The sequence below is a fragment of the Kosakonia sp. HypNH10 genome, from assembly GCF_029850615.1.
Lineage (GTDB): Bacteria > Pseudomonadota > Gammaproteobacteria > Enterobacterales > Enterobacteriaceae > Kosakonia > Kosakonia cowanii.
The window spans coordinates 1-230,686 of sequence record NZ_JAOTIU010000002.1 but is presented as its reverse complement, the minus strand read 5'-3'; the positions used below and the strand labels follow the sequence as shown (position 1 = coordinate 230,686).

Below are 230,686 nucleotides of genomic sequence, written 5' to 3'. Positions count from 1 at the left end.
GCCCAGATAACCTATCCCCAGCGAGCGATCGGCGAAGTCCGCAAGCGTAGTGCCAACGGTGGTGGTGGCAACCACCGTAAACCAGTAGATCCACTTATTAAAACTGTGGCGTTCAATTTGCACCACCACGGCGATTAAAAAGATGATGGCGAAAATCAGCGTCCCGGTGAGGTAGCCCAGATTCATCGACATGGTCACCGCATCACCACCGGTTTCACCCAGCGTTGTCGCAGCAATCTTGGTTAACCAGAACGCCATCGTCACTGCGGGGACTTTGCTGGCGGTAGAGACTTCTGCGAACTTATTTTGCATAGGAGAGGCTCCGGAACAGCCCGGGATGGGCTAGCGTAGTACTTACATTATCGGAGTATTCTTAAGCGAGGATTAAGTAACGCAAATAAAGTGAAGAAATTTTGCGCTACGGTCGGCGCAAAATACGTGGCGTGAATATAAAAATGGGCAGCATCAGGTTTTCTGCAATTTCATATGCAAAAGTGGATAGGGCCTGCCCTGTCCATCGTTCTCAGAGCGGCTCACGACTACAAAACCCTGCTGTTGATAAAAGCCCACCGCTTGCGGATTCTGTTCATTGACGTCCAGCTCATCCGCGCCCTGCGCGATGGCGTGTCGCAGGAGCACTTTCCCGATGCCTTTTCCGCGCTGGGCGGCATCGACAAACAGCATCTCAATCCTGTTGTCGCTGACGCCAACAAAGGCGACGATAGAGCCGTCTTCAATCAGCCGGGCAATCGACAGCGTGACGGCAGGAAAATAGAGATTTTCTAACAGCGGGCGTAGCGCCTCAATATCCTCCTCCGGTAAGAAATCGTGGGTGGCACGCACCGATGACTCCCATATTTTCAGTAACGTCGGGTAGTGAACGGGCATGCCCGCTTCAATCGTTATCATGATTTCCCTCTCTGTGATGGCTTAACAGCGCGGAATGCATATTAGCACCCCGCAATGCCAGCTACACTTTCAGCGGCTTAAATGAACCGAAACCCGTTATGAAAGAGGTCACACGATGAGCACTTCAACCTTCACGCTATACGTCACCTATTACGGCGATCCGCAGAGCCGTTTTGACCGGGACTATTACGTCAACAGTCATATTCCGCTGGTGATCAAAGCGTTCCAGCCCTATGGGCTGCTCAGCGCAGCCGCCCTCTTCCCGGCCGTTGAGCAGACGGGCACCGTCGCTATCGCCGAGTGCGTTTTCCGCGATGAGGAGGCGATGAAAGCGGCGTTTAACTCGCCAGAAGCGCCGGAAGTGACGGGCGATGTGCCGCACTTTACCGATCTGACGCCGAGCATGTTGCGCGCCGTTGCGCTTTAAGTGCGAAATAATAAGGCCGGTGCTGATGCACCGGCCTTCTCATTTTTACTGTGCGGCAAGTGCCGTTACGAAGTCGCGGTAGGTGTGCAGCGGGCGGCCAAGCAGCGCCACCAGCCGCTCCCGGTCGCCCTCATGTGGGATCATGCCGTGGCTGACGTAGCGCTCGGCCATCAGACGCATTTCATAGGCCATCCATTTCGGCATAAATTCCGCCATGCCCGCTTCAAAGGCATCCGGACTGTCTCCGCCATATATCACCTCGCGACCGAGCACGTCGCGCCAGATTGCCGCCGCATCATTACCGGTCAACGTATCGGGGCCAACGAGGTTAATGGTCTCGACGGGCAGCTTCTCCCTCGCCTGGTCGCGCCGAATCAGCTCAATAGCCGCCACCTCGGCGATATCGCGCGTATCCACCATCGCCAGCCCGCGGCTGCCAATCGGCATCGGGTAAACGCCGTGGTTAACGATTACCTCCTTAATCATCACCTCATTGTCGATAAAGTAGGTGGGGCGCAGAATGGTGGCGCTGAAGTTCATCGCGGTCAGCATGCGCTCGGCACCATATTTAACCGCGAAATGCGGCACATTGACGGCGTCGTCTGCGCCGAAGACCGAGAGATAAACTACGCGCTCAATGCCAGCTTCCCGGGCGATGTTGAGCGTAATCAGGGTCTGGGTATATTCATCGGCGGCAACCGCATTGAGTAAAAACAGGGTCCTGATGCCGCTCAAAGCTGCGCGCAGGGCATCGATATCCAGCAGATCGCCCTTAACAACCTCCACATTGTCAGCAAAACCGGCTTTTGCGGGATCGCGGGTCAATACGCGGATGTCAGCGCCGCGGCGAAGCAGTTGGTCAACAACGTGGCGGCCAACGCGGCCGGTCGCTCCGGTAACAAGAATAGTCATGATGTTTACTCCGTAATGTCTGGTGGGTGTAACCAGAGACTATCCCGATCCATTTTTGCCCGGAAGAGGCTATTATTTGCACACTCTGTTCCAAAAATGAGACAGCTAATGGATATCAACGCCTTAAAAGAGTTTCACCTCATCGCGTCAGCAGGCGGGATTGGTGCCGCCAGCCGCGCCAGCGGGAAGCCAAAGGCCACCCTTTCGCGCAGGCTGACCGATCTTGAAGAGTCTCTTGGCGTGCGGCTGGTGGAGCGCGGCGGCCAGAAGCTGAAGATCACCGAGGCGGGCGAACGCCTGCTGGCACGCACGCTGGGCGCCATCCGTGAAATTGATGAAGCGGCTGAATCGGCGCGGGAAGATAACGCCGCGCCCGCAGGTTGGCTGCGCGTTGCCGCCCCGCTGCTCTTTTCGCAGCTGGCGCTGGGGCGGCTGATGGCAGAATTTCGCCAGCGCTACCCGCAGATCCATATTGAGGTTGTCTCGGAAAACCGCATGAGCGATTTGGTGGAAGAGCACTTTGATGTGGCGATCCGCATAAACCCGCAGGCAAACAGTTCGCTGGTTGGCCGATGCTTCGCCAGGGACAAGCTGGTGCTGGTCGCTGCGCCTGCTATCAGCCTGCCCGTTACGGCTGGGCAAAGCGTGCCGACGATCCCGGCGGTAGTGATGTCAACGCATATTGAAGGAAGTGACTGGATCGTTGAGAACGGACAGCGCCGTTTTACTCCGCAGTCGGTGATGCGCCTCTCCTCGCTGCTGACCGTCCGCGATGCGGTTCTGGCGGGTGCCGGTGCGGCGATGGTGCCGAAGTCGATCGTCAGCGCTTATCTTGAGAAGGGTGAACTGATGAGTTGGGGAGAGTCCGATACGCTTACCGAGCTGTGGGTGCTGCACACATCGCGTCGGCTACAGAGCCCGAAAGTGAAGGCGTTTGTGGAATTTATCTGCGAATACTATCCCGCTGGCTGGTTCTCTACCTGAGGCGAGCGGGATATATGGTGAAAAAGAGTGGGGGCCAGTCACTGCTCGCTGACGGCAAGGCCCTCGCTGGCAACGAGGCGAATAGCGGATTCATACACGTCGTTCATCCCATCCACCGCCTGCGCTTTTCCCTTTTGCAACTGCTCGAGAATACCCTCTTTTTCAACGCGTTTTCCCGCTGAAATTAATGATGATACCGCATGCCCGATAACCATATAGACTTCACTTACACGTTCTGAACTTATGATATCCATTCACTTCCCTCCCGCGTAGATGCCACACCCGTAATTACTCGCTGCACGAGGAGTTACGTGAGCAAGGTCTGCGATGTTGTCCCATATATTTATAAAGTAATTTACCTGCAAAATCATCACTATTTAATGAGGATTGTCTGAAGGTGAGTTAAATATTTTTTCGATTTTAAAGAAGATGTTAGATATTGATACTGCTGAAGGTTTTATGACAATGAAAAATAAAAAAGGGAGTTACGAAACAAACTTTCTGGCTAATAAAAAGTTAAAAAAGTGGCAGGGGACATCATCTCCTGCCGACTATAATCCGACAACGGCACCGAAACCATGTGCGCTTTATACCCCCAGTGTGACGAAGAAAGCTTAGAAAAACCTTAACGCCCCGACCTTTTCGACACGTTAACCAGCGCCGCTCGCTGAAATATACCAATGCCACCCCCCTGGTTTTTGCTTAAGGATCTACTCAGCTAAACAGTCCACGCGCGGTATGATACCGCTTCAGTCACATGTGGAGCAGAAGATGGACAAGGACACACTGGTTAGCCTGGTGAAATTTAAGCGCTGGATGGATGGCGAAACCCTCAAGGCCATTAAGGCGATCGACGAAACGGCGCATCCGCAAAAGCGCCACCTGATGATCCGGCTGATGAACCATATTTATGTCGTCGACATGATTTTCAGGGCCAATCTTACCGGCCAGCAGCACGGTTACACCGCGCTAAATACCCCGGAAACGCCCACCCTGGAAGAGCTTGAAGTGAAGATGGCCGAATGCGCGGCATGGTATATCGAGCATATTGGCGCCCTCTCCTCGTGCGATCTTGAAAAAGCCATCACCTTCCGTTTTGTCGACGGCGGCGACGGCGAGATGCGCGCCATTGATATGCTTAACCATGTGCTGTTCCATGGCACCTATCATCGCGGCGCGGTGGGCTGGATGATTTCAGAGTGCGGCGGCGTCGCGCCGAAAGATGTGCTGACGGTTTTTCTGCGCGATCATAATCACTGACGGCTTCACCTTTTCTGAAAGCAAATCAGGAGCCAAACCATGCTGATGTACACCACCATAGGCAGCAACGATTTACCGGCGATGACCCGTTTCTACGATGCGATTTTCGCGGTGCTGGGCGTGCCGCGCATTCCCGCGTGGAGTGAAACCTGGGCGATGTGGGGCGAACCGCCAGACAAGGGGTTTAGTTTTTGCATCTGCCCGCCGTTCGATAACAAAAGAGCGACGCCGGGTAACGGGACGATGTTCTCCTTCCGGGCAAGTAGCGCAGAGCAGGTAAGGCAATTTCATGCCGCAGGGCTTAAAAATGGCGGCAGCGATGAGGGTGCGCCCGGTCTCCGTGAAGCCTACGGGCCGGATTTCTTTGTTGCCTATCTGCGGGATCCGGAGGGACATAAGCTGGCCTGCGTATGCCATCCCTGGCACGCGGAAATAGATAACCCAGCCTGATAGTTCTTGTGTTATTACTGGTCAGGCTTAAAAACCTGTCCAGAACGGCCTTTCTCGTATGGGCTTATGCATAAGGATTCGATGTCATGGAAATCAGTATTCAGACCCCACTGCTGCACTCACTGCCGCTGAGCCAGCGCAGCGGATGCAATGTGTGGCTGAAAATGGAGTCTGCCCAGCCCACCGGCTCGTTCAAACTTCGCAGCGCTGCCCATGCCTGTAGCTATTACGCAGAGCATGGCGCAAAAGGCTTTATCAGCTCATCGGGCGGCAATGCGGGTATTGCGGTAGCTCACAGCTGTCGCAAACTCGGTCTGCCGGTCACCGTCGTGGTGCCTGAAACCACCTCCCTGCGGGCGAGAGAGCTGATTGAGCAGGAAGGGGCCAGCCTCGTGGTGCATGGCAACGTGTGGAGCGAGGCGAACGACTATGCCCTCTCTTTAGCCACCGATGAGATCATTTATATTCACCCCTTTGATAACCCGCTTCTGTGGGCGGGCATCAGCACGCTGGTGGATGAGGTTATCTCGGCAGGCGTGATCCCGGATGCCGTTATTCTGTCAGTCGGCGGAGGCAGCCTGCTCTCCGGCATCGCTCAGGGGCTGGAAAAACATCACCTGAGCCATATTCCGATCTATGCCGTTGAAACCGAGGGCACCGCGTCGCTTAACGCCTCGGTAAATGCCGGGAAGTTAGTGCGTCTGGAGAAGGTGAGCGGCATTGCAACGACCCTTGCCGCAAGCCAGGTGTGTGAAAATGCATTTAACGTTGCCAGCCGCCTTGAAGTGAGAAGCCAGGTTGTCTCCGACGCGGAAGCGGTGCGCGCCTGCCGCCTGTTGCTGGACGATCATCGAGTGCTGACCGAGCCCGCCTGCGGCGTATCGCTCTCGCTGCTCTATGACAATAAACTCCGCTTTAATCCCAGCGATAACGTGCTGGTGATTGTCTGCGGCGGAGCATCGGTGACGCTGGAAAGCCTGCTCGGCTGAAGGAGCGCGCCACCGCGCGTTAAAACGTGGCGGTAAGGGCGCATGCCCCTACCGCTGTGGCCTGTTACCACTCGACGCAGATTTTACCGAGGTGGGAACCGCTTTGCAGGTAGCCAAAGGCTTCGCTCAGCGCCTCATAGCTGAAGGTGCGATCGATAATTGGCTTTTGCTTCATCACTTCCAGCGCTTTCACAAAATCGATCTGATCCTGGCGGCTTGCCACAATCACCCCTTTGATCTGCACCTGCTTCGCCAGCAGGGAGAGCACCGATACGCTGGCCTCATCGCCGGAAAGGATACCAATCTGCGCGATATGCCCGCCGACTTTAACGGCTTTCAGGGACTCTTTCAGGGTGGCCGGGCCGCCCACTTCCACGACGTGATCGACGCCGAATCCCTGGGTCAGTTCCAGCACTTTGTCTCCCCACTCGGGTGTGGTTTTGTAGTTGATGGTCTCATCCGCGCCCAGTTCACGCACAACGTCGAGCTTCTTATCGGAAGAGGAGGTGGCGATGACTTTCGCGCCCATCGCTTTCGCAATTTGCAGCGCCGCGATGGAGACGCCGCCAGTGCCCTGGACCAGCACCGTTTCGCCCGCTTTCAGGTTGCCATCCACCACCAGCGCCCGCCAGGCGGTCAGCGCTGAAGTGGTGATAGTCGCGGCCTCTTTGTGGCTCCATCCCTGCGGCGCATGGGTAAAGGCGTTTTGCGAGCGGACAACGTACTCGCTTGCCATGCCGTCAACGCCGTCGCCGGGAGTATGGGCAAAGCCGCTCACCTCGGGACCCGGCTTGCCTGCCAGCCAGATGGGGAAAAAGGTGGAAACCACATGATCGCCGACGGCAAACTCCTCAACGCCCTCGCCCACCTCTTCAACCACGCCTGCGCCATCGGACAGCAGAATGCGGCCATCCTCAGTCGGGAACTGGCCGCTGGCAACAATCAAATCATGAAAGTTCAGCGAGCTGGCTTTAATCGCAACCCGAATTTCGCCCTTGCCGGGTCTGCCCGGATCGGCGATATCGGAGACGGTAATGTTTTCCAGGCCGCCCGGCGCGTTAAGTGTGACTGCTTTCATCATGCTTCTCCTGTTACAGCGTAAATTTGCGTTAACCAGCCTAAATCATAGGATCACTTTGTTAAAGTGGAGCGTTTTTGTGACCGGGCACACACCGCCGCCCCGGCGTGGACTTATATCCCCGTGTTATGTCATGATGCGAATTGGTTAAATTTTTGTATATATGCCCGCCAGCCAGGGCTTATACAGATGGCATACTCGTTCAGGCGATAAGTAATGGCGTATTTGAATTCTTTATTGACGTTTATCGAAGGCAGGCCGGCGCTGGCCATTGTTTTAAATATTATTCTGCTGATCGTCTCTGGCATGTTTGCGCACCTGATGTGCAAATTCCTGCTGATTAAGGTGGTGCGTAAAGTCTTCTTTGCCAGCCATAAAAAAGATGTGCCGCTGGAAAAAGATCGCCGTATCGCCGAAAAGTTATCCAACTTTGTGCCGGTTCTGACAGTTTATTACCTGCTGCAATTTATGGAAAATATGCCAGCCTCGCTGGTGACGGCAATAAATACCATCTGTGGTATTTTGTTCTTTATTTTTCTGTCGGTATTCTTCAACGAGATGCTGGATATCGTTAATAGCTCCTATTTGCGCAAGACGAAGCGTAAAAATCACTCGATTAAGGGCTATATCCAGATAGGTAAAATCTTAATTCACGTTATTGCCGCGATCATGATCCTCGCGGTGATGTCGAACAAATCACCTGCCATTATTATCTCCAGCCTCGGTGCGGTGGCGGCGGTGCTGATGTTAGTGTTTCAACACACCCTGCTTTCGCTGGTCGCCAACGTGCAGGTCTCCTCAAATGATGTCCTGCAACTCGGGGACTGGATTGAGATGCCGGATAAAAACCTGAGCGGTGAAGTGACCGATATCGCGCTGCACACCATTACTATCCGGAACTGGGATAACACCATTTCCCGAATTCCGACGAAAAACTTCCTCACCGAAACCTATACCAACTGGCAGGCGATGTTCTCCTCCGGCGCGCGCCGCATTATGCGCAGCACCAATATCGATCAGCACTCGGTGACCTTTCTCTCGCAGGAGATGCTGGCGCCGATGCTGGCGATACGCGGCGTAAGTGAACCGTTGTCAAAATTGCTCGATGGCCGCGATCCGCTGGGCGTGGCAGATAGCTGGTTTATCGATAATGGCCTGACGAATTTAACCCTTTTTCGCCACTACTTAATGGCTTATCTCGCTGAGCGGCAGGATATTGTCAAAGAGATGTATATTGTCGTCAGGACGCTAAAACCGTCACCGGCCGGTATCCCGCTGGAAATTTACTGCTTCACCACGTCAACCCTGTGGGCCGATTATGAGAATACGCAATCGGCGATATTTGAATATATCACTGCGGTAGCAGGACAATTCTCCCTGCGCTTATACCAGTATCCCGCTGGCCACGATTTCTGGCGCTTATCACAGCAGCACGCGATGCAGAAAAGCGCGCCATCCAGCGAAGGCTAACAAGCTTAGCGGGTCACAGCAGCGCGGGGCCACTCCCGCGCCCTACCTCAGATAAACATCACCACGTTGCGTCGGGAAAATATATTCTCCCGACGAAATGTGCATGCGCATAATTCATAAACTAAAAAAGAGAAGGACAAAAAAAGATATATTTCACACTTAGGATCTTTATCAAAAAATAAAAAAAGAAAAAGCCCTTTCCATTGCGGAAGTTTATACCCGTAGCAAAAATCATTATTACCGTTGTGATATGAGCAAAGAAAAATGAAAAAAACTCGTATTGTAGTGATGATGATAGGCGCTATTTCAGGTATCGCGTACGCAGACTCAGAGCAGTTAATCCCCGATTTTTCCCCCGAAAGCTTTTCCGCCTCCGCCTCTGCCGGGATGCTGAGCGGTAAATCGAATGAGCTAGTCTATGACGAAATAACAGGGAGAAAAATCAGCCAGCTTAACTGGAAGATAAAGAATGTCGCCATTGTGAAAGGCGATCTCTCCTGGAACCCCTACTCCTTTTTAACCCTTAACGCCCGCGGCTGGACGTCACTCGCCTCCGGGGCAGGCCATATGGATGATTACGACTGGCAGAATGCCAGTCAGTCAGGCTGGACCGATCACTCCACCCATCCTGATTCGGATGTCAATTACGCCAATGAGTTCGATCTCAACCTGAAAGGCTGGATTTTCCAGGACGAGAATTATAAAGCGGGCGTGGTGGCAGGCTATCAGGAGACGCGCTTCAGCTGGACGGCGCTCGGCGGCGCTTACGATTATGACAACGGCGCCTTAGTGGGCAACTTCCCGGCAGGCGAACGCGGGATTGGTTACAGCCAGCGCTTCACCATGCCCTATGTTGGGCTGGCGGGCCAGTACCGTATTGATAATTTCGAATTCAATGCGCTGCTGAAATTCAGTGACTGGGTGCGCGCGCATGATAACGATGAGCACTATATGCGCGACCTCACCTTCCGTGAGAAGACCAGCAACTCACGCTATTACGGCGCGTCACTTGATGCTGGCTACTACGTCACGCCGCACGCGAAAGTATTTGCTGAGTTCACTTACAGCAAATATGAAGAGGGCAAAGGCGGGACGCAGGTTATTGACACCACCAACGGCGGATCGGAATTCATCGGTGGCGATGCTGCGGGTATTGCCAACAAAAACTACACCATCACCGCCGGTCTGCAATATCGCTTCTAAATCCGCGATATGACCACCGCATATTAAGCCCCTGACGGGGCTTTTTTATCTCCGCTATTTAGCTGCAATAAACCCGGCAATTGCCGCCGTCACCGCATCGGCGGCTTCCGTTGGCGGATGGTGGCCGGTTTTTGCCAGCGTAAGCAACTGAGCATCGGGCAGAAGCGCGGCGATCTCCTTGCTTAACTCAACCGGTGTTGCCCTGTCCTCTTCCCCGACGATCACCAGCGTCGACGCGGTGATCGTCGGCAACAGGTGCGTGATATCGCCCCGGTCAAACACGGCGGCATCCAGCGCCAGCGCCAATCCTTCGCGGTTGTGAGCATGCATCATGGCGCGCTCTTCGGCGGCCTCATGGGGGTGGTTTTGTAGCCATTCTTCACTGTTTACATAGGCCTGAAGGGTAGTAAAAAACGCCTCCCGCGCCTCATCGGAACCCTTCAGCAGGGTTTCGCGCTGCCTACGCCACATTTCCAGCCGTTCAGGAAACTCCGCACGCGCGCTGGTGCCAATCAGCACGAGGCCTGCCAGAAGCTTCGGATAACGCGCCGCCAGCCTCAGCGCTACCATCGCGCCCTGGCTCTGCCCAACGATCGTGACCTTGCCGAGTGCCAGTTCATCAATCATTAGCGCCAGATCGCAGCTCAGATCGTCAAGCGTCCAGCCGGTAGGATCGTAACCGCTCAGGCCGTGTCCCGGCATATCGAGAACAATGCAGCGATAAGCGTGGCTCAGGGCCTGAACCTGTGCGGTAAAAATTTGATGGCTGGCGAAAAGCCCGTGGGCAAAAAGCAGCGTTGGCCCTTCGCCGATATCGCGGTAACGGTAGAGCGTGCCATTGATGCGCAACTGCTGCAGCGACCACTCATCATCCGCGTTGAAGGCTCTTGCCAGCAGCGCCGAATCTTCAAAGATTTGATAACGGCGAATTTTGCCGTTCGTGACCGTGAAGTGAATGATCATATCGCTGCCGACGGTGTGCCGCGTGCTGACCACCGTGTGGCGAAAACGCCCCAGCACCAGCACGCTGTCGTGCTGCGCGATAATCTCATTAATCACAAATTCCCGCGGCCTGAAGTTCTGCGGGAAAGCCATTAACCAACGCCGGACCTGCTCAGGCCCCTGCAACAGCCCGACGGTAGAAACACCCGGCTCGCCGTCAATATGCCACACTACATCGTCGGCCAGCAGGCTGACAATCTCATCCACCCTGCCCGCGGCGAACGCCGCAAGGTAGGTTTCCACGACCTGCTTCGCTGTGACTTCCATCTGCTCACTCCTGTTTTTCGAATAGTAATGCCGTAACAGAAGTCTATTTTTTCCATATTTTGAAAACTACGGATAAAATCGGCGAATCATTTTGCATAAACAGAAAACAGAGAGCATGGACTGGAACGATTTACGCTTCTTTTTGGCCGTTGCGCGCACCAACAGCCTGACTAAAACTGCCGCCACGCTAAAGGTGAGCCAGTCGACGGTGTCGCGCAGAATTAGCGCGCTGGAAAGCAGCCTGCGGACCAGCCTGTTTCTGCATCATCAGACCGGTTACTTTCTTACCGATGCCGGGCAAGCGCTGCTGAGTTATGCCGAAGAGGTGGAGAGCCGGGTCGGCGCGCTGGAGCACGCCTTTGCCGGAGGCGATGGTGAAGCGGCGGGAACCGTGCGCCTGGCAACGGCAGAGACACTGGCCAACCACCTGATTATCCCGGCCCTGCCGCAGTTTCAGGCCGATTACCCGGCGATCCGCCTCGAGCTGATTACCGGGGTCAACACCGTCTCGGTGGCACGAAACGATGCCGATATCGCGCTGCGCCTGGTGCGGCCTGAGCAAAACACGTTGAAGATCCGCAAAGCCGGGGTGATGGCCTCGGCGGTCTACGCAGCTGAGAGCTATCTGCGCGCTCACCCCGCGCCGGAAGATGCCCCCTTACGCGGGCGGCGCTTTATTACATGGGACAGTTCGTTCAGCCATCTTCCCGCTGCCCGTTGGTTTGATGAACAGGTTGAAGATAAAACCTCTGCGCTTGCCACCACCAGCCTGGTAACCCAGCTTTCTGCCGTCAACGCCGGGCTTGGGCTGGCGGTGCTGCCCTGCTTTATCGCCGCGCAGCAGCCGGGATTAGTCGAAGTGATCCCGCAAGATCTGGTGCTGAGCGAAGATCTCTGGCTGGTGACCCATGCCGATCTTATCGCCTCGGCACGTATCAAAGCGGTGGCGGAATTTTTAATGACTCTCCTCGCGCGGGCAAACATGACCTGAGGAAATTACCGGCCGCCATGCGGGTTTATGCGCCGCCGCGGCAGCGTATCAAGCAAGCGGTTTAGCTCAGCTCGCTGGCGATACTGCGCTGGCGTGTCGATATCGCAATGGATCCCCGGCTCATCGACGGCAACCGTGCAGGTGCCGATCTGGCGAACGATCGTTTTTAAGCTGCTGTCGGCGGGCGCGTTGCTGATAAGCGCGAGCGCCTGCGCCGGAAGCAGCACCGGGTGGCCCTGGCCCTGATCATAACCAGGCACCAGGCAGTGGTCATGATCCGCATGCTGCCATAACGCGCTGTAGACCGTGGGCGACACCTCCGGCATATCGCCCAGCGCCAGAAAAAAGCGCCTTGAGGTCACCGCCGCCGCGCCACACTTTACTGAAGAGAACATCCCCGAGGCGTAATCGGCGTTATGGACAAGCGTAATCGCGGGCTGCCCGCGATAGTAGCGCGCCAGCTCATCGCCACGGTGCCCGGTGACCAGGATCACCCGGTCGCAGAGCGTGAAGGCGCTGCGAAGCGCACTGTCGAGCAGCGTGCCCGCCCCCCAGGGCAGCATCATTTTCCAGTCGCCCATCCGGCTGGATAACCCGGCCGCCAGCATTACGCACTCAATCAGCGCCTTTTCACTCATCACTCGCTCCTTTTCACGCCTCGCCCTTCAGCACAGCTTTGATGGAGGTGATGATCGGCTGATAGCCGGTACAGCGGCACAGATTTCCCTCCAGCGCCTCTTTCAGCGCGTCGTCGTCCGGCGCGGGGTTCAGCTCCAGCAGCGCTTTGGTGCTCATTAACACGCCCGGCGTGCAGAAGCCGCACTGGACGCCGCCGTGGCGCACAAACGCATTTTGCAGCCGTTTGCCCACCGGGTCATGGTGCAGGGCTTCAATGGTGGTCACCTCTGCGCCATGACACTGGGCGGCGAGCAGCAGGCATGAACAGACTGCCTTGCCATTAAGGATCACGGTGCAGGCACCGCACTCGCCCACGGAACACCCCTCTTTGGTGCCGGTCAGGCGTAAATCGTCGCGCAGCAGATCGATAAGCCGCAGGTTATCGTCCACGTCGCGGAGAATACGGATGCCATTCACTTTCAGTTCAATTGGATGCATCTTCGCGCTCCTTAGTTGCTCTGCTCAGTTATTACGTCCTGCATCATCAGGCGGAACATATCGACAAATACCGGGATTTTGTAAGGCGCGGACCAGCGCCCACCGATGGCTTCGTCCACCAGCCCTTTCAGCGCCTGTGCCGCTTTATCGATCGAGGCGGCGTTCAAAGGCTGGCCGATTAATGCCTCCTCCACCGGGCTTAGCCGCTGCGGTTTACTCATCAGCGCGCCGTCGACCAGCCGACAGATGCGGATGGTGCCCTGGCTATCGACATGAAATTGTCCGGTCAGGCTTTGCCGCGTGATGTTGAGCGCATTACGCCGCCCCAGTTGCAGGTAGCACTCCACCAGCGGCTGGGTCATCGGCACCGGCAGAATAAAGCGCGTCACCAGCTCATCGGCAGCGATACCGGTGCGATAGCCATCGGTAACAAATTCGCTCACCGGCAAGCGGCGCGTACCGCGCAGGCTGCGCAGCTCCACCTGTGCGTCATAGATAATCAGCGGCGGCAGGGAGTCGGCGCAGGGCGCGGCATTGGCCACGTTGCCGCCGAGCGTGGCGCGGTTGCGAAGCTGTAACGAGCCGATGGTCTTACAGGCGGTAATCAGCAGCGGGTAACGCTGCTGCACCAGCGGATGTTTAATCAAATCGCTAAAGCAGACCCCGGCACCAATCGACAGCCCGCCGTCGAGATCGAAGATCTCTTTCAGTTCAGCCAGCCCGGCAATATTGACCAGCGGCACCGTGTCGCAGCGCAGACGCGCCTGCACCAGCACATCCGTGCCGCCGGCAATCGGCTGCGCCGCGTTTTCCGCCATCAGGGTTAACGCTTCTTTCAGCATGTGCGCCACTTTCAGCGACACCGTATTGAGCCGGTGCACCTCTTTTTTAGGGCCGCAATCGAAGAGCCGCTCGCTCTGGCGCGCCGGTTTTTTCAGGTTATAACCGAGCCTGACCTGCTCAAGCGTCAGCGGTAGCGTGCGGTTAAAGCGGCCGATGGCGAAGCTCACCGCGTTATTGAGCGCCGCAGCACCAAGTTCAAGCACCGGTTCGCCGATCACTTTCCCTCCCATCGGCCCCGCTTTGTCGGCATTTTCGATGGCGTTGATGATAATTGGCGGCATATCTTTGATGGTCGGCAGCAGGTAGGTGTCGAAATTCTCTGACTTCACTACCCCCTGCTCGGTGTTGAAATCCTCCAGCATGCCGTAGCCAATCATCCCTTGCAGCACGCCGCCATAAACCTGGCCATTGAAGCCGACCGGGTTGATCACCTTGCCGACATCGTGGGTCGCAACGACGCTGTTGACCGTCACTTTGCCGGTGCGCAGATCGACTGCCACATCGGCAATCTGGCAGCCGTAGACCCAGGTGAAATAGGGGCTGCCGCTCCCCTTCTCTTCATCCCAGTGAATGGGCGGTGCCACATGCCAGCCGTAGGCGGACAAGTTCGCGCCGGTGGCGCGGGTCATATCGACTACCTGCTGAAACGCGAGACGGCGTTGCGGCTGATGGCGGTTGAATACGTACCCATCGCGCCATACCAGATCCGCTATCTCACCGGCGTGCAGGGTTGCCAGGATGGCGGCGGCCATCCGATTTTTAATGGTGTTAGCGGCGCTGAGGATCGCCTGCCCGCCCATCAACGTGCCGCGCGAGGCGACGGTAGAGCCGCCATCGGCAATCATCGCCGTCGCCGGTTCGCTAAAGGTGACGTGCGCAAGCGGTATGCCAAAGGCTTCCGCCGCCAGCAGCGACATGGTGGTCTGCAACCCCTGCCCGTTCTCCGAGACCGAAGTGGAGATATTGATACTGCCGTCAGCATTGACCTGCATCAGCGCGGACGAAGCGTCCAGCCCCTCCGCACCAAGAGAGCAGCCGCGATGGCTCAGTGCAAGGCCGATGCCGTAACGCACCGGCCCGCCCTCGGCATTCAGCTGCTGATAGTGCGCCCGTCGCGCCTCGAATTCGGCTTTCAGCACCGAGGTTTCCAGCACCTCCTGCGCCGAGACGGTGTGATCGCACATACGCTGGCCGGCCATGCTGGTATCGCCCTGGCGCAAAATATTGCGCAGCCGCAGCTCCACCGGCGAGAGCCCCACTATCTCTGCCACCTCATCCATCAGGGACTCATTGGCGAAGATGATTTGCGGCGCGCCGTAACCGCGATAAGCCGAGGTGTAGTTATTGTTGGTGTAGACGCCGGTGATATCGACGCGCACGTTGGGAATGTTATAGGGGCCCGCCGCCTGCACCGAGCTGCGCCAGGTGACGAACACCGTCTGCCCGGCGTAGCTGCCGCCGTCGGCGATGATATTGATCTGCATAGCCTGAATGCGGGCATCATCATCAAGGCCAATGCGGTAATGCAATTTATAGGGATGGCGCTTGTAGCTCTCGCGCATCGACTGTTCGCGGTTATAGGTCATCTTCACCGGACGTCCCGTCAGCTGCACCAGCAGCGCCGCGCGGCAGGCGAGGTTATCAATAATGTCATCTTTGCCGCCAAAGGAGCCGCCGAGCACCGAGCGTTTTACATTCACCTTGCTCTGCGGCAGATCGAGATATTTGGCGACGATGCCGCGAATACGGTGCGCGTTCTGAATCGAACCGGCGATGGTCATAATCTGCTGGTCAGCATCCAGCCACGCGGTGATCGACTCCGGCTCGATATAGGCATGCTCCTGGAACCCCACCTCATAGTCGCGCTCAATGATCTTCGTCGAGGCGGCAAACCCGGCCTCAATATCCCCTTTTACCGTGTGGTGGCGGTTAATGACGTTGCTCTCAAGCGCACTGTGGATCAGCCGCGCGCCCGGTTTCAGTGCCTCCTCCGGGGAGGTGATCGGCTCGCAGGGCGAGTAGGTGAGCTTAATTTTGTCTACCGCCAGGCAGGCGGCCTGATAGCTCTCCGCGGCCACAACGGCAATCACGTCGCCGCGATAGGCCACCTCATTTTCAATAATCGGCGGGTAATCGGGGATAATCACCCCCAGCTTGCGCTGGCCGGGGATATCCTTCCAGGTCGCGATACGCACCACGCCGGGCACCTTTTCCGCTTCACTGAGATCGACGGAATCAACGCGTCCTGCGGCGATATCGACATAGCGACAGACGCCGTAAAGCATATTTTTCAGCCGGATATCGTCGCCATAAATCGCTGTTCCCCTGACTTTGGCCAGCCCGTCTACGCGGGCTACTTCACTGCCAACCAGCACCGTCTCCATTGTTATGCGCTCTCCACTAGCAAAAGGATGATTGCTATAAGCAATGGCTATGCCACTTTCAATTTGGATAAAAAAGAGACTAAACAGGGCGAAAAGCGGCAATAACGGATAAAAAGCAGGCAGACGCGCGCCCGGCGATTATCAAGCCGGGAAAAGGGGTATCACTTTGATAATTTCACCGCCGACGGCGGCTATTTTTCGACGAGGCGGTAAACGGGCATCAGCCGCGTGGTGCCGGTGAGATCGTCGAACACCTCGGTTTCGGCGGTGGCAATCGCCATTCCGCTTTTGCGCAGCCGCTGCACATCCGCCGCTATGCGTTGCAGACCAAACCAGAACAGCCCATCCAGCGCGGTCACTTGCAAACCGGACTCCAGCGCCTGTTTCAGCCGCTCGCGCGGGGCTTTTATCTCTTTGGCAATCTGCTGGTAGGGCGTGGCCGTGGCCCCCGTCGGATCGATGCGCCGGATACGCGTCGCAAGGCGGTACTGGAAGGTATCGGGAATGTCGCTTAAATCGGTTTTCAGGCTATAGACGCAGCCAAAACGCTTGCCGTTAAACACAACATTTTTCTGCGCCAGAGTGAATTCGTCGCGCAGCGCGGCAATCAGCTGCGGCGCGCGGGTCAGCAGTAAACGGAAGGGAAGCTCAAAACTGGTGACATAATCAACATTCAGCAGCGCGATGCGCAGCCGCTCTTCGGCTCCGGCGTTAAGCTGGCGGCACTCATCCAGCACATCGCGCCACTGCTGCGCCAGACGCGGCGTACCGGCGACGTCGGCAAAGCTGTATTTCTCAATCTGATAATCAATTTTTCCGCTCACCCGGCCTTCCCTTCTGCATGAAGTCACTCTCCGTGGCTCAATTTACCAACTCCGTGACCTAACCGAAAGCCGCTATCGCCGCGTCGTGATAGACGTCATGGCGCTAAGGTGAAGGAGGCATGGATAAGCTGTTTATAGGGCTGGCTGTCATTGCTCAGGCCATAAAAGAGGGTATAGGTTTTATTCTTAGCGAAAGGATAACTCCAGGTCGGCAGACATTCGCCGCTGTGCGGCACTACAGGCTTGTCATTAAACACTTCATACCATGTCTCCCCGGTTTCACTGCCAATTTGCAGGGAGGTGATGCGATCGCCCGGCTTCACCGCATAGGTAATACAGACATGATTCCCCTTTGTCGTTACCTCAGCCGGTATTTTCTCAATCATACGATCGCCAGGCCCCGGGCAACCGGCGAGAAGAAACAGAGGGATTAACAGCAGCGTTTTATTCATGGTTTTTCTTGTCCATAAGAAATCGTAGTTGTCAGTTAAACGCTTTTCTCATAGAGCAGCAATAAACAAAAAGCCCGGCTTCTGTGCCGGGCAGGATGTTCAGTTTGAGGAGGAGAGTATCTCCGGCAGCAGCTGCCGCAGATGGCCGGCGCTGAGCAGCGTCATAGCGGCCTCGATATCGGGAGCGAAGAAGCGGTCCTGCGCATAGTGCGTGACCTGCGCACGCAGCAGGCTGCGGGCCTGCTCCAGCAGCGGGCTGGTGGTTAAGCCTTCGCGCATATCCAGCCCCTGGCAGGCGGCCAGCCACTCGACGGCAATCACGCCGCGGGTATTCGCCGCCATCTCCCACAGGCGACGACCGGCGGCGGGTGCCATCGAGACGTGATCCTCCTGATTGGCGGAGGTCGGCAGGCTGTCGACGCTGTGCGGATGCGCCAGGGCTTTGTTTTCACTCGCCAGCGCCGCCGCCGTCACCTGGGCAATCATAAACCCGGAGTTGACGCCGCCGTTTTTCACCAGGAAGGGGGGCAGCTGTGACATATGGCTGTCCATCAGCAGCGCGATACGCCGCTCCGCCAGCGCGCCAATTTCGGCAATCGCCAGCGCGAGGTTATCGGCCGCCATCGCTACCGGCTCGGCATGGAAGTTGCCGCCGGAGATAACTTCATTCTGTGCAGCAAAGACCAGCGGATTATCGGAAACCGCATTCGCCTCGGTTAACAAAACTCCTGCGGCAAAGCGCAGTTGCGTTAAACAGGCACCCATCACCTGCGGCTGACAGCGTAATGAGTAGGGATCCTGCACCTTGTTGCAGTTGTGGTGCGACTGCGCAATTGCGCTGTCATCGGTCAGCAGATGTCGGTAGAGCGCGGCGGCATCGATCTGCCCGCGCTGACCGCGTACTTCGTGAATACGCGCATCGAAAGGCCGACGGGAGCCGAGTGCCGCTTCGGTGGTCAGCGCCCCGCATACCACCGCCGAGGCAAAGAGATCTTCGGCTTCAAACAGCCCGCGCAGCGCAAACGCGGTGGAGGTTTGCGTGCCGTTCAGCAGAGCCAGCCCCTCTTTTGCCGCCAGCTTCAGCGGCACCAGACCGGCGCGGTTAAGCGCCACGCTGGAGGGCAGCCACTCGCCGTGAAAGCGCGCTTTACCTTCGCCGAGCAGCGTCAGGGAGAGATGCGCCAGCGGCGCGAGATCGCCGCTGGCACCAACGGATCCTTTCGCCGGGATCCAGGGGTAGACCCCGGCGTTGAGCATATCCACCAGCAGTTGGATCACCCGTAAACGGATACCGGAAAAGCCGCGCGCGAGGCTGTTGATTTTCAGCAGCATCATCAGGCGCACCATCCCCTCATCCAGCGGTTCGCCAACGCCTGCGGCATGGGAGAGCACCAGCGAGCGTTGCAGGTTTTCCAGGTCTTCGGTGGCGATGCGCGTCTGCGCCAGCAGGCCAAAGCCGGTGTTAATGCCATACGCCGTGCGCCCCTCGGCCATAATGGCATTCACGCAGGAGACGCTTTGCGCAATGTCGGCATACGCGCTGTCATCCAGGGTGACGTAGAGCGGCTGACGCCAGGCGTCGCGCAACTGCGCCAGCGTCAACTGGCCGGGAATTAGGTGTAGCGTGCTGTTCATCAACGTTTCCCCTGTGTGGCGGCTACCATCGGTAAGTTAAGCTCCTGTTCAACCGCGCACTCGATGGCGCTGTCATATCCCGCATCGGCGTGGCGCATCACGCCGGTGGCCGGATCGTTATGCAGTACGCGGGCAATCCGCGCCGCCGCTTCATCGCTACCGTCGCAGACAATCACCATGCCCGCATGCTGTGAAAAGCCCATGCCGACGCCGCCACCATGGTGCAGTGAGACCCAGGTGGCACCGCTGGCAGTGTTAAGCAGCGCATTGAGCAGCGGCCAGTCGGAGACGGCATCGGAGCCGTCGCGCATCGCTTCGGTTTCGCGGTTCGGGCTGGCAACAGAGCCGGAGTCGAGGTGGTCGCGGCCAATCACAATCGGCGCTGAGACCTCGCCGCTGCGTACCATTTCGTTAAACGCCAGTCCCAGTTTTTGCCGCCACTCCAGCCCGACCCAGCAGATGCGCGCCGGTAATCCCTGGAAGCTGATGCGCTCGCGCGCCATATCGAGCCAGCGGTGCAGGTGCGGATCGTTAATCATCGCTTTCACTTTGGCATCGGTTTTGTAGATATCCTCGGCATCACCGGAAAGCGCCACCCAGCGGAACGGGCCAATGCCGCGACAAAAGAGCGGGCGAATGTACGCCGGAACAAATCCGGGGAAATCGAAGGCGTTGGTCACGCCCATCTCTTTCGCCATCTGGCGAATGTTGTTGCCGTAATCAAAAGTCGGCACGCCCATCTGCTGAAAAGCCAGCATCGCGTTGACGTGTTCGGCCATGCTCGCTTTCGCTGCCTGCACGGTCTGCTGCGGATCGGATTCCGCTTTGCGTTGATACTCTTCCCATGACCAGCCCTTTGGCAGGTAGCCATGGAGCGGATCGTGGGCGCTGGTTTGATCGGTGACCATATCCGGGCGCACGCCGCGCTGCACCAGCTGCGGCAACACGTCGGCGGCGTTGGCGCAGAGCGCCACGGAAACCGCCCTGCCCTCGGCGGTGTAGCGTTTGATTCTCGCCAGCGCGTCGTCGAGGGAGCTGGCCTGCTCGTCGACATAGCGGGTGCGCAGGCGGAAATCGATGCGGCTCTGCTGGCACTCAATCACCAGCGAAGAGGCTCCGGCCAGCGTCGCCGCCAGCGGCTGTGCGCCGCCCATGCCGCCAAGCCCGGCGGTTAACACCCAGCGCCCGGTTAAGTTGCCGCCATAATGCTGACGCCCGGCTTCAACAAAGGTTTCATAGGTGCCCTGGATGATCCCCTGGCTGCCGATGTAGATCCAGCTCCCGGCGGTCATCTGGCCATACATCGCCAGCCCTTTCGCATCCAGCTCGTTAAAGTGCTCCCAGGTTGCCCAGTGCGGCACGAGGTTAGAGTTGGCAATCAATACGCGTGGCGCATTTTCGTGAGTTTTAAACACACCGACCGGCTTGCCAGACTGCACCAGCAGCGTTTCATCGCTCTCCAGATTCGTCAGCGCCTTTACGATGGCGTCATAGCACTCCCAGTTGCGCGCCGCACGCCCGATACCGCCATACACCACCAGCGCCTGCGGGTTTTCCGCCACCTCCGGGTCGAGGTTGTTCATTAACATGCGCAGCGGCGCTTCGGTCAGCCAGCTTTTGGCCGTCAGCGCCGTGCCTCGCGGGGCACGGATCGCCTGCGGGCGAGAGGGGATATGCGACATCGTTGTTCTCCTGAAATCACGCGATGAGTGTGTAAACACATATACTTGTCTATACAATTACGCGCAAGGCAGGATTTAACACGAAAGATACATTTTTCTGATAGTGCGTTAACAATCACGCTTTTGCTGCTGGCAGCACTCAGGAGCCGAAATGACCCTGTAAACGATAGCGGGAGCCGGGATAAAGCAGGCTGGCGTGGCAGACGATCTGCGATGTTGACCAGGTGCGGCGGCGGATCAGCAGGCAGGGATCGTGCTGCTGGATCTGCAACAGACGGCAGTCGTCAGCCGTCGCGTGAACGGCTTCCACAATGTGTTCCCCTTCGGTGAGCGGCGCAATCAGCGACAAATAAGCATGAGCGGTGGTCTGCGTGTAATCCTGTTGCAGATACTCCGGCACCACGTCGGCATTGACCCAGCGCTCCTCAATCTGCACCGGGATCCCATTCTCAAAATTGACCATGCGCGAGTGAAAAATGCGTGTCCCTTCCGCCACATTTAACGCCGCAGCCTGGGTTGCGTCGGCGGCGCGCGCCTCCAGCAGCAGCACTTCACAGCGGTGTTGATGGTGGCGGTCAGCAATCTCATCGGCAATGCTACGCACCTCAAACAGCGCCGATTGTCCTTTCGGCTCGGCGACAAAGGTGCCGACGCCCTGCAGCCGTACCAGCAACCCCTCATCGGTCAGCGCGCGCACCGCGCGGTTAATGGTCATACGGCTAAAACCAAACTGCGCCACCAGCTCCGCTTCAGAGGGAATGCGATCGTGCGGACGCCAGATACCAGCCGCGATCTTCTCGCTGATGGCCTGCTTTACCTTCTCGTAAAAGGGCACGGGCGCGGTGGCCGAAGCTACCCGGGGGCGGGGTGAATACATAGCGCGGCAATTCCTTATTGTTATTTGTCTGGCGAGTATATCACTGCCACCAGTGCAGGATTTGCCAGGCCAGCCGGGCGGCACCTTTCGCGCCCTGCCCTGCGTGATCAAACGTCGGATTGAACTCAACCAGATCCACCGCCTGCACTTTGCCGCTGCGACACAGCGGTTCAATAATGCGCAGCAGCAGATGCATCGGCACGCCCAGCGCCGCCGGTGCGGAGACGGCGGGCATCTCCCAGGCGGGCAGCACATCAAGATCGATGGTCAGATAGATTCTGTCGTACTGCTCAATGATGCGTTTAATTTCAGGCAGCGCTTCGCTTTCGAAGGCGTTTAACAGCGCCAGATCCTCAATCACCGTTACGTTGCGGTGCGTCGCTTCATCCCACAACGCCTGGGTATTGGCCGCCAGGCTGGCACCGAAACAGGTGTAGTGAAAGCCGCGCTGCTGAGCGTCGCACTGCTGCGCCAGCTGGCGAAACGGCGTGCCGGAGCTGGCGCGCGCCGCGTGGCGTAAATCGAGGTGCGCATCGAGATTGATAATCGCGACCTGCTCATGGGGGAAAGCATCCAGGATTGCCGAGCCGTGGCCAAACGCCGTTTCGTGCCCGCCGCCCAACACCAGCGTGCGCATCTGCGCCTGCTGGCAGGCGAGCACCGCATCATGCAGCACCTGCTGCGCCTGCTCCAGCGCATCCGGCAGGGCGACAATATTACCCAAATCAACAACATGCTGATGCCCGGCATGGCTGGCCATATTTGCCAGTGCTTTACGCAGGGCAAACGGCCCCTTTGCCGCACCCGCGCGTCCCTGGTTACGCTTAACGCCCTCATCACAGGCAAAACCGAGCAGCGCCGTCTTGCCGAGATGCTGCCCGGGCGCAAAAGTCTCCGCCTGGGTGACGGTCTGAAACAGGCGCAGGGCATTTGCCGCTTCGCCGCTGTCATCCCTGCCCTGCCAGCACGCAGGCGCTACCGGCTTCCATAGATTCATGCAGTGACCTCGCCACGGAAAATACGTTGATAAAGCGGATTACGGCCCGGCTCGTAGATCATCTCCACCGGGTGACTGGCCTCCCAGACGACAAAATCGGCGACAAACCCGGCGGCCAGCTGACCATGCGTTTGCTTACGACCAAGCGCCTGCGCCGCATGGCGCGTCACGCCCGCCCAGGCCTCTTCCGGCGTCAGGCCAAACTTCACGCAGGCCATATTCATCGCCAGATGCAGGCTGGCAAACGGGCTGGTGCCGGGGTTGAAATCCGTCGCTACCGCCATCGGTACGCCCTGCTGGCGCAGCAAAGCGACCGGCGGTTTTTGCGTTTCATTAAGAAAATAGAAGGCACCGGGCAGCAGGACGGCAACGGTACCGCTGGCGCGCATCGCCATCACGCCGGATTCGCTCAGGTACTCAATATGATCGGCGGATAAGCCCTTAAAGCGGCTGACCAGCTCCGCGCCGCCCAACGAGGAGAGCTGCTCAACGTGGCCTTTCACCGGAATGCCGAGCGCCTGCGCGGCGCGAAACACCTGTTCGGTTTGCGACGGGGTAAAGCCGACGTTTTCACAAAACGCATCCACCGCCTCAAACAGCCCTTTCTCCGCCAGGGCGGGCAAAATGGTGTTGCAGACCAGTTCAATGTAGGCCTGCGGATCCGCTTTATACTCCGGCGGCGCGGCGTGTGCGGCGAGCAGGGTACGGCTCACCTCAACCCTATTGTTTTGCGCCAGCGTGCCGGCCACGCGTAGCATCTTCTCTTCGCTGGCTAAATCCAGCCCGTAGCCCGATTTGATCTCAATAGTGGTGACGCCTTCGCGCATCAGCCGCTCAAGCCGCGACTGCGCCAGTTCCAGCAGTTGGTCTTCGGGACACTCCCGCGTCGCCCGCACGGTGGCGTTAATGCCGCCGCCTTCGGCGCTAATCTGTTGATACGAAACACCGTTTAACCGCTGCTCCCACTCCTGGGCACGGTTATCGGCAAAAACAAGATGGGTATGACAGTCGATTAAACCGGGCGTCACCAGACGGCCATGTAGATCGGTGCTCTGCGGCGCGTGCACGGGCAGTTCACTCTCCGGCACGATCGCCCGGATCTGCCCGTTACGCACCACGATGGCATGGCGCTCAAGCAGGCCATAGGGTTCTGCTCGTGTGGGATCCATGGTCGCCAGCTTCGCGTTACGCCACAAACGGTCGTCAGAGGTCAGCTCAATCATATGGTTCTCTTGTCATGTGTTGTATAGACATTTATTTGCATAATGATTCGCTTGTCAACTCTGCGGCGCGTTTGCTGCGGGCGTTGCCGCCAATATCATGGCTGCAAGCAGCAAACTGTGACGCACCACATAAAATTCGCCTTATATTTCAACCGCCAATGAACCGTTTCAGCCGCGCAAAAAAATCGTCGCCCAAGGGCAATTTATTTAGCAGTGAAAGTATTGTGTCGCCAAAGCCCGACACTCTGTAAGTTGCTAAAATTAAATAGAAAAAAGGCTCTTGTAAGGGCAAAAAATTAAGCGTACATTAGCCCTCGTTTGGTGATGAAATCACCCGAAATTCTGAGATGGCGCTGTGGCCGAAAGGGAGAAAATTCTCATTTTCGTTTTGGCGTAGTTTCACCTCTCTATACTCAGTCCTGACAGATCATTAATGCATACTTTGTGTGCGGAGCGATGAACGTGAAATATTTCTTTATGGGCATATCGGTGATGGTTATCGTGTGGGCCGGCACATTCGCCCTGATGATCTAGCCTGAGCCATAGCGCAGAAAAAAATAAGGAGCCATGCGGCTCCTTTTTTTATGGCTGGGTCTCTTCCGCTGCCCCTTTTGGCGTCACGGGAAGCAGGCCATCGGCGCGGAACATCGCTTTGATGCCGCGCACCGCCTGGCGGATACGATCGCGGTTCTCAATGAGCGCAAAGCGCACATGGGTGTCGCCATAATCACCAAAGCCAATGCCGGGCGAAACGCACACTTTCGCCTCCTTCAGCAGCTTTTTCGCAAACTCCAGCGAGCCCATTGCCGCATACTGCTCCGGGATTTTCGCCCAGACGTACATCGAGGCTTTCGGCATTTCGACCATCCAGCCCGCTTCATGCAGCCCTTTGACCAGCACATCGCGGCGGCGCTTATACTGCGCGGCGATATCGCGCACGCACTGCTGATCCCCTTCCAGCGCAGCGATAGCCGCAACCTGCAGCGGCGTAAAGGTGCCGTAATCGTGGTAGCTTTTGATACGCGCCAGCGCATTAACCAGCGTCGGGTTGCCGACCATAAAGCCAATGCGCCAGCCCGCCATATTGTAACTTTTCGACAGGGTGAAGAATTCGACGGCGACATCGCGCGCACCGGGCACCTGCATAATGGAGGGCGCTTTCCAGCCATCAAAGACGATATCGGCGTAGGCCAGATCGTGCACCACCAGCACATCGTAACGCTTCGCCAGCGCCACCACTTTCTCGAAGAACTCCAGCTCCACGCACTGCGCGGTCGGGTTCGACGGGAAACCTAAAATCATCATTTTCGGCTTCGGGTAACTTTCGCGGATCGCACGCTCCAGCTCATTAAAGAAGTCGACCCCTTCTACCAGCGGCACCGATCGCACCTGCGCACCGGCGATCACCGCGCCGTAGATATGAATCGGATAGCTCGGATTCGGCACCAGCACGGTATCGCCGTGATCCAGCGTTGCCAGCATCAGGTGCGCCAGTCCCTCTTTCGAACCAATGGTGACAATCGCCTCCGTTTCCGGATCGATATCCACCTGGTAGCGATCCTGATACCAGCGCGAAATAGCCCGGCGCAGACGCGGAATACCGCGTGAGGTGGAGTAGCCATGCGTATCGGGGCGCTGCGCCACGGTGCACAGTTTTTCCACGATATGCGGCGGGGTGGCGCCATCCGGGTTGCCCATACTGAAATCAATAATGTCCTCGCCGCGGCGTCGCGCAGCCATTTTCAGTTCGGCAGTAATATTAAATACATAGGGGGGAAGACGATCGATACGCGTGAAGCGGCGTTCAGGACTGGAGTCAGCCATAGATTCCTCGAAGTTACGTTAGCGCCCGGACCGTCCGAGCGACGTCGCTGCATATGCAGCCTGTTCAGAACATAGCCTGATTAAATTCCCGCTGTCGAGAGGGAAGAGAAAAAATAGTCCGCAAGCGAAAAAGGGGAAGCGTAATTTGAGCAACCGAAAAACTGAGTGCCGCTTAAGCGGATGAACACAGCTTTTTATTAACAATATGATAAAAAGAAAATTACCTTACAGAGATGCGGGTTAAGTTGTGTCCTCTCCTGCGTCAGATGCTCTTTAATCCCCTTTTTAAAAAATGGTTTTTCCTCATTCATCTAATCAATGGTTAACTGGTGATCTGCCGCCGGGTTTTTTATCATAGCCCTTTGAACTCTGTCACATGAGTCCCCCGTGCACGAAATATTCGACATGTTACTGGCGGTTTTCGACCGCGCGGCGTTGATGCTGATCTGCCTCTTCTTTCTGATCCGCATCCGCCTGTTTCGCGAGCTGCTGCATAAAACCGCTCACTCACCGAAGGAGCTGCTCGGCGTAACGGCGATCTTCTCTCTGTTTGCGCTGTTCAGCACCTGGTCCGGCGTGCCGGTTGAGGGATCGCTGGTCAACGTGCGCATTATTGCCGTGATGTCCGGCGGGATCCTGTTTGGCCCGTGGGTCGGCATTATTACCGGGATTATCGCCGGGACGCACCGTTACCTGATTGATATCGGCGGCGTGACCGCCGTGCCCTGTTTTATCACCAGTATTATCGCCGGCGTGATGTCGGGGCTGATTAACCGAAAATTTCCCAAAGCCCAGCACTGGCGCGCCGGGATTATCGGCGGGATGATTTGCGAAAGCCTGACCATGCTGCTGGTGGTGATCTGGGCGCCTTCTACCGCGCTGGGGCTGGATATTGTGGCGAAAATCGGCGCGCCGATGATCTTTGGCACGGTGTGCATCGGCTTTATTGTGCTACTGGTGCAGAGCGTTGAGGGAGAGAAAGAGGCGATTGCCGGGCGGCAGGCGCGGCTGGCGCTGGATATTGCCAATAAAACCCTACCGCTATTTCGCAACGTGAACAGCGAGTCATTGCGCCAGGTGTGCGACATCATTCGCCGCGATATTGACGCCGACGCGGTGGCGATCACCAACGTTGATCACGTGCTGGCTTATGTCGGAGTGGGCGAAAATAACTACCTCGATAGTGATGATATTATTAGCCCGACCACCCAGCAGGCGATTACCACCGGCGAAATTATTATTAAAAACAATGATGAAGCGCATCGCACGCCGGAGATCCACTCAATGCTGGTGATCCCGCTGCGCGAACAGGGCATCGTCACCGGGACGCTAAAAATCTACTACTGCCACGCGCACCAGATCACCTCCGCGTTGCAGGATATGGCGGTCGGTTTATCGCAGATTATCTCAACGCAGCTGGAAGTCTCCCGCGCCGAGCAACTGCGCGAAATGGCTAATAAAGCGGAGCTGCGCGCGCTGCAAAGTAAAATTAACCCCCACTTTCTCTTTAACGCCCTGAATGCCATCTCCTCATCCATTCGCCTCAATCCCGATACCGCGCGCCAGCTGATTTATAATCTGTCGCGCTACCTGCGCTATAACATTGAATTAAAAGATGATGAGCAGATCGACATCAAAAAAGAGCTCTACCAGATTAAGGACTATATCGCCATTGAGCAGGCACGCTTCGGCGATAAGCTGACGGTTATCTATGATATCGATGAAGAGGTGAGCTGCGTGATCCCGAGCCTGCTGATCCAGCCGCTGGTGGAGAATGCCATCGTTCACGGTATTCAGCCCTGCAAAGGCAAAGGCGTGGTCACCATTAGCGTGGAAGAGTGCGGCAACCGGGTACGCATTGCGGTGCGCGATACCGGCAACGGCATCGCGCCGGAAATGATCGCCCGCGTCGAAGCAGATGAAATGCCGGGGAATAAAATTGGCCTGCTGAATGTTCATCAGCGGGTGAAACTACTGTATGGCGAAGGGCTGCATATTCGCCGCCTGACGCCGGGCACCGAAATCGCCTTTTATGTGCCCCGCCAGACGTCGCGCGCGACGCTGTTGCCCTCACCGGAGAGAAGATGAAAGTCATCATTGTAGAAGATGAATTCCTGGCGCAGCAGGAGCTAAGCTGGCTTATTCGCGAACACAGCCAGATGGAGATTGTCGGCACGTTTGATGATGGCCTCGACGTGCTGAAGTATTTACAGCACAACCGCGTGGACGCCATTTTTCTCGATATCAACATCCCGTCGCTGGATGGCGTGTTGCTGGCGCAGAATATCAGCCAGTTCGCCCATAAGCCCTTTATTGTCTTTATCACCGCGTGGAAAGAGCATGCGGTGGAGGCGTTTGAACTGGAAGCGTTTGACTACATCCTGAAACCTTACCAGGAGTCGCGCATCGTCAATATGTTGCAGAAGCTGGAGAGCGCCTGGCAGCAGCAGGCAGGAACCGCGAGCAGCCCGCAGTCACGGGAAAACGCCACCATTAACCTGGTGAAAGATGAGCGCATTATTGTCACCAGTATTCACGATATCTATTACGCGGAAGCGCACGAGAAGATGACGTTTGTCTACACCAGGCGGGAGTCGTACGTGATGCCGATGAATATTACCGAGTTTTGCAGCAAGCTGCCGACGGCGCACTTCTTCCGCTGCCACCGCTCATACTGCGTCAATCTGGACAAGATCCGCGAGATCGAACCCTGGTTTAACAACACCTATATTCTGCGACTGCGGGACCTCGATTTTCAGGTGCCCGTCAGCCGCAGTAAGGTAAAAGAATTCAGGCAACTGATGAATCTTTAAAGGACATAACCCAGCGTCTGGCGCAGATGTGCGCCGGAGCCCAGCAGGCCTGGGTTATCGTGAACAATCAGGTAGACCGGAATGTCCTGCACATAGGCTTTGAAGCGCCCTTTATCTTCGAAGCCGCCGCGAAAACCGGAGGCGGTGAAGAAATCAAGAAAGCGCGGCACGATGCCGCCCGCGATGTAAACACCGCCAAAGGTGCCGAGATTGAGCGCCAGGTTGCCGCCAAAACGGCCCATAATTACGCAAAACAGCGACAGTGCGCGGCGACAATCGGTGCAGCTGTCCGACAGTGCACGCTCGGTAATATCTTTTGGTTGCAGGTTTTCCGGCAGGCGACCGTCTGATTTCACAATCGCGCGGTAGAGGTTGATAAGCCCGGGACCGGAGAGCACGCGCTCGGCGGAGACGTGGCCAATTTCAGCCCGCAACTCTTCAAGGATAATCCCCTCCTCTTCGCTGTTCGGGGCGAAATCGACGTGGCCGCCTTCGCCCGGCAGGCTCACCCAGCGCTTATCCACATGCACCAGATGCGCGACGCCAAGACCGGTACCGGCGCCGTAAACGGCAATCGGTTTGCCTTCAACCGGCGCGTTGCCGCCAAACTGAATCAGGTGTTCCGCTTTCAGCATCGGGATAGCCATCGAAACGGCGGTGAAATCGTTGATGATCTCCAGATGCGCGAAGCCGAGGTTTTGCCTCATTTCGTCAATGGAGAAGGCCCAGGTGTGGTTGGTCATCGCCACCCAGTCGCCGGTGATGGGGCAAGCGATGGCGATACAGCCATCTTCCACACTCACCTCGTGCTCTTCGAGGTAAACGCGAACGACTGCTTCCAGGCTGGGGTAATCAAGACCTGAATAGGTCTTCGCCCGGGAAATGTCGCCGGTCTCGACATCACACAACGCTAAGCGCGCGTTGGTGCCGCCCACGTCTCCCACTAAAGCATATTTTTTCATTCTTCTACGGCTCCGCTAAAGTCAGAATAAATCTTTGGCACACTGTAAATTCAAGGCGCTGTAACGACAACGACCATATCACGAGTGCCCCTTTATTATCGATCTACATCACAGATTAGCCCTAAGCTTTCAGACTGATTACTGCCTTATTGCCGCAGTGGGTTACAAGGAAATATCTGGAGCGCGTTTGTACGCTGAAATAGTGCGCAACATGGCGCGCTTTTATCCCTGGAATTTATCGCTTCCCCTTTTATCAGGAGTATTTGCATGGTTTACCTGGCAGACCCCGCACGTTATGAAAAAATGGCCTATAAGCGCTGCGGCGAGAGCGGGCTCAAATTGCCTTTGGTGTCGCTCGGGCTGTGGCATAACTTTGGCGATGCGACACTGCTTGAGACCAGCCGACAGCTGCTGCGCCATGCCTTTGATCTCGGCATCACCCATTTCGATCTGGCGAACAACTACGGGCCACCGCCCGGCTCGGCCGAGAGCAACTTTGGCCGCATTATGCAGGAGGATTTCCTCCCCTATCGCGATGAGCTGATTATCTCCAGCAAAGCTGGTTACACCATGTGGGACGGCCCTTATGGCGACTGGGGATCGCGCAAATACTTGGTTGCCAGCCTCGATCAGAGCCTGCGGCGCATGGGCATTGAGTATGTCGATATTTTCTATCATCACCGCCCGGATCCCGAGACGCCGCTGAAAGAGACGATGCGCGCGCTCGATCACCTGGTGCGCCAGGGCAAGGCGCTCTATGTCGGGCTGTCGAACTACCCGGCGGCACAGGCGCGGGAAGCGATCGAGATCCTTAACGATCTCGGTACGCCGTGCCTGATCCATCAGCCGAAATACTCCCTGTTTGAACGCTGGGTTGAGAGCGAATTGCTGGATTTGTTGCAGGAAAAAGGGGTTGGTAGCATCGCGTTTTCGCCGCTGGCAGGCGGGCAGTTGACCGACCGCTATCTGCAAGGGATCCCGGCGGATTCGCGTGCGGCGAGCGGCAGCCGCTTCCTCAACCCGGATCAACTCACCGAAGATAAACTGGCGACGGTGCGGGCGCTGAATGCGGTGGCCGAGCGGCGCGGGCAGAAGCTGTCGCAGATGGCGCTGGCATGGGTGCTGCGCGGGGAGAGAGTCACCTCGGTGTTGATTGGTGCCAGCAAAACCAGCCAGCTTGACGATGCGGTGGGGATGCTGGCGAACCGGGCGTTTAGCGCGCAGGAGTGTGCGGAGATTGACGCTATTCTCACTGGCACGCAGTAAACCAGCGTTTTAGCAAAAAGTGCTATTAACGGTGATTTAGGAGTTCCGCCACTAATACGGGGTTTGCGCGCGCCGTAATATTGCCGCCACAGGCCTCCCCGGCCCGATCGTGAAGGAGAAGAGTATGTTCAGGTCACTGATTCTGGCAGCAGTATTACTGGCTTTTGCGCCACTGGCCGCCAATGCTGGCGAAATCACCCTGTTGCCGTCGGTTAAATTGCAGATCGGCGATCGCGATAATTATGGTAACTACTGGGACGGCGGCCGCTGGCGCGACCGCAATTACTGGAACAATAATTATGAGTGGCGCGATCACCGTTGGCATAAGCATGACCGCGGCTGGCATCGTGGCTGGGATAAACGTGGTTGGGACAAGCGTGACGCCTATGAGCGCGGCTATCGCGAAGGCTGGAACGATCGTGACGACCGCCGCGGACCGGGTCGTGGTCACGGGCATGGACACCACCATTAATTGTGTTTCGCAGGTGGTTTGATTACCCGGTGAAACGTAAAGTGCCGGATGGCGGCTAACGCCTTATCCGGCCTACGCGATCCAGCCCCCAAAAGTTTTGTGCGCCGATAAAGTTTGCAGGCCCGATAAGCGCAGCGCCATCGGGCATTCAGTACAGTGCCGGATGGCGGCTAACGCCTTATCCGGCCTACGCGATCCAGCTCCCGAAAAGTTTTTGTGCGCCGGTAAATTTTTGTAGGCCCGATAAGCGTAGCGCCATCGGGCGTTCAAGCCGCAGAAACGATACGCCTATCGCCGTCGGGTGTTATTTACCCATCAACTCGGCAAGCGTTCCGACCAGCAACCAGCCATTCAGGCACACCACCAGCGCGACAATCACCCAGCCAGTGCGTCTTACCAGCGCGGTATTCACCAGTTCGCCCATCAGTTTTGCATTGCTGGTAAACACCAGCAGCGGCACCAGCGCCAGCGCGATACCAAAGCTCAGCAGCACCTGGCTCATCACCAGGATACGCGTCGGATCCAGCCCCAGCCAGATAACAATAAACGACGGCAACATGGTGATGGTACGGCGCACCCACAGCGGAATATGGAAACGGACAAACCCCTGCATCACCACCTGTCCGGCCAGCGTACCGACGACGGTTGAAGAGAGACCCGCAGCCACCAGGCTCAGGCCGAAAATAGTCGCCGCAGCATGGCTTAATAACGGCTCCAGCGTTAAATAGGCCTGATCGAGATCCGCCACGCCGGTGTGTCCATTAAAGTGAAATGCCGCCGCGGCGGTCGCCATCATCGCCAGGTTAACAAACCCGGCAATGGTCATCGCCAGCCCGACATCCCATTTGGTCGCGGAGTAGCGCTCGCGGCGCGTACCGTCGTGCAGGTTTTGCGTCAGCGAGGAGTGCAAATAGATGACGTGCGGCATAATGGTCGCGCCCAGTACCCCGGCGGCAAGAAACACCGCATCGGTTCCGGAAAGCGTAGGAATAACAATGCCTTTTGCCAGCGCCGCCAGCTTCGGCTGCGAGAAAATCAGTTCGACAATATAGGCCGCCGCGACAAACAGCAGCAGGCCGCCTATCACTTTTTCCAGCGGTTTCTGCCCGCGCTTTTGCAGCATCAGGATCAGGAAGGTGGCGATCCCGGTCAGCACCGCGCCCTGCATCAGCGACACGCCGAGGATCAGCTTGAAGCCAATCGCCGCGCCGATAAACTCCGCCAGGTCCGTCGCCATGGCGATGATTTCCGCCTGCACCCAGTAAAACCACACCAGCGGGCGCGGATAGTGGTCGCGGATCTGCTCCGCGAGGTTTTTGCCGGTCGCAATGCCGAGCTTGGCGGAAAGCAGCTGAATGAGCATCGCCATCAGGTTCGCCCACACTACAACCCACAAAAGCTGGTAGCCGAAGGTCGCGCCCGCCTGAATATTGGTGGCAAAGTTACCCGGATCGATGTAACCAATAGCCGCAATAAATGCAGGTCCCATTAACGCAAATCTGAGTTTGCGCGCTGCTCTTCCGTTAGTACTCTCCACGCGACTACTGCTCATTTATTGCCCCTAAATATAGCCTTTGCTATGTTTGATGCTACCAAAATGAGAATGATTATCAAGATCGTTAGGATGGGTTTACTTGATTTCTCTGATAGCCTGAAACAATAGAAGGGTTGAATGCCAAGGATGGTGACGGCGGCGACAACATTTACCGCAGCATTATGTTATGAGTCTAGCAGCGTGACGCAACTTTTCACGGCCTTTATTAACATACCTGAATTGTATGTTTGATCACTAATTTTGAGTCTGGTCACAGGACATTAATATAGTGTGCCTTTGATCTCGTTTTCTTTTGTCTTGTTACATAGAATGTGCACGAAATTCCTACCCGTCTCATATTTGGAGCAAATATGTCCCGCGTTCTGCACTTTGTCCTGGCGCTTGCTGTTGTGGCGCTGCTTGCCTTGCTCGTGAGCAGCGATCGCAAAAAGATCCGCATTCGCTTTGTTATTCAACTGCTGGTAATTGAAGTTGTGCTGGCCTGGTTCTTCCTCAACTCTGATGTCGGCCTCGGCTTCGTAAAAGGCTTCTCCGAGATGTTTGAAAAACTGCTCGGCTTTGCCAACGAAGGCACCAACTTCGTCTTCGGCAAAATGAATGACGAAGGCCTGGCCTTCTTCTTCCTGAAAGTGCTCTGCCCGATTGTCTTTATCTCTGCGCTGATTGGTATTCTGCAACACATTCGCGTACTGCCGATTGTGATCCGTGCCATTGGTACGGTGCTGTCGAAAGTGAACGGCATGGGTAAACTGGAATCGTTTAACGCGGTCAGCTCCCTGATTCTGGGTCAATCCGAGAACTTTATTGCTTATAAAGATATCCTCGGCAAAATGTCACGCAACCGCATGTACACCATGGCTGCGACCGCAATGTCGACGGTTTCGATGTCGATTGTGGGCGCCTACATGACCATGCTGCAGCCGAAATATGTCGTCGCGGCGCTGGTGCTGAACATGTTCAGTACCTTTATCGTGCTCTCGCTGCTCAACCCGTACCGCGTGGATGAGAGCGAAGAGAACCTGCAGATGGCGAAACTGCACGAAGGCCAGAGCTTCTTTGAGATGCTGGGTGAATACATTCTGGCAGGTTTCAAAGTGGCGATTATCGTTGCGGCTATGCTGATTGGCTTTATCGCGCTGATTTCCGGCCTGAACGCCCTCTTCGCTGCCGTGCTGGGCATCTCCTTCCAGGGCATTCTGGGGTACATCTTCTACCCGGTTGCCTGGGTGCTGGGCGTACCGGCTCATGAAGCGTTGCAGGTGGCGAGTATCATGGCGACCAAACTGGTCTCCAACGAATTTGTGGCGATGATGGATCTGCAGAAAATTGCCTCCACCCTCTCTCCGCGTTCGGAAGGTATCCTCTCTGTCTTCCTGGTCTCCTTCGCCAACTTCTCCTCAATCGGCATTATCGCAGGCGCGATCAAAGGCCTGAACGAAGAGCAGGGCAACGTGGTTTCCCGCTTTGGTCTGAAGCTGGTTTACGGTTCGACGCTGGTGAGCGTGCTCTCTGCGGCCATCGCGGCGCTGGTTATCTGATTCGAACATGCTTTAACAAAAACCGGGGCCTGCCCCGGTTTTTTTATGCCAGCGGCTGCGGCTTGCCGAGCAGATAGCCCTGCAAATAGTCAACGCCCGCCTTCAGCAGCAGCTCGCGCTGCGCCTCATTCTCTACGTACTCGGCCACCACCGTCAGACCTTTAGCTTTCGCCAGAGAGCATATCGCTTGCACGATCATCGCATCCTGCGGGTCGGTGAGAATATCGCGCACAAAACAGCCGTCGATCTTAATGATATCCGCCTGGATGCGCTTCAAACGCTCGAAGTTGGCATAGCCGGTGCCGAAATCATCAATGGCAATCTTAAACCCCGCCTCGCGTAAGCGCGTAATATTCCGGACGCTCACTTCCGAATGGGAAAAAGCCTGCTCTTCGGTAATTTCGATAATCACCGCCTGCGCGGCGATGCCGTAACGCGCAAACAGTGCGAGAAACTGCGTAGCGAAGAATTGCTGCATCAGGGTCAGCGGCATCAGGTTGAGGGAGAAACGCGGCTTTGTAGCAGGCTGCGGATGCGCCTGCATCCATTTCAGCAGCGTTTCGACGACCTGCATATCGAAGCGCGTACCGAGATCAAACTGGGCAATCACCGGAATAAACTGGTCGGGGGTAATGATCTGATCATCGCTGACCAGCCGTGAAAGGATCTCGTGATAGCCCTCGCCTGTGGCATCGACGATCGGCTGGGCATAGAGCGCGATACCGCCCTCTTCCAGCGCCCGTTTTACCCTCTCCAGTTGCAGCACGCGCTCAGTGGTCTGATTATTCACTTCCGCCTGGCTGTTGGTGAGCGCCAGCACACGATTTTCGCTGTCCGTCTGCTCTGACAGCCAGCTCAACTGGCCGAGCGTCTGCTGCAGCGCGTCCCGGTTGCCCTGCAATTCGCCCCACGAAGCACCGAACTCAATCTCCAGCGGTTTTTTACTCCAGCAGATTCGCTGGCTGTTAAGACGATCGAGCATGGAGTGCAGGCGCGCCAGGGTTTCCGGCCCGTTGAGCATTAGCAGTAATTCACTGCCGGGGAGTTGAAAAAAACGCTCCCCTTCATGCAGCCAGGGTTGCAGCGCCCGGGTGACGCTGCGCTTCACATGCACGCGCATCATCATGCCGAAGTGGCGGCTAAGGAAATCGAGGTTTTTCATATGCAGACAACAGACGATGCTGCCCGGCTGGCGCTCCACTTCCCTCTCCAGCGCGCGCAGATTAGGCAAACCGGTGAGCGGATCGCTCATCGCTTGCGCCTGCCAGCGCCGCTTCAGCCACAGGCTGCGGTTGAAAACGCGGATGTTGTAAAGCAGGCAGACGGTGAAACAGATCAGTACCGACATGACAAACGCCAGCGAGTAATCTGCGCGCACGTCATGAAAAAAGTTGTTGTTATAAGCCAGCAACAGGAAAGCCGACACCGCCCAGCTCAGCGTCAGAAAGGTGCCCGGCAGACGGCTACAGCCAAAGTTAAAAATAATAAAGATCAGCGGTACCAGATAACCGGCAACCAGATCTGATTTATAGGGGGCGCATAGCAGCGCCACAATGGTGATTAATGTCGTCAGCCAGCCCAGCGTGAATAAACGCTTTCTTTTGCTAAAACAGGGAACAACGCTACGGCGCCACCACGCTTTTGCGAAGCGCGGATTGAGGATCATGCGCATCGGATAATAAACAATCATGGTGAAAATCAACGCCGAACATATCAAACTCTGAATATCGATTATTGAGAATATTAACGAACCGCTGCCGAAGTAATTGGAGAGCGTCACCGGATAATTAAACCAGGCTCCAGCCAGATACATCGTTATTTTTATGCCGATGGGCGCAATAAATCCCAGCCATAAAATGCGTACCCCCATATTTTTATTAGGAATACCGTAACGCCAGCGCGTGCCAAGCTGCCAGCGAACAATGGCGCACACCAATAAAACGGCAAATAGCTGGCAGAAGAGCAGCACCGCCGCTTCGCCAAAGGGCAGATGAAAGAAGATCTCATTAATGATAGCGGAGCCGAGAATAAGCGGCGCAATGGCGTGTCGACCAAATAACAGGAGAATCGCAAGCGTAACGCTTAAAGGTAACCAGGCGAGATAAACACTGCCGCCATCAACGACTGTTTTCGGCGAAATATAACGGGCTACGGGAATAGCCACCAGGCACATCATTAACGCCAGCAGAAACGGCTTCACGTAACCGGATTTCATAAATTAATGTCGGCTCTGGTGGTTAAAAAATAATTACCATGAATAATAGGTTTATTGAAACAGTGAAGCAAGCCAGGGAAACGGACGAGAAAATAGCAGACGTGCGCTTTTTTCAGCCAACGGCCTGAAGAATAAACGCACAAACAGAAAACCCCCGCGTAAACGCGAGGGTTCAAATTTTGGTGGAGCTAAGCGGGATCGAACCGCTGACCTCTTGCATGCCATGCAAGCGCTCTCCCAGCTGAGCTATAGCCCCACAATGTTACTTTACGCACCAGTTCCGTTGGGTTCGGAATTTGGTGGAGCTAAGCGGGATCGAACCGCTGACCTCTTGCATGCCATGCAAGCGCTCTCCCAGCTGAGCTATAGCCCCATCGCGTAAAGCGTGTCGTGTTGACGGGCGGCATGATATGAATTCCCTTGCCAGGTGTCAACGGCAAAATCATCACCTCTTTACCAACCGCTGAAAAAGCATGCAATTGAATCCCCTTGCGATGTGCCTCGCAGCCAGCAGTTAAACCTGTCACATTTTCTTCTAAAATGGTGCTATAACATAAATCACTAATTACCCTTACTACTCACCGGGAAATTATATGCTCAAGGAACGAATGACGCCGGAAGAGCTGGCTACGCTAACCGGGTACAGTCGGCAAACCATCAACAAATGGGTGCGTAAAGAGGGGTGGATCACCTCACCAAAACCTGGCGTTCAGGGAGGAAAAGCCCGCCTGGTTCACGTTAATGAACAGGTCCGCGCCTTTATCCGCAGCGCGCAGCGCAATGAACTCTCCCCCTCCACCGACAACTCCAGCAGCGACGCCTCGCTGGAAGCACTGCTGCTCAGACTGGCAAAAGAGATGACCGACGACGAGCGCACTCTGCTCTCTTCAATGCTTTTGCGCGACGGCATTACCGGCCTGTTGCAACGTTTAGGGATCCGCGACCAGAAATAAGATGAACACATTACCAAGCAAAATGACCACTGCTGAGTTAGCAAACCGCCTCGGCGTCACACGACAGACCATCAACCGCTGGATCAAACGTCACAAGTGGAAAACAGAGAGTCTTCCCGGCGTAAAAGGGGGCCGCGCCCGCTACGTATTGATTACCGATAAAGTGCTGAGCCTGGTGATGGAGCTTCCCGCCATGCGCCACAGCGGTTTTAACAGTTCGCTCGCCGAACCGCCCACGCCCTATCTCACCGCGCCAGGCACAATGCAAAATATTATCAACTCGTTGCAGATGCTTACCGCTGACGAACTGCACCAGCTTGAAGTGCTGCTGGCGCGCGAAGGGTTAAGCACTTTTTGCAGCCGCTTAGGCATTAAGCAGACGGTACAAGAGTAAAAAAAACCGGCGCTGTGCCGGTTTGTACTGTTAATGGGTGTGCTGATGGTTTTCGCGCCGGTAGGCTCCCGGCGGCTGGTTAAAGGTGCGGGTAAAAATCCGCGTAAAGGTTTGCTGCGAATCGAAGCCATATTTCAGGCAGATATCGTAAACCTTCTGATCGGTGTTGCGTAAATCCTGTGCGGCGCGCGCGAGTTTGCGCTCGCGGATATAGCGCCCGAGGCTCTCCCCTTTGTACTGCAAAAAGAGCCGTTGCAGATGCCACTTGGAGTAGCCTGCGTGCGCGGCAATCTCATCAATACGCAAGGGCTGATGAAGATTGTCGTCGATCCACTCGACGATAGTGTCGATAACCTGAGCGGAAATAGTCATGCTGCGATCCCCCCTGCACTTCGATTAATTAAATGGGTTCTTCCCACCAGGCGCTGAATGTTTGCGCCGTATCGGCCGCAAAAACCACTTCGCCCAGTTTCGGTGTCAGTAAGCGAAACTCTTTATCGCGGCTGGCAGCCGCTAAACGTTTATACGGATCGTCCCAACTGTGTTTTGCCAACACAAAACGCCCGGCATGGCCCGGCAGCACCGCGCGTGCCTGCAGATCCTGCGCCGCCTGCGCGCTCTGCTCCGGCATCATATGAATATATTTCCACGCCTCGTCGTACTGCCCATTCTCCATAATGGCAATATCAATGGGGCCAAACCTGTCGCCAATGGCCTTAAAGTGCGGGCCATAACCGCTGTCACCGCTGTAGTAGACTTTGCGTTCAGGCGTGACAAACAGAAAGCTGGCCCACAGCGTCTGGTTGCGCTTCAGGCCTCGGCCGGAGAAGTGACGCGCGGGCAGAATATTTACGCTAAGCGTATCGCTGACCTGCACGCTCTGCTGCCAGTCCGCCTCCTCAATCTTCGCCGCATCCATTCCCCAGTAACGCAGATGGGAGCCGACGCCGAGCGGCGTAACAACGCGTTTGATCTTCGGCATCAGCGCCTTGATGGTGGCGTGATCGAGGTGGTCATAATGGTCGTGAGAGATAATCAGCAGATCGATCTCCGGCATCCTCTCTGCCGTCCAGACGCCGTTACCGGCAAACGCTTTATTGAGAAATGAGAACGGCGCGGCGTAGTCACTGAGCACCGGGTCGATCAAAATGCGTTTGCCCGCCAGCTGCATATACCACGAGGAGTGCCCCATCCAGACCAGCGTATCCTCCTGCAACGGCAGCGCTGCAAGATCGGTTGTCACCGTCGGCAGCGGCTGCTGCGGGCGCGCATTTTCACGTTTTCCAAAGAGAAAATCCCACCACAACGCCAGCTTATTTTGCTCACCGGTAAAGCCCGGCGTCGGCAGCGTATTGTGGAATGCGCCGTCGCGGTAATGAGGCGATTTCTCCACGGCGCTGAGTGCCTCACCCTGCGGTGGCTGGCCAAAACCGGCATTGAGAACAAAAGGTAAGCTTGCAGCAGACGCAACGAGCATAACGACAACCACGCTGATAGTGAGACGTTTCATATCCTGACCCGGCTAAATCGATCCCATCCGTTGAGACGATACTCATAGAACTTGATTATGAGTGAGTAAGCACTCATTATAGAAACGAACACTAAATCGTCAAGACGATTTTTCTTTGTTTGATATTCGACGTTGCAGCCTCTCAAAGGGCATGTTTCAATCGTGGTTTTTGTAAAAAGCGGAGAACAGCGGCGTGGCTCGTCCGAAGAGTGAAGATAAGAAACTGGCATTACTGAAAGCAGCAACCAAGGCGATTGCCCAGTCGGGAATTGCCGCCTCCACCGCGCTTATCGCCCGTAACGCAGGCGTCGCGGAAGGGACACTGTTTCGCTACTTCGCCACCAAAGACGATCTGTTGAACGCGCTCTATCTGCATCTGAAAACCGATCTTTGCGGCACTATGCTCGCCAATCTCGACCGCTCCAGCAGCGATTCGAAATTGCATACCCACTCCATCTGGGACAGCTATATCGACTGGGGCATTCGCCACCCCAACGGCCACCATGCGGTGCGCCAGATCGCCATCAGCGAAAAGCTGACCGCCGAAACCAAGCAGCAGGTGGCCGATATCTTCCCGGAGCTGCATGAGCTGTGCCACCGCTCGGTGCGCCCGGTTTTCCTCTCGGATGAGTACGCCGCGTTTGGCGATGCCATTTTCCTGGCGATGGCGGAAACCACCATCAATTTTGCCGGACGCGATCCCTCGCGAACCAAAGAGCTTAAGCGTCTCGGCTTTGAGGCGATGTGGCGCGCGCTGGCAAATGAGGAAAACGATGGAGAGTAAAACATTGCAGGAGAGCGCTCATCGCTATGCGCTGTCGCTCCCCTTTACCGAGCACTGCTGGCCGTTTGGCCCGGAACATGACGTCTTCAAAGTGTGCGGCAAGATCTTCATGATGACCACCACTGCCCACGGAAGGCCGATGGTGACGATGAAATCGGAGCCGCAGGTTGCCCTGCTCAACCAGCAGATCTACCCCAGCATTGAGCCGGGTTATCACATGAATAAGAAGCACTGGATTTCCGTCTACGCAGGCGACGAGATTAACCTCTCGCTGCTCGAATCACTGATCCAGCACTCCTGGGATCGCGTGGTCGACACTCTGCCGCGTAAGGATCAGAAGCGCCTGCGCCCTTAAGCGTTCTGCGCCAGCCATTGCAGCGCCTGCTCGCTCTGCTCATCCACCGGCATATAGACCAGTAACCGCGATCCGTTGCGCGGCGCGGAGTACCAGTACATCTGGTGCAGGGTAATCGTGCCGAGCTGCGGGTGAGCAAAGAGTTTGACCTTATTCTCCACGCCGCTCACTTCATAGTGTTTACGCCACAGCGTTTCAAATTCCGCCGACGCGGCGCAAAAGCGCGCCAGCTTCGCTTCCCATATCGCATCCCCGCGGTGCGCGGCCATAGCCGCCCGAAAATAGGCGACAAAGGTCGAGAGCACCTGTTCATCCAGCCCTAAGCGGCTGCGCCACTGCGGATGGGTTAAATAGAGATAGATACAGTTGCGGTCCTCTTCCGGGATCTCATCAAACTTAACGCCCATCAGGCGCTCAAAACCGGCATTCCACGCGACAATATCAAAATGGGGTTTCTGGATGCTCGCCGGGTTCGGCAGCAGGCTGTCCAGCAGGCGGCGCGTGCTGTCGCTGATCCCTTCGCACTGCGGGGAGTTGAGCGCTTCGGTCGGCGCTAACCCGGCCAGCAGAAAGAGGTGCCGCGTCTCGGTTGGCGTGCACTGCAATGCGGAGGCAATCGCCTGCAAAACATTGGCGGAGGGGTTCACCTCGCGGCCCTGCTCCAGCCAGGTGTACCAGGTAACGCCAACATCGGCCAGCAGCGCCACCTCTTCGCGCCGCAGACCCGGCGTCCGGCGTCGGCTGCTGCGCGGCAAGCCGAGCCGCTGTGGGTCGAGGCTTTCGCGCCGCGCGCGCAGAAACGCGCCCAGCTGTTTGCGGCTCTCTTCAAGCAGCGCCAGCTGCGGCTGTTTGTCCACCATCAACGTCATAAACCCTCCAGCATGGTAGTACCAGTACCCGTATAGGCAAGAACTGGTACCCGTTTTATCATTCGGCGATGCTACGTCCATCCGATGAATGACGCAATGGAGTCACCATGAATACGTCTGCTGTTTCTCCGGGCCGGGCGGGCCTGTTTTTGCTGTTAACCGGGCAGATGCTGCCGCTGATCGACACCTCAATCACCAATGTCGCGCTCGATTCCATCACTCTGTCGTTACACACTTCAGCTACCCAACTGGCGCTGATTGTCGCGCTCTACGGCGTGGCGTTTGCCGTCTGCCTGGCGATGGGCAGCAAACTGGGGGACAACCTGGGACGCCGCCGCATCTTTTTATGGGGCGTTGCGCTGTTCGGCATCGCCTCGCTGCTGTGCGGGCTGGCGAACTCGGTCTCTGCCCTGCTGGCGGCGCGCACGCTACAGGGGATGGGCGCGGCGCTGATTGTGCCGCAGATCCTCGCCACTCTGCATGTCACGCTAAAAGGCACTGCGCATGCCCGCGCAATCAGCCTCTACGGCGGAGTGGGCGGCGTGGCGTTTATCATCGGGCAGATGGGCGGCGGCTGGCTGGTGTCGGCGGATATCGCCGGGCTCGGCTGGCGCAACGCCTTCTTTATCAATGTGCCCATTTGCCTGCTGGTGTTACTGCTGAGCCGCCGTTACGTACCGGAAACCCGCAGCGAGCGGCGCACGCGCATTGACTGGCAGGGTACGGCCGCGCTGGCGCTGATCCTCTGCTGCCTGCTTTTCCCGCTGGCATTAGGCCCGGAGATGCACTGGCCGTGGCAGAGCAAAGCGGCGCTGCTGGCACTCTTCCCGCTGGCGCTGTGGATGCGCAGCAGCGCGGTGCAGCAGGAGAAGCGCGGCATCACGCCGCTGGTTCCGCCGCGCCTGCTTAAGCTGCCGAGCATCCGCTTTGGTTTACTGATTGCACTGCTCTTTTTCAGCGCCTGGGCCGGGTTTATGTTCTGTATGGCGCTCACTTTGCAGGCCGGAATGGGCATGACGCCCTACCAGTCCGGGAACAGTTTTATTGCCCTCGGCGTCGCCTATTTTATCTCCGCGTGGTATGCGCCGAAGCTGATTAGCCGCTACAGCATGCGCACCATTTTGTTGACCGGGCTTACGATTCAGATTGCCGGTTTGCTGGCGCTGATGGTTACGCTGCACTTCTCAGGCCGCGTGGTTGGCGTGCTGGCACTCGCCCCGGCAACCCTGCTGATTGGCTACGGCCAGGCGCTGATCGTCAACAGCTTCTACCGCATCGGTATGCGTGATATCACCGCGCAGGACGCGGGCGCAGGCAGCGCGCTGCTCAGCACCCTGCAGCAGGCGGCGCTCGGTCTGGGGCCTGCGCTGCTCGGCGGCATTTTTCTCCACCTTGTCGGCCAGTCGCACGGCGACTATAGCGCGGCGCTGAGCGGTTTTCTGGCAACAGAAGTGGTGATGATGCTGGCGCTTGTCGCAGCGGCACTCGTTGCCCGTCGGCAGTTAGCGCCCCGCTGCCCGACCAGCGCCTGAGGCACATAAAAAACGCCAGCACGGAGGCTGGCGTTTTCTCTTGTGACACTGAGGCTTATGCGCGTTTCGGTGTCCGCCGCAGCAGTTTAAAGGCGGCAAACAGGAACACAATCCACACCGGCAGCAAAATGGCCGACAGGCGCATATCGTCGATGGAGTACATCAGGCCGAGAATAAATAGCATAAAGCCGATGCAGAGGTAGTTGCCCGCCGGGAAGAGCAGCGCTTTGAACTGCGGATCGCGCCCTTTGCGGCGCATCGCGGCGCGGAACTTCAGGTGTGCCAGCGAGATCATGATCCAGTTCAGCAGCAGGGTCGCGACCACTAGTGCCATCAGCATAGCAAAGGCCTTCTGCGGCAGCAGATAGTTCACCAGCACCACCAGCGAGGTAATCGCGCCGGAGAGGATCAGCGAGTTGACCGGTACGCCGCGACGGCTGACACGTGTTAAAAACGCAGGCGCATTGCCCTGCACCGACAGGCCAAACAGCATACGGCTGTTGGAGTAAACGCCGCTGTTATAGACCGACAGTGAAGCCACCAGAATGACGAAGTTGAGTGCCGAAGCGACCAGATTGCTGTCAAGTTCATGGAAGATCATCACAAACGGGCTGCTGTTGGCCTGCACATCAATCCACGGATAGAGCGCCAGCAACACCACCAGCGAACCGATGTAGAAGAGCAGAATTCGGTAAACCACCTGATTAACCGCTTTTGGAATGGTGGTGTGCGGCTCACTCGCTTCCGCGGCGGTGATACCAATCAGCTCAAGGCCGCCGAACGAGAACATAATCACTGCCAGCGACAGCACCAGCCCATGCCAGCCGGTGGCGAAAAAGCCGTTGTACTGCCAGAGGTTATTGATGCTGGCACGCTCGCCACCGTGGCCGGTGAACAGCATCCAGATGCCAAAGCCAATCATGCCGATAATCGCCAGTACTTTGATCAGCGCAAACCAGAACTCGGTTTCGCCATACAGGCGCACATTGACGAGGTTAACGGCATTGATAATTACGAAGAAGGTGGCGGCCCAGACCCAGGTCGGGATGTCGGGGAACCAGTACTGCATATAGATCCCGGCAGCCGTCAGTTCCGCCATGCCGACCAGCACAAACATCGCCCAGTAGTTCCAGCCGGAGAGGAAGCCCGCAAATGGCCCCCAATACTTAAAGGCGAAGTGGGAAAACGAACCTGAGACCGGCTCTTCAACCACCATTTCACCGAGCTGGCGCATAATCAAAAAGGCGATAATGCCGGCGATGGCGTAGCCGAGTAACACCGCAGGCCCGGCCATCTGAATTGCCGGACCGATGCCGAGAAACAGCCCGGTACCAATCGCGCCGCCAAGGGCAATAAGCTGAATATGGCGGTTCTTTAATCCCCGTTGTAGCGTCGGCGCTGCCTCCGACGCGGTCCCGGTCATGTTCCCCACGACCTGTGACGCGTTTTTCACGTCCTTCCCCTTTGTGGTTTCATTTAAAGGGGCACCTTTTAACATCTCCGCCAGGGGCTGGCAAGAAATGGTACCGGCAGCGGGGAGCCTGCGCGAACAGACTCCCCGCTCCACTCAGGCCTGCAAACGGAACTGCTGCACGCTCTGCGCCAGCTGCTCCGCCTGATCTTCCAGCGACGTTGCAGCGGCAGCCATCTCCTGCACCAGCGAGGCGTTCTGCTGCGTTACACCATCCATTTCGTTGACCGCGATTGTCACCTGGCCGATGCCTTTGGCTTGCTCATCGGAGGCGCTGACGATCTCATTGATGATGGACTGCACCGAGTTCACTGCCTGGGTCATCTCCTGCATGGTTTTACCGGCGTCGTTCACCAGCTGCACCCCGGTTTCCACCCGCTTGCCGGACTCTTCAATCAGCGCGCCAATCTCTTTCACCGCATCGGCGCTGCGGCTTGCCAGATTACGCACTTCCGAGGCAACCACGGCAAAGCCACGCCCCTGCTCGCCGGCACGTGCCGCTTCCACCGCGGCGTTCAGCGCCAGGATATTGGTCTGGAAGGCGATACTGTTGATGATGGCAGTGATATCGCCAATCTTCTTCGCGCTATCGTCAATCTGCGACATGGTTTGTACCACCTGGCCCACCAGCGCTTCGCCGCGGCTGGCAATCTGCGTGGCATTGGCGGTCAACGCGGTAGCATGGTGCGCATTATCGGCGTTGTGTTTAACCGTGGCGCTGAACTGCTCCATACTGGCGGCGGTCTGCTCAAGCGCAGCGGCCTGCTGCTCGGTACGTGACGAGAGGTTGATGTTGCCGCTGACAATCTCGCCAGCGCCCTGGCGCACAGAACTGCTCGCCTCCTGGATCTGCCCAACCATCTGGCGCAGTTGGTCCTGCATGGTGTGCAGTGCATAGAAGAGGCTGCTGCGATCGCCCTCTTTCACCACAATAACGTTATCGAGTTTGCCTTCGGCGACCGCCAGCGCAATGCTTGCCCCTTCCAGCGGCTCGCCGCCAATCGGTTTCAGCACTTTACGGCTAAAGAGCACTCCTAACAGCGCGCTGACCAGCAGGATGCTGATAACGCCAAGGATCACGGCATTAAGCAGCTGGCGGTTAGCGGCGGCCATCACCTGGCTGACCGGGGCGACGATGCCCAGATACCAGTTATCGGTGCTGTTACCGATCGTAATGGGCTGCCAGGTCACCAGCGCTTTTTCGCCAAGGATCGGATCGTCCTGCTCCACCACACTGGTGGTAAAGCCTTCGGTATTGCCAGGAAAGGGTTTACTGGTCAGTTTCTTATCCGGATAGGAGATCACTTTCCCCGAGGTGGAGAGCAGCATCGCATAGCCGCCGCCTTCCCACGGTTTGATCTGGTTCACTTTCTGTTGCAGTGAGGCCAGCGAAATGTCGGAAGTGACCACCGCGTTGAGTTTACCGTCGTTGATAATCGGCGCGGCGACAGAGGTTAACAGCGTCGGGACGCCGTTATAGGCATAGCTGTAGGGTTCGATCAGCGTATCTTTTTGCGTGCGTTGCGGCACGAGGTAGTAGTCGCCCTGCCCCGGCGTCAAGATCGACAGCAGCGGATGCATGGCATATTTACCGGCAGGATCGCGATCGGCAAACACCGCGTAGCGCCCTTTGGGAGCCTGATCCGGTTTACCGGCAAACTCCGCGTCGCGGCCATCAAAAGCATTCTCTTCAAAAATCACCGACACGGAGAGGTAGTCCGGGTTATCGCGCACTGCATACTCAATTAACTTATTCGCCACGTTACGGTCGGTGATCCCGGCCTGCGGCAGCGCGGCCAGGCTGTGGCCGAGGTTATGCGCCACATCGCGCGCATAGTTAAGTTGTTGCTGAATATTGAGTGCCTCACTGCGGGCGATTTTTTGCAGATATTGTTCGGCGAGCGCTTTTTGCTGATTGCTGGACTGCCAGCTCAGTACCCCGATGGTGACCACAAAACCGAGGGTGATGGTGATGGCGCCCGTCAGCAGCATCTGCGCGCGGGTGCTCATTTTTTTATTTACGAATTGTCTGGCCATTACGGCTCTCCTGGAGTCAGCCTTCTGTCATCAATGTTCCTTGCAGCATGCTCTCCCTGTACCAATGCTATCGGCGATTATTTTTTGATCTTTAATTGTTAAAAATGGGCAGACGGGAGAGGGAAACACGCCCTTTCCGCCAGCACGGCAGCAGGCTAGCACGGGGCTTAATGTAGCGGCAGTTAACTTAACGGTCAGTGATGCTTAAAACAGAGTTTTCGACTGCATGAGGGGGAATAACTTTATTTACATAATGTGATAACGGAAACTGCCCCGGCGGAGAAACCGGGGCGAGAGGGTCAGCCGCGATCGTCTTTCGGGCCGAGGAAGTAGAAGCCAAACGGCAGCGAGCCAATGATGGTGAACATCAGGCTGTAAATCGCCACCCATGCGCCCTGCATGATAAACATTGAGGTGGTCCAGGAGGACATCGGCAGATTGTACTGATCCTCAACGCCTTCGAAGGTCACTTTTGACACCACGCTTACGGCAACCAGGAAGACAACCAGCACTGCGCAGAGAAATTTTTTCCCGTCGCGGGTTCGTAGTTTTTCCAGCATCTCACTCTCCTTTTATGTGGATTTTCTGTGCCGCGAGTGTAACCGATCTGCTGTTTGAATGTTGTGATTGAGCAAATAAAAGGCAACATGCCGGATAAGCTGCGCGCTCTCCGGCCTGCTGCCATTCGTGTTTAAAAATCGTAGCTCATTGACACTTTCAGCTCACGACCGACGCCCCGGTAGATATAGGTGCCGTTATCTTCCACGCTTGCCCAGTAGTTCTTGTTGGTGACGTTATCCAGCCCGACGCGCCACACCATCTCGTTGCGATCGGCATTCAACCGCATGCGGTAACGCGCACCGAGATCGAGAGTGGTGTAACTGCCCAGCTTCTTACTGTTCGCTGCATTAGCGTATTGCGATCCGGTGTGGTTGACTCGCGCCGTTGCCGTCAGCCCCTCAATCGCGGCGATGTCATACTCCGCGCCAAGCACCGAATAGAAGCCCGCTACGCCAACCGGCTTGTTACCCTGATTGATGCCATCCTGGGTTTTGGTCATCTCTGCGTCGATCCAGGTTGCGCTGCCGTTCAGGCGCAGGCCGAGCGTCGGCTCGCCAAATACGCTCAGCTCAACGCCGCGGTTGCGCTGCTCGCCGCTCAGTTCATAGATATTGGTGCTGCTGTTCTGAATAGCCGACGGTTTCTTAATTTCAAACAGTGACAGCGAACCGCCGATGCGGCCAAAGTCCGTTTTCACTCCCACTTCATTCTGTTTCGAGTGGGCGATACCGGTGGTTTGATACTGGTTCGCCGCCCCTTCCGGCGCGGTGCTGCCCGGTTGCAGCGCTTCGGTGTGGTTGGCGTAGAGCGAAACGACTTCCCACGGTTTGTAAACCACGCCGTAGGTCGGCATCCAGCGATCTTCAATAAAGCGCGCGTTGCGGTTCTCCGCACCAGTGGCATTGTTGTAACTGTGCACCCACACTTTCTGATAACGCGCGCCGGCGGTGAACAGCAGCGTATCGTCGAGCACGCCCAGCGTATCGCTCAGCAGCCAGCCCTGGGTACGGTTGCGCCCGGTGGTTAATGGATCGCTGTAGTTGCCGCCGGTCAGGCTGTAATCGGGCATCGGCACCGCGCTGTTGTTGTAGATATTGACCCGCGGATTCTTCGATGACATGCGCCAGGCGACCTTGTCCTGCTTGATGCTGGCGGAGTAACCGACGTTGACTTTGTGCGAAACCGGGCCGGTATCGAAGTTGCCGCGCAGACCCGCCATGCCGCTCCAGCTATCGCTGATGCGATTCGTATCGAGGCGGCCAATCGTCGCATCGCCCGCGGCGTTGATCACTTTCGGCCCGCCATAGACGCCCTGCTCGTGAGAGTGTTGGCCGCCAAACGCGGCGTAGGCCGTCCAGATATCGGTGACATCATATTCGGCGCGCGCGAGGCCAAACTCATTTTCGATATCGCTCCACGCCCACTTCTGGCTGGTGTTCTTGCTGTTACCCGGTACGGCGGGCACGAAATCGATGTTGCTGATATTGACCCCCATCGAACCGCCGTGGAAGGTCTTCTTCTGGTAGCCAACATCAAGGGAGCTGCGCAGGCGCTCGCCGCGATAATCCAGCCCAACGGAGGCAGCGGTGGTGCGGCGCTTATCATCTTCAACCGGAGTTTCGCCCTCGCGGTGCAGCAGGTTAACGCGAACGCCGAACTGGTTGTTATCGCCATAACGCCGCCCGACATCCAGCGAGCCGCCGAGCTGCGAGCGCGAGGAGTAATCGACGCCGAGGCGCGTCAGCGGCGTATCTTCAGCGTGTTTCGGCTCAAGGTTGATCATCCCGCCGACGCCGGAGGTGGCCGCGCCGTTCATTAAGGCATTCGCCCCTTTAAAAATCTCGATGCGGTCGAGCATCTGCGTATCGACCACCTGGCGCGGCACAATGCCCGCCAGGCCGCCCATCAGCATATCGTCGCCATCAAGTTTAAAACCGCGAATGCGGTAGGTTTCCGCCATATTGCCGTAGCCCTGGCTGACCTGCACCCCGGCATCATTACGCACCACATCGGCGATGGTTTTCGCCTGCTGATCCTGCACCAGCTTCGAGGTATAGCCGATCACGTTAAACGGCACATCCATCGCCTTCTGTTCGCCCAGCATGCCAAGCCGCCCACCGTAGGCCACCTGGCCATCAAGATAGGCTGGCACCAGCGCGTCGCCGCCGGGTTTAAAATTGCTGCCGCTACTGGACTGGACAATCAGCGTCTCCTCTTTCGTTTCGCTGGCAGGAGTTGCCGCCTGTACGGCGTGCGTCGCCGCGCCAATCGCGAGCGCAAGCAAGCTCTTGCGCAAAGGTGACCAGGTATGTTTGCTGTTATTCATCATCGACTCATATCGAAGTGGAGAAAAAGGCCCGCTGTCAGGCCGGATGGTTAAGGGCTTCAGCCAGAAAGCGGGTCGCCATTGCCTCTCCCCGCCTGCCTTTTCGCGTTGATTGAGTGTGTGCCGGGCGGGTGATATTCAGGTGGCGATGGCGTACTGCGCCGCGGCAACGCCAACAAACACCAAAGAGAATGAGAACTATACTCATTAACCTTAATGAGGCAAGCATAATTGACTCTCTTTAGCTGCACTCTCCTTCTGCTAACGGCAGAGTGCAATCTCATACAAAATAGAGGGTTGACCATCAAGATGATAAAGATTATCTTTCGCATTACCGAATAGTTGAGTGAGTCACTCAGGTATTCGGTACGACATTGCTCACATTGCTTCCAGTATTTTTTGCCCGCCGTTTGTGCGGGCTTTTTTTTGCTTTTTTTCGCCCTCCTTTCCCTCCCGCTGCGCCGGGCATAATTAGCGATTCCCTTCCATACTCAAACAAACATTTGCGTAAGGAATGGTTATGCCTTTGCCCGATTTTCATGTCTCTGAGCCCTTTACCCTTGGCGTTGAGCTGGAGTTGCAGGTGGTTAACCCACCGGGTTATGACTTAAGCCAGGACTCATCCCGGCTGATCGACACCCTTCAGAACCGCATCAGCGCCGGTGAGGTTAAGCACGACATCACCGAGAGCATGCTGGAGATCGCCACCGGCGTCTGTCGCGATATCCGCCAGGTCGCGCATCAATTTTCAGCGATGCACCACGCCATTTTGCAGGCCGCAGGCGAACACCACGTGCAGATTTGCGGCGGTGGCACCCATCCGTTTCAGAAATGGCAGCGGCAGCAGATCTGCGCGGATGAGCGTTACGCCCGCACGCTGGAGATGTTCGGCTATCTGATGCAGCAGGCGACGGTGTTTGGTCAGCATGTCCATGTCGGCTGTACCAATGGCGACGATGCGATCTATCTGCTGCACGGGCTGTCGCGCTTTGTACCGCACTTTATCGCCCTGAGCGCCAGCTCGCCCTATATTCAGGGCACTGATACGCAGTTTGCCTCATCGCGCCTCAATATCTTCTCCTCATTCCCGGATAACGGCCCCATGCCGTGGGTAGCGAACTGGCAGGAGTTTGAAGGGCTGTTTCGCCGCTTAAGCTACACCTCGATGATTGAGAGCATTAAGGATCTGCACTGGGATATTCGCCCGAGCCCCAGTTTCGGTACCGTTGAAGTGCGGGTGATGGATACGCCGCTGACCATTTCCCACGCCGTCAGCCTGGCGGGCTTTATTCAGGCGCTGTCGCACTGGCTGCTGGCTGAGCGTCCGTTTAAATTCCAGGAGCGGGACTACCTGCTGTATAAATTCAACCGTTTCCAGGCCTGCCGCTTTGGCCTGAAGGGGGTGATAACCGATGTGCATACCGGCGAACAACGCACCATTGCTGATGATGTTTCGCGTCTGCTGGAGAAGATCGCACCGTGGGCCGATAAGCTTAATGCCAGCAGCGCGCTGGATGAGCTGGCAATCTGCGTTAAACGCGGCAAGAGCGAAGCACAGTTGATGCGGGAATTTATTGCCGATGGCGGATCGTTAATTGGTCTGATGAAAAAGCACGCCGAAATATGGGCTGCTGGATAATCCCTCAATTAATTAGGGTTATTTTTTGCCGTAGGGATATTTCTCCTGCGGCAAACTCTGTTCTCGTTGATTAACAGAGAGATTTTTTAAATAAGTAATACTTATGGAGTAGCGGTATTTCCTGAGAATTGATAAATATCAACAACCTCTGCATTAAAATAAAGGCCACGCGTAATCACTCCGATAACCAATATATACACGCGAACAAGAGGCCTATTTATGAAATGGATTTACCGTATCTCAATGAAGTCAAAACTGTTATTAGCGCTGCTGCCTCTGTTGTTTGCGCTTATCTGGCTTGCCGCCAGCGGCATCATGTCGCGCGTTGAGACCGGCCAGCAAATGCACACCATCATTTCCTTGACCACGCTGGCGAAAGAGGCCGGGAGCGTCATTCATGAATTGCAAAAAGAGCGCGGTTTAAGCGCAGGTTATATCGGCAGTAAAGGCCAGCAATTCAATAATGAGTTATCCACGCAATATCCCGTCTCGACCAAAGCGCTGACGCAATTAACCGAATTACTCGACCAATTCCCGGAGCAAGAAGCGAATAGCGATATTCGCCAGGCGCTGGCGCAATTCCGCCAGCATCAGCAGGGTATTAATGGCTTTCGCGACCAGGTACGCGCATTAAGCGTCAACGGCTCCGATTCGCTGGTGTGGTACAGCACCATAATTAATGACCTGCTGAATGTGGTCGGCGGTATTAGCCAGTTAACGGATAACGGCGAGATTGTTAACCAGCTGGCGGCCTACTACAGCGTGCTGAATGCCAAAGAGCAGAGCGGTATTGAGCGTGCACTGCTGTCGAACGTCTTCTCCGCTGACCGCTTTACCGAGGCGCAATTCCGCCAGCTTAATGAAGTGGTGGGTAAACAGGCCTCATGGCTGGCGGCAACCCACGCGTTTAGCTCCGCAGAGGTGAACGCGAAAATGAACGCGCAGCTTAACTCTCCAGAGGCGCTTAAAGCCCTCTCTTTACGCCAGACCGCGATCGATCATGCCGCTACCGGCGGTTTTGGCGTTGCGCCCGCCGACTGGTTTAACGCTCAGACTGCGCGCATTAACACGCTAAAAGCCGTTGAAAATGCCGCGTCTAATCACTTGCTTATGACCGCGCAGAAACTGGCCGATGAAGCCTGGCGCGAAGTGACGCTGTTCGCGGTGATAAGCGTGATTGCACTGGTCATCGCCCTCTTCTTTGCCGTGCTGGTCGCCAGCAGCATTCACCGCCAGTTGCAGCACTCACTGGCGACCATTGAAGGGATGGATGGCGATCTCACTCAGCGTCTGGATGTGCCGGGCAGCGACGAGCTCTCTCTGCTTAACCGCGCCTACAACCAGGCGATCGAGAATATTCAGCATATCGTCAGCGAGATCAAACATGGCGCAGGCGTGCTGCGCGGTGCCAGTTCCGAGATCGCCAGCGGCAACCAGGATCTGGCTTCCCGCACCGATCAACAGGCGGCCTCGCTGGTCGAGACTGCCGCCAGCATGGAGCAGATCGCCACTGCGGTAAACATGACGGCGGACAATGCCAATGAAGCAAAACGCCTGACGCAGGAGATGGAAAAACAGGTGCAGGAGGCGAGCCGCGTGGCGGGTGAAACCAGCAACAGCATGTCGGCGATCCGTTACTCCAGCGAACAGATCTCCAACATTGTCAGCTCGATTGATGAGATCTCGTTTCAGACCAACCTGCTGGCGCTGAATGCCGCGGTGGAAGCGGCGCGCGCCGGTGAGCTGGGCAAAGGCTTTGCGGTGGTGGCATCCGAGGTGCGTAACCTGTCGCAGCGCTGCGCCAATGAAGCACAGCAGATCCGCGAACTGGTGAGTAAAAATATGGATCAGATCCAGCAAGGCGTGGCGCTAGCGCAGGCATCGGATCGCGCGTTGCATGCGGCTCGCGAGAATACCGGCCAGATGCTGGCGTTTGTCAGCGATATCGCCCACGCGGCCAATGAGCAGTCGCTCGGCGTTTCGCAGGTGCATGAAGCGCTAAACCAGCTGGAGCAGGTCACGCAGCAGAACGCCGGTCTGGTGGCGAGTGCGGCCAGCGCCAGCCAGCTGCTGGATCAGCAATCTGAAACCATGTCAGAGCTGGTCGGCCGTTTCGTCGTCGCCTGAGTGAAGGTCGGGGAACGTTGCGCTCAGGCCAGCTTTCCCCGACAATGCGTTTTTTCATCAATGATTAACGCTTATGAAACATCCCCTCGAAACGATGGTCACGCTTGCGGGCATCCTGCTGCTCTCTTTTGTCTCTGTGCTGCTGCTACCTGCGCCGCAACTGGGCATGCAGCTGGCGCAAACGCTGATGCAAACCTTCCATCTGCTGGATTTAAACCAGTTTTACACCCTGCTCTACTGCCTCTGGTTTTTGCTGCTCGGCACCATTGAATTCTACGTTTTACGCTTTATCTGGCGGCGCTGGCTGGCGGTTTAACGCTGCGCGAGCGGCTGGCTCATTCTAATTTTTTGAATGTTAACGGCAAATTGTTGGACTTTTATTTATTGCATCCCAGGCCTATGCTTTTTCGAGGCAGCATATTGATGCAATGAATGATCAACCGGTTATAAATTTGCTTCGGGCGCTTTTTCCGCCGTTTGCTGATGACAGCACCGCGGAAGTGCAGATAACTTCAGGAGGAATCATGTCAGACAATTTTCTCGCTTTAGCTAAACAACGTAGAACGATCTATGCCCTCGGCAAAAACCTGCCGTTGGCGGAAGATGAGGTTGTTGACCTTATTAAAGAAGCGATTCGCCAGGCACCGTCGGCGTTTAACTCGCAAAGTTCACGTGCGCTGATCCTGCTGGGTAAAGAGCATGAGCAGTTCTGGGAACTGACGCGCGCACAGCTGAAGAAAATTGTGCCAGAAGAGAATTTCCACGGCACTTCACAAAAAATTGATGGTTTCGCTGCGGCGGCAGGTTCGGTGCTGTTCTTTGAAGATCAGGAAGTAGTGACCCGCTTACAGGAGCAGTTCGCCGCGTATGCCGATAACTTCCCGGTGTGGTCTGAACACAGTACCGGTATTGCCCAGTATGCTGTCTGGGTGGCGCTGGCAGAGAAAGGCATTGGCGCTAACCTGCAGCACTACAACCCGCTGGTGGATGAAGACGTGCAGCGCACCTGGAATATTCCGGCGAGCTGGAAACTGCGCGGTCATATGAACTTTGGTTCAATTATGGCTCCGGCAGGCGATAAAACGTTTATGGACGACGATAAACGCTTTGTGGTTGCGCGTTAAGCTACGCGCTGACGTGTGTTCGAACAATTAAAAAAGCCGCCTTTTCAGGCGGCTTTTTTTTGGCTTACTGCTGGCTTTCACGCTCAGCGATAAAGCCCAGCGCTTTATTGATGCGCTCAATGCTGCGGGTCTTACCAATCGCGTGAACGGTAACATCCAGACCCGGCGACTGACCGGCACCGGTCACCGCGACGCGCAGCGGCATACCAACTTTACCCATGCCCACTTCCAGCTCATCAGCGGTGGCCTGAATGGCGTGATGCACGTTTTCAGCGCTCCAGTCGGTAATGGCGGCGAGTTTGTCGCGCACCACTTCCAGCGGCTGACGCGCAACCGGACGCAGGTGTTTTTTCGCCGCATCAGCGTCGAATTCAGCAAACTCTTCATAGAAGTAACGGCAGCTTGCCGCCATCTCTTTCAGCGTTTTGCAGCGCTCGCCGAGCAGCGTCACCAGCTCCGCCAGCTGCGGGCCGGTGCGGGTATCAATATTTTCCTGCTCAATGTGCCACTGCAGATGGGTAGCAACATACTCCGGCGCCAGGGTGTTGATGTAGTGATGGTTCAGCCACAGCAGTTTATCGGTGTTAAACGCACTGGCGGATTTGCTTACTGCGCCCAGCGAGAAGAGTTTGATCATCTCTTCGCGGCTGAAGATCTCCTGATCGCCGCTGGACCAGCCCAGACGCACCAGGTAATTAAGCAGCGCTTCCGGCAGGTAACCATCATCGCGATACTGCATCACGCTCACCGCGCCGTGACGCTTGGAGAGTTTTTTACCGTCATCGCCGTTGATCATTGAAACGTGCGCGTAAACCGGCACCGGCGCGTTCAGCGCTTTCAGGATGTTGATCTGGCGCGGGGTGTTGTTGATGTGATCTTCACCGCGGATCACGTGGGTGATCTCCATATCCCAGTCATCCACGACTACGCAGAAGTTGTAGGTCGGGGAACCATCGGTACGGCGAATGATCAGATCGTCCAGCTCCATGTTGCTGAATTCGATCGGACCACGGATCTGATCGTCAAAAATTACCGACCCATCCTGTGGGTTGGCAAAACGCACCACGCACGGCTCATCAGCAGCATGGTGAGTATGGTCATGGCGGCAGCGGCCGTCGTAACGCGGTTTTTCGTTATTTGCCATCTGCGTTTCGCGCAGCTGCTCAAGACGCTCTTTGGAGCAGTAGCATTTATAGGCGGTGCCCGCTTCCAGCATTTCATCAATCACCGCGTTATAGCGGTCAAAGCGTTTAGTCTGGAAGTACGGGCCCTCATCCCATTCGAGGCTCAGCCAGTTCATGCCATCCATAATGGCTTCGATTGCTTCCGGAGTGGAACGCTCGAGATCGGTGTCTTCGATGCGCAGCACAAACTCACCGCCTTGATTGCGGGCAAACAGCCAGGAGTAGAGAGCAGTGCGCGCGCCGCCAACGTGCAAATAGCCGGTGGGGCTTGGCGCGAAGCGAGTTTTGATTTTCATGAATTGGCCTTACGTTGATAGCGATGCCGACCGTCGGCAATACCTAATAGAAAAGTGGGCGATATTCTATCACTGTGGGCTGATTCCTCAATGTTGTTACCGAAATGGCGCAGTAAACGGGCTATTTTGTTTATAAATCATGCGCTCGCGATCGATTTGTCAGCGTGTTGTCTAATTTTACGACGAACGAACAATTTCTTTTGAAAATGCGTTGACTCATTTTCAACTCTCCCTATAATGCGACTCCACACAGCGGGGGTGATTAGCTCAGCTGGGAGAGCACCTCCCTTACAAGGAGGGGGTCGGCGGTTCGATCCCGTCATCACCCACCACAAATTTTGTGGTTCCCGCAGTGTAGATAAGAATGAGAAGTGGGTGATTAGCTCAGCTGGGAGAGCACCTCCCTTACAAGGAGGGGGTCGGCGGTTCGATCCCGTCATCACCCACCACTTTCTCGCCAGCGAATTCTTATCAGTAGAAGTACCGAAGTGGGTGATTAGCTCAGCTGGGAGAGCACCTCCCTTACAAGGAGGGGGTCGGCGGTTCGATCCCGTCATCACCCACCACTTCGGGTCGTTAGCTCAGTTGGTAGAGCAGTTGACTTTTAATCAATTGGTCGCAGGTTCGAATCCTGCACGACCCACCAATGCAAAAAAGCGCCCTAAAGGCGCTTTTTTGCTATCTGCGATTTGAAAGATTCGAACCTGCGGCAGGTTCGGGTCGAACGCAGTGAGACAACGGAGCCGCTTGCGGCGACGGCCCGAAGGGCGAGCGAAGCGAGTCATCCTGCACGACCCACCAATGTAAAAATGGCGCTTGCGGCGCTTTTTTGCTATCTGCGATTTGAAAAATCTGTGCGCTCTTCTTGCCGGATGGCGGCTATGCCTTATCCGGCCTACAATATCTCTCCGCACCTGGTTTTCGTAGGCCTGCTAAGCGCAGCGCCAGCAGGCAATGCGTCGGGCAAAAGCTTTCAACTGACACATCCTCACACGCTTCTTATTCAAGTCCGGCACGACCAGGCCGATAACTCTCTTTTATGGCAAAAAAGGAGTTTTCAATGACGACTATTTCGGCAGCAACCCCCTCTGTTCAGGGTGGCAGCACCAGCGGTTCATCTTCCGCCGGTAGCGACACCGCATCACAAATCAGCCGTGTGACGCAGCAGATCGCCAAGCTTACCCAGCAGTTGAAAGATATCCCTAACGGCGAAGGGACAACTGAACAGAAAAAGAAACAGCAAGAGCAGATTCAGCAACAGATCCAGCTGCTGCAGGCACAGCTTCAACAGTTAATGCGTAAGCAGGCTGAAGAGGCGGAGCAAAAGCAGACGCAAAACCACCCGAACACCCCGACGCAGGGCAAAATTGAAGGCGTAAATAACCCTTCAGTCGATCATCAGGTTGATATCTACATCTGAGTAAAGAGCGGATCGTTCTCCCGGGCCCGGTTTAAACACCGGGCTTGTTCCCGCACCACATCCCATAACGCCTGCGCCGCGCCGGAAAGCGATCGGTTTTTACGTCGCACCAGCATAATTTTGCGCTGCATATCCGGCACCAGCCGTTTCACCATCAGCTGGCTACCCTGCGGAAGTGGCAATGCCAGCGCGGGCAGAATGCTGATACCAATCCCCGCCTCCACCATTGGAAAAAGCGTCGCCGGATGACCAATCTCCTGCACGATTTTCGCCCGCACCGCAAAGTGGTGTAACGCCGCATCAATCAGCGGACGGCTGCCGGAGGCGTAATCCTGCACCACCAGCCGGGCACCATCCAGCGCCGACCACGGCACGGCGTCAAGCGGCGCCCAGGAGTGATCGTTGCGACACAGCAGGAAGAAGGGCTCGGCGAGGATCTCCTCGATCTCCAGATCGCTGGCCGGGCCGGGATCGATCACAATGCCAAAATCGACTTCGCCCTGCCGAATACTCTCCAGCACCCACTGCTGCGGGCGGTCATGCAGCACAAAATCGATCTCCGGGTAGCGCTGGTTGCTGCTGGCGATACAGTGCGGAATGAGATGCGCGGAGATAGTCTGGCTGGCGGCGACGCGCACCGTTCCGGTTAACTGCTGCCCTACCCTCCCCGCTTCACGCAGCGTGCTGCTAAGCTCATCTAATAGCCGTTCCAGCCGCCCGGCCAGCTGTTGACCCGCTTCGGTCAGCACCACTTCGCGGGTTGTGCGATCCAGCAGCTTGACGCCGGTCTGCCGCTCCAGCTCTTTTACGCTGTGGCTGACCGCCGACTGGCTGAGGCCGATCATCTCCCCGGCACGGCTGAAACTTTTCGCCTGGGCGACGGTGACAAAGACACGTAATTGACGGAGTGAATAATTCATCTGATAAATTCATGAATGGATGCAATAAATCAATTTTATTTCTCAAAGCAGACAAAGCACAATAGCGCCATCGACTTTCAGGAGTGCACATGAAACTTTTTCGTATCCTTGATCCCTTTACCCTGACGCTGGTCTGCGTCGTTCTGCTGGCCTCTTTCTTCCCGGCGCGCGGGAGTTTTGTTCCCTTTTTCGAAGGGCTGACCACTGCCGCGATTGCGCTGCTCTTTTTTATGCATGGCGCAAAGCTCTCCCGTGAAGCGATTATCGCCGGCGGCAGCCACTGGCGTTTACACCTGTGGGTGATGTGCAGCACCTTCGTGCTCTTCCCGGCACTCGGCGTGCTGTTTGTCTGGTGGTCGCCGGTCAATATCAGCCAGGAGCTCTACACCGGCTTCCTCTATCTCTGCATTCTGCCCGCCACGGTGCAGTCGGCCATCGCTTTTACCTCACTGGCGGGCGGTAACGTCGCGGCGGCGGTCTGCTCGGCGTCGGCCTCCAGCCTGCTGGGGATCTTCCTCTCGCCGCTGTTAGTTGGCCTGCTGATGAACCTGCATGGCGCGCAGGGCAGCCTTGAGCAGGTCGGCAAAATCATGCTGCAACTGCTGCTGCCATTTGTGCTCGGTCACCTGTCACGCCCGTGGACCGCTGGATTCGTCACCAAACATAAAAAGTGGATCTCCAAAACCGACCAGACCTCGATTCTGCTGGTGGTTTACTCCGCCTTTAGCGAAGCAGTGGTGAACGGCATCTGGCACAAAGTAGGCCTCGGCTCGCTGATGTTTATCGTGGCGGCGAGCATTGTTCTGCTGGCGATTGTGATTGCGATAAATATTCTGGTGGCGCGCAAATGCGGCTTCAATAAAGCGGATGAGATTACGATTGTCTTCTGCGGTTCGAAAAAGAGCCTCGCCAACGGCATACCGATGGCCAATATTCTCTTCCCGACGTCGGTGATCGGCATGATGGTGCTGCCGCTGATGATTTTCCACCAGATCCAGCTGATGGTGTGCGCCGTGCTGGCCCGCCGTTACAAACGTAAGGCGGAGCAGCACGCCGCGCAGGAAGCGGCGAAAGCTTAAGGCCGCTTGAGGGGCTGAACCAGATGGCTCAGCCCCTCGGTTTTAATCACTAAGGTGATTTGCATTAACTCACCAAGCCGCCCGGCGGGAAACTGATCCTTACGGGCGAACCAGAGCAGGTACTCCTCCGGCAGATCAATCAGCCGACGCCCCTGGTACTTGCCAAAAGGCATCACCATGTTGGCGATCTCAATCAGTTGCTCCTTCTCCATTCAGGCTCCCAGCAGACGAATCATTTCATCTTCATCAATGACCGCAATGCCCAGCTCCTGCGCTTTCGCCAGCTTCGAGCCTGCGGCTTCACCAGCAATCACCAGATCGGTCTTCTTCGATACGCTGCCAGCCACTTTCGCCCCCAGCGCCGTTAAGCGCTCTTTGGCCTCGTCGCGCGAAAGCTGACTCAGGCTACCGGTGAGTACCACGGTTTTACCGGCAAACGGGCTGTCGATCTCCTCGGCGTTAACCACCAGCGGCGCGGGCCAGTGAATGCCCACTTCTTCTGTCAGCTGGCGAATCACGTCGCGGTTGCTCTCTTCACTGAAGAAGTTATGCACGTGTTTTGCCACCACCACGCCGACATCGGGCACTTTTTGCAACTCGTCAACCGAGGCTGCTATCAATGCCTCCAGCGTGCCGAAGTAGGCCGCCAGCCCTGCCGCCGTCGCTTCACCCACTTCGCGAATACCGAGCGCATAGAGGAAACGGGCAAAAGTGGTCTCTTTCGCTTTTTCCAGCGCGTTGACTACGTTTTGTGCCGACTTCGGCCCCATCCGATCGAGACCGGTCAGCTTACCGGCAGTTAAGCGGAAGAGATCCGCAGGCGTGTGGACGTACTCCTTCTCAACCAGCTGGTCGATAATCTTATCGCCCATGCCATCCACATCCATCGCGCGGCGCGAGACGAAATGCTTAAGCGACTCTTTGCGCTGCGCGCCGCAGATCAGGCCACCGGTACAGCGGGCAACGGCTTCGCCTTCCACACGCTCGACATCAGAGCCGCACACCGGGCAGTGCGCCGGGAAGGTCACTTCCCGCGTCTCTTCCGGGCGTTCGGAGAGCACCACATTCACCACCTGCGGGATCACATCCCCGGCGCGGCGAATCACCACTTTGTCACCGATACGCAGCCCAAGTCGGTCAATCTCATCGGCATTATGCAGCGTGGCGTTGCTGACCAGCACCCCGGCAACGTGTACCGGCTCAAGGCGTGCGACAGGGGTAATCGCCCCGGTACGGCCCACCTGAAACTCGACATCGCGCACAAACGTCAGTTGCTCCTGGGCCGGGAATTTAAACGCTACCGCCCAGCGCGGCGCACGCGCCACAAAGCCGAGCTGCGCTTGCAGATCGAGGGAGTCGACTTTGATTACCACGCCGTCGATATCAAACCCGAGCGTCGGGCGGTCTTGCTCAACTTTATGATAGAAGGCCAGCACCTCTTCCGGCGTGCCGCACAGGCGGATGCGATCGCTCACCGGCAAGCCCCACGCTTTAAACTGCTGCAAACGCGCCAGATGGCTGTTGGGCAGCTCGCCGCCTTCGAGGATGCCAATGCCGTAGCAGAAGAAGGTGAGCGGACGCTTTGCGGTGATACGCGGGTCAAGCTGGCGTAGCGAACCGGCGGCGGCGTTACGCGGGTTAGCAAACACTTTCCCGCCGGTGCGGCGCGCCTCTTCATTGATCTTTTCAAAGCCGGATTGCGGCAGGAAAACTTCACCGCGCACTTCCAGCCGCGCCGGAATGTTCTCCCCGCGCAGCTTCAGCGGAATGGCGCGGATGGTGCGCACGTTAGAGGTGATATCCTCCCCGGTAGTGCCATCGCCGCGCGTGGCGGCGCGCATCAGCACGCCGTTTTCATACAGCAGGCTGACCGCGAGTCCGTCGAGCTTCAGCTCGCAGCAGTAGATCAGCGCATCGCTGCTCTTTAAGCGATCCTGTACGCGTTTATTGAATGCCAGAAAGCTCTCTTCATCGAAGACGTTATCGAGCGACAGCATCGGCACTTCATGACGTATCTGCGTAAAGGCGGTGAGCGGTGCGGCACCGACGCGCTGGGTTGGTGAATCCGGCGTAATCAGCTCTGGATGCTGCGCTTCCAGCTCGCGCAGCTCGCGCATCAGGCGATCGTACTCGGCATCCGGGATCTCCGGCGCGTCCATAACGTGATAGAGATGTTCATGATGGCGAAGGGTAGTTCGCAGTTCTGTCAGTTGTTGTTCAATTGATTCCATATCGCACCATCAATGTAAAAAACCCCCGACGGGCGGGGGTTCTGGAAGGGAATGTGTCGTGACGCGCCGTTACGCGTTAGCGTCTTTCACTTCGCGAATACGCGCCTGGTATTCACGCAGCTTCTGCGGCGTCATCATCCGACGCTGGTCATCGAGCACCACACCACCCACTTCATCGGCAATGTGTTGAGCAGATTGCAGCATCAGCTTGAAGTTCTGCAACTCGTCGCCGTAGGACGGCACCTGCATAAAGATCGTGACGCCAGGGGTTGCCATCTCGCCCATGGTTTCCACATCAAATGTGCCAGGGTTGACCATGTTAGCCAGGCTGAAGAGCGCCGGGCCGCTGCCGTCCGGGCTGAGATGACGATGGAAAATATTCATATCGCCAAATTTGAAACCGGCCTGCAGGATGCTGTTAAGCAGCACTTCGCCATTGAGCGCCGCGCCATGATGGGCCGCAACGTTCATAATTATTACCGTCTCTTTGCGCTGCGGTTTTTCTACCGGCGCGTCCACAACCGGCTCCGGCTCTGGCTGCGGTGCTGGCTCGTGAACCTGAGGCTGCATCTGCAGCTGTTGGGAACCTTGATGTACCGAAGGCTGATGATGCGACGGCTGTTGCGGAAAGTGCTGCGGGGCCATCTGCGGCTGGGCAGGCGCGGTCGGCTGGGCGACTGGCTGCGGTTCCACTACGCGCGGCTCGACAACGGGGCGCTCCGGCTGTTGCGGCTGCGAATAGGGTTGCGGCGCGTGGTGCGCAGGCTCGCTCTGCTGAACCGGCGGAGCCGACGGACGTGGCTGGGCCGACGCGTAAGGCGGCTGGTATTGGTGCTGCGCGGCATGACGCGGATTTTCCTGCTCTACGCTGGCCTTCGGTACGCTGGGGGTTTTATGCACCCGAACTTCACCAACGCCTTCGTCCTCTTCGACGTCCTCGTCGTCAAACTCGTCGTCGTCACGTCGCGATTTCATACGTTTTAGTGGGCGATCGCGGAACATAGAAGAGCGTTCTTTGCGACTGGTCCAGAAACCGTGAACCAGTAAAGCAATTATGGCGATCGCGCCAACAATGATTAATATCAGACGCAAATCCTGCATCATTATATTCTCTGTTGTTCTAACACCTTGCCACCACGGCAAACATTTACTCACTAAGAGTATTTGCGCATTAGGCCAAGTGCAAGTGGATGGGAAGCATTCACCGCATAAAGATGAATTAAATCGTACTTTTTGCTGTTTTTTCGAACATTTCCGAACAGGTTTCCCCCGTCCGGTGAATATTATAAGCTTCGGTTTTTTCGCATGAGTTTAAAAGGAGTCCAGCCAAATCATGGTTTCATCCTCGCCCGGCGCTGCGCGCAGCGGTCTTTACTACTTTTCTCAAGGCTGGAAACTGGTCACGTTACCGGGCATTCGCCGCTTCGTGATCCTGCCCCTGCTGGTCAATATTCTGCTGATGGGCGGCGCGTTCTGGTGGCTCTTTACCCGCCTCGACAGCTGGATCCCAATGCTGATGAGCCACGTGCCGGACTGGCTACAGTGGCTTAGCTATCTATTATGGCCGATTATCGTTATCTCCATCCTGCTGGTGTTTGGCTACTTCTTTTCAACCCTCGCTAACTGGATTGCCGCGCCCTTTAATGGCTTGCTGGCCGAGCAGCTGGAAGCGCGATTAACGGGTGCGACGCCGCCGGACGTTGGCGTGTTCGGGCTGATGAAAGATTTTCCGCGCATTATGAAGCGCGAGTGGCAGAAGCTTGCCTGGTATCTGCCGCGCGCCGCCATTCTGCTTATCCTCTATTTTATCCCCGGTATCGGACAGACCGTCGCACCGGTGCTCTGGTTCCTGTTTAGCGCCTGGATGCTGGCGATCCAGTATTGCGACTACCCGTTCGACAACCACAAAGTGCCGTTTAAAACCATGCGCTCGGCGTTACGCGAACGGAAAGTGACCAATATGCAGTTCGGCGCGTTAACCAGCCTTTTCACACTGATACCGGTGCTCAATCTGGTGGTGATGCCGGTTGCAGTCTGCGGCGCAACGGCCATGTGGGTCGACTGTTATCGCAATAAGCTTGCCAGCTGGCGCTAAGGAACTATTCCTTTTCTTATTCCATACTGATAAGCATTATTTCGTCGCAGCATATAGATATGCGAAATCCTTACTTCCGCATCATCAGTAAGTGCGTATGCTGGGTCGGTTCCCAAATTTCATACAGTTAAGGACGGGCTATGAGTAAGATTTATGAAGACAACTCGCTGACCATTGGTCATACGCCGCTGGTTCGACTGAACCGCATCGGTAACGGACGCATTCTGGCGAAGGTCGAGTCGCGCAACCCGAGCTTCAGCATAAAATGCCGTATCGGTGCCAATATGATTTGGGATGCCGAAAAACGTGGTGTGCTGAAACCGGGCGTCGAACTGGTCGAACCGACCAGTGGTAACACCGGTATCGCGCTGGCCTATGTTGCCGCAGCGCGCGGTTACAAGCTGACGCTGACCATGCCGGAAACCATGAGCATTGAGCGTCGCAAGCTGCTGAAAGCGCTTGGCGCAAACCTGGTGCTGACCGAAGGCGCGAAAGGCATGAAAGGCGCGATTCAGAAAGCGGAAGAGATTGTTGCCAGCGATCCGGCGAAGTTCCTGCTGCTTCAGCAGTTCAGCAACCCGGCAAACCCGGAGATCCACGAAAAAACCACCGGCCCTGAAATTTGGGAAGATACCGACGGCCAGGTGGATGTCTTTATCTCTGGCGTGGGCACCGGCGGCACGCTGACAGGCGTGACCCGCTTTATCAAAAACACCAAGGGCAAAAGTGACCTGATTACCGTGGCCGTTGAGCCAACCGACTCACCGGTGATCTCGCAGGCGCTGGCGGGCGAAGAGCTGAAGCCAGGTCCGCACAAAATTCAGGGTATTGGTGCCGGTTTTATTCCGGGTAACCTCGATCTGAAGCTGATTGATAAGGTAGTGAAGATTACTAATGAAGAGGCGATCAGTACCGCGCGTCGCCTAATGGAAGAGGAAGGCATTCTGGCCGGTATCTCTTCCGGAGCTGCCGTTGCGGCCGCGCTCAAACTTCAGGAAGATGAGGCCTTTACCAATAAAAATATTGTGGTTATCCTCCCCTCTTCCGGTGAGCGTTACCTCAGCACTGCACTGTTTGCCGATCTCTTTACTGAGAAAGAATTGCAACAGTGATGCCAGATTGTTAAATCAGCGCAAAAAAGCACCCATCGGGGTGCTTTTTTGTGGCATACATCAAACTTTTGTCCCACCTGGCATTGCCGAAAACGGCCTGGTCTGGTATTTAACCATCACATTTATTTTGAAGCGCGAAATTAATCGAAGTCAGATTTCACACTGCTGAATCGTTTTTATGATTTGGTTCAATTCTGGCTTTCACGGCATAATGTTTAATGACGTGCGAAACGTCAGCGACCATCAGCGTCTGCACGAGACCGCGCCTTTCTGGCATCTGTACCTTGGCTCGTTACGCCAGCGCTAACTATACAGGCTAAAGTCCTGCCGCCAGGCTAGACTTTAGTTCCACAACACTAAACCTATAAGTTGGGGAAATACAATGTTCCAGCAAGAAGTTACCATTACAGCTCCGAACGGTCTGCACACTCGCCCTGCTGCTCAGTTTGTTAAAGAAGCAAAAGGCTTCTCTTCTGAAATCACTGTGACCTCCAACGGCAAAAGCGCCAGCGCAAAAAGCCTGTTCAAACTGCAAACTCTGGGCCTGACTCAGGGTACCGTTGTGACTCTGACCGCTGAAGGCGAAGATGAGCAGAAAGCGGTTGAACATCTGGTTAAACTGATGGCGGAACTCGAGTAAGTTTTTCGCGGGTTTCTTTAAAGATCAGTCACAAGTAAAGGTAGGGTTATGATTTCAGGCATTTTAGCATCCCCGGGTATCGCTTTCGGCAAAGCACTTCTGCTGAAAGAAGATGAGATCGTCATCGACCGGAAGAAAGTTTCTGCCGACAAGGTTGATCAGGAAGTTGAACGTTTCCTGAGCGGTCGTGCCAAGGCATCGGCGCAACTGGAAGCGATCAAAACGAAAGCAGGTGAAACTTTCGGCGAAGAAAAAGAAGCCATCTTCGAAGGCCACATCATGTTGCTGGAAGATGAGGAGCTGGAGCAGGAAATCATAGCCCTGATTAAAGATAAGAGCATGACTGCCGACGCGGCAGCCCATGAAGTTATCGAAGGTCAGGCAACCGCCCTGGAAGAGCTGGACGACGAATACCTGAAAGAGCGCGCCGCTGACGTGCGCGACATTGGTAAACGCCTGCTGCGCAACATTCTGGGTATGCCGATTATCGATCTGAGCGCCATTCAGGATGAAGTCATCCTGGTTGCAGCCGATCTGACACCGTCCGAAACCGCACAGCTGAACCTGAAAAAAGTGCTCGGCTTTATCACCGACATTGGCGGCCGTACCTCCCACACGTCGATCATGGCGCGCTCCCTTGAGCTGCCGGCGATTGTGGGCACCGGTAGCGTCACCACTCAGGTGAAAAACGGCGACTATCTGATCCTCGATGCGGTAAACAACAAAGTTTACGTTAACCCGAGCGACGACGAGATCGACGCACTGCGCGCAGCGCAGGCGCAGGTCGCGGAAGAGAAAGCTGAACTGGCGAAGCTGAAAGATCTGCCGGCCATCACCCTTGATGGTCACCAGGTTGAAGTGTGCGCCAACATCGGTACTGTTCGCGATGTCGCGGGCGCAGAGCGCAACGGCGCTGAAGGCGTTGGCCTCTACCGTACCGAATTCCTGTTTATGGATCGCGACGCGCTGCCGACCGAAGAAGAGCAGTTCGACGCCTACAAAGCGGTTGCGGAAGCGTGTGGCTCCCAGGCCGTGATTGTACGTACCATGGACATTGGCGGCGACAAAGAGCTGCCTTACATGAACTTCCCGAAAGAAGAGAACCCGTTCCTCGGCTGGCGCGCCATTCGTATCGCCATGGATCGCAAAGAGATCCTGCGCGATCAGGTTCGCGCTATCCTGCGTGCCTCTGCTTTCGGCAAACTGCGCATTATGTTCCCGATGATCATCTCTGTTGAAGAAGTGCGTGCACTGAAGAAAGAGATTGAGATCTACAAACAGGAACTGCGCGACGAAGGCAAAGCCTTTGACGAATCCATCGAAATCGGCGTGATGGTAGAAACCCCTGCCGCCGCGACGATTGCGCGCCATCTGGCGAAAGAAGTGGACTTCTTTAGTATCGGCACCAATGATTTAACGCAGTACACCCTGGCAGTTGACCGCGGTAATGATATGATTTCACATCTTTACCAGCCGATGTCGCCGTCCGTACTCAACCTGATCAAGCATGTTATTGATGCTTCTCATGCTGAAGGTAAATGGACCGGCATGTGTGGTGAGCTTGCTGGCGACGAACGTGCTACACTTCTGTTGCTGGGGATGGGTCTGGATGAATTCAGTATGAGTGCCATTTCTATCCCGCGCATTAAGAAGATTATTCGTAACACGAACTTCGAAGATGCGAAGGTGTTAGCAGAGCAGGCTCTTGCTCAACCGACAACGGACGAGTTAATGACGCTGGTTAACAAGTTCATTGAAGAAAAAACAATCTGCTAATCCACGAGATGCGGCCCAAATTACTGCTTAGGAGAAGATCATGGGTTTGTTCGATAAACTGAAATCTTTGGTTTCTGATGATAAGAAAGAGACCGGCGCCATTGAGATCATTGCCCCGCTGTCTGGCGAAATCGTTAACATTGAAGATGTACCGGATGTGGTGTTCGCTGAAAAAATCGTCGGCGATGGCATTGCTATCAAACCGACCGGCAACAAAATGGTCGCTCCGGTTGACGGGACTATCGGCAAAATCTTTGAAACCAACCATGCCTTCTCTATCGAATCCGATAGCGGCATCGAACTCTTCGTTCACTTCGGTATTGATACCGTTGAACTGAAAGGTGAAGGTTTCAAACGCATCGCGGAAGAAGGCCAGCGCGTTAAAGTTGGCGATCCGGTTATCGAGTTCGACCTGCCGCTGCTGGAAGAGAAAGCAAAATCCACGCTGACGCCGGTTGTTATCTCTAACATGGATGAGATCAAAGAGCTGATCAAACTCTCTGGTAGCGTAACCGTGGGTGAAACCCCGGTGATCCGCATCAAGAAGTAAGCGCTCTACAGTCTAAAAAAATGGCACCGTAAGGTGCCATTTTTGTTTTAGCGCGGCGGTAAAATTAGCTCGTCATACCCCTTCTCAAGGGTATAACCCATCACCTCCACCACCCGCTCGCCCGCAGCCTGCACCGCCATATCCAGCGCTTTGCCCTGAATAATGCCGCTCACCAGTTCGGAGCAAAAGAGATCGCCCGTCCCTTTCAGGTCCGTCGCCACGCGCGGATAGCTGCTGATATTGACGCCCTCGGCTGAGACCACTACCACATGGATCTGCCCATCGTTGCGGTCCACCGGCGCGCTGGTGATCGCCACCCAGCGCAAAGATGAGGAGAGCAACCCCTGCGCCGCGGCAATCGCGCTTTGCAGATCGCGGCACGGTTTACCGCTCAGCACTTCAAGCTCAAACACATTCGGCGTAATGCCCTGGGCCAGCGGCAGCATAACTTCGCGGTAGGCCTCGGGAATTTCCGGTTTCACATAGATGCCGCTGTCGATATCGCCAATCACCGGATCGACCAGAATCAGCAGCTCCGGGTGTTTCTCCCGCAGCGCCGTCAGCCACTTCGCCAGCAGCTTGATCTGGCTGGCGCTGCCCATATAGCCGGTTGTCACCGCCTTCACACTGCGCAGCACATCGCGCTCTTCCAGCGCCTGCAAATAGCCGCTGAACCACTCATCGGGAATGACGCCGCCATAAAAGGTGTCGTAATGCGGGGTATTGCTGAACAGCACGGTAGGAATGGCCAGCACGTTAAGCTGGTGCTGACGAATATTGGGTACTGCAATGCTGTTGCCGACGCTGCCGTAAACTACCTGCGACTGAACCGCGACGATATCGGCCTGCTGCGCCCGGGTTTTATCCCTGAACAGGATCATCTCCATTTTGTCTCCTTGACGGGTTAAATCCCCGCGCCCTGCGAATAACTCTCTTCACCAAACACGCCGGTCGACAGATAGCGATCGCCGCGATCGCAAATGATGGCGACAATTACCGCGCCCGGGTTCGCTTTCGCTACCCGAATCGCGCCGGCGACCGCGCCGCCAGAGCTGACGCCGCAGAAGATGCCCTCTTTGACCGCCAGCGCGCGCATGGTATTTTCCGCCTCGCGCTGCTGGATATCCAGCACCTCATCCACCAAATCGGCGTTAAAAATGCCCGGCATATAGTCGGCAGGCCAGCGGCGGATACCGGGAATGCTGCTCCCCTCTTCCGGCTGAAGGCCAACAATCGTCACCTTTTTCGCCTGTTCGCGCAGGAAACGTGAAACGCCGGTGATGGTGCCGGTAGTCCCCATGCTGGAGACAAAGTGGCTGATGCGCCCCTGCGTCTGCTGCCAGATTTCCGGGCCGGTGGTGGTGTAATGAGCGTAGGGATTATCGGGATTATTGAACTGATCGAGCAGCTTGCCGTCACCGCGCGCCGCCATCTCAAGGGCCAGATCGCGCGCCCCCTCCATGCCCTGCTCTTTGCTGACCAGAATCAGCTCGGCACCATAAGCGCGCATCGCCGCGCGGCGCTCCTGGCTCATGTTGTCCGGCATCAGCAGCTTCATGCGATAGCCCTTTAGCGCCGCAATCATCGCCAGCGCAATGCCGGTATTGCCGCTGGTCGCCTCAATCAGCACATCGCCAGGTTTGATTTCGCCGCGCCGTTCCGCCTGCACAATCATCGACAGCGCAGCGCGGTCTTTTACCGAACCGGCCGGATTATTACCTTCGAGCTTGACCCAGATTTCACTGCCGTTGTCCGGGGCCAGGCGCTGTAATCTGACCAGCGGCGTATTGCCGATAGTCTCTTCTAATGTGTTCACGATCGCTGTCCAATAAAAAACCCGGTCCGCATCACGCATACCGGGCTTGTCGGCCGGATGAGCAACGCGCTACCCGGCAAAAACCACGTTTCCTTAAGCTATCAGGCTGACTGAGCCAGAGCAAGCTCCGCGCCGGGCTCAATACGCTCATCGCCGTTGTAGAGCCGCGCGTTCTGCAAACCAACGAACAGCCGCTCGCCGCGCTGGGGCGGATGCTCATCGCGCATCACCACCGTTAACGGATCGGGGTTCCAGCCAAGCGGCTGCACCACCAGCTGCGTGTAGTGCCCTTTCGGGCTGGCTTCCAGCACCTGCACCGGCAGCGGCGAATCAAGGCTGGTACGGCGGCTGACGTCCACTTCCCACGGGCGCAGGAAGAGATCGACATCGCCCTGGTAAACCGGGGTATGGCCAAGCGGCCAGTGATGAGCGCCGACGTGGAACTGCCCGCCGCGAATCACCCCTTTCAGGCGATTCACCTCGCCCATAAACTCCAGTACAAAGCGGGTTGCCGGTTCGCGCCACACCTGATCCGGCGCGTCCGCCTGCTCAATATTTCCCTGGCTCATCACCACCACGCGATCGGCCACTTCTGTCGCCTCTTCCTGGTCGTGGGTCACAAAGACGCTGGTGAATTTCAGCTCTTCATGCAGCTGACGCAGCCAGCGGCGGAGCTCTTTACGCACCTGCGCATCCAGCGCGCCAAAGGGTTCATCGAGCAGCAGGATTTGCGGTTCAACCGCCAGCGCGCGCGCCAGCGCCACACGCTGCTTCTGCCCGCCGGAGAGTTGCGCCGGGTAGCGATCCGCCAGATGCGCCAGTTGCACCATCTCCAGCAGTTTGGTCACTTTCGCTTTGATGGCGGCAGCATTCGGCCGCTCGCGGCGCGGCAGCACCGTTAAACCAAAGGCGATATTGTCGAATACCGACATATGGCGGAACAGCGCATAGTGCTGAAACACGAAGCCGACGCGGCGCTCGCGCGCATGCAGGCGGCTGACATCGGTGCCGTGAAAACGGATACGCCCGCTGCTCTGGTGCTCCAGCCCGGCGATAATGCGCAGTAATGTCGTTTTACCGGAGCCAGAAGGGCCCAGCAGCGCCACCATCTGCCCGGACGGGATATCCAGAGAGATATCATTCAGCACCTGGGTGCGACCAAACGACTTCTTAATATTCGCAATCTCAATGCTCATGATTTCCCTCCTCGTGCAGGCGTTTTTGCTGATTGTTCAAACGCCACTGCACCGCACTCTTTAAAAACAGTGTCAAAATCGCCATTAGGGTCAGCAGGGCCGCGGCGGTAAAAGCACCGACGGTATTGTAATCCTGCTCCAGTAACTCAATCTGTAGCGGCAGCGACAGGGTTTCGCCACGAATAGAACCCGAGACCACCGACACTGCGCCGAACTCGCCAATCGCCCGCGCATTGGTTAACACCACGCCGTAGAGCAGCGCCCAGCGAATATTAGGCAGCGTCACGCGGCGGAACATCTGCCAGCCGGAGGCCCCGAGCAGGATCGCGGCTTCATCCTCCTGGCTCCCCTGGCTGAGCATCACCGGCACCAGCTCGCGCACGACAAACGGACAGGTGACAAAGACGGTAACCAGCACCATGCCGGGCCAGGAGAACATGATTTGCAGATTATGTTCATCCAGCCAGCCGCCAAGTGGGCCGTTGGTGCCGTAAAAGAGCAGATAGATAAGACCGGCAACCACCGGCGACACCGCAAATGGAATATCGAGCAGGGTCAGCAGTAGCTGGCGGCCGGGAAAGTTAAAGCGCGTCACCAGCCAGGCGAGCAGCGTGCCGAACACCAGGTTGACCGGCACCGAGATCAGCGCAATCAGCACCGTCAGCCAGATGGCGTGCAGCATGTCGGCATCGGCAAGGTTTTGCAGCACCGGGGCCAGCCCTTTGCTGAAGGCCTGCACAAAGATGTAGATCATCGGCACCAGCAGAATAAAGGCTGAAAGCACAATACCGGTGCCGATTAAAAACCATTTTCCCCAGTTCACCCGGGGCTTGTCATAGCGTTTCAATGCACTTATTTCCGCCATTAGTGACCTACCACACGCTGACCAAAGCGACTTTGCAAAGTGTTGATGGAGAAGAGCAGCAGCAGCGAAGCGGCGAGGATCACTGAGGCAATCGCGCTCGCGGCCGGGTAGTCAAACTCCTGTAGACGTACGAAGATCATCAGCGAGGTCACTTCCGTCTTCCAGGCGATATTCCCGGCGATAAAAATCACCGCGCCAAACTCACCGAGGCTGCGGGTAAAGGAGAGCGCAACGCCCGCCATCAGCGCTGGTGACAGCTCCGGCAGCACCACTTTACGGAAACTCTGCCAGCGCGTGGCACCGAGGGTTTCCGCCGCCTCTTCATACTCCGGGCCGAGCTCTTCCAGCACCGGCTGCACCGTGCGTACCACAAACGGAATGCTGGTAAAAGCCATCGCCACTGCAATGCCGAGCCAGGTGTAGGTCACTTTGATATCCAGTGCCGCCAGCCACTCGCCGTAAAAGCCGTTAACGGAGAAGAGCGACGCCAGTGTCAGGCCCGCCACCGCGGTCGGCAGCGCAAAAGGCAGATCCATTAGCGCGTCGAGCAGCGTACGTCCCGGAAAGCGGTAGCGGGTAAGGATCCACGCCATCAGCATGCCGAAGACGCCGTTAAAGATTGAGGCGACAAACGCCGCCAGCAGCGTCACTTTATAGGCCGCCACCACCTGCGGGTTGGTGACCACTTCCCAGTACTGTTCCCAGCTCATCTGCGACAGCTGCATCACCAGCGCGCTTAAGGGTAATAACAGAATCAGACAGACAAAAAAGAGGCTGCTGCCGAGGCTTAAACCAAAGCCCGGCAGCACGCGTTTCGATCCAGACAACATCACTTATGCCCCGCCGCCAGCAACTTATCCAGCTCGCCGCCGCTGGCAAAATGGGTTTTCATCACTTCCGGCCAGGAGCCGAACTTATCTTCCACGCGGAACAGCGCGGTCTGCGGGAACTTATCACTCAGCTTTTTCATCACTTCCGGGTTGTTCACGCGGTAGTAGTAGTCGGTGATGATGGTCTGCGCCTGCGGCGTATAGAGCCAGTTGAGGTAGGCTTTCGCCGCCTTCTCCGTGCCGTTGGCTTTCACGTTTTTATCGACCCACGCCACCGGGAACTCGGCGAGGATATTGACCTTCGGCACCACCACTTCAAAGCCCTGCGCTTCATACTGTTTGCGGATGTTGTTCACTTCCGACTCAAAAGTGATCAGCACATCGCCAAGGCCGCGCTCAACGAAAGTGGTGGTCGCGCCGCGGCCGCCAGTGTCGAACACCTCAACGTTTTTCAGAAACTGGGTCATAAACTGGGTGGTTTTGGCTTTATCACCGCCATCAGCCTGATCGGCTGCGCCCCAGGCCGCCAGATAGGTATAGCGGGCGTTGCCAGAGGTTTTTGGATTCGGGAAGATCAGCTTCACGTCAGAACGCACCAGGTCGTTCCAGTCGTGGATATTCTTCGGGTTGCCCTTGCGCACAAGGAACGCCATCGTCGAGTAGAACGGCGAGCTGTTATTCGGTAAGCGGCTCTGCCAGTCGGCCGGGATCAGCTTGCCCTTATCGTGCAGGATCTGCACATCCGTCACCTGGTTATAGGTGACCACGTCGGCTTTCAGCCCCTGCAAAATCGCCAGCGCCTGTTTTGACGAACCGGCATGGGATTGCTTGATGGTCAGCTTATCGCCGCCATTCTCCTGCGCCCACTGCTGCTCAAAAGGCGGGTTCAACGCCGCAAACAGCTCGCGCGAGACATCATACGAGCTGTTGAGCAGTTCCGTTGCCTGTGCCTGCGCGCTTAACAGCGTCAGCGCTGCCAGCGTCAGATATCCTTTTTTCAGTATGTTAACGGCCATTGCTCACCCTTATAAGCTGATCACTCGACGATGTTCAGTTTATTTATAACGGGAGTGAAAGCAGTAACGGTTTTATATACCAATTGGTGATTTGGAATCAGAAAAGAGTATAAGCAGAAAGGGGTATAAGCCGGGTTGCCCCGGCCTGATGTGACGCGGGTTTGTTACAGGGCAAAGAGCCTGTCGAGTGCGGGTGCGAAGTAGTAACCACCGGTAACCGGGCGGGTAAAACGCAGCATGGCGTCGCGCTTGCCGTCACTGTCGCCGAACATGCTCAGCAGTTGCTGCTCAATGTTATAGAGCCGCGCGCTGTAGGTGCAGAAATAGAGGCCGTGAGTGCCGCTGGCGGTGCCATAGGGCAGGCTCTGGCGCACAATCTTCAGCCCCTTGCCTGCCTCTTTCAGATCGACGCGCGAAAGATGGGACGTTACCGGGCGCACATCGGCGTCGATCTCTTCGTTATCCGCTTTGGTGCGCCCGATCATCATCTCCTGATCGCTGACGCTCATGCGGTTAAGCTGCTTCAGGTTGTGCTCCCAGCGCTGCACCATCACGTAGCTGCCGCCCGCGTCAATACCGTCCTGAATAATCGCCACTTCGCGGCGTTTCTCTTCGCCAGCCGGGTTCTCGGTGCCGTCGACAAAGCCGCTGAGATCGCGATCTTCCACCCAGCGGAAACCGTGCGTCTCCTCTTTTACCTCCAGCGCATCACCAAAGGCAGCCAGCGCCGCCTGGGCAACAGAGAAGTTCACATCGTGACGCAGGGAGAGAATATGGATCAGCACATCGTGCTGAGTAGCGGGCGCAAGGCCTTTGCCATAGGCGGGAAAATCTTTCAGCTCTTCAGCGCCCTGCCCGTTGCTTAATTCACGCCAGACGTGGGAACCAAACGCTACCACTGCGCCGAGCGCCGCATCGGGGAACTGCAACTGGAAGTTTGCGAGCTTATCGGCAAACGCACGGCTACCGGCGCGCAGGGCATCGGCCTCCCCTTTTACGCTGGCCTCAATCCAAATTGCCGCACGGCAATGTTCCGGCAAAATGCCGCTCTGAACCTGGGACATCACATCTCCTGAAAACTGACCACAAAAACGATGCGGTATTGTACCTGTTTTTGGGTCAGTATCAGACTATTCTGATGCGATTAGCGACGCCAGATGATCTTGCTCACTTTCCAGCTTTTCAGGGTGTCATCCGACGGCATTAAGCCATCCGGGCCGCTCCAGCTGCCGCTGAAGAGGTAGCTGATGTGCTGGCTGTCGGGCGCTTTACACTCGATACCGGAGATATCGGCGTCAGAGGCTTTCACGCAGTTGCCGAATGCTTTGTCATAGAGGGTGTTGAACGGCGCGCCGATTTTTACCCCTTTGTCGGTGGCAATATCGGGATCGGTAACATCAATCCGGCTGACAACGCCGTTTTCACCGTTGACCACCAGCGCCAGTTGCTTCTCTTTCAGCGCTTCGAAATAGCGAACAATGGTGCCTTTATCGGTTTTCATGCCGCTGCGCAGGTGGTAATCGCCGCCTAACGCGTCGCCAATCGCCTGTTCATTGAGCGGCGTGCTGGCTGTCAGGCCGCCAACGCCCTGCTCGTTGACTTCGGGGGAGGAACCAAACCAGTTCCAGGGATACGCGGCAGACCAGTTGACGGAGGCGAACGTCGAGCAGCCGGTTAACGCCAGCGGCAGCGCGATAAAAAACATACGCAGGGGTTTCATGCACAATTCCTTATATTGACCAAACGCCTGTTGGAGTGCCGAAAGTGAAAAAAGTGCCCTCGTCACCGCGAAAGGCCGGATTCAGTACTCTTCATCTTCAATCAGGCGCTTGCCAAGATTAACGCTGTCGGTGTGTTCATACCCCAGGCGCTCATACATGCCGATCACCATCTCGTTATCGTCGCGCACCATCAGGTTGATCTTCGGGCAACCACGAGCAATCAACTTCTTCTCCAGCCGGCTCAGCAGCGCATTGGCGATGCCGCGACCGCGAAACTCCGGGTGAACGCCCAGGTAGTATGCCGAACCGCGATGGCCATCATAACCGCCCATTACCGTACCAACGACTTCGCCACCCACCTCTGCCACCAGGAAAAGGCTTACGTCATGATTGACCTTACGCTCAATGTCCATCTCCGGATCGTTCCACGGGCGCAGCAGTTCACAGCGCTCCCAAAGCGTGATCACTTCTTCAAAATCTTCCTGCCGGAAAACACGTATCTCCATGATGTCCCCCATATTTTTCAGCTGTGTAAACGGTGATTATGGCCTGTGGCGCGCGGTTAGCCAATATCCAGCATCATCGCCGCTGAAAAATGGCATAATGTCACTCTGTCACGTATTGAAATGAAAAGTAAAACAATAGTTCTTACGGACTGTCGTCACAGCAAACACGATACGCTATAACACCTGCCACCACGGATAACCCATTTCAGGCTATGAGCACCTTTAAACCATTAAAAACACTCACCTCGCGTCGCCAGATCCTGAAAGCAGGCCTGGCCGCATTAACCTTGTCAGGTATGTCTCGTGCTATCGCTAAGGATGAGACACCTCTTAAAACCAGCAACAGCCACAGCAAACCGAAAGCGAAAAAAGCGGGTGCAAAGCGCATCGTAATGCTTGATCCCGGTCACGGCGGGATTGATACCGGCGCGATTGGCCACAACGGCTCGAAAGAGAAGCATGTGGTGCTGGCGATTGCCAAAAACGTCCGCGCCCAGCTGCGCGCGCGCGGCATTGATGCGCGTTTAACGCGCACCAGCGATAAATTTATTCCCCTTTACGACCGCGTCGAGATTGCCCATCAGCACGGTGCGGATCTCTTTATGTCGATTCACGCCGATGGCTTTACCAACCCGAACGCCGCGGGCGCGTCGGTGTTTGCCCTCTCCAATCGCGGGGCGAGTAGCGCGATGGCGAAATACCTCTCCGATAAAGAGAACGCCGTGGATGAACTGGCGGGCAAAAAAGCGCGTGATAAAGATCATCTGCTCCAGCAGGTGCTGTTTGATTTGGTGCAGACGGACACCATCAAAAACAGCCTGACGCTCGGCTCGCATATCATCAAACAGATCAAGCCTGTGCACCGGTTGCACAGCCGCAACACCGAGCAGGCGGCGTTTGTGGTGCTAAAATCGCCTTCCATTCCCTCGGTGCTGGTTGAGACCTCGTTTATTACCAACCCGGCGGAAGAGAAGCTACTCGGCACCGCCGCGTTTCGCCAGAAGATCGCCACCGCCATCACCGACGGTGTCATGAGCTACTTTAGCTGGTTCGATAACCACAAAGCCCATACGAAGAGGCGCTGATGAGCACTCCTGATGTAGACCCGGTAAAAAACGCCCTGCTTGCCCTGCAGGATTCTATCTGCGCAAAACTGGCGGCAATCGACGGCGGTGGTTTTATTGAAGATGCCTGGCAGCGTGAAGCGGGCGGCGGCGGACGTAGCCGCGTGCTGCGCGACGGCAGCGTGTTTGAGCAGGCGGGGGTGAACTTCTCCCACGTTCATGGCGATGCGATGCCCGCCTCCGCTACCGCGCACCGCCCAGAGCTGGCGGGTCGCAGTTTCGAAGCGATGGGTGTCTCATTAGTGGTGCACCCGCGCAACCCCTATGTGCCGACCAGCCATGCCAACGTGCGCTTTTTTATCGCCCAGAAGCCGGATGCTGACCCGGTCTGGTGGTTCGGCGGCGGTTTCGATATGACGCCCTATTACGGCTTCGAAGAGGATGCCGTGCACTGGCACCGCACCGCGCGCGATCTCTGCCAGCCCTTCGGCGAAGAGGTCTACCCGCGCTATAAAAAGTGGTGCGATGACTACTTCTATCTGAAGCATCGCGACGAGCAGCGCGGCGTCGGCGGGCTCTTTTTCGACGATCTCAACACGCCGGATTTTGACCACTGTTTCGACTTTATGCGCGCGGTGGGCGAAGGGTATACCGACGCCTATCTGCCGATTGTCGAGCGGCGTAAAAACACGCCGTGGGGCGAGCGCGAGCGCGATTTTCAGCTCTACCGCCGTGGGCGCTACGTGGAGTTTAACCTGGTGTGGGATCGCGGGACGCTGTTCGGCCTGCAAACCGGTGGGCGCACCGAGTCGATTTTGATGTCGATGCCGCCGCTGGTGCGCTGGGAATACAATTACCAGCCCGCCGAAGGCAGCCCCGAAGCGGCGTTAAGCGAATTTATCAAAGTGAAAGAGTGGATCTAACCTCGTAGGCCGGATAAGGCGCAGCCGCCATCCGGCAATCAATGCCGCGAGACAATGCCGGATGGCGCGTAAACGCTTATCCGGCCTACACGGTTTCAGCGGCTTCGTTACCGTAGGCCGGATAAGGCGCAGCCGCCATCCGGCAATCGGTGCCGCGAGACAATGCCGGATGGCGCGTAAACGCTTATCCGGCCTACGCGGTTCCAGCAGCAACTGTTTTTCATTTGATGCCCAGCTTACAGCGAGGGGTTGTGTCCCCGCTGAAATCGGCGAGCCGAAGCGGGAATGACAAGGTCTGGACGCCATGGATGGCGGACAGAGGCGAACCGAGACAGGATGTCGAGTCGAGCCGGCCGCAGTCAGGCACGCGGGAGGTGAGTGCAGTGCGCAGCACCGATTTCCTCGCGGGGCCGCGGGGATTGACAAGGGGAGCGCGGCCGCTTCCCTTGTCCCGTTCACCGCACCGGTGAGAAAAATATTCCGCCGCACGCATGGTGAACGGAACCCTTCCACCAATGCCACATGCCAGGCCCATTGCCGGATGGCGCTAACGCTTATCCGGCCTACCAAACCCATCATGCTGAAGCTTATAACGGCGCGGTCTGCGCCTCGACCACCGCTAACGCCACCATATTGACGATCCGCCGCACGGAGGCGATTGGCGTCAATACATGCACCGGCTTCGCCACCCCCATCAACACCGGCCCGACGGTTACCCCTTCGGCGCTGGAAACACGCAGCAAGTTGTAACTGATTCGCGCGGCTTCGACGTTCGGCATAATCAGAATATTCGCCGTCCCCTTCAGCGGGCTGTCGGGCATTCGGTCCTGACGAATCGACTCATCCAGCGCCGCATCGCCGTGCATCTCGCCGTCAATCATCAACTCCGGTGCCCGCTCGCGCACCAGCGCTAAGGTCTCACGCATCTTCACCGCCGCTGGCGCGTTAGATGAGCCGTACTGGGAGTGCGAAAGCAGCGCCACGCGCGGTTCAATACCGAAACGGCGCACCGTCTCCGCCGCCAGCAGGGTGATCTCTGCTAACTGATCGGCGCTCGGATCTTCATTCACGTAGGTATCGGCGATAAAGGTGTTGCCGCTTGGCAGCAGCAGCGCATTCATCGCGCCTGCGGCATGCACGCTGTCGCGATAACCAAAGATGTCACGCACCACGCTGAAGTGCTCATGGTATTCACCAATGGTGCCGCAGATCATCGCATCCGCTTCACCGCGATGCACCATGATGGCACCAATCACGGTGGTATTAGCAATCACCGCGCGCTGCGCCTGCTCCTGCGTTACGCCACGGCGCTTCATAATGTTGAAGTACTCCGTCCAGTACTCTTTAAAGCGCGGGTCGGACTCGTTATTCACAATCTCAAAATCCGCACCGGCGCGGATTTGCAGCCCCAGCTTTTGAATGCGCATCTCAATTACGCTCGGGCGACCAATCAGGATCGGCTTCGCCAGCCCCAGCGTCACCAGCTCCTGAGTAGCATGCAGCACGCGCGGCTCCTCTCCTTCCGTCAGCACCACGCGCTTCGGCGCGCTGCGGGCCTGGGAGAAGATCGGCTTCATAAACAGGTTCGTTTTGTAGACAAACTCGGCGAGCTTATCGACATAGGCGTCGAAATCGCTAATCGGGCGCGTCGCCACGCCGGACTCCATCGCCGCTTTTGCCACCGCCGGGGCGATTTTGACAATCAAACGCGGATCGAAGGGTTTCGGGATCAGGTAATCAGGCCCAAAGCTGAGATCCTGATCGCCATAGGCCGAGGCCACCACTTCGCTCTGCTCGGCGTGCGCCAGCTCGGCGATCGCATGAACCGCCGCCAGCTTCATCTCTTCGTTGATCGCCGTTGCGCCAACATCCAGCGCGCCACGGAAGATAAAGGGGAAGCAGAGCACGTTGTTAACCTGGTTGGGGTAATCGGAGCGGCCGGTGCAGATGATCGCATCCGGGCGCACCGATTTTGCCAGATCCGGCAGGATCTCCGGCTCCGGGTTAGCCAGCGCGAGGATCAGCGGCTGGCGCGCCATCTCTTTCACCATCTCCGGGGTCAGCACTTTTGGCCCCGAGCAGCCGAGGAAGATATCCGCGCCCGCCACCACTTCTGCCAGCGTGCGTTTGCCGTTGTCCTCCACCGCATAGGCAGCTTTGGTCTCTGCCATGTTTGGCTCGCGGTCTTTGTAGATCACCCCTTTCGAGTCGCAGACCACAATATTGTGTTTCTGCATCCCCAGCGCCACCAGCAGGTTCATACAGGCGATGGCCGCTGCGCCGGCGCCGGAAACAACCATGCGCACGTCAGAGAGGTTCTTTTCCACTACCCGCAGGCCGTTGAGAATGGCGGCGGTGCTGATGATCGCCGTGCCGTGCTGGTCGTCATGGAACACTGGGATGTTCATGCGCTCGCGCAGTTTCGCCTCAATGTAGAAGCACTCCGGCGCTTTAATATCTTCCAGGTTAATCCCGCCGAAGGTCGGCTCCAGCGCGGCAACCACGTCGATCAGTTTGTCGGGATCCTGCTCGTCAACTTCGATATCGAACACATCAATACCGGCGAATTTCTTAAACAGAACGCCTTTGCCCTCCATCACCGGCTTACCGGCGAGCGCGCCGATATTGCCAAGGCCGAGCACGGCGGTGCCGTTGGAGATAACGGCCACCAGATTGCCGCGCGCGGTGTATTTATAGGCTGCCAGCGGGTCTTTCTCAATTTCCAGACAGGGAGCGGCAACACCGGGCGAGTACGCCAGCGCCAGGTCGCGCTGCGTCGCCAGCGGTTTGGTAGGGGAAACCTGAATCTTACCCGGGCGGGGGAACTCGTGAAAATCGAGGGCACTCTGTTTTAATTGGTCGTCCATTAGATGTTCCTTTCACGTTGCTTTCAGCGTCAAGAGTGTTAACGCGTGATGACACTCCAATGCACCGACCAGTATGGCCTTTGTCGGCGGCGTAAACTTTGAAGGTCGCCATACTCTGACCATCGCGTCAACAAAACCGTTACGTATATCTCCCATCTTTGTTACCTACCGCAAAACCCCGTAAAGGGCTGCGTCTGCTATGCTTTTTTGTTATGCAGCTCTCATCCTGACAACAGCGCGATGCGACGCGCGTAAATAACACATTGCTTTTTAAGGAGTTATCTTCATGAATTATTTAGACGGCCTGAAACAGTTCACCACCGTAGTGGCGGACAGCGGCGACATCGAATCCATTCGCCATTACCAGCCGGAAGATGCCACCACCAACCCCTCCCTGCTGCTGAAGGCCGCTGGGCTTGGGCACTTTTCCCATCTGGTCGACGACGCGCTGGAGTATGGCAAAGCGCGCGGCAAAACCCAGGAGCAGCAGGTCGCGGAAGCGAGCGACAAACTGGCGGTCAATATCGGTGCGGAAATTCTGAAAAGCATTCCGGGCCGCGTCTCCACCGAAGTCGATGCGCGTCTCTCCTACGACAAAGAGAAGAGCATTGCCAAAGCGCGCCGTATCGTTGAGCTTTACCAGGAGCAGGGGATCGATAAGTCACGCATTCTGATCAAACTCGCCTCCACGTGGGAAGGTATCCGCGCGGCGGAAGAGCTGCAAAAAGAGGGTATCGATTGTAACCTGACGCTGCTCTTCTCCTTTGCCCAGGCGCGTGCCTGTGCCGAAGCGGGCGTCTATCTGATTTCGCCGTTCGTCGGGCGCATCTACGACTGGTACAACGACCGTAAACCGATGGACCCGTACGTGGTGGATGAAGATCCGGGCGTCAAATCGGTGCGCAATATCTATGACTACTACAAACAGCACCGCTACGAGACCATCGTGATGGGCGCCAGCTTCCGCCGCGTCGAGCAGATCCTTGCCCTCGCCGGCTGTGACCGCCTCACCATTTCGCCTGCCCTGCTGCAAGAGTTGCAGGAGCATGAAGGCACCGTCGAGCGCAAACTGGTGCCGTCGTCCCAGACCTTCTCGCGCCAGGCGAAAATGACCGAAGCGGAGTTCCGCTGGGAACATAACCTTGACCCGATGGCGGTTGAGAAACTCTCTGACGGTATTCGCCAGTTCGCCGTCGACCAGCGCAAACTCGAAGATCTGCTTGCTGCCAAACTTTAACCTTTTGCCACGGAGTGAACTATGTCCCGTAAAGAGCTTGCTAACGCCATTCGCGCCCTGAGTATGGACGCGGTGCAAAAAGCCAATTCCGGCCACCCCGGTGCGCCAATGGGGATGGCGGATATCGCGGAAGTGCTGTGGAACGACTTTCTGCAACACAACCCGGCCGACCCGACCTGGTATAACCGCGACCGCTTTATTCTCTCCAACGGTCACGCTTCGATGCTGCTCTACAGCCTGCTGCACCTCAGCGGCTATGACCTGCCGATCGAAGAGCTGAAAAACTTCCGTCAGCTGCACTCTAAAACGCCGGGCCACCCGGAAATTGGCTACACGCCGGGCGTAGAAACCACCACCGGCCCGCTGGGCCAGGGGCTGGCGAACGCCGTCGGCCTGGCGATTGCCGAGCGCACGCTGGCGGCGCAGTTTAACCGTCCGGGCCATGACATTGTCGATCACTACACTTATGTCTTTATGGGCGATGGCTGTCTGATGGAGGGGATCTCCCACGAAGTCTGCTCGCTGGCGGGCACGCTGGGCTTAGGCAAACTGATTGGCTTCTACGATCACAACGGCATCTCCATTGATGGCGAAACCGAAGGCTGGTTTACCGATGACACCGCCAAACGCTTTGAAGCCTATAACTGGCATGTGATCAGCGAAGTGGATGGTCACTCTGCGGAAGCGGTGAAAAAGGCCATTGAAGAGGCGCAGCAGGTCAAAGATAAGCCGACGCTGATTATCTGCCGCACGGTGATTGGTTTTGGTTCACCGAACAAAGCGGGCAAAGAGGAATCCCACGGCGCGGCGCTCGGCGATGAAGAGGTGGCGCTGACCCGCAAACAGCTGGGCTGGAACTATGGCCCGTTCGAGATCCCGAAAGAGATCTATCAGGCGTGGGATGCCCACGATCGCGGCGCGAAAGCCCAGCAGTCATGGAATGAGAAACTGGCAGCGTGGGAGAAAGAGTTCCCGGATCTGGCGGCCGAATTCAAGCGCCGTATGAGCGGCGGACTGCCGGAGAACTGGGAGCAAATGACCTCCGAGTACATCAACAACCTGCAGGCCAACCCGGCGAAAATCGCCAGCCGTAAGGCGTCGCAAAACACCCTTAACAGCTATGGCCCGGTGCTGCCGGAACTGCTTGGCGGCTCGGCGGATCTGGCCCCGAGTAACCTTACCATCTGGTCAGGCTCCACCTCGATTAAAGAGGATGCCGCCGGGAACTATATTCACTACGGTGTGCGTGAGTTCGGCATGACGGCAATTGCTAACGGCATCGCCCACCACGGCGGTTTCGTGCCCTACACTGCAACCTTCCTGATGTTCGTTGAGTATGCCCGTAACGCGGCGCGTATGGCGGCGCTGATGAAAGCGCGGCAGATCATGGTCTACACCCATGACTCTATCGGCCTTGGCGAAGATGGCCCGACACACCAGGCGGTTGAGCAGATCGCCAGCCTGCGCCTGACGCCAAACTTCAGCACCTGGCGCCCCTGTGACCAGGTGGAAGCAGCGGTTGGCTGGAAACTGGCGATTGAGCGCCATAACGGCCCGACAGCGCTGATCCTCTCCCGTCAGAACCTGGCGCAGATGGAGCGAACTCCGGAGCAGGTGAAGGCGATCAGCAAAGGCGGTTATATCCTGAAAGATAGCGACGGCAAGCCGGAGCTGATCCTGATTGCTACCGGCTCTGAAATGGAGATCACCATGAAGGCCGCCGAGCAGCTAAGCAGCGAAGGCGTGAAGGTGCGTGTGGTATCGCTGCCTTCCACGGATATCTTTGATGCCCAGGATGAAGCATGGCGCGAATCGGTGCTGCCGTCAGACGTCAGCGCGCGCGTCGCGGTGGAAGCCGGGATTGCCGATTACTGGTACAAGTATGTTGGTCTGAAGGGCGCGATTGTCGGCATGACCGGCTATGGCGAGTCCGCTCCGGCGGAGAAACTCTTCCCTTACTTCGGCTTTACCGTCGAGAACATCGTGGCGAAAGCCAAAGCAGTACTTAAGAAGTAATCTTCAGGCGCGCCCGCTTCGGCAGGCGCGCTTTCTCTTATTTCACTACCTGCAACGCTTCGCTCTCTTGCGGCGTAACAATCTCTTCCTGCTTCTCATCCCACAGCGCTTTTTTCACCAGCACAAAGCCCGGATGCTGCGGATCGCGCTTCACCAGCGCAGCAGCGTTGTCATCTTCCTGCACGTTGCTGTTATAGGGGAAGGAGGGCACGGATTTAACCCATTGTCCCTGCTGGATATCGTAGACGTAGACCACGCTCCACGCGCTGGTCCACCACTGAGGGAAGATCACCACGCGGTCGCGACCGCTGTCGTCAAGGCCGGAGAGCGTCTCCACGGTGGCACCAATACACTGCGGCAGCGTGGCGGGTTTGATCGCCGGGTTGCTGCTCCACAGCGAGCAGTCGCAGTCGCCCTCTTCCGTACAGCTACCGCCGGAGTGCGGATCGCGGGCGCTGACCCACACGGTATCTTTAGTCGCGCCATCAAATTTGCCCCTGGTCAGCGCGCCCTGCACCGCCGATTCTTTCTGATTCAGCCGCGTGAGCAGATCCGTTTCACCGCTGATGCGCCAGCCTGCTGGCTGATGGAGGAAGGTTAACTGCGCGGGGTAATTTTTAACTTTGTCTGCTTCCAGCCCGGCCTGTTTGACAAAATCGACCTCGACATCGCCCGCGCTGGTTTCGTTAATATCAAGCGTGGAGATAATGCTCTGGCTATAACGCGGCGCGCGGGCAGCAAATTCCTGCTGCTTGTGCAAAACCGCGTCGCGGGAGAGGTTTTCACCAAACCAGTGTACCTGGTCGGCATAGAGATCGCTTGCATCGGCCTTGCCGTTGAGATGGCTGTTCCAGCGTTCGACCTGCGCGGCGATGGCCTTATTGTCGGCGGCGGTAAGTTCAGCTCTGGCAGGCAGAGCGGCGATAAGAGCCAGGCTTAAGGCAAGCCACGGCGTAAACAGAGGTTTCATTATTCCCTTCCCGGTTGCATTGTGCGGGCGGATTATAATGAGCGCGGGGCCGTTTCGTCACTCGCTTATCGCGTTACCCACAAAGTTGGCCATGAATCAGGGCCATGCCAGCTATCGCAGGTTGGCTCCTGGGCGTAACGCACAAGGCGGAAATTCTGCCCGTCGAAACGCCAGCGGCTGGCAACGCCGCAGTCTGCGAGGCCTCGCCCTTTCGCCAGCGTCGTCAGCTCGCGGCTCTTCTCATCAAACGAGGCATTCATCAGCTCCATCTCGCTATTGCCGTTATCCGGGGAGAACGGCAGGCGCAGGCGCACCAGGCGGGAGATAAACGGTTTTTGTCGCGAGACAAGCCAGGCGAGATCGACCACGTTGTAAGCGCCCGCTTCGCAATCAATCATCAGCAGCGCTTTGTCGTTGGTCAGGGCGTAGACCCGCACCTGGCGGCGCGCCGGGTCGAGGGAGCACTGGGTGTTGCTCATTCGCCAGTTGCCGTAATCAAGCAGATCGTTGAGTTGCTGGTGGGTTAAGGGCGCGGGGGCCGCAGTGGGGTGAACAACCTCTTTTAAGGCGGGCGCAGGCGGCACGCTCAGCGGCGGGCTGACCCCTTTTTTGATCCACGCCGTTTTACTGCCGACACGCTTTTGCTGCGCGTCAATAAACAGCAGCGCGGCTTTCAGCCCGGCGAGTGAAATACGCCCCTGCCCGCTCTGCAAGGTAATGGTCTGCCCCTCCTGGATAGTCTCCAGCAGCGCGGCAACGGTTTGCGGGTTGCTGGTCATCAGATGCCACGGCGCGATCTTCCACTCCGTATTGGCCATCTTCAGCGGTTGACCATCAAGCAGCAGTCGCCCGGCAATCGGCGGCGCTTTGCCCGCCGGAATACCGATGCCGCCGAGATCGATGCGCAGCGCAGCATCGGCACGCGCCCCGGCGCTGCGCTCAAGGCTCATCACCAGCCCGGCGTGTTCGCCAATATTGCGCGCTACGCAAAAATTCTGGTTATTACAGGTAACTTGCCAGTCGGAGAAGGTTTTCTGTGCGGGCGCGGCCCATAGAGCGGGTGCGGTGCAAAGACCGAAAAGGAGAGTGAGTACGCTGCGATAACGCATGAATGGTGCAACCCCGGAAGAATAGACGCAAAACTGGCGTATCTTTACTCCCGCGGTTGACCGGCTCAATCGGATTTATCGGATAGCTTCATGCGAAAGTTGGTAGGGGGTATAAAAAGCGCGTCACGCCATCAGTCCGGAAGTTTGCAGATACTGCAGTAAAATGACCGCCTTGCCGTCGCGGATCTCGCCGCTTGCTACCATTGCCAGCGCCTGTTCAAAGGGCAGTTCCAGCACTTCGATATCTTCATCTTCTACACCACCGCCGTCGTTGGCGCGCTGGGCATCGCTATATTCGGCGACAAAAAAGTGTACGATTTCGGTTACGCCGCCTGGCGACATATAGAGTTCGAACACTTTACGCACCTCACCCACCTGATAGCCGGTCTCTTCAACCGCCTCCTTGCGGATGCACACTTCCGGCTCGTCGTCGTCCAGCAGACCGGCGCAAGCTTCAATCAGCATGCCGCTCTCGTTGCCATTCACCCAACTGGCGATGCGGAACTGGCGGATAAGCACCACGCTCTGTTTTTCGCGGTTATAAAGCAGAATCGTCGCGCCGTTGCCGCGGTCATACACTTCACGTTTATGGCGGATGACCTCGCCGTTCTGACGCGTCAAATCGTAGGTGATATTGCGCAGGACAAAGTAGTTTTCGGAGAGGATTTTATCTTTAATCACAGCGATTTTTAGCGACATAGCAGGCTCCAGAAGAGAAACAGAATGGCGCTATAGTACGCGTCCGGGCCTGCTTTGTCGCCGTGGGTTACTGTTTCTCCGGCGGGTTAATCCCGAGCCACGCCATCATCCCCTGCGCCGCATGACGCCCCTCCGCCATTGCCGTAACCACCAGATCGGCACCGCGCACCGCATCACCGCCGGCAAAAATCTGCGGATGCGAGGTCTGATAACGGTATGGGGTGTTGACGCTTGCCGCAATGCGCCCCCACTCATCCACCTGCACCCCAAGGCGCGACAACCACGGCATCGAATGGGGGTTGAAGCCAAAGGCCATGATCACCGCATCGGCGGGCATAATAAACTCGCTGCCCGCTATCGCTACCGGACGACGGCGGCCTTTCGCGTCCGGCTCGCCGAGCTGCGTGCGCTGTAAGCGTATGCCGCTCACCTTGCCCTCTTCATCCACTTCAATGTTGACTGGCTGGACGTTGAACTCAAAGTTCGCCCCCTCGTCGCGGGCGTTTTTCACCTCTTTTTTGGAGCCGGGCATATTGGCTTCATCCCGGCGGTAAGCACAGGTGACCTTTGCCGCGCCGTGACGCAGCGCGGTGCGCACACAGTCCATCGCCGTATCGCCACCGCCCAGCACCACTACGTTAAGCCCGGAGGTGTCGACAAACGGTTCATCCGCCGTGGTCTCAAGCCCCATCAGCTGTTTGGTGTTGGCAATCAGAAACGGTAACGCGTCATAGACGCCTGGCGCCTCTTCATGGGGCAGGTTGGCTTTCATCGAGCGGTAAGTGCCGACGCCGACGAACACCGCGTCGAACTCTTCCAGCAACTGCTCCATGGGGCGATCTTTGCCGATTTCACAATTAAGCTCGAAACGGATGCCCATCGCGCTGAAGATTTCGCGCCGCCGCACCAGCAGGGATTTGTCGAGCTTAAAGGCCGGAATGCCGAAAGTGAGCAGGCCGCCGATTTCCGGATGACGATCGAAGACGGTGGCGCTGACGCCGTGGCGTGCCAGCACGTCGGCGCACGCCAGCCCCGCAGGCCCTGCGCCAATAATCGCCACGCGTTTATCAACGGGCTTCACTTGCCGCAGGTCGGGCCGCCAGCCCTGCGCCAGCGCCTGATCGGAGATGTAGCGCTCGATATTACCGATGGTGACCGCGCCGGAGGCATCGCGCAGGGTACACGACCCTTCGCAGAGGCGATCCTGCGGGCAGACGCGGCCGGTGATCTCCGGCAGGCAGTTGGTCTGGTGCGACAGCTCCACCGCCGCGGCGATATCACCCGCTTTTACGCGATCAATCCACTGGGGAATATGGTTGTGCAGCGGGCAGCGCCATTCGCAGATGCTGTGCTCGCCGCAGGTTAAGCAGCGCCGCGCCTCCTGCTGCGCCTGCGCGGGTCGAAACGGCAGGTAGATCTCATCAAAGCCGCTTTTCCGCGCCGCGATCGCCAGCTTATCCGGCTCGCCGCGCGCGGCAGTACTGCGCAGCTGGCGCATTTTGCTGTCGTTCTGCGCCGGAAGATCGTGCCACGGCAGCGCCTGCTGGCTGGCGGTGCGCAATCGCCGTGCTTTCGCCATATTTGCCAGCGCTTCAGCGTTAACTAAGGTGAGCGCATCCGCCGGGCAGTTCTCCACGCAGGCCGGGCCTGCTGCGCGCTGCGCGCAGAGATCGCATTTATGAGCGGTGGCTTTCACCTGCCCTTTTACGGCCGTGACCAGCACCTGCATCGTGCCGAACGGGCAGGCGACAACGCAGGATTTGCAGCCGATGCATTTCTGCTGATTAACCTGCACCGCATCATCGACGCGGGTGATGGCACCGTTTGGGCAACTGCGCGCGCAGGGAGCCGCTTCGCAGTGGTGACAGGTCACCGCGCTGTTCTGCTGGGGGTATTTGACGACGGTAATACGTGGGTAGAACGCATCAGGGGTAAGGGGATGTTGCTCGTCGTTGTGCGCCATTACGCAGGCCACTTCGCAGGCATGACATCCAATACAGTGTTGGCTATTCGCCATAATAAAACGGTTCATGGCACCCTTCTTGATTGGCTGGATAAACCTTATCTTTTATATGACTACTCTATTTACCGGGGTGCCTGCGGCCAGGCAATGTCCATTTGCCCAGAAAGGTTATCTATTTGTCACGAACATGTAGCAGATCAATTTATCTCAGCTTTTTAGAAAAATAGTAGCCCTGCGCATTTGCGCCGGATGGTCTACAGTCCCTGTAACCGTTTCTCCGCAGACGGGGTTGGCGGCGAAAGCTGAGTGAAGGTAAAGAATTGACGCTGAGAGCGGGTCCGCGCAGAAGAAAATTTGGCTTAAATGCCGATCTGCCTCGTGATGCCTCAATCGGGCATGATAATTTACACTTTCTCCTTTATTTCTCCACGATTGGTGTCGCTATTACCGCTACATTGAGGCGGTTATTCTCACCCTAATCATGCGCAGCAATATGAGGTCCAGTTTCTGATGGCGAACTTTTTTATCGATCGCCCCATTTTCGCGTGGGTGCTGGCGATCCTGATCTGTCTGACCGGGGCGCTCGCCATTAGCTCATTGCCCGTTGAGCAATACCCCGATTTAGCCCCGCCAAATGTGCGCATCACCGCCAACTACCCCGGTGCGTCGGCGCAGACGCTGGAAAACACCGTTACGCAGGTGATTGAGCAGAATATGACCGGGCTCGATAATCTGATGTATATGTCCTCGCAAAGCAGCGCCACCGGCCAGGCGTCGATCACCCTGAACTTCCGCGCCGGTACCGACCCCGATGAAGCGGTGCAGCAGGTGCAAAACCAGTTGCAGTCCGCGATGCGCAAGCTGCCGCAAACCGTGCAGAACCAGGGGGTGACGGTGCGCAAGACCGGCGATACCAACATCCTCACCATCGCGTTTGTCTCCACCGATGGGTCGATGGATAAGCAGGATATTGCCGACTATGTGGCGAGTAACATTCAGGATCCGTTAAGCCGCGTCAACGGCGTCGGTGATATCGACGCCTACGGCTCGCAGTACGCCATGCGCATCTGGCTCGACCCGTCGAAGCTCACCAGTTATCAACTCACCACCGGCGATGTCACCCGCGCTATCGCCTCGCAGAATGCGCAGATTGCCGTCGGGCAACTGGGCGGCACACCCTCCGTTGACCGCCAGGCGCTGAATGCCACCATCAATGCGCAGTCGCTGTTACAGACGCCGGAGCAGTTCCGCGCTATTACCTTGCGCGTCAATCCTGACGGTTCAGAAGTGCGTCTCGGCGACGTGGCAACCGTTGAACTGGGCGCGGAGAAGTATGACTATCTCAGCCGTTATAACGGCAAAGCCGCCTCCGGGCTGGGGGTAAAACTGGCCTCCGGGGCGAATGAGATGGAGACGGCAGAGCTGGCACTACAGAGGCTCGATGAGCTGTCGCACTACTTCCCTCACGGCCTTGAATACAAAGTCGCCTATGAAACCGCCTCGTTTGTTAAAGCCTCAATCATCGATGTGGTGAAGACGCTGCTCGAAGCGATTGTGCTGGTGTTTGTGGTGATGTACCTCTTTTTGCAGAACTTCCGCGCAACGCTGATCCCGACTATTGCCGTGCCGGTGGTGCTGCTCGGCACCTTCGGCGTGCTCTACTCTTTTGGCTACAGCATCAACACCCTGACGATGTTTGCGATGGTGCTCGCTATCGGCCTGCTGGTGGATGATGCGATTGTGGTGGTGGAGAACGTCGAGCGCATTATGAGCGAAGAGGGTCTTTCGCCGCGCGAGGCGACGCGCAAGTCGATGGGGCAGATTCAGGGCGCGCTGGTCGGCATTGCGATGGTGCTCTCCGCCGTGTTTGTGCCGATGGCCTTCTTCGGCGGCACCACCGGGGCCATCTATCGCCAGTTCTCAATTACCATTGTTTCGGCGATGGTGCTCTCGGTGCTGGTGGCGATGATCCTGACACCTGCGCTCTGCGCCACGCTGCTTAAACCGCTGCACAAAGGCGAGCAGCACGGGCAGAAAGGTTTCTTCGGTGCCTTTAACCGGGTGTTTAACCGCAATGCCGACCGCTATCAAAATGCGGTGGGTAAAATCCTGCACCACGCTCTGCGCTGGATTTTGCTCTATCTGCTGCTGATTGGCGTGATGGTGCTGCTGTTTATGCGCCTGCCGACCTCGTTTCTGCCGCTGGAGGATCGCGGCATGTTTACCACTTCTATTCAGTTGCCAAGCGGCTCAACGCAGCAGCAGACACTGAAGGTGGTGCAAAAGGTCGAGCACTACTTCTTCACCCATGAGAAAGAGAATGTGCAGTCGGTGTTCGCCACCGTCGGCTCCGGCCCGGGCGGCAACGGGCAAAACGTCGCCCGGCTGTTTATTCGCCTGAAGGATTGGGAGTCGCGTGATCCCACGGATGGCAGCGCCTTTGCCATTATCGAGCGCGCCACCAAAGCCTTTAGCCGCATTAAAGAGGCGCGCGTATTCGCCGGTAGCCCGCCGGCGATCAGCGGCATGGGCAGTTCCGCCGGGTTTGATATGGAGTTGCAGGATCACGCCGGTGCCGGTCACGACGCATTGATGGCGGCGCGCGACCAGCTGATCCAGCTCGCTTCGCAGGATCCGGCCCTCACCCGCGTGCGCCACAATGGTCTGGATGACAGCGCGCAGTTGCAGATTGATATCGATCAGCGCAAAGCGCAGGCGCTGGGCGTCTCGATTGATGATATCAACGACACGCTGAAGACCGCCTGGGGCTCCAGCTACGTTAACGACTTTATGGATCGCGGCCGCGTGAAGAAGGTCTATGTGCAGTCGGCGGCGAAATTCCGCATGCTGCCGGATGACATTAACCGCTGGTATGTCCGCAATAGCAGCGGCGGGATGGTGCCCTTCTCCGCCTTTGCCACCTCGCACTGGCAAACCGGCTCGCCGCGTCTCGAGCGTTACAACGGTTATGCGGCGGTAGAGATTGTCGGCGAAGCCGCGCCGGGCGTCAGTACCGGTACGGCGATGGATGTGATGGAGAAATTAGTGCGCCAGCTGCCGACCGGCTTTGGTCTTGAGTGGACGGCGATGTCCTATCAGGAGCGGCTCTCCGGCGCGCAGGCGCCTGCGCTTTACGCCGTCTCGCTGCTGGTGGTCTTCCTCTGCCTGGCCGCGCTGTATGAGAGCTGGTCGGTGCCCTTCTCGGTGATGCTGGTTGTGCCGCTGGGGGTGATTGGCGCGCTGGTGGCGACCTGGATGCGCGGGCTGGAGAATGACGTCTACTTCCAGGTGGGGCTGCTGACGGTGATTGGTCTGTCAGCGAAGAATGCGATTTTGATTGTTGAGTTTGCCAACGAGATGAATGCCCGCGGCGAAGATCTGCTCGCCTCGACGCTGCACGCCTGCCGCCAGCGTCTGCGGCCCATCCTGATGACCTCGCTGGCGTTTGTTTTTGGCGTGCTGCCGATGGCGACCAGCACCGGTGCAGGCTCAAGCAGCCAGCACGCGGTCGGCACCGGGGTAATGGGCGGGATGATTTCCGCCACGGTGCTGGCGATCTTCTTTGTCCCGCTCTTCTTTGTGCTGGTGCGCCGCCGCTTCCCGCTTAAGGCGAAACCGCGCTAATCGCGGGCAACAAAAAAGGCGACTGGATTCAGGTCGCCTTTTTTACGTGGATATTATTATTAAGCCGTCACTGCTCAATCATTCGTCTGAAAATTATTTACGAAGCATGCCTTCGATAAAATCTTTCCAGTTCCCCATTTCGTGTTCAATCATAACTACCTCTCTTATTATTACGGCCATTCTACTCAATGCCCGGATGCGCTGTGAAGCTATTTAAACCAATCGAATTAATCGCTCTTTACCGGGCATTTCTCTTTGGCTTGGGCTTACTATGCGCCGCTCTGCGGCCTCATACTGTGATTAACGGCAATATTTCCCAAAAACTTGAGGGCTAAATGAAATGGCGATCACATTGTCAGATAAATCTTTAGTTTTGTTATTACGCGATGAACTAGCGGTGACCAAAAGTTATTTAACTAAAATCATCCAACTCACCATTAAGTGAATTATTATTACCACGCGAATGATATTCGAATTAGATTCCGTTATTCTAATTTTCTGTTCGAATAAGGTAAAAAAGAGACAAAAGGATTCAACATGATCACCATGTACGGCATCAAAAATTGCGACACCATCAAGAAAGCCCGCCGCTGGCTGGAGGCTGAGCAGGTCGAGTACCGCTTTCATGATTACCGCGTCGACGGGATTGATGCAGATCTGCTGCGCCCCGCAGTCGCAGAGCTTGGCTGGGAAGCGCTGCTCAATACGCGCGGAACCACCTGGCGCAAGCTGGATGAAGCGCAGCGCGCGGCTGTCGTTGACGCCGAGAGCGCCATTGCCTTAATGGTTGAAATGCCTGCAATGATCAAACGACCATTGCTCTGCGCGCCCGGTAAGCCTATGCTGCTGGGTTTCAATGAATCCAGTTATGGGAAGTTTATTCACGAGGTGTAGTTTATGTCATGCCCGGTTATTGAGCTGACGCAGCAGCTTATTCGTCGCCCTTCTCTGAGTCCCGATGATGCGGGATGCCAGGCGCTGATGATTGAACGCCTGCGCGCTATCGGTTTCACCGTTGAGCCGATGGATTTTGGCGACACGCAGAACTTCTGGGCATGGCGCGGCCAGGGAGAGACGCTGGCGTTTGCCGGTCATACGGACGTTGTTCCGGCGGGCGATGTCGATCGCTGGATCAATCCGCCTTTCGAACCCACCATTCGCGACGGCCTGCTGTTTGGCCGCGGTGCGGCGGATATGAAAGGCTCGCTGGCAGCGATGGTGGTTGCCGCCGAGCGTTTCGTGGCGCAGCACCCGCAGCATAAAGGCCGCCTCGCCTTTCTTATTACCTCTGATGAAGAGGCCAGCGCCACCAACGGCACGGTAAAAGTGGTTGAAGCGCTGATGGCGCGCAACGAACGTCTCGATTACTGCCTGGTAGGCGAACCGTCGAGCACCGAAGTGGTGGGCGACGTGGTGAAAAATGGCCGTCGCGGCTCCATGACCTGCAACCTGACCATTCATGGCGTGCAGGGACACGTAGCCTATCCGCATCTGGCGGATAACCCGGTTCACCGCGCGGTACCAATGTTAACCGAGCTGGTGGGCATCGAATGGGATCGCGGCAATGACTACTTCCCGCCGACCAGTATGCAGATCGCTAATGTCCAGGCCGGTACTGGCAGCAATAACGTCATTCCCGGCGAGCTGTTTGTGCAGTTCAACTTCCGTTTCAGTACCGAACTGACGGACGAGATGATCAAAGCGAAGGTGCAGGCGCTGCTGGAGAAATATCAGCTGCGCTACTCCGTGGAGTGGTGGGTTTCAGGCCAGCCGTTCCTGACGGGACGCGGCAAGCTGGTGGATGCGGTGGTTAACGCCATTGAGCACTATAATGAGATTAAACCGCAGTTGTTGACCACCGGCGGCACTTCCGATGGCCGTTTTATCGCGCGGATGGGCGCACAGGTTGTCGAGCTTGGGCCGGTGAACGCAACGATTCACAAAATTAACGAATGCGTAAACGCCGCAGATCTGCAACTGCTGGCGCGGATGTACCAGCGCATTATGGAACAACTCATCGCCTGACGGGCTGGAGGTTCGCATGGATTGGCTGTCAAAATATTGGTGGATTCTGGTGCTGGTTTTTTTAGTCGGCGTGTTGATCAACGTGATCAAAGATCTTAGCCGCGTCGATCATAAAAAGTTTCTCGCCAACAAGCCGGATCTGCCGCCGCATCGTGATTTCAACGACAAGTGGGATGACGAGGATGACTGGCCGAATAAGGACCAGCCGAAGAAGTAACTTTTCACCCCCGTCTGGGGGTGAATCTTTTATAGCAGCTCAATGATGTCATCATCGTTCGGCTTGCCGCCGCTTAACGCCTCATCAAAGTAGTGCTTCGGCACGGTGTACTGCAAATGATGCAGCGCCAGTGCCATGCTGCGATCGTCAATCGCGTGTCCCAGATCCTCAACGATATCGAGGGTGATATCGCCGCCTAACGCCGCAACCGCCTCTTCCGCCTTCACCGCCCAGGCCAGATCGATTACCGGATCGTCGCCGCCGTGGATCAGGTGAATGGTATTAGTGGTGGCAACCCGCTGCGGCAGGCTGGCGTAACGACCGTTAAAGGCAATCACGCGCGAGGCGAGATCCGGCTGCGCCTTAATGCCCTCCAGCGCCATAATCGCCCCCTGCGAAAAGCCAATCAGCGCCGTGGCAAGCGGGCTGATACCGCTCTTCTGCTGCCAGTAGCGCACCACCTCAATAAACTGCGGCATCACCGCATCGACGCGCTGCTGGCGGTTCTCTTCACTGATATTACCGACGGAGAACCACTGGCGACCCGGTGCGGCACCGCTCGCCTCAACGCCGCCGATGCTGACAATCAGCGCGTCGGGAAAGGCTGGCGCGAACCAGCGGCCAATCTCGCCCATTGAAACCGGGTTATCGCCGACGCCGTGGAACAGCAACAGCAGCTGCTTCGCGGGGCTTGTCGGGCGTTGCACAACAAAATGGGCATCTTTCATCAGGATCTCCTTAAGGTGTCAGGTGCAGTCTACGCCGGACAAAAAGAGTGACAATGCCATTTAACTGATGGAGATCGTTAAAAAAACTGTCTGGCCTGCACCTGCTTTTTCAGGGTGTCTGTACGCACTTCATCACTTGCCCGCAGCGCCAGACCGGCTTCGGTGCGCTGCTGCGCCAGTAGCGCTTTGCGCCCCGGTAAGCCTAAACGCGCGCAGAGCTGCGCCTCGCGCTCAGAGTGGGCAAGCTGGCCACGCAGCGCCGGGAGCGGTAACTCGCTCTGCGCAAGCAGGCGCGAAAGTGCGCCAGTGGCGGCCGAGAGCGGACGATGGGCAAAAGCAAACCCGGCCAGCTCCAGCCAGTCCTCATCATTAAGGGTAGACCCCAGGGCCGGAGGCAGGGCTAACTTTTCCCCCTGCCAGTGAGAGAGCCACGGGAGATCGCGCGCCAGACGCTGCTGTTCATGGTTCGCCAGCGCATGCCCGGCCTCGCTTAAAGGCAACAGCGCCATGGCGGTAAAACAGCCGCTGCTCGCCTCTCGCTGGCTGCCAAGGCGCACCAGCATAAAGCCGCAGCACTGCCAGAAGTGCCACAACGCCTGGGTAAAGCCAAAGCTGACCGACAGATAGTCGCAGTTGCTGTCACGCGCCTGCGCCACCAGCGCGCGGCCAATGCCTTCCCGCTGGCAGTGAGGATGCACGGCAATGCGGCTGATGCGCCGCCCGCGCAGCGTCGCGGCCAGCGGGCTGCCGCCGTGCGCAGCGAGTGATTGCGCCACCAGGTTGCCGCGCGGGCGGCGAAAACCGGCCCATATCGCCTGGCTTAATTCAGGCGATAAACCGCCCTCCTCCACCAGCCAGAGCGCGCCGACGATGTTCTGCGCTTTTTTCGCCAGCCAGAAGTGCTGGCCTGGCGCATCCATCATGCGCCGCAGATCGAGCGGCGAGGTGCGATAGTGGGCGCTCGCCAGCAGGCGATAAAGTGCGGCAGGCTGCTCAGGATGACTCTGCCAGGCGCTGGCGGGCAGCGGCGCAATAGTGAGCGCGCCGGTGGGTTTATCCGTCGTAACATTGTCATCAAGCAGCAGCAGGTCGGCCACCGCGCGCTCGAGCGGGCAACCCGCCGCCCAGCGCAGAGGCGTGGTCAGCGCCCGGTGGCGCAAATGGGGAAAACCGGCACAAAACTTGAGTAAAAAGCCCTGCCCGGTGCCTTCGTAACCCTGCACGGTAGTGGTTAACAGCACATGGTTAAAGGCGGCGGTCAGGGTATGTAGTAATGGGCCCGGGATCGCCGCAGCTTCATCGACAATCAACCAGCCAGGCTGGCTTCCCTGCTGGTTTATCCGCCCGGCCAATGCATCGGGAGCGATAAAATCAAACTTTTCGCCCGCGTAGTGCGCAAGCACATCGGTGGCGGCGCGCGTTGGCGCAGTCACCACCGCGGGCGCGGAAAGCGTGGCGATATGCATTCCGGCGAGAGCGGATTTACCGCGTCCGCGCGGCGCGGTTACTACCATCACGCCGGGCGGCATCTCAGCCAGTTCGGCCAGGATCGCCGCCTGCTCGCGCTGCGGCGCACCGCTGGCGGGATGCCAGCCAGCGCGGGGTGGGAAATCAGGAATGGGTTGCTCGCCCCCTTCATGCCAGAGCAGCGTCTGCCCGTCGTGAAAAAGGGTGCGGCGAAAGTGGTCAACAAAAACCGGGGTGGGAATAGGCTCGGCGGTGTCGCTCCAGCGGCGGCTGTCGGCGTCCGGCTGCCGCGCCCAGCGATCGAGCGGCGGAACCAGCAGCAGCAGCCAGCTTCCCGCTTTTAACGTGCCGCTGAGCGCGGCAAAAGCGGCAACATCGAAGCCGTCGCGCGCATCAAAAACCGCATGGCTAAACTCGCGCCCGAGCAGTGTAGTGAGCGCGCGCGGCGAGCAGTGCTGCGGCTCGTCGCTGACCCACAGCCAGTCGCCGGGGAGCGCATCGCGAATCCTTCCTGTCTGATTGGCGCACCACGCCGCGCTGCCGGAGAGCACCAGCAGGCGACGGATCCCTTCCCGCGCCATCTGCGCGCTCAGTGTAACCAGCGATTGCATAGTGAGGGCTTACAGACGCCCGCTAAAGGTGTCGCACTGCGCCGGATCGCCGCTATCCATGCCGCGTTTAAACCAGCTGTAGCGCTGCGCCGAGGTGCCGTGCGTAAAGCTGTCCGGGATCACGCGACCCTGGCTGCGCTGCTGCAAACGGTCATCGCCAATTGCCTGCGCCGCGTTCAGCGCCTCTGCGAGATCGCCCTCTTCCAGCACGCCCTGTTGTTGCATGCTGTGGCCCCAGACACCGGCATAACAGTCGGCCTGCAACTCCATGCGAACTGAGAGTGCATTGACCTCTTTCTCGCTGGCGTTCTGCTGCAACTGGCGCACTTTCGCCTCGGTGCCGAGCAGTTTTTGCACGTGGTGGCCCACTTCATGGGCGATCACATAGCCCTGAGCGAAATCGCCGCCCGCGCCGAGTTTGTTTTTCATCTCATCGTAGAAGGAGAGATCGATATAGACCTTGCTGTCTGCCGGGCAGTAGAACGGCCCCATGATTGACTGGCCCATGCCGCAGCCGGTATTGAACTGATTACGGTAGAGCACCAGCTTTGGCTGCTGGTATTGTCGCCCCATTTTCTGGAACAGCTGCGCCCAGGTATCTTCGGTAGAGGCGAAAATTACGCTGGAGAAATGCGCGGCCTCATCCTCTTTCGGGTTAACCGCCGCCTGCTGTGACGACGGCGCGCTGACGGGTTGCCCGGTCAACATGCCGGTTAAATCCACGCCGTAGTAACTTGCCACCACCACAATCACCAGCAGAACTAACCCGCCTTTGCCCCGCGGCAGGCGGAAACCCCCGCCGCCCATTGAGGGGCCGCCCGACTGGCTCCGTCGGTCTTCTACGTTGTCACTCTCTCGTCGCCCTTGCCAGCGCATACTGCCTCCCTATGCCAATAATGGACTCTGTGTATATATGATCGTAGGCGGTTAGGGAAGGATTACCACTGGGAAAAAGACGTAAAAAAACCAGAGGATGCGGGCACCCTCTGGCTGAGACGTTAATTTAGGGGATCAGTCCAGTTTCACGCCCAGGCGGTGCGCGACGGCTTCATAGGCTTCGATCAGCCCGCCGAGGCTCTGGCGGAAGCGGTCTTTGTCCATTTTATCCAGCGTCTCTTTGTCCCACAGGCGGCTGCCGTCCGGGGAGAACTCATCGCCCAGCACCACTTCGCCCTTGAACAGGCCAAACTCCAGTTTGAAGTCGACGAGGATCAGGCCCGCGTCATCAAACAGCTTTTTCAGCACGTCGTTGGCTTTGTAGGAGAGTTCCTTCATGCGCGCCAGGTTCTCTTTATTCACCCAGTTGAAGGTTTCGCAGTAGGATTCGTTGACCATCGGATCGTGCATGGCGTCGTTTTTCAAAAACAGGTCAAACAGCGGCGGATTAAGCTCAATGCCTTCTTCAATGCCCAGACGTTTCACCAGCGAGCCCGCGGCGCGGTTGCGGATCACGCACTCGACCGGCACCATATCCAGCTTTTTCACCAGACATTCGGTATCCGAGAGCAGCGCTTCCATCTGGGTCGGGATGCCAGCTTCGGCAAGTTTGGTCATAATGAAATGGTTAAACTTGTTGTTCACCATCCCTTTACGATCAAACTGTTCAATGCGCGCGCCATCCCCTGCTGACGTATCGTTACGGAATTCGAGCACCAACAGGTCCGGGTTTTCGGTACTGTAGACGGTTTTCGCTTTGCCGCGATACAACTCAGCTTGCTTTTGCATTTTATTACTCCAGGTGTGATTACAAGGCTAATTGCACTATCTTACGCCGACGCACACGTTTGCGTCACGCTGATAAAAAAAGGCCGGAGGTATTCCGGCCCTGGATCTTACTGGTTAAACGCGGCCTGGAAGGCAGCGACTAACGCGTCGTTCTGGGATTGCGTCAGGGTGTGGCCCTTCGGATCGATAAACTGGAGGCTGCTGCGGTTATCAAGATCGCCGACCTGCAGTTTATAGTCGCCGGAGCTGAGACCCGGATCGCGCGCGCCCAGTGCCTGCCAGTCGCTGTCTGAGAGCGGCTTGTAGGTCACGGCCATGCTGCCAGTAGAACGGGTGCTGTCGGTCACTTTCATGCCCACTTTTTCCAGCACGTTCGGCAGACGCTGCCAGACGATATTGAACGGACCGCGCACCACCAGCATCGGCAGACCGGTATCATCCGCGCCGCTCTGCACGTCGAGCGTGGTCACGCTGCGCTTCTCAGCGGCGTTCTGCGCATCGGTGGCGGTTTTATCGAGGCCAGCGGAGATAACGTTCAGCATTTCGGTGCTGTAGCGCTGCAACGATGCGGTATCACCCACCGGTTTACCCGCCTGCTCCAGATTCACCAGCTTGACGACCACCGCCTGCTGATAACCCTGTGGTTTCACCGCGATTTGATAGCGACCGCGATACTGCTGATCTTCATCCTGGCGGTTCCACTCAACCCAGTCGGTAGTCAGGGTCTGCGCGGCATCGTCACGTTTGGCGATGGTGAAGTTTTTCGCCTGAATCAGGCTGACAACCTGCGGCCACAGCGTGTTTCCGCGACCATTTTCTACCATCAGCGTAGCGGTATCACCGTTGAACTGGGTACGCGCACCGGTCACCAGCGCCAGCGGCTGTGCCGGCGGGCGAATGTCCAGCGCTTTGCCGACGGCACCGCTGCCGTTGGCGGAAGGGACATTGTAGTCCCCAGTCTGCACCGGCAGGATCAGCCCGGCGGGCGCATGAAGCTCAGCAAGCGGCGTAGCATCCAGATAGGATTCATCTCCGCTGACCTGACGCTTGTAACGTGAATCGGAATTGCAGGCGGCGAGCAACATCACAAGTGAAACACTCGCTACCTTCGCCAGGCGCGACTTCTGTACTGAGTAAGCCATCAAATCTCCCTAAACTTTACAGCAGACCGGCATGCTTAAGCGCCGCACGAACCACCTCACGACCGTGGTCGGTAATCGGTGTCATCGGCAAACGCAGCGTATCGGTTGCCACAAGTCCCAACTCCTTACATGCCCATTTGACCGGGATCGGATTGGGTTCGACAAATAGTTTGTTGTGTAACGGCATCAGACGCTGGTTAATCGCGCGGGCGTCGGCAAACTGCCCTTCAGCGGCCAGTTTGCACATCTCGGCCATTTCGCGCGCCGCCACGTTAGTGGTGACGGAAATTACACCGTGACCGCCGAGCTGCATGAAGTCCATCGCAGTGGCGTCATCGCCGCTCAGCAGGATAAAGTCGTCTGAAACCAGCTCTTTGATCTGGTGAACGCGACTTAAGTTCCCGGTCGCTTCTTTAATACCGATAATATTTTTGACTTCCGCCAGACGGCCCACGGTTTCCGGCAGCATATCGCAACCGGTGCGCGACGGCACATTATACAGAATCTGCGGCAGGTCAGTATGTTCGGCGATGGCTTTGAAGTGCTGGAACAGACCTTCCTGCGTCGGGCGGTTGTAATAAGGGGTAACGGTGAGGCAGCCAACGATGCCGCTGTTATTGAAACGCTGCGTCAGGCTGATGGCTTCGGCGGTGGCGTTTGCGCCCGTGCCGGCAATAACAGGAATGCGCCCGTCAGCCAGCTCAACCGTCAGTTCAACCACATCGGCATGCTCGTCGTGGCTAAGGGTTGCGGATTCGCCGGTAGTCCCTACCGAAACAATCGCCGAGGTTCCACTGGCGACATGATAATCAATCAGTTTCTTCAGGCTTGACCGGCAGACTTTACCTTGCGAATCCATCGGCGTAATAAGCGCAACAATACTTCCCGTGAACATGGGCCATCCTCTGTGCAAACAAGAGCCTCAATGGTACGTGCGGTGCTGTAAGAAAAGCAAGAGACCTGACGGTCTGTGGCGGTTGTATGCCGGTTTTTTTTATGCTTTCCTTATGATTACCTCATGTTTGACAGGAAGCTCAGGTTTGACAACCTCATCACAACACTTTTTGGTTATCACTGCGCTGGGGGCCGACCGGCCTGGCATTGTGAATACGATCACACGCCACGTCAGTAGCTGCGGCTGTAATATCGAAGACAGCCGGCTGGCGATGCTGGGAGAAGAGTTCACTTTTATCATGCTGCTTTCAGGGTCGTGGAACGCCATCACCCTTATCGAATCGACCCTGCCGCTGAAAGGCGCCGAACTGGATCTGTTGATTGTGATGAAGCGCACCGAGGCTCGCCCGCGTCCTGATATGCCCGCCACCGTGTGGGTGCAGGTTGACGTACCGGATTCTCCCCATTTAATTGAACGCTTTACGGCGTTATTCGACGCTCACGAGATGAATATTGCCGAGCTGGTCTCCCGCACCCAGCCCGCCAGCGTCGATGGTGTTCCGCAACTCTTTATTCAGATTACCGCCCACAGCCCCGCCTCGCGGGATGCATCAAATATTGAGCAGGCGTTTCGGGCGCTCTGTACAGAATTGAAAGCGCAAGGCAGTATAAACGTCGTCAACTATTCTCAGCATGATGAACAGGATGGAGTGAAGCAATGAATCCACTGAAAGCCGGTGATACCGCACCGAAATTTAGCTTGCCCGATCAGGACGGTGAACAAGTAAATTTAGCCGACTTCCAGGGACAGCGTGTTCTGGTCTATTTCTACCCGAAAGCCATGACACCGGGTTGTACCGTCCAGGCCTGCGGCCTGCGCGATAACATGGATGAGCTAAAAAAAGCAGGCGTGGAAGTTCTCGGTATCAGCACTGATAAACCGGAAAAACTCTCCCGCTTCGCCGAGAAAGAGCTGCTCAACTTTACCCTGCTGTCCGATGAAAGCCATGAAGTGTGCCAGCAGTTTGGCGTCTGGGGTGAGAAGACCTTTATGGGGAAAACCTACGACGGCATTCACCGCATCAGTTTTCTGATTGATGCCGCCGGCACCATCGAACATGTGTTTGATGATTTCAAAACCAGCAATCACCACGATATCGTCGTGAACTGGTTAAAAGAGAACGCCTGAACGTCCCCTCTTCTGCTGCGGGCAACCCGTCAGGGTCGCCCTCCTCTCCTGCTCTTTTTGTCGCGTTATCCACTTATCACTTCATCTTCGCTGGCCAGCGAATCTGGCCAGGCGTGGATCACCGCTTTAATCAACGTTGCCAGCGGTATGGCGAAGAATACGCCCCAGAAACCCCACAGGCCGCCGAAAATCACCACCGACAGGATAATCACCAGCGGGTGCAGGTTGACCGCTTCCGAGAAGAGTACCGGCACCAGCAGGTTGCCATCCAGCCCCTGGATAATCAGATAGACCGCAAAGCAGCTCCAGAACTCGGTGCCCAGCCCGAACTGAAATAGCGCCACGCCAACCACCGGAATAGTCACCACAAACGCGCCGATATAGGGAATCAACACCGAGAAACCCACCAGCACTGCCAGCAGCAATGAGTAGTTGAGGCCAAAGAGAATAAAGCCAATCCAGGTGGCGACGCCGACCACCACCATCTCCAGCACTTTGCCGCGAATGTAGTTGGTGATCTGCTGATTCATCTCTTTCCACACCTGGCCTGCCAGCCCGCGATTGCGCGGCAGCACGCGGCGCACGGCGCTCAGCATCTGCTCTTTATCTTTCACCAGGAAGAAGACCATCAGCGGCACCAGCACCAGATAGACCGCAAGGGTAAGCAGCCCGACCAGCGAGGCGAGGGAGTATTTCACCACCGAGTCACCCATCGACAGCATGCGCGAACGCATATTCTCGGCCATCGCATCAATGATGCCCGCATCCATCAGCGCGGGATAACGGCGCGGCAGGGTAGCAGCAAAGCCAGAGAGCTTGTTTAACATGCCGGGCATATCGCGGATCAGGTTAATCCCCTGCTGCCAGGCGATCGGCATTACCACAAAGGCCATCACCAGCAGAATGCCGACGAACAGCACCAGCACAATGCTTGCCGCCCAACTGCGCGAGCAGCCGATGCGTTGCAGGCGGGCCGTGGGCCACTCCAGCAGATAGGCAATCACCAGCGCCACAAGCAGTGGCGCGAGCAGGCCGCTAAAGAAGAAAAGAATGGTAAAACCGGCAAGCAGGATAACCAGCAGGGCAATCGCTTCGGGATCGCTGAAGCGACGGCGATACCACTGCGTCAACATTTCGAGCATAACGTTCCTTATTTCGCCTCAGTGGCGGACGTTCAGAACGGGAAGTTTATCGAAATGTCATAAAAAAGACTTCGCTTTTCGTTCCCTTTGCGGGAAACATATCATTGCCGTGAATAAGATTTTCAACGGCCATTAACGCGGCTACACTCGCAGGGCGGGTTAGCCGAATGGAACCCGGTTATCGTTGTGTCACCTCCAACACAGGAAAGAGGTTATGTTCAGGCAGTTGAAACGAACGCTGGTCGCAACCCTTATCGCCGCCCTTACCGCAGGCCAGGCTGCGCCGGTTTTTGCGGATTCGGCAGACAGCCTGCCGGATATGGGCACCTCGGCTGGCAGTACGCTCTCCATCGGCCAGGAGATGCAGATGGGCGACTTCTATGTACGCCAGCTGCGCGGCAGCGCGCCGTTGATTAACGATCCGCTGCTCGTGCAGTACATCAATTCCCTCGGTATGCGGCTGGTTGCGCATGCCTACTCAGTGAAAACCCCTTTCCACTTCTACCTGGTCAATAACGACGAAATTAACGCCTTCGCCTTCTTTGGCGGCAACGTGGTGCTGCACTCTGCCCTCTTCCGTTATACGGATAATGAGAGCCAGCTTGCCTCGGTGATGGCGCACGAAATTTCCCACGTTACCCAGCGCCACCTTGCACGTGCGATGGAAGATCAGAAAAGCAGCGCGCCGCTTACCTGGGCAGGCGCGCTGGGGTCGATTCTGCTGGCGATGGCCAGCCCGCAGGCGGGGATGGCGGCGCTGACCGGTACACTGGCCGGCACGCGGCAAGGGATGATCAGCTTTACGCAGCAGAATGAACAGGAGGCAGATCGCATCGGCATTCAGGTGCTGCAACGCGCCGGATTTGACCCGCAGGCGATGCCGACCTTCCTCGAAAAACTGCTCGATCAGTCCCGCTACTCCAGCCGACCGCCGGAAATTTTGCTGACGCACCCCCTGCCAGAGAGCCGCCTGTCGGATGCCCGTAACCGCGCCAACCAGATGCGCCCGGTGGTGGTGCAATCTTCTGAGTCGTTCTATATGGCAAAGGCCCGCACCCTGGGCATGTATAACTCAGGCCGTAACCAGCTTACCGACGATCTGCTCGACAGCTGGGCAAAAGGCAACGTGCGCGAGCAGCGCGCCGCGCAGTATGGCCGGGCGCTGAAAGCGATGGAGGCGAAAGATTTTGCCGGGGCGCAGAAACTGTTGCAGCCGCTGCTGAGCGCGGATGCGAACAATGCCTGGTATCTCGATCTGGCGACGGATATCGATCTTGGCCTGAATAAAAGCGGCGAGGCGATTAAACGCCTGAATAGTGCCAGCGGGCTTAAGAACAGCCCGGTGCTACAGCTCAACCTGGCGAACGCTTACTTACAGGGCGGCCAGCCTGCGCAGGCCGCGCAGATCCTCAATCGCTACACCTTCACCAATAAAGACGATATCAACGGCTGGGATCTGCTGGCGCAAACGGAAGCGGCGCTCGGCAACCGCGATCAGGAGCTGGCGGCACGCGCCGAAGGCCAGGCGCTGATCGGCAGGCTCGACCAGGCGATCACGCTGCTGAGCAGTGCCAGCGCGCAGGTGAAGCTTGGCAGCCTGCAACAGGCACGCTATGACGCGCGAATCGATCAGCTGCGCCAGATGCAGCAGCGCTTCCGACCGTACGAAAAGATGTAATCAGGAGAGAAGATGTCAGACGCAGTAAAAATCTACCATAACCCCCGCTGCTCGAAGAGCCGCGAAACCCTGAACCTGCTGCAAGCCAACGGTGTTGAGCCGGAGGTGGTGCTCTATCTGGAGACGCCGCCGGATGCGGCAACGATCAAACAGCTGTTGCAGTGGCTTGGTATGTCGAGCGCGCGGGAGTTGATGCGCACGAAAGAGGATCTCTATAAATCGCTCAATCTCGGCGACAGCGCGTTATCCGAAGCGGCGCTGGTGCAGGCGATGGTGGAGAACCCGAAATTGATCGAGCGGCCAATCGTGGTCGCCAACGGTCAGGCGCGCCTTGGCCGCCCGCCGGAAAGCGTAATGGAGATCATAGGGTAAGGGTGATTGCCGGGCCGTAGACCATGAGCCCTTGTAGGCCGGATAAGGCGGTACGCCGCCATCCGGCAGAGAGAAGCACCTACAGCTGCAGAATATCTTTTACAAACGGAATGGTGAGCTTGCGCTGGGCGGTGATCGAAGCGCGATCCAGCTGATCGAGGGTGTCAAACAGCGTGCGCATCTCGCGATCTAATCTTTTCAGCAGAAAACGCCCGACATCTTCCGGCAATTCGAAACCCCGAATGCGCGCGCGCAGCTGCAACGCCTGCAGTTTGTCCTCATCGGAGAGCGGCTGCAGCTTGTAGATCTGCCCCCAGTCGAGACGCGAAGCCAGATCCGGCAAGCCGAGATTGAGCTGGCGCGGCGGCCTGTCACCGGTGATCAGCAGACGGGTTTTGCCCTGCTCCAGAATGCGGTTGTAGAGGTTAAAGATCGCCATCTCCCACGGCTCATCGCCAGCGATGCATTCGATATTATCGATGCAGACCAGCGACAGATGCTCCATCCCTTCCAGCACTTCCGGTACAAACCAGGTGCGTTTATCGAGCGGCACATAGCCCACGGCATCGCCGCGCTGGGAGAGTTCGGCGCAGGCAGCATGCAGCAGATGGCTGCGCCCGGCACCTTCGCGTGACCAGAAATAGATATAACCGCTGTGCGCCTCGCGCAAAACGTTTTGTAACGCCGCCAGTAAGGAGGGGTTATCACCCGGCCAGAAACTCGCAAAGGTTTCATCATCGGGTAAAAATAATGGCAGGGAGAGCTGTGCCGGCGTGTTCAGAGGTACCTCAACAGGGCTTACAAAAAACGCAGTGAGTCTATCATAAAAATCGACGCCGTTTGAACCGGACGCGAGGCCCGGTTCAATTCTGTGCGCTACTTACGGTTTCGCCTGCTCATTTTCTGACGCATCCAGCACCACCTCTTCCGGGCGCAGCACGCTAATCAGCTTGAAGATCAGGCTCAGGCCAACGCCGACAATGGTCGCCAGCGCCATCCCTTTCAGCTCTGCCGCGCCAATATGCACCTTCGCACCGCTAACGCCGATAATCAGGATCACCGAGGTAAGGATCAGGTTTTGCGCTTTGCTGTAGTCCACTTTCGACTCAATCAGCACGCGGATCCCCGAAGCACCGATCACCCCATAGAGCAGCAGCGACACGCCGCCCATCACCGGTACCGGAATGATCTGGATCGCCGCCGCCAGCTTGCCGACGCAGGAGAGCAGAATGGCGATAATCGCCGCGCCGCCAATCACCCAGGTGCTGTAGACACGGGTGATTGCCATCACGCCGATATTCTCACCGTAAGTGGTGTTCGGCGTCGAACCGAAGAAGCCGGAGATCATCGTCGACAGGCCGTTGGCGAACATCGAGCGGTGCAGGCCCGGATCGCGAATCAGATCGCGTTTGACGATATTGGCCGTCACCACCAGATGCCCGACGTGCTCGGCAATCACTACTAGCGCCGCTGGCAGAATGGTGAAGATAGCGAACCACTCAAAGCGCGGAGTGTAGAAGGTTGGCAGCGCGAACCAGTGCGCCTGGGCGATAGGTGTGGTATCGACAACGCCCATGGCGAAAGAGAGCGCATAGCCCGCCAGCACGCCGATCAGAATCGGGATAATCGCCAGAAAACCGCGGAACAGCACTGAACCAAAGACCGTCACCGCCAGCGTCACCAGCGAAATCGTGATGGTTTTACTGTCAGCGCTCTGCCCGTCTGCGGGCAGCAAGCCGGCCATATTCGCCGCCACGCCCGCTAACTCGAGGCCGATCACCGCCACAATGGCACCCATTGCCGCAGGCGGGAACATTACGTCCAGCCAGCCGGTGCCCGCTTTTTTCACAATCAGCGCCACCAGGCAGAAGAGCACGCCGCACATAATGAAGCCGCCCAGCGCCACTTCATAACCCAGCGGCAACAGCAGCAGCACCGGCGAGATAAAAGCAAAGCTGGAGCCAAGATAAGCGGGGATTTTCCCTTTACAGATAAAGATATAGAGCAGCGTGCCGACACCGTTAAACAGCAGCACGGTGGCCGGGTTGATATGAAACAGGATTGGCACCAGCACGGTTGCGCCAAACATGGCGAACAAGTGCTGCAAACTAAGCGGGATCGTCTGCAAAAGCGGCGGTCTTTCACTCACCCCGATAGCACGGCGCGTCATAGTGTTTTCCTCTGAGTGTTGTTGTTAATCTCCCCGTCCGGTGCGGCGGGCAGTGTTTGTTTCCCAAAAAAAAGCCGACTATCAAAGTCGGCTTTCATTGTGTTATCAGTTACTTCGTCCCAAAAATCTTATCGCCGGCATCGCCGAGCCCCGGGATGATGTACCCCTGCTCGTTAAGCCCCTGGTCGATAGATGCGGTATAGAGTTCGACATCCGGGTGCGCTTTTTCCAGCGCCGCGACGCCTTCCGGCGCGGCCACCAGCACCAGCACCTTAATAGTGGTGCAGCCGGCATTTTTCAGCAGATCGATGGTGGCAATCATTGAACCGCCGGTCGCCAGCATCGGGTCAACCACCAGCGCCATACGCTCGTCGATGTTCGATACCAGTTTCTGGAAGTAAGGCACCGGCTCCAGCGTCTCTTCGTTGCGGTAGATACCGACAACGCTGATGCGCGCGCTTGGCACGTGCTCCAGCACGCCTTCCATCATCCCCAGACCGGCGCGCAGGATCGGCACTACGGTAATTTTCTTACCCTTGATCTGGTCGATCTCTACCGGGCCGTTCCAGCCTTCGATAGTCACTTTCTCGGTTTCCAGATCCGCAGTAGCTTCATAAGTCAGCAGGCTGCCTACTTCTGAGGCGAGTTCACGAAAGCGTTTGGTACTGATGTCGTTCTCTCGCATCAGGCCCAGCTTGTGTTTGACGAGTGGGTGTTTTACTTCCACGACCTTCATACTCTTCTCCTTCCGCTGACAGGTGGCAACCACAAAAAAAATCGCCGGATTATACCGCTTTTTTCCCGTTTCGCTACAGGCAGCCGCTTGATCGCGATCAATTAGGCTGGAGAAGAGTATAAAACAATAATCGAGCGCGCCCTGCAACAATGGACTCGCAAACGTTTGCCTTGGCTGTTAGAATTGCGCCGAATTTTTATTGCTACCGCTAGAAAACGCGTGGGGACAGAAGCAGTGACCGATAAAACCTCTCTCAGCTATAAAGATGCCGGTGTTGATATTGACGCGGGCAATGCTCTGGTAGACCGAATCAAAGGCGTGGTGAAGAAGACCCGTCGCCCGGAAGTGATGGGCGGGCTGGGCGGCTTCGGCGCGCTGTGCGCGTTGCCGCAAAAATATCGTGAGCCAGTTCTGGTTTCCGGCACTGATGGCGTAGGCACCAAGCTGCGTCTGGCGATGGATCTGAAACGTCACGACACCATCGGCATCGACCTTGTCGCGATGTGCGTTAACGATCTGGTGGTACAGGGCGCAGAGCCCCTCTTCTTCCTTGACTACTACGCCACCGGCAAACTGGATGTCGATACTGCTGCCAGCGTGATTAACGGTATCGCCGAAGGGTGTTTGCAGTCCGGCTGCGCGCTGGTCGGCGGCGAAACGGCAGAGATGCCGGGTATGTATCACGGCGACGACTATGATGTGGCCGGTTTCTGCGTTGGTGTAGTGGAAAAGTCAGAGATTATCGACGGTAGCAAAGTCGCCGACGGCGATGTGCTGGTCGCCCTTGGCTCCAGCGGCCCGCACTCCAACGGCTACTCGCTGGTGCGCAAAGTCCTCGAAGTGAGCGGCACCGATCCGCTGACCACGCAGCTGGAAGGCAAATCACTGGCCGATCATCTGCTGGAACCGACCCGCATTTACGTCAAATCCGTGCTGGAGCTGATCGAAAAGGTTGAGGTTCATGCGGTTGCGCACCTGACCGGCGGCGGTTTCTGGGAGAACATTCCACGCGTACTGCCGGATAACACCCAGGCCGTTATCGACGAATCCTCCTGGCAGTGGCCGGCGGTGTTTGGCTGGTTGCAGAGCGCCGGTAACGTCAGCCGTCACGAAATGTACCGCACCTTTAACTGCGGCGTTGGCATGGTGATCGCCCTGCCCGCGCAGGAAGTGGATAAAGCGATTGAGCTGATGAATGCCAAAGGTGAAAAGGCATGGAAAATCGGTATGATCAAAGCTTCTGATTCCAGCGAGCGTGTGGTTATTGAATGAAAAACATTGTGGTGCTGATTTCCGGCAACGGCAGTAATTTGCAGGCGATTATCGACGCCTGCAAACAGAAAAGAATCAACGGCACCCTGCGGGCAGTTTTCAGTAATAAGGCCGACGCGTTCGGCCTTCAGCGTGCGCGGGAAGCGAATATTCCCGCTCATGCGCTGAGCGCAGATCAGTTTGCCAACCGCGACGCGTTCGATCGTGAGCTGATGCAGGAGATTGACGCCTACGCGCCGGATGTTGTGGTGCTGGCGGGTTATATGCGCATCCTCAGCCCGGCGTTTGTTGCCCACTACGCCGGTCGCCTGCTCAACATCCACCCCTCCCTGTTACCGAAATACCCCGGTTTGCATACCCATCGCCAGGTGCTGGAAAACGGCGATGAGGAGCACGGTACCAGCGTGCATTTTGTCACTGACGAACTGGATGGCGGCCCGGTGATTTTGCAGGCGAAAGTGCCGGTGTTCGCGGGTGATAGCGAAGAGGATATTACTGCCCGCGTGCAGGCGCAGGAGCATGCCATCTATCCGCTGGTGGTGAGCTGGTTTGTGGAAGGCCGTCTGACCATGCAAGACGGCGGTGCCTGGCTTGATGGCCTGCGTTTGCCGCCCGAAGGGTATGCAGCGGACGAATAATTGCGCATTTCACCGGCTGCGGCTTCCGCAGCCTGGCTCTATTCTGTGCCGGAGAGGCAAAATCTTCTCCGGCAACGTCCCCTTCCCTCACCACTCCGCACTATTTTTCATCACCTTAAGCAATAAAACTGATTACTGTCATACTTTTTTGCCACAGTTGGACATCTGCTAACAAAGCTCGCCATAATAAGTTGTCTTATACGAAGGAACGCCAGCAACGTTCACCTGCAAGTCGAAGCACCGCATGTGCGAGAGGGAGTGGCCGTGCTTCGAGAAAGAACCGGAGTGTAAACAGGAATGGGTCAGGAAAAGTTATATCTCGAAAAAGAACTAAGCTGGTTGTGCTTTAACGAACGCGTGCTTCAGGAAGCCGCGGACAAAAGTAACCCCCTTATCGAACGCATGCGTTTTCTGGGGATCTATTCCAATAACCTTGATGAGTTCTATAAAGTCCGTTTCGCCGAGCTTAAGCGGCGGCTGATCATCAGCGAAGAACAGGGCGTGGCGACCAATTCACGTCATCTGCTGGGCAAAATTCAGTCTCGCGTATTAAAAGCCGACCAGGAGTTCGACGGGCTCTATAACGACCTGCTGCTGGAGATGGCGCGTAATCAGATCTTCCTGATTAACGAACGCCAGCTCTCGCAAAACCAGCAAAGCTGGCTGCGCAGCTACTTTAAACAGTACCTGCGCCAGCACATTACGCCGACGCTTATCACCCGCGAAACCAATCTGGTGCGCTTCCTGAAGGATGATTACACCTATCTGGCGGTGGAGATCATTCGCGGGGAAGATATCCGCTACGCGCTGCTGGAAATTCCCTCAGACAAAGTGCCGCGCTTCGTCAACCTGCCACCGGAGACGCCGCGCCGCCGCAAGCCAATGATTCTGCTGGATAACATTCTGCGCTACTGCCTGGATGATATCTTTAAAGGCTTCTTCGATTACGACTCGCTCAACGCCTATTCGATGAAAATGACCCGTGACGCCGAATATGACCTGGTGCACGAGATGGAGTCGAGCCTGATGGAGCTGATGTCCTCAAGCCTGAAACAGCGCCTGACCGCCGAGCCGGTGCGTTTTGTTTACCAGCGCGATATGCCCGATGCGATGGTTGAGATGCTGCGCGAGAAGCTGACCATCTCCCGCTACGACTCAATTATTCCCGGCGGGCGTTACCACAACTTTAAAGACTTTATTGGCTTCCCGAATGTCGGCAAAGCCAATCTGGTCAACAAGCCGCTGCCGCGCCTGCGCCACGTCTGGTTTGATAAATTCCGCAACGGTTTCGACGCCATCCGCGAGCGCGATGTGCTGCTCTACTATCCCTACCACACCTTTGAGCACGTGCTGGAGATGCTGCGCCAGGCGTCGTTCGATCCGAACGTGCTGGCGATCAAAATCAACATTTACCGCGTGGCAAAAGATTCGCGCATCATCGACTCGATGATCCACGCCGCGCACAATGGCAAAAAAGTGACCGTGGTGGTGGAGTTGCAGGCGCGTTTTGATGAAGAGGCCAATATCCACTGGGCCAAACGGCTAACGGAAGCGGGCGTACAGGTGATCTTCTCCGCGCCGGGCTTAAAAATTCACGCCAAGCTGTTCCTCATCTCGCGTATGGAAGGCGAAGAGATCGTGCGCTATGCCCATATCGGCACCGGTAACTTTAACGAGAAAACCGCGCGCATCTACACCGACTATTCGCTGCTGACCGCCGACGCACGCATTACTAACGAAGTGCGCCGGGTCTTTAACTTTATTGAAAACCCTTATCGACCGGTGCAGTTCGACTATCTGCTGGTATCGCCGCAAAACTCGCGCCGTCTGCTTTATGACATGATCGACGCCGAAATCGCCAATGCACAGAACGGCAACCCGTCCGGCATTACGCTGAAGCTGAATAACCTCGTCGATAAAGGGCTGGTGGACAGGCTCTATGCGGCGTCCAGCTCCGGCGTGCCGGTGAACTTGCTGGTGCGCGGCATGTGCTCGCTGATCCCAAATCTTGAAGGCATTAGCGACAATATCCGGGTAATCAGTATCGTTGACCGCTATCTTGAGCACGATCGTATCTATATTTTCGAACATGGTGGCGAAAAGCGCGTCTGGCTCTCCTCCGCTGACTGGATGACGCGTAATATTGATTACCGTATCGAAGTGGCCGCGCCGCTTCTCGATCCGCGCCTGAAACAGCGGGTGCTGGATATTATGGAGCTACAGTTTAGTGATACGGTGAAAGCTCGTTATATCGACAAAGAACTGAGTAATCGCTATGTGCCGCGCGGGAATCGTCGTAAAGTACGCGCCCAACTAGCGATTTACGACTACATCAAATCCATCGAACAGTCCGAATAATCTATGCCGATACAAGAGAAGATGCCACGACCGGAGGAGTTCGCCGCGGTCGATTTGGGTTCCAACAGTTTCCACATGGTGATAGCCCGTGTGGTCGATGGCGCGATGCAGATCATCGGTCGCCTTAAGCAGCGCGTGCATCTGGCTGACGGGCTGGACAGCAATAATATGCTGAGCGAAGAGGCGATGGAGCGCGGGCTTGCCTGCCTGTCGCTGTTTGCCGAACGTTTGCAGGGCTTTGATCCGGCCAGCGTCTGCATCGTCGGCACGCATACGCTGCGCCAGGCACTGAACGCCACAGAGTTTCTCAAACGCGCTGAAAAAGTGATCCCCTACCCGATTGAGATCATCCCCGGCAACGAAGAGGCGCGCCTGATTTTTATGGGCGTCGAGCACACGCAGCCGGAAAAAGGCCGCAAGCTGGTAGTCGATATCGGCGGTGGCTCGACGGAGCTGGTGATCGGTGAAGATTTCCAGCCGCAGCTGGTTGAGAGCCGCCGGATGGGCTGTGTCAGCTTTGCCCAGCTCTACTTTGCGGGCAGCACAATTAACGGTGAAAACTTCCGCCGCGCGCGCATGGCAGCGACGCAGAAGCTAGAGTCGCTGGCCTGGCAGTACCGCATTCAGGGCTGGAACGTGGCGCTTGGTGCCTCGGGTACGATTAAAGCGGTGCATGAAGTGCTGATCGCACTTGGCGAGAAGGATGGCATTATCACCCCGGAGCGGCTGGAGAGAGTGGTCGCGGAAGTGCTGAAATTTAAGAGCTTCAGCGATCTTACCCTGCCGGGCCTCTCCGATGAGCGCAAAGTGGTGTTCGTGCCGGGTCTGGCGATCCTTTGCGGCGTCTTTGACGCGCTGGCGATCCGCGAACTGCGGCTCTCCGACGGCGCGCTGCGTGAAGGGGTGCTGTATGAGATGGAGGGGCGTTTCCGCCATCAGGATATTCGCAGCCGCACCGCGCAGAGCCTGGCGAGCCAGTACAACATCGACCGCGATCAGGCGCGTCGCGTGCTGGATACCACCACGCTGATTTACGATCAGTGGCAGGCGCAGAACCCGAAGCTCGGCAGCCCGCAGCTGGCGGCGCTGCTGAAATGGGCAGCGATGCTGCACGAAGTGGGGCTCAATATTAACCACAGCGGCATGCACCGCCACTCGGCCTATATTCTGCAAAACAGCGATCTGCCCGGCTTTAACCAGGAGCAGCAGCTGATGATGGCGACGATGGTGCGCTACCACCGCAAGGCGATCAAGCTTGATGAGATCCCACGCTTTACGCTGTTTAAAAAGAAGCAGTTTTTACCGCTGGTGCAGATCTTGCGTCTCGGCGTGCTGTTGAATAACCAGCGCCAGGCGACGACCACGCCGCCGACGCTGCGCCTGAAAACCGATGATAACCACTGGACGCTGAGCTTCCCCCATGACTGGTTTAGCCAGAATGCGCTGGTGCTGCTGGATCTGGAAAAAGAGCAGGAGTACTGGGAAGCGGTAACCGGCTGGCGGCTGAAGATCGAAGAGGAGCAGTCCCCGACCGTGGCGGCGTAAACCGCCACATCCGCTACTCTTCGACCAGCGTCTCCAACGGCGCAGGTTTGCCGATCAGATACCCCTGAAGATAATCGATACCCAGCGCGACCGCCGCGCTGCGTATCTCTTCGCTCTCCACATACTCCGCCACCACCTGCATCTTCTTCATTCGCGCCAGATGGCAGATCGACTCCACAATCTGGTAATCGAGACTGCTGGCAACGATATTGCGGATAAAACTGCCATCAATTTTCAGAATATCCGCCGACACGGTTTTCAGCCGTGCATAGCTGGCATAGCCGGTGCCAAAATCATCGATTGCCACCCGACAGCCCATCTGTTGCAGCTGCGATAAGGTATTGATCGCCTGCGCCAGGCTCGGTAAAGCATTACTTTCGGTGATCTCAAAAATAAGCTGCCACGGCTCAACGCCGTACTTCTCAAGCAGATGCAGCACCTCGTGGGCGAAGTGCGTGCGGCAGAGCGACGACGGTGAGAGGTTAATGGCGAAACGCTGGCCGGGAAGCGCCTCGTGGTGCTGGGCCATAAAGCGCAGAACATGCTCTGTCACCCACAGGTCGATGCGCGATGAGAGGCCAAACTCATGGGCCACCGGCAAAAAGAGATCGGGCTTGATGATCTCACCGCTCTCCTCGCGCATCCGCAGCAGGATTTCGTGATAGTCATCGCCGCGTACGCCCTGGATACGCTGCGCCATCAGCACAAAATGGTCCTGCTCCAGCGCCAGTTGCAGGCGGTTCATCATCTCCACTTTGCTTTTCACCCCGCGCTGCACGTTCGCCGCCCCGCGATTTTGCAGGCTTTCCGGGTGGTGGGTCGCCAGCGAAAGATCGGCAATCGTGCTCAGTTCGCCCAGCAACATATAGAGATGCTTGACCGGCGAGCGCACATAACAGTAGCTAAAGCCGACCTGCGGCTGAAGCGGCATCTCATCCCAGACGAAACGAAACTGTTTGACCCGCGCATCCAGCGCCTCGATGCGCGTCTGGTGTGATTGGGTATTCAGGCGAATCACCAGATCATGGCCGGAGAGCTGGTGGACACTCTCTTCTGCCGAGAGCAGCGGCTTAAGCCAGTCCGCCATGTGCTGTTTGTACTGAATACGCAGCCAGACGCCATAGTTGCGCCCGAGCAGCTCCAGCTCCGGCACGCGTAAAAAACAGAGCACTGACCAGGGGGTATCCGCAAGGGCTCTGCTCAGGGCGCGCAGATTCGGCATATGCGTAACGGGGTCGATATAGGCCAGCCGCCGGGCGCGATCGTGCACCTGCCGCTGACGGGTCGCCATAATCGCCATCGCAAGGATCATAAAAGAGAAGACCAGATAGCTGGAGGAGGCAATCGCCAGCTGCACATCCCAGGTGGGCGAATTAGGCAGATAGTGATAGTAAAAGTGAACCGAAAGCACCAGCAGCGGCGTCCAGATAAAGAGCATAAAGCGAAAGCCGTAGCGCATTGAGCCCCACAGCATCACCGGCAGCAGCAGCGACAGCGTGTAGTTTGTGCTGAATATCGAGCTGTTATTATTCAACGGCCGCAGCAGCAGCAGCAAAATCGCGGTGATGATGCCTAACCAGATCAGCAGTTCAATACGCGTCACTTTACGGTCAAACTCGGCGCGCAGCTGTGAAAACCAGGCAATGGCATAGCGCGGATGGCGCAAAATACGAATCAATAAATAGCTAAAGGGTACGCCGGTGATGGCGCCCACCAGCAGCGCCTGGTAGTTAATCAACGTAGGCACATTGAGCGCCAGCGCCCCGCCCTCATTAACCGCAACATGAAGATTTAGCCAGACTCCCAGCTCAAGCAGGATCAGATAGAGCGTGGCGGGGCTAAGCACTTGCCAGAAGACCCGCTGCGTCATCTGCCGCGTCGAGCCATAAGCAATTTGATGACGGCGGGCGACAAAAAGCCGGTAGCCGAACCAGCTTAGCAGCAGCGGAATCAGCATATGCACGCATCGCTCCACCACCACGAGCAGGCCGTCAGAGGCATAATGCCAGGTTAAGGCGATGATCACACCCGGCAGCGCGGCCCAGCCAAAGAATGTCATCATGGTGGTGAACAGGGCCATCGGCAGGTAATAAAGCATCACCTCCTGACCTGAAATAATGGTGAACGTATTTGCCAGATTAACGAGCGGATAGAAAACGGGGGTAATGATGAGCGGCAGCGCCCACCATCTGTCTTTGTATCTGTTGTAACTTCTTATCAATGACATAATCACTCAGCAAACCCGCATAACGCGAGAGAGGTGGTTAAGACAGGTTTCCAGCCTGACTACACGAAGCCCAAACAGCGTGGCAGTGCGCAAATGATAAGAAATTTAAGAGGTCAATGCGGAGCGACAATTGTTTTAGATCAAGTAATGCGCCGCGACGCGGTTATATTCGGCTGATTATTACCGATCTCGCGTTTTTTTATTTAAGATGTAAATAATTAATTTATCTTATATAAAGTGTGGTGATATTTTATTCACACTGTTTTTGCGGCAAGCGTGATTGATCTTAATAAGAGAGTGTGACTTAATGTCGTCGTCGCCCGTTGTTCGGGCATTCCTAAGGAACCATTGTGAGTCAGGCAACCAGTATGCGAAAACGACATCGATTTGACAGTCGCATGACCCGTATCGTACTTCTTATCAGCTTCCTCTTCTTCTTCGGCCGTTTTGTCTATTCCTCTGTTGGCGCCTGGTATCACCATCAGGAAAAAAGCCAGTTACAACCTGTTAGCCAGACTATCGACCCCACCGCCCAACGTTAACGATTTCCGTTTTTTTTCTGCACGCTTTCGCGTGGAGTTACGCACGCTTATTTTCCCTCGTCAGGAGTAGTGCGTAAACCACTCGCCAGCGCGATAAAGGCGTCAATCATCTTTGGTAACGCCTGCTCTGGCTCGTCGCTGGCAGCGACCCACAGGGCGGCATTTAACGCCGCACCGTTTAGCAGGCGCGCGGCGGCGTCGGCATCAACCGGTTTAAGTTCACCCCTTTCAATCATGGTGATTACCGTCTGGCGCGTGGCTTCGAGGCAGCTATTCTGGCTTGGCCACTGAGCCGGATCGCCGAGAAACGCCGGGCCATCAAGCAGAACAATGCGCCGCACCTCTTCATCCAGCGCCATTTTAATGTAGGTAATGCCTTCGGCTAACAGTTGCTGCCATGCGTCGCCGGCTTTCGCGGCCTCGGCCTTCGCCCGCTGCGCCATCTCGCCATCGATCTCGGCAACCACAGCAGCCAGCAGCCCTTTTTTATCGCCAAAATTGTGGTACAGCGCGCCGCGCGTCAGGCCGACGCTGGCGGTTAGCTCATCCATCGAAGCGGCGGCAAAGCCTTTTTCGGCAAAGGCTCGTCGCGCTGCCGCCAGCAATTTCGCGCGGTTCTCTTCCATCGTTTCACTGCGGCGTTTACCGGCCATCATCCTCTCCTTTTCACATACGGCGTGTATCTCATTTGACATACGTCGCGTATGTGATATTAATTTCATATACGTGGCGTATATTAAACCTTTTCCCTGCGCCGCGCACTCGTCCCAACTACATTGCCAAAAGGAAATAGTATGATCCGTCGCGAAGCCGTTTTCCCTGCTAACCGCCATGCCCTTTATGAGGCGCACGGCTACTCCGCCGCTATTCGCTCCGGCGATCTGCTCTTTGTCTCCGGCCAGGTCGGCAGCCGGGAGGATGGCACGCCGGAGCCCGATTTTGCCCGCCAGGTTGAGCTTGCCTTTGCAAACCTCAGCGCAACTCTTGCCGCCGCTGGCTGCACCTTTGACGATCTTATTGATGTCACCACCTTCCATACCGACCCGGAAGCGCAATTTCCGACCATCATGCAGGTGAAAGAAGCGATTTTCCCGCAACCGCCCTACCCCAACTGGACCGCCGTGGGCGTCAACTGGCTGGCGGGTTTCGACTTTGAAATCAAAGTGATTGCCCGCATTCCTGACGCACAGCCATAACGCGCGACGCACGAACCACCACACCGCTGCTGCGTGATGTGCCAGGCTGATCCTGTCCTTACTGCACAACGGAGAAGTGATGATGATGACCTTATGCCGCGCCTGCGGCACCTCGTATGAGACCGCAGGCGAACACCCGCAGCAGTGCAAAATCTGTGTTGATGAGCGGCAGTTTGTGCCGCCCGGCGGGCAACAGTGGGTCGATCCTAAAGAGTTGCTGGCTTCCCATACTAATAAGTGGAGGCAGCACGAGGCGGATCTCTTCAGCCTGCAAACGGTGCCGGATTTTGCCATCGGCCAGCGCGCCTTTCTGGTGAGAACGCCGGAGGGGAATATTTTATGGGACTGCATCGCCACGCTCGACGCGGCGACAAAAACGCTGATTGCCGCGCTGGGCGGGCTGAAAGCGATTGCCATCTCCCACCCACACTACTACACCACCATGCAGGAGTGGGCCGCGGAGTTTGATGCGCCAATCTATCTTCACGCCAACGATCGCGAGTGGATCATGCGCGACACGCCTTATCTGAATTTATGGGAGGGCGATACGCTGCAGTTGACCCGCGACGTTAGCGTGATGCGTCTCGGCGGCCACTTTCCCGGCGGCGCGGTGCTCTACTGGGCGCGGGATGAGGGCATTGTGCTGTCGGGAGATATTGTGCAGGTCGCGCCGGGCAATGACGCGGTTTCGTTTATGTGGAGCTACCCGAATATGCTGCCGCTGTCGGCCGACACGGTGAGCGACATGCTGCGCCGTCTGAGCGCGATAAATTTTACCAGGCTCTACGGCGCGTTTGAAGGCCGGGAGATCATGCAAAACGCCGCAGAGATCGTGCGGCGTTCCGGCGAGAAGTACATAGCCTGTCTGCGCTAACGGACTCAGCCCGGCCCTTCGCTGGCCGCCGCCAGTAGCGGCACCAGCACATCGCTGATGGGCACCGCAATGCCGTGCGCGTGGCCGAGCCGCTGGATCACGCCGTTACGGATATCCCACTCCAGCGGGCGGTTCGCCTGGCGGTCGGCCAGAATAGAGGTGCCCAGATCGGCAGGCGCGCGCTGGAAGTTGCCAACAATCTCCTGCGGCACATCATCTTTCAGCACCGCCCCTTCGGCGCGCGCAACGGCCAGGCATTCGCGCAAATAGCCCAGCGCTAAATCGGTAATATCGTCGCGGGAAAACATGCCGGCGCGGCGGTTAGCCAGCACCATCAGCCCGGCCGCCGCGTTCTGCAACAGCTTGCGCCAGGCGATAGAGAGAAAGTCCGCAGAGAGGTCAACCGCGCAGCGCGTGCCGCTTAACGCGTCGACCACCCGCTGCGCCTGCGGCACATCCGGCAAAGTCAGACGCGGTTTCGCCCGCAGCCAGACGGAGGCATCCGGCTCGCGCTGCGCCGGAAACCAGACCACGGAAGGGAGCACCGCCGCGCCATTGACCAGCGGCGCGAGCTGCGCTTTCTGCTCCACGCCGTTTTGCAGCGCGCAAACCACTGTGTTTTCATCGCACAGCGCGGCGAGCCAGGCCGCGCTCTCGGTAACCTGAGTGGTTTTCACCGCCACAAACAGTAAATCGACCGGCTGCCGGATCGTCGCCGGGTCGGTGAGAACCGGGCCAGGGACGACAATCTCGCCCTCATCGTGGCGCAGCATTAACTGCGAATGGGCGGTGCGCCCGCAGAGCAGCGGCGCGCGGTCAACTTCATGCAGCGCGGCAGCAATGGTGGTGCCAATCGCGCCCGGGCCAATCAGCGCAATCGTAAGATTTTCAGACATCAAACGTTCTCCTGCTGTGATCATCGGTTATCAGTGCCCATCAGGCGTGATTGACGCATAAGCGTTTTTCGCCCGCTTAACACCATAAGCCCGTTGCGGAACGAAAGACAGCCGATTTCTTCTTACGCCTCTTTTGCCCGCCGCGTAGCCCACTCGCAAATCCGCATGATGACAACGAAAAAGACCGGCACAAAAAATAGCGACAACACGGTGGCGCTGATCATGCCGCCAAACACCCCGGTGCCAATCGCATGCTGCGTACTGGCGCTGGCACCGCTGGCAATCATTAACGGCACCACGCCGAGCGTAAAGGCAAGCGAGGTCATCAAAATGGGGCGCAGCCGCTGCTTTGATGCCAGCAGCGTCGCCTCGAGGGTGCTTTTGCCCTGCAAACGCAGCTGGCGGGCAAACTCAATAATCAGAATGGCGTTTTTCGCCGACAGGCCAATCAGTGTGATAAGCCCGACTTTGAAAAAGACATCGTTGCTCATACCGGCGACGAGCACCGCAATAAGCGCACCGATCAGCCCCAGCGGCACCACCAGCATCACCGCAAAGGGGATCGACCAGCTCTCATACAGCGCGGCAAGCACCAGAAACACCACCAGTACCGACAGCGCAATCAATCCCGGCAACTGGGCGGCAGAAGCTTTCTCCTGTAGCGAACTGCCCGCCCACTCACCGCCAAACCCCTCTGGCAGTACGCGCGCCAGCTGCTCCATCGTCGCCATCCCGGTGCCGCTCGAGTGCCCCGGCGCGGCGCTGCCGGTAATGCGTATTGCCGGGTAGCCCTGATAGCGGTTGAGCTGCTGCGGCGACTGGGTCCACGTCGCACTGACCACGCTTGAGAGTAAAACCATCTCACCGCTTCTGTTTTTCAGCGGGATGTTAAGCAGCGTTTCCGGCTGCATCCTGTATGCGGCATCGGCCTGCACAATCACCTGCTGTAAGCGACCGTTCTGCGTGTAGTCATTAACGTAATTTGAGCCGGAGGCGACGGAGATCGCCTGGTTGATCTCTTCAAACGAGACGCCCATCGCCTCGGCTTTCTCACGGTCAATGGTCAGAGAGATCGAGGTGCCCTGCGGCAAACCGTCGATATAGACATCAGAGAGCGCACCGCTTTCATTTGCCTTCTCCACCAGCGTATCCGCCGCCTGTTTCAGCGCGTTATATCCCTTTCCTGCCCGATCCTGAATATAAAAGGTAAACCCGGATGAGGTGCCCATATCGGAGATGGCAGGCGGCAGCAGGCTCATGGTCGTCGCGCCCGGCACGGACTCCATCTTTTGCTGGATAAGATCGGCCTCACTCTGCGCCGTCGCACCGTGGCGCTCCTGCCACCCTTTTAGGGTGGTAAAGGCCATCGCCGAGTTCTGCCCGGAGCCTGAAAAGCCAAATCCGAGGATCATCAGATTGCTGTCGATAGCCGGGCGATCGGTCAGCGCCTGCTCAAACTGCTCCACTACCTCCGTGGTGCGCTGCATGGTGGCGTCAGAGGGAAGCTGAATGGAGGACATAAAGTAGCCCTGATCCTCCTCGGGTAAAAAGGAGGATGGCAGCGCCACCAGACCGGCAAACAGCGCGATGCAGAGCGCGGCGTAGATCAGCAGCATGCGGCCGCTGCGCATCAACACCCATAAAAGCCCCGATTCATAGCGCGCTGACAGCCCGTTAAAGGCGCGGTTAAAGCGGGCGGAGAATCCCCGCGCAGCGCCCGTGTGCGGCTTTAGCACCGTTGCGCAGAGGGCGGGCGTTAAAGTGAGCGCCAGGAAGGCGGAAAAGAGAATCGATACCGCCATCGCAATGGCGAATTGCCGGTAGATCAGGCCAACGGAGCCGCTGGCGAAGCCCATCGGGATAAACACCGCTGTCAGCACCAGCGTAATACCGATAATCGCCGGGGTGATTTCGTGCATCGCCTGCCGGGTGGCGTCGGCGGGCGTCATCCCCTGCTCCTCCATCAGCCGCTCGACGTTTTCAACCACCACAATCGCGTCGTCGACGATGATGCCAATTGCCAGCACCATGCCAAACATGGTGAGGATATTGATGGAGTAACCGCTCAGCAGCATCACAGTAAAAGTGCCCAGTAGCGCGATAGGCGCGACAATCGCCGGGATCAGCGTACAGCGCACTTTATGCAGGAAGAGCAGCATCACCAGAAACACCAGCACCATCGCTTCGATAAAGGTCTGCACCACTTTGTAGATGGAGAGTTTAACGAAAGGCGCGGTATCAAACGGCACCGTGAAGACCATCCCTTCCGGCAGCACGCTTTTCAGCTCCGCCAGCCGCTGATGCACTGCCGCCGCGGTGTTAATCGCATTCGCCCCGGTGGAGAGCTGGATCGCCGCAGCCGTTGCCGGCACGCCATTCTCGCGAATACCAAAAGCGTAGCTCTGCAAGCCGCTCTCGACGCGTGCGATATCCGCCAGCCGCAAACGCGCGCCGGTGGTATTCGACTTCAGCGTGATATTGCGAAACTCCTCAATGGAGGAGAGCTGGCCTTTAACCGTCAGCGGATAGGTGACGCGCTGCCCCGCCAGCGCAGGCTCATCCCCGACGCGTCCCGGTGAGACCAGCACGTTTTGCTGCGCAATCGCCGTGGTGACATCGCTAACGGAGAGTTGATAGCTGTGCATCTTGAGCGGATCGAGCCAGATACGCATCGCCTTCTCGCCGCCAAAAAGCTGCACCTTGCCGACGCCGGGAAGACGGCGCAGCTCATCGGTCACATTGCGGGCAAAGTAGTCGCTGAGATCCGCCTCCTGATACTTGCCGTTCGTCGATTTCAGCCCGACCATCATCAAAAAGCCGGTCTCTGCCGCATCGACGCTGATACCGTTTTGCCGCACTACCTGCGGCAGACGTGGCTCAACAATTTTGATCTGGTTTTGCAGATCGATCTGCGCAAGCTTGACATCGGTGCCCGGTTTGAAGGTGACGGTAATCGACGTCGTGCCGCTGGTATCGCTGGTGGCCTCAAAATAGAGAATGTTATCTACGCCGGAGATCTCGCGTTCAATCAGCGAAATAACCGAGGTGTTCATCATCTCCGGCGTCGCACCGGGAAAGGTGACGGAAATAATCACCCCTGGCGGTGCCACCGCCGGATATTGTGATACGGGCAGCTTTGGAATGGCGAGCAGCCCGCCGAGGATAATAAATAGCGCAATGACCCAGGCAAAAACGGGACGTGAAATAAAAAAGTGCGGCATGGTTTTATTTTGTCATGTTGTCCAGAGGATCAGGCGCGGGCATGATTATGACTCGCCATTTTCTGCGCCTGGTTAATCAATAATCGTAAGGTTTATCTGTTTAGCCTTAATGCATGGTTGATGGAGCCTGTGTGGAGAGCGGAATAAGATCAGAATCGCCGGACGAACAGAAAGAGCGGCGTCACGCCAAAAAAGGCGGTCAGAAAGCACTCATAATAGAAAGTGAGATCGTAAATCGTCGGTACGCGATAACGTAAGGCGCTAAAGATAACGATCAGGCTAATAAAGAGTGAGGCAATAATCAGAAAGATAAGGGTTAATTCCTGTAATACGCCGCTTTTCTGCTGCACCGCTAACAAAAACGTGCAGGCGCAGAGGTTGATATAGAGCAACGGCGAGGCGAGCAGCGTTAGCGCCACTCTCTCTCCAAGATGGTGTATTAACAGCAGCCATATATAGAGCAGGCCCCAGCAGACCAGCAGAAAAACAACCAGCGAGGGAAAATTCTCAGCCCTGGGTTTTATATTCAGTTTCATCATTGCTTCATTCCTGATGAATAAACGCTACCCGGCAGCCGGGATATTTAACATGCACGTGAGGCAACACACACCGACTGTTTGCACCGATGGCAGAACAGTGAGCGACGATTGTTATCCCGCTGCGTGTACATTTTTTAACGTGAATGTGGAGTCTGTGTGGAAGCCTTAATGAGGGATTAAGAAAGAGCGCATTACTGCATGCAACTTTTGCCGTCGGGTCTGGTCTGAATCTGGCAAATTACTGGCAGGACACCACCGTGCTTCATTCAGAAATAACTAAATTAATACGCACTGACATCGTCAACGGTAGCGGGAGAGAAGATGGACAATAAGCACCTTATTCTGGTTGCTGAAGATGATGATGAGATCGCCGATATTCTGCAAAGCTATATCCATCGCGCCGGGATGCGCACGCTGCGCGCGGCCGACGGCGAGCAGGCGATTAGCCTTTGTTATCTGCATAAACCCGATCTGGTTTTGCTGGATATTCAGTTGCCCATTCATGATGGCTGGAGCGTTCTGAGCGCGGTGCGTAAAGAGAGCACGGTGCCGGTCATCATGGTTACCGCGCTGGATCAGGACATTGATAAATTGATGGGGCTGCGGCTCGGCGCGGATGATTACGTGGTGAAGCCTTTCAACCCGTCGGAAGTGGTGGCACGAATCGAAGCGGTGCTGCGCCGCACCAAAGCGGGCGGCGTGCCGCCTTGCGATAAACCGATTCGCACCCGGCATGTCACGGTCTATCCCGAGGAGTTTTATGTCGAGGTGCATGTTGATGGTGAAACGGTCACCCCGCTGCTGACCACCACCGAGTTTAAGCTGCTGGCGCACCTGGCGAAAAACCCGCGCAAAGTCTGCTCCCGCGAAGAGCTGCTCAATGCTTGCCTGCCGGAGGGCGATACGCTGGATCGCACCGTCGACAGCCATATGAGTAAGCTGCGCAAAAAGCTGGAGCAGTGCGGCCTGAAGGGGATGCCGGAGAGCATTCGCGGCATGGGCTACCGTCTGGGGCAGATGAAATGAGCCGCCAGCAGACCTTAGATCGGCAGATCCTGTGGTTTATGATCTCGCTGACGCTGATTGTGATTGCCATCGCCATCATTGGCTCTTATCTCTTTTATGCCTTTCTGATCGATTACATCCCTGGCGGTGCGGAGATTGGCAATGAAGATCAGATGACGGTTGTCGACTGGGCGTGGATCCTGATGGTCACCCTGCTGTCGCTCGCCATCTCGCTCTTTTTCGCCGTCAGGCTGTCGTCAAAAATCCTGCGCCCTTTAACCTCTGTCGCCACCAGCCTGCGCCGCATTGCCGAGGGCGATCTCGGCGCGCGCGCCGCCTGCTCCAGTTCGCACCTTGGCGAGGTCAATAACCTCGTTAATGACTTCAATACTATGGCGGAAAAACTGCAAACCCTTGAGGCGCAGCGGAAATCGTGGAATGCGGCGATTGCCCACGAGCTGCGCACGCCGGTGACAATCCTGCGCGGCAGGCTGCAAGGGCTGGTGGATGGCGTATTTGACGCAGATCCGGCGCTTTTTGCCAACCTGCTCAAACAGACGGAAGGGTTAACCAACCTGATTGAGGATATGCGGGTGGTAAGTTCTTCCGGCGCGGCGCAATTTTCATTAACCCTTGAGGAGGTCGATTTACAGTCGACGTTGCAGAGCGCGATTGATGCCTTCTCGCTGGAGTTCGCACGCCATCACGTCAACGTGATCGCTGAGTTGCGCCCGCAGGCATGCGTTTGCGATCCGCTTCGCATTATTCAGTGCCTGACGGTGCTGTTCGATAACGCCATCAAATATGCCACCTCAAAAACCGTGGTGATAAAAAATGGCGTTACCGATAAAGAGGTGTACGTGCTGGTGCAGGATCATGGCCCCGGGATCCCTGAAGGGCTGCATAAATTCCTGTTTCAGCCTTTTCAGCGCGGAGCCGACGCGCGCGAGGCGCATCCGGAGGGTTGCGGGCTGGGCTTATCCGTGGTGAAAGCGATCATGCTTGCCCACGGCGGCGATGTAACCTACACCCTGACGGCCAACCGCCATTCGCTGTTCAGGCTGAGCTGGCCGTTATGCCCAACGCGCTAAGTTAAGTTGAGGTGCCACATCTCACCCAGCCGGGTATCCCACTCGGCCGGGACGATCTTCAGTTTTCCCCGGCGCGGGCTGAGGGTGATTTCACTAAAATAGATCACCTCCTCCGCCGGCATCAGATCGATGCGGCAGTAATCGATCCCTTTGGCTAACCGTTCCGAAGCGCCGATCGCGCGCTGCAATAAGTCGGGTTCGGGGATCGCGCCAGGCGTGTTGGGGTATTCCATCTGGTAGGGCTGTAACTGCCATGCGCGGTTATAGACGTTGATATAACCATTCCCCTCTTCATCGGTAAAATCCGCCTCAATCACCTCGGCAACACCGTGGAAGCAGTGCAACCGCAGCATTTCTGGCGTCTGGTTTTTATTGCCGCGCGTAAAGACGTCGATATATTTCTCGCACAGAATAACGGGCGCAATATCTTTGTACTGCCACTCGCGGGTGGAGTAATACATATTCTTTTTCAGGGCCAGCGACAGCTTATTAATGGCTGCACCAACGTTAAGCTTATCCTTATCAAGACAGACCACCGCACTGCCGCTGTCGTGATTACACTTCAGCACAAAGCGCTCTGGCAGGCTGTTGAAGTCAATATCCTCGACCCGTCGGTAAACGCCCAATAGCGGCACGACGCGTAATTGATCGGTACGGGCATGAACGTAGTCACGCACCGCCAGCTTATCCGCCAGCAGAGTGTAGAGCGGATTTCGGTCATACAGCATGCGGTGGCAGATCTTTTCGCTCAGCGTCACCGGGTGGCGCAAATCATGTTCGCGTCCGGAAATTCTTTTTAGCCTGCTGGCGTGAAAATGGCTGTCCGCCACGGCGCAGGCAGTCATTTTTTTCGCTAAATAAGAGATGTATTTACGGAAATAGTCGAGTTTGTTCATTGCCCCCTCCTGAGAACAATGAAGATTTTGAACAGGTTTTATTGCGCGATATTGCGCGAATTATGGAGAGAAAATGGAGGTCAATAAACGACCTTTCGCGCCGTTTTAAATAATTCAGCCCTTCTCTTTTTTCCGGTAATAAACTCTGTATCGCTAAACGCACAAACCGGGCTACCAGAATTGGCGGCGCGGGGTGTTTGAAGGACAAGGGAAAGTTATTTACTCTCGAAGGGCAAGCACATATCCATCGCATTGATGATAAAAATCATCTCCAGATAACTAAAAATGATAAGGAAAAATCATGGCCATTGAGATCGCCACCCAGGTGACGGAGCAGGACAAAGAGGAGCTGCTGAGCGGCTTACGGCGCTATAACCAGCAGTTTATTGATGGCTCTGGCTGGGGCCAGGTTGGCATCTACAGCCGTAACGAGGCGGGCGCGATGATCGGTGGGTTAATCGGTACGCAAAAAGGGTTATGGCTGTGCATCGATTTTTTATGGGTCAGTGAAGAAGCGCGAGGCGCCAGGCTTGGCAGCAAACTTATCCGCACGGCAGAAGAGCAAGCACAGCGTATGGGCTGCCGACACGCGCAGGTGGATACCGCCAGTTTTCAGGCGCTGCCCTTTTACCTTAAACAGGGTTACGAACTGAAATTAAGCCTGCCGGACTTTCCCGCAGAGGGGATGCAGCGCCATTATCTGATTAAGTTAAACCTCAATGAACCGCGCTGAGGCAAAAATGAATATTGCGTTGCAGCAGCTGGATGAGTCGCATATCACATCCTGCGCGCAACTCTACTGCCGCACCTATCAGCAAGCGCCGTGGAATGAAAGCTGGCCGTCGCCGCAGCCGATTGTCGAGTTTATTCAGGCGCATTTGGGCAATAACTATTTCCGCGGCTATATCGCCAAATATGGCGATGAGGTAATCGCGGTAAGCATCGGCTTTAAAAAACCGTGGCCCGGCGGCGTGGAGTATTACATTGATGAGTTCTTTATCGACCCGGAGTATCAAAGAAAGGGAATCGGTACGCAGCTGATGGCATTTATTGAGGCGCGCTGCCGTGATGAAGGGCTGAATGCGATAATCCTCAATACGCAAAAAGGGTATGCCTCAGATGATTTCTACACGCGTAATGGCTTTAAAGAGCATCAGGGCTTAATTGTTCTCTCTAAATCGTTAGCCAATCATTAGGAGGCCGCCTTGACCCTTTATACCTCACGCTTACTCCTGCGCCCCGTTGCGCAGGACGATCTCGGCGATCTGTTCGCGATTTATGGCGATCCGGCGACCAACACCTTTAACCCGGCGGGGCCCTATCCCGACATTGAATACACGAAAACGGTGCTGGATCGCTGGCTGGCGCACTGGGCGCAGCACGGCTTTGGCAGTTGGGCGATCGCGCTGCGCGACGCGCCCGAGAAGATCATCGGTTTTGGTGGCCTGAGCCTGCGCAGCTTTGCCGATATCCCGATGAATAATTTGGGTTACCGCTTTGCCACCGACGCGTGGGGCAAGGGGCTGGCGAGTGAATTATCGCTCTACGCGGTGAGATATGGTTTTGAGACGCTGAAAATGGGGGAGATTTGCGGCGTAGTGCGCGCTAACCATCTGGCGTCGCGAAAGGTGCTGGAGAAAGCGGGGCTGAAGTTTGCCCGCGAAATTGCGGATATTGAGAATGCGCCGCCGAGCCTGCTGTACACCCTGAGCAGGGATGAGTGGCGGCAAACCGCCTCCCCTCCCTCAGCCTGAAACGCGAGGTGGATCTGCCACCTCGCTCCTCATCAGAACCCCGGCGTGCGGGTCTGTTTGCTGTCCATAAATTTGATACGCGCCTCTCTCCAGACAGGATCGTCCAGTTCAAGAGAGGTGTTGGAGAGTTTCAGCACGGCTTGTTGCGTAGTGGAAGAGCACGCCATCCCGGCCTGTTTGCCAGGCTCTTTGCACCATACCATCGGCGTATGAGGGGCATTTGATCCCGGGCCATACTTCTCCACCGCCGCTTTTTCCATCGCCTCTTTGTTGGCAGTCGACCACGGTAGCTCGTAAGTGATCATCGATACCGCCAGCGGATGTTGCGCATCCACCGGAACGCGGCCTTCGAAATAGACCTGCAGTTTCACACCCTCTTTTTCATACCCGACAAACTTCGGCTGCTTGTTACCGGTGACCGGGTTATCTTGCGGGTATTTATCCACCTGTAAAGCAGAGGCGGGCACGTTGAAGTGGGTGGTAATGGCCTTGACCGCTTCATCGTAATCCATACCGGTTTTCACCCCGGCAACGTCAACTTTTGTCACATCCAGCGAACGCAGCTCTTCCGCCTGAACCGCAGAGGCACCCAGCAACGACACGAAAACAACCGCGCTTAAACGCTTAAACATCCTGAACTCCTGTTCCTGAAAAGTAAGCCATTGAGCGCCTTACATTACGTCCAATGTCGATGGGCATTAAGATAGCAGCGCGTGAGGAGATGGCAACCGCATCGCCCTACCAGGGTTGATAGGTTTTTCCATGATTGTGCGTTTATGCGCCTCGTCACAAAACAGAAGCGCCGTTTTTTCACCCGCTGCGCGCAAGGTTGCAGCAGAGATTCATGTTAACGGCATGTTGCAATAGGTTTAAGGCATTTGTTAACGGCGATTAATGCGCGTCACGCATCAGCCGATGAGTTTAATGCGCTTATTCAGCTACTTTTCCTGATCCACTCTTCAGAGAGGCGCATTACAAGCGTCCCTGTATAACTGGAGATGACATGCAAACATTGACCCCTATGGCACGAACCAGCGCGATACTGCGCGTTACCTCAGGCAACTTTCTCGAGCAGTTTGACTTCTTTCTCTTCGGCTTTTATGCCACCTATATTGCGCATAACTTTTTCCCGGCCAGCAGCGAGTTCGCCTCGCTGATGATGACCTTCGCGGTCTTTGGCGCGGGCTTTTTAATGCGCCCTATCGGTGCCATTGTGCTTGGGGCCTACATCGATAAAGTGGGCCGCCGTAAAGGGCTTATCGTCACGCTGTCGATCATGGCGGCGGGCACCTTTTTGATTGTGCTGATCCCCTCTTACCAGACCATCGGCATCTGGGCACCGCTGCTGGTGCTGAGCGGGCGATTATTGCAGGGCTTCTCCGCCGGGGCCGAGCTGGGCGGGGTCTCCGTTTACCTGGCCGAGATCGCCACGCCGGGCCGCAAAGGGTTTTACACCAGCTGGCAGTCCGGGAGCCAGCAGGTCGCCATTATGGTCGCCGCCGCGATGGGCTTCGCCCTTAACGCCGTGCTGGAAGAGTCGGCGATCCGCGACTGGGGCTGGCGGCTGCCGTTCCTGTTTGGCTGCCTGATTGTGCCGTTCATCTTTATCCTGCGCCGCAAGCTGGAAGAGACCCAGGAGTTTAACGCTCGCCACAAAAAGCTGGCGATGCGCGAAGTGTTTACCACCCTGCTGGCGAACTGGCCGGTAGTGATCGCCGGGATGTTAATGGTGGCGATGACCACCACCGCTTTTTATCTCATCACCGTTTACGCGCCGACCTTCGGCAAAAAAGTGTTGATGCTGAGCGCTTCAGACAGCCTGCTGGTGACGCTGCTGGTCGCGATCTCCAACTTTATCTGGCTGCCGATTGGCGGGGCGTTATCCGATCGCTTTGGCCGCAAAGCGGTGCTGGTGACCATGACACTGCTGGCGCTCTTCACCTCCTACCCGGCTCTCAGCCTGCTGGCGCAAAACCCGACCTTTACCATGATGCTGACGGTGCTGCTGTGGCTCTCCTTTATCTATGGCCTCTATAACGGCGCGATGATCCCGGCATTGACAGAGATTATGCCCACCGAAGTGCGTGTTGCCGGTTTCTCGCTGGCCTACAGCCTGGCAACAGCGGTATTCGGCGGCTTTACGCCGGTAATCTCAACCGCGCTGATTGAGTACTCCGGCGATAAAGCCTCCCCCGGCTACTGGATGAGTTTTGCGGCGATCTGCGCCCTGCTCGCCACGCTCTATATGTACCGCCGCAGCAGCTTAACTCTGCAAACCGCACGTTAAGGAGAGACGATAATGAAGACAATGTTGCGTTCCCTGCTTGCCACGCTGCTGCTCTGCATGCTTAGCCTGAGCGCTACGGCGAAAGAGATCACGGTGATGATTTCCGGCGGCTTTAAACCGGCATTGCAGAAACTGATCCCACAATTTGAAGCGAAAACCGGCGATACCATTGTGGTGGTTGCCGGGCCGTCGATGGGCAAAACGCCGCAGGCGATCCCCGCGCGGCTGGCGCGTGGCGAAGCGGCGGATGTGGTGATTATGGTCGGTGACGCGCTGACAAAACTCGCAAAAGAGGGATGGATTGCGCCCGGCTCCCGCGTCGAGCTGGCGGACTCACCGATTGGGATGGTGGTGAAAGAGGGTGACGCGGTTCCCGCGATCAAAACGAACGAGGAGCTGCACGCGACGTTGCTGAAAGCTAAATCAATTGCCTATTCGGATAGCGCCAGCGGCGTTTACATCAGCAGCCAGTTATTCAAGAAACTCGGTATCGAAGAGGCGGTGGCGCAGAAAGCGCATAAAGTGGAGCGTATTCCGGTCGCTGGTGAGGTGGCAAAAGGCCATTACGCCGTCGGCTTCCAGCAGGTGAGCGAATTGCTGCCAGAGCATGGCGTGACATTTGTGGGTGAACTGCCAGCCGATCTTCAGTACATCACCCGTTTTGCCGGGGCGGTGACGGCGAAAGCGCAACATGCGCAGGAGGGCAAAGCGCTGCTGGCGTTCCTCTCCTCACCTGCGGCGCAGTCAACGATCCACCTTACCGGGATGCACTCCGTTGCGGCGGCACCGCGTGATACTGCTCAGTGATGAGTTTTTCCAGCTCGGCGGCGATATAGGACTGCACCCGTCCGCTGCGGCGGATAAGCCCCAGCGTGCGTTTGACTACCGGGTCGGTCAGCGGCAGATGCGTCAGCACCGAGTGGGCTGACGCGGGCATCGACATCGCCGGTATCGCCGCAATGCCGACCCCCGCTTCCACCATGCCAATCATGGTGGTGACATGGCGGGTTTCACAGATGCTCGGGCGCTCAGGCGTGATGTGCCCCAGCATCTGGTCAATCAAATTGCGATTGCCAGAGGTTTTATCCAGCCCGATATAGTCATACTGGTAAAACTCGCGCCAGGTGAGGCTCTTCTTGCTGGCAATCGGGTGATCGTGGCGGCAGGCCGCGACATAGGTATCGACCACCAGCGGGCGAAACTCGATATCCGCCAGCAGGCTACCCGCAAAACAGATGCCGAAGTCGGCCTGGCCGCTGGCCACGGTGTCGATCACGTTGCCCGCGCTGCTATCAATCAACTTCACGCGCACCCGGGGAAAGCGGGCTTTAAAGGTGCGGATAACATCAGGCATGAAGTAGCACGCCGCAGAGGGCACGGCTGCGACCGTCACCACGCCGACGCGATCCTGGCTCACTTTATCGATATCAGCTAACACCGCTTCCACATTCATCAACAGCTGTTCAGAACGCTCGGCGAAAGTCTGCCCGTAGAGGGTCAGCGCAACCCGGCGCGTGGTTCTGTCGAACAGCTTAATGCCCAGCGCGTTCTCAAGCTTCTCTATGCGGCGGCTCAATGCTGACTGCGACAGGCAGATTGACTCGGCGGCAAGGCGAAAATTGCCATATTCCACCAGGGCGCGGAAAGCATAGAGGTCGTTGAGATCGAAATTGACGGGCATGATGGCAGGCGATCCTTCTCGGGCGGTCAACTGAGGGATAAGAGCATAACCGCCCGGCAGACAAGATCAACTTTTTAACAATGTTACAACAGCGGGCTTTGCGTCATCCACAGTACGATTAGCGCAATCAGCGCCGGAAGCGCCTGCACATAGAGAATTTTTTTACTGGCCGTTATCGCACCGAAGATACCGGCTATCAGCACGCAGACGAGGAAGAAAACTTTAACCTGAAAGCCGCTATCGCCAAGCCATAGCCCCCACAGCAAACCGGCGGCCAAAAAGCCGTTGTAAAGCCCCTGGTTGGCGGCCATCACCCGGCTATCACGGGCAAAGTCGGGGCTGAGGTTAAACGCCTTGCGGCCTGTTGCCGTATTCCAGAGAAACATTTCGAGCACAAGAATATAGAGGTGAATAACGGCGACAAGCGCAATCAGGATATTTGCTGGCATAGCAAGCCTCAGAAATTAATGTGCGGGTTAAGAAACAGCTTAACCCATTTTTCGTGGCACAAGAGAGGTAAGTATTAATAAAGCGAAGCGCGGACGTACAGCCAGATTATCGCCGCTGCACGTTGCGCCCGGTAAGACTATAACTCGTTTTCGGAAGCCGCAGGCGCGGTCAGCGTTGCCCTTACCTGCGGCAGGCCGTGCGGATAGTTTTGCTGAATAAACTCAATCATTTTTTCCCGCACGTAGCAGCGTAAATCAAAGGCCGTTGGGGAATTCTGTGCCGTCATCAACATCCTGATGGTCATGGTTTTTTCCGTGGTATCAGTAACCTGAAGCACCTGAGTTTCCTGATCCCACAGTTTGGTTTCACTGAGCACTTTTTCAAAATGTTGGCGAAGCGGCTCTAAAGGCATTGAGTAATCCACATAAAGAAAAACCGAGCCTAAAATTTGTGCATTATTACGCGTCCAGTTCTGGAACGGATTTTCGGTAAAGTAGGTGATCGGCAGCACCAGCCGACGCAGATCCCACAGACGCACCACCACATAGGTCAGGTTTATCTCCTCAATCCAGCCCCACTCTTTTTCCACCACCACCGCATCATCAATTTTAATGGGTTGCGTAAAGGCAATTTGAATACCGGCAAAAAGATTGACCAGTGACTTCTGCAAAGCAAAACCGATGATAATACCGGCAACCCCGGCACCGGCCAGAATCGTCGTGCCGAATTTTCGCACCCCCGGGAAGCTGAGCAAAATCAGGGAGAGGCAGAGCGTCACGAGGATAACGATAGCGACTTTCTTCACGTACATTATCTGCGTGCGGATTTTGCGCGCACGAAGATTGTTCGAAATATTAATGTCATAGCGGATAAAAAGCATATCCTGAGCCACGTTAATTAAGCGAATCAGGACCGAGCAGAATGACAAAATAATAAAAATATTTATTGTCGTTGTAATAAACCCCAGCGATTCGGGCTGGATGTGGACATAATTTACCCCGACGCGGATTAACAGCAGTGGGATGAAAAGAAACATCGATCCGCGCAGATGTTTCTCAAGTGATTTGAAGAGTTTTCTGTCCCGGCCCTGCCAGTAACGGATAAATTGCAGCAGTGTAAATCTCGCGAGAAAACCGATCGCGAGCGAGAGCGTGACGAGCAATACCGCAGGCACCCATGCCGGAGCGCCAGATAACTCACCAAATAAAAAAGGCATGCTTTCCCCTTATATTCTGCCAACACCCCTGCGTTGTCAGTACGGTTAAACGGATCGGTAACCCTTCCCTTGCAGATAATCCGCAGAGTGCCTGATTCCCGCGCCTTATTATATGAAAATTATGAAAACAGCCTTATCCGTTGATAACAATATCAGGCAATTCTGATAACGATTTTCAGCGGTGATTTGCTCTGAAGTGAGAGCGATATATTAAGAACTCTAACGTAAACGGCTGGCAAAAATTACGCATCCACTATACTGACCACTGCAGTTGTCATTTACCTACGAGGCTGCTGACGATTTCAGAACGTATAAAACCTGTACCCATAACCATCAGGAGAACAACATGCAAAAGAGTAAAACTTTAAAAGGACTGCTGGCCGTATCAGCCGCCGTCGCGATGTTCACCACGGTTGGCGCGCAAGCCCAGACTCCGGCGAGCGCCGCGCAGAGTAGCGCTACCGCATCAAGCACCAAACTCAGCTCCGGCGACGAAAAAGCGTTAAAAGATATGGCGCAGGCCAATATCAATGAGGTCGCCGCCGCGAAAATCGCGCTGGAAAAAGCTAAAAGCAGCGAAGTGAAAGCCTATGCCCAGAAGATGGTCGATGACCATGGCGCAGCGTTGACCAAAGTTCAGGACGTCGCCAAGCAAAAAGGCGTTGAACTGCCGACCGAGCCGGACGCCAAACACAAGACTATGGCTGCCAAGCTTGAAAAAGAGAGCGGCGACAAGTTTGACAAGCTCTATATGGAAAATGCCGGCACCAAAGATCACAAAATGGTGCTCGATAAACTGCAGAGCGATGCTAAAAACATTAAAGATCCGGACGTGAAAACGCTGGCCGATGCGCATACGCCTGTGGTTGAGCAGCATCTGAAGTCTGCCGAGCAGATGTCTGCAAGTAAGTAACAAAGCGTAAAAAAGTACACGAGCCTGCGAGTAAAATGACACAGGTTCGATGTGTTGCAGATAAGGGCCGCGCCGCTGACATAGGCCGTGGCGCGGCCCTTCAGGTCATCCATCCCGCTTCGCTCACGGTTAACCAGTGGTTAAATAATACCCTGCAGCTATCGCACCAATACATAATGCTGCTGACGAGATTGCCGATAACCAGATCAATTCCTACTCGATCCGGTAAATCTGATGCGTATGCCTTTCCTTAAACACCTTTTTTCCCTGAGCCGCCTGCGTTCATCCGCGTCTTACAACGCGCTTTGCCAGAATAAACCTGTCATTGAATTCAGTCCGGAAGGGATCATCCATAACGCCAGCCCGCAGTTTCTCTCTGCGATGGGCTATCGCGCGGATGAAATCATCGGCCAGCACCATCGTATCTTCTGCCCGCCGTCGCTGGTCAACTCAGCGGAGTACGCGCAGTTCTGGCAGCGCCTTACTCGTGGCGAGAGCTTTAGTGGCAAATATCTGCGCCTCGCTAAGGGCAATCGCCCTGTGTGGCTTGAGGCCAGTTATATTCCCGTCACCAACCGTCACGGCGTGGTGACCCGAGTAATAAAAATTGCTGCCGACATTTCCGAACGCATCCATGTTGCGCTTGAGAAGGAGGCGATCGTTAATGCCATTGGTCGCTCAATGGCGATTATCGCCTTCAGCCCGGAAGGGATTGTGCTAGAAGCGAATGACAACTTCCTGAACACCACTGGCTATAAACGAGAAGAGGTTATCGGTAAACATCACCGTCTCTTCTGCTCGGAAACGCTGTATAAAAGTGACGAATACCGCCAGTTCTGGGAGAGGCTGAACCAGGGCGAATTTTTCTCCGGTCAGTTTCCACGCCTGAACCGCCGGGGCGAGCCTTTATGGCTGAGTGCAACCTATAATCCTGTGTTTAACAGTGACGGGCAGCTTTATAAGATTGTGAAATTCGCCACCGATGTCACGGCAGATGTGCTGCGCAACCAGCGTGAGCAGGAGGCGGCGGTCCACGCCTGGGATATGGCGGTGCAAACCCGTGGCAGCGCGCAGAACGGTGCTACCGTTATCGAAAACAGCATCCGCATGATCGATACCATTGCGCAGGGAATGGGGGCAGTTTCCAGCGATGTCTCGCGGCTCAACGATCAGTCTGACAGTATTGACGGTATGGTTGAAACCATTCGCAGCTTTGCCATGCAGACAAGACTGATTGCACTGAATGCCGCGATTGAAGCTGCAAGGGCGGGCGCGTCCGGACGCAGTTTTGCCGTGGTTGCCTCAGAAGTGCGTACGCTTGCGGCGAGCGTCAGCAGCGCGACGGAAGAGATCGAGCGGGTTGTAGCCAGCAATAATCAGCTCGCCAAAGAGGTGCTGAACGGCATTGAAAACAACCTGATGAGCACCCGCCAGGGGGTGACACTGATGCGTGAAGCGGGCGAGGTGATCGCCAGCATCCAGAAGAATGCGGCTGGTGTTGAGGCCGCGGTTAAAGATGTCGCCCTTTCAGTCAAAGCTGACTGACTTCAACAAACAGAAATGCGCCACGCCATAACCTAAATTTCCCGTCCAGACCAGGAGAGGGTCGAGCACGCAGAGCGCTGCGCTTAGCTCCCCTCTCCCCTCTTTTCTCCTTTTTAACCGCTGTGCACGCCTATTGATACGCAAGGAACAATCAATTGAAGCCTGCGATCGAAATAATTTAATCCTGTTAAACAATAACTTAATTATAAATCTGGCCGCCTCGTTTCAGGCCAACAGTTTCATTATGAAATTATTTACTTCTCTCCCCCTATCTTTCCGTAAAAATCCTGCCACAATTCACTCAATAAAATCGCGCGTAATTAGTTAATGCGCTATTTATATAACGTAACGACAACACACTTTGCCACCGCTACCAAACAGGGCGCGACTATGAAAACATTAAAAAACTACACTATCCGCCGCGTCGTGTTATGGATCCTCCTGACGGCGCTGGCGCTGATTACCGCCACCGGCGGTTATGCGGCCTTTGCCGTGCGCGACATGAACAAGCAGGCGGATCAGAGCACAGCCCTGACCCAGCAGGCGATCTTCATCTCCCATGCGACACTGGTATTGCAACAGGGAAACGAGGCTGAAAAAGCGGCCCTGATAAATGAAATCCCGCCGGGCGCAGAGTGGGCCACTGAGGCCTTATCCGGCCCGGCCAGTGCCTGGAAAACGCAGGCCAGCGAACATCTGGCGGCGTTAACCCGTAAGTCTCATGACAATAGCTCGCAGATTGCCGCCGATCGCACCCAGCTCGATATCGTGCTGATTGTTGCCCTGCTGGCCGCCGCCGGGCTGGTGCTGTTTTGCGACTGCTACCTGGTTATCCATCTGGTGAAGCCGGTTGGCGATATCCGCGCCCATTTCCGCCTGATTGCGCAGGGTGATTTAACCTATCAGCCGCAGGATATTGGCCGTAACTGCGTAGGCCAAATGATCCCGCTGGTGCGTGAGATGCAGAACAGCTTGCTGACGACCGTAAGCGCGATCAGCGAGAACAGCGACGCGCTGCACCGTGAAGCACGTGAGATTGCCGCCGGTAACAGCGATCTGGCAAACCGTACAACGCAGCAGGCGGCAGCCCTTGAACAGGCGGCATCCAGCATGGAGGAGCTGACCTCAACGGTCAGCCACAACGCCGACAATGCGCGTCAGGTTCGCGATCTGTCGGTGATGACCGCACACACCACCGAAAAAGCAAGCAACCTGGTGGAGACCCTGGCCAGCACCATGAACCGCATTGCCGATGGTTCTGAGCAGATCCGCCAGTTCACCTCCACCATCAACAGCATCGCTTTCCAGACCAATATCCTCGCGCTGAATGCCGCCGTTGAAGCAGCGCGTGCCGGCGAGCAGGGTCGCGGTTTCGCCGTGGTAGCAACAGAAGTGCGCTCCCTCGCCCAGCGCAGTGCGGCGGCGGCGCGTGAAATTGAGTCGCTGATCAAATCCGCCATCACCTCGGTTCATGAGGGTAAAGATGTGGCGGAAGATGCCGGTGAGGCGATGAGCGAAGTGAAAGGCAATGTCGCCAGCGTCAATGCGCTGATCGGCGAAATCGCACTCGCTTCCGATGAGCAGAGTAAAGGCATCTCGCAGGTGACTCACGCAGTTGCCGAGCTGGATCGCGTCACTCAGCAGAACGCGGCGCTGGTGCACCAGATTACGGCGTCAGCCAGCAACCTTAATGGCAGAACGGAAACCCTGCGCGGCGTGGTCCAGCACTTTACGCTGCCGCTCACGGTGAGCTGAGCTTCCTGAAGCAACGTGTTATACGGGACGAGGCTACGCACCGGAGAAGTTGCCGGGCGTAGTAATAAAAAAGCAGACGTCTTTTATCCTCTTCGTCTTATTTATAACGGGCAGTGCCGGTGTCGCGGCTGCCCGTTTTTTTTCTCTCTTTTTAGGCAACTGAAATATTCTTCTTATTTATTAATGGTGTTGTTATGAAATCTAACCATCCCCTTCCACTTTATGCTCTCCCTCCCCGGCTGGCGGGCGCTGATGGCGTAAATTAAATTGTGAAATAAATGTGAGACCGCACCTTTTACAGGCATCAGTTGCGCTCCGTTACTGCTAATATCAATACAAATCATATTTGCATTGGGCTGACGTTGCCTGCCGGTATGCTTCCATCCCGCTGTAACAACTAAAAAGCGTTTTCAGCACCCTTTATCTTTTCTTACCCACCGTCCACAGCCGGTTGGGAGGCAACAATGTTACTCAATATCGGCGGCGACAAAGAGCGCCATTTTCTGGCGTTACAGGCCCTGCTGAACCCGGATGACAGCCGCGATGATGTGCTGCGTAAAATTACCCAGCTCGCCGCCAGAATGTTAAAAATACCCGGCAGCTTTATTTCCGTGCTTGATGATGAGAATCAGTATGTGCGGGCAGCCATCAACTTCCAGCTGGAGACCTCCTCACGGGTGAACTCCTTTTGCCGCTATGCCGTCGACAGCGGGAATCCGTTTATTGTGCCGGACACTCTACAAGACGCCCGCTTTGTCACGCATCCGCTGACCGTTGCCAGCCCCTTTATCCGCTTCTATGCGGGGGTGCCGCTGACCACCCGCGATGGCATTACGCTCGGCACGCTCTGCGTGGTGGATACCAATCCTCATACCGTAACCAAAGAGCAGATTGATACGCTGCGGCTGCTGGGCGAACTGGCAATGTCGTTTCTGGAAGCCTGGCACTACGCCGGCCTGACGGATGCCATTACCGGGCTGCCGAACAAGCTGCACCTGCTGCGCGATATCCAGTTGCTGAACGCGACGAATGATACCGCCGAGCGCAACCTGATCCTGATCGACTGTATCGACATGCCGCGTGCTTTCGAACTGGCACGCACCCGCGGGATGGCACCGGTTGAAAATCTGCTGCGCGATATGGCGATTATGCTGCCTCTGCGCCTGCGTCCGCTGAAGTGCGGCAAACTCTATATGGTAGCGACGGGCCGCTTTGCCCTGCTGACGCGGGCGTCGGACAATATTTCGGCCTGCGCCATCGCCAGCCGCTTGCAGGGCGTCAGCGCCGAACTGGAGCCTGGCATTACCGTCGAGTTCCGCGTCCACACCGCGGGCAAAAACTTTATCCCCGGCGATCTCTCCGCCAGAGAGGTGCTCAATAAAGCAGTGCATGCCCTGCATGAGCGCATCCGCCAGAACACCTTCCAGCTGCCGGAAACCATTATTGATGAGGATGCAGCGGCCATGCCGGTGCTGATGGAGGAGCTGGCGCAAGCCATCGACGGCAAACTGCCGGGGCTCTATCTCGTTTACCAGCCGAAAATGTGTCTGCAAACTGACGCGCCGGTTGGCATTGAAGCGCTGATCCGCTGGCGGCATCCGCAAAAAGGCGAACTGTCGCCGGGGATGTTTATTCCCTTTGCGGAGCAGGCCGGTCTGCTACAGGATCTGACAGGCTGGGTTATCGCCAATGTGATTACCCAACTGGCAGCCTGGCATGCGCTCGGGCTTGCGCTGCCGGTCTCCGTTAACGTGAGTATTCAGGATATCTCCGCGCCCGGCTTTGCCGACAGCCTCGAAGCGCGCATGATCCGCGCCCGCCTCCCCACCAGCCTGCTCGGCATTGAGTGTCTGGAAACCGAACGCATCATTGAGAGCGCGGCGGCGTTGAAAGGCCTTGAGATGCTGAAACTGCGCGGCTTCCCCATTTCGCTCGATGATTTCGGCACCGGCTACAGCAACATCAGCTACCTGCGCCGTATGCCGATCGACATCATCAAACTGGATCAGAGCCTGATCTTTAAACTGTCGGAAGATACCGCCTCGCGCATTATCGCCCGCAGTATTATCGGCATGCTGAAAGAGCTCGATTATGTCGTGCTGGCGGAAGGGGTGGAGAATGCGCAGACCGGTGCAACCCTGCAAAAGTATGGCTGCGACCAGGCGCAGGGTTATCTCTATGCCCGCCCGCTTCCGGCCCAGGAGATGAGCAGCTGGCTGGAGTGGAAGATCCGTACCTGATATAGCAACAATTTGCCGTTTGCTCACCCATATCTTCGCCAGGCGACGGAACGCCAAAGAAAATATAATTATCAAACAGTTAGTATTATGTCGCCGCCGCTTCGTAATACATATATACATTTAATGTATACAAGATCGCGTATTCACAAATAGTGTGATTGAATTCATTGCATCCCGGAGTAATATTCGTCTGAAATAATGTCTTCAAATGGGTAGTCCATGAAAAACGTCATACTGAGTATGCTAATAAAAATGTCCAGGATGGACGCGCAGATGAAAGAGCTGACCGCCCAGATCGAGGCGCAGTCGCTGGTCGTTGCCGCCCTGACGCTGACCGTCGGCAAAGGCGGCGGTCTGGATGAAATGGTGGCAAGCATTAATAAGTCGATTAACTCCGTGCTGGAGACGCCCGACGCCGCGCTGCAATCCGACGCCGAGCTGCTGCTGGTGAAATTTCATGAGCAGGTGGAATTAACGCGCGCCGTCAGCAAAGAGTCGGATGAGATCCCCACCGTCGTTACAGGTGGTGACCTGACAACCGATCGACCCGGGCAGAGCTAACCTGCCGCCTTTTACTCAGCGTTAACCCACGCCTGGTTCTGTATTACCACCCGGTAGCCGTCGGCATCGGCAAAGGTGCGCCCGTTACGATCCCAGTAGGGGTTAAACGAGGCCACCCCAACAAAACCGGCATCCAGCATCGTTGCACAGACCTTTTCCCACTCCGCTTTGTCGGGGTAGTAGAGCACCAGCAAATCTTCGTCCGTCTGCGAAGGCTGCACCGGATGATGGTGGCAGAGGGTTAATTCCATATGCCAGCCTAATCCTTCCCGCCCCAGCATCACGCCGCTGAAACCTTCATGATCGCTGAAGTCCGCAATACGCTTCAGCTCTAATCCTTTGCTGTACTGCTGATAAGCCTGCTCAAGGTTGGTCACCGGCCTGGCAATTCTCATATGAGTAAACATTCCGCGCTCCTGTCATTGGGTTAATTGCCTTTAGCCTACACAGAATTCACGGGTCGATTTGTCGGTAAGAGCCTGCCAACGAAGGCAAATAAAAAAGCCCGCCGGAAGGCGAGCTTTTTCGTGCATCACGTATGGATTACTCTTCCGCCAGCATCTTCTCTAACCGCGCACGCACATTATCATCCAGCTCCGCGTGGAAGGCGGTTTCCAGCATGCCGTGCAGCTCGGCCGGGAGCTGCTCTTCCGGCCAGCCCTCCAGCGCGTTGAGCGCCATAAGTCGGTTACGCACCACCGGGCTGCGCAGGCCGGTTTTGATCAGCGACCAGCCCATACCGGGAAAACGGTTGAGATCCTGGAGGATAAAATCGAGCGCGCCGTGCTGGCGATACTCCGCGCCGAGACCCATCAGCGTATCTGGCCCACTGGCAATCGCCGCAAGATCAAGCTGCTGCTCAGCGAGTTGCAGAATGCGCTCCATACGCTGCGGGCTTTCGGTCTGCATCAGTTCGTACCAGTTCGCTTCATTGGGCACCGTCTGCTGGCGGGCAAAAACCTGCTCCCAGGTATCGATGCCTAACAGCTTCGCTGCGCGCAGGGCGAGGTAAAAATCGCCGTTATCGCAGGCGGTTAAATCCTGCTGCACGCGCGTCAGCCACTTCTCCTGCGCGACAATCGCCTCGACATCATCCGCAATCTGCTGGCGGATCTCATCGCTCCAGCCTTCCGCTTGCAGCGTCTCCCAGTTGTTATCTTCATCACCGGCAAACGCGCCGATGGCGCTGGTGTTGAGCAAGTTGCGCAGATCATCGTTTTTACTGTGGCGCAGCAGCGTGAGGTAGCGGTGACAGGCCTGTGCGCCCTCCGGGTAGTCATGGATATCGCGCGCCGGGCCGCCGGCAATCAGCGCCGCGAGAATATCGCCTGCGCCGGTCAGCACGCCATCATCCACCGCGTCAACCGAAAGCGCCGCCAGCAAGCGCCCTTTGGTGGCGCAGTCCCAGGCGGTGTACTCCTCCATCACCGAATTGGCGTAGCCCTCGCGCAGCAGCCATTCACGGGTGGCGGGCGAGACCTCATCCGGCAGGCGCTCAATAAGCTGAATGCGGCCCCAGCCGGTGACCCGTTTCGCCAGCGCCGTCAGCGTTGCATCAAATGCCTCTTCCGGCAGCATATTGCGCAGGGCGACGGCGGTAAAAAGCGTAAACTCCTCATGCAGCCCAAGCGTGGTCACCAGCGCCCGGTTCTCGTCCGAGGGGAAGAAGGCCAGCAGCGCGATGGCGCATTTGACCGGGTTGCGATCCGGGCTGTTGGTCGCCAGCCAGACCATCAGGTCGTGAACCTGCTGCGGCGAAAGCGAAGGTGCTTCCGGCAGTTTGTCGGTCAGGATATCGATGTAATCGAGCGGCGGGCGCGCTTTCAGCAGCGCATAGAAGGTGTTCATATTGGCCGGGGAGGGTTTGCGCAGCACGGCGCTTAATGCGCTGATAATCTCATCTGCCGCCTCTTCTGCGTCTGCCCCGCTGCCGTGATGGCCAAACGCGCCGTCCATGCCGCCCGCCACCCAGCGCAGCTCGCCTTCAAGGGTATCTTCATCCGGCAGGGTCTGCGCCTGCTCCGGCAACGGCGCGTTGCCGTCTGCATAAGGGGAGATAAAGTGGTAGATGCTCTGCCTGTCGCCCGGCCAGGGAAGCGGGAAAGGTGCGCCCTGCTCTGCTGCCTCTTGTTTACCGAGGAGTTTTGCTAACCATCGCTGCATACTCATATTCCTTGTATTGAATTCCTGATGTTCGCCGGATGCGCAAAACGCCGACCTTACGCCTGTTTATAGCTGATTATGCCTCTGCCGCACAGAGTTGCCCCCCTGATCAAGTAGGTGATCGTACCTTTCAGAGCAGTAACAATCCCTCTACAACGAGATAAATCTAAGGGTAACGCGTGCGCTATGAATGCAATGAAGTGCTGAACGATCTGGTGAACTACTTTCTGCTTGCCGATATCCGCCTGCTGAAAAAGTTCAAGGATGACAACGATCTCGCTGACGACCTGGCAACGGAGTTTACCCGCAATGAGAGCGGCGATAAGGCGGTGCTCGAAGGCATGCTGATCCCGATGACGGGCGTTGAAAATTATCCCTACACCATTATTTTCACCCTGCCGCCCGAAACGCCGGAACTGCTGAAAGCGGAAAACAATCTCCAGCACCGCCGCCCAGGTTACACGCTGCGCGTCGAGCATGGTCAGGTGCAGCTCTTTACCTGGCGCATTCTCGACAACTTCAACGATGAAAGTATCAACGCGTTATTGCAGCGCTATGAAGCGCCGAACCGCCCGCATATCGCTCTTGAAAACGGCACTTACTCGGTGGAGATCCTCGCGGGTGAAGTGTTCCGCGAGGATGACTATCAGCCAGCATTTGAGTTTGTGCTGGAGAAAAACGACGATGCGAAGCCCGCAGCCGACCTTGATATCAACTATCTTTTTAGCGTCGACAGCCAGAGCTATTAATTGAGAGCGCCCAACAATGAGTAATGAGAGCGATAACCGCCCGCTTCCGCCGCTGGTCTGGCCGGAGTTTACCGATGAGCACGCCCGCCTTGCCTGGTGGCGCGACTGTGTGCACGCCTGGCGCGACCAGTGGGATAACCCTGCGCCCGCAACGCCCGCCAGCGATGCAGAGATTGCTGACCTTGAGCAGCGCATCGGCTGCCCGCTGCCGCCGGTGCTGCGCACCTATCATCAGCAGATTGGCGAACTGAACCTCGCCGAAACACTGTGCAGCGTGACGCCTGCGAAATACGCCGCCATTGAACCACTGCTGGCGGCCTACCCCGGAATTAGCGATATCCTTGAGGATGTGCCGCAGGATGACCCGCAGTGGAAGCTGGTTAATAACCTGATCGCTTTTGGTGACTATCTCGGCAACGGTAATTTGTGGTGCTTTCACCGCGAAACCGGCGAAGTGTGGTATTTCGACCACGACACGTCACCGATGCTGACGCAGATATTCCGCGATGCCGGGCAGTATCTCGACGCGCTGATGTTCAAATGTCTGCTCGAAGCCCACGGCGAGGAAGAAAATGAGGAACTGCTGCGCGAACGGCTCGGGGATGAGGTGGTGGAGAAGTGGATGTATTAATGGAAGCGGCCTCGGATTAGCTGGAAATAATTCTGTACAGATTACAGGCAGCTCCTTAGAATTCCCGCACAGATAATGCAGCCTTTTTTGGGTATAGGAGGAAGTATGGAAATCAAGGTGATTACGCTGATGAAAGCGATCATCGGTGGTGCAGGTTTAGGATTTGCCCTTCCCGGTGGCTTGTCATTTCTGATTCCAGCTTTCACCGTTACGGCAGGTATCGCATACAGCTTTGCTTTAGCAGGTGCTGTCGTTATGCCAGCGCTCTATGCTGCAAGGAAGTCTGCTCACTAAAATGCACTTTCTTGACTGGCTTGCACCACAGAATACACAGGAGTTAACCCGCTTTTATTTCATCCTGTGTATAGGTTATCTTGCAGTGCATCTCACCTGGGATGCCTTATGCAAAGAGACTCCGCCCTTCTCGCTTGATAAACTCCAGTTCAAAATGAATGAGGTCTACTCCTCCTCAACCTTTGCAACCAGCGCCTTTTTTATTGTTATCCTGTTTGATATTAAAAACCCGCTCAGAACATCCGACGCCTTTATTTTCCCGTTAATCATTGCCGCATTAACAGGATTTATGATTTCGCTATCCGCAATCGCTCCTAAAAAAGTCAAAATAGAGTAAGCCTGCTATTACAAGTTTCTCTAAATTCGCAAATTTTGAATATGAAGTGCTCCACTAATCTAAATCTTATAGCGTCACATATAAAAAAACCCACTGGAGCAACAGTGGGTTAAATTTAATTTAGATCTCTGAAAAACTCAGAAAAAGCTATCCGATCATTCCCACTCAATCGTCGCCGGCGGCTTCCCGCTGATGTCATATACGACACGGGAAATACCGTTCACTTCGTTGATAATGCGGTTGGAGACGCGGCCCAGGAAGTCATACGGCAGGTGCGCCCAGTGGGCGGTCATAAAGTCGATGGTTTCGACCGCGCGCAGGGAGACAACCCAGTCATACTTACGGCCATCGCCCATCACGCCGACGGAACGCACGGGCAGGAAGACGGTGAACGCCTGGCTCACTTTGTTGTAGAGATCGGCTTTGCGCAGCTCTTCGATAAAGATATGGTCCGCGCGGCGCAGCAGGTCGCAGTACTCTTTCTTCACTTCGCCGAGTACGCGAACGCCGAGGCCCGGGCCCGGGAACGGATGGCGGTACAGCATGTCGTACGGCAGGCCAAGTTCGAGGCCGATTTTACGCACTTCATCTTTGAACAGCTCTTTCAGCGGCTCAACCAGACCCATCTTCATCTCTTTCGGCAGGCCGCCAACGTTATGGTGAGACTTAATAACGTGCGCTTTACCGGTCGCAGAGGCTGCGGATTCAATAACGTCCGGGTAGATGGTGCCCTGTGCCAGCCACTTCACATCTTCCAGCTTCAGCGCTTCTTCATCGAACACTTCCACAAACACGCGGCCGATGATTTTACGTTTCGCTTCCGGATCGTTCTCGCCCGCCAGCGCGCCGAGGAAGCGCTCTTCTGCCGGAACGTGAACAATGTTCAGACCAAAGTGGTCACCGAACATATCCAGCACCTGCTCTGCTTCGTTCAGGCGCAGCAGGCCGTTATCGACGAAGACGCAGGTCAGGTTTTTGCCAATCGCGCGGTGCAGCAGCATCGCGGTGACGGAGGAGTCCACGCCGCCGGAGAGGCCGAGTATCACTTTATCGTTGCCAACCTGTTGGCGGATGCGCTCAACGGCGTCATCAATGATTTTTGCCGGTGTCCACAGTGCTTCGCACTCGCAGATATCGCGCACAAAGCGCTCCAGCATACGCAGCCCCTGGCGGGTGTGCGTCACTTCCGGGTGGAACTGCACGCCGTAGAAACGCTTCTCTTCGTTAGCCATAATGGCGAACGGGCAGGTTTCAGTGCTGGCAACGGTAACAAAGCCGGACGGGATCGCCGTTACTTTATCGCCGTGGCTCATCCACACATCCAGCAGCGCTTTGCCGTCTGCGGTCAGGGCATCTTCAATCCCACGGATCAGCGCGCTTTCGGTCTGCACTTCAACCTGCGCATAACCAAATTCACGCTCGTTAGAGCCTTCAACGTGGCCGCCAAGCTGCATCGCCATGGTCTGCATGCCATAGCAGACGCCGAGCACCGGCACACCGGCGTCGAAAACGTACTGCGGCGCGCGCGGGCTGTTCTCTTCGGTAGTGCTTTCCGGGCCGCCGGAGAGGATGATGCCGCTTGGGTTGAAGTCGCGGATCTGCGCTTCAGTGACATCCCACGCCCACAGTTCGCAGTAGACGCCGAGTTCACGCACGCGGCGTGCGACTAACTGAGTGTATTGCGAGCCAAAGTCGAGGATAAGAATGCGATGTTTATGAATATTGTCCGTCATTGACGTTAGTTCCGAGGCAAAGAGCGAGATAGAAAAGTCAACGCCCGGCAAAAACCGGGCGCGAATTGCATTAAGAACCCATGCGGTAGTTCGGGGATTCCTTGGTGATGGTCACGTCGTGAACGTGGCTCTCCTGGATGCCCGCGCCGCTGATGCGCACGAACTCCGCTTTGGTACGCAGGGCATCGATGGTACCACAGCCGGTCAGACCCATACAGGAACGCAGGCCGCCCATCTGCTGGTGAATGATCTCTTTCAGACGGCCTTTGTACGCCACGCGGCCTTCGATACCTTCCGGCACCAGTTTGTCTGCGGCGTTATCGGTCTGGAAGTAGCGATCAGAGGAGCCTTTGGACATTGCGCCCAGCGAGCCCATCCCGCGGTAGGATTTGTAAGAGCGGCCCTGGTAGAGTTCGATTTCGCCCGGGGACTCTTCGGTGCCCGCCAGCATGGAGCCGACCATTACCGCGCTTGCGCCAGCGGCGATCGCTTTAGCGATATCGCCAGAGAAGCGGATGCCGCCATCGGCGATTACCGGGATATCCATCCCTTCCAGCGCTTCAACCGCGTCGGAAACGGCAGTGATCTGCGGAACACCAACACCGGTCACAATACGGGTCGTACAAATAGAGCCAGGACCGATACCCACTTTCACCGCGCTGACGCCAGCTTCAGCCAGCGCGCGAGCGCCTGCGCCGGTCGCAACGTTGCCGCCGATGATTTGCAGATCCGGGTATTTGGCGCGCGTTTCGCGGATACGCTGCAACACGCCTTCAGAGTGGCCATGGGAGGAGTCAATCAGCAGTACGTCAACACCGGCGGCAACCAGCGCATCAACGCGCTCTTCGTTGCCCGCGCCCGCGCCGACCGCTGCGCCAACGCGCAGACGACCCTGCTCATCTTTACAGGCGTTCGGTTTACGTTCTGCTTTCTGGAAATCTTTCACGGTGATCATGCCGAGCAGGTGGAAGCTGTCGTCCACTACCAGCGCTTTTTCGACGCGCTTTTCATGCATTTTGGCAAACACGACTTCGCGCGCTTCACCTTCACGTACCGTTACCAGGCGTTCTTTCGGCGTCATATAGACGCTGACCGGCTGGTTGAGGTCGGTAACAAAACGCACGTCACGACCGGTGATGATGCCAACCAGTTCGTTCTCTTCGTTCACTACCGGGTAGCCAGCGAAGCCGTTGCGCTCGGTCAGCTCTTTCACTTCGCGAAGAGTCGTAGTCGGCAGCACGGTCTGCGGCTCTTTTACCACGCCAGACTCATGTTTCTTCACGCGGCGTACTTCATCCGCCTGGCGCTCGATAGACATGTTTTTGTGAATAAAGCCAATGCCGCCTTCCTGTGCGAGGGCGATCGCCAGACGCGCTTCCGTTACGGTGTCCATTGCCGCAGAGAGCATAGGAATGTTCAGGCGAATGGTCTTCGTCAGCTGAGTGCTTAAATCGGCGGTATTCGGCAGAACAGTGGAGTGGGCGGGAACGAGGAGGACGTCGTCAAACGTCAAAGCTTCTTTAGCGATACGTAGCATGGGCAATATCTCTGACCTGGGTGGTTAAATATTGCCGTGGCATTATACAGAGCGTAACCGATTGCATCTACACTTTTTTGGAAAAATACTTGTAATCGGGTGGCATCAGGCTACTATCGACCGAATAACTTGCTGATTTAGAATTTGATCTGGCTCACATGTCCTCATTGCAAACTCCCTCCATTTATACTGTCAGCCGCCTTAACCAGACGGTGCGATCGCTACTGGAACGCGAGCTGGGCCAGGTGTGGATCAGCGGCGAAATCTCCAACTTTACCCAGCCCGCTTCCGGTCACTGGTACTTCACCTTAAAAGATGACACCGCCCAGGTGCGCTGTGCGATGTTCCGCAACAGCAACCGCCGCGTCACCTTCCGCCCGCAGCATGGGCAGCAGGTGCTGGTGCGCGCCAACATCACGATGTATGAGCCGCGCGGTGAATACCAAATCATCGTCGAGAGCATGCAACCGGCGGGTGAAGGGCTGTTACAGCAGAAGTATGAGCAGCTGAAAGCGAAACTGGCAGCGGAAGGGCTGTTCGAGCAGCAGTTTAAACATCCCCTGCCCTCACCGGCGCACTGCGTCGGGGTGATCACCTCAAAAACCGGCGCCGCGCTGCACGATATTTTGCATGTGCTGAAACGCCGCGATCCGTCGCTCCCCGTGGTGATCTACCCGACCGCCGTACAGGGCGAAGATGCACCGGCGCAAATCGTGCGCGCGATTGCCCTTGCCAACAGCCGCAACGAGTGTGACGTGCTGATTGTCGGGCGCGGCGGCGGCTCGCTGGAAGATCTCTGGAGCTTTAACGACGAACGCGTCGCGCGCGCCATTTTTGCCAGCCGGATTCCGATCGTCAGCGCCGTCGGCCATGAAACGGATGTCACCATCGCCGATTTCGTCGCCGACCTGCGCGCGCCAACCCCTTCGGCGGCGGCAGAAATTGTCAGCCGTAACCAGCTTGAACTGCTGCGCCAGGTGCAGGCGATGCAGCAGCGTCTGGAGATGGGGATGGATTACTATCTGGCAGGCCGCAACCGCCGCTTTGCCCAGCTTCATCACCGCCTGCAACAGCAGCACCCGCAGTTGCGCCTCGCGCGTCAGCAGACGGTGCTCGACCGTTTGCAGCAGCGCATGCACAACGCGCTGGATACGCAGCTTAAACGCGCGAACACGCGTCAGCAGCGCGTGCTGCAACGGCTCAATCATCACAACCCGCAGCCGCGCATTCACCGTGCGCAAACGCGAGTGCAGCAGCTTGAGTATCGTCTGAGCCAGTCGATTCGCGATCGCCTTGGCAGCACGCGCGAACGCTTCGGCACCGCCCTCACCCATCTGGAAGCCGTCAGCCCGCTGGCGACGCTTGCGCGCGGTTACAGCGTTACGACCGCCACCGACGGGAAAGTGCTGAAACAGACCAAACAGGTAAAAGCGGGCGATACGCTCACCACCCGCCTGAATGATGGCTGGGTCGAGAGCGAAGTGCGCATTGTCACACCGGTGAAACAACCGAGAAAACGAAAAACCCCGTAGTTAAAACTCTTAATGCGGTGAGGCGACCTATACTTTTGTTGTTCTTTTGATTTTATCAAGGAGATCAACATGACCACTCGCTTCCCGCACACCGTTATTCCCCCCTACATTCTCCGTCGCATCATTGACCAGGGCTCTGAAGTACAGAAGCGCTGCGCGAAACAAACCCTGATGCATGTCCAGACGCTGATGGCCCACAGCCACGGTAAACCGAGCGCTCCGCAGACAAACTCGCCGGGCGAACTGGTGCGCGATATTTACGATGCGCATAACAAAGAGAGCCTGCCGGGCAAGCAGGTGCGTTATGAGGGCCAGCCTTCGAATGGCGATGTCGCCGTTGATGAGGCCTACGACTATCTTGGCGTCACCCACGACTTTTTCTGGAAAGAGTGGAAACGCAACTCGCTGGATAACAAGGGCCTGGTGCTGAGCGGCACGGTGCATTACGGCCAGGAGTATCAGAACGCCTTCTGGAACGGTCAGCAGATGGTGTTTGGCGATGGCGACGGTGAAATCTTTAACCGTTTCACTATCGCCATTGATGTGGTGGCTCACGAGTTAAGCCACGGCGTGACAGAGTCGGAAGCGGCGCTGATCTACTTTGAACAATCGGGCGCGCTGAACGAATCCCTGTCGGATGTCTTCGGCTCGCTGGTTAAGCAATACCACCTCAAGCAAACCGCAGAGCAGGCAGACTGGATTATCGGCGAAGGGCTGTTAGCCGAAGGCATCAACGGCAAAGGGCTGCGCTCAATGTCCGAGCCGGGCACCGCCTATAACGATCCGCTGCTCGGCAAAGATCCGCAGCCCGCGCACATGAAGGACTTTATTAAAACCCGCGAAGATAACGGCGGCGTGCACCTTAACTCCGGTATCCCGAACAGCGCATTTTATCTCGCGGCCACGGAGATTGGCGGTTATGCGTGGGAAAAAGCGGGCTACGCCTGGTACGATACGGTGTGCGATCGCCAGCTGGCGCAAAACGCCGATTTCGCTGCCTTCGCTAAACTGACGATTCATCATGGCGAAAAACGTTCCGGTAAAGCGGTGGCGGCGGCCATCGAACAGGCGTGGAAAGATGTCGGAGTCTTATAATGAACGAACCCGAACTGACCGACGATGCGGTTGTCGAGCTGGCCCGTGAGGGTGGCGTGGCCTATATCCCGATGCTCGCCGGGCGAAGGCGGATTGTTATCGCCCAGTTGACGGACGAGCAGCGTCAGCGGCTGATTGAGATCCTGCACCAGGCATTACCGCTGGCGCAGCCTCCCGGTCAGGCTGACTCACCGGGGCGCGGCGACCAGCGCTTTTACCGTTTGCAGATCACCTGGACCACGCGGCAGAGCGATATGCTGCTGCTGATCCCGGAGAGCAAAGCGCCGCCGTCGTTCGTTGAGCTGTGGCGCGAAGGCGAAGGCTGCATCTGCAAGCCTTAGCGCAGGGTGAATTCGACACGTTTTTTGGAAATCAGCCCGTGGCCGTGCTGGCAGAAGTAGTCCACCGCGCCACAGGCTTTTAACACCTCAAGCGGCTGGTGACACTCCGGGCAGGCAGCGTTCACCTCCATATCTTTGTTGCACATGGCGCAGTGCGCCATGGTTCCGGCGAGTTCCAGCTCGCCGTGGCAAGTCGGGCAGTTCAGTTGCATCACGCACTCCTCACAATCGCTTAAGATTGACCTAATGATACACCCTCAAAAACAAAACACCCGCCAGCGGCGGGTGAAGTGAACGGTTACTTACCTTTCTTAAGATGCTTGATCAGGCGCTTACGCTTACGTAACTGGTTCGGCGTCAGGGTGTTGCGCTTATCGGCAAACGGGTTCTCGCCCTCTTTGAACTGGATACGAATCGGAGTACCCATCACTTCCAGCGATTTGCGGAAGTAGTTCATCAGGTAGCGCTTGTAGGAGTCCGGCAGGTCTTTCACCTGGTTGCCGTGGATCACCACAATCGGCGGGTTATAACCACCGGCGTGGGCGTATTTCAGCTTCACGCGACGGCCACGCACCAGCGGCGGCTGGTGATCTTCTGCCGCCATGTTCATGATGCGGGTCAGCAGCGCGGTGCTGACGCGACGGGTGGAGCTGTCATAGGCTTCACGTACGGATTCGAACAGGTTACCGACGCCGCTGCCGTGCAGGGCAGAGATAAAGTGCACGCGCGCAAAGTCGATAAAGCCGAGGCGGTAATCGAGCGTCTCTTTCACCTGCTCTCTCACTTCCTGGCTCAGGCCGTCCCACTTGTTGACGACAATCACCAGCGAGCGGCCGCTGTTGAGGATAAAGCCCAGCAGGGAGAGATCCTGGTCAGAGATACCTTCGCGGGCATCAATCACCAGCATCACTACGTTGGCGTCTTCAATCGCCTGCAGGGTTTTGATAACCGAGAACTTCTCGACCACGTCGGTGATCTTGCCGCGCTTACGCACGCCAGCGGTGTCGATCAGGACATATTCGCGCTCATCGCGCTGCATCGGAATGTAGATGCTGTCGCGGGTGGTGCCCGGCATGTCATACACCACGACGCGGTCTTCACCGAGAATGCGGTTAGTGAGCGTTGACTTACCCACGTTCGGACGCCCGACAATCGCCAGCTTAATCGGCAGATCCTGCGGGTTGAAATCGTCTTCCGGCTCTTCGGCTTCACCGTTCGCAGCAGCTTCAAACTTCGCCCAGTACTCAGCCTCTTCATCCACCTCTTCCGGCGGGTTCAGTTCGTCCATCCACGGCATCAGCACATGCTCAAGCAGGCTGGTGACGCCGCGTCCGTGTGAAGCGGCAATGGCGTGTATTTCGCCAAGACCGAGGGAGTAGAAGTCAGAAACCGCCTGATCCGGGTCGAGGCCATCAGTTTTGTTGGCGACGAGGAAGGTGGCCTTCTCGCGCGAGCGCAGATGCTTGGCGATAGCGATATCGGCCGGCATCAGCCCGGCGCGGGCATCGACCATAAACAGCACGACGTCAGCTTCTTCAATCGCCAGCAGCGACTGCTCCGCCATACGCGTTTCAACGCCATCTTCGGTGCCATCGATACCGCCGGTATCGATACAGATAAATTCGCGGCCTTCTACTTCAGCACGACCGTACTTACGGTCACGAGTCAGACCCGGAAAATCCGCTACAAGCGCATCACGGGTGCGAGTAAGACGGTTAAATAGCGTGGATTTCCCAACGTTAGGGCGCCCGACAAGCGCGACCACAGGTACCATGTTTAAAGCCTCATTGCAGAAAATTCATTAGCAAAACGTCACGATTTACGCGGCGTTTTAAAAACAGGAAAACGGCTCCTGCAACAGGAGCCGTCTTTCAGATACGACACTCTCAGCGCGCTTAGCGCGTGAGGGCGTACAGCGTGCCGTCTTTCGCCTGGATAAGCAGTTTGCCGCCAGCCACAACCGGCTCGGTCAGGAAGCCGGAACTATCGACTTTCTGCTGGGCAACAAAACGACCATCTTCGACGTTAATCCAGTGGAGATAGCCTTCGCTATCGCCGGTCACAATATAACCATTATAGAGCGCCGGAGAGGTCAGGTTGCGGTGCAGCAGATCGCTCTGCGTCCACAGCGTCACGCCGCCGTCGGTGCTCAGGGCAAGCACGCGATCGTTCTGATCGATGATGTAGATACGGTTGCCATCAATCACAAAATCGCTTACCGAGCCGAGATCGCGTTTCCACATGATCTGGCCGCTGCGCAGATCCAGCGCCGTCATATTACCGTTATACGCCAGCGCGTAAACCACACCATTGACCACCACCGGCGTAGTATCGACGTCGCTCAGACGGTCGATTTCGGTCGGGCCATTTGCCTGGGAGATGCGCTGCTGCCAGATCAACTGGCCCTGCTGCATCAGCACGGCGCTGACGCGTCCGTTATCACCGCCAACAATCGCAGCACCAAACGCGGTAGTCGGCGCAGACTCACCGCGCAGAGAGAGCGACGGCATATCGAGGTTAACGGTCCATTTCACCGCGCCATCCGCTTCGTTCAGCGCCTGCAACTGACCGTTGCTGGTGTGAATCAGCACCAGACCATCGCTGACTACCGGGCGAGAGAGGGCTTCACCCACCACGCTGGTTTTCCAGGCAACGGAACCATCGCTGGCATTCAGCGCATACACCTGCGCCTGCTCGGTACCGATGTAGACTTTACCGCCGGAAACGGTCACGCCGCCGGAGAGCAGCGCGGCGCGGGTGGAGAACCAACCATCTTTCTCAGCGAGGTTTACCGACCAGATTTCGCGGCCATCATCAATGCTGAGCGCTTTCACCACGCCATGACGATCGGCGGCGTAGACCACGCCATCGGCAAAGGCCGGGTGCAGAGTGGAGTAGTACTTGCCGATACCGTTACCAACGGAGGTGCTCCACGACGTAGACGGCGTGAACTGGTTTTCAACCACCGGCAGCGGCGACATTTTGACAACATCTTCTTCGCCGTTGAAGAGGGAACAGCCGCTCAATAACGTGACGGAAAGCAGCCCTGGCAGTAGTAATTTACGCAATTGCATCGGGTCCCTCTTAGATGGACAAATTATTAATTTTCATCTGCATCATTTCACTCAGCGCAGGAGAAGCATTGTTTTTAATGCCGTTTTCCCATGCGGTGCGCGCACCTTTTTTATCGCCTTTGCTCAGCAACGCTTCGCCGCGCAGATCCGCAACGATGGCCGACCAGCTTTCACCTTTCACGGCATCAAGCGTTTTCAGCGCCGCGTCCTGCTGCTTCAGTTGTACCTGAATGCGCGCCAGACGGACATTGATCATCGACTTCAGATTCTCATCGTCGGTCGCAGCCAGACCCTGTTGCAGCTGTGCAGCAGCTTTTTGCAGATCGTTCTTCTCAACGTAACGCTGAGCCAGCTCAAGCGAAGCCAGCGCACCGTAGCTGTTTTTGTTATCAGCAGCGAATTTTTCCGCCGCGGCATAGGAGTCCTGTTTGCCGGCCTGCAGCGCGCTTACCGCGCTCTCATACGCCTGCGAGGTCTCGCGCGCATTGTCCGCCTGATGGCTGTTCCAGAAACGCCAGCCCACCAGCGCGCCGATACCCAGTACAACCCCAACGGCCAGCGCTTTGCCATTCTCGGCAAAGAAGCGCTTAATCGCGTCTACCTGGTCGTTTTCGTTTTCGTAAATTTCCACGCAGTCCTTCTCCTTAACGATAAATCACCGGGGAGATTAGCCCAGTAGTGTGCGCAAATGCGCCGCAACGCTATCCTGCGTTACCGTACTCTGCTCACCAGAGCGTAAATCCTTCACCACAACATTTCCGTCGGCAATTTCAGACTCGCCGAGCACCAGCGCGACGCGAGCGCCCCACTTATCTGCCCGGGCAAACTGCTTCTTAAAGTTGCCGCCGCCGTGGTTCATCATCAGCCGCACGCCAGGCAGCGCATCGCGCACCTGCTCACCCAGCAGCATTGCTGCGGATTGCGTGTTAGCGCCAGACGCCACCAGGTAAATATCGACAACGGATTCGGCTTTAAATTCCGGATTAACTGCCTGAACCAGCAAAACAAGTCGCTCAAGACCCATCGCGAAGCCAACCGCTGGCGTCGCGCGACCGCCCAGTTGCTCAACCAGGCCATCGTAACGGCCACCGGCGCAGACGGTGCCCTGCGCGCCGAGGCTGCTGGTCACCCACTCAAACACGGTGCGGTTGTAGTAATCGAGACCGCGCACCAGGCGCTGGTTAACGGTGTAGGCGATGCCCGCCGCGTCAAGAAAAGCGCAGAGGCCGGCAAAGTGCTCGCGTGACTCATCGTCAAGATAATCGCCCAGCTTCGGCGCATCGTTCAGCAGCGCCTGAATATCCGGGTTTTTGGTGTCCAGCACGCGCAGCGGGTTGCTGTACATGCGGCGCAGGCAATCTTCGTCGAGCTTATCTTTATGCTGCTCCAGGAACGCCACCAGCGCGTCGCGATAGGTCGCGCGGGCTTCCAGCGAGCCGATGGAGTTAAGCTCAAGCGCAACGTGAGAAGCGATACCCAGCTCGCGCCACCAGCGCGCGGTGAGCATAATCAGCTCGGCGTCGATATCCGGCCCCTGCAGGCCAAACACTTCCACACCCAGCTGATGGAACTGACGGTAGCGCCCTTTCTGCGGACGCTCGTAGCGGAACATCGGCCCGACGTACCACAAGCGCTGTTCCTGATTGTACAGAAGACCATGTTCGATGCCGGCGCGTACGCAGCCCGCGGTACCTTCCGGACGCAGCGTCAGGCTGTCGCCGTTGCGGTCGTCGAAGGTATACATCTCTTTTTCAACCACGTCGGTCACTTCGCCGATCGCGCGTTTGAATAACGGGGTCTGCTCTACAATCGGCAAACGGATTTCACTGTAACCGTAGCTGCCGAGCACGTTCTTCAGGCTGCTTTCAATGCGCTGCCAGATGGCGGTCTCGCCAGGCAGATAATCGTTCATGCCGCGAATGGCTTGAATATTTTTTGCCACGTTTATTCTCTTTATTAATACAAAAAATGAACCCTCAGGGCGGCGACAAAAGCGGTCGCGCCGGGCGGGCTCATGATACACGGGATGCCAGCCTTGGCGGCACCCTTATTTTTCTACCTGCATGACGTCGATACGGCGCGTTTCATCCAGCATCGCGGCTTTCGCACGAATACGCGCCTCAAGCTGGCTGATCATATCGCCGTTATCGAGGCGATCTTTACGCACGCCATCTTCATACAGGCCGCTTTTCTTATTCCCGCCGGTAACGCCCAGGGTCGAGACCAGCGCTTCGCCCGGCCCGTTCACCACGCAGCCGATAATCGAAACATCCATCGGCGTGATGATATCTTCCAGCCGCTGCTCCAGCGCGTTGACCGTACCAATCACGTCAAACTCCTGACGGGAGCAGGTCGGGCAGGCGATAAAGTTAATGCCACGCGCGCGGATGCGCAGGGATTTGAGGATATCGAAACCGACTTTGATCTCTTCAACCGGATCCGCCGCCAGCGAGATGCGCAGCGTATCGCCGATCCCTTCCGAGAGCAGCAGGCCTAAGCCAATCGCCGATTTCACCGAGCCCGCGCGCGCGCCGCCCGCTTCGGTGATCCCCAGATGCAGCGGCTGATCGATCTGCTTCGCCAGCAGACGATAGGACTCAACGGCAAGGAAGACGTCAGAGGCTTTCACGCTCACTTTGAACTGGTCGAAGTTGAGACGATCGAGATGATCCACATGGCGCATGGCCGATTCGAGCAGCGCCTGCGGCGTCGGCTCGCCATACTTTTCCTGCAGATCTTTTTCCAGCGAACCGGCGTTAACACCGATGCGGATCGGGATGTTTTTATCGCGCGCGCAGTCGACAACGCTGCGGATGCGCTCTTCGTTACCGATATTGCCAGGGTTGATGCGCAGGCAATCGACGCCGTACTCGGCGACTTTCAGCGCGATGCGATAGTCAAAGTGGATGTCCGCCACCAGCGGGACACTCACCTGCTGTTTGATAAGCCTGAACGCTTCTGCCGCGTCCATCGTCGGCACCGAGACACGCACGATGTCTGCGCCGACGCGCTCTAATGCTTTGATTTGGTTGACCGTTGCTTCAACATCCGTGGTGCGGGTGTTTGTCATAGACTGCACGGCGATGGGAGCCCCATCGCCGATCGGCACATTACCAACATAAATCCGTTTTGATTTCCGCCGTTGGATCGGCGACTGGTTATGCATGAATGATCTCCCGCGTTGCCCGTCTGTTACTGTGCTGCTGATTGTTCGGCATTGAGGGTCAGACGCGCAACCTGGTTAGTTCTGATAAAACGACTCAGATCGACAGGTTTCCCCTGGAACTGGATCTGGACAGCCGACGGCGCGCCAATTTTCAGTTTATAGGGTGCCTGGCCGGTGAGATTCAGCGTGGCATCTTTACGCTGCATACCGCTAAAGAGTTTCTTACCGGTCGCATCGCTCACTTCCAGCCAGCAGTCGGCATTAAAGTTCATCACCAGCGCGTTCGCGTCGGCAGATGCGCCCGCTACGCCAGCCTGATCGGTTGGCAGCTGAGAGGCGTTATTGGCGGTAGCAGCAGGCTGCTGGGCAGAGGGTTCGACGTTCGCCTGCGAAGGCGGAACCACGCTGTTCTGATTGGCTGTGGCGGCAGGTGAAGTGGTTGCAGGTGCCTGCGTACTGTTGGTCGGGGCCGGGGTTTCAACCGGGGTGGAACCGTTATCCACCGGGGTAGAGGCAGCCTGGTTATCCAGCGGCACGCTCTGGCCGTTGCTGGCATTAAGCTCGGCGGAGGATTGATCGGCCATGGTGCTGATCTCTTCCTGCTGCGCTTTGTGGTTTTGCCACCACCAGGCACCCGTCAGGCCTACTACCACAAACAGCACCAGCCAGGTGACGCTCATCAGCCAGCCGTCGCGTTTTTTGCGCGGTTTACCCAGCGCAAAGCCCTGCATCGGTGCGACTTTTGCCGCGCGGATCGGCGCTTGTTTCTCAAGAATCGGCAGCAGCTCTTCTTCTGGAATGTGTACCAGGCGAGCATAGGAGCGGATATAACCGCGCACAAAGGTGGATGCCAGATCGGCAGGCGACCTGTCCTCTTCGATATCGCGTACCGTGGAGACCTTCAGGCACAAGCGTTCGGCAACCGCTTGCTGGCTGAGTCCAAGTTGCTCACGAGCATTGCGCAGACGAACGCCCGTGGATTGTGCTTCGTTTTGGTCTTGAGTGGCTTCAGTATTCATTCGCTACAACTACTGGTACGTGAAAAGTAAACACACAGGCGCGCGTAACCGCATAACCTACACGCGCCGCGAAAAATCCGGGTCAGTTAAACGTAGACCCACAGTATAAGACTGTCAGGTTCGTGATAACAGGACGGCTTTCAGCACTATTTGCTAAGCCGTTGTTCCAGCATTACATACTGCCTCAAAGTCAGAGGAAACGCACCGTAATTATTAACGGCCTCTATATAAGCAGGCCAAATATTCAACATATTCCAAACCTGCGGCGCCAACTTCGCGCCGCAGTCACGCTTACACGGCCTTAACTGCGATCGGCTCGCCCTGCAGGCGTTTACGCATCGTGCGCTTGGTGCGGTCAATGACCTCGCCCGCCAGCTGACCGCAGGCGGCATCGATATCGTCGCCGCGGGTTTTACGCACAATGGTGGTGAAACCGTAGCTCATCAGCACTTTGCAGAAACGGTCAATACGGCTGTTGGAGCTGCGGCCATACGGCGCGCCCGGGAAGGGGTTCCACGGGATCAGGTTGATCTTGCACGGCGTATCTTTCAGCAATTCGGCCAGTTCATGGGCGTGTTCGGTGCCGTCATTGACGTGATCCAGCATCACATACTCAATGGTCACGCGGCCCTGGTTGGCGTTGGATTTCTCCAGGTAGCGGCGCACCGACCCGAGGAAGGTTTCGATATTGTACTTTTTGTTGATCGGCACAATTTCGTCGCGAATGGCGTCATTCGGCGCATGCAGCGAGATCGCCAGCGCAACATCAATCATATCGCCGAGCTTGTCGAGCGCCGGAACAACGCCGGAGGTCGAGAGCGTCACGCGGCGTTTGGAGAGACCAAAGCCGAAATCATCCAGCATGATCTCCATCGCTGGCACCACGTTGGTGAGGTTCAGCAGCGGTTCGCCCATGCCCATCATTACCACGTTGGTGATCGGGCGGTTGCCGGTCACACGGGCAGCGCCGATGATTTTCGCCGCGCGCCACACCTGGCCGATGATTTCCGATACGCGCAGGTTGCGGTTAAAGCCCTGCTGCGCCGTGGAGCAGAACTTGCACTCCAGCGCACAACCCACCTGGGAGGAGACGCAGAGCGTCGCGCGATCTTCTTCCGGGATATAGACGGTTTCAACGCGCTGATCGCCGACGGCGATAGCCCATTTGATGGTGCCATCAGAAGAGCGTTGCTCCTCGACGACTTCAGGGGCGCGGATCTCCGCGACCTCTTTTAACTTGCCGCGCAGCACTTTGTTGATGTCAGTCATCTCATCAAAGTCGTCGCAGCAGTAGTGATACATCCACTTCATCACCTGGTCGGCGCGGAAGGGTTTTTCGCCTAAGTTTTTGAAAAACTCACGCATCTGCTGACGGTTGAGATCCAGCAGGTTAATTTTTGCATCTTTGTTTGGAACCGTGAGAGCGTCGCTCTCAGACATGGCAATTTGTTCAGACATATTTTATTCCGGCCTCGTTATTACACGTTGTGGCCCGTGGAGGGTTAAAAAGAAGCGCCCCAGGCAAGCTTCAGCTCATCCTGGGGCGCAACATTGTACAAATTCTGTCGCACAGTTACCACGCCTGGGCGCGGCATTTACCAATTAAAGTGTAAATCTCTTTACACAGTTAACCGGAAATTAACGGGTGCGCGGGCAAACTTCGCCTTCAGCGAAGAAGTAAGCGATTTCACGAGCGGCAGATTCAACGGAGTCGGAACCGTGGGTGCCGTTCTCGGTGAAGCTGTCTGCGTAATCTGCGCGCAGGGTACCGGCCAGTGCGTTGTCCGGGTTGGTTGCGCCCAGCAGGTCGCGGTGACGCTGAACGGCGTTTTCGCCTTCCAGTACGGAAACCACGATCGGGCCGGAGGTCATGAACTCAACCAGGCCATCAAAGAACGGGCGACCTTCGTGCTCAGCGTAGAAGCCGCGCGCCTGCTCAACGGTCAGGTGCAGCATTTTGGTGCCAACGATTTTAAAACCTGCCGCTTCAAAGCGAGAGAAGATGTTACCAATAACGTTTTTTGCCACCGCGTTCGGCTTGATGATGGAAAAAGTACGTTCAATAGCCATGATTACCTCAGTAAGTTGTTCTGTTGCCCTGAATAGGTGTGGCGCGGATTATAAAGAGCAACACCGGTCTTGCCTATGGATTAAGGTAACATTTTTTTAAAATAAGACGAGTTTGAGCAACACCAACACCTGAATGCGCCCTTTCTCGCCCTATTGCACCGTAAACTGCACGGCGGCGACCTGCCCCGCCTCATCCATTACCACCAGTTGATAGTCGCCGGCTTTATCGAGCTTCAGGCTCAATAGCGTGCCGCGCGCCGTCAACGGTTCACCGTTCAAAAACCACCAGCGTCCCCCTTCCCCGCCGCTGCTTTGCAGAGGAAGAATCGCAAAATCCTGGCCGGGTACGCGCTTAATCACCGCCCCTTCGCGCACGCCATTTAACAACAGCGGCGGCGGGGCGTTCTCATCCCGCGGCGGGCAAATGCGGTCCGCAGGCGGTAAGCGCGCGGCGCGACGCTCGCCGGGCGGCAGCCACGGCTCAAGCGGCAGCGGCCAGACGATCCAGTTTTTCTGCTGCGCATCCGGGCAATCCGCCGCCACGCGCCGCCCCTGATGGTTCAGCCACAGCGGAAAACTGATGCCGTGCAGCCCTTCCTGCTCCGGCATTAACAGCGTCGGCGGCTGGCTGCCATCAAGTAACCAGGTGGCAAGGCGGCGGCGGCAGTTGCTGTCTCCGGCAGGCAGGCTCTGCCCGCCCGGCCAGCAGATCACCCCGCTGCTCACCGACGCCGGACGCGGGTCGCGCGGTAAACGCGCCTGATCCAGCGCGGAGCGCGGTTGCAGCAGATTGTTCACCTGGTTGAGCAGCGGCACGGCGCTGGCAAAACCAAACTGCCCGGCAACCGGCGTGCCGTCCGGACGGCCGGTCCAGATACCGATCACATACCGGGAGTTGAGGCCGATGGCCCAGGCATCCCGGTAGCCATAGCTGGTGCCGGTTTTCCACGCCAGCGGCACCACCTGCGGCAGTGCGCTGTCCGGCACCGGCTGCGCTTCATTCGCCAGGATCCGGCGGATAATCCACGCCGCGCCCGGCGACATCAGGCGGCGTTCAGCCAGCGGTTCATCTGGAGTTAGTCTTAATTTGCCCGCTTTACCCTCGCGGGCAAAAGCGCTGTAGGCGGCAGCGATATCCTCCAGCCGCGCACCCGCGCCGCCGAGGATCAGCGACAGGTTTGGCTCTGCGCCAGCGGGCAGCATCAGCGGCAGCCCGATATTGCGCAGATTAGCGGCAAATTTCTTCGGCCCGTAGGCCTCCAGCACTTGTACCGCAGGCAGGTTCAGCGAGCGTACCAGCGCCTCGTTCATGCTCACCGGGCCATGAAAACCGCTGTCAAAGTTACCGGGGCGATAATCCCCGACGCGCCGCGGCACATCCTGCAGAAGCGATGCGGGGTGGATCAGCCCTTCGTCCAGCGCCAGGCCGTAGATAAAGGGTTTCAGCACCGATCCCGGTGAGCGCACAGCGCTGACCATATCGACATGGCTGAAACGGCTGTCGTCGTTAATATCCACCGACCCCACCCAGCCGCGCACTTTCATATCCGTATGATCGACCACGATGATCGCCAGCGAACTGCGCATCGGCAGCCGGGATTTAACGCTCAGCGCCAGTTCCTCCAGTTGCCTTTGCAGGCTGGCGTCCAGCGTGGTGGTCACCTTCAGCTTTTTGTTCGCGCCCAGCATGCGGCGGGCAAAGAGCGGGGCCAGCTGCGGCATCTGCCGCGGCGCTAACCACACCGGCTCTTCGCGCGACTCTTTCACCTGCGCCACCGGCCACACCTGCTGCGTCACCATGCGATCCAGCACTTTATCGCGCGCCGCCTGCGCCCGCTGCGGCCAGCGGTCCGGCCGTAAACGGCTCGGCGCCTGCGGCAGCACGGCAAGCAGCGCCGCTTCCGCATAGCTCAGTTTTGAGGGCGGTTTGCCGAGATAGGCCCAGCTCGCCGCACCGACTCCCTGCAACGTACCGCCAAACGGCGCGCGGTTGAGGTAGATGGTCAAAATGTCGCGCTTGGAGAGATGCCACTCCAGCTGCATTGCCCGCCACAACTGGCGAACTTTGCCGCCAAAGGTGCGCGGATGCGGATCAAGCAGACGTGCCACCTGCATGGTGAGCGTACTGCCGCCGGAAACCACGCGCCCATAGCGCAGATCCTGCCAGGCCGCGCGCGCAATAGAAAAGGGATTAACGCCGGGGTGATCCCAGAACCAGCGATCTTCATACTGGATAAGCGCCTGCAAGTAGCGCGGCGAAACCTCTTCGATAGTGACAGGATAGCGCCAGATACCGTCGGCATCAGCAAAACGCCACAGCGGCGTGCCATCTTCAGCCACCACCACCCGCGCGGGCGAAACCTCGTTCAGGGGCAGTGGCCATATTTTATCGGCGGCGATAACCAGCAGCACGAAGAGAAGAGGCACACCCGCCAGCCAGCGCCAGCGGGTGCGTATCAGAGAGACGATCTTCACGTTATGGCGTGATGATCAACGGGCCGCTGGCCGCGCCGGTTGCCCGCCACTGCGGAACATACATTGATTCCACCTGCGGAGCCGGAACCTGGTAGGTGCCAGGCGTCACCGCACGCGCCAGATAGACCAGCGTGACCGGCTGCCCTTCGCTCACCGGTACGGCGGCGACAAAGCGATCGTCACGGAACTCCATATGCTGAATATCGGCCTGCTGCATGCGGTTGAGCAGCTCCTGCACTTCGCTACCGCTCTCCTGCAGGCTGGCACTGCTGCTGGCCAGGTTCTGGTTCTCCAGCTCCAGACCCGCAGGCAGCAGATCGACCACCAGCGCGTCCGGAACGTTCTGGCTGGCCGTCACTTCCAGCCACACCAGCACCAGCTCACCGCTCTTCAGGGAAGAGAGCGGCTTGCTGCGCCCGTCGGTGCCGAGCACGTTGCGCTCGATATGCAGAACTTTGCCCGAAGGCGCCGGAGCCTGCTCTGGGTAGCCTGTAGTATCCAGGCGCAGCCACAGCGGTGTGGTGCCGCTGTTGGTCACCTGCAACGCACTCAACTGGTCCGCCTCAAGGTTACGGCTCTGCGCGGTGTTACCGGCCAGCATCGCGGTATCAAGCGAGGTTTGCGCCTGCCAGTTACCGGTGCTGTTTTGCAGGTTGCGGCCAGCCATAAACAGCGCGTTGCTCTCCTGGGTTGAGAGCCAGCGCTGGCTGTAGGCCTGCTCGGAGAGCGTAGCCAGCAGGTGCGCCTGCGCATCCGGCAGCAGCTTGTTGTCTTCCAGCAGCGCCAGCATCAGCGCGTTATCACGCAGGCTGCTGCCGTAATCCGCCAGCCAGCGGTTTTCCGCAATGCGATCGGTTTTCAGCGCCAGCGCGATAGCCTGATCGCCGCGCTGGGCATCGCCCATCAGCTTCAGCGCAACGCCAAGCTGCATTAACGGCAGCCCCGCTTTCGCCTGCTCGTGGCGCTGCCAGATTTCACGCAGCGCGCCCAGCGGCGCTTTTTGCTGACGAGCCAGCACCAGACCGGCGTAGCTCTGCACGGCAAATTTCGTCGCTGGCAAGTCGTCGCTGTAACGCACCGACATCGCCGCTGGATCCTGCAAATAGCGCAGCAGGCGGTTGTTAGCGTTGTTCAGCGCTTCAGCCGGAACGCTGTAGCCCTGCGCCGAGGCGCTGACGAGGAAATCGGTCACGTAGGCGGTCAGCCAGTACTCTTCCGAGCCGCTCTTATCCCACAGGGAGAAGCCGCCGTCGTCACGCTGCATCTGCAACAGGCGGGAGATGCCGATATCCACCGCCGCGCGGCGCTGCTCATCGCTCTCGCCTTTGATGCCCAGCGCTTTAAGCTGTGCGGCGTTGGTGTAGAGCGACGGGAAGAGCCCGCTGGCGGTCTGCTCCAGGCAGCCGTACGGGTAAGCGCGCAGCTCCTGAATGTAACGGGCGATATTGAGCGGCGGTTTGCCGCTCAGCAGCAAGCGACCCTGCAGCGTGGCAGGTGAGATGCCCGCCAGATGCTGGCCCGGTACCTGCCAGCTTTCGCCCGGATTGAGCATCGCACCGGTGTTGATGGTCTGCGCGGCGAAAGGCGGGCGTACGCCAATCTTCCACTGCTTCTGCTGCGGCGCGAAGGTTTCACCCGGCAGCGCAAGGCCGCTGATTTGCGCGGCAATCTCGCCGTCACCGAAGCCATCCAGCGCGCGCACCGGAATAAAGAGCGTGGTGCGTTTACCGGCCCCAAGCGTCACGCTCTGGGTGGCTGCCCCCTCAAGTGAGAGCAGACCGCTTGCCGTCAGATCGACATTCAGGGTTTGCGGCTTGTCCGTCAGGTTGCTGAGATCCAGCGTCAGGCGAGAGGTGTCACCGCTGCCAAGGAAGCGCGGCGTGTTCAGCTCGGCAATCACCGGGGCGGCGACTACCACTTTGCTTTCGCTGCTGCCAAAATCGTCTGCCGTCCAGGCCTGCGCCATGACTCGCAGTTCCCCGTTGAAGTCGCCAATCGGCATCGTTACGGTGCCTTCGCCGTTTTCATCCAGCGTCACCGGCTGCGCCTGCTGGGCAATAATGGTGACGTGGTTAACCGGCGGTTTGCCGCCGCGGTTCAGCTCATCGCCGTCGCCGCCGAAGCGCAGCGCCGCAAGACGCCCCTGGCCTTCAATTACCTGGCCGTAGATATCATAGATATCTGCGCCATAGCGCTTCTGGCCGAAGAAGGCCTGCCACGGATCCGGCGTCACATAATCAGTGATGTTCAGCACCCCGCTGTCGACAGCAGAGAGCAGCACGTTAACCTGTTTCGGCGTCGCGCCATCTTTCATCGAGGCTTTGACTTTGACCTTCAGCGGCTGGTTAGGACGCATTTTTTGCGGAGCGTCGAGGGCAATCTCCAGGCGGCGGTTCTCATCGCCCATCGGCAGATGCAGCAGGCCGACCGCGCGTTTTGGCGTGGCGGATTTCGACTTATCGCCAGGGCGCACCACCAGCGTGCTGATATAGAGATCGTGGCGCTGCCACTTCTGATCGACCGGGATCGAGAGATCCAGCCCGTCCGCCGGAACGTCAATCTCCTGCCACCAGAGCGGACCTTCGCTGGATTCGATCATCGCATAGCCTTTACCGGCGGCCGGTGCGGTGATGTGCAGCTTAACGGTGTCGCCCGCTTTGTAAGAGGGTTTATCGAGCTTCATGGTGACGCGATCCGGGCGTGCCGCACCTGCGCCGTCGCTGTTATCCTGCCAGCTGTAGCCAGCCCAGAAACGCACGCTGCTGACGGTCTCATCCGGGCCTTTGACCTCCAGACGATAGGAGCCCCAGTCCACCGGGAAGGTCACTTTGCCGGTCTCATCGGCTTTCAGCGTCAGGCTCTGCTCGCCTTCCACCAGATCTTTCTGGTTGAACTGCGACTGCCAGCCGTCGTTTTCCGACCAGTTCCAGAAGTAGTCGCGGCGCTCGCGGATCAGGCGCACCTGCAGGTCGCTGACTGCTTTTTTGTTGCCCTGCGCGTCGGCATAGACAATATCGAACGCGGCGTTACCGCCCTCATCAACAATCGGCTGATTGACGGTGGTGTCGGTGCGGTAGTCATAGACCGCTTTTGAGGCGAACTGCGGGCGAATACCCGGCAGAGCGGGCGCAGGCCAGATTGCCTGCTCCGCGCGGCGGGTCACCGGACGGCCGCCCGACTCCAGCAGGCTGGCCTGCAGAATCACTTCCAGCGGCGAATGGGAGTCCTGCCACTGGCTCGGCGTGGTCACTTCGCCTTTGCCTTCATCATTAAGAGTCAGATGGGTTTCATCCAGGCTGCGGCTCAGGTTCTCTTCCGCAATATCGCCAAACTGGAAGCCCGGCAGTGCGGCAACTGCTTCACGCAGCGGGCGCAGGAACAGCTGACCCTGCAGGGCGTTGCCGCTGGCTGGCGCGCCGTAGAGATAGTGGCCTTCAATGCTAAACACCACGTCTGCGGCGGGTGCCAGCGGCGTCGGCTGCGGCGTAACGTTCAGCGCCATGCGCTCCGGCATAAAGTCTTCGACGTGGAAGCTCCACTCGCGCGACAGGTTGTCGCCGGTATTGGCGCGAACATGCCACATGCCGGTCTGTGCGCTGGCATCCAGCGCATAAGTGAAGTGATAGAGGCCGTTCTGCGGCTGGCTCACCACCGAGCGAACCACCTGCCCGTCCGGTTTTACCACTTCCAGCTTCACCGGCTGTGCGGCAATCGGCTTGCCGTCGCTGTCGCGCAGCAGGCCGTTGAGGATCACTGTTTCGCCTGGGCGATAGAGATCGCGCGGGCCAAACATAAAGAACTGTTTGCTGTAGCCTGGCTCGCCGGTAATGGCGAACTCGGCGAGATCCAGCGCCGGGAGGTTAAGGTCGAGCAGTGTGGTCTCGCCCTCTTTACGCGCCAGCAGCACCGCGCCCTCTTTATCGGTGCTTAAGGTGGCGTGACCATCGCTGTCGGTCTTTGCCTGCGCCAGGCTCTGGCCTTTTTCATTGAGCAGCATCACGTCGATACCGCCGAGTGCCGCGCCACTTTCCAGCCCCTGGGTGAAGATATCCAGGCGGTTATGGTAACGGTGCGCAGAGAGGCCAATGTTGCTGAGCGTAAAGAGCGTTGCGGCATTGCTGTAGTTGTAGTGCCCCGCCTGGTTCATCACGGCGATATAGACGCCCGCCTGTTGCAGCGGTTTGATGCTGCTCAGCGGCAGCATCAGTTTTTCGCGGGTGTTGCGCGCCGGGTTAAGATCAAAACGCCCGGTATAGACCAGATCCGCCATCTTCAGCAGCGTATCGGACTCCCAGTTGGAGAGCGAACTGCGGTACTCCCACTGGCTAATGAATGAGGCCAGCGATTCCGGCTTCACGCGGTAAAAGTTGATGTCGACATTTTCGACGTTGAGCGCCATCACCGGCAGCCCTTCAACCACTTTACCCGGCAGCAGCGAGCCGCGGCTGGCAAAGCCAACGCTGGGCTGAATATCCTGGGTGGTGATCGACTTCTCGAAGCTCTTGCCGAAGGTGGCTTTATTAAGCGCAACCAGCCCGCTATCCACCGACACCAGCAGTTCGCGGTTCGGCTCAAGGTGGCGCAGGCGCAGCTCTTTCAGGTTCGGAGCCAGCTCCCAGGCACCGTCGACTTTGCCGCTCTTCTTATCGACCAGATGCACCACCTGGGCGAAGTTCTGATCCGGATCGAGCGGCACCGAGAAGGTCAGCACCAGCGTGGCGCTGCCGTCGAGCTGCACTTCCGACGCATCCAGCAAGTTTAACGGTTTGCCTTCGCTACGCGCGGCAAGTTCATCGCGTTTGGCTTTATCCGGCATGGCTGCTGCCGCGGGCGTTTGCGCGGCGGATGAGGCGGACGCGGGTTCAGGCGCGCTGGCGCTCTTAGGTTTATCGTTATTGTCACAGCCTGCAAGCGTGAAGGCGGTGAGGAGCGCGAAAGTCAGCGCCGCGTAACGTAGCGGTTTCATTCTTTATCCCTGAGTGATTGACCCGTTGTGAGAGGCGTCGTCATTATCATTCGCAACGGTAAGAAATACAAAATATCTGATGGATTCTGGAAAGCATCTCGCAAAGCGCATTTTTTGCGCGACGCCCGTGATGTTAGGCCGATCACACCCCGTGACGTAACATGTTACGTTGCGCGTCATTTGTTTTTAAAACAATAAGATAGATAGCGACAACACCCGACCGGCTGCTAACGTTATGCGGTCTGTGTCCCTTACTACGCGGTGCTAATAAGCGAGAACACTATGTCCAGAGCCGTGAATGCCCTACAAAATTTTGGTAAGTCCCTTTTTGGCCCGGTGCTCATTTTGCCGATCGTTGGCCTGTTTATTGCCTTCGGTAATATCTTCGGCAATGGCAACCTCGCCGAATACCTTCCCTTTCTTGGTCACCCTCTTATTCAGCACATTGGTCAATTGATTGCCAAATCTGCCGTTTCGGTGCTCGCCAACCTCGCGCTGGTGTTTGCCGTCGGCATCCCGGTTGGGCTGGCTTCGCGTGATAAAGGCTATGCCGCGCTGATTGGTCTGGTGACCTTTATCGTTTTCATTAATGCCATGAACGTCACGCTGCAATTGCAGGGCGCGCTGGCACCGGCCGATCAGATGAAAGCCGCAGGCCAGGGGATGGTGCTGGGCGTGCAGGTGCTGGAGATGGGCGTTTTCGCCGGGATCCTCACCGGTGCGCTGTCGGGCTATCTCTACGACCGCTACTCCCGCGTGCAGTTTTCCGGCGCGATGGCGATCTACTCCGGGCACTGCTTTGTCGCCATCATTATGTTGCCGGTCTCAATGGTGCTCGGCGTGGTGATGAGCGAACTGTGGCCCTTCGCCCAGCACGGCATCAGCGCGCTGGCGCTGGCGATTAAAGGCGCAGGCCCATTTGGCGTGGCGGTGTACGGTTTCCTGGAGCGCATTCTGGTGCCGACCGGGCTGCATCATCTGGTCTATACGCCGTTTTTGTATACCGAACTCGGCGGCACGGCTGAAGTGTGCGGCAGCTCCTATCAGGGCGCGCGCAATATCTACTTTGCCGAAATGGCCTGCCCAGGTGTGACCAAACTGAGCAGCACCGTGGTGTGGGATGCGCGCGGCATCAGCAAGATGTTTGGCCTGCCCGCAGCGGCGCTGGCGATGTATGTGACGGCGAAACCGGAGCGCAAAGCCGCGGCAAAAGCGATTTTGATCCCCGCCGCGCTCACCTCGCTGCTGGTTGGCGTCACCGAGCCGATTGAGTTCTCTTTCCTCTTTATCGCCCCGCTGCTGTTCGTGGTGCATGCGGTGCTGACCGGCATCGGCATGATGCTCTTCTCGCTCTTCGGCGTTCATGCCATCGGCGCGAACGGCATTATCGACTTCATTCTCTACAACCTGCCGCTCGGCACCGAAAAGTCCAACTGGCCGATGTATCTGCTGGTCGGGCTGATTATGTTCGCCCTCTACTTCGTCACCTTCCGCTTCCTTATTTTGCGCTTCAACATGAAAACGCCGGGACGCGAGGAGGAGAGCGAAGAGACACGCCTCTACAGCAAGCAGGAATACCAGGCGAAGGGGAATAACGACGCGGTGGGCGAAGCGATTATTAGTGGCCTCGGCGGGCGCGAAAACATCGAGGTGGTGGACAACTGCTACACCCGCCTGCGCGTGACGGTGAAAGATGTGGCGGCTATCAATGAGCCACAGCTGAAAGCTACCGGCGCGAAAGGCGTGATTAAACAAGGTAATAACGTTCAGGTGGTCTACGGGCTGCATGTCAAAAAAATGCGAGAAGCTGTTGAGATGTTTCTCTGAAGGAGTCCAGAAATGGTTAAACCCCCGTTTATCTTATCCATTGCCGGTGGTGGCAGCACGTATACGCCGGGCATCGTTAAAAGCCTGATGGTGCGGCTGGAGGATTTCCCGCTGGCGGAAATTCGCCTCTATGACATTGATGCCGAGCGGCAGAACACCATTGCGCCGGTGGTTGAGAAGGTGATTCGCGATCACAGCGATAGCATCAAATTTACCGTCACCAATGATGCCGAAACTGCCTTTCACGGTGCGCACTTTGTCTTCGCGCAGATGCGCGTCGGCCAGTACAAGATGCGCGAGCAGGATGAAAAAATCCCGCTGCGCCACGGCGTGGTTGGCCAGGAGACCTGCGGGCCAGGCGGGCTGGCCTACGGCCTGCGCACCATTTTGCCGATGGTCGAGCTGATCGATCTGGTTGAGCGCTACGCGGATAAAAAAGCCTGGATCGTTAACTACTCCAACCCGGCAGCAATTGTCGCGGAAGGGGTGCGCCGTCTGCGCCCGAACGCGCGGGTGCTCAATATTTGCGATATGCCGGTGGCGGCGATGCGCAATATGGGCGCGATCCTCGGCGTCGATCGTCACCAGCTTGAGGTCGACTACTTTGGCCTCAACCACTTCGGCTGGTTTACCCAGGTGCGCGTCGATGGCGAAGATCGCCTCCCTGCCCTGCGCGAGCACGTCGCGCGCTTTGGCCTGCTGACGGAAGACGCCGCACAGACCGATCCGCAGCATGCCGATCCCTCGTGGGTGAAAACCTGGCGCAATATCAAGCCGATTATGGATCACTTCCCGGAGTATCTGCCGAACCCCTATTTGCAGTACTACCTGATGCCGAACGAGATAGTTGATCATCAGGATCCCAACTACACCCGTGCCAATGAGGTGATGGACGGGCGCGAGAAAAAACTGTTCGCCGCGGCGGCTGAGTATAAGCAGACCGGCATTCTGCCTGATGCGTTCCACGTCGGCGTTCACGGCGCGTTTATTGTCGATGTCGCCTGCTCGCTGGCCTTCAACCTGCGCCAGCGTCACCTGGTGATTGTTGAAAACAAGGGCGCGATTGCTAATCTGCCCTACGACGCAATGGTGGAAGTGCCGGCTTACATCACCAGTAACGGGCCGGAGCCGGTACGCATGGGCGCAGTGCCGCTGTTCCATCAGACGCTGTTGATGCAGCAGTTGGCCTCAGAGCAGTTGCTGGTGGAAGCGACGATGGAGGGGAGTTACGAGAAGGCATTGCAGGCCTTTACCCTTAACCGCACCGTGCCAACCATGCAGCATGCGAAGGCGATCCTCGATGAGATGATTACCGCCAACCAGGATTACTGGCCAGCGCTGCAAAAAGCCTGGGAAAACGGCAAAGCGGTGTAATTTTCCGAGGTGGCTCGCGACGCGAGAGATGGTAGCTTGTCGGGTAGTGAAAAAACGTTAACAATTCAGATAACTGTTGATGACCCGGAGGCACCATGTCCACCTCTTTTTTTGTCGCGGCCGACTGGCTGATAGAGCACAGCGATGACCCTGAAATCCAGCTAATTGACGCCAGAATGGCGCCGGTTGGCCAGGAGCATCGCGATATGAAAGCGGAGTACCGCGCCGGACACCTGCCCGGTGCGGTCTTTTTTGATATTGAAGCCCTCTCCGATCACACCTCTCCCCTGCCCCATATGCTCTCTCGTCCGGAGACGTTTGCCGTCGCCATGCGCGAGTTAGGCGTCTGCCAGGATAAACACCTGGTGGTGTATGACGAAGGTAACCTCTTCTCCGCGCCGCGTGCCTGGTGGATGCTGCGCAAGGTCGGCGTTGAGAAGGTCTCCATTCTCGCCGGTGGGCTGGCGGGCTGGCAGCGTGATGCCCTGCCGTTACAGCAGGGCGATGTTGCGCTGCCGGAGTCTGATTTCACCGCCAATTTCGATCCTTCCGTGGTGAAAAAAGTAACCGATGTGCTGCTGGCGAGCCACGAAGGCACAGCGCAGCTGGTCGATGCCCGTCCGGCACCGCGTTTTAGCGGCGAGGTGGACGAGCCGCGCCCAGGCCTCAAGCGCGGCCATATTTCCGGCGCGCTCAATGTGCCGTGGGTCGATCTGGTGGCGGACGGTGAACTGAAAACTACCGATGAACTGCTGCGTATTTTCCAGCACCAGGGTGTTGATCTGCATAAGCCGATTATCGCCAGCTGTGGCTCCGGCGTGACCGCCGCAGTGGTGCTGCTGGCGCTGGAGACCCTCGGCGTCAATACGGCAACGCTCTATGACGGCTCGTGGAGTGAATGGGGCGCGCGCGACGATCTGCCTGTCGAAAGCGCGTAGATGGATAACCGACTTGCGCCTCTGCTGACGCGCGGGGAGTCGCTCTCCCGCGCTGAATATCGCGTGCTGGCTCACCTTACGGAGCATCCGCTGCTGGTGGGCAACATTACTGTTCGCGCGCTGGCGCAGGCGACCTATGTTTCGACAGCGACGATTATTCGTCTCTGTCAGAAGCTGGGGTTTAGCGGTTTTAGCGAGTTTATCTGGCACTGCAAGCAACTGCTGGCGGATACGCCGCACCTGGCGGAGCAGCACCATGACGGCGTCGCCGAGCTGCCCGCTCTGTTCCAGCAGTTTATGGTCAATTATCAGCACACCTTTCAGTGGGTGACCGAGGAGAAGCGGCGGCAGTTTGCCAGCCTGCTGCGCGAGCGGGAGAGCTTTTTTCTCTACGGCGCGGGGTTTTCTTATCTGTTTGCCGAGTACCTGACCAAAAAGTTACAGGTTTTGGGCAAGACGGCGTTTATCTCCGGCCCCGGCGACAGCCGCAATATCTTTCTCAGCAACGCCGCGCGTTATCAGGTGTTTATTGCCGTTTCGCGCAGCGGCGAGACCGAGCAGGTGCTGGATAAGGCGCGGATTGCGCGCACGGTGGGGATGACGGTGGTGGCCTTTACCCGCGCCTCGGCCAATTCGCTGGCGGCGCTGGCAGATGTGCATTTCGCCCTTTACGACGAGGCGGTGCATTTCGCCGCCGAAGCGGCGGGGATCACCTCGTTTGAGTCCAACCTGGTGCTGCTGATGGACCTGCTATTGCTGGAAGCGACGCAGGCCGGGTAGCTGTGCGGAAAAATGCCTGATGGCGCTACGCTTATCAGGCCTACAAAAGCGGTACTTTGCAAACTCGCAAAACCGTAGGCCGGATAAGGCATTTATGCCGCCATCCGGCATTCACACGGCACCGAAACCGTAGGCCGGATAAGGCATTTATGCCGCCATCCGGCATTAACGCAGCACCGAAACCGTGAATCGCCATCGGCAATCTCACGCCGAATGTTTCGACAACTCCCGGCGTGCCCATGCGCTTTCCGCGTATTCATTAAGCGCGACGTAAAACTCCTCGATGGACAACTTCTCGCGCTTCTCGCCTTTCAACAGGCCGCCGGGCAGGCTCAGCACCACTTTGCGGTTTTTCGGCTCGAAGATGAAGTTGCGCACCAGTCGGCTGACAACCAGCTTCGGCGGCTGATAACCTTCGCGCCAGAAAAGATCGATAAACACCCAATCGTTAATGCTGCGAATGCCAATATTCTCGATCGCGTCGAGCATAAACGGCGCGCTGAGCTGGTAGCTCTCAATCCCCTGCGCCGTCAACGTAAAGAGCGGCTGGCGCACGCGGGTGTACATTGTCCAGCTTGCCAGCGCAAAGAGCAGCGCACCGGCCACGAGACCGAAGGTGATCATATCCATCGGGCTATTGGCGGATGAATTCCACGTAATGCTTAGACTAAACACCATCACCGCGGCCGCGGCGCAGAGCACCGTCAGCCCAACGAAGATCCACAAATTTTTCTTGCGCAGTGAGACCACCAGCGTATCGGTGGCGCGGGAAGCGAGATCCTTAAGCTCAGACTGATAAGCCTCGTAATGGGCGTCAACTTCGCTGGCCATGCCGCTGGTTAGCGCCTTCGAGAGCGCAGATGCATCGCGAAACAGGCTGCGCATCCAGAGATAATCCGCTTCCTCGACCGGGCGTGAAGCTTGCGCCATCAACGCCTCATCCAGCGGAACTTTCAACTGTTCAATGCGCGCACGGGTCGGCGGATGGCTGTCGGTCGGGTGCGCCAGCGCCTCTTCAAGTGAGGCAGAGAGATCGAACCGATCGCCGCTGCGCAGTTCGCTAAAGAGGCTATGCACCAGATCGTCGGTTGCCAGCTTGCGCTGGAAGAACTGCTCCATCGGCCCCTGAAAACGCTCATTGAGGGCGGAGAAACGCAGCAGCGACGCGGCAAGCGCCATCGATGAACTGGTGCGCGCGCCGGCGGCATCGGCCGCCAGTTCACGCACGCGGCTCCAGCCACTCACCGTTTCGTGGAACTGGCGGAAAAACCACGTACCAAGATGGATGGTCGGGTTGAGCGCCAGGCGCTCCAGCCAGCCGCTGCCGCCAACATCACGATAGAAGTAGTTGAGGCTGTTCTCCATCCCGGCATAAAGCCCGGCAAAGTGCAGCGTATAGAGGGTGTCATTACCGGAGAAGTGCCCCAGCTCGTGACCGATGACCGCTGCCACCTCCTCTTTATTCATAAACGCCGCATAGCTGAGCGGGAAATAGAGGGTGTTGCCGGTAAGCCGTTCGCCCTTCTCGATTTGCACCGGGCTTGCGGTGACGTAGAAGCCTTCGAACAGGCCCACCACAATATTATCCGGGACTATTGCCTGCCCGCGCTGTGCAAGCTCCCTGACCCAGCGCCAGAGTTCGGGCGCATCGTTTTCGCGCACGGCGGTGCCGTGCACCTCCATATCCTGCGGCTCAAACAGGGTGAAACATTTTTTCAGCAGGAAGAGGCTCTTCAACACCATAATCAGCAGGGAGCCAATCACCAGCAGGATGAACAGCACCAGTTTGATGTTTAACGCGCTCGCAGGCCCCAGGGTGTAGAGCCAGCAGATTTCATACAAGAAGACCGCGATCAGCGCAAAACCGATGCAGGACATCACGGTAACCATGATAAAAGGCAGCAGTTTGCGACAGAGGTTGAAGGCGACAATCAGATGATCGGCGGAGATGCGCGCCCTGCGCACGCTGTAGAAACAGAGCGCTACCGCGCTGGTGCTGGCAAGCAGCGCCAACAGAGAGAGAAAGATACCGGCTTTCGACAGAAAGTGGCGCAGCAGATCGGCCGCTGCGCTGTGCCCGACGGTGCCATATCGCGTGACCTGGTAGACATAGCCATCATCGATGCGAATGTTTTGCCAGCAGGCATAAACAAGCAATAAGAGGGGCACGCCGAAGCAGTAGAGCAGAGTTTTTCTGTCCATAACCTTAACCGTAAAGAAACGTAAAAGCGCACCCTACCACAGGGTTGGACTGAAAACATTCCCCACGAATTTAGGGGGGTAAGCGGTACGGGGCGTACCGCCTGAGACTTTAGATAATGCGGTTGGTTTTGAAATCGCGCAGGAAGCTGCCCCAGCGGCGCTCGTAGAAGGGCGTAATGTGCGCCAGCATAAAGTGGCTGATGCCCTTCTCGCCTTCGGTGACCTGGCAGATATCAACTGGCTCATCGCCCGGCAGCGTATCGGTCGCCACGCTGCCCGCGGCATGAATGATCTCTTCAATATCGCCTTCGGCTTCAATGCCGATTAACAGGTTCGCCTGCGCGTCGGCCTGCTCTTTGATGGAGCAGATAAAGGCGCGTTTAACGGTTTTGATGCTTTTGAACAGCGTGGTCAGGGAGTCGACCATCTGCGCGGGCGGCTCGGCAACTTCCGAGAGCAGCAGCGCGGTACCGCCTTCAAGTACCTCTTGCTGGCTGAGCGGGCTGCCCTCTTCGCCAACCAGATGGCTGATTTCACGTGGGGTGAACTCTTTTCCGGTCGGGAGTTTAGCGTTAAGGAACAGGGTTTCGCCGAGCGTCATTTCAAACAGCGTGCGCGCGGGCATCACCACAAAGGCCTGCTCGTCGTCGACCGCCTGTTGCAGCGCTGCAAGGGAGGTGAAAAAGGGGATCACCGAGGTGCCGTCATCTTTTTCCCAGTGCTGGATATCGAGCGCGCTCTCTTCCACCACCGCTTCGCCTTCTGCGGCATTGCCTGGCACCCAGACGGTAGAGTCGAGCAGTGTGCGGAAAAAGGCCGGACGGTAAGCGGGTTCGGTCGCCGCCTGCTCAAGCAGGGTTTCTAATTCGTTTTTCGTTTCAGACATAGGATCTCTGGTTCGTTTTGGTGCGTCATCGCGCCCGGGTTTTGCGCATTGCCGGATGGCGGCGTTGCCTTATCCGGCCTACGTTTACGAGCGCAACCCGTGGCTCGGGTGCCGCTTTATTGCCGGATGGCGGCGAAACGCCTTATCCGGCCTACGTTTCGAGCGCAAACTGTGGCTACGGGGCCGCTTTATTGCCGGATGGCGGCGTTGCCTTATCCGGCCTACGTTTCGGGCGCAACCCGTGGCTCGGGTGCCGCCTTATTGCCGGATGGCGGCGTAAACGCCTTATCCGGCCTACGGTTGCTTTTGTAGGCCTGATAAGCGTAGCGCCATCAGGCACACCGCTTACTCTGCGGTCAACAGATTGGCAACGGTGCGTACACCCAGCCCTGTCGCACCGGCAGCCCACTGCTCAACGGCGGATTTACGATAGGTCGCCGAGCAGTCGATATGCAGCCAGCCCTGCTGATAGTTTTCCACAAAGTGCGAAAGGAAACCGGCGGCGGTGCTCGCCCCTGCCGGGAAGGCCGCACTGGCGGTGTTATTCAGCTCGGCAAAGTTGGACGGCAACTGGTGACGGTGGAACTCCGCCAGCGGCAGACGCCAGAACGGCTCGTTTTCCGCCGCTGCGCTGCTAAGCAGGCGGCCCGCCAGCGCGTCATCGAAACTGAACAGCGCATGGTAATCATTGCCCAGCGCGGTTTTCGCCGCACCGGTCAGCGTCGCGGCATCGATAATCAGCTGCGGTTTTTGCGCAGAAGCGTCAATCAGCCCATCTGCCAGCACCAGACGCCCTTCCGCGTCGGTGTTCATCACCTCAACTTTTTTACCGTTGCGGTAGTGAATAATATCGCCCAGCTTAAACGCATTGCCGCTGACCATATTGTCAGCGCAGCAGAGCCATAGCTTAACGCGCTTGTTCAGGCCACGGTTGATGGCAAACGCCAGCGCACCGGTAACCAGCGCCGCACCGCCCATATCGGATTTCATCGAATCCATAAATGCGCTCTGCTTCAGGCTGTAGCCACCGGTATCAAAGGTGATGCCTTTACCCACCAGCGCGGCATAGACCGGCGCATCCGGGTTACCGGTCGGGTTGTAATCAAGCGCCAGCAGCACCGGTGGGCGCTCGGAGCCGCGCCCTACGGTATGCAGCCCCATGTAATTTTGCTCGCGCAGATCTTCGCCTTTGGTAATGCGGTAAGAAACCTTGTCGCCGCCAACGCTGAAGAGCAGATCGACCGCGCGCTGCGCCAGCTGCTCCGGCCCTAGCTCTTCCGCCGAGGCATTGATGGTGTCGCGCACCCAGTCGATCACTTTCAGGCGGCTATCCAGCTCTTTCTGCTCTGCTTCATCAAGCTGCGCCCATTCGACTTTACGCGTCCCTTTCGGGCCTTTATAGCCGGACCAGAACGCCCAGCTGCGATCCGCGTCCCACCCTTCGCCGCTCAGGGCGACGTGTTTGATGCCGAGGCCGTCGATTTTGCGCGCCGCGCGCTGAATAAGGCCAAGATCGTCTTTGCCGGTTAAGTGCAGTGCGATGCCGTCGTTGTTGATGCTGTAGGCTGCTTTTTCACCCCAGCGCGCGTCGGCGGGCTGCGTGGTGAGGGTGACTTTCATAGCTTCTGTCATTCTTTTTATCCTTTTCACAATCGCCGGATGGCAAATGCCTGCTCCGGCCAACGGTTGTGTCCATAAAAACGGGCCACCCGAAGGCAGCCCGTTTGATGATTATGCTGCTTCGTCTAACCAGACTAGCAGAATCGCTTCAAGAATTTTTTCATTCGATGCAGCCGGATCGTCATCAAACTCTTCCAGCTCGCAGATCCACTGATGCATATCGGTGAAACGTACGGTGGTCGGGTCAACGTCCGGGCGGCTGTCATACAGCGCTTCGCCGATTTCACGGCTGTCGGTCCACTTCAGCCCCATCTTAGTGCTCCCGCGCGTGGTTGATGGTGTAACGCGGGATCTCGACCACCAGATCTTCATCGGTGATGCGTGCCTGGCAGCCTAAACGGCTCTCCGGCTCCAGACCCCAGGCTTTATCCAGCATGTCATCTTCGTCTTCGCTGCTTTCCGGCAGCGAGTCAAACCCTTCACGCACCACACAGTGGCAGGTGGTGCAGGCGCAGGATTTCTCACAGGCGTGTTCAATCTCAATGCCGCCGCGCAGGGCGACATCCAGAATCGTTTCACCGCTCTTAGCTTCCAGAACTGCGCCATCCGGACAGAGGTCCTGATGAGGCAGAAAAACAATTTTAGGCATATTAAACCTCGTCGACGGAATGGCCTTTTAATGCGCTGCGTACGGACTGGTCCATACGACGCGCGGCGAATTCCTGGGTTTGTTTATCTACATTTTTAATGGCGTGTTCGATGGCGTCGGTATCATCGGTTTCGGCAACCGCGCGCAGCTGCGCGACCGCCTCGTCGATTTCCGCCCGCTCTGCGGCGCTTAGCAGCGCGGCATCCGCGGCGATCGCGCTGGTGACACTCTCCAGCACGCGCGCGGCTTCCACTTTCTGCTCCGCCAGCATGCGCGCTTTCACGTCCTGCTCGGCGAAACTCATGGAGTCTTTGATCATGTCGGCGATTTCACCGTCGGTCAGCCCGTAAGAGGGTTTCACCTGGATGGAGGCTTCCACGCCGGTCGATTTTTCCATCGCCGTGACGCTCAGCAGGCCATCGGCATCCACCTGGAAGGTAACGCGAATATGCGCCCCGCCCGCTGGCATTGCCGGGATGCCGCGCAGTGAGAAACGCGCCAGCGAGCGGCAGTCGCTCACCAGTTCACGCTCGCCCTGCATCACGTGGATCGACATCGCGGTTTGCCCATCTTTGAAGGTGGTGAACTCCTGCGCACGCGCCACCGGAATGGTGGTGTTACGCGGGATCACCTTCTCAACCAGGCCACCCATGGTCTCCAGCCCTAACGACAGCGGGATGACATCCAGCAGCAGCATTTCGCTGTCCGGCTTGTTGCCGACCAGAATATCAGCCTGGATAGCCGCGCCAATGGCGACCACTTTATCCGGGTCGATGGAGGTCAGCGGCGTGCGGCCAAAAAACTCGCCCACGCGTTCGCGCACCAGCGGCACGCGGGTCGAACCGCCGACCATCACCACTTCCAGCACCTCATCAGCTTCAACGCCCGCATCTTTCAGGGCGCGGCGGCAGGAGAGCAGCGTGCGTTTTACCAGCGGCGCGATTAACGCGTCGAACTGCTCGCGGGTGATTTCACCCTGCCAGCCCGCGACGTTGACCGCCACGCGGTCGGCATCGCTCAGGGCGATTTTGGCAGCAATCGCCGCATCCAGCAGTTCGCGTTGCTGACGAGCGTCGCTGCGTTCGGAGATGCCCGCCTGCTGGCAGATAAAGTCCGCCAGCAGGTGATCGAAATCGTCGCCGCCGAGAGCGGAATCGCCGCCGGTAGCCAGCACTTCAAACACGCCGCGGCTCAGGCGCAGGATCGAGATATCAAAGGTGCCGCCGCCGAGATCGTAGACGGCAATAACGCCCTCTTTACCGGAGTCGAGACCGTAGGCAATCGCCGCCGCCGTCGGTTCGTTCAGCAGGCGCAGCACGTGCAGGCCCGCCAGACGTGCGGCGTCTTTGGTGCCCTGACGCTGAGCGTCATCGAAATAGGCAGGCACGGTGATCACTACGCCATCCAGCTCGCCAGCCAGCGATTCTTGCGCGCGGGCAGCCAGGGCTTTGAGGATATCGGCAGAGACGCGGATCGGGTTAACCAGACCGGCGCGGGTGACAATCATCGGCAGGCCGTTTTCGCTCGCCTGGAACTGCCACGGCAGGTGCGGATAACGCGCCTGGATATCGGCAAGGCTGCGGCCCATCAGGCGTTTTACCGAGCTGATGGTGTTGACCGAATCGAGCGCAGCGTTGTTGCGCGCATCAAAGCCAACCACGTGGCTTTCGGCCTGATAGTGGACGACAGAGGGGAGCAGATGGCGCCCGGCGCTGTCGGCCAGCGTTTCCGCCTGGCCGCTACGTACCGTCGCCACCAGCGAGTTGGTGGTCCCGAGGTCGATGCCTGCCGCCAGCCGACGCTGGTGCGGTGCGGCGCTCAGACCCGGTTCACTGATTTGTAATAAGGCCATGATGTGCTTCCAGAAATTTAAAAACCGAGCAGTTTTTCTTCGAGTTGTTCTGTTGAGCTGCGCAGTTTATCGAGAAAACGTAGTTTACGCACGGTATCCGCCGCCGTCTCCCACGCTTGTGCATCAAGTTGCTCAACCATCTGCTGGTGACGGGCGTCATACATGCCTTTGATGCGCGCCTGAAACGCTTCCAGACGGGAGGCATCTTCAGCCTGGCCAATCTCATCCAGCTCTTCGCGCAGTTCCAGCTGTTCCATCAGGAAAGCGGTGTCGCGCACGGTGTGCTGTTCAGAGGCCAGATCGAAGCCGTGCAGCGAGAGCAGATACTCTGCGCGCAGCAGCGGATGGCGCAGGGTTTGCCATGCCTGGTTGATGGTCGCGGAGTGCTGTACGGCGGCCAGTTGCTCTGACTGCGGCTGGCTGGCGAAGCGATCGGGGTGGAACTGCCGTTGCAGATCCTGGAAACGCGTGGCCAGCGCCTGGGTGTCGAGTGGGTACTGGGCCGGCAACCCAAAGAGGGTGAAGTAATCCATAACAATTCCGGGTATGCAATCGTAACAAACCCCACGCGCAGGCGACTGCGGTGGGGTCATCGTCAGAGGCGATTAGACGTGGAAGCTTTCGCCGCAACCGCACTCATCTTTCACGTTCGGGTTGGTGAACTTAAACCCTTCGTTGAGGCCTTCTTTTACGAAGTCCAGCTGAGTGCCGTCGAGGAACTGCAGGCTTTTGCCGTCAACCACTACCTTCACGCCTTTGTCTTCGAACACCGTATCTTCATCGTTCGGTGCGTCGACAAATTCCAGCACGTAAGCCATACCAGAACAACCGGAGGTTCTCACCCCCAGGCGCAGGCCAAACCCTTTACCACGGTTGGCCAGGAAGGCATTTACTCGCGCGGCGGCACTGTCGCTGAGGCTAATGGACATGACAACAACCTCCTGCCTTATTTCGCGTCTTGTTTACTTTTGTAATCCGCAATCGCGGCTTTAATCGCATCTTCTGCCAGGATAGAGCAGTGGATTTTAACCGGCGGCAGTTCCAGCTCTTCGGCGATATCGGTGTTCTTGATCGCCTGCGCTTCGTCCAGAGACTTGCCCTTCACCCATTCGGTGACCAGCGAGCTGGAGGCGATGGCAGAGCCACAGCCGTAAGTTTTGAAACGCGCGTCTTCGATAATGCCTTTATCGTTAACTTTGATCTGCAGTTTCATCACGTCGCCACACGCCGGTGCGCCAACCATGCCGCTACCGATGCTGTTATCGCCGTTGTCGAACGAGCCAACGTTGCGCGGGTTTTCGTAGTGATCGATTACTTTTTCGCTATAAGCCATTTTTTATTCTCCTGTTTGCGCAACCTAAAATTAATGATGAGCCCATTCGATGGATTCGAGATCCACGCCCTGCTTGAACATCTCCCACAGCGGAGAGAGATCGCGCAGACGGCCGATGGATTTGCGGACCAGCTCGATGGTGTAGTCAATCTCTTCTTCAGTGGTGAAACGCCCTAAAGAGAAACGGATGGAGCTGTGCGCCAGTTCATCATTCATGCCCAACGCGCGCAGCACGTAGGACGGTTCCAGGCTTGCAGAGGTACAGGCTGAACCAGAAGAGACAGCCAGATCTTTCAGCGCCATGATCAGCGACTCGCCTTCAACGTAGTTAAAGCTGACGTTGAGGATGTTCGGCGCGCCGTGTTCGAGATCGCCGTTCAGATAGACTTCTTCGATATCGTTGATGCCGTTCCACAGACGGTTGCGCAGCACGCGCAGACGCGCCATTTCGCTCTCCATCTCTTCTTTCGCGATACGGTAAGCTTCGCCCATGCCAACGATCTGGTGAACAGGCAGGGTACCGGAACGCATGCCGCGCTCGTGACCGCCGCCGTGCATCTGCGCTTCGATACGGATACGCGGTTTACGCTGTACGTAGAGTGCGCCGATACCTTTCGGGCCGTAGATTTTATGGCCGGAGAAGGACATCAGATCGACTTTCAGCTGGCTCAGATCGATCGGCAGTTTGCCGACGCTCTGGGTGGCGTCAACGTGGTAGATAATACCGCGCGCACGGCACATTTCGCCGATAGCCGCGATATCCTGCACCACGCCGATTTCGTTATTCACGTGCATGATAGAAACGATGATGGTGTCGTCACGCATCGCCGCTTCGAGTTCTTTCAGATCGATAATGCCGTTGCGCTGCGGGGCGAGGTAAGTCACTTCAAACCCTTCGCGCTCGAGCTGGCGACAGGTGTCCAGCACGGCTTTGTGTTCGGTTTTGCTGGTGATGATGTGCTTGCCTTTTTTCTGGTAGAAATTGGCAGCGCCTTTAATCGCCAGGTTGTCGGATTCGGTTGCACCGGAGGTGAAGACGATTTCGCGCGGGTCAGCGCCGACCAGTTCAGCAATCTGGTTGCGGGCGATATCTACCGCCTCTTCAGCCTGCCAGCCGAAACGGTGCGAACGGGAAGCAGGGTTACCAAAGGTCCCGTCCAGGGTGAGAAACTGCATCATTTTCTCGGCAACACGCGGATCCACCGGCGTGGTTGCGGAGTAATCGAGATAGATCGGTAATTTCATTGCTCTTTAAACTCCGTACATCGCTCTAATGCAAGGAATCAGGCAACCGGCTGGATGTACGACCGTGTTAACAGGGCATCAGTCGATGCCCTGGCCCGATTCTGAATTCAGTTTAATTATTATGCGCGCAGCTTAACGTCGATCGCGTCCTGGCCACGGGTGTTACGATGGGATTCGTTGCTGTGCTGACGGTCAGAGACGTCGAGGATTTCCTGATTATTCACCAGCTCACCGAGGGTGATGTTGTTCAGGAAACCGGTCAGGCGATCGCTCAGATCGCGCCACAGCGCGTGGGTCAGGCACTTATCGCCGCCCTGGCAGCCACCTTTACCCTGGCAACGGGTCGCATCGACAGATTCGTCAACGGCGCTAATCACTTCGCCGACGGCGATGCTGTTCGCATCTTTGCCCAGCAGATAACCACCGCCGGGACCACGTACGCTGGAAACCAGGCCGTTTTTACGCAGGCGGGAAAAAAGCTGCTCCAGGTAGGAGAGGGAAATTCCCTGACGCTCGGAAATATCAGCCAACGGCACCGGGCCCGATTCGGAGTTGAGCGCAACGTCCAGCATTGCGGTCACGGCATAACGCCCTTTAGATGTCAGTCTCATGTCTTACAAGCCTCAAACTCGCCCCTGCCCGGGGTTTATTATTAAAATGTTAACGTTGCATAGCAGACGCAAGTCTGACATTCCTGACTAAAATGGTCAACTATTTAGTTGACTGTTTTAGTCAAGTATTCGCCGCTTCGCTTAATCGCCCGCCAGGACAGGGTTTGTTGCCTGAATTACCCTTTTTGCTTCTGCTCAATTGACGCCAGAATGCCGCGCAGGATGTTCAATTCCTGGCTCTCCGGACGGGCGCGAGTGAAGAGGCGGCGCAGTTTATTCATCACCTGGCCGGGGTGGCTTTCACGGATAAAACCGGTGGAGAGCAGCGTCTGCTCCAGGTGACCGTAGAAGCGCTCGAGATCGTCGACCAGCGGGTAAGGCGTCTCTTCCTGCTCTGCGGTCGGCGCATCGCTCTCCTGCTTTGCCAGCCACGCCATGCGCACTTCATAAGCGATTACCTGTACCGCCATCGCCAGGTTCAGCGAGCTGTACTCCGGGTTGGCAGCAATCGCCACGTGATAGTGGCACTTCTGCAACTCTTCATTGGTAAGCCCAACGCGCTCGCGGCCAAACACTAACGCTACCGGTGCGTGTTCCGCTTCACCGATGCTCTTCAGACCGCATTCGCGCGGGTCGAGCATCGGCCACGGCAGCGTGCGTGAACGTGCGCTGGTGCCCACCACCAGGCTACAACCGGCTAAGGCTTCATCTAAGGTATCGACGATCTGCGCATTGCCGATCACATCGCTGGCACCTGCGGCCAGCGCAATAGCTTGTGAATCGGGTTTGACCAGCGGGTTAACCAGCCAGAGATTGGTTAAGCCCATGGTTTTCATGGCTCGGGCAACGGAGCCCATGTTGCCGGTATGGGAGGTTTCAACTAAGACAATACGAATATTTTGCAGCATAGGTTTTCTACGGCTAAAGAATATTGCCGGATACTATCATAAAGCTGAGACATAATTCGAATTCGCTGGTATGATACGCGCCGTTTTCCGTTCTTTAACATCCAGTGAGAGATATCGATGCATCCGATGCTGAATATCGCCGTGCGTGCTGCGCGCAAGGCGGGTAATTTAATTGCCAAAAACTACGAAACACCTGACACCGTAGAGACCAGCCAGAAAGGCAGCAATGATTTCGTGACCAACGTTGATAAAGCTGCTGAAGCGGTAATTATCGACACCATCCGCAAATCTTACCCGCAACACACCATCATCACCGAAGAGAGTGGCGAGCACGAAGGCACCGACCCGGATGTACAATGGGTTATCGATCCTCTGGATGGCACTACTAACTTCATCAAACGCCTGCCGCACTTCGCGGTATCTATCGCCGTTCGTATTAAAGGTCGCACAGAAGTTGCGGTCGTTTACGATCCGATGCGTAACGAACTCTTCACTGCGACTCGTGGCCAGGGCGCACAGCTCAACGGTTACCGCCTGCGCGGCAGCACCGCTCGCGATCTGGACGGCACCATTCTGGCGACCGGCTTCCCGTTCAAGGCGAAGCAGCACGCAACTACCTATATCAACATCATTGGCAAACTGTTTACCGAATGCGCGGACTTCCGCCGCACCGGTTCTGCCGCGCTGGATCTGGCCTATGTTGCCGCCGGTCGCGTTGATGGTTTCTTTGAGATTGGCCTGAAGCCGTGGGATTTCGCCGCAGGTGAACTGCTGGTTCGCGAAGCGGGCGGTCTGGTGTGCGATTTCACCGGCGGTCATAACTATATGATGACCGGCAACCTCGTCGCCGGTAACCCGCGCGTGGTGAAAGCGATGCTGGCAAATATGCGTGAAGAGCTGAGCGACGCGCTGAAGCGTTAATCCTCTCGCAGGCAGGGTTTTGTGAATTGCCTGATGGCGCTACGCTTATCAGGCCTACAAAAGCAGGCCCAGTAGGCCGGATAAGGCGTTGCGCCGCCATCCGGCAACAAAAGCAGCACCCCGCAACATGTAGGCCGGATAAGGCCTTGCGCCGCCATCCGGCAATAAAAAGCAACACCCCGCAACACGCAGGCCGGATAAGGCCTTGCGCCGCCATCCGGCAATAAAAAGCAACACCCCGCAACACGTAGGCCGGATAAGGCGTTTACGCCGCCATCCGGCAACAAAAGCCGCACCCCGCAACATGTAGGCCGGATAAGGCCTTGCGCCGCCATCCGGCAACAAAAGCCGCACCCCGCAACACGTAGGCCGGATAAGGCCTTGCGCCGCCATCCGGCAACAAAAAGCAGCACCTTAGCCTGGATTAAAAGGGGCGTAATCCGCCGCCCGGCGGTAATGCGCTCATCCACATCACCACTGCCGCACTCACCAGCACCACGCCACCCGCTAATGCCAGCGTCGTCCAGCCGATTTGCCGCCACAGCACCGGCGCGCGCTTACCGCTTATTTTCACCGCCAGCTGGCGAAAGCCGTGTACCAGCAACGCCAGCCCGCTGATGGTCAGCGAGGTTCCGGCGGCCATCGCCAGCGCAGAGGCCACTCCCCAGGCGAAAACGCCAATCACTTTACTGAACAGCAGCACCATAATGGCGCCGGAACAGGGCCGCATCCCCATCGACAGAACAATCATCAGCCGCGCGCGCCAGTCACCGCCGTTTTGCAGCTGCGTCTGCGTCGGCAAATGTTGATGACCGCATCCGCAGTTGTCGTGGTGAACATGGTGCGGCGTAAAGGCGCGAAACTTTGGCACGATCAGCAACTGACGCAGGCGCTTAAGCGCGCGCCAGCAGAGCAGCAGCCCCAGCACGCCGACCAGCAGATAACTCCCCTTCTCCAGCCAGTAGCCGCTCAGGTGCAACTGCCGGGCGGGCAGCGCCAGCAGGCTCAGCACCACAACCACCAGTAAAATCGCCACCAGCCCCTGTAGCAGAGAGGATGCCAGCGTCAGGCCGATAGCGGGTTTTAATTTTGAGGGATGGGTCGCAAGCCAGGTGGTGATCACCACTTTGCCATGACCTGGCCCCAGCGCATGCAGCACGCCATAGACGAAGCTGAACAGCAGCAGCGTGCCGCCCGCTTTGGTCGGGTTTTCGGCCACCGCTTTCAGCAGCGTGCTCATCTGTATATTCACTTCGCGCTGCCAGAGCGCGCTTCTCATCACCACCTGCGGCCACGCCTGCCAGAGCCAGAGCGCGCCGAGCACGGCCATCACCATAAACAGCAGCAGCGGCCACCACTGCAATACGCGCCGTTTGCGCGCCATCTGTTGGCTGATTACTGACATAGCAGCGTCACCGTTTGAGCAAACTGTTTACCCAGTTCCATATCCTCCTCCGGGGCGTCGGTCTTATCCAGCGACTGCGCGTAACTCAGCACCTCTTCGCCGGGTTTCGGTGTATGTAGCGTGGTTTTACAGCTCGATTGCAGCGCCGCGGGCAGCGTGACATCGCTCTCTTTGTCGTAGCGCATATCCACGTAATAGGTGGGATCGAAGGTCGAGAAGGTGTATTTCTGCCCCTTCAGCGGCTGCGGCTCCGCCAGCGGCAGCACAAAGGTCAGCACCGCCTGGTGCGCCTCACGCGCGAGGCCATACTCGCTCGGACGATTAAGGAACTTCACCTTCTGCCCGTTATGCCACACTTCGGTGAAGTAGTGCTGGCCGAGCACGTTTGCCATCACTTCCGCCGCCAGCTTTTTCCAGATCTCCTCGCCGGGCTTTGCGTTACCGGCGTCATACAGCAGGTCAGCGGAGGTGATCTCATCCATCGTCCAGCGCATTTTCAGGCCGGTAAACTGGCCGTTTTCGCCAACCAGTTGCGTCTTCATCACGATAAAGCTGTGCGGGTGCGCCATAAGAGAAAACGATAAAAGCGCGAGAAAAAGCCCCAATACCCACTGTTTAACTGATTGCATCTCTTCCTCACGTGAAAAATTCTGTGATGCTCCCCGGCATTCCTGGTCGAAAATGCGGCGGCTGCGCTGTCGCTCAAGATACCTTTAACTACGCTTATCAAATAGCCCTTTTTCCCAACCCTAACTGGACCCTGACAGATGACCATGACGCTGACCCCACCATCTGTGCTCTCCAGCCCGCAGCGTCGCTGCCAGGTGCTACTGCTGCTTGCCCTGCCGGGACAAGGTATCACCATGAAAAACATCAGCGCCATTAATGGCGTAGATGATACCGTAGCCCTGCAGGATATCGCGGAGACGCAAAGCGAGATCCAACTTTACCACCGGCTTTCCATCGTTCCCTACGGTGATGGCGGTTACCGCATCGAAGGCACGCCGCTCGATCAGCGCCTGTGCCTGCTGCACTGGCTGCGCCGCGCCCTGCGCCTCTGCCCGGAATTTATTACTGAACACTTTACGCCCGCTTTAAAAACGGCGCTTAAACAACAGGGCATTGCGCGCACACTCTATGACGATATTAATCTGCATGCGTTGATCAACCTCTGTTCGCGCCGCCTTAAACGCTCGTTTGAGTGTCGCGATCGCCAGTTTTTGGGTCTCTATTTGCAGTACTGCCTGTTGCAGCATCATAGCGGCCATTCCCCGGAGTTTAACCCTGTTCAGCAAGCATGGGCGCAGATGCGCGCCGAGTATCTGGTAGCGCAAGATATTGTCCGCCACTGGCAGCGCCGCGTTGCCGCCACCGCCCATGAGAATGAGCACCTCTTTTTAGCCCTGCTGTTTATGCTGGTGCGCACGCCCGATCCGGGCAACGACGATCATCAACAGGATCACCGCCTGCGCCTGGCCATCAGGCAGATGATTGCCCACTTCCACCAGCTCTCCGGCATGCATTTTAGCGACGAGCAGGGGCTGACCAATCAGCTCTATATCCACCTCGCCCAGGCGCTGGATCGCAGTTTGTTTGGCATCGGCATCGATAACGCATTGCCGGCAGAGATTAATCAGCTCTACCCGCGCCTGATGCGCACCACACGCACGGCGTTAGAGGGGCTGGAAACGGAGTATGGGCTGCGCTTTAGCGATGAGGAAGCGGGACTGGTAGCGGTGATTTTCGGGGCCTGGCTGATGCAGGAGAGCGATCTGCATGAGAAGCAGCTGGTGCTGATTACTGGCGACGATAGCGCCAGAGAGCAGGAGATTGAGCAGCAGCTGCGCGAGTTAACGCTGCTGCCGCTCACCATTCGTTACTTGCCGCTGGAGAGCTTCCGCGAAGAGGGTGCGCCAAAAGATGTGACGCTTATCATTACCCCTTACACCACGCCGCTGCCGCTCTTCTCTGCGCCGCTGATCCACACCGACGGGCTGCTGAGCGACCAGCAGCAGGAGCATATTCGCATTATGCTTGAGGGCTCCCCTTCTGCGCGGCGACCGTTGGACGCAGGACCAGCGCTGGCAGTGCCAGCAGTGCCATAATGAAAAACAGCCCCTGATGCAGGTGTTCGAAGAGGAAACCGGCGATCATCGTCATCAGGGCAATACTTCCGCCCATCGCCACGGCGGAGTAGACCGCCTGTAACCGGATCACCTCACTGCCCTGCCGGGCGGAGATATAACGCATGGCCGCCAGGTGACACACCGTGAAGGTACCGCAGTGCAGGATCTGCGCGACAACCAGCCACGGCAGCGCAATGGTCCAGCCCATCAGACTCCAGCGAACCAGACCGCACACCGCCGAGAGCAGCAGCAGATCGCGCGCGCTGAAGCGGCGGAAAAGACGATTGCTGAGCGTAAAAATCACCACTTCTGCCACCACGCCCAGTGACCACAAATAGCCCACCGTTGAGGCGGAGTAGCCCACCGACTGCCAGTAGATGGCGCTGAAACCGTAATAGGCCGCGTGCGCGCCCTGTAACAACGAAACGCAGGCGAGAAAGCGCCAGTTCTGCATAATCAACGCGCGCCAGGCGGGCCAGCCTGCCCCATCCTGCTGGCGGTTTTCACCCTGTGGCATAATCGTCGGGCGTAACAGCATACCAAGCAGCATTGAGGCAGTACCGAGCGACAGCATCACCAGAATCGCCCGGTAGTCATAAAGGCTGACCAGTTTGCCGGTCAGCGCCGAGCCAATCACGAAGGCGATCGATCCCCACACCCTGACGCGGCCATAATCCATTGGAAACTGTTTTTGCCACGTGCCCGCCAGCGCATCCGTCAGCGGCACCAGCGGCGAGAAGAAGAGGTTAAAGCCAACGATAATCACCGCCAGCCAGGCGACATGGCTTCCGGCGTAGAAGGCCATCGCAAAGATAAGCGTAGCCAGCGCCAGCACGCGCAGGGCGGTAATTAATCGGGAGGGGTCGCTTACGCGCGGGGCAATCAACAGGCTACCGAGAAAACGGGCAACGAGACCGGCGCCAAGCAGCATACCGATGATTTCCGGGGTTAACCCGACGCCTTTGAGCCAGACGCCCCAGAAGGGTAAGAAGATGCCGTAACTGAAAAAGTAGGTGAAATAAGCGAGCGCCAGCCAGCGCGTTGACTGCAGAACCATGATTTCCTCCTGAATCGAAGCGTTAGTCTGGCGGCAAACGCCTGGCCTGGCAAGCAACAATCAGGTAACAAATTTGCCTAAGCGCAGGTTTTGCAACATTAAAACGCGCCGGGCAGAATGCATCGCTGGCGAGCAGGCAAAAAAAAGCCCGCTTCACAGGAAGCGGGCTTGTTTGATGTCGGAAACTTATGCGTAAACCGGGAAACGGGCGCAGATATCCAGCACTTTTTGTTTTGTGCGCTCAATCACAGCTTCGTCGTTGATGCTGTCCAGCACGTCACACATCCAGCCTGCCAGCTCTTTAACTTCCGCTTCTTTGAAGCCGCGACGGGTCACAGCCGGCGTACCGACGCGGATACCGGAGGTGACAAACGGGCTCTTCGGATCGTTCGGCACGCTGTTTTTGTTAACCGTGATGTTGGCACGGCCCAGCGCAGCGTCCGCTTCTTTACCGGTCAGATTTTTATCAACCAGATCCAGCAGGAAGAGGTGGTTATCGGTACCGCCTGAAACCACGTTGTAGCCGCGCGCAAGGAACACTTCCACCATCGCTTTGGCGTTTTTCGCAACCTGCTGCTGGTAGGTTTTGAACTCCGGCTCCATCGCCTCTTTCAGCGCCACCGCTTTACCAGCGATAACGTGCATCAGCGGGCCGCCCTGGCCGCCAGGGAAGACGGCAGAGTTCAGTTTTTTGTACAGCTCTTCGCTACCGCCCTTCGCCAGGATCAGGCCGCCGCGCGGACCCGCCAGGGTTTTGTGGGTAGTGGTGGTAACAACGTGCGCATGCGGAACCGGGTTCGGGTAGACGCCTGCGGCAATCAGACCGGCAACGTGTGCCATATCGACAAACAGATAGGCGCCGATGCTGTCAGCGATTTCACGCATTTTGGCCCAGTCAACCACGCCGGAGTAAGCAGAGAAGCCGCCGATGATCATTTTCGGCTTATGTTTTTGCGCCTGCTCATTGAGTTCGTTGTAATCAATGTGGCCCGTTTCATCGATGCCGTAAGGGACGATGTTGTAGAGTTTGCCGGAGAAGTTAACCGGAGAGCCGTGAGTCAGGTGGCCGCCGTGCGCCAGGTTCATACCGAGCACGGTATCGCCCGGCTCCAGCAGCGTGGTGTAGACGGCGAAGTTAGCCTGTGAGCCAGAGTGCGGCTGAACGTTGGCGTAATCTGCGCCAAACAGCTCTTTCGCGCGGTCGATCGCCAGCTGTTCAACGATATCGACATATTCACAGCCGCCGTAGTAACGCTTGCCCGGGTAACCTTCGGCATATTTGTTCGTCAGCTGAGATCCCTGCGCCTGCATAACGCGCGGGCTGGTGTAGTTTTCGGAGGCGATCAGTTCAATGTGCTCTTCCTGACGTACTTTCTCCTGCTCCATAGCCTGCCACAATTCGGCATCATAATCGGCAATGTTCATTTCACGCTTTAACATCCGCATCTCCTGACTCAGCTAACAAAAACAACTCTCAATGAGGGCCCGATTTCGGGGACGGCTGACAGTATAACTGATTAATATTCTGAGAACAGGTCTTGACAAAGGTTTTTGCGCAAACGATTGGCTACCCGTCGCACAAGGCTTTGAGCAATAACGGGCTTCGGTCGGGAAAGGGATTTCTTTTCAGCTTTGTGATGCAACTTCTTCACGTTCGATAACCCCTCATTCATTACGCCCTTTACAAGCTAATGCTCGTGGCTTTAAGATGCATTTAAAATACAACTTTAAATATGTATGTTCAGAAGGATGCCATTATGCTCGACGCTCAGACCATCGCCACCGTTAAATCCACCCTCCCGCTACTCGCCGCAACCGGGCCGAAACTGACCGCTCACTTCTACGATCGGATGTTTCAACACAACCCCGAGTTGAAAGAGATTTTCAATATGAGCAATCAGCGCAACGGCGATCAGCGTGAAGCGCTGTTTAACGCCATTGCCGCTTACGCTGCGAATATTGATAATCTCGCCGCCCTGCTCCCCGCCGTTGAAAAAATTGCCCAGAAGCACACCAGCTTCCAGATCCAGCCGCAGCAATATGACATCGTCGGCGAACATCTGCTGGCGACCATTGATGAGATGTTCCAGCCAGGGCAAGAGGTGCTGGATGCGTGGGGCAAAGCTTATGGCGTGCTGGCGGGCGTGTTTATCAATCGTGAAGCGGAGATTTACCGCGAGCACGCCGATAAAAAAGGCGGCTGGGAAGGGACGCGCGCGTTCCGCCTGGTGGAGCGAGTGCAGCGCAGCGCGCTGATCACCAGTTTTGAGTTCGAGCCGGTCGACGGCCAGCCGGTCGCCGATTACCGTCCGGGTCAGTACCTTGCCGTATGGCTGAAGCCGGAAGGCTTTCCGCATCAGGAGATCCGCCAGTACTCTCTCACCCGCGAGCCAAACGGCAAAAGCTACCGTATTGCGGTGAAACGCGAAGATGGCGGTCAGGTCTCAAACTGGCTGCATGATGAAGCGAAGCCTGGCGATGTTGTTTATCTTGCTGCGCCGGCCGGTGATTTCTTCCTGGATGTGAAGCCGCGGACACCGGTCTCGCTCATCTCCGCAGGCGTGGGTCAGACGCCGATGCTGGCGATGCTGCACCATCTCGCGTACAGACATCACCGCGCGCAGGTTAACTGGTTCCATGCAGCGGAAAACGGCGATGTGCATGCCTTTACCGATGAGGTAAGCGAGCTGGGTGCCAACCTGCCGCACTTTTATCAGCATGTCTGGTATCGCCAGCCAAACGCGGCGGATGAGCAGGCCGAGCTGTTTAACAGCACCGGGCTGATGGCGCTTACGGAGATGAAAGATCGGCTGAGTGACGGGGAGATGCAGTTTTATCTCTGCGGGCCGGTGGCGTTTATGCAGTTTGCGGCTGAGCAGTTGGTGACGCTTGGTGTGGGCAGCGATCGCATTCACTATGAGTGCTTCGGCCCGCACAAGGTGCTGTAAGCAAGATGCCCTCACCGTGCGCGGTGAGGGCGAAAAATCAGATGGCGGCGTCGTCTTCTTCGCCGGTACGAATACGCACCACGCGCGCGACGTCAAAGACGAAGATTTTGCCGTCGCCGATTTTACCGGTCTGCGCGGTACGGATAATGGTATCGACGCAGGTGTCGACAATGTCGTCGCCCACCACGATCTCAATCTTCACCTTCGGCAGAAAATCCACCATATACTCTGCGCCACGGTAGAGTTCGGTGTGGCCTTTCTGACGACCAAAACCCTTCACTTCCGTTACCGTCATCCCGGTGATGCCGACTTCAGCCAGCGCTTCACGCACATCATCCAGTTTGAAAGGTTTAATAATCGCATCAATCTTTTTCATGGTCGTTCCTTACACGCTCTTGCCAGTCTGCTGCATCGTAATCGGTTGCTCACAGTACCATAATCATTTCGCCTTTACTCTTTAAAGTCATTGGCATCCAGTTCATGGCGGGAGAGGAGTTTGTAAAATTCGGTGCGGTTGCGCCCCGCCATCCGTGCCGCGTGCGTCACGTTGCCTTTGGTGATTTGCAGCAGCTTGCGCAGGTAGTTGAGTTCGAACTGGTTACGCGCTTCGACAAAGGTCGGCAGCGCGGTGTTCTCCCCTTCCAGCGCCTGCTCGACCAGCGCATCGCTGATCACCGGCGACGAGGTGAGCGCCACGCACTGCTCAATCACGTTCACCAGTTGGCGCACGTTACCGGGCCAACTGGCGGTCATCAGCCGCTTCATCGCGTCGGTGGAAAAGGCGCGCACAAACGGCTTATGGCGGTCCGCCGACTGGCGCAGCAGGTGGTTAGCAAGCAGCGGAATATCCTCCGCGCGCTCCGCCAGCGCCGGTATCTTCAGGCTGACTACGTTGAGGCGATAGTAGAGATCTTCACGAAACTCGCCGCGCGCCATCGCTTTTGGCAGATCGCGGTGCGTCGCTGAAATAATGCGCACATTGATATCGATATCGCGGTTGCTGCCGAGCGGGCGCACCTTGCGCTCCTGTAATACACGCAGCAGTTTGACCTGTAACGGGATCGGCATATCGCCAATCTCATCAAGAAACAGCGTCCCGCCCTCTGCCGCCTGGAACAGCCCTTCCCGGCTGCTCACCGCGCCGGTAAAAGCTCCGCGCGCGTGACCAAAGAGTTCAGACTCCAGCAGCTGCTCCGGCAGCGCGCCGCAGTTGATGGCGATAAAGGCGTTTTTACTGCGCGGGCTGGCATTGTGGATCGCCTGCGCCAGCACCTCTTTACCGGTGCCGCTCTGGCCGTTAATCAGCACGCTGACATCGGACTGCGCCACCATCCGCGCCTGTTCAAGCAGGCGCAACATCAGTGGGCTGCGGGTGACAATGGTTTCACGCCACTGATCGTCGCTGGCGGAGCCGCTGTGCTCCAGCGCATCGTCGATGGCCTTATAGAGCGCGTCTTTATCCACCGGCTTGGTAAGAAAGCTGAAAACCCCCTGCTGCGTGGCGGCAACGGCATCGGGGATTGAGCCGTGCGCGGTGAGAATAATCACCGGCATGCCCGGCTGCATGCGCTGGATCTCGGCAAAAAGCTGCATACCGTCCATCTCATCCATGCGCAGGTCGCTTATTACCAGATCGACCTTCTCACGCGCGAGAATGCGTAACCCCTCCTGCCCGCTTTCGGCGGTGACAATGCTGTAGCCTTCGCTGGTCAGGCGCAGCCCGAGGAGCTTCAGCAGGCCGGGATCGTCATCCACCAGCAGCAGATGCGCCGGTTTGCGATTGGTCATGGTTTCGCCTCCTGCTGATCGGCGTCGCCTTTCGCCGGATGCGCGCTGTCCGGCATATCGGCAGGCGCCGGTTTGCGAATCGAGAGACGCCGTTCAATGTCGGTGAGGTTTTCCAGCTTGCGGGTGGTGGTATCAAGCTGCTCGTGCAGGAATTGCTGCTGGGCGCGCAGTTTGTCGAGCTCGCTGTCGGCGGATTGCTGCAATTTCGTGTAGCGGCTACGCTCTTCGGCTAACTGTAGCTGTGCTTTTTCACCATCGCGCCAGAGTTCAAACAGCGGGCGCACCTGCGCCGGGATCGACGGGCTTAAGGCATCGAGACGATCGGTATAGTCACGGCGCTCAAGGGGCGAGATTTTGGCATTCGAGAGCAAAATGCCGCGGCGGAATGTCGCCTGCCAGGTCGCGTCTGACCATGCACGCGCTTCCGCGCGCGCAGCCGCGGGCGATAAACGCTGGGCGCAATCCATGCCGCGCAGCCAGAACAGCGGGTTGCTGTCGACACTCTGCCCCGACAAGGTCCAGATATCATTGCAATCCGTTAATAAAAAGTCGGCCAGTTGGCGATCGGGAAGCTGCGGTTTTTTATTGTCATGAATAGCGCTTTGCGGCGTTTGCGTCACGCAGCCTGCCAGTAGCAGGCAAGGAAGCGCGCGCAGCCAGCCCGATTGCTGTGTCATCGCGTTGACCACGCGGGAAAAGAGATGCGACATACTCACCAGATTTATATTCATTGCGTTGATTTTTCCGGCGCGACAAGCGGTAGCTCAATACGGAAACAGACATCGTCCTTGCTGTCCGTTACCAGATGCAGTTCACCCTGCATTCTGCGGATACAGTCTCTGGCGATGCTCAACCCCAGCCCGCTGCCTTTAACCGCGCCTTTGCGTTGGTGGCTTCCCTGAAAGAAGGGCTCAAAAATCATCTCGCGCTCCGCCTCGGGGATCGGGGTGCCGGTATTCGCTACGTCAATGCGCAACCGTGCGCCGGTACTATAACTGTGGAGACGAATGGTACCGGATTCAGCCCCATAGTGCACCGCGTTGGAGTAAAGATTATCCAGCACGCTCATCAGCAGCATCGGCTCGGCCTGGCAGGTTGTCGCATCGAGCGCGATTTCGGTATGCATCATTTTAGCTCGCGCTGGCAGGCTGTGCGCGGAGAGCACCATCTCCACCAGCGGTGCCAGCTCCACTGCCTCCAGCTCGACCGATCCACCAGCCAGCTTGCGGTTGTAATCCAGCAGCTGCTCAATCAATTTTTGCAGGTTGCGGCTGCTGGCATCGAGGATCTCAACCACCTCTTTCTGCTCCGGCGAAAGCGGCCCGACCACCTGGTCGGCAAGCAGCTCGGTGCCTTCGCGCATACTGGCGAGCGGCGTTTTCAGCTCATGGGAGATATGGCGTAAAAACTGGTGGCGCTGCGACTCAAGCCACGCCAGCCGTTCGCTCAGCCAGATAATACGTTCGCCAACATAGCGCAGCTCGCGCGGGCCGCTAAACACCACGCTTTGCGCCAGTGGACGCCCCTCCCCCAGCCGGTTAATCATCCGCTCAATGCCCTTCACCGGGCCGATAATCATGCGGGTAAAGAGCAGCATCAGCGCCAGGCTGACTAAAAAGAGCACCAGCGCCTGCCAGCCGAAGAACTGACCGCGCTCGGCGATCTCCAGCTGGAGCTGCTGCCCGCGCGAGAAGACCACGGCGCGGGTCGACTGCACCATCTCCGTATTCGCCGCCGCAAACGCCTCCAGCTGCGCAGAGGCGGCAGGTGATGGGCCGCTGTTGGCGCACTGCAACTGGGCGAGATCGTTCAGATCCTGGCGCAGCGCCTGGTAGAGTCTGTCATCGGGTAAAACACCGGCATGGGCCTCCAGCATCTCGCTATAGCGCTTGCGCTGATTCTGGTAGACCCGCTCAAGGGTGGCGTCATCCAGCACGCAGTACTGGCGGTAGCTGCGCTCCATCTCCAGCGCGGCGTTGGTCATCGCTTCACTGCGGCGGGCGTCAATCAGCGTCGTGCGGTTAGTTAACAGGGCCTGGGCGCTGAGCGCATTGAGGCTCTGCCAGGCTTGCCAGGCTAACACCAGCAGCGGCAGTAAAATAAGCAGGAACGCCATCATAACCAGTTGGCGTAAGGAGCGGGGAAAAGCGGGCCAGCGTTTCAAGGCGGTACTCTCGCAGGATAAGGTACAGAGATGCTAGCTGAGTGACGGGGTAAAGAACAACAAAGCCGGGCAAAAGCCCGGCTTTGTTATGTAATTAGGCGGTGCCTAACTCGACGTTTCGCCCGATGTCTGATAAAGCTACGCAATGATCAGCAGGTGGACGGCAGGCACCTTTAAGTGCGTCATTCGAAAGTTTATGTAGCGCGTCCCGAAGGGGCTGACATAAGAGGGTGAATGAGCCACTGGCTATAATTATGCACGTATTATGCCAGGTTGCCACACAATATTTTAACCTGTTGATTATCATGATATTTATTATTATTTTCGGTTTTTGTGAAGTGTGCAACATTTCATCGCCCTGTCGCTATTTAGCAACACTCCCTCGGCTCATAAATTATCGCTATTAAAATCAATGATATAAATGTCTCCTTTTAGAGACAGTGATAATCCTCTGATGTCGGGAAAAGCCGACACTTTTAACGCCTGATCAAAAAAGCCCTCTTCCCGGTTAAGGAAGAGGGCCTGTTTTACTGCCGTACTGGATTAGCCGAGCTGCTTACGCGCATTGCGGAAGATACGCATCCACGGGCTGTCTTCGCCCCAGTTTTCCGGGTGCCAGGAGTTGGCAACGGTACGGAAAACACGCTCCGGGTGCGGCATCATGATAGTGACGCGCCCGCTTTCGCTGGTCACGGCGGTAATACCGTTCGGCGAGCCGTTCGGGTTCGCCGGGTAGCGCTCGGTCACGCTGCCGTTGTTATCGACATAGCGCAGCGCCACCAGCCCTTTGCTTTCGAGCTGTGCCAGATGGGCGGCATCACGCACTTCGACACGCCCTTCCCCGTGCGAGACGGCGATAGGCATATGCGACCCGACCATGCCATTGAGCAGCAGTGACGGGCTTTGCGTTACTTCCACCAGGCTGAAACGCGCCTCGAAGCGATCGGAGTGGTTACGCACAAAGCGCGGCCACAGTTCGCTGCCCGGAATCAACTCACGCAGGTTCGACATCATCTGGCAGCCGTTACAGACACCCAGCGCCAGGGTTTGCGGACGGTGGAAGAAGGTTTCGAACTCGTCGCGCACACGCTCATTAAAGAGGATCGATTTTGCCCAGCCTTCGCCCGCGCCCAGCACGTCGCCATAAGAGAAGCCGCCGCAGGCGACCAGCGCGTGGAAGTTCTCCAGCCCGCTGCGCCCGGCCAGCAGATCGCTCATGTGGACATCAACCGCGTCAAAACCGGCGCGATGGAATGCCGCTGCCATCTCAACGTGGGAGTTGACGCCCTGCTCACGCAGCACAGCGACTTTCGGTCGCGCGCCGGTGGCAATAAACGGTGCCGCGATATCCTCATTGATATCAAACGTCAGTTTGACGTTGAGGCCCGGATCGCTGTCGTTGGCTTTCGCCTCGTGCTCCTGATCCGCGCACTCCGGGTTATCGCGCAGGCGCTGCATCTGCCAGGTGGTTTCCGCCCACCACATACGCAGCGTGGTGCGGCTTTCACTGAACACCGGCTGCCCGTCCGCTTCAATCACAAAGCGATCGCCTTCGACCGCACGGCCAAGATAGTGCACAACATCGCTTAAACCGTAGGCCGCCAGCACGCTCTCAACCGCCTCGCGGTCGGCTGCGCGCACCTGAATCACCGCGCCCAGCTCTTCATTAAACAGCGCCGCCAGACGATCGTTGCCCAGCGCGGCGATATCGACATTCACGCCGCAGTGGCCGGTAAAGGCCATCTCTGCCAGCGTCACCAGCAGGCCGCCGTCGGAGCGGTCGTGGTAGGCCAGCAGTTTTCTCTCTGCCACCAGCGCCTGAATCGCGTCATAGAAGCCTTTCAGCTGCTCAACGTTACGCACGTCCGCCGGTTTGTCACCCAGCTGGCGGTAAACCTGCGCCAGCGCCGTTGCGCCGAGCGCGTTACTGCCCTTGCCGAGGTCGATTAACAGCAGGGCGTTGTCGTCGGTGGAGAGCTGCGGCGTCACGGTATGGCGCACATCTTCAACGCGGGCAAAGGCGGTGATCACCAGCGACAGCGGCGAGGTCATTTCGCGCTGCTCGCTCCCCTCCTGCCAGCGGGTCTTCATCGACATCGAGTCTTTACCCACCGGAATGGTCAGACCGAGCGCCGGACACAGCTCTTCGCCCACCGCTTTCACCGCCGCGTAGAGACCGGCGTCTTCACCCGGGTGACCAGCAGCGGCCATCCAGTTGGCGGAGAGTTTGATGCGTTTGATATCGCCGATGTGCGTCGCCGCGATGTTGGTCAACGCTTCGCCGACTGCCAGCCGCGCCGAGGCGGCAAAGTCCAGCAGCGCCACCGGAGCGCGTTCGCCAAGCGCCATCGCTTCACCGTAGTAGCTGTCCAGGCTGGCGGTGGTCACCGCGCAGTTGGCAACCGGGATCTGCCACGGGCCGACCATCTGATCGCGCGCCACCATGCCGGTGACCGTACGGTCGCCGATGGTGACAAGAAAAGTTTTCTCCGCTACGGTCGGCAGGTGCAGCACGCGGTTTACCGCGTCAGCCACGGTAATACCGTGAGTGTTGAAGCTGTCGCCGGTCGCCTGGCGCGTCGCGACATCGCGCGTCATCTTCGGCGTTTTGCCAAGCAGCACATCCAGCGGCATATCGATTGGCTGGTTGTCGAAGTGGCTGTCGTTCAGCGTTAAGTGCTGCTCTTCGGTCGCGTCGCCAATCACCGCATAAGGCGCTCGCTCGCGGCGGCAGAGTTCGTCGAACAGCGGCAGTTGATCCGCCGCTACCGCCAGCACGTAGCGCTCCTGGGATTCGTTACACCAAATCTCCAGCGGGCTCATGCCCGGTTCGTCGCTGAGAATATCGCGCAGCTCGAAACGGCCGCCGCGACCGCCGTCGCTCACCAGCTCCGGCATGGCGTTAGAGAGACCGCCCGCGCCGACATCGTGAATAAAGAGGATCGGGTTGGCTTCACCCAGCTGCCAGCAGCGGTCAATCACCTCCTGGCAACGACGCTCCATCTCCGGGTTGTCGCGTTGAACCGAGGCGAAGTCGAGATCGGCATCGGACTGACCGGACGCCATTGACGAGGCCGCGCCGCCGCCGAGACCGATATTCATCGCCGGGCCGCCGAGAACGATCAGCTTAGCGCCAACCACGATCTCGCCCTTCTGCACATGATCTTCACGGATGTTGCCGATCCCGCCTGCCAGCATGATCGGCTTGTGGTAACCGCGCAGCTCTTCGCCGTTGTGGCTGTTGACCTTCTCTTCATAGGTACGGAAGTAGCCATTCAGCGCCGGACGGCCAAATTCGTTGTTGAATGCCGCGCCGCCCAGCGGGCCGTCGGTCATGATATCGAGCGCGGTAACGATGCGCTCCGGCTTGCCGAAATCCTCTTCCCACGGCTGCTCGAAGCCGGGAATACGCAGGTTAGAAACGGAGAAACCAACCAGGCCCGCTTTCGGCTTCGCGCCGCGCCCGGTCGCGCCCTCATCGCGGATCTCGCCGCCGGAGCCGGTTGCCGCGCCCGGCCACGGTGAAATGGCGGTCGGGTGGTTGTGCGTCTCCACCTTCATCAAAATATGGGTCGGCTCCTGGTGGAAATCGTAGCGACCTTCAGCGCGATCGGCGTAGAAACGACCAACCGCGGAACCTTCCATCACCGCCGCGTTATCTTTGTAGGCTGAGAGCACAAAGTCCGGCGTCTTTTCGAAGGTGTTTTTAATCATTTTGAACAGCGACTTCGGCTGCGGCTGCCCATCAATCACCCAGTCGGCGTTGAAGATTTTGTGACGGCAGTGCTCCGAGTTCGCCTGGGCGAACATATAGAGTTCGATATCGTTCGGGTTGCGCCCCAGGCGCGTAAAGGCGTCGTGCAGGTAATCGATCTCATCTTCCGCCAGCGCGAGGCCGAGACGCAGGTTGGCGTCAATCAACGCCTGGCGGCCTTCATCCAGCAGATCCACGCTCTGTACCGGCGCGGGCTGGTGGTGTTCAAACAGGCGCGCGGCGTCCGCTTCAGCGTTAAATACGCTCTCCATCATGCGGTCATGCAGCTGCGCAGCCACCTCTTGCCACTGGGCGTCGGTCAGGCTGGCGGCTTCAACGTAGTACGCCACGCCGCGCTCAAGGCGGTTGATCTTTTCCAGACCGCAGTTGTGGGCGATGTCGGTAGCTTTGGATGCCCAGGGAGAGATGGTGCCGGGACGAGGAGTGACGAGCAGTAATTTTCCGGTTGGGGTGTGGCTGCTAAGGCTTGGGCCATATTTCAGCAGGCGCTGGAGCCGGGCGTACTCTTCTTCGGTGAGCGCCGCGTTAAGGTCGGCAAAGTGAGTATATTCGGCATAAATATTGCTCACCGGCAGGTTGGTGGCCTGAAACCGCGCCAGCAGTTTGTTAATACGGAATGCGGACAGGGCAGGCGAACCACGCAGAATTTCCATCATAAGTCTCTCGTCTTCGATTACGAAGCGTCGGGGACGCTTAAAGTGTGCACCAGGGAAAACGGGCGTCATTATAGAGAATCCTGACGCCCGACGAAACCGTTTGCGTGGAAATAAAAAACGGCGGCGATTTTTAGCAATAGCTGTGGCCGAATGCTGTAATTTGTTGCCAACTGCCGTTTAGTTACGCAGAATGCCGCTAAATCAGCAGCAATCCCCTTGCTGTGATTGCGAAAACCTTTTGAGGCAAAGTACGGCGCAGAGAATTAACTCCTTGAAAAGATTTCAGATTAATTATCTGCTCATCGGCATTGTCACCCTGCTGCTGGCAGCGGCGCTGTGGCCATCAGTCCCCTGGTTTGGCAAAGCCGATAACCGCATCGCGGCTATCCAGGCGCGCGGGGAGCTGCGCGTCAGTACCATTTCGACGCCGCTTACTTACACCTCTATCAACGGCAAAAATTACGGCCTCGATTACGAGCTGGCGCAACAGTTTGCCGACTACCTCGGCGTGAAGCTTAAAATCACCGTGCGCCAGAACATCAGCCAGCTGTTTGACGACCTCGATCACGACAACGCCGATATGCTCGCCGCCGGGCTGGTCTATAACAATGAGCGCGTCAAAAGCTACCAGACCGGGCCGGTCTACTACTCCGTTTCTCAACAACTTGTCTATCGCGTCGGCAGCTATCGCCCACGTACGCTGGCGGAAGTGAATGAGAGCCAGTTGACCATTGCGCCCGGGCATGTCGCGCTGGACGATCTGCGCGAGATAAAAGAGAAGAAGTACCCCAATCTCAGTTGGAAGGTGGATGAAAAACTCGGCACTACCTCCCTGCTCCAGCAAGTGGTCGACGGCAAACTGAGCTATACCGTCGCCGATTCGGTGGCGATCAGCCTCTTCCAGCGCGTTCACCCGGAGCTGGCGGTGGCGCTCGATATCTCTGATGAACAGCCCGTCACCTGGTTTAGCAAGCGCGACGACGACAATACGCTCTCGGCGGCGATGCTCGACTTCTTCAACACCATTAATGGCGAGGGGATCCTCGCGAGGCTCGAAGAGAAGTATCTCGGGCATGGCGATGGCTTTGATTATGTTGATACCCGCGCCTTTTTACGCGCCGTTGATAGCGTGCTGCCAGAGTTGCAGCCGCTGTTTGAGAAGTATGCGCAGCAGATCGACTGGAAGCTGTTAGCGGCAATTTCCTATCAGGAGTCCCACTGGGACACGCAGGCCACCTCCCCGACGGGCGTACGCGGGCTAATGATGTTGACCCGCAATACGGCGCAGAGCCTCGGGCTGAGCGACAGAACCGATGCCGAGCAGAGCATCAGCGGCGGCGCGCGCTACTTGCAGGATATGATGAGCAAAGTGCCGGACAGCGTGCCGCAGGATGAGAAGATCTGGTATGCGCTGGCGGCCTACAACATGGGTTATGCGCATATGCTTGATGCCCGTGCGCTGACGGTGAAGACCAAAGGCAATCCGGATAGCTGGGCCGATGTGAAACAGCGCCTGCCGCTGTTAAGCCAGAAGGCCTACTACAGCAAATTACGCTACGGCTATGCCCGCGGGTATCAGGCGTATGCCTACGTGGAGAATATCCGCAAATATGAGATTAGCCTGGTGGGTTACCTGCTGGAGAAAGAGAAGGCGCTCGCCGCAACGCTCAAGCTGGCGCAGAGCTACCCGGCGGTGTCGAGTGCCGAGCTTGACCAGCCAACCTATGGCGTCTTGCCCTTCAGCGCGCTGACCGTCGACGAGGCGTTTGGTCACCACTCGGTTTTACCGCAGGATACGCTGCAACTGAAAGTGAACCGCTGATTAAGTTGCCGGATGGCGCTGCGCTTATCCGGCCTACAAAGCCCGACCAACTGTAACCGCTCCCGTAGGCCTGATAAGGCGGAGCCGCCATCAGGCATTGTTTGCCGGATGGCGCTGCGCTTATCCGGCCTACAAAGGCAATCAACCCCACCCCATGCCTGATAAGGCGGAGCCGCCATCAGGCGTTGCCGGTTTTCAGCGCTTTTTTCTCCAGCCGACGCTGGCGGAAGAAATCGCTTAACATCGCGGCGCACTCATCGCGCAGCACGCCTTCGGTAAACTCGACCCGATGATTCATTCCCGGGTGATGGAGCACATCCATCAACGATCCTGCCGCGCCGGTTTTCGCATCCCGCGCGCCAAACACCAGTTGCCCGATGCGGCTGTGCACCATGGCACCCGCGCACATCACGCAGGGCTCCAGCGTGACATAGAGCGTGGTGTCGATCAGCCGGTAGTTTTGCAGCACCAGCCCGCCCTGGCGCAGCGCCATAATCTCCGCGTGCGCGGTGGGATCGTGACGGCCAATCGGGCGGTTCCACCCTTCGCCAATCACCTGGTTGTTATGCACCAGCACCGCGCCCACGGGCACTTCGCCCTCTTCCCAGGCGCGCTTCGCCAGCGTCAGCGCATAACGCATCCAGTGTTCGTGAGTCAGTTCGGGATTGGACAAAGGTATAAACTCCAGTAATTCAGGCGGGGCGCATTATACACACCCCTAATACGTTCGACACTACTCAAGCTGTTGCAGTTCGCCACGACGCGTAACGCGCCAGCGGTGCTGGCAGAAGTAGAGCAGCGGGTTGTCCTGTTTACTGTCGCTGTAGCCGCTGTAGAGACGCAGCGGCGTACCGATTTTGCGCTCCAATTGCGCGACTTTCTCATGCCCCAGGCAGCGCAGGGTCAGCACCCAACCGCCGTAGCCTCGGGTCATCTGGCTGGCGATAACATTGACGCGCGGCAGCCAGGGCGTGTCGAAATAGACCTGTTCAACCAACGACTGCGGCGACCCGGTGATCAGCCAGATATCCGCATCCGAGGCGGCCAGATAGTTGGTTAACCGCGTCTGCACCACCGGGAAGGCCGTGACGTGCCCGCGGAACCAGTCGGCGAATTTCTGCTGCAGGGCGTTGAGATGGCGTTCGCTGTGACCAAAGGTGCAGCCCCATAACAGCAGGCTCATCGGCCAGCGTGCGGCACGGCCCTTTATCAGCAGCCCGGCACCAATCACCGGTAACAGCGGCAGCACAAGCAGCGCATTGAGCGGATGATGTCGCAGCAAATAACGCAAAAAAGTGCCGAACATATCCTGCTGATGTAATGTTCCATCAAGGTCAAAAAATACAACGCGGCGTTCACTGGTAGCCAAAAGATATTCCTCTGTGGGTTAACGCTCCATCGCCGGGACGCTCCGTTTGGCGATTACACTACAACTAGCCTAACAGATAGATCCTCACTTTTCCGGTAACAGCCTGTTATCAATACCTGCAATAATACGCGCCACGCGTTTTCTCCCCTACTTAATACAGGTGACAATGACTCCAGCCCCCCGCACAACGCCGCGACGCGCCTTGCAGATCTCTGCCTTTCGCTACCTCTTTTCTGCCCGACTTCTTACCGTGCTGGGCAACGGCATCGCGCCGATCGCGCTGGCTTTCGCGGTGCTCGATATTGGTGGTTCGGCGGCCGATCTTGGCCTGGTGGTGGCGGCACGCTCGCTGTTTAACGTTGCTTTTTTGTTGATTGGCGGCGTGCTGGCGGATCGCTACTCCCGCAGCCGCGTGATGGTGCTCTCTTCTCTTGTCGCCGCTCTTTCACAGGGTGCGGTCGCCTGGCTGGTGCTCGACGGCTCGGCCAGCGTCATGTTGCTTGCCCTGCTTGGCACGCTTAATGGCGCGGCGGCGGGCATTGCCCTTCCCGCCTCCTCGGCGCTGGTGCCGCAAACGGTGCCTGTTTACCTGCGCCGCGAAGCGAATGCGCTACTGCAACTTGGAATTTACAGCGGGACGGTCATCGGTGCCTCGCTCGGCGGTATCCTGACCAGCGCAGTTGGCCCCGGCTGGGGGCTGGCCATTGATGCGCTCGGCTTTGCCGCTTCGGCACCGCTCTATTACGCCATTCGCGTCGGTACTATCAAAGCCGCAGAGGCGACCAGCAATATCCTGCAGGATCTGCGCGACGGCTGGAAAGAGTTCGCCAGCCGTCCCTGGGTCTGGTCGGTGGTGGTGCAGTTCACCCTGATTAATGCCGCCTTCAGTGGGATCGTAATGGTGCTCGGCCCGGTAATTGCCGACAGCGCTTTTGGGCGAACCCAGTGGGGGCTGATTATCGCCGCGCAGAGCGTGGGTCTGATTGTCGGCTCGTTCCTTGCGCTGCGCTGGCGGCCTAAGCGCGATCTCTTTATTGGCGTGGTGCTGATGGCGTTTTGCGCCGTGCCCACCTGGCTGCTCGGCCAGGCGGCACCGGCACACTGGCTGATGGCGGCATTCTTTTGCGCCGGCATCGTCTTCGGCCTTTTCGGCGTGGCGTGGGCGCAGTCGCTGCAAACGCACATTCCGGCGGAGAAGCTGGCGCGGGTCTACGCCTGGGATGCGATGGGATCGTTTATTGCCATTCCGGTAGGCGAACTGGCAGCCGGGCCGCTGGCGATGCATTTTGGCAGCGAAACGGTGTTAACCACCTCGGCGCTGGTGGTGATCCTCGCCTGTATCGGCGCGGGTCTGGTACCCGCAATCCGCCGTCTCGAGAGCGCGCCACAGGTGAAAGCGAGTGGCTCTGGCCTCTCCAGTTGATCGCTATCAAACGCCACGCGGAGAAACTTTGTGCTGCCAGAATTTTTAATTCATAATCACCGCCCATGGATGGAATAGTTAATTCATCCGCGTAATGCACCAGGCAGTGAATTACGTGAACACCCCGGAGATCGTATGAACTGTTTGATCCGCATTCGCCAGCGCTATCCCGGCCTTGCGCAGAGTGATAAAAAGCTGGCGGAATTTCTGCTCGAAAACCCTGACCGCGCTCGCCATTTAAGCTCGCAGCAGCTGGCGGCGGAAGCGGGTGTCAGCCAGTCGAGCGTGGTGAAATTCGCGCAGAAGATGGAGTTCAAAGGCTTCCCGGCAATGAAGCTGGCGATCAGCGAAGCGCTGGCCAGCAACCCCAACCCCTACTCCGTACCGGTGCATAATAAAATTCGCGGCGATGACGCCCTGCGCGTGGTCGGCGAGAAGCTGATTAAAGAGTATCAGAGCGCGATGCACGCCTCGCTGGATGTAAACAGCGAAGAGAAGCTGCTGGAGAGCGTGCGCCTGCTGCGCGAATCGCGGCGCATCGTGCTGACCGGTATTGGCGCATCAGGCCTGGTGGCGCGCAATTTTGGCTGGAAGCTGATGAAGATTGGCCTTAACGCCATTGTTGAGCAGGATATGCACGCGCTGCTGGCGGCGGTGCAGGCGCTGGAGCCGGGCGATCTGCTGCTGCCGGTCTCCTACTCTGGCGAACGGCGTGAGATCAATCTGGCGGCTGACGAAGCGTTACGCGTCGGCGCAAAGATCCTCGCGATCACCGGTTTTACTCCCAATGCGCTGCAACAGCGCGCTACCCACTCGCTTTACACCATTGCGGAAGAGCAGGCAACGCGCAGCGCGGCGATCTCCTCCACCAGCGCCCAGATGATGCTGACGGATCTGCTCTTTATGGCGCTGGTTCAGCAGGATCTGGAGCATGCCCCGGAGCGTATTCGCCACAGCGAGGAGCTGGTAAAAAAACTGGTTTGAGCAGGCAATCATCGTATAATGCCCGCCCTGTTTGTGTTGTTTCTGAGATTTTCCTGATGGCGCTGTTAATTACCAAAAAATGCATCAACTGCGATATGTGCGAGCCGGAGTGCCCGAATGAGGCGATTTCGCTCGGCGAGAGCATTTATGAGATTAACAGCGACCGCTGCACCGAGTGCGTGGGCCATTACGAAACGCCGACCTGCCAGAAAGTGTGCCCGATCCCCAATACCATCCTGAAAGATCCGGCACATCAAGAGAGTGAAGAGCAGCTGTGGGATAAATTTGTGCTGCTGCATCACTCTGACAAAATTTAACTCTCGATAATCACCGTTGCACAAGCGTAGTGGCGCTCATCTGCCAGCGTGACGTGCATTGACCGCACGCCCATCCGCTCTGCCAGCCGCTCAGCTTCACCCCACAGGCGCAGGCTCGGTTTCCCAAGCTCATCGTTAAACACTTCGAACTGATTGAACGCCAGCCCGTTGCGAATGCCGGTGCCGAGCGCTTTTGCCGCCGCCTCTTTCACTGCAAAGCGTTTGGCGAGAAAGCGCACCGGCTGCTGGTGCGCCTCGTAGAGCGCCCATTCATTAGGGCTGAGCACGCGCTTCGCCAGCCGATCGCCGCTGCGGGCGACCACCGCTTCAATGCGTGCGATCTCAACGATATCGGTGCCCAGTCCTAAGATAGCCATTATGCGCGCGCTTCCAGCATCAAACGTTTCATCTCTGCCACCGCCTCTTTCAGGCCGCTCATTACCGCACGGCCAATAATTGCGTGTCCAATATTCAGCTCATGCATCTCTGGCAGCGCGGCGATCGCTTTAACGTTGTGGTAAGTCAGACCGTGACCGGCGTTCACTTTCAGCCCGAGGCTGGCGGCATAGGTCGCGGCGTTGGCGATGCGCTCCAGCTCTTTCGCCTGCGCGGCCTCGTTTTCAGCATCGGCGTAACAGCCGGTGTGGATTTCGATATAAGGCGCGCCCACTTCCGCCGCGGCCTGGATCTGCGCGTTATCGGCATCGATAAACAGCGACACCAGAATACCCGCTTGTGCCAGGCGCTGGCAGGCATCGCGCATTTTGTCGCGCTGACCGGCCACGTCCAGCCCGCCTTCGGTGGTCACTTCCTGGCGCTTTTCCGGCACCAGGCAGCAGAAGTGCGGCTTCGTTTCGCAGGCAATCGCCAGCATCTCGTCGGTAACAGCCATTTCAAGGTTCATGCGCGTGTGCAGCGTCTGGCGCAGGATACGCACGTCTCTGTCGGTAATATGGCGACGATCTTCACGCAGATGGACGGTAATCCCATCGGCACCCGCCTGCTCGGCAATAAACGCCGCCTGCACCGGATCCGGGTAAGCGGTGCCGCGCGCGTTGCGCAGAGTGGCAATGTGATCGATGTTTACGCCCAACAGTAATTCAGCCATGACAATCCTCAGTTTCGCAAAATTTCCGGCGCGGTCTTCGCCCCGCCTGGTCTGTGATCCTGCCGCTAGCGCTTAGGCACAAACTGCCGGAATAACTCCCGGCTTTTGAGCGGCTTGCCTCCAAGATACGGCTTCAGGGCGATGCGGGTAAAGCGCTTTGCGGCGCGCAGCGTGTCGCTGTCCGGAAACTCCCGCTCGGAGAGCGCGCGTAAGTGTCGCCCGGTGAAGGTGGTGTTGTCGACCACGACGCTGGCGATAAAGCCCTTCTCTTCGCGGTAGCGATAGGTCATGCCATCTTCCACCGCCTCGCCGCTGCCCGCACAGTGCAGAAAATCGACGCCGTAACCGAGATGGCCGAGCAGCGCCAGCTCAAAACGGCGCAGCACCGGCTCTGGTGAGCCACTAACGCCGGCCAGCGCCTGGATACAGTGCAGATAATCAAAAAAGAGTTCGGAGAAACGCGTCTCATGCTCCAGCACACGGGAGATGAGTTCATTGACGTAGAGACCGCTGTAAAGGGTAATGCCGCTTAGCGGTAGCGCCAGCGAGACCGCTTCAGCACTGCGCAGGGTTTTGACTTCGCCGCGCCCGCCAAAGCGCACCAGCAGAGGGGTAAAGGGCTGCAAAGCGCCTTTGAGGTTGGAACGTTTGGAGCGTGCGCCTTTGGCAACCAGGCGCACACGACCGGACTCTTCCGTGAAGACGTCCAGCATTAAGCTGGTTTCGCTCCAGGGACGGCTATGAAGAACGAAGGCACGCTGCCATCCCTCCATCCGGTGTTACTCAGAGATCGTCGACATAACCGAGACTGCGCAGCGCGCGCTCGTCATCGGCCCAGCCCGATTTCACTTTGACCCACAGTTCAAGGTGAACTTTGGCTTCGAACATCTCTTCCATATCTTTACGGGCTTCGGTGCCGATGGTTTTGATTTTGGCGCCTTTGTTGCCAATCACCATCTTCTTCTGCCCTTCGCGCTCAACGAGGATGAGGCCGTTGATGTCATACCCGCCGCGCTCGTTGGTAACAAAGCGCTCAATCTCTACGGTGACGGAGTATGGCAGCTCTGCGCCAAGGAAACGCATCAGCTTTTCACGGATGATTTCAGAAGCCATAAAACGCTGTGAGCGGTCGGTGACGTAATCTTCCGGGAAGTGGTGAATCGCTTCCGGCAGATGTTTGCGCACGACGCTGGCGATGGTATCAACGTTCATGCCGGTTTCCGCAGAGAGCGGCACGATGTCGAGGAAGTTCATCTGGCTTGCGAGGAACTGCAGGTGCGGCAGCAGATCGGCTTTCTCCTGCACGTTGTCCACTTTGTTCACCGCAAGGATCACCGGTGCACGAGCGTCACGCAGCTTGTTCAGCACCATTTCGTCATCCGCCGTCCAGCGGGTGCCTTCAACGACGAAGATCACCAGCTCAACGTCGCCGATAGAGCTGCTGGCCGCTTTGTTCATCAGGCGGTTGATCGCGCGCTTCTCTTCCATATGCAGACCCGGGGTATCGACGTAGACCGCCTGATAAGCCCCTTCGGTATGGATGCCGACGATACGGTGGCGCGTAGTTTGTGCTTTACGGGAGGTGATCGAGATCTTCTGCCCGAGCAGCTTGTTCAGCAGTGTGGATTTGCCGACGTTGGGACGTCCAACGATGGCGATAAATCCGCAATAGGTGTTTTCAGTTTCAGTGCTCATTCCAACTCCAGTTTTTTCAGCGCCTGTTCGGCGGCAGCCTGCTCCGCCTTACGACGGCTGGAACCCGTGCCAACCACCGGTTCGCTCAGGCCGCTGACCTGGCAGTGGATAGTAAATTCCTGATCGTGCGCTTCGCCCCGCACCTGCACCACCAGATAGGAGGGCAGCGGCAGATGGCGACCCTGCAAGAACTCCTGCAGGCGCGTTTTCGGATCTTTTTGTTTATCGCCAGGACTGATTTCGTCGAGGCGCGTCTGATACCAGCTGAGGATCAATCGCTCAACGGTCTGGATGTCGCTATCCAGGAATACCCCGCCGATCAATGCCTCTACGGTATCCGCTAAAATCGATTCACGGCGAAAGCCGCCGCTTTTCAACTCACCCGGGCCAAGGCGCAGGCACTCGCCCAACTCAAATTCGCGGGCGATTTCTGCCAGCGTATTGCCGCGTACCAGCGTGGCGCGCATGCGGCTCATATCCCCTTCATCCACGCGTGGAAAACGGTGATAGAGGGCATTGGCGATCACAAAACTTAAAATCGAGTCGCCGAGAAATTCGAGACGCTCGTTATGTTTGCTACTGGCGCTGCGGTGAGTTAAAGCCTGCTGCAACAGATCGTGATGTTGAAAAGTGTAGCCCAGCTTCCGCTGAAGCCGATTAATTACGATGGGGTTCATGCGTTACCAATAAATAAATGCGTCAACAATGCAGCACACGAAACCGACCTGAAGAACCAACGCGGTTTCGTGTGCTGTGGCACCCGAAGGGCCAGCCTTAAACTTCGGGGGAATATTCTATACGCAACGAGGAGGGATGTCGTTAGTAAGAAGGGAATAATCCTGGAAATAATTCGGGGCGCAACAAGAATAATTACGCCCCGCTGAATCAATGAATTCCGCCGATACGATTCAGGCGCACGCCTGTCGGCCATTCACCTTCCTGTTTTTCGAAACTCATCCAGATTGCCGTCGCACGTCCAACCAGATTCGCTTCCGGCACAAAGCCCCAGTAGCGGCTGTCCGCGCTGTTATCGCGGTTGTCACCCATCATAAAGTAGTGACCCGGCGGCACAATCCAGGTAGCCAGCGGCTGGTTCTGCTGACGGTAGTAAATACCGAGCTGATCCTGCGCGATAGGCACGTTGAGAATACGGTGCGTGACGTCGCCCAGCGTCTCTTTACGCTCGGTGAGACGCACGCCGTCTGCCATGCTCTGCCCTTTCGCCATCTGGAAGAAGCCGCTGCTCGCTTCGCCGCCGTTACGACGGCCAAAGGTCTGCACAAAATCGCTCTCTTCCACATTGCTGTAGGTGACAGGCAGCGCGTTACCGCACGCCTGACCGGAACTGCAATTGGGCTGCACGGTAACCTGTTTCGTCACCGGATCGTAGCTCACTTTATCGCCCGGCAGGCCGACCACGCGCTTGATGTAATCGAGGCGCGGATCGTCCGGATACTTAAACACCGCGATGTCGCCACGTTTCGGATGACCGGTTTCGATCAGCGTTTTCTGGTAGATAGGATCTTTAATGCCGTAGGCAAACTTCTCCACCAGAATAAAATCGCCGATCAGAAGCGTTGGCATCATCGAGCCTGACGGGATCTGGAAGGGTTCATAGATAAATGAACGCACCACCAGCACAATCGCCAGCACCGGGAAAACCGAGGCGCCCGTCTCCAGCCAGCCCGGTTTCGGGCCAACTTTTTTCAGCGTCTTCGCATCAAGCGCATCGCCCGTCGCTGCCTGCGCAGCGGCCTGACGCTCCCGGCGTTTCGGTGCAAAAATAAATTTATCCAGGCACCATAAAAAACCCGTCACCAGCGTCGCGATCACCAGGATCAGGGCAAACATGTTCGCCATGCCAACTCCTTTAGGTTATTTGCTCTCTTTGCCAACATGGAGAATGGCGAGGAACGCTTCCTGCGGCAGCTCAACGTTACCAACCTGCTTCATGCGTTTCTTACCGTCTTTCTGTTTCTGCAACAGCTTTTTCTTACGGCTGACGTCGCCGCCGTAGCACTTCGCCAGAACGTTTTTACGCAGCTGTTTCACGGTTGAGCGGGCAATGATGTGGTTGCCAATCGCCGCCTGAATCGCGATATCAAACTGCTGGCGCGGGATCAGCTCTTTCATCTTCTCGACCAGCTCGCGACCGCGATACGGCGCGTTATCGTTGTGGGTGATCAGCGCCAGCGCATCGACGCGATCGCCGTTGATCAGCACGTCAACGCGCACCATGTTGGAGGCCTGGAAGCGTTTGAAGTTGTAATCCAGCGAGGCGTAGCCGCGCGAGGTGGACTTCAGGCGGTCGAAGAAGTCGAGCACCACTTCTGCCATCGGGATTTCGTAGGTCAGCGCCACCTGTTTACCGTGGTAAACCATGTTGGTCTGCACACCGCGTTTCTCGATGCAGAGGGTGATGACGTTACCGAGGAACTCCTGCGGTAGCAGCATATGACACTCGGCGATCGGCTCGCGCAGCTCTTCGATGTTGTTCAGCGGCGGCAGCTTGGAAGGGCTGTCGACGTAGATCACCTCTTTGTTGGTGGTCTGCACTTCATACACTACGGTTGGTGCCGTGGTGATGAGGTCAAGATCGTATTCACGCTCCAGACGCTCCTGGATGATCTCCATATGCAGCAGGCCGAGGAAGCCGCAGCGGAAACCGAAGCCGAGCGCGGTGGAGCTTTCCGGTTCGTAGAACAGGGAGGCATCGTTAAGGCTCAGCTTGCCGAGGGCGTCACGGAAGTTCTCGTAGTCGTCGGAGCTGACCGGGAAGAGACCGGCGTAAACCTGCGGTTTCACCTTTTTAAAGCCGGGTAGCGCTTTGTCTGCCGGGTTACGGGCAGCGGTCAGGGTATCCCCTACCGGCGCGCCGAGAATGTCTTTGATGGCGCAGACTAACCAGCCCACTTCGCCGCACTTCAGTTCGGTGCGGTCGATCTGCTTCGGCGTGAAGATCCCGAGACGGTCAGCGTTATAGACCTGGCCGGTGCTCATCACTTTGATTTTGTCGCCTTTGCGCATGGTGCCGTTTTTGATACGCACCAGCGAGACAACGCCGAGGTAGTTATCGAACCAGGAGTCGATGATCAGCGCCTGTAGCGGGGCATCAGGATCGCCTTCCGGCGGCGGAATGTCGCGCACCAGGCGCTCAAGAACATCCGGTACGCCAACGCCAGTTTTCGCCGAGCAGCGCACCGCATCGGTGGCGTCAATGCCGACGATATCTTCAATCTCTTCCGCTACGCGCTCAGGATCGGCCGCCGGCAGGTCGATTTTGTTCAAGACCGGCACCACTTCCAGATCCATCTCCATCGCGGTGTAGCAGTTCGCCAGCGTCTGTGCTTCCACGCCCTGGCCTGCATCAACCACCAGCAGCGCACCTTCACAGGCGGCCAGCGAGCGGGAAACTTCGTAGGAGAAGTCAACGTGGCCCGGGGTGTCGATAAAGTTCAGCTGATAGGTTTCGCCGTCGGTGGCTTTGTAATCCAGCGTCACGCTCTGTGCTTTGATAGTAATGCCGCGTTCGCGCTCGAGATCCATGGAGTCCAGCACCTGGGCTGCCATTTCGCGATCGGAGAGACCACCGCAAATCTGAATAATACGGTCAGACAGCGTCGATTTACCGTGGTCGATGTGAGCGATGATCGAAAAGTTACGAATATTCTTCATAGAGTGAGATTTTATGCCTTACGAGTAACTAAGAGGCCTGTTCGCGCCTGACGTCAATGTACTAAAACGCCGCATTCTACACTACAACCACAACGCGGGGAAATGCTCAAACCGCCCACACTTTGTAAGCGGTAACAGGCAGGATCAGGGACGGCTTTCGGCGGATGCGTCGTCGACGCGAATAAGGTTCGGCGGCAGGCCGACGCTAAGGATTATTGGCTGCCATTCGCTACGGGTGGCAAGCTTCGGCGAGAGACCGCGCGCCAGCAGAAAACCGCCGATACCGCCCAGCACAGCGCCGCTAAACGCCGCCATATCGTTACCGAACAGCGTCTGGAACAGTGCGCCCATCACAAACAGGCCAAGCAGCGGTGTCATATAGACCAGCACCGCGGAGCCAAGCAGGCTGCTCTCCGCAATGCCCAACTCAACTTTCTGCCCCGGCTCCAGCGGCTCAGCGCAGGGTACGGCGATGGTGTGCGTAGTTTGCGGGCCAAGCTTGTTGAGTACGCGGCTGCCGCAGCCGGCACGCGAGGCACAGCTGCTGCAGGAGGCTTTCACGTCACATTCGACCAGCGCCTGGCCATGCTGCCAGGAGACGACGGTTGCCCACTCTTTAATCATTGTGCAGCCCTGAATTTGACGTTATCCGCAATGCGTTTTGCCGTTTGCGGTGGCAGCTCGCCCACGATGGTAATTTCGGCGTTGTCGCGCACGGTAGTGCTGACGGTGCGTCGACCGGTGCGTAGCATCTGGTCGCTGCTGTTCTGGTTTGCACGGTTGATGTTAACCGAGAAGCTGAACAATCCATCGGAGTAGAGGCGTGATTCGACGGGTACATCGACGGTCGGCAGCTGTCGGCGGCTGCTGGCCACTTCGGTGAAGCCCTGCGGCAGCCATGATGGCACCCAGTTAAAGTTCACTTTGTCGCCCGTCGGCACCGAGAGCAGCGGCGGCAGGCTCGCTTTCGCCAGCGTTTGCATGCTGTCGCTCACCTGACCATTGACGTTGAACGCAATCACGCGGAACTGCTCAAGGGTTTCGCCATCGCGATCGAGCAGATCGACGCGCATCGGCAGCCGGCTCTCTTCATCCATCCACACAATATAGCTGTAGCGCGTACCGTCACGCGCCACGACGCGGATCACTTCACACAGCCTGTCGGCAATGCGCGTGCGCCCGACGGAGATAAAGTCGTAGTACGGCGAGAGACGTTTAAAATCGGTATAGACCAGCGACGGCAGCGAATCGACGATGTAGTTACCGTTGAGCGTGAAGGGCTCAAGTCCAGGTTCGAAGTAGCTGATCTCATTGCCGCGCTGCACCACTTCGCGGCGCGGGCCATCCATTTGCAGCAGCTGCGCAAGCGCCTGGTTGTCGAGGCGCGCATGACGATAGCGCAGCGATTCAACACCCTGTTTGTTGATGCTGATAAAGGAGAGTTCGTAATTGAGGGACTGGCTCGCTACATTCATCTGCTGTAACAACGCCCCGGATGAAACATCAGCCGAGGCGTTAGTTGAGCAAAGTAGACCAGCAGCCACAAAAGAGAGGGCACACCAAAGTTGCTTCATTACTGCGATTGCGTTCCTAAGGTTTGATTTCCTGGCACCTGGACAGCGGCCTGCTGAGTTTGCGCCTGTTCAAACTGAAGCTGCTCAGCGTGCAGACGGCGTTGCAGTTCGTAATCCTGCAGCATCGCGTTGATGCGACGACGCTGTTCCTGAACCTGCTGCTGCTGACCGGCACTTGCCGTCGCATCAGCCGGAACACCCAGGCTCACCGGGCTGGCTTTGCCCATCATCGGCAGTGTGTTAAACACTGGCGCTTCGGGCTGCTGGGTGGATTCAGCCTGGCCATTATAGTGCTGAACGCCAACAATGACAGCTAACGATACGCATGCCGCAACGCCCATCTGGGTGAGCTGACTCGCCCACGGACGCACTTTGTGCCAGAACGGCATCTTCTGCCATTGCTGCGGTGCCGGCTGCGCTTCAGGGATAAGCGGCGTCGCAGGCTGCACGGCGTCACTCTCAATCGCGGCCATCACCCGATCGGAGATATCGAAATGCAGCAGGTCGGCAGTATCACCACGCATTGAATCACGGATGAGGTGGTAACTCGCCCAGGTTCGCTGCATTTCTGGATCACGGGACAGCTCACTGAGCAGTTCGTTATCCAGGGTCTCACCATCCATTAAAGCGGAAAGTTTTTCTTTCTGCATGCCTAATACCTTTTCCAGTATCCCGCTATCGTCAACGCCTGATAAGCGGTTGAACTTTATTATCAATGGCTTCCCGCGCACGGAAGATACGAGAACGAACTGTACCCACCGGGCAATCCATGATGACCGCTATCTCTTCATAGCTTAGGCCATCCAGCTCCCGTAACGTAATTGCCATACGTAAATCTTCCGGGAGAGACTCAATAGTGCGGAAAACGATTTGTCGCAGTTCTTCTGACAACATTAAGTTCTCAGGGTTCGAAATTTCTTTCAGCGCGCCGCCGCTTTCGAAGTTTTCCGCTTCATTCGCATCCACATCGCTGGATGGCGGCCTGCGCCCCTGAGCAACCAGGTAATTTTTCGCTGTATTCACAGCAATACGGTAGAGCCAGGTATAAAAAGCGCTATCACCCCTGAAAGAATCAAGCGCGCGATAGGCTTTAATAAAGGACTCTTGTGTTACGTCAGGCACATCGCCTGAAGGGACATAACGAGAGACCAGGCTAGCCACTTTATGCTGGTAGCGCACCACCAGTAAGTTAAAGGCTTTCTGATCTCCCTTCTGGACCCTTTCAACAAGAATCTGATCCGTTAACTGCTCGCTCATCCGAGGTAAAGTCTCCCCAAAACCCATTTCCACGCGTAGCCAGAACGCCACTCCAAAACTGCATTATGAGCAAGCAGCCAATTAGAGAGCAGACCAGTAAGAAAGTTCCGTCACGCCTTTGTTTTTGTGCAGAGTTACGCAGAACTTTCGTTATCACTCATTATAAGTCTGCCGACCACATGCACCCTATTCTCAAAGAAAAGACCTTAAGATCGCCAGAGATTACCGCACTAATGCTTTTTTTTCATCCTTAATACACCTTAGTAAACAAACAGCCTTTTCTTAGTTTTTATCCTCTCTCTTCAGCCACCAGCGCCCGTCATGTTTAGTGCTTAATACACAAAACAAAAAAATGTGCATTTGCTGCGCGGGTGGTGCTATTCTCGAGCAACTCTTGTTTAGTAAATTAAACACACTATGCAAACAACTCTTGAACTCTCCTGTGATGTGCTGGTTATTGGTAGCGGTGCGGCGGGCCTTTCCGTTGCGTTACGTCTGGCGGCTCAGCACTCCGTTATCGTTTTAAGCAAAGGGTCGGTCAGCGAAGGGTCAACACTCTACGCGCAGGGCGGTATTGCGGCGGTGTTTGATAAAACTGACAGCATCGCCTCCCATGTCGAAGATACCCTGATTGCCGGTGCCGGCATTGTCGATCGCCACGCGGCGGAGTTTGTCGCCAGCCATGCGCGTCACTGCGTGCAGTGGCTTATCGACCAGGGCGTGATGTTTGATACGGAGTTGAGTGAAAGCGGCGATGCCAGCTATCACCTCACCCGCGAAGGTGGGCACAGCCATCGCCGGATTCTTCATGCTGCTGATGCCACCGGCAAAGCGGTGGAGAACACGCTGGTGAGCCAGGCGATGAGCCACCCGAATATTCGCCTGCTTGAGCGCACCAATGCGGTTGACCTGATTATCTCTGACAAAATTGGCCTGCACGGTGCGCGCCGGGTGGTGGGTGCATGGGTGTGGAATCGCAATAAAGAGCAGGTTGAAACCTGTCGCGCAAAAGCGGTGGTGCTGGCCACCGGCGGCGCATCGAAGGTCTATCAGTACACCACCAATCCCGATATCGCTTCCGGCGATGGTATCGCCATGGCCTGGCGCGCGGGTTGCCGGGTAGCGAATCTGGAGTTTAATCAATTTCACCCCACCGCGCTGTTTCACCCGCAGGCGCGCAATTTCTTGCTGACGGAAGCGCTGCGCGGTGAAGGCGCACACCTGAAACGCCCGGACGGCACACGCTTTATGCCCGACTTTGACCCGCGCGGCGAGCTTGCTCCGCGCGATGTGGTGGCGCGCGCCATCGACCATGAAATGAAACGCCTCGGCGTCGAGTGCATGTACCTGGATATCAGCCACAAACCGCCTGAGTTTGTGCGCCATCACTTCCCGATGATCTATGAGAAGCTGCTCGGCCTTGGCATCGATCTGACCAAAGAGCCGGTGCCGATTGTGCCCGCGGCACACTACACCTGTGGCGGGGTGATGATTGACGATGCCGGCCGTACCGATGTTGATGGTCTCTATGCGGTCGGCGAAGTGAGCTACAGCGGCTTGCATGGCGCTAATCGCATGGCCTCTAATTCACTGCTGGAGTGTCTGGTCTATGGCTGGTCGGCCGCTGAAGATATTGCGCACCGTATGCCGGACATCGAAAACGTGCCTGCGTTACCGGCGTGGGATGAAAGCCGCGTCGACGATGCCGATGAGCGGGTGATCCTGCAACATAACTGGCATGAGCTGCGGCTGTTTATGTGGGATTACGTCGGGATTGTGCGGACCACGAAGCGCCTTGAGCGGGCGTTGCGCCGCATTAACTTGTTGCAGCAGGAAATTGACGAGTATTACGCGCACTTCCGCGTGTCAAATAACCTGCTTGAAGTGCGCAACCTGGTGCAGGTGGCGGAGCTGATTGTGCGCTGCGCAATGATGCGCAAAGAGAGCCGAGGCCTGCACTACACGCTGGATTACCCGCATCAGCTGCCGGAATCCGGGCCAACGGTGCTCTCGCCGCAAAGTTACATAAAGAGATAGAAGGTCTGGGTCAGCGCGCTAAAGCTTTCTGAATAGCGCTGATCCGCGCCGCGGATCACCAGCCTGTCGGCAAAGAGTTCGCCCTGTCGCGGCGAGAAGGCCAGCAGCACGCGGTGCGGTAAGCGCCCTTCCGTTTCCGCGACATCGGTGCGCAGACGCAAATGCCAGCCGAGCTGTCGCGCTTTCTCGCTAAAGCCTTCACAGGTCTCCACCGGCAGCACCACGCAGAAAAAACCCTCTTCGGTGATAAGCGTCGCGGCGATCTCCAGCAGCGTCTGGTGATCGAGGGTGGTGGTGTAACGCGCGCGGTCGCGCTCAGGCGTGGCGCACTTAACACCCTCTTCAAAATAGGGCGGATTGCTGACGATAAGATCAAAACGCGCGGTGTTCTGCTGGCTCCAGGCGAGAATATCGGCGCAATGGACGCGAATGCGATCGGCCCACATAGAAGCCTGCACGTTCTCCTGCGCCTGCCCTGCCGCCTGCTCATCAAGCTCAACCGCATCGACAGTTACATCATCTGCGGTACGCTGCGCCAGCATCAGCGCCAGTAAACCGCTGCCACTACCAATATCAAGAATATGACGGGCGCGGGAGACCGGTGCCCAGGCGCCTAACATCACACCATCGGTACCGACTTTCATGGCACAGCGGTCATGCGCGACGAAAAAAGATTTAAACGTGAAGCCATCGCGGCGAAGCTGAGCCTTTGGCTGAGACATCTTTACAACCTCAAAACGGAAAACCGCTGTAGCATAGGGGAAAGCGTAGCGTCAGAAAAGCGATAAGCAGACAACAGATGAAGATTGCAGCCGTAACGTCTATAATCAGCGCCCCACACAGAGGTAGAACATGACTGTAACGACTTTTTCCGAACTTGAACTTGACGACAGCCTTCTGGACGCGCTCCAGAATAAAGGCTTTACACGCCCAACCGCTATCCAGGCCGCTGTTATTCCGCCTGCGCTTGAAGGGCGTGATGTCCTCGGTTCTGCGCCCACCGGGACAGGTAAAACCGCAGCCTTTTTGCTGCCGGCGTTGCAACACCTTCTGGACTTTCCGCGTAAGAAATCCGGCCCGCCGCGTATCCTGATCCTGACGCCAACCCGTGAGCTGGCGATGCAGGTTGCCGACCACGCGCGTGAACTGGCGGCTAACACTCATCTGGATATCGCCACCATTACCGGCGGTGTGGCGTATATGAACCACGCCGAAGTGTTCAGCGAAAACCAGGATATCGTGGTCGCCACCACCGGCCGCCTGTTGCAGTATATAAAAGAAGAGAACTTCGACTGCCGCGCGGTCGAGACGCTGATCCTTGACGAAGCGGACCGCATGCTGGATATGGGCTTCGCGCAGGATATCGAGACCATTGCGGCTGAAACGCGCTGGCGCAAGCAGACGATGCTCTTCTCCGCCACGCTGGAAGGCGATGCGATCAAAGATTTTGCCGAGCGCCTGCTGGAAGAGCCGGTTGAGGTCTCTGCCACACCATCGACCCGCGAGCGTAAAAAAATTCATCAGTGGTACTACCGTGCCGATGATGTGCAGCACAAAACCGCGCTACTGGTGCACCTGCTGAAACAGCCGGACGCCACCCGCACCATCGTCTTTGTACGCAAGCGTGAGCGCGTGCATGAACTGGCGACCTGGCTGCGCGAAGCGGGCATTAACAACTGCTATCTCGAAGGCGAGATGGTACAGATCAAGCGTAACGAAGCGATCAAGCGCCTGACCGAAGGCCGTGTCAATGTTCTGGTCGCAACCGACGTTGCCGCGCGCGGGATTGATATTCCCGATGTCAGCCACGTGATTAACTTCGATATGCCGCGCAGCGGTGATACTTACCTGCACCGTATCGGCCGTACCGGCCGCGCCGGGCGCAAAGGCATCGCCATTTCACTGGTTGAAGCGCACGACCACCTGCTGCTGGGCAAAGTGGGCCGTTACGTTGAAGAGCCGCTGAAAGCGCGCGTCATTGATGAGCTGCGCCCGACAAGCCGTCCGCCAAGTGAAAAGCTGAACGGTAAGCCGTCGAAAAAAGCCTTAGCGAAGCGTGAAGAGAAGAAAAAAGAGAAAGATAAAGATAAGCCGCGCGTTAAGCAGCGCCATCGCGATACCAAGAATATTGGTAAGCGCCGCAAGCCAAGTACGGCGGGCAGCGAACAGCAGAAGAGCGAAGAGTAAAAAAACGCCGGGGAGACCCGGCGTTTTTTATTGCTGCCTGCGATTACAGGCTTTCAGTAAAGGTACGAGCGATAACGTCGCGCTGCTGTTCCGGTGTCAGCGAGTTGAAACGCACAGCGTAACCGGAAACACGAATCGTCAGCTGCGGGTATTTTTCCGGATGCTCAACGGCGTCCATCAGCGTTTCACGACGCAGCACGTTAACGTTCAGATGCTGACCACCTTCAACGCGGACTTCCGGCTGCACTTCCATCGGAATTTCGCGGTATTCGATATCGCCGAGTTTACTTACCGCAACAACATCATCTTCAGCAAAACCCGCTTTAGCGCAGACGCAGCGTGCTTCGCCTTTTTCGCTATCAAGCAGCCAAAATGAGTTCAACAGATCGTCATTAGCCGCTTTTGTAATCTGGATACCTGTAATCATGTATAGCCTCCCTAGGCAGATTAGGTGATTGACCGAACGCAAGTCGGCCAATTGGTAAAACCATTGTTGTCTGGCTGTTTATATACCAGCCCGCACCGGGCCATTCTTTGATTTTAGTCAATAAAAACCATACGGCAAAAATGGCTATTAGGGTTTGTTCTTGTTTTATATCAATTTATGCCGCGCGGACGCACTAAAAATTTACGTAAATTTTCAACTATTTTTTAGTGTGGATGCGCTCCCGGGTGCGGCTAATTTTGTTATGGAGAAAGAAGCAGTTAAGCTACGGCAAACCAACTTTGCAGGAGATCGGGATGACGACTTCATTGACATGGCATGACGTACTGGCAGAAGAGAAACAGCAGCCCTACTTTGTGAACACCCTTAATACCGTGGCCGCTGAGCGCCAGTCCGGCGCGACGATCTATCCGCCGCAGAAAGATGTCTTTAACGCCTTTCGTTTTACCGAGCTTGGCGATGTGAAAGTCGTGATCCTCGGCCAGGATCCCTATCATGGCCCCGGTCAGGCGCACGGGCTGGCCTTTTCCGTGCGGCCCGGCGTCGCCGTTCCCCCTTCTTTATTGAATATGTACAAAGAGTTAGAGAAAACCGTGCCGGGCTTTACCCGCCCTGATCACGGTTATCTGGAGAGCTGGGCGCGCCAGGGCGTGCTGCTGCTTAATACGGTGCTTACCGTACGCGCCGGGCAGGCGCATTCCCACGCCAGCCTCGGTTGGGAAACCTTTACTGATAAAGTTATCAGTCTGATTAATGAGCACCGTGAAGGCGTGGTCTTTTTGCTGTGGGGGTCGCATGCGCAGAAGAAGGGGGCGATTATCGACAGGAAACGCCATCATGTGCTGACCGCGCCGCATCCGTCGCCGCTTTCGGCACATCGCGGCTTTTTTGGTTGTAACCATTTTGCGCTGGCGAATGAGTGGCTGGAGCAGCATGGCGAAAAGCCGATTAACTGGATGCCGGAACTGCCAGCGGAAAGCGAATAGGGTATGCGGGGATGTGCCGGATGGCGGCGTTGCCTTATCCGGCCTACGAAACAGCCAGCGGAACGCGAACAGGATATGCGGAAGATGTGCCGGATGGCGGCGTTGCCTTATCCGGCCTACAGAAGTGCTGCAGGTAAGGTCGGGTAGACGCTCGCGCCACCCGACCTTGATACTTTACGCCTTGTTCTGACGCCACCACTCGGCGAGCAACACGCCGGTTGCGACCGAAACGTTGAGGCTTTCAACATTGCCAGTGCCTTCGATAGAGACGCTCAGATCGGCGCGCGACAGCGTTTCATCGGAAATACCATCACGCTCCTGGCCTAACACCAGCACCATCTTCTTCGGCAGCTCAGCTTTGAACAGCGGCGTGCCGTTATGGCTGGATGTTGTCACCAGCGCGTAACCTGCCTGACGGAATGCTTCCAGCGCACCAACAAAGCTTTCGCCGGTGATCGCCTGCACGTGTTCCGCCCCACCCTCTGCCGTACGTACCGCAGCACCGGATTCGATCACGCCGGCATCCTGCAATACCACGCCTTTCACGCCAAAATGCGCGCAGCTACGCATAATCGCGCCAAGGTTGTGCGGGTTACCGACATCTTCCAGCGCCAGTACACAATCTTCTTCACCTGCGCTCGCCACCCACTTCTCAACGCTCAAACCGTTGCGTTTTTTGATCAGGAAGCAGACGCCGCCGTGGTGCTCGGTGCCGGACGCTTTTGCCAGCTCCTGCTCATCGACTACGTGGTACGCTTTGCGGTTAGCCGCCATCCAGCGCAGCGCTTCTTTAAAGCGCGGCGTGACGCTCTGCACAAACCAGGCGCGCACGATACAATCCGGGCGGCTGCTGAACAGCGCCTGGCAGGCATTTTCGCCATACACGCGCGTCTCTTCTGCACGCTGACGGCGCAATACTTCAGGATCGATATAGCTTTTACCGCTAATACCGCCGTGGTCCGGCTTCTCCGGCGTTTCATCGCCAGGTGCGCGTGACACGGTGCGCCACGGTGAATCACCCCGTGCGCTGTAATCATCACGCGGTGCGCGACTTCTCTCATCGCGTTGCGGACGACCACCTCTGTCATCACGTGCAGAACGACCTTTGTCGTCACGGCCCGGGCGACTTCTGTCATTGCGGGAAGCGTTTCCGGTACGTGCAGGCCCTTTCCCGGTACGCGGGTTGTGACCTCGTTTATCGGAATCATCATCACTGCGGACATACATCACTTTGACCTTGCCGCTCTTATTCTTTAACTCATCGTTCATGCTTTTCTCCACCAGCGCTGCGCGAAGCGCGCAGATTACCTGATGTGCCGACGCTTCGCCATTAATTCATTCAAAAGCCAGCGACTATTGTACTCATTGAATAAACCACGTTGTTGTTTAAAACCTGTACATCAATAATACGTAACATTGTAGAAACATAACGGCATCATGCCGCTGTGTACCACCGCTTCCCTGAGGTTAGTTATGAATACCGTATGTGCAAGCTGCCAGGCGTTGAACCGTATCCCGCAAGAACGCATGCAAGATGCAGCGAAATGTGGGCGTTGCGGGCATGAGCTGTTCGACGGCGACGTGATCAACGCCACCGGCGAAACGCTCGATAAACTCCTGAAAGACGATCTGCCGGTGGTCGTCGATTTCTGGGCACCGTGGTGCGGCCCGTGCCGTAACTTTGCGCCGATATTTGAAGATGTCGCGGAAGAGCGCAGTGGCCAGGTACGCTTTGTAAAAGTGAACACCGAAGCAGAACGCGAACTGAGCGCGCGTTTTCGCATTCGCAGCATTCCGACCATCATGCTGTTCAAAAATGGCGAAGTGGTGGACATGCTGAGCGGCGCGGTACCGAAAGCGCCGTTCGACAGCTGGCTGAACGAATCTCTTTGATCCTGTCGGGGCGCATCTTGTGCCCCGTTTTTACCTCTGCGACAATGGCGTTTTTCCTGTGCGACCGCCATGACTGATAACGCCGTTCTCAAACTCCGCGCTGAGCGCCTTGCCCGCTCGACCCGCCCTTTTCTTGCGCGCGGTAACCGTATCCGCCGCTGTCAGCGCTGTTTGCTGCCGCTGCGTAACTGCCTGTGCGATACCTTAAAGCCAACCGCTGCCGAAAGCCGCTTCTGCCTGGTGATGTTCGATACCGAGCCGATGAAGCCGAGCAATACCGGGCGTTTAATTGCCGATGTGCTGCCCGATACGCTGGCGTTTCAGTGGTCGCGCACCGAACCGCCGCAGGAGCTCATTGATTTATGTAGCAGCGACGCGTATCAACCGATGGTGGTGTTTCCCGCTTCTTATGCTGGCAGTGAGCGACAAGTGCTGAGCGCGCCGCCCGCAGGAAAACCGCCGCTGTTTATTATGCTCGACGGTACCTGGACCGAAGCGCGCAAGATGTTCCGCAAAAGCCCCTATCTTGATGCCCTGCCGATTATCTCCGTCGATCTGTCGCGGGTTTCGGCTTATCGCCTGCGGGAAGCACACGCCGAGGATCAATACTGCACGGCAGAAGTGGCCATCGCCCTGCTCGATCTGGCCGCTGATAACGCCGCAGCGCAAGCATTAGGCGATCATTTCACGCTGTTTCGTGAGCGCTATCTGGCCGGGAAACCGCATCATTCGTCCACCGTCACAGCAAAAGCGGAAGAAAGCGTTTAAAATCATCGGGTCACTTATTTGTGGAGACCGGTATGAGCCAGCGAGGGTTGGAAGCGTTATTACGTCCCCGTTCGATTGCGGTTATCGGCGCATCCATGAAACCGGATCGCGCCGGTTTTCTGATGATGCGCAATCTTCTCGCCGGCGGCTTTGCCGGGCCGGTGCTGCCGGTCACGCCCGCCTATAAAGCCGTGCAGGGCGTGCTTGCCTGGCCGGATGTCGCCAGCCTCCCCTTTACTCCCGATCTCGCGGTGCTCTGCACCCATGCGAAACGCAACCTGGCGCTGCTGGAGGCGCTTGGCGAAAAGGGGTGTAAAACCTGCATTATTCTCTCGGCCCCGCCGGAACAGCACGCCGATCTCCTTGCCTGCGCGGGCCGCTATCAGATGCGCCTGCTCGGGCCAAACAGCTTAGGCCTGCTCGCGCCGTGGCAGGGTCTGAACGCCAGTTTCTCGCCGGTGCCGATCACGCGCGGCAAGCTGGCGTTTATTTCCCAGTCTGCTGCCGTCTCTAATACCATTCTTGACTGGGCGCAGCAGCGCGAGATGGGTTTCTCCTACTTTATTGCGCTCGGCGATAGCCTCGATATCGACGTTGATGAGCTGCTTGATTTCCTGGCCCGCGACAGCAAGACCAGCGCTATCCTGCTCTATCTTGAGCACCTCAGCGATGCGCGCCGTTTTGTCTCCGCCGCCCGCAGCGCGTCGCGCAATAAACCGATTCTGGTGATCAAAAGTGGCCGCAGCCCCGAAGCGCAGCGCTTGCTGCATGTCCACGCCGGGCTTGATCCCGCATGGGACGCAGCAATCCAGCGCGCCGGTCTGCTGCGCGTACAGGATACCCACGAACTCTTCTCTGCCGTTGAGACGCTGAGCCATATGCGCCCACTGCGCGGCGAGCGGCTAATGATTATCAGCAACGGTGCGGCACCCGCAGCGCTGGCGCTGGATCAGCTCTGGTCACGCAATGGCAAGCTGGCGACGCTGAGCGAAGAGACGCTGGCGCAACTCTCCACTGCGCTGCCGGAGTCTGTCGCCGCCGGAAACCCGCTCGATCTGCGCGATGATGCCAGTAGCGAACGCTACGCCGCAGCGCTCAACATCCTGCTCGACAGCCACGATTACGATGCATTGATGGTGATCCACGCGCCGAGCGCCGCGGCACCGGGCAGCGAAAGCGCGCTGGCGTTGATCGACGTATTGAAAAAACACCCGCGCGGCAAATATGTCACCGTGCTGACTAACTGGTGCGGCGAGTTCTCGTCGCAGGAGGCGCGTCGGCTCTTTAGCGAAGCGGGCCTGCCGACTTACCGGACGCCGGAAGGAACCATTACCGCCTTTATGCATATGGTGGAGTATCGCCGTAACCAGAAACAGCTACGTGAAACCCCGGCGCTCTCCCTGCGCCTGACGGCAGATACCGCCGATGCGCGAAAACTGCTGCAACAGGCGCTGGCCGAGGGCGCAACGACGCTCGACACCCATGAAGTTCAGCCGATTTTGCGTGCCTGGGGGCTGCAAACGCTGCCCACCTGGATTGCGGGCGACAGCGCCGAAGCGGTGCATATTGCCGAGCAGATTGGCTACCCCGTCGCGCTGAAGCTGCGCTCGCCTGATATTCCGCATAAATCTGAGGTACAGGGGGTAATGCTCTATCTGCGTACCGCCAAAGAGGTGCAGCAGGCGGCGGATGCCATTGTTGAGCGCGTTAAGCTCAACTGGCCGCAGGCGCGCATCCAGGGTTTGCAGGTGCAGAGCATGGCGAACCGCGCAGGCGCGCAGGAGTTGCGGGTGGTAGTGGAGCACGATCCGGTGTTCGGCCCGCTGATTATGCTGGGCGAAGGCGGCGTCGAGTGGCGCGCGGAGGATCAGGCCGCGGTGGCGTTACCGCCGCTCAATATGAACCTCGCCCGCTATCTGGTGATTCAGGCAATTAAGCGTAAAAAGATCCGTGGGCGCAGCGCCTTACGCTCGCTGGATATTGCCGGGCTGAGCCAGTTTCTGGTGCAGGTCTCCAATCTGATTATTGATTGCCCGGAGATCGCGCGGCTCGATATTCACCCTCTGCTGGCATCCGGCAGCGAATTCACGGCGCTGGATGTCTCGATGACGTTAGCGGCGGCCAGTGAAAATGGCGAAGCGCGGCTGGCGATCCGCCCCTATCCGCAATATCTCGAAGAGCAGGTGACGATGAAAAACGGCGAGCACTGCCTGTTCCGCCCGATCCTGCCGGAAGATGAGCCTCTGTTGCAGCAATTTATCTCGCAGGTAACAAAAGAGGATCTCTATTACCGCTACTTTAGCGAGATCAACGAATTTACCCATGATGATTTAGCGAATATGACGCAAATCGACTACGATCGGGAAATGGCATTTGTCGCAGTACGCCGCACGGAGCAGGGTGAAGAGATCCTCGGCGTAACCCGAGCGATATCCGATCCGGATAATGTTGATGCCGAATTTTCCGTGTTGGTGCGTTCTGATTTAAAAGGTCTCGGGCTTGGGCGGCGTCTGCTGGAAAAACTTATTGCCTATACCAGGGATCACGGACTTAAGCGTTTGAATGGTATTACTATGCCCAACAATCGCGGTATGGTGACGCTGGCGCGTAAACTGGGATTTGATGTCGATATCCAGATGGAAGACGGGATTGTAGGGCTTTCACTTCCTCTGGCACAGACGGCGCAATCCTGAGTAAGGTACTGGAAATGTTGACCACTTTAGTGGACACGGTGTTATTATTGCCCGCTTATGTCGTCTGCATGGTACAGAAGACCCTTCAATAAACAGAGAAGAAACGCACTGTGATGTTGTCAAAATTTAAGCGTAATAAACATCAACAACACCTTGCCCAACTCCCCAAGCTTTCTCAGTCAGTTGATGAGGTAGAGTTCTTCTACTCACCGGCCGATTTCAGGGAGACGTTGCTTGCCCGGATAGCGAGCGCGACGCGCCAAATCTATATCATCGCTCTGTATCTGGAACAGGACGATGGCGGGAAAGGCGTGATGAACGCGCTGTATGAAGCAAAACGTCAGCGTCCGGAGCTGGACGTGCGCGTACTGGTTGACTGGCATCGCGCCCAGCGTGGCCGCATTGGTGCGGCGGCGTCGAACACCAACGCTGACTGGTACTGCCGCTTAGCGCAGGAGAATCCCGGCGTTGATGTTCCTGTTTATGGCGTGCCGGTCAATACGCGCGAAGCTCTCGGCGTTCTCCATTTCAAAGGCTTTATTATTGATGACGCGGTGCTCTACAGCGGCGCGAGCCTCAATGATGTTTATCTCCATCAGCATGATAAATACCGCTATGACCGCTATCAGCTGATCCGCAATCCGCAGATGGCGGAAGTGATGCGCGGCTGGCTGGAGTCAAACCTGATTCACGGGCGCGGTGTTAATCGTCTTGACGATCCAGAGCGGCCAAAAAGCCCGGAAATTAAAAACGATATTCGTCAGTTCCGCCAGGCGTTGCGCGATGCCTCGTTCCATTTTGAGGGCAATGCCAGCAACGATGAACTGGCGGTTACGCCGCTGGTTGGCCTCGGAAAATCGAGCCTGCTGAATAAAACCATCTTCCACCTTATGCCCTGTGCGGAACAGAAACTGACTATCTGTACTCCGTACTTCAACCTGCCGGCAGTGCTCGTTCGCAACATTATTCAGCTGCTGCGCGACGGGAAAAAGGTTGAGATTATCGTTGGCGATAAAACGGCGAATGACTTTTTTATTCCGGAAGATGAGCCCTTCAAAATTATCGGCGCGCTGCCCTATCTCTATGAGATTAACCTGCGCCGCTTCCTGAGCCGCCTGCAGTATTACGTTAATACCGATCAGCTTGTGGTTCGCCTGTGGAAAGATGGCGATAACAGTTACCACCTGAAAGGGATGTGGGTCGACGATGAGTGGATGCTGCTGACGGGTAATAACCTTAACCCGCGCGCCTGGCGTCTGGATCTGGAAAACGCAGTATTGATTCACGATCCGAAACAGCAGCTGGCGGCCCAGCGCGATAAAGAGCTGGAACTTATCCGCACCCATACGACAGTGGTGAACCACTATCGCGATTTGCAAAGCATCGCCGAGTACCCGGTGAAAGTGCGTAAGCTTATTCGTCGCTTGCGCCGTATCCGTATCGATAAACTGATCAGCCGGATCCTCTAATATTGAAGCCCTGTCTTATGACGGGGCTTTTTTTCAGGTCTCTGCGTATGAACAAAACCTTTCTGTTAAGCACCCTCTTATTAACCGGCTGTAGCCACATGGCGAACGATAGCTGGAGCGGCCAGGATAAAGCGCAGCACTTTCTGGCCTCGGCAATGCTTTCTGCCGCAGGCAATGAGTATGCGCAGCATCAGGGTATCAGCCGCGATCGCAGCGCCCTTGTCGGAGTAATGTTTTCAGTAAGCCTTGGTGCGTCGAAAGAGCTGTGGGACAGCCGCCCGGCGGGGAGCGGCTGGAGCTGGAAAGACTTCGCCTGGGATGTCGCCGGTGCCACAACGGGCTACGCCGTGTGGCAGCTGGCTGACCATTAAAGGCGTATGCCCTTCCCTTTACGGTGCAGCGTCAGCGATACCAGAAATGCCACTGCGCCCATTGCGGTGACGTACCAGAAGAAAACCGTTTCGAAACCGACTGATTTTAACGACAGCGCCACATATTCAGCCGATCCGCCAAACACCGCATTTGCCACGGCGTAAGATAAGCCAACGCCCAGGGCACGCACCTGCGCCGGGAACATCTCTGCTTTTAATATCCCGCTGATTGAGGTGTAGAAACTGGCGATCACCAGCGCCAACATGACGAGCGCGAAAGCGGCATAGGGTGAAGTTACGCTGTGCAGTGCCGTGAGAATAGGCACCGTACAAACGGTCGCCAGCCCGCCAAACAGCAGCATGGAAGTACGCCGCCCGATGCGGTCGGATAACGCACCGATAATCGGCTGGATCAGCATAAAGAGGAACAGTGCCACGGTCATGATGACACTGGCGACATTGGCATGCATACCGGCAGTATTGACCAGGTATTTCTGCATATAGGTGGTAAAGGTGTAGAAGGTGAGCGAGCCGCCGGCCGTAAAGCCAAGCACCATCAGGAACGCTTTACGGTTGCGCCACAATCCTTTCATAGAGCCAGCTTCTTTCAGGGAACGCACTTCCTGCTGGGAGGTTTCATCCAGCTGGCGACGTAACCAGAGCGCGACAATCGCCAGCGCAGCGCCAAGAGCGAAAGGTATACGCCATCCCCAGGCCCTGAGTTCTGAGTCTTCCATCACTTGCTGCAGGATCACCACAACCAGTAATGCCAGCAGTTGTCCGCCAATCAGGGTGACATACTGAAATGAGGCATAAAAACCTTTGCGCCCCTCTACTGCCACTTCGCTCATATAGGTCGCGCTTGTGCCGTATTCGCCGCCGACCGACAGCCCCTGGAAAAGACGTGCCAATAGCAGTAATGCCGGAGCCCACGTACCTATGGTTTCATACCCCGGTAAACAGGCGATCACCAGCGAGCCAAAACACATCATACAAACTGAGATCAGCATCGATCTTTTACGCCCATGACGATCGGCAATACGACCAAATAACCACCCCCCGATGGGGCGCATCAGGAAACCTGCGGCAAAAACACCGGCGGTCTGAAGAAGTTGGGTGGTAGGGTTACCTTGCGGAAAAAAGATGTGCGCGAAATAGAGGGAGCAAAATGAGTAGACGTAAAAATCGAACCACTCCACCAGGTTACCCGATGAGGCCCCGACGATGGCCCATACGCGGCGACGCGTATCGCTGCTGGTGAGCGATTCACTATTTTTCATGCTGTTCTCAGCCATTCGAATGTAACTCCTGCTTACGATAGGTATTATTTTTAGAGCGAACGTCCCTGCTCAATGTGGACAAAAGAGTGAGATGTTACATCTTTGTTATGGTTAAAAGGTGACGAAGATCCCATTTCGACTTAGGTAGGTTAGTAATTAAGATTATGACCTGGCGGGTGCGTTCGTAGTGATACGTCACGGCGGCCTGGATGATAAGTATCAGGGTTAAAAGATCTTTTCCAGCAAGCCAGGCGATGGCGA

Annotated in this window: 207 protein-coding genes, 6 tRNA genes, 1 other RNA gene and 2 pseudogenes (1 of these 216 cut by a window edge); 94 read left to right on the top strand and 122 right to left on the bottom strand. The window is 57.0% G+C overall.

Features of this window, described 5'->3' with window-relative positions; all coding sequences use genetic code 11:
- Window positions 1-312 carry the start of a hypothetical protein gene (locus tag N7V53_RS07315; protein ID WP_023479756.1) on the bottom strand. The gene continues 462 nt to the left of window position 1, outside the view, so only the first 312 of its 774 coding nucleotides appear in the window; it begins with the start codon at window positions 310-312; its stop codon lies off the left edge, out of view.
- Between the two features lie 153 nt (window positions 313-465).
- Complete coding sequence (locus N7V53_RS07310; RefSeq protein ID WP_279792921.1) at window positions 466-909, bottom strand: GNAT family N-acetyltransferase; 444 nt, start codon at window positions 907-909, stop codon at window positions 466-468.
- Between the two features lie 115 nt (window positions 910-1,024).
- Between N7V53_RS07310 and N7V53_RS07305 the strand changes: the two genes are divergently transcribed.
- Window positions 1,025-1,336, top strand: a complete 312-nt coding sequence (locus N7V53_RS07305; RefSeq protein ID WP_054803840.1) for an EthD family reductase — start codon at window positions 1,025-1,027, stop codon at window positions 1,334-1,336.
- Window positions 1,337-1,381: 45 nt separating this feature from the next.
- Here N7V53_RS07305 and N7V53_RS07300 read toward each other — a convergent pair whose 3' ends face one another.
- Window positions 1,382-2,248, bottom strand: coding sequence for an NmrA family NAD(P)-binding protein (locus N7V53_RS07300; protein WP_279792920.1), 867 nt, complete (start codon window positions 2,246-2,248; stop codon window positions 1,382-1,384).
- Window positions 2,249-2,356: 108 nt separating this feature from the next.
- Here N7V53_RS07300 and N7V53_RS07295 point away from each other — a divergent pair, with 108 nt between their 5' ends.
- A complete protein-coding gene (locus tag N7V53_RS07295; RefSeq protein ID WP_279792919.1) occupies window positions 2,357-3,232 on the top strand; it encodes a LysR family transcriptional regulator in 876 nt (291 codons plus the stop codon).
- A 38-nt stretch (window positions 3,233-3,270) separates the two neighbouring features.
- Here N7V53_RS07295 and N7V53_RS07290 read toward each other — a convergent pair whose 3' ends face one another.
- Complete coding sequence (locus tag N7V53_RS07290; protein WP_023479768.1) at window positions 3,271-3,486, bottom strand: hypothetical protein; 216 nt, start codon at window positions 3,484-3,486, stop codon at window positions 3,271-3,273.
- Between the two features lie 175 nt (window positions 3,487-3,661).
- Between N7V53_RS07290 and N7V53_RS07285 the strand changes: the two genes are divergently transcribed.
- From N7V53_RS07285 to N7V53_RS07270, 4 genes are all read left to right on the top strand, one after another.
- Window positions 3,662-3,850, top strand: coding sequence for a hypothetical protein (locus N7V53_RS07285; protein ID WP_279792918.1), 189 nt, complete (start codon window positions 3,662-3,664; stop codon window positions 3,848-3,850).
- Window positions 3,851-4,003: 153 nt separating this feature from the next.
- Complete coding sequence (locus N7V53_RS07280) at window positions 4,004-4,492, top strand: DinB family protein (RefSeq protein ID WP_279792917.1); 489 nt, start codon at window positions 4,004-4,006, stop codon at window positions 4,490-4,492.
- 39 nt (window positions 4,493-4,531) lie between these two features.
- Window positions 4,532-4,942, top strand: coding sequence for a VOC family protein (locus N7V53_RS07275; protein WP_279792916.1), 411 nt, complete (start codon window positions 4,532-4,534; stop codon window positions 4,940-4,942).
- An 86-nt stretch (window positions 4,943-5,028) separates the two neighbouring features.
- Window positions 5,029-5,931, top strand: a complete 903-nt coding sequence (locus tag N7V53_RS07270; protein ID WP_279792915.1) for a pyridoxal-phosphate dependent enzyme — start codon at window positions 5,029-5,031, stop codon at window positions 5,929-5,931.
- Between the two features lie 64 nt (window positions 5,932-5,995).
- Here the strand turns inward: N7V53_RS07270 and N7V53_RS07265 are convergent, their stop codons facing one another.
- Entirely contained in the window at window positions 5,996-7,009 is a 1,014-nt protein-coding gene (locus N7V53_RS07265; RefSeq protein ID WP_279793171.1) for an NAD(P)-dependent alcohol dehydrogenase, read from the bottom strand.
- A gap of 216 nt (window positions 7,010-7,225) precedes the next feature.
- Here N7V53_RS07265 and N7V53_RS07260 point away from each other — a divergent pair.
- From N7V53_RS07260 to N7V53_RS07250, 3 genes and pseudogenes are all read left to right on the top strand, one after another.
- Window positions 7,226-7,646: pseudogene (locus tag N7V53_RS07260) on the top strand (hypothetical protein).
- Entirely contained in the window at window positions 7,568-8,479 is a 912-nt protein-coding gene (locus N7V53_RS07255; protein WP_312117912.1) for a mechanosensitive ion channel domain-containing protein, read from the top strand. The pseudogene N7V53_RS07260 and the gene N7V53_RS07255 overlap by 79 nt, the downstream one beginning before the upstream one ends.
- A 264-nt stretch (window positions 8,480-8,743) precedes the next feature.
- Window positions 8,744-9,682, top strand: a complete 939-nt coding sequence (locus N7V53_RS07250) for an omptin family outer membrane protease (protein WP_279792914.1) — start codon at window positions 8,744-8,746, stop codon at window positions 9,680-9,682.
- A gap of 54 nt (window positions 9,683-9,736) precedes the next feature.
- On the opposite strand, the gene N7V53_RS07245 is transcribed toward N7V53_RS07250, so the two are convergent.
- A complete protein-coding gene (locus tag N7V53_RS07245; RefSeq protein WP_279792913.1) occupies window positions 9,737-10,951 on the bottom strand; it encodes an alpha/beta fold hydrolase in 1,215 nt (404 codons plus the stop codon).
- 115 nt (window positions 10,952-11,066) lie between these two features.
- On the opposite strand from N7V53_RS07245, the gene N7V53_RS07240 reads away from it, so the two are divergent.
- Window positions 11,067-11,942: a LysR family transcriptional regulator gene (locus N7V53_RS07240; RefSeq protein ID WP_279792912.1), complete on the top strand. Its 876-nt coding sequence runs from the start codon at window positions 11,067-11,069 to the stop codon at window positions 11,940-11,942.
- A gap of 5 nt (window positions 11,943-11,947) precedes the next feature.
- Here the strand turns inward: N7V53_RS07240 and N7V53_RS07235 are convergent, their stop codons facing one another.
- The 10 genes from N7V53_RS07235 to hutI all read right to left on the bottom strand — a co-directional run bounded on the left by N7V53_RS07235 (window position 11,948) and on the right by hutI (window position 23,975).
- Window positions 11,948-12,580: an NTP transferase domain-containing protein gene (locus N7V53_RS07235; RefSeq protein WP_279792911.1), complete on the bottom strand. Its 633-nt coding sequence runs from the start codon at window positions 12,578-12,580 to the stop codon at window positions 11,948-11,950.
- 13 nt (window positions 12,581-12,593) lie between these two features.
- Window positions 12,594-13,058: a (2Fe-2S)-binding protein gene (locus tag N7V53_RS07230; protein ID WP_023479625.1), complete on the bottom strand. Its 465-nt coding sequence runs from the start codon at window positions 13,056-13,058 to the stop codon at window positions 12,594-12,596.
- 11 nt (window positions 13,059-13,069) lie between these two features.
- Window positions 13,070-16,285, bottom strand: coding sequence for a molybdopterin cofactor-binding domain-containing protein (locus tag N7V53_RS07225; RefSeq protein ID WP_279792910.1), 3,216 nt, complete (start codon window positions 16,283-16,285; stop codon window positions 13,070-13,072).
- Window positions 16,286-16,476: 191 nt separating this feature from the next.
- Window positions 16,477-17,109, bottom strand: coding sequence for a hypothetical protein (locus N7V53_RS07220; RefSeq protein ID WP_023479715.1), 633 nt, complete (start codon window positions 17,107-17,109; stop codon window positions 16,477-16,479).
- Window positions 17,110-17,204: 95 nt separating this feature from the next.
- Window positions 17,205-17,561, bottom strand: a complete 357-nt coding sequence (locus N7V53_RS07215; protein WP_279792909.1) for a putative T6SS immunity periplasmic lipoprotein — start codon at window positions 17,559-17,561, stop codon at window positions 17,205-17,207.
- 99 nt (window positions 17,562-17,660) lie between these two features.
- Window positions 17,661-19,196: a histidine ammonia-lyase gene (hutH, locus tag N7V53_RS07210; protein ID WP_279792908.1), complete on the bottom strand. Its 1,536-nt coding sequence runs from the start codon at window positions 19,194-19,196 to the stop codon at window positions 17,661-17,663.
- Window positions 19,196-20,878 carry a urocanate hydratase gene (gene hutU, locus N7V53_RS07205; protein WP_279792907.1) on the bottom strand — a complete coding sequence of 561 codons (1,683 nt, stop codon included), beginning with the start codon at window positions 20,876-20,878 and terminating at the stop codon, window positions 19,196-19,198. The genes hutH and hutU overlap by 1 nt, the downstream gene beginning before the upstream one ends.
- A 139-nt stretch (window positions 20,879-21,017) precedes the next feature.
- The gene (locus N7V53_RS07200) at window positions 21,018-21,755 is read right to left on the bottom strand and encodes a histidine utilization repressor (RefSeq protein ID WP_279792906.1); all 738 of its coding nucleotides are present in this window, start codon (window positions 21,753-21,755) and stop codon (window positions 21,018-21,020) included.
- A 40-nt stretch (window positions 21,756-21,795) separates the two neighbouring features.
- Window positions 21,796-22,752, bottom strand: a complete 957-nt coding sequence (gene hutG, locus N7V53_RS07195) for a formimidoylglutamase (protein WP_279792905.1) — start codon at window positions 22,750-22,752, stop codon at window positions 21,796-21,798.
- Window positions 22,749-23,975: an imidazolonepropionase gene (gene hutI / locus N7V53_RS07190; protein WP_279792904.1), complete on the bottom strand. Its 1,227-nt coding sequence runs from the start codon at window positions 23,973-23,975 to the stop codon at window positions 22,749-22,751. Before hutI ends, hutG begins: the two co-directional genes overlap by 4 nt.
- Window positions 23,976-24,437: 462 nt before the next feature.
- Here hutI and ypdK point away from each other — a divergent pair, with 462 nt between their 5' ends.
- Entirely contained in the window at window positions 24,438-24,509 is a 72-nt protein-coding gene (gene ypdK / locus N7V53_RS07185; protein WP_099458783.1) for a membrane protein YpdK, read from the top strand.
- A 48-nt stretch (window positions 24,510-24,557) separates the two neighbouring features.
- Here the strand turns inward: ypdK and alaC are convergent, their stop codons facing one another.
- Window positions 24,558-25,799, bottom strand: a complete 1,242-nt coding sequence (alaC, locus tag N7V53_RS07180) for an alanine transaminase (protein WP_023479684.1) — start codon at window positions 25,797-25,799, stop codon at window positions 24,558-24,560.
- A 387-nt stretch (window positions 25,800-26,186) separates the two neighbouring features.
- On the opposite strand from alaC, the gene N7V53_RS07175 reads away from it, so the two are divergent.
- Both N7V53_RS07175 and N7V53_RS07170 read left to right on the top strand, forming a co-directional pair.
- Window positions 26,187-27,887 (top strand): sensor histidine kinase, encoded by a 1,701-nt coding sequence (locus N7V53_RS07175; RefSeq protein WP_279792903.1) that lies wholly within the window; start codon window positions 26,187-26,189, stop codon window positions 27,885-27,887.
- Complete coding sequence (locus tag N7V53_RS07170; protein ID WP_094421429.1) at window positions 27,884-28,612, top strand: LytTR family DNA-binding domain-containing protein; 729 nt, start codon at window positions 27,884-27,886, stop codon at window positions 28,610-28,612. The genes N7V53_RS07175 and N7V53_RS07170 overlap by 4 nt, the downstream gene beginning before the upstream one ends.
- On the opposite strand, the gene glk is transcribed toward N7V53_RS07170, so the two are convergent.
- Entirely contained in the window at window positions 28,609-29,574 is a 966-nt protein-coding gene (gene glk, locus N7V53_RS07165) for a glucokinase (protein WP_023479899.1), read from the bottom strand. The two genes, N7V53_RS07170 and glk, sit on opposite strands and share 4 nt — an antisense overlap.
- A 267-nt stretch (window positions 29,575-29,841) precedes the next feature.
- Here glk and mgrA point away from each other — a divergent pair, with 267 nt between their 5' ends.
- Together mgrA and N7V53_RS07155 are read left to right on the top strand one after the other, a co-directional pair.
- Window positions 29,842-30,840, top strand: a complete 999-nt coding sequence (mgrA, locus tag N7V53_RS07160; protein WP_279792902.1) for an L-glyceraldehyde 3-phosphate reductase — start codon at window positions 29,842-29,844, stop codon at window positions 30,838-30,840.
- Window positions 30,841-30,964: 124 nt separating this feature from the next.
- A complete protein-coding gene (locus tag N7V53_RS07155) occupies window positions 30,965-31,312 on the top strand; it encodes a DUF2502 domain-containing protein (protein WP_023479767.1) in 348 nt (115 codons plus the stop codon).
- Between the two features lie 304 nt (window positions 31,313-31,616).
- Here N7V53_RS07155 and N7V53_RS07150 read toward each other — a convergent pair whose 3' ends face one another.
- On the bottom strand, window positions 31,617-32,864 hold the full coding sequence (locus N7V53_RS07150; protein ID WP_124967663.1) for an Nramp family divalent metal transporter: 1,248 nt from the start codon (window positions 32,862-32,864) through the stop codon (window positions 31,617-31,619).
- 353 nt (window positions 32,865-33,217) lie between these two features.
- Between N7V53_RS07150 and N7V53_RS07145 the strand changes: the two genes are divergently transcribed.
- Entirely contained in the window at window positions 33,218-34,405 is a 1,188-nt protein-coding gene (locus N7V53_RS07145; protein WP_023479798.1) for a NupC/NupG family nucleoside CNT transporter, read from the top strand.
- A 43-nt stretch (window positions 34,406-34,448) separates the two neighbouring features.
- Here the strand turns inward: N7V53_RS07145 and N7V53_RS07140 are convergent, their stop codons facing one another.
- The 3 genes from N7V53_RS07140 to N7V53_RS07130 all read right to left on the bottom strand — a co-directional run bounded on the left by N7V53_RS07140 (window position 34,449) and on the right by N7V53_RS07130 (window position 36,993).
- On the bottom strand, window positions 34,449-36,620 hold the full coding sequence (locus N7V53_RS07140) for an EAL domain-containing protein (protein ID WP_279792901.1): 2,172 nt from the start codon (window positions 36,618-36,620) through the stop codon (window positions 34,449-34,451).
- A 180-nt stretch (window positions 36,621-36,800) separates the two neighbouring features.
- Window positions 36,801-36,876: transfer RNA gene (locus tag N7V53_RS07135), tRNA-Ala, on the bottom strand.
- Between the two features lie 41 nt (window positions 36,877-36,917).
- A tRNA-Ala gene (locus tag N7V53_RS07130) sits at window positions 36,918-36,993 on the bottom strand.
- A gap of 220 nt (window positions 36,994-37,213) precedes the next feature.
- Between N7V53_RS07130 and N7V53_RS07125 the strand changes: the two genes are divergently transcribed.
- Window positions 37,214-37,573: a YfeC-like transcriptional regulator gene (locus N7V53_RS07125; protein ID WP_279792900.1), complete on the top strand. Its 360-nt coding sequence runs from the start codon at window positions 37,214-37,216 to the stop codon at window positions 37,571-37,573.
- Window position 37,574: 1 nt separating this feature from the next.
- The gene (locus N7V53_RS07120) at window positions 37,575-37,967 is read left to right on the top strand and encodes a YfeC-like transcriptional regulator (protein ID WP_034812904.1); all 393 of its coding nucleotides are present in this window, start codon (window positions 37,575-37,577) and stop codon (window positions 37,965-37,967) included.
- Between the two features lie 30 nt (window positions 37,968-37,997).
- On the opposite strand, the gene N7V53_RS07115 is transcribed toward N7V53_RS07120, so the two are convergent.
- Window positions 37,998-38,339, bottom strand: coding sequence for a RamA family antibiotic efflux transcriptional regulator (locus tag N7V53_RS07115; RefSeq protein WP_023479912.1), 342 nt, complete (start codon window positions 38,337-38,339; stop codon window positions 37,998-38,000).
- 28 nt (window positions 38,340-38,367) lie between these two features.
- Window positions 38,368-39,477 (bottom strand): MBL fold metallo-hydrolase, encoded by a 1,110-nt coding sequence (locus tag N7V53_RS07110; RefSeq protein WP_279792899.1) that lies wholly within the window; start codon window positions 39,475-39,477, stop codon window positions 38,368-38,370.
- 193 nt (window positions 39,478-39,670) lie between these two features.
- Between N7V53_RS07110 and N7V53_RS07105 the strand changes: the two genes are divergently transcribed.
- Window positions 39,671-40,261 (top strand): TetR/AcrR family transcriptional regulator, encoded by a 591-nt coding sequence (locus N7V53_RS07105; protein ID WP_279792898.1) that lies wholly within the window; start codon window positions 39,671-39,673, stop codon window positions 40,259-40,261.
- Window positions 40,251-40,616, top strand: coding sequence for an MmcQ/YjbR family DNA-binding protein (locus tag N7V53_RS07100; RefSeq protein ID WP_279792896.1), 366 nt, complete (start codon window positions 40,251-40,253; stop codon window positions 40,614-40,616). Before N7V53_RS07105 ends, N7V53_RS07100 begins: the two co-directional genes overlap by 11 nt.
- Here N7V53_RS07100 and N7V53_RS07095 read toward each other — a convergent pair.
- Window positions 40,613-41,485 carry a helix-turn-helix transcriptional regulator gene (locus N7V53_RS07095; RefSeq protein WP_279792894.1) on the bottom strand — a complete coding sequence of 291 codons (873 nt, stop codon included), beginning with the start codon at window positions 41,483-41,485 and terminating at the stop codon, window positions 40,613-40,615. The two genes, N7V53_RS07100 and N7V53_RS07095, sit on opposite strands and share 4 nt — an antisense overlap.
- Before the next feature lie 107 nt (window positions 41,486-41,592).
- Here N7V53_RS07095 and N7V53_RS07090 point away from each other — a divergent pair, with 107 nt between their 5' ends.
- Window positions 41,593-43,017 (top strand): MFS transporter, encoded by a 1,425-nt coding sequence (locus tag N7V53_RS07090; RefSeq protein ID WP_279792893.1) that lies wholly within the window; start codon window positions 41,593-41,595, stop codon window positions 43,015-43,017.
- A gap of 55 nt (window positions 43,018-43,072) precedes the next feature.
- On the opposite strand, the gene pheP is transcribed toward N7V53_RS07090, so the two are convergent.
- The 4 genes from pheP to N7V53_RS07070 all read right to left on the bottom strand — a co-directional run bounded on the left by pheP (window position 43,073) and on the right by N7V53_RS07070 (window position 49,412).
- On the bottom strand, window positions 43,073-44,470 hold the full coding sequence (pheP, locus tag N7V53_RS07085; protein ID WP_094421445.1) for a phenylalanine transporter: 1,398 nt from the start codon (window positions 44,468-44,470) through the stop codon (window positions 43,073-43,075).
- 114 nt (window positions 44,471-44,584) lie between these two features.
- Window positions 44,585-46,525: a methyl-accepting chemotaxis protein gene (locus N7V53_RS07080; protein ID WP_279792891.1), complete on the bottom strand. Its 1,941-nt coding sequence runs from the start codon at window positions 46,523-46,525 to the stop codon at window positions 44,585-44,587.
- A gap of 299 nt (window positions 46,526-46,824) precedes the next feature.
- On the bottom strand, window positions 46,825-47,085 hold the full coding sequence (locus tag N7V53_RS07075) for a DUF2534 family protein (protein ID WP_279792889.1): 261 nt from the start codon (window positions 47,083-47,085) through the stop codon (window positions 46,825-46,827).
- 131 nt (window positions 47,086-47,216) lie between these two features.
- Entirely contained in the window at window positions 47,217-49,412 is a 2,196-nt protein-coding gene (locus tag N7V53_RS07070; protein WP_279793170.1) for a TonB-dependent siderophore receptor, read from the bottom strand.
- Between the two features lie 520 nt (window positions 49,413-49,932).
- On the opposite strand from N7V53_RS07070, the gene N7V53_RS07065 reads away from it, so the two are divergent.
- From N7V53_RS07065 to N7V53_RS07050, 4 genes are all read left to right on the top strand, one after another.
- Window positions 49,933-51,051, top strand: coding sequence for a YbdK family carboxylate-amine ligase (locus N7V53_RS07065; RefSeq protein ID WP_023479741.1), 1,119 nt, complete (start codon window positions 49,933-49,935; stop codon window positions 51,049-51,051).
- A gap of 219 nt (window positions 51,052-51,270) precedes the next feature.
- Window positions 51,271-53,178: a methyl-accepting chemotaxis protein gene (locus N7V53_RS07060; protein WP_279792887.1), complete on the top strand. Its 1,908-nt coding sequence runs from the start codon at window positions 51,271-51,273 to the stop codon at window positions 53,176-53,178.
- 73 nt (window positions 53,179-53,251) lie between these two features.
- Entirely contained in the window at window positions 53,252-53,494 is a 243-nt protein-coding gene (locus tag N7V53_RS07055) for a DUF1158 family protein (protein WP_023479876.1), read from the top strand.
- A gap of 208 nt (window positions 53,495-53,702) precedes the next feature.
- Window positions 53,703-54,302, top strand: a complete 600-nt coding sequence (locus N7V53_RS07050; protein WP_023479847.1) for a nitroreductase family protein — start codon at window positions 53,703-53,705, stop codon at window positions 54,300-54,302.
- Window positions 54,303-54,366: 64 nt separating this feature from the next.
- On the opposite strand, the gene gltX is transcribed toward N7V53_RS07050, so the two are convergent.
- Window positions 54,367-55,782: a glutamate--tRNA ligase gene (gltX, locus tag N7V53_RS07045; RefSeq protein WP_023479709.1), complete on the bottom strand. Its 1,416-nt coding sequence runs from the start codon at window positions 55,780-55,782 to the stop codon at window positions 54,367-54,369.
- Between the two features lie 256 nt (window positions 55,783-56,038).
- On the opposite strand from gltX, the gene N7V53_RS07040 reads away from it, so the two are divergent.
- From N7V53_RS07040 to N7V53_RS07015, 6 genes are all read left to right on the top strand, one after another.
- Window positions 56,039-56,114, top strand: a tRNA-Val gene (locus N7V53_RS07040).
- A 41-nt stretch (window positions 56,115-56,155) separates the two neighbouring features.
- Window positions 56,156-56,231: transfer RNA gene (locus N7V53_RS07035), tRNA-Val, on the top strand.
- A 41-nt stretch (window positions 56,232-56,272) separates the two neighbouring features.
- Window positions 56,273-56,348 (top strand) — tRNA-Val (locus tag N7V53_RS07030).
- A 4-nt stretch (window positions 56,349-56,352) separates the two neighbouring features.
- Window positions 56,353-56,428: transfer RNA gene (locus N7V53_RS07025), tRNA-Lys, on the top strand.
- 29 nt (window positions 56,429-56,457) lie between these two features.
- Window positions 56,458-56,583: non-coding RNA, RtT sRNA (locus N7V53_RS07020), on the top strand.
- A 259-nt stretch (window positions 56,584-56,842) separates the two neighbouring features.
- Entirely contained in the window at window positions 56,843-57,202 is a 360-nt protein-coding gene (locus N7V53_RS07015) for a FlxA-like family protein (RefSeq protein WP_279792885.1), read from the top strand.
- On the opposite strand, the gene N7V53_RS07010 is transcribed toward N7V53_RS07015, so the two are convergent.
- Window positions 57,193-58,122, bottom strand: coding sequence for a LysR family transcriptional regulator (locus N7V53_RS07010; RefSeq protein WP_124967651.1), 930 nt, complete (start codon window positions 58,120-58,122; stop codon window positions 57,193-57,195). The two genes, N7V53_RS07015 and N7V53_RS07010, sit on opposite strands and share 10 nt — an antisense overlap.
- Before the next feature lie 89 nt (window positions 58,123-58,211).
- Between N7V53_RS07010 and N7V53_RS07005 the strand changes: the two genes are divergently transcribed.
- Entirely contained in the window at window positions 58,212-59,201 is a 990-nt protein-coding gene (locus tag N7V53_RS07005; RefSeq protein ID WP_076770241.1) for a bile acid:sodium symporter family protein, read from the top strand.
- Here N7V53_RS07005 and N7V53_RS07000 read toward each other — a convergent pair.
- The 3 genes from N7V53_RS07000 to zipA form a co-directional block, all read right to left on the bottom strand.
- Window positions 59,198-59,413 (bottom strand): DUF3820 family protein, encoded by a 216-nt coding sequence (locus N7V53_RS07000; RefSeq protein WP_023478979.1) that lies wholly within the window; start codon window positions 59,411-59,413, stop codon window positions 59,198-59,200. The two genes, N7V53_RS07005 and N7V53_RS07000, sit on opposite strands and share 4 nt — an antisense overlap.
- The gene (ligA, locus tag N7V53_RS06995; protein WP_279792879.1) at window positions 59,414-61,432 is read right to left on the bottom strand and encodes an NAD-dependent DNA ligase LigA; all 2,019 of its coding nucleotides are present in this window, start codon (window positions 61,430-61,432) and stop codon (window positions 59,414-59,416) included. It lies immediately after the preceding gene.
- A gap of 69 nt (window positions 61,433-61,501) precedes the next feature.
- Complete coding sequence (zipA, locus tag N7V53_RS06990) at window positions 61,502-62,536, bottom strand: cell division protein ZipA (protein ID WP_279792876.1); 1,035 nt, start codon at window positions 62,534-62,536, stop codon at window positions 61,502-61,504.
- Between the two features lie 229 nt (window positions 62,537-62,765).
- Between zipA and cysZ the strand changes: the two genes are divergently transcribed.
- The 5 genes from cysZ (at window position 62,766) to crr (ending at window position 67,605) form a co-directional block, all read left to right on the top strand.
- On the top strand, window positions 62,766-63,527 hold the full coding sequence (cysZ, locus tag N7V53_RS06985) for a sulfate transporter CysZ (RefSeq protein WP_279792875.1): 762 nt from the start codon (window positions 62,766-62,768) through the stop codon (window positions 63,525-63,527).
- A gap of 140 nt (window positions 63,528-63,667) precedes the next feature.
- Window positions 63,668-64,639, top strand: a complete 972-nt coding sequence (gene cysK, locus N7V53_RS06980; RefSeq protein WP_023478966.1) for a cysteine synthase A — start codon at window positions 63,668-63,670, stop codon at window positions 64,637-64,639.
- 382 nt (window positions 64,640-65,021) lie between these two features.
- Window positions 65,022-65,279 (top strand): phosphocarrier protein Hpr, encoded by a 258-nt coding sequence (ptsH, locus tag N7V53_RS06975; protein WP_007370907.1) that lies wholly within the window; start codon window positions 65,022-65,024, stop codon window positions 65,277-65,279.
- A gap of 48 nt (window positions 65,280-65,327) precedes the next feature.
- Entirely contained in the window at window positions 65,328-67,055 is a 1,728-nt protein-coding gene (gene ptsI, locus N7V53_RS06970; protein ID WP_279792873.1) for a phosphoenolpyruvate-protein phosphotransferase PtsI, read from the top strand.
- Window positions 67,056-67,095: 40 nt separating this feature from the next.
- Entirely contained in the window at window positions 67,096-67,605 is a 510-nt protein-coding gene (gene crr / locus N7V53_RS06965; RefSeq protein ID WP_023478954.1) for a PTS glucose transporter subunit IIA, read from the top strand.
- Between the two features lie 47 nt (window positions 67,606-67,652).
- On the opposite strand, the gene pdxK is transcribed toward crr, so the two are convergent.
- From pdxK to N7V53_RS06920, 9 genes are all read right to left on the bottom strand, one after another.
- Window positions 67,653-68,492: a pyridoxine/pyridoxal/pyridoxamine kinase gene (gene pdxK, locus N7V53_RS06960; RefSeq protein ID WP_279792870.1), complete on the bottom strand. Its 840-nt coding sequence runs from the start codon at window positions 68,490-68,492 to the stop codon at window positions 67,653-67,655.
- Window positions 68,493-68,509: 17 nt separating this feature from the next.
- Complete coding sequence (cysM, locus tag N7V53_RS06955; RefSeq protein WP_279792868.1) at window positions 68,510-69,421, bottom strand: cysteine synthase CysM; 912 nt, start codon at window positions 69,419-69,421, stop codon at window positions 68,510-68,512.
- A 101-nt stretch (window positions 69,422-69,522) separates the two neighbouring features.
- A complete protein-coding gene (gene cysA, locus N7V53_RS06950) occupies window positions 69,523-70,617 on the bottom strand; it encodes a sulfate/thiosulfate ABC transporter ATP-binding protein CysA (RefSeq protein WP_023478971.1) in 1,095 nt (364 codons plus the stop codon).
- Complete coding sequence (gene cysW, locus N7V53_RS06945; protein ID WP_023478957.1) at window positions 70,607-71,482, bottom strand: sulfate/thiosulfate ABC transporter permease CysW; 876 nt, start codon at window positions 71,480-71,482, stop codon at window positions 70,607-70,609. Before cysW ends, cysA begins: the two co-directional genes overlap by 11 nt.
- A complete protein-coding gene (cysT, locus tag N7V53_RS06940) occupies window positions 71,482-72,312 on the bottom strand; it encodes a sulfate/thiosulfate ABC transporter permease CysT (RefSeq protein WP_023478964.1) in 831 nt (276 codons plus the stop codon). The genes cysW and cysT overlap by 1 nt, the downstream gene beginning before the upstream one ends.
- Entirely contained in the window at window positions 72,312-73,328 is a 1,017-nt protein-coding gene (locus N7V53_RS06935; protein ID WP_279792865.1) for a sulfate ABC transporter substrate-binding protein, read from the bottom strand. The genes cysT and N7V53_RS06935 overlap by 1 nt, the downstream gene beginning before the upstream one ends.
- Before the next feature lie 164 nt (window positions 73,329-73,492).
- Window positions 73,493-74,392 carry a Dyp-type peroxidase gene (locus N7V53_RS06930; protein ID WP_279792863.1) on the bottom strand — a complete coding sequence of 300 codons (900 nt, stop codon included), beginning with the start codon at window positions 74,390-74,392 and terminating at the stop codon, window positions 73,493-73,495.
- 80 nt (window positions 74,393-74,472) lie between these two features.
- On the bottom strand, window positions 74,473-75,048 hold the full coding sequence (locus N7V53_RS06925; protein ID WP_279792862.1) for an RpoE-regulated lipoprotein: 576 nt from the start codon (window positions 75,046-75,048) through the stop codon (window positions 74,473-74,475).
- A gap of 81 nt (window positions 75,049-75,129) precedes the next feature.
- Window positions 75,130-75,555, bottom strand: coding sequence for a GNAT family acetyltransferase (locus N7V53_RS06920; RefSeq protein ID WP_042718790.1), 426 nt, complete (start codon window positions 75,553-75,555; stop codon window positions 75,130-75,132).
- Window positions 75,556-75,767: 212 nt separating this feature from the next.
- Between N7V53_RS06920 and amiA the strand changes: the two genes are divergently transcribed.
- Window positions 75,768-76,640 (top strand): N-acetylmuramoyl-L-alanine amidase AmiA, encoded by an 873-nt coding sequence (amiA, locus tag N7V53_RS06915; protein WP_034812345.1) that lies wholly within the window; start codon window positions 75,768-75,770, stop codon window positions 76,638-76,640.
- Window positions 76,640-77,542, top strand: a complete 903-nt coding sequence (gene hemF / locus N7V53_RS06910) for an oxygen-dependent coproporphyrinogen oxidase (RefSeq protein ID WP_279792857.1) — start codon at window positions 76,640-76,642, stop codon at window positions 77,540-77,542. Before amiA ends, hemF begins: the two co-directional genes overlap by 1 nt.
- 587 nt (window positions 77,543-78,129) lie before the next feature.
- Here the strand turns inward: hemF and maeB are convergent.
- Window positions 78,130-80,409 carry an NADP-dependent oxaloacetate-decarboxylating malate dehydrogenase gene (gene maeB / locus N7V53_RS06905; RefSeq protein ID WP_023481217.1) on the bottom strand — a complete coding sequence of 760 codons (2,280 nt, stop codon included), beginning with the start codon at window positions 80,407-80,409 and terminating at the stop codon, window positions 78,130-78,132.
- 286 nt (window positions 80,410-80,695) lie between these two features.
- On the opposite strand from maeB, the gene tal reads away from it, so the two are divergent.
- The gene (gene tal / locus N7V53_RS06900; RefSeq protein ID WP_023481168.1) at window positions 80,696-81,646 is read left to right on the top strand and encodes a transaldolase; all 951 of its coding nucleotides are present in this window, start codon (window positions 80,696-80,698) and stop codon (window positions 81,644-81,646) included.
- A 21-nt stretch (window positions 81,647-81,667) separates the two neighbouring features.
- On the top strand, window positions 81,668-83,662 hold the full coding sequence (tkt, locus tag N7V53_RS06895) for a transketolase (protein WP_279792855.1): 1,995 nt from the start codon (window positions 81,668-81,670) through the stop codon (window positions 83,660-83,662).
- A gap of 37 nt (window positions 83,663-83,699) precedes the next feature.
- Here the strand turns inward: tkt and N7V53_RS06890 are convergent, their stop codons facing one another.
- From N7V53_RS06890 to aegA, 4 genes are all read right to left on the bottom strand, one after another.
- Window positions 83,700-84,632 carry a hypothetical protein gene (locus N7V53_RS06890; protein WP_279792853.1) on the bottom strand — a complete coding sequence of 311 codons (933 nt, stop codon included), beginning with the start codon at window positions 84,630-84,632 and terminating at the stop codon, window positions 83,700-83,702.
- 65 nt (window positions 84,633-84,697) lie between these two features.
- A complete protein-coding gene (locus tag N7V53_RS06885; protein WP_279792851.1) occupies window positions 84,698-85,741 on the bottom strand; it encodes a DUF1176 domain-containing protein in 1,044 nt (347 codons plus the stop codon).
- A gap of 123 nt (window positions 85,742-85,864) precedes the next feature.
- Window positions 85,865-86,440, bottom strand: coding sequence for a GDP-mannose pyrophosphatase NudK (gene nudK / locus N7V53_RS06880; RefSeq protein ID WP_054804578.1), 576 nt, complete (start codon window positions 86,438-86,440; stop codon window positions 85,865-85,867).
- 67 nt (window positions 86,441-86,507) lie between these two features.
- Window positions 86,508-88,472 carry a formate-dependent uric acid utilization protein AegA gene (aegA, locus tag N7V53_RS06875; RefSeq protein WP_279792849.1) on the bottom strand — a complete coding sequence of 655 codons (1,965 nt, stop codon included), beginning with the start codon at window positions 88,470-88,472 and terminating at the stop codon, window positions 86,508-86,510.
- A gap of 441 nt (window positions 88,473-88,913) precedes the next feature.
- Between aegA and acrD the strand changes: the two genes are divergently transcribed.
- Entirely contained in the window at window positions 88,914-92,027 is a 3,114-nt protein-coding gene (acrD, locus tag N7V53_RS06870) for a multidrug efflux RND transporter permease AcrD (protein WP_279792848.1), read from the top strand.
- A gap of 93 nt (window positions 92,028-92,120) precedes the next feature.
- Here acrD and ypfM read toward each other — a convergent pair whose 3' ends face one another.
- Window positions 92,121-92,180, bottom strand: a complete 60-nt coding sequence (gene ypfM / locus N7V53_RS06865) for a protein YpfM (protein WP_124971302.1) — start codon at window positions 92,178-92,180, stop codon at window positions 92,121-92,123.
- Between the two features lie 384 nt (window positions 92,181-92,564).
- Here ypfM and N7V53_RS06860 point away from each other — a divergent pair, with 384 nt between their 5' ends.
- The 3 genes from N7V53_RS06860 to N7V53_RS06850 are packed head-to-tail and all read left to right on the top strand — an operon-like array spanning window position 92,565 to window position 94,269.
- Window positions 92,565-92,921 carry an ArsC family reductase gene (locus N7V53_RS06860; RefSeq protein ID WP_023481242.1) on the top strand — a complete coding sequence of 119 codons (357 nt, stop codon included), beginning with the start codon at window positions 92,565-92,567 and terminating at the stop codon, window positions 92,919-92,921.
- Window positions 92,922-92,924: 3 nt separating this feature from the next.
- Window positions 92,925-94,052, top strand: coding sequence for a succinyl-diaminopimelate desuccinylase (gene dapE / locus N7V53_RS06855; RefSeq protein ID WP_023481238.1), 1,128 nt, complete (start codon window positions 92,925-92,927; stop codon window positions 94,050-94,052).
- Between the two features lie 16 nt (window positions 94,053-94,068).
- Window positions 94,069-94,269 carry a YpfN family protein gene (locus N7V53_RS06850; RefSeq protein ID WP_023481257.1) on the top strand — a complete coding sequence of 67 codons (201 nt, stop codon included), beginning with the start codon at window positions 94,069-94,071 and terminating at the stop codon, window positions 94,267-94,269.
- Window positions 94,270-94,298: 29 nt separating this feature from the next.
- On the opposite strand, the gene ypfH is transcribed toward N7V53_RS06850, so the two are convergent.
- From ypfH to dapA, 6 genes are all read right to left on the bottom strand, one after another.
- Complete coding sequence (gene ypfH, locus N7V53_RS06845; RefSeq protein WP_076770256.1) at window positions 94,299-94,997, bottom strand: esterase; 699 nt, start codon at window positions 94,995-94,997, stop codon at window positions 94,299-94,301.
- 77 nt (window positions 94,998-95,074) lie between these two features.
- The gene (locus N7V53_RS06840; protein WP_279792845.1) at window positions 95,075-97,075 is read right to left on the bottom strand and encodes a GNAT family N-acetyltransferase; all 2,001 of its coding nucleotides are present in this window, start codon (window positions 97,073-97,075) and stop codon (window positions 95,075-95,077) included.
- 9 nt (window positions 97,076-97,084) lie between these two features.
- On the bottom strand, window positions 97,085-97,951 hold the full coding sequence (locus N7V53_RS06835; protein ID WP_023481190.1) for a neutral zinc metallopeptidase: 867 nt from the start codon (window positions 97,949-97,951) through the stop codon (window positions 97,085-97,087).
- Window positions 97,952-98,086: 135 nt separating this feature from the next.
- The gene (gene purC / locus N7V53_RS06830) at window positions 98,087-98,800 is read right to left on the bottom strand and encodes a phosphoribosylaminoimidazolesuccinocarboxamide synthase (RefSeq protein WP_023481241.1); all 714 of its coding nucleotides are present in this window, start codon (window positions 98,798-98,800) and stop codon (window positions 98,087-98,089) included.
- Between the two features lie 107 nt (window positions 98,801-98,907).
- A complete protein-coding gene (gene bamC, locus N7V53_RS06825) occupies window positions 98,908-99,942 on the bottom strand; it encodes an outer membrane protein assembly factor BamC (protein ID WP_279792842.1) in 1,035 nt (344 codons plus the stop codon).
- 16 nt (window positions 99,943-99,958) lie between these two features.
- Window positions 99,959-100,837, bottom strand: a complete 879-nt coding sequence (gene dapA / locus N7V53_RS06820; protein WP_023481177.1) for a 4-hydroxy-tetrahydrodipicolinate synthase — start codon at window positions 100,835-100,837, stop codon at window positions 99,959-99,961.
- 145 nt (window positions 100,838-100,982) lie between these two features.
- Between dapA and N7V53_RS06815 the strand changes: the two genes are divergently transcribed.
- Both N7V53_RS06815 and bcp read left to right on the top strand, forming a co-directional pair.
- Window positions 100,983-101,558, top strand: coding sequence for a glycine cleavage system transcriptional repressor (locus tag N7V53_RS06815; protein WP_206430693.1), 576 nt, complete (start codon window positions 100,983-100,985; stop codon window positions 101,556-101,558).
- On the top strand, window positions 101,555-102,025 hold the full coding sequence (bcp, locus tag N7V53_RS06810; RefSeq protein ID WP_124967627.1) for a thioredoxin-dependent thiol peroxidase: 471 nt from the start codon (window positions 101,555-101,557) through the stop codon (window positions 102,023-102,025). The genes N7V53_RS06815 and bcp overlap by 4 nt, the downstream gene beginning before the upstream one ends.
- Before the next feature lie 65 nt (window positions 102,026-102,090).
- Here the strand turns inward: bcp and N7V53_RS06805 are convergent, their stop codons facing one another.
- Entirely contained in the window at window positions 102,091-103,167 is a 1,077-nt protein-coding gene (locus N7V53_RS06805) for an AI-2E family transporter (RefSeq protein WP_023481206.1), read from the bottom strand.
- Between the two features lie 214 nt (window positions 103,168-103,381).
- Between N7V53_RS06805 and bepA the strand changes: the two genes are divergently transcribed.
- Both bepA and arsC read left to right on the top strand, forming a co-directional pair.
- Window positions 103,382-104,845 carry a beta-barrel assembly-enhancing protease gene (bepA, locus tag N7V53_RS06800; RefSeq protein ID WP_076768802.1) on the top strand — a complete coding sequence of 488 codons (1,464 nt, stop codon included), beginning with the start codon at window positions 103,382-103,384 and terminating at the stop codon, window positions 104,843-104,845.
- Window positions 104,846-104,857: 12 nt separating this feature from the next.
- The gene (arsC, locus tag N7V53_RS06795) at window positions 104,858-105,217 is read left to right on the top strand and encodes an arsenate reductase (glutaredoxin) (protein ID WP_279792836.1); all 360 of its coding nucleotides are present in this window, start codon (window positions 104,858-104,860) and stop codon (window positions 105,215-105,217) included.
- A gap of 79 nt (window positions 105,218-105,296) precedes the next feature.
- Here arsC and N7V53_RS06790 read toward each other — a convergent pair whose 3' ends face one another.
- The 3 genes from N7V53_RS06790 to upp all read right to left on the bottom strand — a co-directional run bounded on the left by N7V53_RS06790 (window position 105,297) and on the right by upp (window position 108,123).
- Window positions 105,297-105,998 carry a DnaA inactivator Hda gene (locus tag N7V53_RS06790; protein WP_034813832.1) on the bottom strand — a complete coding sequence of 234 codons (702 nt, stop codon included), beginning with the start codon at window positions 105,996-105,998 and terminating at the stop codon, window positions 105,297-105,299.
- A gap of 99 nt (window positions 105,999-106,097) precedes the next feature.
- Complete coding sequence (gene uraA, locus N7V53_RS06785; RefSeq protein ID WP_023481271.1) at window positions 106,098-107,387, bottom strand: uracil permease; 1,290 nt, start codon at window positions 107,385-107,387, stop codon at window positions 106,098-106,100.
- A gap of 109 nt (window positions 107,388-107,496) precedes the next feature.
- Window positions 107,497-108,123, bottom strand: coding sequence for a uracil phosphoribosyltransferase (upp, locus tag N7V53_RS06780; protein ID WP_023481179.1), 627 nt, complete (start codon window positions 108,121-108,123; stop codon window positions 107,497-107,499).
- A 234-nt stretch (window positions 108,124-108,357) separates the two neighbouring features.
- Between upp and purM the strand changes: the two genes are divergently transcribed.
- The 4 genes from purM to ppx all read left to right on the top strand — a co-directional run bounded on the left by purM (window position 108,358) and on the right by ppx (window position 113,936).
- Complete coding sequence (gene purM, locus N7V53_RS06775) at window positions 108,358-109,395, top strand: phosphoribosylformylglycinamidine cyclo-ligase (protein ID WP_023481240.1); 1,038 nt, start codon at window positions 108,358-108,360, stop codon at window positions 109,393-109,395.
- Window positions 109,392-110,033 (top strand): phosphoribosylglycinamide formyltransferase, encoded by a 642-nt coding sequence (gene purN / locus N7V53_RS06770; RefSeq protein ID WP_023481170.1) that lies wholly within the window; start codon window positions 109,392-109,394, stop codon window positions 110,031-110,033. The genes purM and purN overlap by 4 nt, the downstream gene beginning before the upstream one ends.
- 297 nt (window positions 110,034-110,330) lie before the next feature.
- Window positions 110,331-112,391: a polyphosphate kinase 1 gene (ppk1, locus tag N7V53_RS06765; RefSeq protein ID WP_279792831.1), complete on the top strand. Its 2,061-nt coding sequence runs from the start codon at window positions 110,331-110,333 to the stop codon at window positions 112,389-112,391.
- A 3-nt stretch (window positions 112,392-112,394) separates the two neighbouring features.
- Complete coding sequence (gene ppx / locus N7V53_RS06760; RefSeq protein ID WP_023481169.1) at window positions 112,395-113,936, top strand: exopolyphosphatase; 1,542 nt, start codon at window positions 112,395-112,397, stop codon at window positions 113,934-113,936.
- 13 nt (window positions 113,937-113,949) lie between these two features.
- Here ppx and N7V53_RS06755 read toward each other — a convergent pair whose 3' ends face one another.
- The gene (locus N7V53_RS06755; RefSeq protein WP_279792829.1) at window positions 113,950-116,163 is read right to left on the bottom strand and encodes an EAL domain-containing protein; all 2,214 of its coding nucleotides are present in this window, start codon (window positions 116,161-116,163) and stop codon (window positions 113,950-113,952) included.
- Between the two features lie 350 nt (window positions 116,164-116,513).
- Here N7V53_RS06755 and N7V53_RS06750 point away from each other — a divergent pair, with 350 nt between their 5' ends.
- Window positions 116,514-116,705 carry a YfgG family protein gene (locus tag N7V53_RS06750; protein WP_071789562.1) on the top strand — a complete coding sequence of 64 codons (192 nt, stop codon included), beginning with the start codon at window positions 116,514-116,516 and terminating at the stop codon, window positions 116,703-116,705.
- 47 nt (window positions 116,706-116,752) lie between these two features.
- Here the strand turns inward: N7V53_RS06750 and N7V53_RS06745 are convergent, their stop codons facing one another.
- Entirely contained in the window at window positions 116,753-117,358 is a 606-nt protein-coding gene (locus tag N7V53_RS06745) for a TetR/AcrR family transcriptional regulator (RefSeq protein ID WP_279793169.1), read from the bottom strand.
- A 141-nt stretch (window positions 117,359-117,499) separates the two neighbouring features.
- On the opposite strand from N7V53_RS06745, the gene N7V53_RS06740 reads away from it, so the two are divergent.
- Both N7V53_RS06740 and N7V53_RS06735 read left to right on the top strand, forming a co-directional pair.
- Window positions 117,500-117,901: a RidA family protein gene (locus tag N7V53_RS06740; protein ID WP_279792827.1), complete on the top strand. Its 402-nt coding sequence runs from the start codon at window positions 117,500-117,502 to the stop codon at window positions 117,899-117,901.
- Window positions 117,902-117,983: 82 nt separating this feature from the next.
- A complete protein-coding gene (locus tag N7V53_RS06735; protein ID WP_279793167.1) occupies window positions 117,984-118,775 on the top strand; it encodes an MBL fold metallo-hydrolase in 792 nt (263 codons plus the stop codon).
- Between the two features lie 5 nt (window positions 118,776-118,780).
- Here the strand turns inward: N7V53_RS06735 and N7V53_RS06730 are convergent, their stop codons facing one another.
- The 3 genes from N7V53_RS06730 to N7V53_RS06720 all read right to left on the bottom strand — a co-directional run bounded on the left by N7V53_RS06730 (window position 118,781) and on the right by N7V53_RS06720 (window position 123,431).
- Entirely contained in the window at window positions 118,781-119,671 is an 891-nt protein-coding gene (locus tag N7V53_RS06730; RefSeq protein ID WP_279792826.1) for an oxidoreductase, read from the bottom strand.
- A 122-nt stretch (window positions 119,672-119,793) separates the two neighbouring features.
- On the bottom strand, window positions 119,794-122,892 hold the full coding sequence (locus N7V53_RS06725; RefSeq protein ID WP_279792825.1) for a multidrug efflux RND transporter permease subunit: 3,099 nt from the start codon (window positions 122,890-122,892) through the stop codon (window positions 119,794-119,796).
- Between the two features lie 149 nt (window positions 122,893-123,041).
- A complete protein-coding gene (locus tag N7V53_RS06720; RefSeq protein ID WP_279792824.1) occupies window positions 123,042-123,431 on the bottom strand; it encodes a transporter in 390 nt (129 codons plus the stop codon).
- Between the two features lie 321 nt (window positions 123,432-123,752).
- On the opposite strand from N7V53_RS06720, the gene N7V53_RS06715 reads away from it, so the two are divergent.
- The gene (locus tag N7V53_RS06715) at window positions 123,753-124,457 is read left to right on the top strand and encodes a response regulator (RefSeq protein ID WP_023481150.1); all 705 of its coding nucleotides are present in this window, start codon (window positions 123,753-123,755) and stop codon (window positions 124,455-124,457) included.
- Entirely contained in the window at window positions 124,454-125,527 is a 1,074-nt protein-coding gene (locus tag N7V53_RS06710; RefSeq protein ID WP_279792823.1) for an ATP-binding protein, read from the top strand. The genes N7V53_RS06715 and N7V53_RS06710 overlap by 4 nt, the downstream gene beginning before the upstream one ends.
- Here N7V53_RS06710 and N7V53_RS06705 read toward each other — a convergent pair.
- Window positions 125,524-126,423 carry an ATP-grasp fold amidoligase family protein gene (locus N7V53_RS06705; protein WP_279792821.1) on the bottom strand — a complete coding sequence of 300 codons (900 nt, stop codon included), beginning with the start codon at window positions 126,421-126,423 and terminating at the stop codon, window positions 125,524-125,526. The two genes, N7V53_RS06710 and N7V53_RS06705, sit on opposite strands and share 4 nt — an antisense overlap.
- Window positions 126,424-126,724: 301 nt before the next feature.
- Here N7V53_RS06705 and N7V53_RS06700 point away from each other — a divergent pair, with 301 nt between their 5' ends.
- The 3 genes from N7V53_RS06700 to N7V53_RS06690 are packed head-to-tail and all read left to right on the top strand — an operon-like array spanning window position 126,725 to window position 128,177.
- A complete protein-coding gene (locus tag N7V53_RS06700) occupies window positions 126,725-127,156 on the top strand; it encodes a GNAT family N-acetyltransferase (protein WP_279792819.1) in 432 nt (143 codons plus the stop codon).
- A 7-nt stretch (window positions 127,157-127,163) separates the two neighbouring features.
- Window positions 127,164-127,619: a GNAT family N-acetyltransferase gene (locus N7V53_RS06695; RefSeq protein ID WP_279792818.1), complete on the top strand. Its 456-nt coding sequence runs from the start codon at window positions 127,164-127,166 to the stop codon at window positions 127,617-127,619.
- A 9-nt stretch (window positions 127,620-127,628) separates the two neighbouring features.
- Window positions 127,629-128,177, top strand: a complete 549-nt coding sequence (locus N7V53_RS06690; RefSeq protein WP_279792817.1) for a GNAT family N-acetyltransferase — start codon at window positions 127,629-127,631, stop codon at window positions 128,175-128,177.
- 32 nt (window positions 128,178-128,209) lie between these two features.
- Here N7V53_RS06690 and N7V53_RS06685 read toward each other — a convergent pair whose 3' ends face one another.
- On the bottom strand, window positions 128,210-128,809 hold the full coding sequence (locus tag N7V53_RS06685) for a hypothetical protein (RefSeq protein ID WP_279792816.1): 600 nt from the start codon (window positions 128,807-128,809) through the stop codon (window positions 128,210-128,212).
- Between the two features lie 371 nt (window positions 128,810-129,180).
- On the opposite strand from N7V53_RS06685, the gene N7V53_RS06680 reads away from it, so the two are divergent.
- Window positions 129,181-130,464: an MFS transporter gene (locus N7V53_RS06680; RefSeq protein ID WP_034813838.1), complete on the top strand. Its 1,284-nt coding sequence runs from the start codon at window positions 129,181-129,183 to the stop codon at window positions 130,462-130,464.
- 12 nt (window positions 130,465-130,476) lie between these two features.
- On the top strand, window positions 130,477-131,271 hold the full coding sequence (locus tag N7V53_RS06675) for a substrate-binding domain-containing protein (RefSeq protein WP_279792815.1): 795 nt from the start codon (window positions 130,477-130,479) through the stop codon (window positions 131,269-131,271).
- Here N7V53_RS06675 and N7V53_RS06670 read toward each other — a convergent pair.
- From N7V53_RS06670 to N7V53_RS06660, 3 genes are all read right to left on the bottom strand, one after another.
- A complete protein-coding gene (locus tag N7V53_RS06670; RefSeq protein WP_023481259.1) occupies window positions 131,222-132,145 on the bottom strand; it encodes a LysR family transcriptional regulator in 924 nt (307 codons plus the stop codon). The two genes, N7V53_RS06675 and N7V53_RS06670, sit on opposite strands and share 50 nt — an antisense overlap.
- A gap of 83 nt (window positions 132,146-132,228) precedes the next feature.
- On the bottom strand, window positions 132,229-132,594 hold the full coding sequence (locus tag N7V53_RS06665; protein ID WP_279792813.1) for a DUF1304 domain-containing protein: 366 nt from the start codon (window positions 132,592-132,594) through the stop codon (window positions 132,229-132,231).
- 137 nt (window positions 132,595-132,731) lie between these two features.
- The gene (locus tag N7V53_RS06660) at window positions 132,732-133,811 is read right to left on the bottom strand and encodes a mechanosensitive ion channel domain-containing protein (protein WP_270222271.1); all 1,080 of its coding nucleotides are present in this window, start codon (window positions 133,809-133,811) and stop codon (window positions 132,732-132,734) included.
- Between the two features lie 346 nt (window positions 133,812-134,157).
- Here N7V53_RS06660 and N7V53_RS06655 point away from each other — a divergent pair, with 346 nt between their 5' ends.
- The 5 genes from N7V53_RS06655 (at window position 134,158) to iraP (ending at window position 140,825) form a co-directional block, all read left to right on the top strand.
- Entirely contained in the window at window positions 134,158-134,724 is a 567-nt protein-coding gene (locus N7V53_RS06655) for a DUF4142 domain-containing protein (protein ID WP_279792811.1), read from the top strand.
- Between the two features lie 234 nt (window positions 134,725-134,958).
- Window positions 134,959-136,269, top strand: a complete 1,311-nt coding sequence (locus N7V53_RS06650; RefSeq protein ID WP_279792810.1) for a PAS domain-containing methyl-accepting chemotaxis protein — start codon at window positions 134,959-134,961, stop codon at window positions 136,267-136,269.
- Window positions 136,270-136,659: 390 nt separating this feature from the next.
- Window positions 136,660-138,024, top strand: coding sequence for a methyl-accepting chemotaxis protein (locus N7V53_RS06645; protein ID WP_279792808.1), 1,365 nt, complete (start codon window positions 136,660-136,662; stop codon window positions 138,022-138,024).
- A gap of 464 nt (window positions 138,025-138,488) precedes the next feature.
- Window positions 138,489-140,264: an EAL domain-containing protein gene (locus tag N7V53_RS06640; RefSeq protein ID WP_279792806.1), complete on the top strand. Its 1,776-nt coding sequence runs from the start codon at window positions 138,489-138,491 to the stop codon at window positions 140,262-140,264.
- A gap of 219 nt (window positions 140,265-140,483) precedes the next feature.
- Window positions 140,484-140,825 (top strand): anti-adapter protein IraP, encoded by a 342-nt coding sequence (iraP, locus tag N7V53_RS06635; protein WP_279792805.1) that lies wholly within the window; start codon window positions 140,484-140,486, stop codon window positions 140,823-140,825.
- 11 nt (window positions 140,826-140,836) lie between these two features.
- Here iraP and N7V53_RS06630 read toward each other — a convergent pair whose 3' ends face one another.
- Both N7V53_RS06630 and N7V53_RS06625 read right to left on the bottom strand, forming a co-directional pair.
- A complete protein-coding gene (locus N7V53_RS06630; RefSeq protein ID WP_279792804.1) occupies window positions 140,837-141,232 on the bottom strand; it encodes a VOC family protein in 396 nt (131 codons plus the stop codon).
- A gap of 136 nt (window positions 141,233-141,368) precedes the next feature.
- A complete protein-coding gene (locus N7V53_RS06625; protein ID WP_279792803.1) occupies window positions 141,369-142,988 on the bottom strand; it encodes a hypothetical protein in 1,620 nt (539 codons plus the stop codon).
- A gap of 179 nt (window positions 142,989-143,167) precedes the next feature.
- On the opposite strand from N7V53_RS06625, the gene N7V53_RS06620 reads away from it, so the two are divergent.
- From N7V53_RS06620 to N7V53_RS06605, 4 genes are all read left to right on the top strand, one after another.
- Window positions 143,168-143,737 carry a hypothetical protein gene (locus N7V53_RS06620; RefSeq protein WP_279792802.1) on the top strand — a complete coding sequence of 190 codons (570 nt, stop codon included), beginning with the start codon at window positions 143,168-143,170 and terminating at the stop codon, window positions 143,735-143,737.
- Between the two features lie 16 nt (window positions 143,738-143,753).
- On the top strand, window positions 143,754-144,368 hold the full coding sequence (locus N7V53_RS06615) for an SMI1/KNR4 family protein (RefSeq protein WP_279792801.1): 615 nt from the start codon (window positions 143,754-143,756) through the stop codon (window positions 144,366-144,368).
- Window positions 144,369-144,473: 105 nt separating this feature from the next.
- Window positions 144,474-144,662, top strand: a complete 189-nt coding sequence (locus tag N7V53_RS06610; RefSeq protein ID WP_279792800.1) for a hypothetical protein — start codon at window positions 144,474-144,476, stop codon at window positions 144,660-144,662.
- A 1-nt stretch (window position 144,663) separates the two neighbouring features.
- Complete coding sequence (locus tag N7V53_RS06605; protein WP_023481254.1) at window positions 144,664-144,999, top strand: hypothetical protein; 336 nt, start codon at window positions 144,664-144,666, stop codon at window positions 144,997-144,999.
- A gap of 155 nt (window positions 145,000-145,154) precedes the next feature.
- Here the strand turns inward: N7V53_RS06605 and guaA are convergent, their stop codons facing one another.
- Window positions 145,155-146,732, bottom strand: a complete 1,578-nt coding sequence (gene guaA / locus N7V53_RS06600; protein ID WP_279792799.1) for a glutamine-hydrolyzing GMP synthase — start codon at window positions 146,730-146,732, stop codon at window positions 145,155-145,157.
- A 70-nt stretch (window positions 146,733-146,802) separates the two neighbouring features.
- Window positions 146,803-148,269 (bottom strand): IMP dehydrogenase, encoded by a 1,467-nt coding sequence (guaB, locus tag N7V53_RS06595; RefSeq protein WP_023481215.1) that lies wholly within the window; start codon window positions 148,267-148,269, stop codon window positions 146,803-146,805.
- Between the two features lie 158 nt (window positions 148,270-148,427).
- Between guaB and xseA the strand changes: the two genes are divergently transcribed.
- From xseA to N7V53_RS06580, 3 genes are all read left to right on the top strand, one after another.
- Window positions 148,428-149,801 (top strand): exodeoxyribonuclease VII large subunit, encoded by a 1,374-nt coding sequence (xseA, locus tag N7V53_RS06590; RefSeq protein ID WP_279792798.1) that lies wholly within the window; start codon window positions 148,428-148,430, stop codon window positions 149,799-149,801.
- Window positions 149,802-149,870: 69 nt separating this feature from the next.
- Window positions 149,871-150,896: a M4 family metallopeptidase gene (locus N7V53_RS06585; RefSeq protein WP_279792797.1), complete on the top strand. Its 1,026-nt coding sequence runs from the start codon at window positions 149,871-149,873 to the stop codon at window positions 150,894-150,896.
- Window positions 150,896-151,237 (top strand): protealysin inhibitor emfourin, encoded by a 342-nt coding sequence (locus N7V53_RS06580; RefSeq protein ID WP_023481165.1) that lies wholly within the window; start codon window positions 150,896-150,898, stop codon window positions 151,235-151,237. The genes N7V53_RS06585 and N7V53_RS06580 overlap by 1 nt, the downstream gene beginning before the upstream one ends.
- Here N7V53_RS06580 and N7V53_RS06575 read toward each other — a convergent pair.
- The 11 genes from N7V53_RS06575 to N7V53_RS06525 form a co-directional block, all read right to left on the bottom strand.
- Window positions 151,234-151,449 carry a zinc ribbon domain-containing protein gene (locus N7V53_RS06575; protein WP_023481253.1) on the bottom strand — a complete coding sequence of 72 codons (216 nt, stop codon included), beginning with the start codon at window positions 151,447-151,449 and terminating at the stop codon, window positions 151,234-151,236. The two genes, N7V53_RS06580 and N7V53_RS06575, sit on opposite strands and share 4 nt — an antisense overlap.
- Before the next feature lie 86 nt (window positions 151,450-151,535).
- Window positions 151,536-153,011 carry a ribosome biogenesis GTPase Der gene (gene der, locus N7V53_RS06570; RefSeq protein WP_023481267.1) on the bottom strand — a complete coding sequence of 492 codons (1,476 nt, stop codon included), beginning with the start codon at window positions 153,009-153,011 and terminating at the stop codon, window positions 151,536-151,538.
- Between the two features lie 121 nt (window positions 153,012-153,132).
- Window positions 153,133-154,311 carry an outer membrane protein assembly factor BamB gene (gene bamB / locus N7V53_RS06565; RefSeq protein ID WP_279792796.1) on the bottom strand — a complete coding sequence of 393 codons (1,179 nt, stop codon included), beginning with the start codon at window positions 154,309-154,311 and terminating at the stop codon, window positions 153,133-153,135.
- Window positions 154,312-154,321: 10 nt separating this feature from the next.
- A complete protein-coding gene (locus tag N7V53_RS06560; protein WP_023481162.1) occupies window positions 154,322-154,942 on the bottom strand; it encodes a YfgM family protein in 621 nt (206 codons plus the stop codon).
- A 36-nt stretch (window positions 154,943-154,978) separates the two neighbouring features.
- Entirely contained in the window at window positions 154,979-156,253 is a 1,275-nt protein-coding gene (gene hisS / locus N7V53_RS06555) for a histidine--tRNA ligase (protein WP_023481178.1), read from the bottom strand.
- Window positions 156,254-156,358: 105 nt separating this feature from the next.
- Window positions 156,359-157,477, bottom strand: a complete 1,119-nt coding sequence (ispG, locus tag N7V53_RS06550; protein WP_023481201.1) for a flavodoxin-dependent (E)-4-hydroxy-3-methylbut-2-enyl-diphosphate synthase — start codon at window positions 157,475-157,477, stop codon at window positions 156,359-156,361.
- A gap of 26 nt (window positions 157,478-157,503) precedes the next feature.
- On the bottom strand, window positions 157,504-158,496 hold the full coding sequence (gene rodZ / locus N7V53_RS06545) for a cytoskeleton protein RodZ (protein ID WP_023481275.1): 993 nt from the start codon (window positions 158,494-158,496) through the stop codon (window positions 157,504-157,506).
- A 291-nt stretch (window positions 158,497-158,787) separates the two neighbouring features.
- On the bottom strand, window positions 158,788-159,954 hold the full coding sequence (locus N7V53_RS06540; RefSeq protein ID WP_023481226.1) for a bifunctional tRNA (adenosine(37)-C2)-methyltransferase TrmG/ribosomal RNA large subunit methyltransferase RlmN: 1,167 nt from the start codon (window positions 159,952-159,954) through the stop codon (window positions 158,788-158,790).
- A gap of 180 nt (window positions 159,955-160,134) precedes the next feature.
- Entirely contained in the window at window positions 160,135-160,566 is a 432-nt protein-coding gene (gene ndk, locus N7V53_RS06535; protein WP_023481239.1) for a nucleoside-diphosphate kinase, read from the bottom strand.
- A gap of 150 nt (window positions 160,567-160,716) precedes the next feature.
- Window positions 160,717-163,041, bottom strand: a complete 2,325-nt coding sequence (gene pbpC, locus N7V53_RS06530) for a peptidoglycan glycosyltransferase PbpC (protein ID WP_279792792.1) — start codon at window positions 163,039-163,041, stop codon at window positions 160,717-160,719.
- A gap of 1 nt (window position 163,042) precedes the next feature.
- On the bottom strand, window positions 163,043-168,007 hold the full coding sequence (locus N7V53_RS06525; protein ID WP_279792791.1) for an alpha-2-macroglobulin: 4,965 nt from the start codon (window positions 168,005-168,007) through the stop codon (window positions 163,043-163,045).
- Window positions 168,008-168,289: 282 nt separating this feature from the next.
- Here N7V53_RS06525 and N7V53_RS06520 point away from each other — a divergent pair, with 282 nt between their 5' ends.
- The 4 genes from N7V53_RS06520 (at window position 168,290) to N7V53_RS06505 (ending at window position 172,926) form a co-directional block, all read left to right on the top strand.
- Window positions 168,290-169,834 carry a PTS transporter subunit EIIC gene (locus N7V53_RS06520; RefSeq protein WP_279792790.1) on the top strand — a complete coding sequence of 515 codons (1,545 nt, stop codon included), beginning with the start codon at window positions 168,290-168,292 and terminating at the stop codon, window positions 169,832-169,834.
- A gap of 12 nt (window positions 169,835-169,846) precedes the next feature.
- The gene (locus N7V53_RS06515; protein WP_279792789.1) at window positions 169,847-171,208 is read left to right on the top strand and encodes a 6-phospho-alpha-glucosidase; all 1,362 of its coding nucleotides are present in this window, start codon (window positions 169,847-169,849) and stop codon (window positions 171,206-171,208) included.
- A gap of 95 nt (window positions 171,209-171,303) precedes the next feature.
- Window positions 171,304-172,146: a 3-mercaptopyruvate sulfurtransferase gene (sseA, locus tag N7V53_RS06510; RefSeq protein WP_279792788.1), complete on the top strand. Its 843-nt coding sequence runs from the start codon at window positions 171,304-171,306 to the stop codon at window positions 172,144-172,146.
- Window positions 172,147-172,926, top strand: a complete 780-nt coding sequence (locus tag N7V53_RS06505; RefSeq protein ID WP_042711709.1) for a MurR/RpiR family transcriptional regulator — start codon at window positions 172,147-172,149, stop codon at window positions 172,924-172,926. It begins immediately after the preceding gene.
- Window positions 172,927-173,130: 204 nt separating this feature from the next.
- Here the strand turns inward: N7V53_RS06505 and N7V53_RS06500 are convergent, their stop codons facing one another.
- From N7V53_RS06500 to trmJ, 12 genes are all read right to left on the bottom strand, one after another.
- Window positions 173,131-175,128: a M48 family metallopeptidase gene (locus tag N7V53_RS06500; protein ID WP_279792786.1), complete on the bottom strand. Its 1,998-nt coding sequence runs from the start codon at window positions 175,126-175,128 to the stop codon at window positions 173,131-173,133.
- 109 nt (window positions 175,129-175,237) lie between these two features.
- Entirely contained in the window at window positions 175,238-176,014 is a 777-nt protein-coding gene (gene sseB / locus N7V53_RS06495) for an enhanced serine sensitivity protein SseB (protein WP_270222288.1), read from the bottom strand.
- A gap of 345 nt (window positions 176,015-176,359) precedes the next feature.
- Window positions 176,360-177,646 carry an aminopeptidase PepB gene (gene pepB, locus N7V53_RS06490; protein WP_279792785.1) on the bottom strand — a complete coding sequence of 429 codons (1,287 nt, stop codon included), beginning with the start codon at window positions 177,644-177,646 and terminating at the stop codon, window positions 176,360-176,362.
- A gap of 99 nt (window positions 177,647-177,745) precedes the next feature.
- Window positions 177,746-177,946: a Fe-S cluster assembly protein IscX gene (iscX, locus tag N7V53_RS06485; RefSeq protein ID WP_023481246.1), complete on the bottom strand. Its 201-nt coding sequence runs from the start codon at window positions 177,944-177,946 to the stop codon at window positions 177,746-177,748.
- Between the two features lies 1 nt (window position 177,947).
- Window positions 177,948-178,283, bottom strand: a complete 336-nt coding sequence (gene fdx, locus N7V53_RS06480) for an ISC system 2Fe-2S type ferredoxin (protein WP_023481163.1) — start codon at window positions 178,281-178,283, stop codon at window positions 177,948-177,950.
- A 1-nt stretch (window position 178,284) separates the two neighbouring features.
- Complete coding sequence (gene hscA / locus N7V53_RS06475; protein WP_279792784.1) at window positions 178,285-180,135, bottom strand: Fe-S protein assembly chaperone HscA; 1,851 nt, start codon at window positions 180,133-180,135, stop codon at window positions 178,285-178,287.
- Between the two features lie 17 nt (window positions 180,136-180,152).
- On the bottom strand, window positions 180,153-180,668 hold the full coding sequence (gene hscB, locus N7V53_RS06470) for a co-chaperone HscB (protein ID WP_279792783.1): 516 nt from the start codon (window positions 180,666-180,668) through the stop codon (window positions 180,153-180,155).
- 72 nt (window positions 180,669-180,740) lie between these two features.
- Window positions 180,741-181,064 (bottom strand): iron-sulfur cluster assembly protein IscA, encoded by a 324-nt coding sequence (gene iscA, locus N7V53_RS06465; protein ID WP_023481184.1) that lies wholly within the window; start codon window positions 181,062-181,064, stop codon window positions 180,741-180,743.
- A gap of 17 nt (window positions 181,065-181,081) precedes the next feature.
- On the bottom strand, window positions 181,082-181,468 hold the full coding sequence (gene iscU, locus N7V53_RS06460; RefSeq protein WP_023481244.1) for a Fe-S cluster assembly scaffold IscU: 387 nt from the start codon (window positions 181,466-181,468) through the stop codon (window positions 181,082-181,084).
- A gap of 30 nt (window positions 181,469-181,498) precedes the next feature.
- Window positions 181,499-182,713, bottom strand: a complete 1,215-nt coding sequence (gene iscS / locus N7V53_RS06455; RefSeq protein ID WP_023481252.1) for a cysteine desulfurase — start codon at window positions 182,711-182,713, stop codon at window positions 181,499-181,501.
- Between the two features lie 119 nt (window positions 182,714-182,832).
- The gene (gene iscR, locus N7V53_RS06450) at window positions 182,833-183,324 is read right to left on the bottom strand and encodes a Fe-S cluster assembly transcriptional regulator IscR (protein WP_023481145.1); all 492 of its coding nucleotides are present in this window, start codon (window positions 183,322-183,324) and stop codon (window positions 182,833-182,835) included.
- A gap of 176 nt (window positions 183,325-183,500) precedes the next feature.
- Window positions 183,501-184,232, bottom strand: a complete 732-nt coding sequence (gene trmJ, locus N7V53_RS06445) for a tRNA (cytosine(32)/uridine(32)-2'-O)-methyltransferase TrmJ (protein ID WP_042711559.1) — start codon at window positions 184,230-184,232, stop codon at window positions 183,501-183,503.
- 117 nt (window positions 184,233-184,349) lie between these two features.
- Here trmJ and suhB point away from each other — a divergent pair, with 117 nt between their 5' ends.
- Entirely contained in the window at window positions 184,350-185,153 is an 804-nt protein-coding gene (gene suhB / locus N7V53_RS06440) for an inositol-1-monophosphatase (RefSeq protein ID WP_023481152.1), read from the top strand.
- Between the two features lie 424 nt (window positions 185,154-185,577).
- On the opposite strand, the gene N7V53_RS06435 is transcribed toward suhB, so the two are convergent.
- Window positions 185,578-186,558, bottom strand: coding sequence for a nickel/cobalt transporter (locus tag N7V53_RS06435; protein ID WP_279792782.1), 981 nt, complete (start codon window positions 186,556-186,558; stop codon window positions 185,578-185,580).
- Window positions 186,549-187,187: a DUF1007 family protein gene (locus tag N7V53_RS06430; protein ID WP_270222292.1), complete on the bottom strand. Its 639-nt coding sequence runs from the start codon at window positions 187,185-187,187 to the stop codon at window positions 186,549-186,551. Before N7V53_RS06430 ends, N7V53_RS06435 begins: the two co-directional genes overlap by 10 nt.
- Window positions 187,188-187,325: 138 nt before the next feature.
- Here N7V53_RS06430 and csiE point away from each other — a divergent pair.
- Window positions 187,326-188,597: pseudogene (gene csiE, locus N7V53_RS06425) on the top strand (stationary phase inducible protein CsiE); the annotation flags it as partial.
- Here csiE and N7V53_RS06420 read toward each other — a convergent pair.
- Window positions 188,587-189,741 carry a 3-phenylpropionate MFS transporter gene (locus N7V53_RS06420; protein ID WP_279792780.1) on the bottom strand — a complete coding sequence of 385 codons (1,155 nt, stop codon included), beginning with the start codon at window positions 189,739-189,741 and terminating at the stop codon, window positions 188,587-188,589. The pseudogene csiE and the gene N7V53_RS06420 sit on opposite strands and share 11 nt — an antisense overlap.
- Before the next feature lie 186 nt (window positions 189,742-189,927).
- Window positions 189,928-191,181 (bottom strand): serine hydroxymethyltransferase, encoded by a 1,254-nt coding sequence (gene glyA / locus N7V53_RS06415; protein WP_023481167.1) that lies wholly within the window; start codon window positions 191,179-191,181, stop codon window positions 189,928-189,930.
- Between the two features lie 317 nt (window positions 191,182-191,498).
- Between glyA and hmpA the strand changes: the two genes are divergently transcribed.
- Window positions 191,499-192,689, top strand: a complete 1,191-nt coding sequence (gene hmpA / locus N7V53_RS06410) for an NO-inducible flavohemoprotein (RefSeq protein ID WP_279792779.1) — start codon at window positions 191,499-191,501, stop codon at window positions 192,687-192,689.
- Between the two features lie 37 nt (window positions 192,690-192,726).
- Here the strand turns inward: hmpA and glnB are convergent, their stop codons facing one another.
- The 5 genes from glnB to purL form a co-directional block, all read right to left on the bottom strand.
- Window positions 192,727-193,065 carry a nitrogen regulatory protein P-II gene (glnB, locus tag N7V53_RS06405; protein WP_023481188.1) on the bottom strand — a complete coding sequence of 113 codons (339 nt, stop codon included), beginning with the start codon at window positions 193,063-193,065 and terminating at the stop codon, window positions 192,727-192,729.
- Window positions 193,066-193,139: 74 nt separating this feature from the next.
- Complete coding sequence (glrR, locus tag N7V53_RS06400; RefSeq protein ID WP_279792778.1) at window positions 193,140-194,477, bottom strand: two-component system response regulator GlrR; 1,338 nt, start codon at window positions 194,475-194,477, stop codon at window positions 193,140-193,142.
- Window positions 194,474-195,208, bottom strand: a complete 735-nt coding sequence (qseG, locus tag N7V53_RS06395) for a two-component system QseEF-associated lipoprotein QseG (RefSeq protein ID WP_279792777.1) — start codon at window positions 195,206-195,208, stop codon at window positions 194,474-194,476. The genes glrR and qseG overlap by 4 nt, the downstream gene beginning before the upstream one ends.
- Window positions 195,205-196,641 (bottom strand): two component system sensor histidine kinase QseE/GlrK, encoded by a 1,437-nt coding sequence (qseE, locus tag N7V53_RS06390; protein WP_034813851.1) that lies wholly within the window; start codon window positions 196,639-196,641, stop codon window positions 195,205-195,207. The genes qseG and qseE overlap by 4 nt, the downstream gene beginning before the upstream one ends.
- Window positions 196,642-197,184: 543 nt before the next feature.
- Entirely contained in the window at window positions 197,185-201,072 is a 3,888-nt protein-coding gene (gene purL, locus N7V53_RS06385) for a phosphoribosylformylglycinamidine synthase (RefSeq protein ID WP_279792776.1), read from the bottom strand.
- 271 nt (window positions 201,073-201,343) lie between these two features.
- Between purL and mltF the strand changes: the two genes are divergently transcribed.
- Complete coding sequence (mltF, locus tag N7V53_RS06380; protein ID WP_094421602.1) at window positions 201,344-202,894, top strand: membrane-bound lytic murein transglycosylase MltF; 1,551 nt, start codon at window positions 201,344-201,346, stop codon at window positions 202,892-202,894.
- 178 nt (window positions 202,895-203,072) lie between these two features.
- Here mltF and tadA read toward each other — a convergent pair whose 3' ends face one another.
- Entirely contained in the window at window positions 203,073-203,567 is a 495-nt protein-coding gene (gene tadA, locus N7V53_RS06375; RefSeq protein ID WP_023481272.1) for a tRNA adenosine(34) deaminase TadA, read from the bottom strand.
- A gap of 60 nt (window positions 203,568-203,627) precedes the next feature.
- A complete protein-coding gene (gene yfhb / locus N7V53_RS06370) occupies window positions 203,628-204,263 on the bottom strand; it encodes a phosphatidylglycerophosphatase C (RefSeq protein WP_034813854.1) in 636 nt (211 codons plus the stop codon).
- Window positions 204,264-204,429: 166 nt separating this feature from the next.
- On the opposite strand from yfhb, the gene N7V53_RS06365 reads away from it, so the two are divergent.
- The 3 genes from N7V53_RS06365 to N7V53_RS06355 all read left to right on the top strand — a co-directional run bounded on the left by N7V53_RS06365 (window position 204,430) and on the right by N7V53_RS06355 (window position 206,987).
- Entirely contained in the window at window positions 204,430-205,686 is a 1,257-nt protein-coding gene (locus N7V53_RS06365) for an MFS transporter (RefSeq protein ID WP_279792775.1), read from the top strand.
- 135 nt (window positions 205,687-205,821) lie between these two features.
- Window positions 205,822-206,670, top strand: a complete 849-nt coding sequence (locus tag N7V53_RS06360) for a MurR/RpiR family transcriptional regulator (protein WP_023481181.1) — start codon at window positions 205,822-205,824, stop codon at window positions 206,668-206,670.
- A gap of 56 nt (window positions 206,671-206,726) precedes the next feature.
- Window positions 206,727-206,987, top strand: a complete 261-nt coding sequence (locus N7V53_RS06355) for a YfhL family 4Fe-4S dicluster ferredoxin (RefSeq protein WP_023481171.1) — start codon at window positions 206,727-206,729, stop codon at window positions 206,985-206,987.
- Here N7V53_RS06355 and acpS read toward each other — a convergent pair.
- From acpS to rpoE, 11 genes are all read right to left on the bottom strand, one after another.
- On the bottom strand, window positions 206,984-207,364 hold the full coding sequence (gene acpS, locus N7V53_RS06350; RefSeq protein ID WP_023481234.1) for a holo-ACP synthase: 381 nt from the start codon (window positions 207,362-207,364) through the stop codon (window positions 206,984-206,986). The genes N7V53_RS06355 and acpS overlap by 4 nt on opposite strands.
- Entirely contained in the window at window positions 207,364-208,095 is a 732-nt protein-coding gene (gene pdxJ, locus N7V53_RS06345) for a pyridoxine 5'-phosphate synthase (protein ID WP_023481260.1), read from the bottom strand. The genes acpS and pdxJ overlap by 1 nt, the downstream gene beginning before the upstream one ends.
- Before the next feature lie 65 nt (window positions 208,096-208,160).
- On the bottom strand, window positions 208,161-208,868 hold the full coding sequence (recO, locus tag N7V53_RS06340; RefSeq protein ID WP_023481189.1) for a DNA repair protein RecO: 708 nt from the start codon (window positions 208,866-208,868) through the stop codon (window positions 208,161-208,163).
- A 10-nt stretch (window positions 208,869-208,878) separates the two neighbouring features.
- Window positions 208,879-209,790, bottom strand: coding sequence for a GTPase Era (gene era / locus N7V53_RS06335; protein ID WP_279792774.1), 912 nt, complete (start codon window positions 209,788-209,790; stop codon window positions 208,879-208,881).
- A complete protein-coding gene (rnc, locus tag N7V53_RS06330; RefSeq protein ID WP_023481207.1) occupies window positions 209,787-210,467 on the bottom strand; it encodes a ribonuclease III in 681 nt (226 codons plus the stop codon). Before rnc ends, era begins: the two co-directional genes overlap by 4 nt.
- Window positions 210,468-210,675: 208 nt before the next feature.
- A complete protein-coding gene (lepB, locus tag N7V53_RS06325; protein ID WP_023481224.1) occupies window positions 210,676-211,650 on the bottom strand; it encodes a signal peptidase I in 975 nt (324 codons plus the stop codon).
- A 15-nt stretch (window positions 211,651-211,665) separates the two neighbouring features.
- Window positions 211,666-213,465: a translation elongation factor 4 gene (lepA, locus tag N7V53_RS06320; protein WP_023481268.1), complete on the bottom strand. Its 1,800-nt coding sequence runs from the start codon at window positions 213,463-213,465 to the stop codon at window positions 211,666-211,668.
- A gap of 144 nt (window positions 213,466-213,609) precedes the next feature.
- Window positions 213,610-214,089 (bottom strand): SoxR-reducing system protein RseC, encoded by a 480-nt coding sequence (rseC, locus tag N7V53_RS06315; RefSeq protein ID WP_023481219.1) that lies wholly within the window; start codon window positions 214,087-214,089, stop codon window positions 213,610-213,612.
- Window positions 214,086-215,039: a sigma-E factor regulatory protein RseB gene (gene rseB, locus N7V53_RS06310; protein WP_023481233.1), complete on the bottom strand. Its 954-nt coding sequence runs from the start codon at window positions 215,037-215,039 to the stop codon at window positions 214,086-214,088. The genes rseC and rseB overlap by 4 nt, the downstream gene beginning before the upstream one ends.
- Window positions 215,039-215,689, bottom strand: a complete 651-nt coding sequence (gene rseA / locus N7V53_RS06305) for an anti-sigma-E factor RseA (RefSeq protein WP_023481278.1) — start codon at window positions 215,687-215,689, stop codon at window positions 215,039-215,041. Before rseA ends, rseB begins: the two co-directional genes overlap by 1 nt.
- Before the next feature lie 31 nt (window positions 215,690-215,720).
- Complete coding sequence (gene rpoE / locus N7V53_RS06300) at window positions 215,721-216,296, bottom strand: RNA polymerase sigma factor RpoE (RefSeq protein WP_023481263.1); 576 nt, start codon at window positions 216,294-216,296, stop codon at window positions 215,721-215,723.
- A 417-nt stretch (window positions 216,297-216,713) separates the two neighbouring features.
- Between rpoE and nadB the strand changes: the two genes are divergently transcribed.
- On the top strand, window positions 216,714-218,333 hold the full coding sequence (nadB, locus tag N7V53_RS06295; protein ID WP_279792773.1) for an L-aspartate oxidase: 1,620 nt from the start codon (window positions 216,714-216,716) through the stop codon (window positions 218,331-218,333).
- On the opposite strand, the gene N7V53_RS06290 is transcribed toward nadB, so the two are convergent.
- A complete protein-coding gene (locus N7V53_RS06290; RefSeq protein ID WP_279792772.1) occupies window positions 218,318-219,055 on the bottom strand; it encodes a tRNA1(Val) (adenine(37)-N6)-methyltransferase in 738 nt (245 codons plus the stop codon). The two genes, nadB and N7V53_RS06290, sit on opposite strands and share 16 nt — an antisense overlap.
- Before the next feature lie 130 nt (window positions 219,056-219,185).
- Between N7V53_RS06290 and srmB the strand changes: the two genes are divergently transcribed.
- Complete coding sequence (gene srmB / locus N7V53_RS06285) at window positions 219,186-220,520, top strand: ATP-dependent RNA helicase SrmB (protein ID WP_023481243.1); 1,335 nt, start codon at window positions 219,186-219,188, stop codon at window positions 220,518-220,520.
- Between the two features lie 43 nt (window positions 220,521-220,563).
- Here srmB and grcA read toward each other — a convergent pair whose 3' ends face one another.
- Window positions 220,564-220,947, bottom strand: coding sequence for an autonomous glycyl radical cofactor GrcA (grcA, locus tag N7V53_RS06280; protein ID WP_023481164.1), 384 nt, complete (start codon window positions 220,945-220,947; stop codon window positions 220,564-220,566).
- A 314-nt stretch (window positions 220,948-221,261) separates the two neighbouring features.
- On the opposite strand from grcA, the gene ung reads away from it, so the two are divergent.
- Entirely contained in the window at window positions 221,262-221,951 is a 690-nt protein-coding gene (ung, locus tag N7V53_RS06275; protein ID WP_279792770.1) for a uracil-DNA glycosylase, read from the top strand.
- Between the two features lie 174 nt (window positions 221,952-222,125).
- Here the strand turns inward: ung and N7V53_RS06270 are convergent, their stop codons facing one another.
- Window positions 222,126-223,220 carry a tRNA/rRNA methyltransferase gene (locus tag N7V53_RS06270; protein ID WP_023481180.1) on the bottom strand — a complete coding sequence of 365 codons (1,095 nt, stop codon included), beginning with the start codon at window positions 223,218-223,220 and terminating at the stop codon, window positions 222,126-222,128.
- 204 nt (window positions 223,221-223,424) lie between these two features.
- On the opposite strand from N7V53_RS06270, the gene trxC reads away from it, so the two are divergent.
- The 5 genes from trxC (at window position 223,425) to N7V53_RS06245 (ending at window position 229,145) form a co-directional block, all read left to right on the top strand.
- The gene (gene trxC / locus N7V53_RS06265) at window positions 223,425-223,844 is read left to right on the top strand and encodes a thioredoxin TrxC (protein WP_023481256.1); all 420 of its coding nucleotides are present in this window, start codon (window positions 223,425-223,427) and stop codon (window positions 223,842-223,844) included.
- A 69-nt stretch (window positions 223,845-223,913) separates the two neighbouring features.
- Window positions 223,914-224,612, top strand: coding sequence for a DTW domain-containing protein (locus N7V53_RS06260; protein ID WP_279792769.1), 699 nt, complete (start codon window positions 223,914-223,916; stop codon window positions 224,610-224,612).
- Between the two features lie 32 nt (window positions 224,613-224,644).
- Window positions 224,645-227,305, top strand: a complete 2,661-nt coding sequence (gene pat / locus N7V53_RS06255; protein ID WP_279792768.1) for a protein lysine acetyltransferase — start codon at window positions 224,645-224,647, stop codon at window positions 227,303-227,305.
- Window positions 227,306-227,418: 113 nt separating this feature from the next.
- The gene (pssA, locus tag N7V53_RS06250) at window positions 227,419-228,774 is read left to right on the top strand and encodes a CDP-diacylglycerol--serine O-phosphatidyltransferase (protein WP_124967561.1); all 1,356 of its coding nucleotides are present in this window, start codon (window positions 227,419-227,421) and stop codon (window positions 228,772-228,774) included.
- A 47-nt stretch (window positions 228,775-228,821) separates the two neighbouring features.
- Window positions 228,822-229,145, top strand: a complete 324-nt coding sequence (locus N7V53_RS06245; RefSeq protein ID WP_279792766.1) for a YfiM family lipoprotein — start codon at window positions 228,822-228,824, stop codon at window positions 229,143-229,145.
- On the opposite strand, the gene N7V53_RS06240 is transcribed toward N7V53_RS06245, so the two are convergent.
- Window positions 229,142-230,440, bottom strand: a complete 1,299-nt coding sequence (locus N7V53_RS06240; RefSeq protein ID WP_279792765.1) for an MFS transporter — start codon at window positions 230,438-230,440, stop codon at window positions 229,142-229,144. The two genes, N7V53_RS06245 and N7V53_RS06240, sit on opposite strands and share 4 nt — an antisense overlap.
- Window positions 230,441-230,686 lie beyond the last annotated feature (246 nt).

Bases quoted from the DNA above. Each gene is read 5' to 3' on its own strand.
- N7V53_RS07310 (WP_279792921.1), bottom strand. From the start codon at position 909: ATGATAACGATTGAAGCGGGCATGCCCGTTCACTACCCGACGTTACTG.
- N7V53_RS07305 (WP_054803840.1), top strand. From the start codon at position 1,025: ATGAGCACTTCAACCTTCACGCTATACGTCACCTATTACGGCGATCCG.
- N7V53_RS07300 (WP_279792920.1), bottom strand. From the start codon at position 2,248: ATGACTATTCTTGTTACCGGAGCGACCGGCCGCGTTGGCCGCCACGTT.
- N7V53_RS07295 (WP_279792919.1), top strand. From the start codon at position 2,357: ATGGATATCAACGCCTTAAAAGAGTTTCACCTCATCGCGTCAGCAGGC.
- N7V53_RS07290 (WP_023479768.1), bottom strand. From the start codon at position 3,486: ATGGATATCATAAGTTCAGAACGTGTAAGTGAAGTCTATATGGTTATC.
- N7V53_RS07285 (WP_279792918.1), top strand. From the start codon at position 3,662: ATGTTAGATATTGATACTGCTGAAGGTTTTATGACAATGAAAAATAAA.
- N7V53_RS07280 (WP_279792917.1), top strand. From the start codon at position 4,004: ATGGACAAGGACACACTGGTTAGCCTGGTGAAATTTAAGCGCTGGATG.
- N7V53_RS07275 (WP_279792916.1), top strand. From the start codon at position 4,532: ATGCTGATGTACACCACCATAGGCAGCAACGATTTACCGGCGATGACC.
- N7V53_RS07270 (WP_279792915.1), top strand. From the start codon at position 5,029: ATGGAAATCAGTATTCAGACCCCACTGCTGCACTCACTGCCGCTGAGC.
- N7V53_RS07265 (WP_279793171.1), bottom strand. From the start codon at position 7,009: ATGAAAGCAGTCACACTTAACGCGCCGGGCGGCCTGGAAAACATTACC.
- N7V53_RS07255 (WP_312117912.1), top strand. From the start codon at position 7,568: ATGCTGGATATCGTTAATAGCTCCTATTTGCGCAAGACGAAGCGTAAA.
- N7V53_RS07250 (WP_279792914.1), top strand. From the start codon at position 8,744: ATGAAAAAAACTCGTATTGTAGTGATGATGATAGGCGCTATTTCAGGT.
- N7V53_RS07245 (WP_279792913.1), bottom strand. From the start codon at position 10,951: ATGGAAGTCACAGCGAAGCAGGTCGTGGAAACCTACCTTGCGGCGTTC.
- N7V53_RS07240 (WP_279792912.1), top strand. From the start codon at position 11,067: ATGGACTGGAACGATTTACGCTTCTTTTTGGCCGTTGCGCGCACCAAC.
- N7V53_RS07235 (WP_279792911.1), bottom strand. From the start codon at position 12,580: ATGAGTGAAAAGGCGCTGATTGAGTGCGTAATGCTGGCGGCCGGGTTA.
- N7V53_RS07230 (WP_023479625.1), bottom strand. From the start codon at position 13,058: ATGCATCCAATTGAACTGAAAGTGAATGGCATCCGTATTCTCCGCGAC.
- N7V53_RS07225 (WP_279792910.1), bottom strand. From the start codon at position 16,285: ATGGAGACGGTGCTGGTTGGCAGTGAAGTAGCCCGCGTAGACGGGCTG.
- N7V53_RS07215 (WP_279792909.1), bottom strand. From the start codon at position 17,561: ATGAATAAAACGCTGCTGTTAATCCCTCTGTTTCTTCTCGCCGGTTGC.
- hutH (WP_279792908.1), bottom strand. From the start codon at position 19,196: ATGAACAGCACGCTACACCTAATTCCCGGCCAGTTGACGCTGGCGCAG.
- hutU (WP_279792907.1), bottom strand. From the start codon at position 20,878: ATGTCGCATATCCCCTCTCGCCCGCAGGCGATCCGTGCCCCGCGAGGC.
- N7V53_RS07200 (WP_279792906.1), bottom strand. From the start codon at position 21,755: ATGTATTCACCCCGCCCCCGGGTAGCTTCGGCCACCGCGCCCGTGCCC.
- hutG (WP_279792905.1), bottom strand. From the start codon at position 22,752: ATGAATCTATGGAAGCCGGTAGCGCCTGCGTGCTGGCAGGGCAGGGAT.
- hutI (WP_279792904.1), bottom strand. From the start codon at position 23,975: ATGATTGAGCTGACCTCTGACGACCGTTTGTGGCGTAACGCGAAGCTG.
- alaC (WP_023479684.1), bottom strand. From the start codon at position 25,799: ATGGCTGACTCCAGTCCTGAACGCCGCTTCACGCGTATCGATCGTCTT.
- N7V53_RS07170 (WP_094421429.1), top strand. From the start codon at position 27,884: ATGAAAGTCATCATTGTAGAAGATGAATTCCTGGCGCAGCAGGAGCTA.
- glk (WP_023479899.1), bottom strand. From the start codon at position 29,574: ATGAAAAAATATGCTTTAGTGGGAGACGTGGGCGGCACCAACGCGCGC.
- mgrA (WP_279792902.1), top strand. From the start codon at position 29,842: ATGGTTTACCTGGCAGACCCCGCACGTTATGAAAAAATGGCCTATAAG.
- N7V53_RS07155 (WP_023479767.1), top strand. From the start codon at position 30,965: ATGTTCAGGTCACTGATTCTGGCAGCAGTATTACTGGCTTTTGCGCCA.
- N7V53_RS07150 (WP_124967663.1), bottom strand. From the start codon at position 32,864: ATGAGCAGTAGTCGCGTGGAGAGTACTAACGGAAGAGCAGCGCGCAAA.
- N7V53_RS07145 (WP_023479798.1), top strand. From the start codon at position 33,218: ATGTCCCGCGTTCTGCACTTTGTCCTGGCGCTTGCTGTTGTGGCGCTG.
- N7V53_RS07140 (WP_279792901.1), bottom strand. From the start codon at position 36,620: ATGAAATCCGGTTACGTGAAGCCGTTTCTGCTGGCGTTAATGATGTGC.
- N7V53_RS07125 (WP_279792900.1), top strand. From the start codon at position 37,214: ATGCTCAAGGAACGAATGACGCCGGAAGAGCTGGCTACGCTAACCGGG.
- N7V53_RS07120 (WP_034812904.1), top strand. From the start codon at position 37,575: ATGAACACATTACCAAGCAAAATGACCACTGCTGAGTTAGCAAACCGC.
- N7V53_RS07115 (WP_023479912.1), bottom strand. From the start codon at position 38,339: ATGACTATTTCCGCTCAGGTTATCGACACTATCGTCGAGTGGATCGAC.
- N7V53_RS07110 (WP_279792899.1), bottom strand. From the start codon at position 39,477: ATGAAACGTCTCACTATCAGCGTGGTTGTCGTTATGCTCGTTGCGTCT.
- N7V53_RS07100 (WP_279792896.1), top strand. From the start codon at position 40,251: ATGGAGAGTAAAACATTGCAGGAGAGCGCTCATCGCTATGCGCTGTCG.
- N7V53_RS07095 (WP_279792894.1), bottom strand. From the start codon at position 41,485: ATGACGTTGATGGTGGACAAACAGCCGCAGCTGGCGCTGCTTGAAGAG.
- N7V53_RS07090 (WP_279792893.1), top strand. From the start codon at position 41,593: ATGAATACGTCTGCTGTTTCTCCGGGCCGGGCGGGCCTGTTTTTGCTG.
- N7V53_RS07080 (WP_279792891.1), bottom strand. From the start codon at position 46,525: ATGGCCAGACAATTCGTAAATAAAAAAATGAGCACCCGCGCGCAGATG.
- N7V53_RS07075 (WP_279792889.1), bottom strand. From the start codon at position 47,085: ATGCTGGAAAAACTACGAACCCGCGACGGGAAAAAATTTCTCTGCGCA.
- N7V53_RS07070 (WP_279793170.1), bottom strand. From the start codon at position 49,412: ATGAATAACAGCAAACATACCTGGTCACCTTTGCGCAAGAGCTTGCTT.
- N7V53_RS07065 (WP_023479741.1), top strand. From the start codon at position 49,933: ATGCCTTTGCCCGATTTTCATGTCTCTGAGCCCTTTACCCTTGGCGTT.
- N7V53_RS07060 (WP_279792887.1), top strand. From the start codon at position 51,271: ATGAAATGGATTTACCGTATCTCAATGAAGTCAAAACTGTTATTAGCG.
- N7V53_RS07055 (WP_023479876.1), top strand. From the start codon at position 53,252: ATGAAACATCCCCTCGAAACGATGGTCACGCTTGCGGGCATCCTGCTG.
- N7V53_RS07050 (WP_023479847.1), top strand. From the start codon at position 53,703: ATGTCAGACAATTTTCTCGCTTTAGCTAAACAACGTAGAACGATCTAT.
- gltX (WP_023479709.1), bottom strand. From the start codon at position 55,782: ATGAAAATCAAAACTCGCTTCGCGCCAAGCCCCACCGGCTATTTGCAC.
- N7V53_RS07015 (WP_279792885.1), top strand. From the start codon at position 56,843: ATGACGACTATTTCGGCAGCAACCCCCTCTGTTCAGGGTGGCAGCACC.
- N7V53_RS07010 (WP_124967651.1), bottom strand. From the start codon at position 58,122: ATGAATTATTCACTCCGTCAATTACGTGTCTTTGTCACCGTCGCCCAG.
- N7V53_RS07005 (WP_076770241.1), top strand. From the start codon at position 58,212: ATGAAACTTTTTCGTATCCTTGATCCCTTTACCCTGACGCTGGTCTGC.
- N7V53_RS07000 (WP_023478979.1), bottom strand. From the start codon at position 59,413: ATGGAGAAGGAGCAACTGATTGAGATCGCCAACATGGTGATGCCTTTT.
- ligA (WP_279792879.1), bottom strand. From the start codon at position 61,432: ATGGAATCAATTGAACAACAACTGACAGAACTGCGAACTACCCTTCGC.
- zipA (WP_279792876.1), bottom strand. From the start codon at position 62,536: ATGATGCAGGATTTGCGTCTGATATTAATCATTGTTGGCGCGATCGCC.
- cysZ (WP_279792875.1), top strand. From the start codon at position 62,766: ATGGTTTCATCCTCGCCCGGCGCTGCGCGCAGCGGTCTTTACTACTTT.
- cysK (WP_023478966.1), top strand. From the start codon at position 63,668: ATGAGTAAGATTTATGAAGACAACTCGCTGACCATTGGTCATACGCCG.
- ptsH (WP_007370907.1), top strand. From the start codon at position 65,022: ATGTTCCAGCAAGAAGTTACCATTACAGCTCCGAACGGTCTGCACACT.
- ptsI (WP_279792873.1), top strand. From the start codon at position 65,328: ATGATTTCAGGCATTTTAGCATCCCCGGGTATCGCTTTCGGCAAAGCA.
- crr (WP_023478954.1), top strand. From the start codon at position 67,096: ATGGGTTTGTTCGATAAACTGAAATCTTTGGTTTCTGATGATAAGAAA.
- pdxK (WP_279792870.1), bottom strand. From the start codon at position 68,492: ATGGAGATGATCCTGTTCAGGGATAAAACCCGGGCGCAGCAGGCCGAT.
- cysA (WP_023478971.1), bottom strand. From the start codon at position 70,617: ATGAGCATTGAGATTGCGAATATTAAGAAGTCGTTTGGTCGCACCCAG.
- cysW (WP_023478957.1), bottom strand. From the start codon at position 71,482: ATGGCGGAAATAAGTGCATTGAAACGCTATGACAAGCCCCGGGTGAAC.
- cysT (WP_023478964.1), bottom strand. From the start codon at position 72,312: ATGTTGTCTGGATCGAAACGCGTGCTGCCGGGCTTTGGTTTAAGCCTC.
- N7V53_RS06935 (WP_279792865.1), bottom strand. From the start codon at position 73,328: ATGGCCGTTAACATACTGAAAAAAGGATATCTGACGCTGGCAGCGCTG.
- N7V53_RS06930 (WP_279792863.1), bottom strand. From the start codon at position 74,392: ATGTCCCAGGTTCAGAGCGGCATTTTGCCGGAACATTGCCGTGCGGCA.
- N7V53_RS06925 (WP_279792862.1), bottom strand. From the start codon at position 75,048: ATGAAACCCCTGCGTATGTTTTTTATCGCGCTGCCGCTGGCGTTAACC.
- N7V53_RS06920 (WP_042718790.1), bottom strand. From the start codon at position 75,555: ATGGAGATACGTGTTTTCCGGCAGGAAGATTTTGAAGAAGTGATCACG.
- amiA (WP_034812345.1), top strand. From the start codon at position 75,768: ATGAGCACCTTTAAACCATTAAAAACACTCACCTCGCGTCGCCAGATC.
- hemF (WP_279792857.1), top strand. From the start codon at position 76,640: ATGAGCACTCCTGATGTAGACCCGGTAAAAAACGCCCTGCTTGCCCTG.
- maeB (WP_023481217.1), bottom strand. From the start codon at position 80,409: ATGGACGACCAATTAAAACAGAGTGCCCTCGATTTTCACGAGTTCCCC.
- tal (WP_023481168.1), top strand. From the start codon at position 80,696: ATGAATTATTTAGACGGCCTGAAACAGTTCACCACCGTAGTGGCGGAC.
- tkt (WP_279792855.1), top strand. From the start codon at position 81,668: ATGTCCCGTAAAGAGCTTGCTAACGCCATTCGCGCCCTGAGTATGGAC.
- N7V53_RS06890 (WP_279792853.1), bottom strand. From the start codon at position 84,632: ATGAAACCTCTGTTTACGCCGTGGCTTGCCTTAAGCCTGGCTCTTATC.
- N7V53_RS06885 (WP_279792851.1), bottom strand. From the start codon at position 85,741: ATGCGTTATCGCAGCGTACTCACTCTCCTTTTCGGTCTTTGCACCGCA.
- nudK (WP_054804578.1), bottom strand. From the start codon at position 86,440: ATGTCGCTAAAAATCGCTGTGATTAAAGATAAAATCCTCTCCGAAAAC.
- aegA (WP_279792849.1), bottom strand. From the start codon at position 88,472: ATGAACCGTTTTATTATGGCGAATAGCCAACACTGTATTGGATGTCAT.
- acrD (WP_279792848.1), top strand. From the start codon at position 88,914: ATGGCGAACTTTTTTATCGATCGCCCCATTTTCGCGTGGGTGCTGGCG.
- N7V53_RS06860 (WP_023481242.1), top strand. From the start codon at position 92,565: ATGATCACCATGTACGGCATCAAAAATTGCGACACCATCAAGAAAGCC.
- dapE (WP_023481238.1), top strand. From the start codon at position 92,925: ATGTCATGCCCGGTTATTGAGCTGACGCAGCAGCTTATTCGTCGCCCT.
- N7V53_RS06850 (WP_023481257.1), top strand. From the start codon at position 94,069: ATGGATTGGCTGTCAAAATATTGGTGGATTCTGGTGCTGGTTTTTTTA.
- ypfH (WP_076770256.1), bottom strand. From the start codon at position 94,997: ATGAAAGATGCCCATTTTGTTGTGCAACGCCCGACAAGCCCCGCGAAG.
- N7V53_RS06840 (WP_279792845.1), bottom strand. From the start codon at position 97,075: ATGCAATCGCTGGTTACACTGAGCGCGCAGATGGCGCGGGAAGGGATC.
- N7V53_RS06835 (WP_023481190.1), bottom strand. From the start codon at position 97,951: ATGCGCTGGCAAGGGCGACGAGAGAGTGACAACGTAGAAGACCGACGG.
- purC (WP_023481241.1), bottom strand. From the start codon at position 98,800: ATGCAAAAGCAAGCTGAGTTGTATCGCGGCAAAGCGAAAACCGTCTAC.
- bamC (WP_279792842.1), bottom strand. From the start codon at position 99,942: ATGGCTTACTCAGTACAGAAGTCGCGCCTGGCGAAGGTAGCGAGTGTT.
- dapA (WP_023481177.1), bottom strand. From the start codon at position 100,837: ATGTTCACGGGAAGTATTGTTGCGCTTATTACGCCGATGGATTCGCAA.
- bcp (WP_124967627.1), top strand. From the start codon at position 101,555: ATGAATCCACTGAAAGCCGGTGATACCGCACCGAAATTTAGCTTGCCC.
- N7V53_RS06805 (WP_023481206.1), bottom strand. From the start codon at position 103,167: ATGCTCGAAATGTTGACGCAGTGGTATCGCCGTCGCTTCAGCGATCCC.
- bepA (WP_076768802.1), top strand. From the start codon at position 103,382: ATGTTCAGGCAGTTGAAACGAACGCTGGTCGCAACCCTTATCGCCGCC.
- arsC (WP_279792836.1), top strand. From the start codon at position 104,858: ATGTCAGACGCAGTAAAAATCTACCATAACCCCCGCTGCTCGAAGAGC.
- uraA (WP_023481271.1), bottom strand. From the start codon at position 107,387: ATGACGCGCCGTGCTATCGGGGTGAGTGAAAGACCGCCGCTTTTGCAG.
- upp (WP_023481179.1), bottom strand. From the start codon at position 108,123: ATGAAGGTCGTGGAAGTAAAACACCCACTCGTCAAACACAAGCTGGGC.
- purN (WP_023481170.1), top strand. From the start codon at position 109,392: ATGAAAAACATTGTGGTGCTGATTTCCGGCAACGGCAGTAATTTGCAG.
- ppk1 (WP_279792831.1), top strand. From the start codon at position 110,331: ATGGGTCAGGAAAAGTTATATCTCGAAAAAGAACTAAGCTGGTTGTGC.
- ppx (WP_023481169.1), top strand. From the start codon at position 112,395: ATGCCGATACAAGAGAAGATGCCACGACCGGAGGAGTTCGCCGCGGTC.
- N7V53_RS06755 (WP_279792829.1), bottom strand. From the start codon at position 116,163: ATGTCATTGATAAGAAGTTACAACAGATACAAAGACAGATGGTGGGCG.
- N7V53_RS06745 (WP_279793169.1), bottom strand. From the start codon at position 117,358: ATGGCCGGTAAACGCCGCAGTGAAACGATGGAAGAGAACCGCGCGAAA.
- N7V53_RS06740 (WP_279792827.1), top strand. From the start codon at position 117,500: ATGATCCGTCGCGAAGCCGTTTTCCCTGCTAACCGCCATGCCCTTTAT.
- N7V53_RS06735 (WP_279793167.1), top strand. From the start codon at position 117,984: ATGATGACCTTATGCCGCGCCTGCGGCACCTCGTATGAGACCGCAGGC.
- N7V53_RS06730 (WP_279792826.1), bottom strand. From the start codon at position 119,671: ATGTCTGAAAATCTTACGATTGCGCTGATTGGCCCGGGCGCGATTGGC.
- N7V53_RS06725 (WP_279792825.1), bottom strand. From the start codon at position 122,892: ATGCCGCACTTTTTTATTTCACGTCCCGTTTTTGCCTGGGTCATTGCG.
- N7V53_RS06720 (WP_279792824.1), bottom strand. From the start codon at position 123,431: ATGATGAAACTGAATATAAAACCCAGGGCTGAGAATTTTCCCTCGCTG.
- N7V53_RS06715 (WP_023481150.1), top strand. From the start codon at position 123,753: ATGGACAATAAGCACCTTATTCTGGTTGCTGAAGATGATGATGAGATC.
- N7V53_RS06710 (WP_279792823.1), top strand. From the start codon at position 124,454: ATGAGCCGCCAGCAGACCTTAGATCGGCAGATCCTGTGGTTTATGATC.
- N7V53_RS06705 (WP_279792821.1), bottom strand. From the start codon at position 126,423: ATGAACAAACTCGACTATTTCCGTAAATACATCTCTTATTTAGCGAAA.
- N7V53_RS06700 (WP_279792819.1), top strand. From the start codon at position 126,725: ATGGCCATTGAGATCGCCACCCAGGTGACGGAGCAGGACAAAGAGGAG.
- N7V53_RS06695 (WP_279792818.1), top strand. From the start codon at position 127,164: ATGAATATTGCGTTGCAGCAGCTGGATGAGTCGCATATCACATCCTGC.
- N7V53_RS06685 (WP_279792816.1), bottom strand. From the start codon at position 128,809: ATGTTTAAGCGTTTAAGCGCGGTTGTTTTCGTGTCGTTGCTGGGTGCC.
- N7V53_RS06680 (WP_034813838.1), top strand. From the start codon at position 129,181: ATGCAAACATTGACCCCTATGGCACGAACCAGCGCGATACTGCGCGTT.
- N7V53_RS06675 (WP_279792815.1), top strand. From the start codon at position 130,477: ATGAAGACAATGTTGCGTTCCCTGCTTGCCACGCTGCTGCTCTGCATG.
- N7V53_RS06670 (WP_023481259.1), bottom strand. From the start codon at position 132,145: ATGCCCGTCAATTTCGATCTCAACGACCTCTATGCTTTCCGCGCCCTG.
- N7V53_RS06665 (WP_279792813.1), bottom strand. From the start codon at position 132,594: ATGCCAGCAAATATCCTGATTGCGCTTGTCGCCGTTATTCACCTCTAT.
- N7V53_RS06660 (WP_270222271.1), bottom strand. From the start codon at position 133,811: ATGCCTTTTTTATTTGGTGAGTTATCTGGCGCTCCGGCATGGGTGCCT.
- N7V53_RS06655 (WP_279792811.1), top strand. From the start codon at position 134,158: ATGCAAAAGAGTAAAACTTTAAAAGGACTGCTGGCCGTATCAGCCGCC.
- N7V53_RS06650 (WP_279792810.1), top strand. From the start codon at position 134,959: ATGCGTATGCCTTTCCTTAAACACCTTTTTTCCCTGAGCCGCCTGCGT.
- N7V53_RS06645 (WP_279792808.1), top strand. From the start codon at position 136,660: ATGAAAACATTAAAAAACTACACTATCCGCCGCGTCGTGTTATGGATC.
- N7V53_RS06640 (WP_279792806.1), top strand. From the start codon at position 138,489: ATGTTACTCAATATCGGCGGCGACAAAGAGCGCCATTTTCTGGCGTTA.
- iraP (WP_279792805.1), top strand. From the start codon at position 140,484: ATGAAAAACGTCATACTGAGTATGCTAATAAAAATGTCCAGGATGGAC.
- N7V53_RS06630 (WP_279792804.1), bottom strand. From the start codon at position 141,232: ATGTTTACTCATATGAGAATTGCCAGGCCGGTGACCAACCTTGAGCAG.
- N7V53_RS06625 (WP_279792803.1), bottom strand. From the start codon at position 142,988: ATGCAGCGATGGTTAGCAAAACTCCTCGGTAAACAAGAGGCAGCAGAG.
- N7V53_RS06615 (WP_279792801.1), top strand. From the start codon at position 143,754: ATGAGTAATGAGAGCGATAACCGCCCGCTTCCGCCGCTGGTCTGGCCG.
- N7V53_RS06610 (WP_279792800.1), top strand. From the start codon at position 144,474: ATGGAAATCAAGGTGATTACGCTGATGAAAGCGATCATCGGTGGTGCA.
- N7V53_RS06605 (WP_023481254.1), top strand. From the start codon at position 144,664: ATGCACTTTCTTGACTGGCTTGCACCACAGAATACACAGGAGTTAACC.
- guaA (WP_279792799.1), bottom strand. From the start codon at position 146,732: ATGACGGACAATATTCATAAACATCGCATTCTTATCCTCGACTTTGGC.
- guaB (WP_023481215.1), bottom strand. From the start codon at position 148,269: ATGCTACGTATCGCTAAAGAAGCTTTGACGTTTGACGACGTCCTCCTC.
- xseA (WP_279792798.1), top strand. From the start codon at position 148,428: ATGTCCTCATTGCAAACTCCCTCCATTTATACTGTCAGCCGCCTTAAC.
- N7V53_RS06585 (WP_279792797.1), top strand. From the start codon at position 149,871: ATGACCACTCGCTTCCCGCACACCGTTATTCCCCCCTACATTCTCCGT.
- N7V53_RS06580 (WP_023481165.1), top strand. From the start codon at position 150,896: ATGAACGAACCCGAACTGACCGACGATGCGGTTGTCGAGCTGGCCCGT.
- N7V53_RS06575 (WP_023481253.1), bottom strand. From the start codon at position 151,449: ATGCAACTGAACTGCCCGACTTGCCACGGCGAGCTGGAACTCGCCGGA.
- der (WP_023481267.1), bottom strand. From the start codon at position 153,011: ATGGTACCTGTGGTCGCGCTTGTCGGGCGCCCTAACGTTGGGAAATCC.
- bamB (WP_279792796.1), bottom strand. From the start codon at position 154,311: ATGCAATTGCGTAAATTACTACTGCCAGGGCTGCTTTCCGTCACGTTA.
- ispG (WP_023481201.1), bottom strand. From the start codon at position 157,477: ATGCATAACCAGTCGCCGATCCAACGGCGGAAATCAAAACGGATTTAT.
- rodZ (WP_023481275.1), bottom strand. From the start codon at position 158,496: ATGAATACTGAAGCCACTCAAGACCAAAACGAAGCACAATCCACGGGC.
- N7V53_RS06540 (WP_023481226.1), bottom strand. From the start codon at position 159,954: ATGTCTGAACAAATTGCCATGTCTGAGAGCGACGCTCTCACGGTTCCA.
- ndk (WP_023481239.1), bottom strand. From the start codon at position 160,566: ATGGCTATTGAACGTACTTTTTCCATCATCAAGCCGAACGCGGTGGCA.
- N7V53_RS06525 (WP_279792791.1), bottom strand. From the start codon at position 168,007: ATGAAACCGCTACGTTACGCGGCGCTGACTTTCGCGCTCCTCACCGCC.
- N7V53_RS06520 (WP_279792790.1), top strand. From the start codon at position 168,290: ATGTCCAGAGCCGTGAATGCCCTACAAAATTTTGGTAAGTCCCTTTTT.
- N7V53_RS06515 (WP_279792789.1), top strand. From the start codon at position 169,847: ATGGTTAAACCCCCGTTTATCTTATCCATTGCCGGTGGTGGCAGCACG.
- sseA (WP_279792788.1), top strand. From the start codon at position 171,304: ATGTCCACCTCTTTTTTTGTCGCGGCCGACTGGCTGATAGAGCACAGC.
- N7V53_RS06505 (WP_042711709.1), top strand. From the start codon at position 172,147: ATGGATAACCGACTTGCGCCTCTGCTGACGCGCGGGGAGTCGCTCTCC.
- N7V53_RS06500 (WP_279792786.1), bottom strand. From the start codon at position 175,128: ATGGACAGAAAAACTCTGCTCTACTGCTTCGGCGTGCCCCTCTTATTG.
- sseB (WP_270222288.1), bottom strand. From the start codon at position 176,014: ATGTCTGAAACGAAAAACGAATTAGAAACCCTGCTTGAGCAGGCGGCG.
- pepB (WP_279792785.1), bottom strand. From the start codon at position 177,646: ATGACAGAAGCTATGAAAGTCACCCTCACCACGCAGCCCGCCGACGCG.
- iscX (WP_023481246.1), bottom strand. From the start codon at position 177,946: ATGGGGCTGAAGTGGACCGACAGCCGTGAAATCGGCGAAGCGCTGTAT.
- fdx (WP_023481163.1), bottom strand. From the start codon at position 178,283: ATGCCTAAAATTGTTTTTCTGCCTCATCAGGACCTCTGTCCGGATGGC.
- hscA (WP_279792784.1), bottom strand. From the start codon at position 180,135: ATGGCCTTATTACAAATCAGTGAACCGGGTCTGAGCGCCGCACCGCAC.
- hscB (WP_279792783.1), bottom strand. From the start codon at position 180,668: ATGGATTACTTCACCCTCTTTGGGTTGCCGGCCCAGTACCCACTCGAC.
- iscA (WP_023481184.1), bottom strand. From the start codon at position 181,064: ATGTCCATTAGCCTCAGCGACAGTGCCGCCGCGCGAGTAAATGCCTTC.
- iscU (WP_023481244.1), bottom strand. From the start codon at position 181,468: ATGGCTTATAGCGAAAAAGTAATCGATCACTACGAAAACCCGCGCAAC.
- iscS (WP_023481252.1), bottom strand. From the start codon at position 182,713: ATGAAATTACCGATCTATCTCGATTACTCCGCAACCACGCCGGTGGAT.
- iscR (WP_023481145.1), bottom strand. From the start codon at position 183,324: ATGAGACTGACATCTAAAGGGCGTTATGCCGTGACCGCAATGCTGGAC.
- trmJ (WP_042711559.1), bottom strand. From the start codon at position 184,232: ATGCTGCAAAATATTCGTATTGTCTTAGTTGAAACCTCCCATACCGGC.
- suhB (WP_023481152.1), top strand. From the start codon at position 184,350: ATGCATCCGATGCTGAATATCGCCGTGCGTGCTGCGCGCAAGGCGGGT.
- N7V53_RS06435 (WP_279792782.1), bottom strand. From the start codon at position 186,558: ATGTCAGTAATCAGCCAACAGATGGCGCGCAAACGGCGCGTATTGCAG.
- N7V53_RS06430 (WP_270222292.1), bottom strand. From the start codon at position 187,187: ATGCAATCAGTTAAACAGTGGGTATTGGGGCTTTTTCTCGCGCTTTTA.
- N7V53_RS06420 (WP_279792780.1), bottom strand. From the start codon at position 189,741: ATGGTTCTGCAGTCAACGCGCTGGCTGGCGCTCGCTTATTTCACCTAC.
- glyA (WP_023481167.1), bottom strand. From the start codon at position 191,181: ATGTTAAAGCGTGAAATGAACATTGCCGATTATGATGCCGAATTGTGG.
- hmpA (WP_279792779.1), top strand. From the start codon at position 191,499: ATGCTCGACGCTCAGACCATCGCCACCGTTAAATCCACCCTCCCGCTA.
- glnB (WP_023481188.1), bottom strand. From the start codon at position 193,065: ATGAAAAAGATTGATGCGATTATTAAACCTTTCAAACTGGATGATGTG.
- glrR (WP_279792778.1), bottom strand. From the start codon at position 194,477: ATGACCAATCGCAAACCGGCGCATCTGCTGCTGGTGGATGACGATCCC.
- qseG (WP_279792777.1), bottom strand. From the start codon at position 195,208: ATGAATATAAATCTGGTGAGTATGTCGCATCTCTTTTCCCGCGTGGTC.
- purL (WP_279792776.1), bottom strand. From the start codon at position 201,072: ATGATGGAAATTCTGCGTGGTTCGCCTGCCCTGTCCGCATTCCGTATT.
- N7V53_RS06365 (WP_279792775.1), top strand. From the start codon at position 204,430: ATGACTCCAGCCCCCCGCACAACGCCGCGACGCGCCTTGCAGATCTCT.
- N7V53_RS06360 (WP_023481181.1), top strand. From the start codon at position 205,822: ATGAACTGTTTGATCCGCATTCGCCAGCGCTATCCCGGCCTTGCGCAG.
- N7V53_RS06355 (WP_023481171.1), top strand. From the start codon at position 206,727: ATGGCGCTGTTAATTACCAAAAAATGCATCAACTGCGATATGTGCGAG.
- acpS (WP_023481234.1), bottom strand. From the start codon at position 207,364: ATGGCTATCTTAGGACTGGGCACCGATATCGTTGAGATCGCACGCATT.
- pdxJ (WP_023481260.1), bottom strand. From the start codon at position 208,095: ATGGCTGAATTACTGTTGGGCGTAAACATCGATCACATTGCCACTCTG.
- recO (WP_023481189.1), bottom strand. From the start codon at position 208,868: ATGGAGGGATGGCAGCGTGCCTTCGTTCTTCATAGCCGTCCCTGGAGC.
- era (WP_279792774.1), bottom strand. From the start codon at position 209,790: ATGAGCACTGAAACTGAAAACACCTATTGCGGATTTATCGCCATCGTT.
- rnc (WP_023481207.1), bottom strand. From the start codon at position 210,467: ATGAACCCCATCGTAATTAATCGGCTTCAGCGGAAGCTGGGCTACACT.
- lepB (WP_023481224.1), bottom strand. From the start codon at position 211,650: ATGGCGAACATGTTTGCCCTGATCCTGGTGATCGCGACGCTGGTGACG.
- lepA (WP_023481268.1), bottom strand. From the start codon at position 213,465: ATGAAGAATATTCGTAACTTTTCGATCATCGCTCACATCGACCACGGT.
- rseC (WP_023481219.1), bottom strand. From the start codon at position 214,089: ATGATTAAAGAGTGGGCAACCGTCGTCTCCTGGCAGCATGGCCAGGCG.
- rseB (WP_023481233.1), bottom strand. From the start codon at position 215,039: ATGAAGCAACTTTGGTGTGCCCTCTCTTTTGTGGCTGCTGGTCTACTT.
- rseA (WP_023481278.1), bottom strand. From the start codon at position 215,689: ATGCAGAAAGAAAAACTTTCCGCTTTAATGGATGGTGAGACCCTGGAT.
- rpoE (WP_023481263.1), bottom strand. From the start codon at position 216,296: ATGAGCGAGCAGTTAACGGATCAGATTCTTGTTGAAAGGGTCCAGAAG.
- nadB (WP_279792773.1), top strand. From the start codon at position 216,714: ATGCAAACAACTCTTGAACTCTCCTGTGATGTGCTGGTTATTGGTAGC.
- N7V53_RS06290 (WP_279792772.1), bottom strand. From the start codon at position 219,055: ATGTCTCAGCCAAAGGCTCAGCTTCGCCGCGATGGCTTCACGTTTAAA.
- srmB (WP_023481243.1), top strand. From the start codon at position 219,186: ATGACTGTAACGACTTTTTCCGAACTTGAACTTGACGACAGCCTTCTG.
- grcA (WP_023481164.1), bottom strand. From the start codon at position 220,947: ATGATTACAGGTATCCAGATTACAAAAGCGGCTAATGACGATCTGTTG.
- ung (WP_279792770.1), top strand. From the start codon at position 221,262: ATGACGACTTCATTGACATGGCATGACGTACTGGCAGAAGAGAAACAG.
- N7V53_RS06270 (WP_023481180.1), bottom strand. From the start codon at position 223,220: ATGAACGATGAGTTAAAGAATAAGAGCGGCAAGGTCAAAGTGATGTAT.
- trxC (WP_023481256.1), top strand. From the start codon at position 223,425: ATGAATACCGTATGTGCAAGCTGCCAGGCGTTGAACCGTATCCCGCAA.
- N7V53_RS06260 (WP_279792769.1), top strand. From the start codon at position 223,914: ATGACTGATAACGCCGTTCTCAAACTCCGCGCTGAGCGCCTTGCCCGC.
- pat (WP_279792768.1), top strand. From the start codon at position 224,645: ATGAGCCAGCGAGGGTTGGAAGCGTTATTACGTCCCCGTTCGATTGCG.
- pssA (WP_124967561.1), top strand. From the start codon at position 227,419: ATGTTGTCAAAATTTAAGCGTAATAAACATCAACAACACCTTGCCCAA.
- N7V53_RS06245 (WP_279792766.1), top strand. From the start codon at position 228,822: ATGAACAAAACCTTTCTGTTAAGCACCCTCTTATTAACCGGCTGTAGC.
- N7V53_RS06240 (WP_279792765.1), bottom strand. From the start codon at position 230,440: ATGGCTGAGAACAGCATGAAAAATAGTGAATCGCTCACCAGCAGCGAT.